The sequence below is a fragment of the Rhizobium etli CFN 42 genome (assembly GCF_000092045.1).
GTDB lineage: Bacteria > Pseudomonadota > Alphaproteobacteria > Rhizobiales > Rhizobiaceae > Rhizobium > Rhizobium etli.
Genome location: NC_007766.1, coordinates 396,076 through 623,828, shown reverse-complemented (window position 1 = coordinate 623,828; position 227,753 = coordinate 396,076). Strand labels below are relative to the sequence as shown.

The following is a 227,753-nucleotide window of genomic DNA, read 5'->3' as shown; positions in this document are numbered from 1 at the left end:
CGCAGACGCTTTTCCGTGCTATGATAGGCAAGGCTCAATCTCGACGTCGGCAATATGGCCGAAAGCTACTTTGCCCCGGCGTAGGGAGTTTGCTCCCACGGGACTCGAGCCCCAGAGCGCTGGATGTGCTGCTTTTTGCTGATCCCAGGCCAGGAGGTTGTTCATGTCCCGGAGTAGTGTCGACCGCCCGCTGCAGCCGGGCGACCGGGCACCGAATGTTGTATTCGACGCGATCTCGCGCGAAGGCAAGATCGCGCTTAATGATTTTCGAGGCCGTAGCCCGTTACTGATCGGTTTGTTTCGAGGCCTGCACTGTCCGTTCTGCCGGCGTCATGTCTCGGCGATGGCGCAACTCAACCCGGCCCTGAAGGAGAAAGGCATCGAATGTCTCGCCGTGGTCAAGACGCCGGTCGAGCGGGCGCGGCTCTACTTCCGTTACCATCCGCTACCCGACCTTCTTAGCGCATCCGACCCGGAGGGGGCTTCGCATCGCGCCTTTGGTCTACCCATCGTCGAGTTCACGGAGAATGAAACCGAATGGCCGCACAAGCTCGGTATGGACGCGGTGATGGCAATGCGGATCGATCTGCCGGGCGAGTTGCCCGTGCCGATGAACCCGGCTGCGGCGGGCGACTTTCTTGAGAAAAAGGACTGGTATGAAATTACGGCGGCCGACCGGCAGATTATGATCGCCGGTCACATGCCGCTTATCGGGGAGTTCCTGCTTGATCGGGAAGGCACTGTGCGCTGGAGTTTCACAGAAGCCGAAGAGGAAGGCCAGAATATATGCCGGGCGCCGAGTCCCGAAGAATTGATGGCAGCAGCTTCCCAAGTCGCACATCAATAAGCTGCCGAAAAACTCCGACGACCACCGTCCTCAGACGGTCGGCAGCCTTATACCAATACTCGGCGTACTCGCAGAGCTTCCTGTTGTTGACGATGATCAGCGGTCGAAATCCGCCCATAGCCCCTCGTTGGGAAAAGGGTTCATCCACCCAGCCACCCTTGGCGTAGGAGCCAAACAGGATAGTCCTCAGGATCCACCCACTTCCAACACCGCGCCTGTTGACGAAATGATGCAGGGTTCCGTCCCTGACGTCTAGTGAATCATTGAGATTCCGCTAGCGATGATATATACTGCCGATATCATATATCGGAGCTTATCTCATGAGAACGTTGGTAGATATCGGCGACCCAGAAGTCAAAGCGCTGGACCGGCTGGCACAGCGGGAAAAAATGTCGAGAGCAGCGCTGATCCGAAAGGCGATCAATGACTTCCTGGCTAGGAACAATGCCGATATCGAAGCAGAAGCGTTCGGGCTCTGGGGCGATCGAAAGATCGATGGTTTGGCCTATCAGGAAAACATGCGCCGCGAATGGTAAAGTCTCTGTTCGACACTAATGTCTTGATTGATTATCTCAACGCAGTTCCACAAGCGCGAGACGAACTGAGGAGATATCCCGAAAAGGCGATTAGCATTATCACCTGGATGGAGGTTCTCGTCGGTGCCAAGCCTGAGGTGGCAATCGGAACGCGCGCTTTCCTGGCCGGCTTTGCAGTCATCGCTGTCGATAACGCCATAGCCGAACGAGCAGTTTCTCTGCGACAACTTCATCGTATCAAGCTTCCAGATGCCATCATCTGGGCAACGGCCAATGTTCACTCGATGTTGCTGATTACCCGAAATACGAAGGATTTCCCTGGTGAAATGCCGGACATCCGAGTGCCATACGAAATTTGACGCAATGTCCGGGCTGTTGCCAGCGCGTGAGTAGGCGAGCCCATCACGTAACAGCGGTTCGATTCCATTCAAGGCGAAAGAGTGGCTCGATGCAGTGCTCTGCCTGTTGCCACACAGACTAGCGACTCTCGGCCAGCCTGCACCTGTCGAAGGACGTTCGGCGTCCTAGTTCCGATGACGCCAACTGCTTTTGAAACGGCGAAAGCGGAATTGTAGGTATCGGCAATGATCTGGTTTGACGCGGTTTTAGAGAGACCGATCGAGGATCGAAAGGCTGCAGCGTAGAATGGCAGCGATGCTCGCGATTTCTTGTGATCGTGTTGCAATCGTCCACATTATCAACGAGATTGGCTCCCTTCCGGTTACCTGTGTGGTCGAGCCCGGAAGCGTCGATCCCTACTCTCAGCTCATCACTATCTATCTGTCCGAGCCCTTGGAACATCCAGACATCCTCGAGAGCGCCTCTCGTCTCGCTGTAATATTTGACACGTCTCTGCTGCTGGCCAACCATGCGACTACCAATGCCTATTCATTCGTAAGAGTATCGAGCAACGGGCAGCAATCCGTTGTCCTGGTCGACCCCACGAACTCGACCTAAACGGCCTTTATGTGATTCAGGAAACCAAGCCGATCTCCGTCATTCGAACCTAGCCGTCCGAAGTCGCCGCCGTCAGCGCTGAGAGCTCGAATTTTGCGACGACGTACTATCCGCTTGCCATATGCGACCAGGCAAGCAGATATTGCTTAGGGTACAGCAAGCGCGGAAAAGCCCATGACCTTGTATAACCTGCTGATGAGTTTTGGAGTTATCGTTTTGACCGGTATCCTGCTGAAAGGTTTTTGGGGTGTCACTCGCATCAAGCCTCTGGAGCAGCCCGACAACGCACAAAGCGACGGTGTTCCGCCGACATAACCGGTCATGCCTATACCCGTTGCCATCGGCAGGAAGCCATCGACAGGCGGGCCAACTTAGCGCAATGCGTCGAAAGCGGGAGAGCGAAGATCCCGGCCTATATAGACGAATTCGTCATGTTTCGAGCCGGCCTATGGATGACGTCCATGGGCTTTGGTTATCTGCCGTTGTCGAAAAATCCGGCAAGCCGGCTACCGTTGGTTCGTCACTTCAAGTGGATGGGGCATTGCTGCTCGTTATCGCGGTCGCTTCGGCTGCCGCTTCATAGCTTGCCATCAGATCTGTTCGGGTAGAATTCCAGATGAACAATTTGCTCGCCTGCACGTCGTGCGGATTGGATGAAACAGAATCTGTCATACATTTCGGCTCGTACATTCTCCGATGTGCCGCTTGTGGTGAAGCAATCGTCGCGACATCATTCATAGCAATGCTGAACTCAGATCAAGAGTGTTCAGCCTTTATCGATGCAGGCCCCGGAGAACGCCCTCCGCCAGACGGCCTTATCGCGCGCGGACCACTCCGGTTGATCGCAACGGCGATTAGCGCCGCGGCGAGTGACGGAACTCTGATACGCCTGATCTTCGCTCCACGACGGATTGAAGCCACGGCGCCGAACGCTTCGAGAATCTAGCCCCTCAACGTCGGATAGTCCCAAGATGCTTGCAGGTGGTTTCAAGCTTCTTTTAGGAGGTCGCTGTAATCTGCCTTGAATGGGCAGCCAACTGCGTCTCCAGATCGGCCAACAACCCGTGTAGCACCGCGCCTTCAGCAGTGCTTTCAAAGCACGATGCTTCTGGCGTAGGCGCGCTGCCTTCTTCGCACCACCGCGAGAGCAAACCAAAGAGGACAAGGGCTTCCTCTGGAGAAAGCTGCATCTGCACACCGTCGGGCGCTGGCTGTTGTTCGTCTGTCATCAGACTATTTGGCACCGGCCGAGAAGAGCCGCAATGGTGCCGCAGGCGAAAATTGGCTGTAGGCGCATTCATCAGGTGGCTGCCGTTCAGCAACCATCATAGCCGCACGTTCAAGGCAGAAAACAGATGAAGCGATGAGCGTCATGCGGAATAGACACTGCGGCGCCCGAAAGGCAGAGTTGCCCGCCATGTTCATGACGCTGCTGCTCCAAGCGCTGCAGCTATTGTCAGCCAAGCCGCGCCCGGCGCTGCCATCTTCGTCAAGGCATCGACTGTAGATGGTGAGTCGATGTTGGTTTCGCCGCAGAACTGAGCCGATTAGGCGCAAAGGGCTCAGTTCTGCGCAGAAACCAACACTCGATGGCATTTACATTCACATGCAGCAGCGCAGCCAGCGCATTTTTGATAAGCGGGATGGTCACAGGTTGTTCAGGTGTCGCATCCAGCCAAATCGTACCGGATGACCTACAATGACCAGCAAACTTCCTATCATAAAATGCCTTAACTTTGCGCGCGAGGATTGTCAGTCCCGCCACTCAAAGGCGTCATGATCATCAATGCGATGCTCCACCTCAACGCTCTTGCGTTAGGGCTCCAGAATCATCGCGTCAAGGCGTCGCCGCAGTGCGGGTGACTTGGCGTCCATCCTTACCATGCTGAGAGCATGGCACATTGCGGCAGTGAACGGGGTCCAGTGCCCTAAAACATCGAGTAATTCATTCCCCATCATATCTTCAAGAGGACCCGCGCCCAATTGACCGAGCGCCGTTTCGTGATCAGGCAGCCGGGCTTGAGCAATGATGGCCAGGACCCGTTTCAATACAGTTTCTCTCGGATCATGAAGCAAAATCGTAGACCACCACCATCCACATGGATCCGCCAGGTAGGCCTCCACATATGCCTCCGCGGTCATCGACGGTAGTTCCAGAGCAACCATATCGGGCACCCACCAAAGATCCGAGGCGATGCCCGCTGGCGTGAACCCACTGACGGATGGCCTGTCCGAATGACGCTTCTTTGAGCTCGGTTTGGAACGGCGCAAATCATTCACCCCCATCGACGATTGGCAGGTAGGATCGGCTGTTTCTGTCGAGCCAATCCAGCTTGGATTTGCCGGCCCTCTCGAGGAAGGCTAGGGCCCCGAGGAATAGCGGATGGCGCAAATCCCGCTTTCTCAACAGACGGTTATTGGTACCCTCGTTCCACGCCATCAGGGCGGCCCGGCGAGGCTCGTCGCTATAGGCCCGCGCCAGTAGCGTCATAACGCCATCGGTGAATTTATAAATCTCGTACTCATAATGATAGTGATAGAACCCCTCCGCGTCAGGCTCGGACGCATCCACGTGGTGCGAGACCTCCACCGTCATGGGCCAGGCCGACGCACCTCGCCCAAGACTGCTCTTAGTGCGCCATACCGCCACTCTGGCCGGATAGAGTAACTTTTCAATCCTCGACATATTCACACGCGAGCAAGGTCTTTCCCGCAAGGATGTCATCTTCACGCGCCACGATCCAAACCCTGCCTGGGCCGTTGAGCCCTGCAGGAGGCTGTAGATCTTCCGGAAGCGCCCGCATATACCACTTGCTGGACGCTGCCAACAAGGCAGTGTTTCTGGCTTCAGGTCGTATTTCGCGGCCGGCTCATCTGCATCCACGCCTTCGTCCCATATGCCGAAAGAGGAGCCGGCAAAAACACCTCTTCGCCCTTAAAACCGTCTTGGACGAAAATACTGACTCCATCCCAAAATATCGATTCCGGCAACAACATGGTGGTCAGCGTCTATTATGCTACGGCCAAGACTGTGACAATGAAAATCGAACAAGAGGAAATGTCGCGGCCTCATTCCGCCGCTGGAACACGGAAAACGGCAAGGCCAATTTTCTCGTGTCGGCGGGCCTCGACGAAGATCCTCTGCTCGACAATCCCGATGCCCTTGTCCTCACCACGATCCGCAGCCATGACCAATATAATACGACCATATACGGGCTCGACGATCGCTATCGCGGGGTCTTCGGCCGGCGCGACGTAATCTTCATGAACAGGGGCGATCTGGCGCGCCGCGGCCTGAAGGATGGCGACCGCATCGACATTCGCGGACTTGCCGGACAAGACGAGACCGAGCGCGTCGTGCGGGGATTTACCGCCGTTGCCTACGACATTCCAAGCGGTTCCGTTGCCGGATATTATCCTGAAATGAATGTCGTCGTAGCGCTCGACCACTACGACCATCTTTCCGGCACGCCGTCCTACAAGGGTGTGCCGATCACGGTGGCGGCCGCCGAGATGTAACAGGGCATGCCGCATGCATTGGCGACCATGCGGCATTGCCATTGCATGAGGCAATGGTCGCAACGGCATTCGCCACGGCACTGCTTCTGACTTCCTCGGACCCGCCCTACACCTATGTATAATTCACCCGAGCTGGGCGCGGGTTTAGCATTTCCCCATCGAAAGACAGGCTGCCGGCAACAGGGCAGCGGGGGATATGATCATGTACAGGAATTCGATCAGAGGCTCTACTCAGTCGGATGACTCCTTGACGGCGCTTGCGGCCGCCTGCGCCATAGGCGCAATGGCTGCCTGCGCTTTCCTCCGCAATCCGCCAAGCTTCCCGATGATGATGGCGGCGGTTTGCTGGATGCTATTGGCCCGCACCGAACATGTCTCTGTTAGCCCCGCGACCGCGACGAGAAGCGTGTGTGCTGGAACCCGCAAAACGGTGTGAGGCGGTAATGGACACCCATCCCAACCATGTTTCGAAGCACTTTCCTTCGGCTCCCGCCAAGGCGGCTGTCCAAGCCGAGCCGCTGGCAGCTCCCGAACGTCCTGCGGTGACGGCGGCCGACCTCAGGCGTCTTGTTATTCCATTCGCCGCGGTTGCCGCCGCCAGCGCAGCCGTTGCCTGGGCGATCGTCGACTGGAACAGCTGGGTTGCGGGCGCGGACCGCCAAGCCACCGACGATGCCGTTGTCAGCGCCGACGTCTCGACGCTGAGCGCGCAGATCAGCGGGATCATCAAACGCACGCCGGTCGCCGATTATCAGAAAGTGACGAAAGGTCAGGTGCTGGCAGAGATAGACTCCCGCGAATATGACGCCGCGGTCGAAGCGGCGGGCGCCAATCTCGCCTCGGCACAGGCCTCTCTCGCCAATCTCGCCAATCAGATCGAATTGCAGAGGGCGGTCGTGCGGGCGGCAGAGGCGCAGAATGCCTCGGCGCTTGCCCAGCAGACGCAAACTGAGCAGGAATTCCAGCGGCAGAAGCAGCTCGGCGGGGCAACATCCCAGCATGAACTTCAGCAAGCCCAATCGGCCTATCTGCAGGCGGTGGCCGCGGTGAATTCCACCGCCGCGGCGATCGAACAACAGCAGGCGCAGCTTAAGGTTCTGCAGGGCCAGGAGCCCCTCTTGCAGGCGGAGGTCAGGGCGGCACAGGCAAACCTCGACACGGCGCACATCCGCCAGAGCTACACGCGCATCGAAGCGCCGTTCTATGGGATTCTCGGCCGCAGGTTCGTCCATGAGGGCGATGTCGTCGGCGCCGGCACCGGCATCGTTTCCGAAATTCCTCTGCCGAACGTCTATATCACTGCCAATTTCAAGGAGACGCAGCTAGCCCGGATGACGCCCGGCCGAAGCGCCGAGATCACCGTCGATACATTCCCCGGACAGGTACTGCACGGCAAGGTCGCCGATCTTTCGCCGGCCAGTGGTGCGATCTTCGCCCTCTTGCCGCCCGACAACGCAACCGGAAACTATACGAAAGTCGTCCAGCGCATTCCTGTCAGGATAGAGCTTGATCCGGATCAGCCCCTGATTGACCAGCTGAGACCGGGAATGTCGGCCATCGTGACGGTCGATACCCCTGCGGGAGCCAGCCGGTGAGCCAGATGTCGCTCGTTTTCGGTCCGCTGACCAGCGGCAGGACCGCAAGCCGTCCCTATCTCATCGTCGCCGCACTCCTCCTGGCATCTTTCGTGGTCGGTTTCGACACGCGGGTATTCTCTGTCGGCCTTCCGGATCTGCGCGGCGCCTATTCGCTCGGTGCCGACGAGGCATCCTGGCTGAGCACGATCGCCAACGCGCCGCAAATTCTCATCGCTTCGGCAGTCGCCTGGCTTGTCACCGTCTTCGGCATCCGCCGCGTGATGATCCCGTCCGCGCTCATCTATGCCGCCGTCTCGCTTGCCATTCCTCAGGTCACGGGCGGGACGGCGCTTTTCGTGCTCCATGCGCTGAGGGGGCTTCTGCTCGGCGTGTTCATCCCCGCGACCCTCATGGTGATATTCCGGAACCTTTCGACCAAATACTGGCTGATCGGCATCGGGCTCTATGCGCTGCGTGTCCCTCTGTCGCAGAGCCTCGGCTTCGTGCTGGTCGGCATCTACGGCGACTATCTCGGCTGGCAGTGGCTTTATTGGCAGGATGTGATCGTCGCCCCTGTCATCGCGCTCCTGCTGGTCGTTGGTGCGCCGAAGGAAGAGATCAACATCGGGTTGCTCGAAAGGGCCGACTGGGGCGGAATGCTGCTGCTCGGATCATCGATGACGATGCTCTACGTCGCGCTCGACCAGGGCAACCGGCTCGACTGGTTCCAATCGGGTGTCGTGACCTCGCTGCTGGTTGGTGGAGCGGTTCTCGCAGCCTGCTTCCTCGTCAATGAAAGCCTTGTCGAGCGGCCCTGGGCGCATGCAAGCGTCATCCTGTCGCGCAACATCGGCATCGGCTATGCCGTCATCATCTGCTTCAGTCTCAGCAGCGCCGGCGGTTCCATTTCCGTTCCCGGCTTCCTGCAGAATGTCGGCGGCCTGAGGCCGATCGCCGCCTCCGACCTCTATTTCGCAGGCGCGGTCATTCCGGTGTTTCTATTCACGGCGATGGCGATCGTCCTCCAGAGCCGGGTAGATTCGAGGTTCTGCATCATCATCGGTCTTCTGATGATGGCGGCAGGGGCGTTTTTGGGATCTCAGCTGACCAAGGCATGGTCGGCCTCGAATTTCCTGATTCCGGTGCTGTTGTACACAGCCGGCCAGTCATTCGCCTTTTTCTCGACCGTCGTTTATCTTATCGCCAATTCGGACCCCGCACGCTCGACCGCCGTATCGGCCTATATTCAGGTCATAAGGCTTGGCAGCGTCGAACTGGCCACCAGCCTGATGACCACCTGGCTGCGGCGGCGGGAGCAATTTCACTCCAATGTGCTCGGACACCGGATCACCGCCGCCTCACCTGAGCTTCATGCATGGACGTCAAAAATAGCCTCGCTTCTCGATGGGCATGCCCGCAGTGGTCTCGAGACACTGTCGATTGCCGCGACGCAACTGCGCGCACAGGCTTATGTCCTGGCCTATTCCGACTTATTCATGTTGTCCTTCTGGTCGGCAGTATCGGGTCTGCTTCTGGTTTCCCTGATGGGCGCAATGCCCTTCGGGCCGCTGCACCCCGACTTCACGCATGAGCAGAACGCGGGGCCGCGGAAAACAGCATAACCCAGCGATAAATGTGAGAGACAAGAGCGCGAAAAACGCGATACCGTCGCGTGGCCGAAGCGGGGGCAAGGTATAGCGACCGACACTAATGTGTAGGTCAGCATTTGCCCGAAACCGGTAGTGTCGAGGGAAATCGTACTGGGGGAATAATGTCGATCGCGTCAACGATGTTTCGCACTCGCGACTTGCAAGGCGGAAGGCATCATCTTTCTTTCCCCTTGCTCGCCGCAGTGCTCGCAGCGGCCGTTTTCTATGTCGATACCTATACTGATATAGAAGGTGCGATCGCAGTCATTTACGTGGTGACGATGCTGCTCGCCGCGCAGGCGGTGACCCGGATTGGCTTGCTGATGATCTCGGCCACCTGCGCGACGATGACGCTTCTTTCCTACGCTGTGACGCATGGGCAGGATGGTGATCTGCAATCGACGATTCGCCTCGTTGTCGCGCTTGCGGCGCTGGTCGTCACCACCATGCTGTTGCTGAAAACAGAGTCCGCCCGCCTGACGTTGCTGTCGATCAACAACGCCCTCAAAGAGAGCGAGGCTCGCTATCGCTCCATCTTCGACCGGACGCGCGTGGCGCTGTGGGAACGCGATTATTCCAAACTCCACGCCACGTTGATGAGCCTGAAGCAGCAAGGCGTCCTCAATATCAAGGACCATGCCCGGGCAAACCCCGGTTTTGCCGATCATTGCATGGATCTCATCAAGGTTGTCGCCTCCAATGAGGCGGCGAGGGAGCTGCTCGGGCCGCGCTTCTCCGCGAAGGGAGATCTCAAGCCGTCCATAATCGCCGCCAAGGAGAAGTTCCTGGACGTGATGCAGGCAATCATGAACGGTGAACGCACCTTCGAAGACAAGGTGGAACTGCGCACCGAAGGCAACGAGGACAAGCTCGCCTTGCTCAGCATCAGCTTCCCGAAGGAGCCAGCCGCCTTCAACAGGGTCGTCGTGAGCATGGTCGATATCACTCAACGCGAGCTCGCCTTGAAGGCACTTGCCGAGGCGCGGGCGGAACTGACCAGAGCGTCGAAAGCTGCCACCGTTGGCGCCATGTCCGCCTCGCTTGCCCATGAACTTAACCAGCCGCTCGGCGCGATCATCGTCAATGCGCAAACGCTGCTGCGCTGGCTCGACCGCGAACCGCCGGACCCTTCCGGCCGCGCGCCGCTCGGCCGAAAGGATGATCCGGGACAGCAAGCGCGCCAGCGACATCATCCAGAACACGCGAAACCTGCTTGCCAAGTCCGAAGGCACGCTTGAAACCATCAGCCTGGACGAGCTCATCGATGAAACGCTGATCCTGATGGAGCACGAACTTCAACGAAGCGGCACGACGGTCTTGGTTGAAAGGGAGGACACCCCGCCTTTGAAGGCGGTGAAAATCGAGCTGCAGCAGGTATTGATCAACCTTATCACCAATGCAATCCAGGCGATGGACGCAGCCGGCACCAGCCAGCGCGCCATCACCGTGCGGATCGAGCAGCAGGATACGGATCATATTCGCGTCGCCGTGCGCGACAGCGGGCCCGGCATAGCAGCGGATGCGAAGGAGAAGCTGTTTGCGCCGTTCTTCACGACGAAGGCGGCAGGCATGGGCATGGGCCTCTCCATTTGCCGCACCACGCTCGGGGCCCGTGGTGGAAAGCTCGAAGGCGGCAACCATCCCGAGGGTGGAGCGGTCTTTGAAATGTCGCTGCCGATCAGACCGGAGATGGAATATGCCTGATATGCGCAAAGCAGCCAAGGAACCAGCCGCGTCCGTCGTCTTCATCGTCGACGACGATATCTCGATGAGAGAGGCGTTGACCGACCTGTTCCGCTCGATGAAATTCGGCGCTGAAGCGTTCGAAAGCACCTCCGCCTTTCTTGAAAAGGCCGATCTGAGCCGACCAGGCTGCCTCCTCCTCGACGTGCAGCTTCCCGGCGTCAGCGGCCTTGATTTTCAGGTCGAGCTGGAGCGCATCGGCAACCAGATGCCGATCGTCTTCATGACGGGCTTCGGCGACATTCCGATGAGCGTGCGGGCAATGAAGGCCGGCGCCGTCGACTTTCTGACCAAGCCGTTCGAGGAGCAGGACATTCTCGATGCCGTGGCGACCGCGATGGAGCGCGATGCCGTACGGCGCCAGGAGAGCGCGCAGAGCGCGGCTGTCACCTCACTTGCCGCAAGCCTGACGCCGCGCGAACGCGAAGTCATGGATGCCGTCGTCAGGGGGCTGATGAACAAGCAGATCGCTTTCGAACTGGGCATTAGCGAAGTGACGGTAAAACTCCATCGAGGCAATGTCATGCGCAAGATGGAAGTCCGGTCTGTCGCCGATCTGGTGCGCAAAGCTGAAATCCTCGGCGACCGACACCGGCCAGCTGTATCTTAGTATGGTATCTTTCAAGGGGGCATGGGCGCATAAAGGCGGCATAGAGAACAAAAAAGGCTGCCTCATTGCCCTCCGTTCCCACCATCGCCGTCGTTGACGACGACCAGGCCATCCGCGAAGCGATGGATGACCTGATCAAGAACTTCGGTTACCAGAGCCGGCTGTTCTCCTGTGCGGAAGAGTTTCTCGATTTCGAGCCACGCGCCGAGATCGACTGCATGTTGGTGGACGTCCAGATGCCGGGCCTTACCGGCCTTGAATTGTTGGCTGAGCTCAACCGCCGTGGGGACGGCCCGCCGATGATCTTCGTGACCTCCTACGACGATGAGCGCACGCGCAACGCTGCGCTCAATGGCGGCGCCTTCGCCTTTCTCCGCAAACCGGTCGACGTCAGCACGCTGATCGGATGTCTCGAGGCTGCCTTCAGCCAACGGCCGTGAGCCCGATTCGCTGCCCGCCAGATCCCAGTCGCTCATCAGATCCTGAAAGGCATCATCGCGCCGCCGGCTCCTGCGATGGCCGAACTCAACCACGGTTGAGTCCGGCCTCCATTCAGAAACGATGGGCCGTTCTAGCTCCGAACCGTGCGGAACGACGTTCGCATTTCCTCGCAGAACAGCTGGGTCTGCTCCCAGGCGGCGAAATGGCCGCCCTTGTCGAGCCTGTTGAAGTGGATCAGGTTCGCATAGGCCTTCTCGGTCCAGCTTCGCGGCGCGGCGTAGATTTCGTCGGGGAAGACGCTGACGGCGACCGGGATCTTGACGTTCTTCGGCTGGAAGAAGGCGAGCTTGTTCTCCCAATACAGCCGCGCCGACGAAACAGCCGTGTTCGTGAGCCAGTAGAGGGTGATGTTATCGAGAATATCGTCTCGGCTGAGACCTTCCGTCCTCCCGTCAAAGATACGAGCGATCAGCTCATAGCTGCGGATGTCGTGGTCGATCATCCAGGCAGCGAGGCCGACGGGAGAATCCGTAATGCCGACGAGCGTCTGGGGCCGGTTCGCCATCTCGATCGCATAGCCGAGGCCGTGTGCGTAGAAGTCGGCCAGCTGATCGTAGGCATGGGATTCGTCCGGCGACAATCCCGCCGGCTTCTTGCCGCCAGGCTGCAGGGCCGTGGCGATGTCCTCCGGTACGGTTGCCGGCATGTTGACGTGGATGCCGAGGAGTTCGGGCGGGGCGATCAGCGCCATTTGTTCGGTCACCGCATCGCCCCAGTCGCCGCCCTGGGCCACGTATCTGGCGTAGCCAAGACGTTTCATCAGCTCGATCCACGCATGGGCGATCCGGATCGGATCCCAACCCTTTTCGGTCGGCTTGCCGGAGAAGCCGTACCCCGGAATAGAAGGGATGACGACGTCGAAGGCGTCGGATGCCGAGCCGCCATGCGCGGTCGGATCCGTCAGCGGTCCGATGATCTTCATCTGCTCGATGATCGAGCCCGGCCATCCGTGCGTCACGATGATCGGGAGGGCGCCGTCATGCTTGGCTTTGACATGGATGAAGTGGATGTCGACGCCGTCGATCTCCGTGATGAACTGCGGCAATTCGTTGAGCTTGGCTTCGATCTTTCTCCAATCGTAGTTCGTCGCCCAATATTTCGCCAGCTTTTCGATTGTTGCGGACTGGACGCCTTGCGAGCTGTCGGCGACGAGCTCAGGTTCGGGAAAGCGCGTTGCCTCGATGCGGCGGCGCAGATCGCCGAGCTGCTCTTCGCTGGCCTTGAAGCTGAAGCGGCGGATACGTTCGTCGCCTTCTTTGGCGAACGCCACTTGTTGTGGCATGATGATCAACGCGCCGGCAGCGGCGGCGCTGGCAAGAAGAGTTCGGCGGGTGACGAGATGTTCGGTGGACGACATGGCGTTCTCCTGTGATGGGTGTTTGGACGCAGGAGAGCTTCACACTTGACGAAGCGAGGATCTATTGCACCAAGGTGTCGCCGATACCTTTGGATTTGTGCCTTTCCGGTCGCAATCGCCGCGCGGACCATCGCTGCCACCAGCCGGTGATGCGCGCATGCCAAGAGGTCGGTCCCGTTGATAAAGCAAGGGCGGCCCGCGGCCGCCCCATATGCCGAGCTTGAGGTTGATCGGCGGCGTGAGCCGTCAGGTCTCCAGTGCTGCCCCGGACTGCTCGGCGAGCATGTATTCCGCATACCAGTCCGGCCAGTTTTCGTCGTGTTTGCCACCGGTCCGCTTTTCATGTTCGCCATGGGCGGCGGCCGCACGACGGAGGGCGCCGGCAAGATCGGGCGTGGAGGTGAAGGTCGCGCCTTTCTCATCGATCCGTCCGGGCAGCCGCGTTGTGACTTCCTGGAAGAGCCAGCCGTTCCCGTCCGGATCGGTGAATGAGGCGAAGGAGCCATAGCTGGCGCGGGACGGATGTGGACCAGCCAGCCTTTGTTCAGTGCCCCGATGGTGGAACACGCCGCCGGCATCGTGGAAGACGCCGCTCATCTCGGCACCCCTCGCGGCCAGCGCGGCATTCGCCGTTTCGATATCGGAGACGATGAGGTGAAGCCCTTGTGCCGAGCCAGGCAAAGCCGAGGTGACCTTCGATCCGAAGATGACCGAGCATGGCGATCCAGGCGGCGTCACCTGCACGACACGGAACCCGTCCTTGCCTGGAAAGTCTGCATCGAGCCGCCAGCCGAGGCCGGTGTAAAATGCCTTGGCGCGGTCGACGTCCGATACGGGAATGACCACGACTTCGAGCTTCATATCGATCTCGGTCAAGGCGGCTGCTTTCGAATTCATCGATTCATGAACAGTCATTTCGATCTCCCTAAGGTGAACTCTCCTGCGGCTCTTGCCGCAACGGAGAGACGATGCGCCCCGACCAGACGGCTGTCCATTATGCATAGGTGTTGGTCAGCCGGAGCATCACTGCGCCGTGGCGGGTTGGTGTGACTATGCTGCGTTGCTTGCGGAGAGAGCGGTAACGACCTCCCCTGTCTCCACGATCGCGCTGGCATAGTTCGGCAAATTGATCTCGAGCGCCGCGTGCATCATCTCCGGAGAGTAGTCTGCAACGGCGTCCTTCACTACCGTCACATCATAGCCGAGCTCGGCAGCGTAGCGAACCGTGGCCTCGATGCAGGTGTGCGCGACGAGGCCGATCACGATCACTCTCTGGATCCCGTGCCGCTTCAACTCGAGATCGAGATCCGTGTTGGCGAAGCCGCTCGAGCACCAGTGCTCCGAGGCGACGACCTCGCCGTCCAGCGGCACGAATTCTGCGCGGAATTCGCCGCCCCAGGTGCCGAACTCGAAGCTCCTGCGATGCCATGCCGCGCGCTGGATTGGCGCAACGAATTTCCAGTTTTCGTAATCGCCGGGCCTGTAGCGGTGGTGCATCGCAAAGAAGACGCGCAGCCTTGCCTGCCGCGCGGCGTTCAACACTTCGAGCATGTGCGGAACGCAATTGTTCGCCTCGGCAACCTCCTTGAGCCGGGGCCAGATCTTCCCGCCTTCCGAGATGAAGTCGTTATAGGGATCGACGACGATCAATCCCGTGTTGCTGCAATCGTAGGACAATTCTGTCATGGTAATCCTCCCGGAAATCACGCTGCCTTGATCGAAGAGGCGTTGCGCAGGGCAGCGCGTTCAATGCTTGCGGCGAAAAGCGGCGTTTCGCCCTTGTTGTGTGCGATGGACATCGGCTGCCGCTGGGTTCGGAAAACCTCGAAGGGAATGCCCTGTCGGTCCAGGAACGCCATCATCTCGTCCGTTGCGTAGGATCTGACGCGGTTTGTGAATTCGCACCGCTGCGCGTCGATTCTCTTCACGCTCAGCTCCCACGTGACGTGGATGGTAACGCGGCCAGTGGGCGTGAAGACATCGGAATCGGAATCGAGAACGAGATGGTGCTTTTCCCCCAACGTTTCGATGTAGTGCTGGACCATCAGGCTCCCGCCGATCGTTTCGACGTTGATCGACATCCGCGTGCCGTCAGGCGCCGTGGTGAAGCCCGCGGCAATGTGCGCTGGGGAGCACTGCTGATATTCTTTCTCCGGCAGGGCGAAGCACCATGCCGGGATATCAACATGTTCGATCGGCGCATTGATGATCGCAGAAAAACTTGAATCGACGATCTGGTTTTCGATGCTGTGCATGTAGTGTCTCCATAATTGTCAGTGGTAATGCGCAGGGCAATCGAACGTGCCCGGTGCCGCTGCCCGCGGTCGTAGCGCCGCGGGGCAGCGTTTCGGCCTAGTCGTTGCCCAGTGTCTGGGTGTAGTGCCCAAGCCGCGCCTCGATATCGGGGTTGGTCTGCAAACCCATCTCCATCAGGCGGCCGATGTTCTTCTGCGCCACGGGGCGCTGCACCGAGGAGATGAAGGCATCCCAGCCGGCCCCGATTTCCGGATCCGACGGCAGGCTGGCGAAATCGACCAGATATTTGGTGTCTGCGATCGCCTGGCGGTCGAAACCGGAGATCCTCGCGGCGAGGGCGTCGACGAAGGGATCGAGCTTGTCGTCGTCAAAGGAGCGGTTGACGTAGCCGTATTTCTCCGCCAGCTCGCCGTTGATATCGTCGGAGCCGAGCAAAACTTCGAGCGCTCTGCCGCGTCCTACAAGCCGCGGAAGGCGAGCCATCGGTCCGCCGCCCGGCACGAAGCCGGCGCCCACCTCCCACTGCGACAGGATCGCCTTTTCCCTGCTGGCAAAACGCATGTCGCTCGCAAGCGCAAGTTCGCTTCCCACTCCCGTCGCGCGGCCGCGGATCAGCGCAACGGAAACAACGGGCGCCTTGCTGATGCGCACCAGCATGTCGGGAAGGGGATGGAGACCCGTCCGTCCCGAGGGGAGGCTGGTCGATTCTGCAAGCGGCGGGGTGAAGTTGTAGTGGGTGAGAAAAAAGCCCGGCACGGCGCTGTCGAAGACGACGATCTTCAGATTTGGATCGGTCTCGATCTCCGCCACGACTTTCTCCATCTGCGGGATGGTTTCAGGACCGAAGATGTTGAAAGGAGGATTGTCGAAAGTGACGCGCCAATAGGCGGGCGACCGCTTGTCGATCCTGATCTGCGGCCGCTCTTTGCCCGGTTGAGATCTGATCTCTGTCGCGCCGTCGTATTTTTCCGCGATAAGCGTTTGCCCGGCAAGTGCGGGCGCCGGCAGCATCAGCAGCGCCGCAGCGGCGAGAAACTGCGATGACAAGGTGGCGAATGTGGTCGATTTCTGCATTCTCACGTTCATGACTGGCTCCAAGGAAATTGAGCGAAGAGTTCGCTAGGTTTCGATCTCGAGGACGAGCTCGACCTCGATGGGCATTCCGAGCGGCACGCTCGAAACGCCGAGTACGATGCGGGGTGGAACCCGTGTTTCGCCGAAGATCCGGGAAAGCAGCTCGGAGGCGCCATCGGCGACCTTGGGGTGGTCCCGGAAATCGCTGGTGGCTGCGATGTAGACGCCGAGCTTGGCGATCGTCCTGATCCTGTCGAGAGATCCGAGATGCGCTCTGGCGGCCGACAATCCGCCGAGGCACGCCGTTCTCGCGGCGTCGTAGCCCTCTTCAATAGAGAGGTCCTCACCAAGCCGCCCTAGATATTTCGGCACGTGTCCCACCACGGGGAGCATGCCGCTCAGGAACAGCAGCGGGCCGGCTTGAACCGCTTCGACGTAGGCGCCGAAGGGCGTCGGCGGAGGGGGCAGGTCCAGCGCGAGTTCCCGCAGCCGCGCTTCTGCGCTCGGCGTCACCATTTGCCGAGATGTGCGCCGTTGTCGACGTGCAGCACCTCCCCGGTGATATTAGACGATTCCGCGAGATAAACCACACCGTCGACGATTTCCTGGACCGCGGTGATCGTTCCCATCGGCGAGAGGGATTTCAAGAAGTCTTTCGAATCCGTCGCGTGCATCGGCGTGTCGACAATGCCCGGAGAAACGGCATTCACGCGAATATTGTCGCCGGCAAATTCCAGCGCCAGGCTCTTGGTGATCGCGTTGAGCCCGCCCTTGGTGATCATCGCCAGCGATGCATTCACGCCGGCGATCGGGTGATCGGTCAGGGACGAGGTGATGGTGATGATGCTGCCGCCGGCCTTCTGGCGGAGCATCTGGCGCACGGCCTGTTTGGTGAAATGCAGGAAGCCTTCTACATTGGTCGCCGAAAGGCGGCGAAGATCCTCGATGGTGTAGTTGAGAAACGGCTTGGTCAAAAAGATGCCGGCATTGTTGACGAGGACATCGATCGAGCCGAACTGCTCCAGTGCCGTCAGCGCGACACGCTCTGCTGTTTCAGGGTCGCTGACGTCCCCGTCGATCAGCTCAAGTCGCCCGGTCCGATCAAAGAGCGTCGTCTGGCTGATGCGCCTGGATGTCGCGACGACGTTCCAGCCCTTGTCGAGAAACGTCTTCACGAGGCCGGCACCGATGCCCTGCGAAGCGCCTGTGATGACGATTGTCTTGTGTATGCTCATTTCCGTGGCTCCGTTCTGTTTGCGCGCGAGGCCCCGTCACCAGGTGGGATGAACCGGGCGTCTCACGGGTCGGAAATCTGTCTGAGCGGGCTTGGCCGGAGGGTCCGGCCGTTGATCTTCATGCCGCTGGTGCCGACTTTCGCGCCAAAGGCACTGGGGAGCTATTGCACCAAGGTGTTGCCGATACCTTTGGATCGGTCGGGGCCGGGAACACCAAGGTGCAATGGACCGGTGAGGGCAAGACGGATATCACCCGCGAGCGCAACGCTTCGAATGGAGTCCGATATGACAGCCTGGCACGACCGTCGCATTCTTGATCTTTTCGGGATTGAACTTCCCATCATCCAGGCGCCGATGGCCGGTGCGACCACGGTCGACATGGTGATAGCGGCTTCCAGGGCCGGTGGTCTCGGCTCGCTGCCGAGCGCGCAATATTCCGTCGAGCAGCTGCGGGAGGTGCTTCGGCGCATCAACCAGGAGACGGCCGCTCCCATCAACGTAAACTTCTTCAGCCATATGACGCCGGCAGACGATCCGGCCGCCCAGATGAAATGGCGCTCGGCCCTCGCGCCATATTACCGGGAGCTCGGGATCGATCCCGCCGCTCCCGTCTCCGGTTCGGGCCGGGCGCCCTTCGACGATGCGTTCTGCGATGTCGTCGAAGAGTTTCGTCCAGCCGTCGTCAGTTTCCATTTCGGCCTTCCGGAGCCGCGGCTGGTCGAGCGCGTGAGGGCCACCGGCGCCAGGATCATATCCTCGGCGACCATTGTGGAGGAGGCGGTCTGGCTGGAAGCCAACGGTGTCGACGCGGTGATCGCCATGGGCTTCGAGGCCGGCGGCCACCGCGGCAATTTTCTTACGAAGGACATGGCCACGCAGGTCGGGACGATGGCTCTCGTCCCGCAGATCGTCGATGCGGTGCAAGTTCCCGTCATCGCCGCCGGCGGTATCGCCGACGGTCGGGGTGTGGCGGCAGCATGGATGCTCGGCGCGTCAGCAGTTCAGATCGGCACGGCCTATCTCTTCAGCGCCGAAGCGAAGATAGCGGCCGTGCACGCGGCAGCGCTTGGCCACGCAGGCGATGCCAGCACGGCGATCACCAACCTCTTCACCGGGCGGCCGGCACGCGGCGTCGTCAACCGGATCATGCGCGAACTCGGGCCGATTTCCGATGTCGCGCCGCCGTTTCCGACGGCAGGCGCTGCCCTTGCGGCCATCCGGGCCAAAGCGGAGGGCAGGGGGAGCGACGATTTCACCAACCTGTGGGCGGGACAGTCGGCCAGGCTCGCGAAACATCTGCCGGCCGGCGAGCTCACGAGGTCGCTCTTTGACGAGGCCATCGCGGCGCTTGATGCGCATTCGAAAGCCCGCAAAACGCAAATAGCGGTTCCGGTTTTTCCGCCGCCGGCGACACCATAGTGCAATGGAACCCATCGTCATTCATGCGCAAGATAGGCGCGTCGAAGGCACGCAATACCACATCTGCTAGCTTCGCCAGCGACCGGAAAGGCGCCGCACGCCTTCACAACGTCTCAATGGAGAGAACGATGAGCAAGATCCTGATGGTTCTGACTTCGCATGATCGTCTTGGCGACACCGGACGCAAGACGGGGTTTTGGCTGGAAGAGTTCGCGGCGCCCTATTACGTCTTCAAGGATGCCGGCGCGCAGATAACCGTCGCCTCGCCCAAAGGCGGCCAGCCTCCGATCGATCCGAAGAGCGACGAGCCTGGCAACCAGACGCCTGCCATGGAGCGCTTCAAAAGGGATAGGGACGCTCAATCGGTCCTTGCCGCCACCATGCGGCTCGACACCGTCGATGCCAAGGATTTCGACACGGTCTTCTATTCCGGCGGGCACGGTCCGATGTGGGACCTCGTCCAGGATCGCAAATCGATCTCGCTGATCGAGAATTTCTACAATGCCGGCAAACCTGTGGCTGCTGTCTGCCACGCTCCGGCCGTCTTCCACCACGTCACCCATAACGGCCAGCCCCTCGTGAAGGGAAAGCGGGTGACCGGCTTCGCCAACAGCGAGGAGGAGGCCGTTCAGCTGACGAAGGTTGTGCCTTTCCTGGTCGAGGAGGACCTGAAGGCGCTCGGCGGCAGGTACGAGAAGGCTGAAGACTGGGCAAGTTTTTCAATCGTCGACGGCCGCCTGATCACTGGGCAGAACCCCGCCTCGTCCACGGCTGCGGCGCAATCGCTCCTGCGCCTCCTCGAGAACGAATATGAGCTTTCCAATGCTTGAGCATCTGCCCGAAATCTCGGGCAAGGAGAAGAGGGCCGGTGACGGCGGTCCCCTCGACGCCCTCATCGAGTTTTACGATGCCTTCAATTCCGGTGACATGAAAAGGCTTGAAGCCGTCTGGTTCGACGGCGAGGCACCCAGCATGGATAATCCCATCGGCGGGATAAGGCGCGGTTGGGCGTCGATCGCCGAGGGCTATACCAAGCTCTTCGGCGGCGCAGCCAGTGTCAATGTGACTTTCCATGACTTCACCAGTAAGGGAGGGGAGGACTGGCATCTCTTCGTCGGCCGCGAGCGCGGCGTGTGCCGGACGCCGAAAACACGCTTGGACCTTGCTTTCCGCACGACGCGCTGGTTCGTCCGGAATGATGGCCGATGGCGCCAACTCCATCATCATGGATCGGTCGAGGATCCGACAATGCTCGCTGCTTATCAGCGGCTGATCTTTGGCGCGAGTTGATCGCAAGCTCCAATCGGAATGTTCCACGCGCGGCAATGCGCGTGGAACAATTGCGTTGGCTCTTGCTAGGGATTAAGCCCAGGAATCGGCGTCGATGACGGCCTTGGCAAAGGCTTCAGGCGCTTCCTGAGGGAGGTTGTGTCCGATGCCGCCGGCGATGTCGCGATGCTCGTATCTTGCTTTGAATTTCGCCGCATAGGCCTTGGGGTCCGGATGCGGTGCGCCATTGGCATCTCCTTCCAGCGTGATCGTCGGCACTGTAATCTCGGGGCCGGTGGCGAGCCTCTGCTCGTATTTGTCGAACCGCTTTTCTCCCTCGGCCAGGCCCAGACGCCAGCGATAGTTATGGACGACGATGGCGACGTGATCGGGGTTGGAAAAGGCAGTCGCGCTCCGCTCGAACGTGGCATCATCGAAATTCCAGCGCGGCGAAGCCAGCTTCCAGATGAGCTTTGCGAAATCATTGGTGTATTTCTCGTATCCCTCACGGCCGCGTTCGGTAGCAAAGTAATATTGGTACCACCACTGCAACTCCGCGGATGGCGGCAGCGGCTGTTTGCCGGCGCTCTGGCTTCCCACGAGATAGCCGCTCACCGAGACGAGGCCTCTGCACCGTTCCGGCCAGAGTGCGGCAACGATATCGGCCGTGCGAGCTCCCCAGTCGAAGCCGGCGACCGTCGCCCTGTCGATCTTCAGGGCATCCATGAGCTTGATGGCGTCCAGGGCGAGCGCCGACTGCTGGCCGTTGCGTTTCGTTTTTGCCGACAGGAACGTCGTGCCGCCATATCCGCGGAGAAAGGGAACGATGACCCGGTGTCCGCGGTCGGCCAGTATTGGAGCCACTTTCGCGAAGCTATTGATATCGTAGGGCCAGCCATGCAGGAGCAGAACCGGCGAGCCATCGGCCGGGCCGAGCGCCGCATAGGCAATGTTGAGGTCTCCAGCATCAATACGCTCGCTGGCGTTCAGCGTCGCCTCGGCGGCCGGGGCAGGGGTCGGTTGCTCCGCTTGCGCGGCGCCAGCCATCTCTCCAAGAATTCCTGCCGCCGTCAGCCCCAGAGCGACACCGCCGAATGTCCGGCGCGTCAGGTTCGCGATTTCGATGTTCCTCATTGTTCCGTCTCCAAAGATATGCGCACCAGCAAGCCTTCCGGAGGAGGGCTGCGGCACGCGCGGTTGACGGGAAGACTGTGAAGGGCGGCATAGGGGGGCGCTACTGAACGAAGGTATCGGTCATACCAAGGTATAGGCGATACCTATGTGCAGCTGCCCTTCCGGCAGGCCATCGACATACTCGTCTTCGATCTGACGCGGAGCACAGGAGTGGACGATGTACGATGATAACCAGGGACGAGGTTCCATTTTTCCAGGCTTCGCTATTCTGCTCGCAATGGCAGCGCTGATCGCCGCATTGGTGTTTGTAGGGCAGCCCGTGCAGGCGACCCGGGTCTGGGTTCCGGCAGCGCCGGCCGACCCCGAGCAAACGCAGGACAAGGCAGGGACGGCGTGCTCTTCCGTCTGCATCTCACGCATTCCGGTCTGATCCCTATGGGACACAGATCGATCGATCGGGAATTTGATTGGGGTGGCCGCCCGCTGGGACCGGAGGCGATCTTGATGATGTGGGACCTGAATACTGCACAGCCAGAAGCTGCCACCATCACGGACCTGAGGCCGAGGACGCGGCACGTCGCCTGGTTGTCTTATATCAGGATGGAATTGACGATGGCGACGAGCTTCGCCGCCTTCTGTCGGAACCCAATGAGCGGCGGTCGCCTGTCGAGACAGACGGCGACCGCCGCTCTTGTCGCTATCGAAGCGCTGCCGGCAACAGGGCCTTCGTGAAGTCCTGATAAGATACCGGCCGCAGGAACCGATATATCGCCAGAGTGCCGACGGATGTAGAACGTCCGTCCGCCGTTGCCGGATAAGGTCCGCCATGGACCATGGCAGGAGACACTTCCACCCCGGTTCCGAAACCATTGACGAGCAGCCGGCCTGCAAGCATCTCCAGCTTGGGAACCAGTCGGCGTGCTGCGGCTTCGTCCTCGTCCGCGATGTGGAGCGCAACGGTGAGCTGGCCTTCCAGCTCGTCGAGCACCGCCTCGAGCTGCTGAAGATCCCGGCAACGAACGACGAGGCCGGCGGCGCCGAAGACCTCGTCCTGAAGCTGGTGATTGGCGAGGAAGGCGTCCGCCGTCGTCTCGAACAGCGCCGCCGTGCCTTCAAATTCGCTGCCGGGCCTGCCCGATGCCACTGCCCGCACCTCGGAATGCTGCCTGAGTTTGGCAACGCCATCGCAATAGGCCTTCGCGATCGACGGCGTCAGCATTGCCTGAGGCGCGACATCCCGAAGCAGCTCGGCTGTCCGTGCAACAAAGGCGTCAAGGGCGGCGCCGTCGATGGCGAGGATCAGGCCGGGATTTGTGCAGAACTGGCCGGCGCCCAGGACGAGCGATGTCACGAAACCGGCTGCAATATCGGTTGCCCTGGCGTTCAGGGCGCCGGGAAAAAGGATGACAGGGTTTATGCTGCTCATTTCGGCATAGACGGGGATGGGTTGTTTGCGCTTTGAGGCGATTTCCATCAGTGCCGTTCCCCCGCGGCGGGAGCCGGTAAAGCCGACCGCCCGGATCCTGGAATCCGCCACGAGCCTCTGACCGACTTCAAAGCCGGTGTCGAACAGCAGCGAGAAGGTTCCTGGATGGAAACCTGTGCTTGAGACTGCCCGCTGCACCGCCCGGCCGACGAGCTCCGAAGTGCCCGGATGCGCCGAATGGGCCTTTACTACGACCGGGCAGCCCGCGGCCAGCGCGGACGCCGTGTCGCCGCCGGCGACGGAGAAGGCGAGCGGAAAATTCGAGGCGCCAAAGACTGCCACGGGGCCGAGCGCGACGTTTCTGAGCCTGAGATCCGGCTTCGCAACGGGTTTGCGGGAAGGATCGCCTGCATCGAAGCGCAGCTCCTGGAAGCGGCCTTCACGGACCTCCCTGGCGAACAGGCGGAGCTGGCCGGTCGTGCGCGCCCGCTCCCCCTCGAGACGTCCCCGGGGGAGCCCGGTTTCCGCCATCGCGCGGACAACGAGATCATCGCCGATCGCTTCAATTTCCTCGGCAATCTTTTCCAGAAATTTTGCTCTGACTTCCAGATCGGTCTCGCGGTAGGTGGCAAAGGCCTGCCATGCCTGTTCGGCTGCCTGCTCGACATCTTCGGGCGAAGCGCCACCGAAGGAAATGGGAAGGGGCTTTCCGGTGGCCGCTTCGATGCCATGAAACTCACCGTTTGGGCCACGTTTTTCCGTTCCCGCAACGAGCAGGTTTCCGTTGATTGTCATGATCGATTTCCTTTCAAACTGTCGGGGCTGATATAGGAACCGAAACCGTCTCTGTCACTATGGCCGGTACGTGATCGCGGCGGCGCGCGACTGACGGCCGCATGAAGAAAAGGCCGTCTCCGGGCGGACGGAGACGGCCTCTGGCGGACCTTGAGGATCCGCGCGCTCCGGCGGAGGGGAGGACGCGGGAGCACTGTCGCTGTTTTAGGCGTATCGCCTTATCGAGGGAGGCGACGTAGAGGAGACTATACTGATCGGCGCGCACTTATAACTACACTTAAGTATTGGCTTAACTGTCGCGAACGGTCAGTGCGCGGCGTTCAGCATGCGGCGCTGAGGCCCGGTTCGATCTTCGCGGCCATATTCACCAGCTCCGGCAGCGAGCGGGCCCGCATCTTCCTCATTACCTGTCCACGGTGGGCCTTTACCGTGATCACGCTGATATTCAATTTATATGCGACTTGCTTGTTCAGCAGGCCTTCGACGACGAACTGCATGACCTGCCGTTCGCGCGCCGAAAGGCTCTGGTAACGGCAATCCAGCTGGCTGATCGAGATGGTCGCCTCAACGGAAGAGCGGATCAGTTGGACGAGATTGTCTGTGCCGAAAGGTCTCGGCAGAAACGTCACCGGATATCGCGTGGCAGTCAACGTCACCTGAGAATCGCCCTCGGACGTCAGCACGATCACGGGGTGACGAACTGCCTGCAGGCAAATCAGGAGGGTGAGGACGTCTACGTCAAGATCGGGCACTGTATTGTCGATGATGACGCACGCGAAGCGCGCATCCCGAGCATGGGTGAGAAAATCCCGTGCAGAACTGAAGCTGGCCGGCCGCGAACCGAGCGATTGGATCTCTTCATCCAGCGATCGATGGAATACCAGATCATTGCTCACGAGGCATACGACCGGTGCATCTTCCGCCGGCGGTGCTATCTTTTTTGCGGGGAACTGAAGTAGATTGCCACTATACATGCCATCCTCCTTCTCTTTGTGATCTTAGCGGTCCAGGGTTGCAACTGCGCCCATGCGGCGCTGAACCTGCGTCAACGTTCTAAGCCGGGATGACCACGAACGCGACTTAAGTCGCTTGAGCGAATCTGAAATATCCTGAAATATATCTGCTTAGGCAGCAGGCATTGTTTTACGCGCAGGCGCGTTCTTGAGGTCAGCGGTCCCTGAATTTCGCGGCTTTGGCAAGAGAGATCGGATTAGCTTGGGACAGATAGAACGAAATCTATTCGAATTCTCGGGCTGGGAACTCGATCTTGGGAAGCGGGAACTCCGTGCTCTCGGGGCGCCGGTCCCTTTGGGCAGCCGCGCCTTCGATATCCTGGAAGTGCTGGCGGCAGCTTCGGGAGAGTCCGTCACCAAAGACGATCTCATGCGACGCGTCTGGCCTGGCCTTGTCGTAGAAGACAACACGATCCAGGTCCATATATCGGCAATCCGGAAGGCACTGGGAAAAGACCGGGATCTGCTGAAGACGATCTCGGGCCGAGGGTATCGACTGATCGGCGACTGGAAATCCGATCGTCCGTCTGCCGCGGCGCAGATTGCGACAACAGGCACGCCGTCACTGGAGATCCAGCCTGTCTCGAACATTCCGGCACTCACCTCCGAACTGGTCGGGCGCGAGAGCGCCCTGCGCAGACTTCTGACGCTGACCTCGGCATATCGTGTCGTCACGCTGACCGGTCCTGGCGGCATCGGCAAGACAGTGCTCGCGTCTGAATTGGCGCGTCATCTGCTGCCGCAACTTGGTGGCGATGCATTCTTCGTGGAGCTCGTCTCGCTGGCGGAGCCTGGGCTTGTTCCGACGACGGTCGCCCAAGTTCTCGATCTGAAGCTTCAAAGCGATCAAATATCCGCCGAGGTGGTGGCGCGCGCCGTCGGCGCGCGCAGGGTTCTGCTTCTCATCGACAACTGCGAGCACGTCATTGACGCGGCTGCCGCCATGATCGACACGATCCTGCGAATATGCCCGAATGTGACGGTTATTGCGACGAGCCGAGAATCCCTGCGCATAGAGGGAGAATTCGCCTACCGTGTGCCGCCGTTGGAGGTGCCGGGCAGCGGAGAGGCGGTCAGTGCCGCAGAACACAGCGCCATCCACCTGTTCGTTGCGCGCACGCGGGCGCTTCAATGGGATTTCGAGCCGGACCAGCAGAAGCTTTCAACGATCGCCGATATCTGCCGGCATCTCGACGGCATCCCGCTCGCCATCGAACTGGCGGCGGCCCGCGCCGCGACCCTTGGAATACAGCAGATCGCCGGGCGTCTCGACGACCGGTTCGTTCTGCTCACGGGCGGTCGCCGCACCGCCTTGCCGCGTCATCAAACGCTGCGAGCAGCTTTGGACTGGAGCTATCAGCTCCTGCCGGAGTCCGAGCGCCAGCTATTGTGCAGGCTGGCGGCGTTTCCCGGAGGCTTCACTTTGGATGCTGCCGTGGCAGTGAGCGGTGAAGGGGATGCGGAAACGGCGCTGGCCATATCCAACCTCGTCAGTAAATCCCTGATCACATTCGACGGAGCGGAAAATGCACCGCGCTGGCGTCTGCTGGAGACGGTGCGCGTCTATTCGCTCGAGAAGCTCGGCGATGGCGAAGATTTTCGCCGGACGATGTGCAAAATTGCGAAGCATTTCCTCAAGTTTTTCAAACCCTTTTCGGAACGGCGCACGCTTTCGGCGGCCATCGAGAACATCACGCACTATCGACGCGAAATCGACAATTTGCGAGCGGCCCTGCGATGGGCGCTGTCCGAGGGCGGCAAGGGTGCCCTTGGCGCCAAGCTCGCTGCGACATCGAGTGACTTCTGGACGGCGATCTCGCTGGTTTCAGAAGCTGGCGACTGGGCCGAGCGTGCTCTCGACCGTCTCGGCGAGGAGAAAGGAAGCCGCACCGAAATGGTCTTGCGCTGCGCGCTCGGCTACGCCCTCATTTATACGCAAGGGATGAATCCGCGCGGAAAGGAGGTGCTCATCGGCGCGCTGCATCTGGCGAGAACCTTAAACGATCCAGACTACCGCCAGCGCGTCACCTGTGGCTTGTGGCTCTTTTCCGCGAGATCGGCGCGGCTGGACGACGCGCTGACATTCGCGCAGGAATACGAAGCCACGCTCGACGAGGGGGACCTGCACGGACGCACCACCGCCTCATGGCTTGTCGGTATCCCGCAAACCTATCAGGCGCGCCACCGGGAGGCCGGCGACCGGTTGAGTTGGGCAGCGGCGAACTATCCGGTCGAACACCGCAAGACCGATCTGCTGAGGCTGGAAGCGGATGTCCGCACCTCCTCCTTGTCCCATAACACCGTCAACCTCATCGCGCGCGGCCTGCTGGAGCAGGCGGCGGAAACGGCAGAGCAGGCAATTCAAGAGGCCCGGGAAACCGGGCAGCCGTTTGTCCTGTGCGTCGCGCTCGCCTGGTCCGCCTCGTTCGTCGCGCTCAGCATCGACGACTTGGACCGGGCGAAAACGTGGGGCGAAGAGCTGTCGCGGCAGGCATCGCAACATGGCCTTCGGCCCTTTCATGCCGTTGGCCTGAGCGTCAGGGGAGCGATTGCGCGCAGGCTCCGCAATGCCTACGCCGGCGTCGAAGATCTGCGAGCCGGCATCGCGGAGATGCGCGACGCGTCATATCTTTTGTTCTATCCCACCTTCCTTTGCGAACTCGCTGCGGCGCTGCAAGCCTTGGGTCGGTTCAATGAGGCATTGGGCGAGCTCGGCCAGGCATTGTCATTTTCGCGTGAGCACGGCTACCACTGGATGATCCCGGAAATCTTGAGGAGAAAGGGTGAGGTTCTCAGGGATCAGGACTTGAGAACGCCTTTGGAGATAGACGACCTTTTTCAGAACGCCATGATGGAAGCCGCCCGGCAGGAGGCGCTGTACTGGCAATTGACCTCGGCCATCAGCCTCATAAATTTCCGCAAGGCGGCGGGATACCAAGGCGACGCGAAGAGTGTGCTCTCTTCCATCTATCAACAATTCACGGAAGGTCTTTCGAGCCCCTTGCTGCTCCGCGCCAGGGCGATGATCGAAGCGTCGCAAGATTGAGCGCAGGTCTCTCAACGCTCCGCCGAGTTCCTGGGCGAGCCCGTTGAGAAGCCCTTCAGGCTCACGGATGTAGCAGAGCCGATAAACGTCCCAATCGACGACTTCGCCTGCGATCTGCGCGCCGGGCCTGCGCAGCCTTTCTAGTGCCTCGTCGATGTCGTCAACGGTAAACATGACGCGAAGGTACAGGGAATGGCAGCAGGCGATGTCTGAACCGTTGAACGGAAGATGACGATACGAGCCGAGACGGATGACGGTATGGGCCGGCATAGAGCCGGGCTCCTATCCCTTCCTGCTGATTCATCTGCCAGTCGTTTGCTGGTGACGCAGGCAGCGGCGAAAGGCGAGCCGCTGCCGACGCGATACCATCGGCTGTTTTGAACAGGAAAGCGCGGATTGTTCGCGATATTGTTCGCCCAGGTCTTTCGATGCTGGAACTCATCTCCGCGCAGGCTTAAAGAAGCTAAACTTTGACGGTCGCCAGCGGTTCCTTGATGCCTGATCATCCTGATGGGGGCGTGCCCATGGCAAGCGAGCCGAGGGAGAGATCGGCCGCGAGCCGGAAGCTAGTCGAGTCTTGCGGTAAAGACATAGCCGACGCCGCGCACCGCCTTGATGAATTGCGGCTTCTTCGGGTCGGTTTCGATCTTTCGGCGCAGCCGGACGATCTGGGCATCGATCGTCCGGTCAAAGGCTTCGAGGTTTCGGCCCCTGGTCAGGTCCATCAGCACGTCGCGGGTCAGGACCCGGCCGGCATGCCGCACGAAGGTCGTCAGCATATCGAATTCGCCAGTCGTCAGTTCGATCTCCGTACCCTCGGGGTCGAGCAGTTGGCGGCGGCTGAGATTGAGCTTCCAGTCCTCGAAGCCGATGATCTCCTCGCCGGCCGCTTCGGGGTTGCGCGCGGGAGGTTGCCGGCGGCGCAGGATCGATTTCAGGCGCGCATGGACTTCCCGGAGATGGAAGGGCTTGGCGATGTAATCGTCGGCGCCGACCTCCAGACCGACAATTCGGTCGACGACGTCGTCGCGGCCGGTCAGCATCATGATCGGGACGTCGGACTGGGCGCGGATTTCGCGGGCCAGGTCAAGGCCATCCGTGCCGCCCGGGAGAACGAGATCGAGCAGGACGGCGTCGAAGTTCTGCTGGCGCAGGCGCACGCGCATCTCGGTGCCGTCGGCAGCGGAAGAGACCGTATAACCTTCATCCTCGAAATAGCGCGTCAACATTTGGCGTATGCGCGGATCGTCATCGACGACGAGAAGGTGCGCGTCATGCTGAGGTGCTGCCATCGTCTATCCGCCAAGCCGTTGCTCGTTACAGATCGTATCCAATGGCACCGTCTTTAACATGCCCGTCAAGCTGGTGTCACCAGCCACCGGTCGGTTGTCCTCATCGGAAGCCGGCAGCCGATCCGGCCGAAATCATCCGGATCTGGCGTCGTGCAGCGGTTGACGAGCCGCCTGTATTGGCATCGGGCTTTCAGAGATTTGCCAGGCGCAGAGCCATCTGCGGACATCATTGGCAGTGATGCGAAGGGTGTCGCCATTGGTGGAGGCGAGGCGATGCGCAGCGATCTGGCAGAAGGTATCGACGTACTGAAGAAGGCGGAGTTCCGTCGCCCGGGGCGGCGACGCCACCGACAGCAGGGCGCGCCGCGAAACGACAAGGGTCTTGATCTCAGGCCCGAACCGCACGTCGATGCGACCCGACTTGTCTCTCGCGTTGAGGCTCGCTGTGACGATTTCATATGGCATTTCGATCGCTCCGGGTCGTGGGCTCGTCGCCGCGGCTGCCGCCAGATCTCTTCAGGCTAAGGCTCTGGCTGAGAGATGCTTTGACTTCGATCAACTGAAGAGGCGAGGGGGTCGGCGCCGAACATCGCGCTGTGTCCACCGGCAAACAGCAGCCACAGAACCATGACCGCACTTGCCAGACCTGCGAGCAACATCGGCACATCGAGCCTCGGCTGCTCTCCTTTGAAACAGGCGCCGAACGGCCAGATCGAGGTGTGTTCGGCGAGCCTTGTCCAGCTAACACCAAGGCGTCGTTTCGCCCTCTTGTCGGTCATCGAGATCGCACCCAGCGCAAAGACGGCAAATCCGCCGAACAAGAGTAGCGAGCGCAGGTCCCCGTTGGCGGCGATATGGCCACTCGCCCAGGCGGCGAACCCCCACAGGACGGGATGTCGGGTGATCTTCGTGATGGCGCCGGGGTTCGGCGACCGATTCAATGTGATCGACAGCGGGTTGGCGCTCAAAAGTCCGGCGATGACGAGAAAGATACCGAAGGGGGCGAGCACGAAAGCGGCGGCGGCGTTGCCGGGCGTGAGCTCCCACAAGGGGATATAGTCCAATGCGAGGGCGGCGGAGAAAACCCAGATCAACGCAAGGGTGGAAGCGGCGGAATAGCCGACGAAATAGACCGGGCGACCGACGCGTCGGATAATTTCCGCACGAATGGTCGGAACCGCCGGGATGGAATGGAGCGCGACAAAGAGCGCGAAGGCGGCAAGGAACTCGGTCAAACTCATTCTCCTGGAGCTTCAATCCCGCTTGCCGTCGGCAAGATTGAGAAGTTTCTGAGGATCGGTGACCGTCAGCTTCTGGCGGCCGCCTTCGACCATGCCCTTCGCCTCCCAGGCGCTCAGAATTCTCGACACGGTGTGCAGCGTCGTTCCGGTCATTTCGGCAATATCCTGACGCGATATCGGGAAATCGATGCGAATGCCGCTTCCGACCGGCCGCCCCGCCTGTTTCGACAGCCTGAGGACGGCGTGCGCCACCCGCTTTTCCACCTCCTCGGTCGACATCTCGCGAATACGCGTATGCGCTTCCTCCAGCCGCTGGCCGATCGTCTGCATCGCTGTTACGGCCAGGCGGGGATTCTGCTCGACAAAGCGCGGCCACATATCCGTCGGCCAACCGATGACCAGGCTCTCGGCCGCCGCTACAGCCGTCCCGGGATAGTCTTCCCTGCGCAACGCCATCGCGAAGCCGAACAAATCGCCCGGGTGGACCATCCGCACGATGATCTGCTGTCCGTCCGGCGTCACCTGCGTCACCTTGAGACGGCCGTGAAGGAGCAGGAAAAACGACTTTGCGAGGGCACCCTGCTCGAAAACCGCGTCACCCTGCGCGACGCGGCGCGGTGCGGCATGCTGCAGCATCGCGTCGAGATCCGTATCCGTCATCCGTTCAAAGAGCGGCAGCGCTTTCAAAACCGTCCGGTCAACTTTCATCGTCATCCTGTTCTGCCGTGGGGCTCATCGCCGGTTCGAACATATGGGTCATTGCGCCTTCTACCCGCTCTGTCAGCCTTTCAAGCAACCCTCTGCTGCGTACGAGCCGAAAGCCGAGATTGTCGGGTGGACTGCCGACGGAGCAGCCGCCGCCCTTGGGAATTCGAACGAAACTGCTCATCGGGGCCCGGTGCTTGCCGGCTGCGATCATGATCCCGCAGCTCCTGGAGTCAGGGTCACCGCTGAGGTCCTTCTTGCTGAGTTCGACCCGCTTGTTGCAGGTCGACGTCCACTCCCAGACATTTCCGGCAAAATCCACCAGACCGGTCTGGCTGATCCCGAACGAGCCCTGCGGCTGCGGCCGGGGGTCGATGGCGGCTGCCCTGCGGGCTTCACGCTCGTAATCGGCGAGCCAGCGGTTTGCGGGATTGCGATCATTGGGATCTATGCCGAGAGCGTCGTCGGGAAAGCGGTCGGCGGCGGCATAGGCCAGCTCGAAATCGGTCGGCAATCGCCATTCGGTATCGGTATGATCCGACAGCCAGGCCGCATATTGGATCGCGTCGTCATAACTGACGCCGGTCACCGGTGTCACTTCCCGCGACGAGGTGTCGCCCAGGTTCTCGGCCGGTGCGCAAATGGCGTCTGCCACGCAGCGATCATAATCGCGAAGCGTGGTCTGGTACTTCATGATTTCGAGCGGCGAAGCCATGGTCATGTCGAGCCTGGGCGCGTCGACGGCCAGCCCATTGCGAAAATATTCGGCGGCGTCGCGATAAGCGAAACGGTGCGGCGCAATGACGATTGTCTGAGGCGGCGCGACGCTCATGTCAGGAGCGCCCGTCGCGACGAATCCCGATTGCACCGCAACCGCGGCCGAAAGCACCGCGAGCAGCACAAGAGGAATTGTGATGGAAATGCCTGAAACTGGTTCGATCGCTGCGTTCCGGGCCATGATATTTTCGCAAATAGCGCCCCCAAAATGAGAATGGTGCGCGGGTCGCCCCTGACCCCGCGCACCGCCCCCTCCGCCCGGTCAGCTTGCCGACGGTGCCCTGACCGAGGTCATGAGATCGTCGTCCCATTCGCCGGTCACCTTAAAGTGGGCCGCCGCCCCCAGCTCGAAGGCCTCGATAAGGTTGTGGTTCACGTAGGCATAGATGCCAGGCTGAGCGAAAGTATAAAGGGCCGCACCCGCCGTGCCGCCGGGAATGAACCAGGTTTCCTGATCCGTGTCCGGTGGGTTGAGGAATTTGCCGGTCGCCCAGACATATTCGCCATGCCCGCCGATCAGATGCGGCCGGGTGTCGCGGTTGGCCTGAGAATGAACGATCAGCACCGTTTCGCCGACCTTGGCCGTCATCGCATTCTCGCCGGTTAGGGCTCCGACCGCGCCGTTGAAGACGATATGGGTCGGCGTTAGCGTCTTCATGGCGGCGACCGTCTCATCGTAGGCCTCGCCAGGGCTGTCGTATTTCTTGAATTTGCCCGTTTCGTCGCGCGGAACATAAAAGTCCTGTTCGCCGACATAATAGACCTTGTCGTAGACGAGCGGCTTGCCCTTGCCGTCCTTCAGACCTTCACGCGGCAGGACCATGATGGCGCCGTTCATGCCCGATGTGACGTGCCACGGCACCATGCCGGGAGGGGCGCAGTGATAGACGAAGACGCCGGCCTTGGTCGCCTTGAAGCGAAGAACGGTGCTCTCGCCCGGATTAACGACCGTCAATGCGCCGCCGCCCAACCCGCCCGTGGCGGCGTGGAAGTCGATATTGTGCTGAAGCGTATTGCTATCGGGGTTGACCAGGGTCAGCTCGACATAGTCGTCCTGATGCACCACCATCAGAGGACCCGGCACCGATCCGTCGAAGGTCATGGCGTTGATCTCGGTGCCGTCCTTGTCCAGGATCATCTTCTTTTCCTGGATGGTTAGCGTGAATTCCTTGATCTTCGGCCCACCTTCGGCCTTCTGCTGATGAGCATGGACGAAGGGCGGCTTGACGAGCTCGACCTTTTCGCGGGGAAGCCTCGACAAGTCGACCTTCACCTGTTTGGCAGTCTTGAGAGCTGCAACCTCTTCATTGGCCTGCGCCGCGCTTGATACGATGATTGGCGTCAGCGCTCCGGCAACAGCAGCACCCGTCAGCATCGTGCGCCGGGTTATTTGCAGAGTATTTGTCATTTCTAATCTCCTGTAGTCGAAGACTGAGCGGACGCCGCCCTGTCGAAGGGGAGAGTAGAAGAAAGCCGACGGAAATCTTTGACGTGGCGCAAACTGGCTGTTTGTGCCGGCACAAAGTTCAAAGGCTCATCTTTGCGTAATCTCAACGACTGCTGTCCTGCGCCCGCGCATTTCTGTGTGATCAAAATGGAGACATCGATCATGCAGATTACCAAGGACGCGGAGACCAGAACGCCGCGAGGGATGAGCCGCTCCGGACTGGCCCTCTTCTCTTACGGCTTTCGCCCCTTCTTTCTGGCGGCGGCATTGTGGGCGATCGTCAGTATCGGCCTCTGGGCAGCATTCCTGAACTACGGGGTCCCCGTGGCAAGCGACTACGGGGCGCTCTACTGGCACGCGCACGAGATGCTCTTCGGCTTCGCCCCTGCGGTTCTCGCCGGGTTCCTTCTCACCGCAGTTCCGAACTGGACCGGCCGCCTTCCCATATCAGGGCCTCCGCTCGCCGCGCTTTTTGCGATGTGGGGCGCCGGCCGGATCGCCATGTTGGCGAGCGACGGCATCGGAATGACGGCCGCCACCGCCATCGACAGCCTGTTCCTGCCGCTCATGCTCGCCTTATGCGCGCGGGAAGTGGTGGCGGGAAGGAAATGGAAGGATCTCAAGGTCGTCGCCGGCCTCGCCGTCCTGTCGGTCGCCAATTTATGCTTTCATATCCAGGTGATCGGAGGCGGAAATCCGGAGCTTTCCATTCGTCTCGGGCTCGGCGCCTACGTCCTGCTCATCACGATCGTCGGAGGGCGCATCCTGCCGAGTTTCACCCGAAACTGGATCAATCAGCGCGGCCGCACCGATTTCCCAGTCCCCTATAACCACTTCGATACCGCAACCATCATCGCCGGCGCCATGTCTCTCGCCAGCTGGGCGATCCGGCCCGACTCCATCGCAACTGGGTTCTTGGCGGCGGCCGCAGCTGCGATGAACGCAATCCGGCTCGCCCGCTGGCGGGGCTGGGTGACCTGGGGTGAACCGATCCTTTTCGTGCTGCACGCCGCCTATGGTTTCGTTCCTTTGGGATTTGCCGCGATCGCTTTCGGACCGATCGGGCTTTCCCAGGTCGCCGTTCTTCATATCTTCGCGATCGGCGCCATGTCGATGATGATGCTGGCGGTCATGACCCGGGCAAGCCGCGGCCATACGGGGCGGCAGCTCAAATCGAGCCGCGTGACCAACGCATCCTATCTCGTGCTTGCTGCCGTTGCTGTCCTGCGGCCCCTGGCGGAATTACTGCCTGCCGCCACCACGGAGATATTGTTGCTGTCTGCAGTCGGCTGGGCGGTGGCGTTCGGCCTGTTTGCGCTCGAACATGCCCCGGCGCTGTGCCGCGACCGGAAACCTCTCGTCGCGAGAAAGTCATGAGGGCGAATGCCGCCGCGCTTAAAAACGTGGCGGCCTCCGCATCTATTCCCTCGGCAGGCGTCCCATCATCTCCGGCGACCAGGCCGGATCGTAGACCATCTCGACGACGGTTGCCGAAACGCCGTCGATCGCCTCGGTCCGCGCCTTCACCGCTTCGGCGATGAAGGCGGAAGCCGGACAGAAGCGGGTCGTCGTCGTCATTTTTATTCTGACGGCGCCGTCCTCCAAAATCCCGATGGCGTAGATCAGTCCCAGCTCGACAATATCAGTTCCGAGCTCCGGATCCTCGATGCCGCGTAAAGCCGACAGGATTGCCGATCTGGAGATCTTATGTGCGGGCATCGGAACCATTCGCGGGCGTTGCTCTGATCATGATCCTGTAGATCTTGCCGCTGGCGTCGAAATCCCCGATCCATTCATGGCCGCGCACCTTCAGCTCATTGAACAGAAACAGCGGCTCGCGGTTCAGCAGCGCAAACAGCACCTCACCGCTTTTCATCGATTCCAGCCGCGAAAGGATGCGTTCCATCGGCTCCGGCGGCGCGAGATCGGTCAGATCGAGGTTCCAGCTCGGCTCCGGCCAGATCGCCTCCGCCGCTGCGGTTGCCGTGACCGGTTCGCTGCCGGGCTTCTCACGAGGGACGAAATCGATTTCCCAGTCGTCATCGGCAAGGCGCTTGCTGAGATGCGAATAGCCGCGCTGCTCCAGCTGGCGGATCAGCGGGACGGGTTCGAATATGGCGTGAAGCCGCACGCCCTCATCGGGGTCGAGACTGGCGAAGGTATCCATGATGAGCTGAAACGGCATGCCGCCGTCGCGCAGGATGTTTCTTACGTCGAGTTCGCGGAGCTGAACCATTGGCATTACCTCTGTGGTTTGGCGGCGACGAAAAGCGCCGGCTGTTGAAAAGGTGCTCCCCTTGTGACGGGAGCGACATTCGCCAGGCGGCGTGCCAGGACGAGCTCGATGGCGAGGGCAGCGGTAGCCAATGTCTGTACCGTGACGGCAAGACGGAAACCGGCATCGGATCCGGCCGCGATCGCCGCCGCTGATGCGACGACGGCGAGGTAGAAGATAGAGAGCCAGGCGGCAGCCCGTCGCCCATTGAGGAGGTCGGCCAGCCGCGGCGTGGGGCCGCGCCCGAGGAGGGGCCCGAAGGCCTCGATCCAGGTCAGGAAAGGAACGATCTTCAGGAGCTGGGACAGACCGAGGCCCGTCAGCCAGCCGAAGACGAACAGATAGGCTATCGCGGCAAAAATCTGCGGGGCGGCGTCGCCGACAAGGGCTACCGCGAACATCGGAACGGAAAGGCCCAGCAGGACGAAAGCGGGCAGGGATCCCGACATGTTCAGTTCGAGAGCTTTTCGGCGTCTTGCCCGATATGTCAGGAACAGCTCAGCCAGATAGGCCGCGATCGGCAGCTGGAAGAACAGCGATCCAATCAGAAAGACGCGCTGACCGAGCGAGGGTTCGAAGATCGTCGAGACCGTCGCAACGCCAAGCGTGATCGCCGCGAACGCTCCCGTGCCGCGGATGAATGGTGATTTCTGCATCTCTTGGGAAAGCAGAAACATCGGCAGCAGCTTGTAGCTGACGCCGATCGCGGCAAAGGTCATCCATCCGGCGAGGCCGAAGCTCGCGTGGAAGGGCAGGGCATTCACGACAAACGCGCTGATGCCGGGGGTTGCGGTTACGCCGGAAACCGTGACCGCAAACAGCGATCCCAGCACGACCGTCACCGCAAGGCATGCGATAGCGAGCATGACGAGCGGCGAGGCGGCATGGGCCGCCCGACCGCGCCAGAGGCCTGATAACAGCACCGATGCAATCGACAGGAGCGAGGCCAGCAGGACCGCCGATGCCGCGACCATGACAGGGCCGGCCGCGGCCGATCCCACGTCGATCAGCTGGAAGCCGCAGAGGAGAAGCCCGAGCCCGGCGACCGTGCCGGCAAGACAGGGCAGATCGAGCCGGCCGGTCGGCAGGCCGAGGCCCGTCAGCACCGGCGTGAACTGCAGCAGCGCGCCAATCATCAGCAGGCCGAGCCAGCCGATCGTCATCGAATGCACGATGATGAGCGCATGGGGTTCGGCGACAGCCGAGGACGGCGCCCAGAGCCCTGCCGAAAGCAGGCTTTCCGCCAGAAGCAGGAAGAAGAGCGCCGCGCCGAAATAGGCCATCGTCCAACGCGACAGGGTTGTGCCGACAGGCATCATCGCGCCGATCCGAACTTAGTGGCTACCGCAGCAGCAGTCGCAGCCGGCATCCTGCCGGGTGATCTGCACCCGCCAGATATCAGGGCCTTGCTCCAGATAATCCCAGGAGAACTTGCCCGGAAATCCGGTTTCAAGCTGATAATGCAGAGGCCGAGGCTCGTGATCGCTGGTGATCAGCAAGCTGTCGCCAGGGGCCAGCGCATGGAGCGTGCCGAAGATCCGGGGATGCCGCTCGACCGGCGACAGCACGCGGACATCGATATGGGGAGTTTCGCCCTGAACGTTTTGCGTATCAGTCATTCTTGCTCGTTTCCTTGTGCCGCGTCTCTTCGAACATACGGGACCGCGGCTCGTCCCATGTCAGAACGAGATGCTAGGCGGTTTCGGGAGAACTGACTTTGACAGCGGACAAATATCCGGATGATTCTCGGCGAAGACCTCATCATTGATTTGGGACAAGGAAGACCGCGCGGCCGGACGTCATAAAGCATCCTGCTTTTGAAGAGGGATGTGACAATGTCCAACGATCTGATCGCCAAATATGGCGATGCGCGGCTTCCGCGTTATACGAGTTACCCGACGGCGCCGGCTTTTTCCGCTGCCGTGGGGCCGAATGAATATGCCAGCGCCCTCGCCGATATCGCCAAAGCCGGCCCGGTTTCGGTTTACCTCCACGTCCCGTTCTGCCGCTCGATGTGCTGGTACTGCGGCTGCCACACGACCATCACCCGGCAAGATGCCCCGGTCGCCGACTATCTTGACGTGATGAGCCAAGAGATCGAGCTCGTCTCCTTTGCGGCTGGAAACGACGTGCCCGTCAAGAACGTGCACTTCGGCGGCGGCACGCCGACGATCATGAGACCGCAGGAATTTTCCGCTCTGATGGCAAAGCTCAGGAGCGCCTTCGCTTTCGAGGCGGACGCCGGCGTCGCCGTCGAGATCGATCCGCGCACGTTGGCTGCCCCCATGATCGAGGCGCTCGCCGAAAACGGCGTCGACCGGGCAAGCCTCGGCGTCCAGAGTTTCGATCCGGTCGTGCAGGCAGCCATCAATCGGCTGCAGTCCTTCGAGCAGACGGAAACGGCGGTCGTCGGCCTGCGCTCTTCAGGCGTGAGCAGCATCAATTTCGACCTGATTTATGGCCTTCCGAAACAGACCGTCCAATCCTGCATCGAAACGGTCCGGCTGGCTGCGGAGCTGCGTCCCGAACGTTTCGCCGTTTTCGGTTATGCCCACATACCCGCTTTCAAGAAGCATCAGCGCCTGATCGACGAAAGCACGTTGCCGGACGCAAAACAGCGCAACGAGCAGGCGGAAGCGATCGCCGAGGAGCTGCAGAAGGTCGGATATCAGCGCATCGGGCTCGATCATTTTGCACTGCCGGACGATCAGCTGGCGATCGCCGCGCGCAAGGGCGCGATGAGAAGGAACTTCCAGGGCTATACCACGGATGATTGCGACAACCTGATCGGCCTCGGCGCATCTGCGATCGGGCGGCTGCCGACCGGTTATATGCAGAACCACGTGCCGCTCGGCCTCTATGCCGAGCGGATTGCCTCCGGCGTGCTGCCGACCGCCAAGGGATATCTTCTCACAGAAGAGGACAAACTTCGGGCGAAGATCATCGAGAGGCTGATGTGCGATTTCGAAGCCGATCTCGGCAAGCTGAGCAGCGGGTCGGGTTTCGACAGCGGGTTCCTTGTCGAGCGCAACGAGCGTCTCGGCGAACTCGTGGCGGACGGCGTCGTGACGATCAGCGGCGAGCGGATCGCGGTGTTCCAGGAGGCGCGCTTCATGGTCCGTGCCGTCGCGGCGGCGTTCGACGCCTATTTCGGCTCGCACGGGCGCACGCACAGCAAGGCAGCCTGATGCATATCGCCGGAATGTGTGCAGCGTTCCGGGATAACCACACGTATAAGAACAAAGCTAAAACGCGTTGTGAAAACAAAGAACATCAAGCCAGGTGGGAGGCGCCAGTCGAGCGGCTCCGGCCTGTTCGTGGATGCGCTCAGGCGGTGAGGTTTCGATAGATCGCCGGCAGTGCGCTCGGCAGTTTCGAAAGCTCCGAGATCACGGCAAAGCCCGCCCTTCCGAAGATTGCCGGCAGATAGTCGCCGGCGTTGCGGTCGACGGTGACGGCAAAGACGGCCTGGCCGAGGGCGCGGGCTTCGGCGACCGCTTTTCGGCTGTCCTCCAGGGCAAATCGTCCTTCGTAATGATCGACGTCATTCGGCTTGCCGTCCGTCAGGATGAGGAGCAGCTTTTTCCGCGCGCCGTGCTGGTGCAACTGCCCCGACACATGCCGGAGGGCCGCCCCCATACGCGTGTAATAGCCGGGCTTCAGATCGGCGATCCGCCTCGCGGTCGTCGGCGAGAACGTCTCCTCGAACTCCTTGATGCTGTCGATACGCACCCAGTTGCGGCGTCTCGACGTGAAAGTGTGAATGGAGAAACTGTCGCCGCAGGCATCCAGGCCGCGCGCGAAGACGTCGAGCGCCTGTTTCTCGAGATCGAGGACCCTGCGGTTATCCACCCAGGAATCCGTCGACAACGAGACGTCGACGAGGATCGACGTAGCAAGTTCGTGTGAGGCAGGACGGGCGCATTCATAAATGCGGTCATCCGGCTGGCCGGTTGCAAGCAGATCGGCGCGCGCCCGTATCAGCGCCTCGAGGTCGAGGTCGTTGCCGTCGAGCTGCGCCTTCCGGATCTCCCGCTTCGGCCGGAGCGTCTCGAATTGCCGTCTGATCTTGCGCACGATGGCCTGATCGGTCGCGACGGTCGCCTGCTGCGGGGCCGGGACGGTGCCGAGGAGGACGCGGCAGTGATCCTCCATATATTGCTTTCTGCGGTAATCCCATTCGGGATAGGTGAATGCGCCGTGGATTTGCGAGACGTCCGAGGCTTCCGGGGAGAGATCCAGGTCGAAACGGAACTTCGACTTCGGCCGCTCACGTGTTTCGCTCAAGCTGATCTCGTCAAGTTCATCGGCTGCGCCGGCATCGTCGTCGTCCCGGTCATCCGTCGGACGGTCGACGTTGACCATCTCGGCCATGGCGAGGATCTTTTCGAAGCGGTTGAGGATGAAGGGATCGCGCCGGCGGTCGTAGGCGTCCTTCTTGCGGACGGCCTGATGCGAAGAGCGGGCAGGGCCTGCCTCGCCACCCTCGGAGGGAAGGTCCTCGCGGTCGGATTTTTCAGCTTCCGCGCGTCCGGTGAAGTCTGGCCAGATCGGGACAGGCAGCATCGGCAGATAACCTGGGGGCGCCTTGGCTGCCGTCGGCCGGATAAGGTTGGCCAGCCGGTCCCCCAATGGAAATGCCAGGGCGAAGCGCAGATAATCCTCGACCTGCCTCTCGGCCTTGGGCAGCCTGCCGCGGGTTCGGCATGCGAGAATGGCCTCGCTCAGGCGAAGGTACCGAGCATGCATGCCAGGAAAGGTCGCGACCACTCGCGCGGCGTTTCTGCGCCCCGCTTCGATCCGGGCGATGTCGGAAAGCATGGCGTCGTCTGCCCTGCGATCGGGCGTGGAAGCCACCGCAATGTAGGCCGCGAGCCAGAAATAGAGATCCCGGTTCAGCCGTTCGTCATCGAAGATTTCGATCGATGCAGGCAGATGGATTGCGCTGCCGTCCCAGGTCGGATGATCGCTTCTCTCCTCGCCGAGGCCGACGACCTGCCGGAAACGCAGCCGGTGCGACGAGCTCTGCTGGCGCGATTTCTGGATCTGCAACGTCGGCTCGCCGCCGAAGGCGCGGAAGCAGACCGACAGCTGCGATCTGATGTCGGCCAGTTTGACCTCATGCTGCGGATGGCGGGGCCAGGAGCGGGTGTCGCCGACAAGGCGGTGCCACGCGCGTCCGACCGTTTCTTCGAGTTCCAGGAATTCGAGCATCGCTCACCTGCCGAGCGTCGCTGCGGCCACTTCGACAAGGGCGGCCTTCACATCGGCTTCGTCCGTCAGCGGCTCGATGATCGCGGCTCTGACCGCCTCGACAAGCGGCATCCCCGCATCGACGAGGGTCGCGCAGTAGATGATGAGGCGCGTCGACACGCCTTCCTCGAGATCCTGTCCTTTGAGCGTGCGGAGCCGGCGGGCAAGGTCCACCAGCGGCGCCACCCGGCTTTCGGCCAAGCCGCTTTCGATCGATACGGCCGCAATCTCGCGGTCCCTGGGAAGAAAATCGAACTCGATCGACACGAAGCGCTGACGCGTGCTGGGCTTCAGCGATTTCATCAGATTCTGGTAACCCGGATTATACGACACAACCACCATGAAAGACGATTGCGCCTCGATGAGCTCGCCGGTGCGCTCGAGGGGCAGCAGCCGGCGGTCGTCCGTCAGCGGATGAAGAACGACGGCGACGTCTTTGCGGGCTTCGACGATCTCGTCGAGGTAGCAGACGCCGCCCTCGCGCACGGCCTTGGTCAGCGGACCGTCGACCCAGACGGTTTCGCCGCCTTTCAAAAGATAGCGCCCGGTCAGATCGGCGGCGGTGAGATCGTCATGGCAGGAGACGGTCGAGACCGGCAGTCCCAGGCGCGCGGCCATGTGGCGGACGAACCTGGTCTTGCCGCAGCCCGTCGGCCCCTTGAGCAGAATGGGCAACTGCCGGCTCCAGGCGCTCTCGAAAAGCGCGCATTCGTTTCCATGGGCGGTGTAGTGCGGAATTCCCGCATTAGGATTGAGCGGAAGATTAAGCGCGATCGTCATTTCTCTGTTCTCCAAAGGGGGGAGCCCGCCTATTCGGCGGGCTGTGCGATTGCGTCGGGCAGGCGGGCGCGGCCCGGAACGAGGACCGACCAGATGAACATCAGCGCGCTGATGAAGACGAAGACGCCGGAGCCGAGTCTCACCCAGTAGAAGACGCCGAGCTGGTCCTGCACGTCCATATAGGCCTCGCCGAGTATTCTCTGCAGATGAACCTGGATGATGCCGGCAAAGGTGAGGGCGAAGGTCATCACCGACATCGCCGTGCACATGATCCAGAAGCTCGTGATCGAAAGCCACTGATTATAGGGCGCACGGCCGCGGATCTGAGGAATGGCATAGGCCATCGCCGCCAGATTGAGCATGACGTAGGCGCCGAAGAAGGCGAGGTGCCCGTGCGCCGCCGTCACCTGCGTGCCATGCGTATAATAGTTCACCGAGGACAGCGTATGGAGGAAGCCCCAGACGCCGGCGCCGAAGAAGGCCATGACCGAGCATCCGATCGACCACAACAGCGCCGCCTTGTTCTCATGCTTGCGGCCAGCCTTCCAGGTCATGACGAAGGTGAAAATCACCATCGTGAAGAAGGGGGCGACCTCGAGCGTCGAGAAAAGCGAGCCGATCCACTGCCAGTATCCGGGCGCACCGATCCAATAATAGTGATGGCCGGTGCCGAGAATGCCGGAGAAGAGCGCCAGGCCGATGATCACATAGAGCCATTTCTCGATGACCTCCCGGTCGATGCCGTTCAGCCTGATCATCAGGAAAGCCAGGACCGAGGCCATGATCAGCTCCCAGACGCCTTCGACCCACAGATGGACGACATACCACCAGTACATCTTGTCCAGCGACAGGTTGACGGGGTTGTAGAAGGCAAACAGGAAAAAGATCGCCACACCCCAGAGCCCGAACAGCAGGATGTTGGTGATGGTGGTCTTGCGCCCCTTCAAAGCCGTCATCGTCACGTTGAACAGGAACATCAAGGCGACGACGACGATGCCGACCTTGATGGCGAAAGGCTGCTCGAGAAACTCGCGGCCCTCGTGGATGTGGAACAGGTAACCTATGACGGCGACCGCTGCGGCTATCAGGAAGATCCAGAATTGCGCGATGGCGAGTTTCGGGCTGTAGAGTTCCGTCTCGCACTCCTCCGGAAGCAGGAAATAGGTGGTGCCCATGAAGCCCATCAACAGCCAGACGATGAGCGCGTTCGTGTGGATCATGCGGACGATGTTGAACGGAAGCTCGACCGGCAGCGTATTCGGCAGAACGTAGATCGTTCCCGCCAGGACGCCGAATAGCAGCTGCGCCATGAAGAGGCCGAGCGCTCCGTAGAAATAGAGCATGGCGACGCTTTGTGTCTTGTATTTCATTTGCTTGATCCTCTCGCCCGTCAGCCCGCCTGGTTCGGCGGCCACGCCTGCGTGTTCATCTTGCTGACCCATTCGAGGAAGTCCGCGAGATCGTTCACTTCTTCTTCGGTCAGATTGAATTGCGGCATCTGCCTGCGGCCCTCGATGCCGGAGGGTTGCGCCGCCATCCAGGCGTGGAGCGCCTCACGGGCGCTTGCCGGATCCTTGTCGCCGCCCCAGCGTATCCAGACGTTGGACAGCTCGGGTGCGAAATAGGCGCCTTCGCCGTCCAGCGTGTGGCAGTTGATGCAGGCGTTCTTTTCCCAGACGTGTTTGCCCCTGGCGACGCTCTCGGTCAGCTTCGTCTCGTCGGTCGAAACGGTCCTGATGTAATAGTGGCTATGGGCCGTCAGCCCGACGAATATAGCGAAGAAGAAGGCCGATCCGCCGTAGAACACGTTTCGGGCCGCGGTTTTTGTCAGGCGTTCAGCCATCGATGATCCCTTCATGTCGTGGCGGAGCCCGCCGTGACGTCGAAAACGGAGCCAAGGCTCGCGTCTCCTGGATGCCGGAAGGGCGGAGGCGGTTCTTTGTTAATTCGCAAAGACAGCGGAGAATGCGGTTGCCCTCGCCAAAGCGACCAGCAACACGGCCCCGGCCCACAAGAGCAACGCGCGTGCGAGCAGCGAATTGTTGTGACGCAGGCCGAGGAAGTCGAGGACGACGAGACGCACCTTCGCCAAAGCGATGGCGACGGCTGCAAGAACCAATCCGGCTCTTGCCGCAGGACCTGCCGGAATCATCGAGGTTGCAAAGAGGCAGAATGTCAGCATGAGAAGCAGGATCAGCGCCCGCGACGGAGCCTTCGCCGTGTTGCCTGTCTTCATAGGAGATAAATCACCGGGAACATGACCAGCCAGACGATGTCGATGACATGCCAGAGGGTCGTCATGAGATGGATATTCTCAGGCGATGGGAAGCGGGCCATCAGTCCGAGGACCAGGGCTCCGAACAGCACATGCGCCAGATGAAACCCCGTTATCAGGACGTAAAGCTGCGAGAAGACGTCCGCGGCAAGCAGTGAGGTGCCCTCTGCTCGATATTCGTAGAGTTTGACAGCGACGAACAAAATTCCGCCGGCGGCCGCAGCTAACAGGGCCAGGCGTTGCCGTCCTATGCTGCCGGATCGTGGAGCGAGCGCCGCAAACCAGCCGCTGACCAGCAGGATGACAGTATTGGCGAGTGCCATATCATGATGGAGCCTGGCCTTTCCGGCTGCAAATGCCTCCGGCTGGAACCAGGACGCGATGACGAAGCCCGTCAACAGTGCCGCAAAAGCCACGAGTTCGCTCCACGCCAGGATCCATGCCAGCAGATCGTCGCTCTCAGGTGCGGCTTGGCCGTGGGGCTCGGATGAAATCATCGCTCTCATGGCCGCGACGATAGGAATGATATCGCGCGCGCTCTTTGACCGATCGCAAAGAGTGCACCGATCGGAACGCCTAGGGTCTGACGAAAGGAGATCCTGATGACCGACGCGCAAATTGGACTGTCGATAGCCACCCCCGTGATCATCGCATTCGCAATCGCCCTTAATCGCATGGGTGTGCTGCAGCGGATGGGCACGACCTCAGCGGTGCTCGCGTCAATCGCGATCGCCGCCAGCCTGTTCCTGCAGAGGTAATATGATGAAGACGCCGATCCCGACCGATTTTGCAGAACTCGAACACTGCTACGACCAGTTGATGTCCTGGTGCGACGTGCTCCAGGCCATCGCTGATTTCCTGCCCTGCCACATCAACGAGGACCTCTGCGACCGTATCTCAAGCGGTCTGCTTCCGCTGCTGCTGACGACACATGAGCTTGAAAAACGCCTGATCTCGGCGAGACTCGGCCTGATCATGGACGCCGGGGAAAGAGCCGAGGCGGAAGAACGCCGGCGGGTAGGACGCCTGTTCGATCATGGCGCCGCACAGGACGTCGTCGTCACGCTGGAAAGCCTGGGTGAGGGGCGCTGCCGGCTCTCCTGGGAAGCGGTCGGATACCAGCTGCGCTCGTTGTTCTGCTCGATCCGCGGCCATATCAGGTCGGAACGCGAAATCATGCGATTGATGCAGCGGGCCATGGCGGCGGCGGCACGTCTGGATAATGCGATCGAGCAGACGGAAGCGGCCTGAGCCAGACCGGTTTCGGTTTTCAAGGTTTAAGAAAGCGCTTGCCGTTCGGCGCGCCGGAACAGGCTTTTCAATTCCGGCTCGTTCACTAGGACTCCGCCTCGAGAGGCGGCACCCAGGCGAGCCTGCGTTCCCTGCGTTCCGGAAAATTGGCCTTGGTGCGGAGAACAGTCATGATGTGCACCGTCACGGTTTCTTTGCCCGCCCCTTCACGCCAGCCTCTTCCCAGGCTTCACGCTCGACCACCTCATGCGGGGCAAGCCCCTTGATCGGCCAGCCCTTGGGGATGGTCCACCGGCCGGTTTCGCGCGTCGTGATCAGCAGAACTTCGGACCCGCCGCGTGGTTCCTCCCGCGGCCAAAGCGCGCCGAACTGCTCCAGCACCTTGCCGAGGAGGATCGTCTCGGCATGGCCGGCAAGCCCGGACAGGAGTGTCGGCGCCTTGTTCATCCCTCAACGATGGGTCGGTTGTGCATGTCAGGCAAGTAGACGCCGCGGTTATTCCGACAGGTCGCCGTCAAGATGCACGGAATGAAAATCGTCGATGAGCACTTCCAGATCGGCCAGCCAGCCTTTCGGGTCCCTCACCGGAAGGCCGCTCGCCTTCCATCCGCCCTCCGGCGCTTTGGTCAGTTCGAACTTCATCGGTTCGATTGCGGATTCCGGGTTCTTCAGGCGGAGAATGACCTGCCGGGCATCGAGCGCCCTGAAATCGGGAGCCATGACGGCGACGTGAATATCTGCGGTCCCGTTGCTCCCGGCTTCCAGCTCGAGTTGCGCCATCACCTCGTCGGCATGCAGATGCACGGATGACATTGCTGAAACCTCGGCGGCGTCCGCTTGCCCCGGCCCGGCAAATCGCCAGAGACCGGCCGCGCCGATGATCGCGACGGCCAGGATGATTTCAATAACAATGTTTCGCCGCAGCCGCCCTCTCGCAACCGCGTCTCCCGCCAAAGTCGCGCCTGTCAGCCAGAAGCGGTTATAGGCGGCGAGCACGCAAAGTGCCGCGACCAACATGATCTTGACGACGAGGATCCGGCCGTAGAGTGACGTCAGGATATGGGAAAGAGCCGGGAGCTCCGCGATCGCCAGTACAAATCCGGCAAGGACCATCATGACGAAGGCATAGGGGATATTCCGCGAGAAGCTGTCCAGCGGGCGCAGGTCCAATGGTCTCCGGCAGAGCCGCCACAGTGGCGGCAGGCTTCCTATCCAGAACAGAAGCGTCGCGCTGTGGAGAAATATCGCGGTCCTCGCCAGCCAGCGCGGGTCAACCAAGCTGCAATGCCCGCTGAAGGTAAAGCCGCTCGTGGCGATTATCAGAGCCGTGACGGCAAGTATGCGGCCGGCGAACTTGCGGCCGGCGAAGGGAAGCGCGACGACCAGAAACGACAGAAGGAACAGGCTGGCGCAAATCGCCGCATTGCCTTGCAGAGCGATCCGAAACGGCCCTGCGCCGGCGAAGACAAGGCCGCTTCCCGCTTCGTCCAATCCCTGCAGATAGAGGCCCGCCACCAAGAGAGCTGTTGCAGGCGGCAAGACGGTTGCGAGGCCTGGCGTCAGGCCGCCGCCGGTGCCCAGCCAACGGTGGAAAAGCCCACCGCCGACGACAAATGCCAGGAACAGAACCGTGGCCGTGTGCACGAGCCAGATGGCAATCGGTAAAGAAAGATCGGCCGGCTGGCCGGCCGCAACCGGCAACCCAGCCGAAGGTGCGCCGACATTGAACACAAGCGCGCCGCCGACGGGGTGGCCGTCTTCGGACTCGACGCGGTAGCTGACGATCACGGTGCCGCGGATATCCAGGTCCGATAAGCGCAATCGGACATCGGCACCTGCTGTCTCGGCATTCAATTCCCGGCTCGCGCCGCTATCCCCGTTTGCCGTTGCCCGGATAAGTCGGACAGGTTCATTAAAATGCAGATCGACTTCGGCCGGTAGCCGGTCCAGCGTCTCGTTGGCGGCTGGCGTCGAACTTTTGAGAGCGGCGTGAGCAAGCGCGGCTGTCGGCAGAAACGTGGCCATCGCGATGATGGCAGCGGCGCAAGCCGCCTGCAGGAGCCGCGCCGCGAGGTTGACCGCCGTCAAGGACCGCATGATCGACGGCTCCCGCCTGCTCACGAACGCGGCTGTTCGACCACGTCGAAGTACGGGGCAGGGGTTTCGTAGTCGTCCGACGACTTGCCTGCCGCGGGAATTTCGATCCAGCGTTCGACGGCGCCTTCGGTGCATTCCTGGACGACGGGAACGTAGATGCGGGTCTTGGGCGGGATTTCCTTCGCGACCGTCGCGCGGAAAACGAATTCATCATATTCGTCGTCGGCAAGATTGCCGCCGGACCATGCGATCTCGCTGATACCTTCCTTCACCGGCTTGCCGTACAGATCGTAGCTCTTCTCATAGGCCGCATTGACCTTGTCGATGGTCCAGCCGGGTTTGGGCATCGGCTTTGCCGATAGCAGACCCTCCGGGATATTCACGCGGATCTTGATCGTTGCCTTGCCCTCGCAACCGTGTCCGACACGAAGGATTGCCTTGTACGCCTGGCCTGGCTGCGCCTGGCCTTGCTCGAGGGTGACATGAGCATTGGCTGCGCCTGCCGCGCAGGCAACCACCACGAAAGCAATGGCCATAGCCTTGAGCATGATTATTCTCCAATGTGCGGGATGGCGCGCAAGCGCGGCCATCCGCAGCTTTCATTGATCACTGGGTGATATTGGCGAGGTCGGCATCGAGCCGCTTGCGCACCATGTTCGGTACCTTTGCGGTCTTGATCGCGTCGAGATTGGCCGGGCTGTCGCCGACCTGGATCAGGGCAACCATGCCCATGCCGGCATGAGGCGTGCATTTCAGGACATAGGCGCCCGGAACATCGAATTTCGCCTGATACTGTTCGTTCGGCTTGGATTTGAATTCGGCAACGCCGTCTGGAATGAGCCCCATGAAAGTCTCGACATTGTGGCTCTTGTCGGTGGGAATGAAGGTGACGGTGTCGCCGGGGGCGATTTTCAGGAAGCCGGGTTCGAACACCATCGCGCCGTCAGCGCCTTTGTTGAGCATCTGAACCTGGTGGTCGGCGGCCATCAACGGCGCTGCCGAGACAATCAAGGCTGCCGTTGCAGCGATCAGACCGAATTTCAAACGCATTTGCAATCTCCTGTTCTGAGAGGCTCTATCAGCCTCATGAACTTCTTTTAAGAGATGCCGGAACCGGCTTCTTTGACGCCCGTCAAACTCGGGAAAAAAGCCGGCGATCGGGGTTCGGCTGCCGGCTCGACTTCACGGCAAGCATACGCACGCGTCACCCGGCGCAGCGGCGTTGCGCCAGTCGTCCAAGCCGATTTTCGAATGGGAGTTGTAATTCCTGCCTAATCGGCGGAAGCCATCGGCAATGCGAACGGCCGGAAAGACGCTCCTTGGCGAACGTCAGCCCGACAATATGGTCCTGACGGCCGCGAGCCTGGAGCTCACTTCGTGTCGAGAAGCTCGCGGATCTTCAACGCCAGCTCCCTTGCTGTGTAGGGCTTGCGCAGCCACTGTGCGCCGGGAACGATACCCTTGCCCGCAAGGCCCGGCTCGGAATATCCCGAGGTGAACAGAACGGCGATGTCGGGCCGCAAGAGGCGCACCTCCCGCGCGAGTTCGTCGCCGGTGATCCCGCCCGGCATCACGATGTCGGTGAACAGGAGCGCGATGTCGGGATTTTCCCTGAGGAGATCGAGTGCGCGGCGGCCGTTTTCGGCTTCAAGCACCGTGTAGCCCATCGAAGCGAGTCTTGCGACGGCGACGCGGCGGACGCGGGCGTCATCCTCGACGACCAGCACCGTTTCGTCCCCGCGCGGCAGCTGGCTCTCGACGACGCCATGATCCGGCGCCGGCTCGCGGGGCTTTGCGCCGGCGACGGCCGGCAGATATATCCGAACCGTCGTGCCGCGTCCCACCTCGCTGTAGAGCTGGAGATGCCCGCCCGATTGCTTGACGAAACCATAGACCATGCTGAGCCCGAGACCCGTGCCCGAGCCGACTTCCTTCGTTGTGAAAAACGGTTCTATCGCCCGCTTCCTGACCTCCTCGGTCATGCCCATGCCGGTATCCGTCATGGTGACGAGGACGAAGTTGCCGCTGCGCACTTCCGGATACATTTTTGCATAATCGGCATCGAGATGGACACGCGAAATCGTCGTCGTCAGACTGCCGCCCTTCGGCATGGCATCCCTCGCGTTCAGGGCGATGTTCAGGATGGCGTTCTGAAGCTGCGAGCTGTCGACCAGAACGCTGAGGTCCGACCCGTCGATAATGGTCGACAGCTTGATATCTTCACCAAGTGTTCGCCGCAGCAGATCGGCAAAGCCGGTGACGAGCTGCCCGAGATCCGCATGCTTGGGATTCAACGGCTGGCGCCGGCCGAATGCCAGCAGCTGGCCCGTCAGGATAGCTCCGTCCTGCGCGGCGGCCTGCGCCTCCCTGAGGATATCGCGAAGGCTGCCGGGCGGCAGCTTGTCCTCGATCATTTCGAGGTTGCCGCTGATGACGGTAAGGAGGTTGTTGAAGTCATGCGCGAGACCGCCGGTCAGCTGTCCGATCGCCTCCATCTTCTGTGCCTGACGAAGGTCCTCCTCGATCTTGAAGCGGCTCGTCAAGTCGCGGACGAAACCTGTGAAGATCCGCTCGCCGTTCGCCGTTGCCTCGCCGACATGGAGTTCCATCGGGAATTGCGAGCCGTCCGCCCGCTGTCCTGTGACAACGCGCCCATAGCCGATGATGCGCTTCTCGCCGGTTTCGATATAATGGTCGATATAGCCGTCGTGAGCGTCGCGGTAGGGGTTCGGCATCAGGTTGCTGACGTTGCGGCCGCAAATCTGATCCGAAGGCATTCCGAACAGTTTTTCGGCAGCCTTGCTGAACGACAGCACCGTCCCTTTGTGGTCGATCACCACCATCGCATCGGGTACGGTGTCGAGGATCGAACTGAGGTGCGCCTCGCGGGCCTTGACCGCCTCCTGCGCGCCCCTCAGGGCGCTGACGTCGCTATTCGTCTGGATGACGGCAAACTCTCCATCCGGCAGTTTGACCAGCACGCAGCGGGACGCGACATGAATCTCGTGCCCGCTCTTATGGCGGTGAATGATCTCGCCCTGCCAGAAGCCGCGCGACCTCAGCTGGTCGCGGATGTTTTCAGCCGGTTCGTGAAACTTCGTCGCCAGCAGGTCATAGACCTTTTCGCCGACGGCTTCCTCTCTTGCCCAGCCATACATGTTCTCGCAGCCGATCGACCAGTGCGTGATCGTCCCGTCGAAGCGATGAACCAGGATATCTGCGCCGTCGAGCACGTGCACCATGGCATCCAGCTCCTGCGGCGATGCGGTTCTCGGTGACACGAGGCGATGGGGCATGAACGTCGATCCTGGCTTGTTGCATCAATGCAGGTTGACCCTATGACAGGAATTCTCCGAAAAATCATCAGCGTCGCCGGACAGTTGCACCAGCCGGGCGAGATTGACGATCCTGAGGTCGTGCCTGCCCTCGGGAACAACGATGTTGCGCGCGGCAAGTTTCGTGATCGTGCGGGAGACGGTCTCGATGGTCAGACCGAGATGGTCGGCAATGTCCTGGCGGTTCATGGGGACACGCAAGAGGCCCTGACGCGGCTGCGGGTTGCGGCGGGATGCAAGCTTGACGATGAAGCTGCAGAGGCGCTCCTCGGCATTCTTCTTCGACAGCAGCACCATCTGTTCATGCGCAGCGGCCGCCTCCTGGCAGAGCAGCGAGATATAGGCCGGGCCGAGCGCATTCGAACGGGCGACTTCTTCGTGGAAACTCTTGCGAGATATCCGGCGGATCTTGCATTCGGTGACGGCCTCGGCCGTGAACAGGAAATCGTTTTGCAGGGAAGCGCCGATGAGATCGCCGGCGAAATGAAATGCGGTTATCACCCGGCGACCTTCGCCGATGATGCGATGCAGGCGGACGACGCCTTCTTCCACCTGGAAGAGATGGTTGGCCTTGTCGCCCTCCCAACAAATGGCCTTGCCGGCTGCGACGACCTCGGCGGTGGAACTTACGAAAAGCGACGACAGCGATTGGCCGGCATGAAGGCCTTCTAACGTCTTCTCGGCATTGTCGAACGCGTGGTTGTTCTGCATCAGCATCGTCGTGTCCCCTTGTGGCAGTGGGTGCAGTAGAAGGCCGCTGCGTCACACCGGAATGAGCGGACGGTGCCAAAGGGTGAAAGTTTGTAACAGTGTGTAACAGCGACGGTTCGTCCGACGCTTCCAGGCCCCTTGTTGATGTAGATCAAGGAGCCATTCCCGGCTTCATGACAGTCCTGCCTCGAAATCCGAGAAAGCCGGCCGCGAGGCGGTCGTCTGTGCACTGGGGACGACATCATGAATTACACGACGGAAACGATGGTGGTCGCGGTCGCAGCGTTTCTAGCGCTGCTCGCAGCCGCATTCGCGCACGATCATCTCTTTGCGGTCCATTTGGGCATACTTTGCCTCTGCCTCGTGGCGGGAACCCTGCTGCTTGTCAGGAACGTCGAGTTTTCAACGGCGGGCCAACAGCGCAAGGCCGACGTAACAGGTTATTTCGACGAGGTGGTCCGCTACGGCCTGATCGCCACGGTTCTGGGGCGTCGTCGGCTTCCTCGTCGGCGTGATTATCGCGCTGCAACTGGCCTTTCCCGACCTCAACATTGCGCCCTATCTCAACTTCGGACGATTGCGGCCGGTTCACACCTCAGCTGTCATCTTCGCCTTCGGCGGCAACGCGCTGATCATGACCTCGTTCTACGTGGTGCAGCGCACCTGTCGCGCGCGTCTCTTCGGCGGCACGCTCGCCTGGTTCGTCTTCTGGGGCTACCAGCTCTTCATCGTCATGGCTGCGACTGGCTACGTGCTCGGCATCACCCAGGCCCGTGAATATGCCGAGCCCGAGTGGTATGTCGATCTGTGGCTGACTATCGTCTGGGTCGCCTATCTCGCCGTCTATCTCGGAACAATCCTGAAGCGCAAGGAACCGCATATCTATGTGGCGAACTGGTTCTATCTCGGCTTCATCGTCACCATTGCGATGCTGCATGTGGTCAACAATCTTGCGGTTCCGGCCTCGTTCCTGGGCTCCAAGAGCTATTCGCTCTTCTCCGGCGTTCAGGATGCGCTGACCCAATGGTGGTATGGCCATAATGCCGTCGGCTTCTTCCTCACCGCCGGCTTCCTCGGCATGATGTACTATTTCGTGCCGAAGCAGGCCAACCGGCCCGTCTATTCCTACCGGCTGTCGATCATCCACTTCTGGGCTCTGATCTTCATGTATATCTGGGCCGGTCCGCACCACCTGCATTACACGGCGCTGCCCGACTGGGCGCAGACGCTCGGCATGGTGTTCTCGGTCATGCTCTGGATGCCCTCCTGGGGCGGCATGATCAACGGCCTGATGACCCTTTCGGGCGCCTGGGACAAGATCCGCACGGACCCGATCATCCGCATGATGATCGTCGCCATCGCCTTTTACGGCATGTCGACTTTCGAAGGCCCGATGATGTCGGTCAAAACAGTCAATTCGCTCAGCCACTATACCGAATGGACGATCGGCCACGTGCATTCCGGGGCGCTCGGCTGGGTGGGTATGATCACCTTCGGGGCGATCTATTACCTGACGCCGAAGCTGTGGGGGCGCGAGCGTCTCTATAGCCTGCGGATGGTCAACTGGCACTTCTGGCTCGCGACCCTCGGAATCGTGATCTACGCCGCTGTGCTCTGGGTTGCCGGCATCCAGCAGGGGCTGATGTGGCGCGAATACAATTCCCAGGGCTTCCTCGTCTATTCCTTCGCGGAGACGGTCGCGGCGATGATCCCCTACTACGTGCTGCGCGCGGTCGGCGGAGCGCTTTACCTGGCGGGCGGTCTCGTCATGGCCTGGAACGTGTTCATGACGATCCGCGGCCACCTGCGCGACGAAGCTGCTATCCCGACCACTTTCGTGCCCCAGGCACAGCCTGCCGAATGAGGTGAGACATGGCATCGATACTTGATAAACATAAGATCCTCGAGAAGAACGCGACGCTTCTTCTGGTCGGCTCGCTGCTCGTCGTCAGCATCGGCGGCATCGTTGAAATCGCACCGCTGTTCTACCTGCAGAACACGATCGAGAAAGTGGAAGGTATGCGGCCTTACACGCCGCTGGAGCTCGCCGGACGGAACATTTACATCCGTGAGGGCTGCTATCTCTGCCACAGCCAGATGATCCGGCCGTTCCGCGATGAAGTCGAACGTTACGGCCATTACTCGCTGGCCGCGGAATCGATGTACGACCATCCGTTCCAGTGGGGCTCCAAGCGAACCGGGCCGGATCTGGCCCGCGTCGGCGGCCGCTACTCGAACGAATGGCACGTCCAGCATCTCGCAAATCCGCGCGCCGTCGTGCCGGAATCCATCATGCCGAGCTACGCCTTCCTCAAGGAGCAGGAGGTGACGGTCAAGGATGTCGGAATGGACCTCAAGGCCAACGAGGATGTGGGCGTGCCTTATAGCGATGACATGCTGGCGAATGCCGAGGCCGACATGAGGGCTCAGGCCGATCCGAACGCGGACACGACGGCGCTGCTTCAGCGCTATCCGAAGACGAAGATCGGCGATTTCGATGGCGACCCGGCCAGGCTGACCGAAATGGACGCTCTGGTGTCCTACCTGCAGATGCTCGGAACACTGGTCGATTTCTCGACCTATGACGACGCGACCGGCTACCGGTGAGGGATCCATGGAAGCCTATACTGCAATGAGACACTTCGCCGACAGCTGGGGCCTCCTGGCGATGGCGGCATTCTTCGTCGGCGCGGTCATGTTCACCCTTCGCCCAGGCAGCAAGCAGACGGCGAAAGAAGCCGCCGATATTCCCTTGAAGGACGATTGAGATGTCGGAAAACCATATCGATGAATTGAGCGGCGTCGAAACGACCGGACATGAATGGGACGGCATCCGCGAACTCAACAATCCGATGCCGCGCTGGTGGGTCTGGACGTTCTACGTGACGATCCTGTGGGCGATCGGCTATGCCATCGCCTATCCGGCCATCCCGATGATCACATCCGCCACGAAAGGCTATTTCGGCTACTCGACGCGCGCCGAGTTGCAGCAGGATCTCGATCTCGCCAAGGCATCCCAGACGAAGTTCCATGATCTGATCGCTGCCAAGACTGTGCAGGAAATCGATGCGGATCCGGCTTTGCGTGAATTCGCCATTGCCGGCGGGGCGTCGGCATTCAAGGTCAACTGCGCGCCCTGTCACGGCTCGGGCGCGAGTGGCGGCCCAGGGTTCCCGAATCTCAACGACGATGACTGGCTGTGGGGCGGGGACCTCGAGGCGATTCAGACCACGATCGCTCATGGGATCCGCTTCGACGGCGATACGGAGACCCATGCTTCCGAGATGCCGCCCTTTACCGACGTGCTGCAACCCATCCAGATGAAGCAGGTCGCCGCCTATGTCTGGGGGCTGACCAATACGCCATCCGATCCCGCGCTCGCAGAGGCGGGAAAGCAGGTCTTCCTTGACAATTGCGCCGCATGTCACGGCGAGGACGCCAAGGGCAAAGCCGAAATGGGCGCGCCGGATCTCGCCGATGCGATCTGGCTCAAAGCGCGCGGCGAAGACGCCATCCTTCGCCAGGTGGCCTCTCCCAAGCATGGCGTCATGCCGGCTTGGGCGGGACGTCTCGGCGATACGACAGTCAAGGAGCTGACCATCTTCGTCCATTCGCTGGGCGGCGGCACGTAAGGAGAAAGCCATGACAGCCCACGACCACAATCCGATCCTCGGTCTCTACGGCACGCCGCGTGCTGTTATCCGATCGCGTGTCTCGGCGCGCGCTCAACCGATGCCTGCATCTTCGGAGCAGGACGACCCGGCAAAAATCGGCAATTCGATCGTGAGTTTGGCCAGCCTTAAAGATCACAAGCAGACGAGCCGATAGTATCAGCGCCTGTCGAGGACGCCCCAGCGGTGTTTCTCCCCCGCTGTCCTCCGGCCACGCCCTTACCCCGGGCGTGGCCTTTTCGCTTCCGGAAAGGTCATTCTTGATCTGCATCAAGGAACGGATGCGCCGCGGATGGGACAAGAGCGGGTGAAAACCGGACAGGTCCCATGAATCTCTATACCGCCCCCGATCCCAATGACATTGAGCGCGTCAGCGTCGAGCCGGTCAATGCCCGGCGCAACCGCCAGCCTCTCTATGCGCCGCGCAAGAAGATTTTTCCGAAGCGCGCCGAGGGGCGATTCCGCCGGTTCAAATGGTTCGTGATGCTGATCACGCTCGGCATCTACTACCTCGCGCCGTGGATCCGTTGGGATCGCGGTCCCTATGCGCCCGACCAGGCCATCCTCGTCGACCTCTCCTCGCGGCGTTTCTTCTTTTTCTTCATCGAGATCTGGCCGCAGGAATTTTATTATGTTGCGGGCCTATTGGTCATGGCGGGGTTCGGCCTGTTTCTCGTCACCGCCGCGATCGGCCGCGCCTGGTGCGGCTACGCCTGTCCGCAGACCGTCTGGGTCGATCTTTTTCTCGTCGTCGAACGCGCCATCGAAGGCGACCGCAACGCGCGGATGAAACTCGACGCCGGTCCCTTCACCTTGGACAAGATCAGGAAGCGGGTGACCAAGCATGCGATCTGGCTGCTGATCGGCGTCGCCACCGGCGGAGCATGGATCTTCTATTTTGCCGACGCGCCGAGCCTGGCGACGTCGCTGTTTGCCGGAAGCGCTCCTGCCGCCGCCTATGCCACGATCGCCATCCTGACCGCCACGACCTATGTGCTCGGCGGCCTGATGCGCGAGCAGGTGTGCACCTATATGTGTCCATGGCCGCGCATCCAGGGCGCCATGCTCGACGAGAATTCGCTTGTCGTCACCTACAACGACTGGCGGGGCGAGCAGCGGTCGCGCCACGCGAAGAAGGCCCAGGCCCAAGGTCTGCCGGTTGGCGATTGTGTCGATTGCAATGCCTGCGTCGCGGTCTGCCCGATGGGGATAGACATTCGGGACGGCCAGCAGATGGAGTGCATCACCTGCGCGCTCTGCATCGACGCCTGTGACGGCGTCATGGACAAGCTCGGAAAACCGCGCGGCCTGATCGCCTATGCGACGCTCAGCGAATACTCGAGCAACATGTCGCTCGCGACGGACGGAGGGCAAACAGCCATCCGCCCCTCCAATGTGCGAAACGACGACGGCAGCTTCATCCCGGCGGTCCGGCATTTCGACTGGCGCATCATCTTCCGTCCGAGGATCGTCTTCTATGCCGCCGTCTGGGCATCGATCGGCATCGCCATGGTCGTGCATCTCGCCTTCCGCGAACGGCTCGAGCTCAACGTCGTCCACGACCGCAACCCCCAATATGTTCTGGAAAGCGACGGTTCCATCCGCAACGGCTACACGCTTCGCGTCCTCAACATGGTGCCGAAGCCGCGGGACGTGACCATCACCCTGGTCGGGCTGGAGGGAGGCACGATGCGCATTCCCGAGTTCGGCCGGCAGCATGGCCGCAGCTTTACCGTCGATGCCGAAGCCGACGCGGCGACGACGCTCAAGGTCTTCGTCACGCGCAAGCCCGACGGAGCCGCGATCAAAGAATTCCTCTTCGTCATCGAGGATACCGACCATGCCGACCGGGCGACCTATCGCGCCGCGTTCAATGCACCGGGAGACGTGAAATGAAGGCTTCCAGAGGTTTTACCGGCTGGCACATGCTGCTTGCCACCTCCGCATTCTTCGCCGTGGTGATCGCCGTCAACGTCACCATGGCCGTCTATGCCTCGTCCAGCTGGAGCGGCCTGGTCGTGGAAAATACCTATGTGGCCAGCCAGGAATTCAACGGCAAGGCGGCAGCGATGAAGGCGATGGCCGCCTCCGGCATCGAAGGCGCTCTCTTCCTCAAGGGCAGCGAAATCCGCTACGACATCCACGAACAGGGGGGTGCGCCTGCGATCATCGACGAGGTCACGCTGAATTTCAAACGGCCCGTCGGCGATCATGAGGATTTCAGCCTGGCGCTTCGCAAGACGGGCGAAGGGCGGTTCGAAGCCGATCACGAAGTCGCCGGCGGCGACTGGATCGTCGAAGCCATATCGAGACGAAACGGCATGGTCGTCATGCACGAGGCCAAGCGCTTCGATACCACGGAGTTCGGCCAATGACCTGCTGCTCCATGGACACGGAGAGCGTTCTCGCCCTCAGCACGGCATCCTCCAGCGCCGAAGAAGTCCGCCTTGCCAGCCATTCGCTCGGGGCCGGATTGCGACAGCTCGACCTCAGCGTACCCGACGCTCACTGCGGCGGCTGCATATCGAGCATCGAAAGCGCCCTGTCGGCGCTTGCCTTCGTCCGCAAAGCGCGTGTCAATCTGACCGCCAGACGGGTCAGTTGCATTTATCAGGAGGAGATCGACGGGCGGGCGACCGATCCGTCCGAAATTCTGGCGGCGATCGCTGCGGCCGGTTACCGGGCGCATCTCTTCACGCCGACGGCTCCCGAAACCGACCGGATCCGGAACCAGCTGCTGCTGGCGGTCGGCGTCTCCGGCTTTGCAGGCGCCAACATCATGCTGCTCTCGGTGTCGGTCTGGTCGGGCGCCGATGCGGCGACGCGCGACATGTTTCACTGGATCTCGGCGATGATCGCGGCGCCGGCGCTGGTTTATGCGGGACGCTTCTTCTTCAAATCGGCCTGGAGCGCGCTCAAGCGTGGGCGCACCAACATGGACGTTCCGATCTCGCTTGCCGTGACGCTGTCCTATGCGGTCTCCCTATGGGAAACCATGCACCATGGCGAACATGCCTGGTTCGACGCGTCGGTGTCTCTGCTGTTTTTCCTGCTGATCGGCAGAACCCTGGATCATGTGATGCGGGAGAAAGCCCGCGCGGCGATCAACGGCCTTGCCAGACTGGCGCCGCGCGGGGCGCTGCTGATGCTGAAGGACGGGTCGCGGCGCTACGTCGCGGTCGAAGAGATCGCGGTCGGAGATAACATCTCGATTGCGGCCGGCGAACGCATTCCCGTCGATGGCATGATCGTCAGCGGCGAGAGCGACGTCGACCTCTCCATCGTCACCGGTGAAAGCAGCCCGGTCGCCGTTGCCGCAGGCAGCGCGGTGAATTCGGGTTCGATGAACCTGACCGGTTCGCTCGTTCTGCGGGCGACGAAAGTGGCAAGGGATTCGCTTCTTTCGGAAATCATCGGTCTGATGGAGGCGGCCGAGGGCGGCAGGGCTCGTTATCGCCGAGTCGCCGATCGCGCCGCAGCACTTTATTCCCCCGTCGTGCACCTGTTGGCGCTGGCCTCCTTTCTCGCCTGGGGCCTGCTCGGCGGCGACTGGAAACAGGCCATGCTGGTCGCGGTCGCGGTACTGATCATTACCTGCCCCTGCGCATTGGGCCTTGCCGTTCCGGTGGTCCAAGTGGTCGCAGCCGGCGAACTCTTCCGCCGGGGCATCATGGTCAAGGACGGTTCGGCGCTCGAAAGGCTGGCCGAGGCGGACATCGTCGCCTTCGACAAGACCGGCACGCTGACTTTGGGCCGCCCCCGCCTCGTCCGGGCCGAAGCGATCGACGCGGGCATTACCACAATCGCCTCGGCATTGGCAGCGCATTCACGCCACCCCCTTTCGCAGGCGCTGGTGCGGGACATGGAGTTCGTTTCCGCCTTCGCCTTCGACAGGGTCACGGAAATGCCCGGCGGGGGATTGGAAGCCTGGAGCGGAACGGACGTCTATCGGCTGGGCAATCGGGCCTTTGCCTGCGGAACCGGCCTCACGCCGGCGGCCGATAGTCCGTTTTCGGAGGTGGTCCTGTCGAAGAACGGTGCCGATCTCGCCCGTTTCCTGTTCGACGACACGCTTCGCCCGGGCGCGGCCTCGGCCGTCCGCCAGCTCGCCGCAACCGGCCTTGAAACGCTGATGATTTCGGGGGACAGGCAGACAGTCGTCGACAACACTGCGCAAGCTCTCGGCATCGACAAGGCCATGGGCGCCTTGGCTCCGAAACAGAAGGTCGAGGAATGCCGGGAGCTCAGCGCGGAAGGCCACCGCGTACTCATGGTCGGCGACGGGATCAACGATGCGCCCGCCCTTGCCGCCGCGCATGTCTCGATGGCGCCCGCCACCGCATCCGATATCGGCAGGCAGGCCGCCGACCTTGTCTTTTTCCACGAGCGTCTCGATGCCGTGCCGGAAGCAATCGCCGTCGCGCGAAGATCCGCAAGCCTCATTCGGCAGAATTTTGCGCTCGCCATAGGCTACAACGTGCTGGCTCTTCCAATCGCGATTGCCGGATTGGCGACGCCGCTGATCGCGGCGGTGGCCATGTCGACATCGTCGATCATCGTCGTAACAAATGCGCTGCGGCTGAACGCTTTCGGCAAGCGGACCGGCCCGCGGACCGAGGCGCGCGCCGGCGGCAATCCGGAGGTCAAACCCGCATGAACATGCTGATCTATCTGATACCGATTGCGCTGCTCATGGGCGGAATAGGCCTCCTGGCATTCCTCTGGTCGTTGAAGAGCGGCCAGTATGACGACCTTGAGGGCGCCGCCTGGCGAATCCTGGCCGAGGACGAAACCGATCGGAAGAAATCCTGAACCGTACACGCCAAACGAAAGGACGATCGATGCTTGCGAAAAATCCCGCGCTTTTGCGGTCTGACCTGTTCGACGGGCTGGATGAGGCAACGGTGGAGAAGCTTGCCGCCACAGCTCAGTTCCGAACCTTCGCGGCCGATGAGCGGATCATCGCCGAGGGCGAGCCAGCGTCGTTCGTCTATAGCGTGATGAGCGGTTTCGTGCGGCTTTCGAAAGCGGAATCCGCCGGGCGCGAGGCAGATATCTGCATCTGCGAACCGGACGACACTTTCGGCGAATATCTCCTGTCGGGAGACGGCGCCTACGCCTACAGCGCGTGGTCGGCAGACGGGTCGGAAGTAGCGCTGTTCCAGCTTTCGGACTTGCGGGCGCTCGCCGACCGATACCCGGTCATGCATCGCAACGTCATGCGCATCATGACCCGGCATCTGCTCGGCGCCATGGATTGCATCGCCGGAGACCGGCTGCACACCGCCGCGCAGCGTGTTGCAAATTACCTCATCAGCCGATGCCCGGCCTCGGCCTCGCAGGCAAGCTTTCGCCTGCCGTACCGGAAGAGAATTCTCGCCGGCAAGCTGGGGCTTGCGCCCGAGGCTCTTTCACGGGCCTTCGCCGCGCTTATTCCTGCAGGGGTCGAAGTCAGAGGCAAGGTCGTCCTGGTCGACAGCGTCGATCTGCTGCGCAAAGCTTGCTGAAGGCGGTAACCGCAATGCAATTTGACCGGCGTCAATGTGACGACCGCCCGCTCGGCTATGTTCAGCGGCAAAAAGGCACCTGGACGTCATGCTTATCTGGATTGTTTTCGCGGCCGTCGCGACTGCCGTCGTCGCTTCCCTTCTTCATCCGCTTGCTTCCAGCCATGTCCGGATCGACGGTGGCGGTGACGCAGGCCGGGTCTATCGAGCCCAGCTTCTCGAACTCGAAAGGGACGTGGAAACGGACCAGCTCGGACGCACCGAGTACGATTATGCCCGTGCGGAAGTAGCACGGCGGCTTTTCAGGGCAAGCGAACAGCAGGCTGAAGTGTTGGACAGCCCGTCGCATGCCCACAGATGGCCGAAGCTCGTCATCGTCGCATTTCTTCCGCTCGCGAGCATTGGCCTTTATGAGTTGCTGGGTTCGCCCGACCTACCATCGCAGCCGCTGCAGGCGCGGCTGGAAGATCCCGGCCAGAACCTCGCAATGCTGATCGTCAAGACAGAACGCCATCTTGCAAGCCGGCCCGATGACGGGCGGGGTTGGAACGTGATCGCCCCGGTTTATCTCAGGACCGGCCGGTTGCCCGAGGCGGAAATAGCTTATCGGAACGCCCTGCGGATCCTCGGCCCCGACATGGATCGGCTGGGCGGTCTTGCCGAGGCCCTGATGGCCGAAGCGCAAGGTTCGGTGTCTGCGGATACGCTGGATGTCCTGCGGCAGATCCTCCAGCTTGAGCCGAAAAACCCGCGCGCATTGTTCTACATCGCCCTCAGCTTCGAGCAGGCGGGGCGGCGTGCCGAGGCGTTGGCAGATTTCGAGGCGCTGGCGAAATCGTCGCCGGCCGGGGCGCCCTGGCTGTCGCTCGTCAACAAACATATTGCCGCCAATGGCGGGGTGCCGCTGATCGCCGTGGCGCGGGAGCCTCGCATGACAGATCAACGAGGTTCGCAATGACGCGCAAGCAGAAGCGCCTTGTGGTGATTGCTGGCGGGATGAGTTTCATCCTTGCTGCGGTGCTTTTGGTGATGTTCGCCTTCAGCCAGTCGGTGGCCTATTTCTACATGCCGGCCGATCTTGCCAGGACGCCGGTGGCGCCGGAGACCCGCATCCGGCTCGGCGGCCTGGTCGGGGCGGGCAGCGTCGTGCGCGGCGCCGGTTCGACGGTGGAATTTTCTGTCACCGACGGCAGCGCCAATGCGGTGAAAGTCAAGTATACCGGCATCCTGCCGGATCTGTTCCGCGAGGGCCAGGGTGTGGTCACCGAGGGCATGTTTGCCGCAGGCAGCAATGTCTTTATCGCCGACACCGTGCTTGCCAAGCATGACGAGACCTATATGCCGAAGGAGGTGGCCGACCGACTAAAGTCGCAGGGGCTGTGGCAGGAAGGCAAGGGGCAGGAGGCGAAGGCGACGCCATGATCATCGAGATCGGCCATTACGCTCTGGTGCTGGCGCTGGCGACGGCGCTGATCGTCTCGATCGTGCCTGTCATCGGCGCCCGCCGTCATGATCCGGCGCTGATGGATGTGGCGACATCAGGTTCGCTGGCGATGTTTGCCCTTGTCGCCTTTGCCTTCGCCGTCTTGACCTATGCCCATGTCGTCTCCGACTTCTCCGTCGAGAACGTCTGGGAGAATTCGCATTCGCTGGTGCCGCTGATCTACAAATATTCTGGCGTCTGGGGCAATCACGAGGGATCGATGATGCTCTGGCTGTTGATCCTGGCGCTGTTCAGCGCGCTGGTCGCGATCTTCGGCGCCAATCTGCCGGAGATGCTGAAGGCCAATGTGCTTGCCGTGCAGGCCTGGATCTCGCTCGCCTTCACCCTGTTCATCCTTTTGACCTCCAATCCCTTCCTGCGGCTCGATCCGGCCCCGGCCGAGGGCCGCGATCTCAATCCGGTGCTGCAGGATGTCGGGCTCGCCATCCACCCGCCGCTGCTCTATCTCGGCTATGTCGGCTTTTCCGTCTGCTTCTCCTTCGCCGTTGCCGCCCTCATTGAAGGCCGCATCGACGCCGCCTGGGCGCGCTGGGTCCGGCCCTGGACGCTCGCCGCCTGGACCTGCCTGACATTAGGCATCGCCATGGGCTCCTACTGGGCCTATTACGAGCTCGGCTGGGGCGGCTGGTGGTTCTGGGACCCGGTGGAAAACGCCTCGTTCATGCCGTGGCTCGCCGGCACCGCGCTGCTGCATTCGGCTCTCGTCATGGAAAAGCGCGAGGCGCTGAAGATCTGGACGGTGCTGCTCGCCATCCTGACCTTCTCGCTGTCGCTGATGGGCACCTTCCTGGTGCGCTCCGGGGTGCTGACCTCGGTGCATGCCTTTGCCAGCGATCCCACCCGCGGCGTCTTCATCCTGTCGATCCTGCTGATCTTCATCGGCGGAGCGCTGTCGCTGTTTGCCCTGCGGGCGCCGAAGCTTGCGGCCGGCGGGCTGTTTGCGCCGATCTCGCGCGAGGGGGCGCTCGTCCTCAACAATCTGATCCTGACGGTCGCCTGCGGCACGGTGCTGACCGGCACGCTCTATCCGCTGCTGTTGGAAACGCTGACCGGCGACAAGATCTCCGTCGGGCCGCCCTTCTTCAACCTGACCTTCGGCCTGCTGATGGCGCCGCTGCTCGTCATCGTGGCAGGGTCGCGCTTCTTTCGCGGCCGGCTGCGGAGCGGCGCGTCGGCGTCTCCGAGCAGCGGCTGGGCGGGCTTGCGAGGCGGCTTTGTCATACCGCCAGTTGCTCAGCCAATTCTTAAAAGGCAATTGGCCCAGATTGAGTATTGACGCTTCGTAAGTGCCCGGCGGGGAAAACAGTTCGGCTGTCTTGACCTGCTGAGGGAGGGTTATATCTAAATAAGTAGTCTCCCCCATGGAATACGGAATGTGTAGTCGCGTTTATATCAAAGAATCGCTTCACGACCTCGCGCGTAGTTTCCCTTTCGCCGGGTAAGGCGAGCTTGACGACTTGGTTGACCGCATCCCTCGATACAACGGCTCACCAAACCAAGTTTATCCGATCATCATCCAAGAAGCAGCGCGGGGAAGCGGTATCATTGCCCCGGTCTTTGCAATAGCAAAGTGGGGGTTGGTGTCGGCATCTAGAACGCCCAGCGACCGGCGTCTCCCACTAGTCCACGTCCGCTGCGAAAAGATTGCCTCACACAAACTCGCCGGACCTGTCTACCGGTCTCGCCGCTGTTTGATCCCAGTCAGCGGATTCTTCGGGTGGAAATCGTTCACCCACAGCCGGCAAAAACAACCCTATGCTATCGCGATGAGGACGGACGTTCTGTTTGCTCTTGCCGGTATTTGGGAGGCCTGGCGCCACCCAGTTGGCATCGATATCCGTACCTTCGCCGTCATTACCTGCGCGCCGAATGAGATGATGAAGACGCTCGGTGAACGAATGCCAGTTATTCTCCGTCGGAACGATTATGAGCGTTGGCTATCTCCTGATCCAAACCCATCCGACCTGATGAAGCCATACGAGGCCGAGCTTATGACCATGTGGCCGATCGGCGTGGGCAACGACAACCTGAAGAATACCGGCCCCGAAATCATCAGCCCGGTTAATTTTGGTGAGCAGCGTCATGTGACTCGTCAGCTTCGCTGATGGGCGCGCAGGTCCGCAGTCCTTCTGCGCCGCCCTCAAAAAAGAAATCGAGGATTATTGACTCCATCGGGCCCGTGAACATAATAAGAACATCGGCGAGGCGGCCGCCAATCTGAAAACTTGAGTATGGAGCACGGATATGCGCGAGCAGCCGATCGGCGAAGCCATGGTTGATGATGAGATTGCGGAGGTGCTTGCTTATCACCAGGGCAATGCACAAGCAGCGATCGGAACCCTCCTGAATGACATCCGCCATCTTCGCTGGCAGCTAGTTTTGACAGAAGGCGCTATGGGCCGAGGCATCACGCGCGGCTGGCGGCCGAGCTACGAGCGAGACTGATATGCTTGATCGTCTTCAACCAAAAGCCGTTGCCTTCGAAATAGCGTTTAACGACTGGTGGCGGTCGCGACCGGGTTCTTTCCGAGACGGCATTAGCCCATCGGCTGCACGTGCGTGCTTTCGCGCAGGATATACCGCCGGCAAGCACGTTTCCGAGCGCCGTTTCGTCTTCAGGGCGGGCCGCATGCGCATCACTGTCTGGGCAACTGGTCCTACGACAGCGAAGGCGAAAGCCGAAATGGAAGCTGATTTTCGGACAGCAAAGAAGGGGTGGCCCAAACCGAAAGCTGGCTGGCAGCTCCAGGAGATCAAATGAGTATCACAAACCCCTCAAGCGCATCCGGCGCGAATGTACACTTCGAGCACTATTGCGAGGAAGTCGGCTGCGAGAAATGGGGCGGCTTCGGTCACAGCCCGTCCAAGGCGATCCCTGTCCGCTGGTGGTGCTGGGAGCATTTCCCCTACAAAAGCTATGAGCAGGAGCAGGCGCTTAGAAGACAGCTCGAGGCGGCCGAGCGAGATGGATGACGATACTGTCCTACGCCTAGACCGTTGCCGCTGTGGGCGTCAGCCGCTAGCGTCCTACGGCCCGGTCTCGGTTATATCCTGCCGAAAGTGCGGCGAGACAATCACAGTCGAGACGGCGCCATTCCTCGATAACCCCGCGACGCAACGTGAGAATGAGGCCTGGCGGGCGACGACCATATGGAACGAACTCAGGAGCCGGAGCGCATCAAGATGATTGCTGAGTCGATCCTGTGCGCCTCGCTGACGGCCGTAAAATGCGATGGGCAGAATATGCGACTGCTGGGGAGGGTGTTCCGTTAGCCAGCTTCGCGCTACCGGTGCTGTTCCGAGCCCGACAGCCCCTGCGGCGAGGCAGGTTTTTCGCTTATGCGGCTTATGCCGCACTTGGCCTTGGCAGCTTGCCCCGCGCTCTGGAAGAAACGGATTTCTGTGGCGATGGTTTCGCGGAACGGATCGGTTTGGTTGAAGTAGTCGCGGTCCAAACCGAGCTTTGCACCGTCTGCATCGCCCTTGTAATAGGTGCCGAACAAATGATCCCAGATCGGGAAATAATTGGCGAAATTCTTGTCGTGATGTTCCCGCACTCGGGAGTGATGGATGAAGTGGTCACGTGGTGACTGGATCACGTATTTGCCAAACCAGCCATGCCAGGGAATGGCACTGTGCTTGACCAGACCAATTGCACCAAAGGTGATGGTCACGACCGCGAATTCGGCCGTAGGCAGGCCGATAAGCAGCGCCGGAACGACCATAATGGCCATGTTTATGGCCTTCTCCAGCGGATGCTCCCGCGACGCAGTCAGCGCGTTGAACTCTTCGGCTGCGTGGTGAAATTCGTGCAGCCGCCATAGTACGGGCAGCCGGTGCATCAATCGATGCTGCCAGTAGCTCAAGAAGTCTGTCAGCACTAGGAATAAGAGAACATGTGCCCAGCCTGGCAGCCACCGGGCAAGGTCCAGGTGGGGGGCATCCCGAGCCGCGCGGGTGATGGCATAGGACAGACCAAATGATGCGAGCGCCGCGAATAACGTAATCAGTCCCGTGGCCTGAAGGACGAAATAGACGATGTCGGTGATTGTGGATTTGCTGCGTTCGAAGAAAACCCGACGGAATCCGGAATTGCCGAACCCCACATAGGTGAGTTCCACCGCGAAAACCGTCAGAACCAGGCCAATGGAAATGGCGAAACTGAGCGCCATTGCCCGACCATTCAGATAATAAGTGTTGTAGAAAAAGCTTCCAAGCTTGTGCAGGCAGTATTCGACCAGCTCCATTGGCACTGCTCCAAATACGAACCCGTAGAGCTTGGTCCTGATGGTGCGCTTTTGCCAGATTGCTCAAAGGACGATCGGGGGGGCCTTTCGGTGTATTGCCGGCAGTGGAAGTGCAGTCCCGGGGGACACGCAGGAGAGTCGGGGCACTAATGGCCGGCCGATAGGCTCATAAAAAGAACGTATAACGGGAACAATAATAGGGACCGCCGTCGTAGGACCTTAGTCCGTGCTGAGATTTGTACCACAGCAGCCGCTCGACGATTAGACGTGCGGCGCCCAGCGCAATCCATAACTTCGCTCGGATCATGGCGGCTTTGAAAAGCGGCCCTTGACTCGCTCTACGCCCTGAACATATTAGGAACAAGCTCGGGCGGGACACTCTCAACAATGCGGTCAGAAAGGACCTCGGAAGGGGTCGATCACGCATGCGACGATTTCAGGAGATACGGGACTGGTCGCCGGGATACCTCAGTGTAGCGCCACAGCACGTAACCATCATGGCCGAGTGCGAGGACTGCGGAGAACAGAGGGAATTCAATCGGAAGTCCAGAAGAAGCTGCTGCAGGAAGGCTTTGCTCGGACGTGGACCCCTGGCCAGCGAAACGACTGGTGCGAGTAACAGGAGTTGATCTCAAGGCCAAAATGGATTTGGCCAACTAGATTAGCAAGTTAGAGCTAATTGACCATCTTCAGAACCATGTCATCCTGTTCCACATTGTCGCGTCACCCCCGGCTGGCGGCAAGGGTAGTGAAAGATTCCCCGCGAGAATGCGGGGCTTTTCTCCTGGCATGCCCGCACTACAAACCAAGGTGCCCGACAGGCCCCGACTTTAGTCCGTCTTTTTCACGGGAAGATTCGAGCTAGATTTTCTTCATCCTTGTCGAGAGGACGCCAGGGATGTTTTAGCAATGTTGCTGTGTATCGAGTCAGAACCTCCCTGGTGAACCAAATAACACCTTCATTGCCAAGCTGAGTAAACTATGCCAACGCCGTAGTGGAACTTGGTCAGTCCCTCATTGTTGTCAAAACTTGCCCCGCTTCGGCGGGGCTTTTTTGTCCGGCATCGTACCGGAACCACATTGGGACAACGAGATTAACTCACTGGGTCGCGGGAGAAAGCCAGTTAGTTCCAATTCGCGTAATGCCTTCCTCTTCGATCCACTGCTGGATCGGGCGGAGTCAATGTTCCGGTCAGCTCCCGAGTGACGCGCCGCACGGCCCAACACTTTCAATATTTCTCAGGCGTTGTTCAAGTGACGCGATGATGGCGTCGAGCCGTCGTGTGGTTTCCTTCGACGTCTCGAGGTGCTCTTCGCAGCCGTTCGGGCCGCTGCTGGCCTGGAAGCGCGGCGATCTGCTCGGCGCGCTGCAGCGGCTCTACCTTGTCGCGGCTCTCGCCTTCACCGCCGCGGTCATCGTCTTCTATCTCGAACATGGCGGGCCGGTGCTCTCGGTGCTCGGGCTGGCGGCCGGCCTGTTCCTGATCCTCGGCGCATTGCCGATCTCTGGTATCGGGCCGGCATCGGCAAGGTCGCCGGCAGCATCGCCTGGCGCCGCCTGAGCGGTCTGCCGCGCTCGGCCTTCGGCACGGCGCTTGCCCATGCCGGCCTCGGCGTCAGCGTGCTCGGCATCGTCGCCGTCACCACCTTCCAGAGCGAACATGTTGTCGCGATGAAGCCGGGCGAGATAATCGAGGCCGGCGGCTACAGCCTTGCGTTTGACGGCATGCGCCCGGGCAGGGGACCGAACTACACCGAGGAGCGCGGCCACTTCACCATCCGACGCGTCGGTGTCACGGTCGCCGACACCTGGTCGGCCAAGCGCCTTTACACCGCCCGGCAGATGCCGACGACGGAGGCCGGCATCCTGACCTTCGGTCTCAGCCAGCTCTATGTCTCGCTCGGCGACGCCACCAAGGACGGCGGCATCGTCGTGCGCATCTGGTGGAAGCCGTTCATCCTGTGCATCTGGGGCGGCGCGCTGATCATGGCCGCCGGCGGCCTCGTCTCGCTCTCCGACCGGCGCCTGCGCGTCGGCGCACCGCGGAGAAAGGCCAAGGCGAAGCCGGCGACACCCGCGATGGAGTCGGCGGAATGATGGGCTCATCGCCACTACCTTTCCACACATCGGGGAAGGGCGATGACGGTCATGAACAGTTTGACGAAGATCAAAGCGAACTGTCCGGCTGGCCTCTAGCATGTTCCTCACGATAATCATGAGCAGTGAGGCAGCGACCATGCAAGCAAGGGATATTATGACCACGACTGTGGTTTCGATCAGCCCTGATGTAAGCGTGCGCCATGCGGTCGCAATGATGTTGCAAAACCATGTCAGCGGCCTTCCCGTCGTTGACGACCATGGACGCGTCTGCGGCATGGTGACGGAAGGCGATCTGCTTTTACGCCGAGAAGTACGCTATGCGCCCCGTCCTGCGCGTGCACCGGAACTGATTTCCGAAATCGACCTCGAACGCTATATCGGCAGCAACGGATGGTGCGTCGCTGACGTCATGTCTCAGGACGTGATCGTCGCGCGGCCGGACAGCGAAGTCTCCGATATCGCCGAAAGCCTGCAGGTGCACCGCATAAAGCGGCTGCCGATCGTCGAAGACGAACGCCTGGTCGGGATCGTCAGCAGACGGGATATTTTGCGAGTCATCGCCGAGGCTCCAACGACAATATTGCCGCGAGGCGACGAGGCGATCCGGCTGGCCGTGCGCACCCGGCTCAGATCGGATCTCGGTCTAACGCCGCAAAAGGTGCATGTATCGGTCCGCAATGGTCAGGTGACGGTCGATGGCCAAGTGGAATCCGAGCTCAAGCGCAGAGCGATCAAGGTTCTCGTCGAAGGGCTTGGCGGCATTGCCGGCTATAAGGATGGCCTGCTCGTCTCGCCTGCTCACATCCAGGACTGACAGCTCGAGTCGCATTGGCGCGCCGTCATCGCGCCAAGTGACGAGGAGGCTTGCTCGATCTGCCAAGATCGAGCAAGCCGTCTGTCAACTTCCCTGCTTGACACGGAAACTCCCGACTTGCTCTCTGACATCAATCCGCCGGCGGGTCTTCTTCTTTGATCGAAAGCAATCCCCCAAAACGGCGTCCTCCTGTCCTGCCGACTGCGCGCTCGGCTGACGATGCTCCTCTGTGGGCGGCTTTCCCATGTCTGCGGTCGGGTAGCGACGCGCGCTGTCAAATCGGTTTTTGGCGAAGACCGACGCGGCGAACCACTTGCTCCGAACTTGACGGAGATCAAATACCGTGAGGCTGCTCCCATGTATCCCTTGGCGGTGCAAAAGGAGCATATGATGGATTTCGAAGCATTTTTCAAAAACGAGCTGGACGGGCTTCATGCCGAGGGCCGCTACCGCGTTTTTGCCGATCTCGAACGTCAGCGCGGCCACTTTCCGCGCGCCACGCGCCATACGGCCGATGGTGAAAAGGACGTCACGGTCTGGTGCTCCAACGACTATCTCGGAATGGGCCAGAACCCCAAGGTGATCGAGGCGATGAAGGCCGCTATCGACCACTGTGGCGCGGGTGCGGGAGGCACCCGGAATATTTCTGGCACCAACCACTATCACGTCCTGCTCGAGCGTGAGCTTGCCGATCTGCACGGCAAGGAAGCAGCCCTGATCTTCACCTCAGGCTATGTCTCCAACTGGGCCTCACTCGGCACGCTCGGCGCAAAAATTCCCGGCCTGATCATCTTCTCCGATGCGCTCAACCATGCCTCGATGATCGAGGGCATCCGTCATGCCAAATGCGACAAGGTGATCTGGAAACATAATGACGTCGCCGATCTCGAAGCCAAGCTGAAAGCCGCCGATACGAAGGCGCCGAAGCTGATCGCCTTCGAGAGCGTCTATTCGATGGACGGCGACATCGCTCCGATCAAGGAGATCTGCGACCTCGCCGACCAATACGGCGCGATGACCTATCTCGACGAGGTGCATGCGGTCGGCATGTATGGCCCGCGCGGCGGCGGCATTGCCGAGCGCGAGGGGCTGATGGACCGGCTGACGGTCATCGAAGGCACGCTCGGCAAGGCCTTCGGAGTGATGGGCGGCTATATCGCCGCGTCGGCAGCGCTGTGCGACTTCATCCGCTCGTTTGCCTCCGGCTTCATCTTCACCACGGCGCTGCCGCCCGCATTGGCAGCCGGCGCCGTCGCCTCGATCCAGCATCTGAAGGTCAGTCAGTTCGAGCGCGCCCGCCACCAGGACCGGGTGCGCAAGCTCAGAGCCATGCTCGACCAGCGCGGCATTCCGCATATGCACAATCCCAGCCATATTGTGCCGGTGATGGTTGGTGATGCGGCCAAATGCAAGTGGATCTCCGATCTGCTGCTCGACAATTGCGGCGTCTACGTCCAGCCGATCAATTATCCCACCGTACCGAAGAAAACCGAACGGCTGCGCATCACCCCGACACCGCTGCATTCCGACGCCGATATCGCCCATCTCGTCGACGCCCTGCATTCGCTCTGGTCGCGTTGCGCGCTGGCGCGAATGGTGGCCTAACGAAACGGAAAAGATGCGGGAACTTAATCGCTATAGAAGATTTGCTCTGCGCCCTGGCGATGATGTTCGCGACCGGTCCCAGCCTGTCGGTTGTCGCTCTCGGGGCCATTCCGCCGGACATGGTCCCGCTTTTCCTGTTCGGTTGTTTGGCGCGAAAGAATTCCTGAATACAGGATACGCTTGCGGAGGCATCCGCCTATGCCAGCGAGACAATAGCGGTGATCCGGGGGTGCAGGCGTTCAACGGCGAGGACGCCGCGCGGCAAATATATGGTCGCGATGTCGAACTTTCCCTCGAGCGCACCGTCGCTGCATCGAGATGAAGCAGCGCCACCGCGAGCATCCTACGCTATTCCTCCAGGAGGAGGGCCGTCGCGAGATAACCCATGCTGATGGTGCTTGCAAAGAGGTAGATGAACAGAGCCTGCGCGAGATAATTCTCCACCGTGTCTGTCACGGCAAAACCATTCTGCCAATTCTGCCAAATGAAAAATCCCACGGCGCATCCGACTGTGAACCCCGTGGCCAGTCGCGTGAGCATGAACCTGATCATGCAAGGCATGGCACTACCTCAGACCTGACGATCGTAAATGTTCGCGAGACGGGAATGTTCCCGGGCCAAAATGATTTTTGTCAACGACCGGCGGCAGCGGTCATGCAAGAAGCGAACGGAACCGGAGACTGTAACAGTGCATCTTCTTCCCTTCGCAGCGGGCGTTTTCACGCTTCTCATCCTACCTGGGCCGACCAACGCCATATTGGCGATGGCATCTCAGGCTCTGACCACAGGGCGCGCGATCGCGCTACTCGCTACCGTCCTATCCGCCTATCTTTCGATCGTCCTTCCGGCAGCCGGTCTCGCCGGCACCTTTCTCCGCGATCACCCTTTCATTTCCCAGCTCGTCAAACTTGTCTCTGCAGCCTGGGTACTCTACTTGGCAATTCGCCTCTGGGGCACCAGATCGACTCGGGTCGAGGCCGTGAGTCTATGGCAACTAGCGGTGACGACGATGTTGAACCCAAAGGCGCTGATCCTCGGACTGACGATGGTACCTCCGGCACAGGAGATACCCGCGGCGGCTTCAATCGCTGCCCTCACATCCGCGGTCCTGGCAGCTTCCTTGATCTGGCTATCGATCGGCAGGATTGTTCTAGGAGGTGGCAAACGGATGCCTCTCCTTGCCCGGCGATGCGGATCTGCAACGCTCTTGGCATTCTCCGCCGTGCTGACATTCAGAGCCGTTAGCGGATGAAGCGTACGGCGCCTGCGGTACGTGTGGCAGAGCGAGCGCAGAAACACGCAGAACGCAAGTCTTTGGCGTGATCTACGAAAGCCAATGTACCATAATTGCCCGCTTTGCAACCGGAGCCTCAGCAATACGGTGTCCAAGGTTCAAATCCTTGAGGCGTGCGGGTTGAGTCGGAGCACGTCTTCGGCGAGCCTGCTTCCTCGAGAAGCAAACTGCTGCTGTATGCGCAAAGGAAATTTCAAGGCGCCCCCATCATCTTTCGGTCTGACCAAGACATCTGCGATGTTTCACGTCGGAACTCAGCCTTCATGTGATGAGGCAACAAGCTCGGCGCATGCGGTATGGCAAATTTCCACCAGCATCCGGTCTGAAATGGAAGGAATATTCTTATCGGGAAACACGTTCCTTAATTGCCCAAATCTAGGAACGGGAATTTTTTGCGGGCTTGACGCCAAATCAAAGTTACTTACTCTAAGCGTCAGCCGAACCCGCTGGGAGGAGGGCCGGTATTCGCGATCCTGTCGCACCATCTTTATCTCCCTCCATGATTCCGGATCGTTCGCCGCCGATTTTCAACAGGATAAGCCATGCCGCTCACCATTGCCCAACGCCTCGACAGTCTGAAGGTCCGTATCGCCGAGCTTGCGCATTGGCGGGACCGACATAGTAGCCCGATCGATGGCTGGACCTTCGAGGGGGAGCCGATCGCCCATCACCAAGACTGGCCGCATCGTGAGGGCGTAATGCATTTTGCCGCGAGCGCCGAAGCGCCGGCGAACTGGCCGCTCGAAGATATTCGCCTGCAGCTCGATCTCGGCGGCGAGAGCCTGATCACGCTCAGCTATCCCGATGGCCAGAGCGAAACATTCGGCCTCGATCCCTATCACCAGGAATTCCCGCTGAGGGGCCGCCGCTTCTCGATTGCGACGGAAAGCGTCGCCCGTTTTCCGTTCGGCGAGCCGAACCGGGCGCCGCGGCTCAACAAGGCCCGGCTGATCTGGCTCGACGGCCCCGTTCACCGCCTGCATCTTCTCCTGAAACAGATCGCCGAGGCGATCGGCGTGCTCGGGGAGCATGAGGTCGTGCCGCATCTAGTCGGTGCCGCGGAGCAGGCCTTGCGCAGCCTCGACTGGCCGTCGGATACGGCGGCTTACATCTCCCGCACGTCGGGTGCCGTCATGCAGCAGAAAATCTGGGAGCTGCCGGAGCTTGTATCCGATCCGGCTGGTCTCGCCGAAGAGCAGAGCGCTTCGGCGGCTGCCGCCCTCGAGGTCCTGACGGCGCGGCTGAAGGAACTGCAGCAGCGCTTTCCCCCAAACGGCGAGCTGGTGCTGACCGGCCATGCCCATATCGATCTCGCCTGGCTCTGGCCTTATCGCGAGACGCGGCGGAAGATGCGGCGCACCTTCAACACGGCGCTGTCGCTGATGGAGCGCTCCGCGGATTTCCGCTTCAATCAGTCGACCGCCCATTATTACGCGCAGATGGAGGAGGAGGATCCCGAACTTCTCGATCGCATCAAGCAGAAGGTCGCGGAAGGAAAATGGGAAACCGTCGGCGGCATGTGGGTCGAGCCCGACACCAACATGCCGACCGGCGAAAGCCTCGTGCGCCAGGTGCTCTATGGCCAGCGTTATTTCGAAAAAACCTTCGGCGAGCGCCACACGGTCTGCTGGCTGCCGGATTGCTTCGGCTTTTCCGGCGCGTTGCCGCAGATCCTGAGACAGGGCGGCATCGACAGCTTCTTCACCATCAAGGTCAATTGGAGCGAGACCAACCATATCCCCTCCGATTTCTTCTGGTGGAAGGGCCTCGACGGCAGCCAGGTGCTGACCCATACCTTCGACAATCCGATGCAGGGCTATAATGGTTTCGTGCAACCCGATTGTTACCTGCCGACCTGGAAGAATTTCCGCGGGAAGGCGCAGCATAACGCCTCGCTTCTCGCTGTCGGTTATGGCGACGGCGGCGGGGGGGTGACGCCCGAAATGGTGGAACGCGAAGTCCAGCTGCGCGATTTTCCCGCCATTCCGCAGGCGCGCTGGGGCACCGTCAAGGGCTACTACGAGCGGGCGCATCGCAGCGCATCGGAGACGAAACTCCCCGTCTGGGATGGCGAAATCTATCTCGAACTGCACCGCGCAACGCTGACGACGCAAAGCGGCGTCAAGCGCAAGCACCGGCAGGCCGAACGGGCGCTGATCACCGCCGAGACCCTTGCTTCGCTCGCCCATATGCTTGGCGCCGACAAGCCCCGGAGCCTCGAGGCGGATTGGCGCGTCGTGTTGAAGAACGAGTTCCACGACATCCTGCCGGGCTCGAGCATCCGCGAAGTGTATCAGGATGCGGAGCAGGAGCTCGGCGGCGTCATCGACCATGCGAAGGCCGAGCAGGCCAAGGCCTTGCAGGCGCTTTCGGCCAATCTGCCGAAGGGCGGGGTCGCTGACGCGCTCATCGTCGTCAATCCCTCGCTTGCGCCCCGGCCGATGAGCGCGACGCTTGCCGACGGCACGGCGCTTTCGGCCGCCGAGATCGTCGCTCCCTTGTCGGTTGCCGTCTTCGACAGGCAGGCGCTGAAGCCGGCGGGTGGGCTGAAGGCCGGCTCCGATCGCCTCGAAAACGATCATTTGTCGGTGGTCATCGGCAGGGACGGGGCGGTTGCCAGCCTCATCCACAAGGCAAGCGGCCGCGAATCGGTCGATGGCTCCGCCAACCAGCTCTGGGTCTATCCGGCCGACAAGCCGCGCAACTGGGACGCCTGGGATGTCGACGCCGATTATGCCGAAAAGGCCGTCCGGCTCGAAGCGCCCGAAAGCATCAGCCTCGTCGAAAGCGGCCCGCACCGCGCGGCAATCCGCGTCGTTCACCGCTACCGGCATTCGAGTGTCACCCAAACTTACGTTTTGGCGGCCAATTCGAAGCGGCTCGACATCGAAACGACCATCGACTGGCACGACCGCCGCACCCTGCTGCGCACCCTGAACCCGGTCGACGTCAAGGCCCGCAAGGCAACCTTCGAATGCGCCTTCGGCGTGGTTGAGCGGGCGACGCATACGAATACATCCTGGGAGCAGGCGATGTTCGAGGCCGCCGCCCATCGCTTCGTCGATATCAGCGAGCCGGGCTTCGGCGTGGCGCTTCTCAACAATGCCAAATACGGCCACAGCGCCCGCGGCAATGTGATCGGCATGAGCCTGGTGCGCGGTCCGATCTATCCCGATCCGCTGGCCGATGAAGGCGAACAGAGCTTCACCTATGCTCTGATGCCGCATGAGGGCGCTTGGCATGATGGCGGCGTGCTCGACGAGGCGCTCGACCTCAACCAGCCGCTGGTGACGGCCGAAGCCAAGGACCTCTCCATCGGCAGTTTCGCGCCGCTTGCAGTCACAGGCACCCCCGTCGCCTTCTCGGGCCTGAAACCGGCGGAGGAGGGCGAGGGTCTCATCCTGCGCCTCTACGAACCGGCCGGCCGGCGCGGCCGCCTCTCCCTCGGCCTGCCTTCCGGATGGAGCGCATCGCCGCCGCTCAACATTCTCGAAGAGCCGATGGAGCGCAAAGGGCCCGCTGACATCATGCCCTTCGAAATCAGGACCTGGAGGCTGCAGAAGGCCTGACGCTGCCTGCAAGATGACGCTCGCCGTTTCATGCGACGAGGCGTCCGTTGCTTGGAGAAGTGAGCGCGGCCGTCGACATCATCAATGGCGGCGCCGGCGAAATGCGGGTCGCCTCCGGCGATCTATCGCAGCGCACCGAGCAGCAGGCGGCCTCGCTGCAGGAAACCTCCTCGGCGCTGGAGGAAATTGCCGTCGCGATAAAGCGGTCGACCGGGCTTTCCGAAGTCTCGACCGCCCTCAACCAGATGGATCAGGTGACGCAGCAGAACGCGGCGATGGTGGAGCAATCCACGGCGGCGGCAAACCGGCTGGCGGAGGAGGCTGCGAATCTCGCCCGCCTGATTGCCCGCTTCAAGCTCGACGCCGCCCAGACGGCGCCGCGCGCCATCACATCCGAAAACCGCCCGGCGCCTTCGCCGGCGCGGGCCCTCGGCCGCAAGCTCGCCGGCGCCTTCGGCGCAAAAGCTGCGACGGCAGCTGCCGCAGCATCGTGGGAGGAGTGCTGAGAAGAAGCGATTGGCCAAATTCGTTGCCGTGAACCTGGCCTTCACCGGCTTACGGTCTTTGTGCGCCGGTCGTGGCAACGTAGACGGAATAGAGTGAGCGCGTTGCGGCTATGAACAGGCGGTTGCGTCCCGGGCCGCCAAAGGTGAGGTTGGCGACGGTCTGAGGGACGCGGATCTTGCCGATCAGCTTGCCTGCCCGATCGAAACAATGCACGCCGTCACCGGCACTCGACCAGAGATTCCCATTGACGTCGGTCCGGATGCCGTCCGGAATGCCGTTGTCGATGTGGCAGAAGACGCGGCCGTTTTTGAGCCTGCTGCCATCGATCACGTCGAAGGCCCGGATGTGACGTGGCAGGCTTTCGTCGTGGCTCGCTGCCGAATCCGCGACGTAGAGGATCGTCTCGTCAGGCGAGAAAGCGAGGCCGTTCGGCTGGATGAAATCCGCGACGACGGCCGCAAGTTTACCGGTCGCCGGATCGAGCCGATAGACGTTGCGCGTCGGCTGCTCGGGCTCGGCCTGATAGCCCTCATAATTCGACATGATGCCGTACGTCGGATCGGTGAACCAGACCGTGCCGTCCGATTTCACCACCACGTCGTTCGGCGAATTGAGCCGCGCGCCTTCGAAACGGTCGGCGAGCACGGTGATCGAGCCGTCGGTCTCGGTGCGCGTGACCCGGCGCCCGCCATGTTCGCAGGAGACGAGCCGGCCCTGGCGGTCGCGCGTGTGGCCGTTGGTGAAGTTGGATGGCTGCCGGTAGATGGAGACGCCGCCCTCGGGCGTCCATCGCAGCATGCGCTGATTGGGGATGTCGCTCCACAGAAGCTGGTTGGCATCGTTGAACCAGACAGGACCCTCCGCCCAGCGGCAGCCTGAATAGAGTTCGTCGAGACCGGCGCTGGTGACGATCAACTGGCGGAAGCGCGGGTCGTGGATTTCGTAGATGCTGGCCTCGGCCATGATGGTCTTCCTGATTATCGCATGCCGGTCCGGCGACCGCCGGCGAGCATGATCACGCTGATGATGATGAGGCCGGTCATGATGAGGCGGATGCCCGCGCCGAACCCATAGGTGTTGAGCATGGAGACGACCAGGAACATGAAGAGCGACGCGCCCCAGATGCCCGGCACGTTGGAATCGCCGCCGGCCACCGCCGTGCCGCCGATCACGACGACGGCGATCGAGGTCAGCAGATATTCCGAGCCCATATTGAGTGCTGCGCCGCCGGAGAAGCAGGCGAGCAGGTAGCCCGCGACGGATGCAAGCACGGCGCAGAAGAGGTAGGTGACGAAGCGCGTGCCGTCGACCGGAATGCCGGCCATGCGTGAGGCGGGCATGCTCTGGCCGATCGCCGAGATCCAGCGCCCGTAGATCGTCTTATGGAGCATGAACCAGGCGAAAAGCGAGATGAGGAGCGCGACGATCGCCACGTTCGGCACGCCGAGCGTGTTCGAGGTGGTGAATTCTGCAAGCATGCTCGGCGGCTTGATGCGCAAGCCGCGGTTCGTCCAAATCGCCGCGGACTGCACGATGAAGCTGACGGAAAGCGTGGCGATGATCGGCGGAATGCGCAGCGCCTTGATCAGGGCATAGTTGCCGAGGCCGACGACGACGCCGATGAGGATGGCGACAAGAAGCCCTGGCAGGATCAAGCCGTTTTCGACATTCATCAGCTTCAGCGCGACCGTGCCGGCAAGTGTCATGGTGGCGGGAACCGACAGATCGATATTGCCGGGACCGAGCGTGATGACGAACATCTGGCCGATGCCGACGATGACCGAGAAGGCGGCGAAGGTGAGTGCCGCCTGCGACAGGCCGAGCGTACTGGCGCCAAGGGTCACCATGATCGTCAGGAACCAGACGATGAAAGCGGCAAGCCATGACCAGATCCAGGGTTTGCCGAAAAGGCTGAGAAGGGGAGTCATCGGCGGCGTTTCTCCCGTTTCTCCAGGCGGTTCAGCATGAGGCGAAGCGCGAGCACGATGATCAGGATCGCGCCCTGGGCTCCGATCTGCCAGTCGGGCGAGATGCGCAGGAAGGACAGGAACGAGCCGGCAAGCGTCAGCGTCAGCGCGCCGATGACGGCGCCGACAGGGGAGACGCGGCCGCCGATGAACTCACCGCCGCCGAGGATCACGCCGGCAATCGACAGCAGCGTATAACGCAGCGCGATATTGGCATCGGCAGATGTCGTGAGGCCGACGAGAGCGATGCCGGCTAGCACGGCAAAGAAGCCCGCCAGACCGTAGGCGGTGGCGCGAGCGGCGACGATCGACCAGCCGGCCCGCTCGACCGAACGCTGGTTGCCGCCGATGCCGCGGATCAGTACGCCGAGCGAGGAGCGCATGACGAGAAGATGGGCGATGGCGGCGATGATGATGCTGGCGACGATCGCCATCGGCGCCAGCGGCGGCTTGACGGTCATCAGGGAGCGCACCCAATCCGGCGCCTGCCCGCCCGGCGCCGGCAACAATAGTACGGCAAGGCCGCCCCAGACGAAGCTCATGCCGAGAGTGACGACGATGGACGGCAGGTCGCGCATGTAGATGATGACACCGAGGCCTGCATAGGCTGCGATCGCTCCCGCAAGGATCAGGACGCCGATCACCGGGTCATCGCGCAGAAAGGTTGCGCTCACGCAGGCGACGAAGCTGACGAAGGTTCCCATCGACAGATCGAGATCGTTCACCGCCATGACGAGCATCTGGGCGATCGTCGCAAGCGCAATCGGCACGGCCAGATTGAACAGCAGGTTGAGGCCGACATAGCTCATGGCGCGCGGCTGCAGCCAAAAGACGGCGGCGAGCAGCAGGGTCAGCGACAAAGCGGGAATGGCAAGACGCATGGCGTCGGACGAGAGCCGGGCCGTCATGCGGCGACCCCTTCGAAGGAGGCGGCGATGATATTCGTCTCGTTCACGGCGTCACCGGCGAGTTCGGCAGTGATTCTGCCTTCGCGAAACACGTAGACGCGGTCGCAGAGGCGAACCTCGTCCATTTCAGTCGAATACCAGATAAAGGTTCGGCCGCGCGAGGCTTCGTCGCGGATGATGGCGTACACCTCCTGCTTGGTCCCGACGTCGACGCCGCGCATCGGATCGTCCATCAGGACGACGGGCGCGCGCGTGGCAAGGGCGCGCGCGAAGAGCACTTTCTGCTGGTTGCCGCCGGAAAGCGACAATATGCGATTTGCCATGTCGGGTGTGCGGATCTCGATCCGCCGCTGCCAGTCAGCGCCCTTGCTCTCCTCTTTATCAGCCAGAATGAGGCCGCGCCGCGACAGGTCACCGAGCGAGGCGACGGAAAAGTTGCGCAAGATGCTCCAGAGTTCGAAAACGCCGTTAAGGCGGCGGTCGCCGGCGACGAAGGTGACGAGCGGGTCGCGCTCGGGCAGCCAGTTGCGGGATTGGGCGGCATGCAGGGCGAGCAGCAGCTCGGTCTGCCCGTGGCCGGCGAGACCCGCTAATCCGATGATCTCACCCTTGCGCGCCGAAAAGGGACGGCCCGCCGTCTGATGGGAGAGAATGAGCGTAGCGGTGGATTGCTCGCGCGCCGGGCGCTGGCCCGTCTCCTCCTTCGCAACGGTGCCCATGGCCTCGACCAGACGATGATGATCGAAGCCGCTTGCCGGACGTTCGGCAACGACGCGGCCGTCCTTCATGACGACGATGCGGTCCGAAGTTTCGAGGATCTCGTGCAGGATGTGCGAGATGAAGATGACGGAGCCGCCGGCCGCGACGAAGCGGCGGACATGGTCGAGCATCTGGCGGGCGAGGCTCGCATCGAGCGACGAGGTCGGTTCGTCGAGGATCACCAGCCGCGGTGCAATGCCGGCGTCGGAAAAGGCCATCGCGATCTCGACCATCTGTCGCTCGGCGATCGAAAGGTCTCCCACTGCCCGGCCGCTGTCGATGTTGTGGCCGGGGAAGACCGCATCGAGGCTCTTTTCGATGATCCTTGCGGCGCGCCTGCGCCAGCCGAAGCCGCCGAGATCGCGGTGCATGATGCGCGTGTTCTCGACGATGGAGAGGTTGGGGCAGAGCGAAAGCTCCTGGAAGACGCAGCGCACGCCGCGAGCGCGTGCCGCATTGATGCCGTAACGCTCCAGCCGCTCGCCATCGCTCGCCACACTTCCTTCATGGGGCGTGAGGCCGCCATTGATGACGTTGACGATGCTGGACTTGCCGGCCCCATTGTGCCCGACCAGCCCGACGCATTCGCCCGGCATGACGCGGAGCGTGACGCCGTCGAGTGCCCTGACCGCGCCGAAGCTTACCTTGGCGCCATCGACGGCGATCACCGCCTTCAAAACCTCATCCATGCTGCCCCGCCATGCCTGCTCGCAAAGAATGCCGCGCGGCCATTTACGGTCGCGCGGCAGTCGCCGGGAGATTTACTTTGCCTGCTCGATGACCTTGATTGCATCAGCCTGCGTGTATTCCACGTTGGCGACGCCGCCGGCCTGGGTATTGGCGAGGTTCGTTTCAAGATTGTCCTGGTCGATGCGCAGGAAGGGCACCACGAGGTCCTTCTTGACCTGCTTGCCGTCAAGGATCTGCTGGGCGACCCAGAAGGCGAGCGTGGAGACGCCGGGCGCGATTGAGACGGACATAGTCTCGTAGCCCTTCGCGTCCTTCTGCTCCTTCCACCACTTCAGCTCATCTTCGCGGTTGCCCATGATGATGATCGGCATCTTGCGGTCGGTCGCGGCGATCGCCTGCGCGGCGCCATAGCCGTCGCCACCCTGCGTCACCACTCCGACGATGTCGGGCAGACTCGGCAGGATGCCCGCGACCGCCTTCTGCGCCACGTCCTGCGCCCAGTCGCCATGCACGGAGCCGACCACCTTGAACTGCGGGAACTGCTTGACGCCCTCATGGATGCCGGCCGAGATCTCGTCATCGACGAAGACACCGGCAAGGCCGCGGATCTCGAGCAGATTGCCGCCCTGCGGGAGTTTCTTCGATAGATACTCGACCTCGCTGCGGCCCATTTCCTTGAAATTGACGGCGATACGCCAGGCGCAGGGTTCGGTCACGATGCCGTCGAAGGAAACGACTGTAATGCCGGCGTCGCAGGCTTCCTTGACGGCGCCGTTCAGCGCCGTCGGCGAGGCGGCGTTCAGCACGATCGCGTCATAGCCCTGCAGGATCATGTTCTGGATCTGCGCCGCCTGTTCTGTCGCCTGGTTTTCGGCGGTGGTGAAAGGGTCGGCGGCGGCAACGACGCCAGCCTTCACGGCCTCGCTCGTCACCTTGCCCCAGCTCGTCAGCATGGCCTGGCGCCAGGAGTTTCCGGCGTAGTTGTTGGAAAGGGCGATCTTCTTGGCCGACGTGTCGGCAAAGGCGGAAACGGGCATGGCGGCGCAAGCAATAGCGGCCGATGCCAGAAGCATCTTACGGATTGTCATCTCTTCCTCCCTCATGATCGCGCCGGTCGGCGGATCGCTTCACTCCTGCCGGCTCAAGCGGGCCCCGAGTGAAAATTGTTCTTGCACTGAGCTTCCTCCTCTCAGTAAGGGCAGGATGCGGGAGATCGGCCGGGCTGTACAGGGGCAAGGCGGCAACTTGTTTGCGGGTTTTGCGCAACAAGCTGCGGGTTTACGCAAGACGGCGGCCCGTCCGCGGGCGCTTACTGGGAAGCGATCACGGCGGGTTGAGGAGCCTGTCGTGACGGGGAGGAACTGACAATGCTGCATCTCGCACCGGCAGCCCTGTTCGATCACTATCTCGGCATATCCCGGCTGCTCGCGGGCCAGCTCGACTTTCGCTCGGCCATCCGGTCGGTGGCTGCCGAGGTCGCTCACATCATTCCGCACGACCATCTCGATGTCTGCGTGCTGCTCGAAGGCGGCAACTATCACACGGCCTATGAGACGGGCATCGAGACCGCCTGGGGCGAGATTGCCGGTGCGCCCGTTATCAACAGCCCCATCCGCTCGCTCCTGCGGGGTGAGGTCGACTTTCTGCTCTCGGACGACGCCATGAAAGATCCGCGCTTCCACTTCGAGGGGGCGTTCAAGCGGCCGATCGTAGAACAATCGCTGAGGAGCCGGCTGCATGTGCCGATGAAGGTGCAAGGCACGATCATCGCAGCGCTTTCCTGTTCGTCTCACAGGGCGGGCGTCTATACGATGGAAGACGTCGAGCGCGCCCGCATCATCGCCGATCTGCTGACGCCCTATTTCTTCGCGCTGCAGGCGGCCGAGCAGGCGCAGCGCTCAGCGATCGTCGAGGCCGAAGCCCGCGCCCGCGAAGAGGGGCTGCGGCAAGGTGCGCTGAAGCTGACCGAAGCCCTGGAGCAGGAGCGTCAGCGGATCGGCATGGACCTTCATGACCAGACGCTTGCCGACCTGACGCGGCTCGCCCGGCGGATCGACCGGTTGTCGCGCAACGGCGAGGTGACGCCCGAGGCGCTCGAACCTGTTTCGCGGTCCCTGCAGCATTGCATGCAGGATCTGCGGCAGATCATCGAGCAAGCAAAACCCTCCGTGCTCCAGCTCTTCGGCCTCGCACAGGCGATCGAGCATCATCTCGACCGATCGACCCGCGACACCGGATCGGGCATCGAATGGGGCCTTGTCGACGAGACGAACGGCGCGCTGGAAAGGCTGGAACCGACCGTCAGCGTCGCCTTGTTCCGAATCGCGCAGGAGGCGATCAACAATGCCGTGCGCCATGCCGCCCCGCTGGCGATCATGGTGCGGCTCGAAGCCGACGACGAACAGCTGTCGATCGAAATCTCCGACGACGGGACCGGCCTTGCCAAGACACGGGGGCGGATCGGCGGCGGCATCGACAATATGAAGACCCGCGCACGGCTGATCTCGGCGCGCTTTACGATCGGCCCCGGCCATAATAGTCGCGGGACCGCGGTGCGCGTCATGCTGCCGCTTGGCGGCCCGGCGGGCGAGCCAGACTGAGGAGAAAGGCACGATGAAAGTTTTGATCGTCGAGGACGACCCGCTGCACCGGTCCTATCTGCACGAGGCTGTCAACGCTGCCCTGCCGGAATGCGACACGGTGATCGAGGCGGAGAACGGAACCGCCGGCGAGAAGCTCGCCCGCGACCACAAGTCGGCGCACATCGTCATGGACCTGCAGATGGCAAGTCGCAACGGCATCGAGGCGGCGCGGACGATCTGGAAGGAGCGGCCGGAGACCCGTATCCTGTTCTGGTCGAATTATTCGGATGAGGCTTATGTGCGCGGGGTCTCGCGCATCGTGCCGGATGGGGCCGCCTATGGCTATGTGCTGAAATCCGCTTCCGACGAGCGACTGAAGCTTGCGCTGCGCTCGATCTTCATCGAGAGCCAGTGCGTCATCGACCGCGAGGTGCGTGGTCTGCAGCAGAAGAGCCTCGGCCAGACCAACGGCTTCACCGATTCCGAATACGAGATCCTCGTTGACATAGCCCTCGGCCTGACCGACCGGGCCATCGCCAAACGCCGGAGCCTGTCGTTGCGCAGCGTGCAGAACCGCCTGCAGCAGCTCTACGACAAGCTCGACGTCTATCAGACGGCAGGCGACGACCACGAGGACGGCCGCTTCAATCTCCGCGCCCGCGCCGTCACGATTGCTTTCTTGCGTAAACTTCTGAATTACAGCGCTCTGGAACGCGCTGAGGCGGAGCTGCAGGAATGGCTTGATGGAAAGTAATTTGCCGACCGCTGTCGGAACCTTCAGGTGATCCTTGGCATTGAGGCGAGTTGGTGCTTTTCTATCTCGAGCGGCTCGTCATGACCGGGTGTCCAAGCTCCAGCGACCATTCTTCGGCTCCATCCAAGGCATCTTTATCTCACCGCAAGCGGCTTGTTCAGCCCGGCCTACGTGCAGCAGGCGGTCGATGCCGCAGATCGACACTCGTTCTCCGGATTGGAAGCGTGTGACCAGAGGCGGCGGCGAAGATCTCACGACAGCCGTATTCGGACGCCCGAACGAAGGATCGGCGTCATAAACTTTTCTTTTGGGGCGCAGCCGTTTCAGGGCTCCTGCTTGACGCTGGATACACTCGACATCAAAATCGCGGTTTCGAAGGTGAGCCGGCTGTACCGCTTTCACATCGTTGCTCGCCTCAAAGGATTGGTCGCGCGGATTGGCCGGGCACCGACCGGCACCGCTGGTCGCAAGCTTTCGAGGCAACGCAGTGAATAAAATGTTACCAGCAGCCGATTCTTCTCGCGACAGCCCACCCCAGCGCTGGAAGTTGCCGTTACTGAGCAACCGCCGCTCGTTACGTCGGCCAGCGCTGTTTCTACTTGCCCTGCTTGTTGCAACCAGCGCCGTTTCTTACCTTGACATCCGTCAATCCGCAGGTCCGACCGAGGACTTTGAAAATCGAGCGTTCAACAAGGCTGCCCCTTCCTCACGCCCAGCCGTTCGCTCTGATCCAGCTGCTTCTTCTCCTCGTCCGACAATATCCATATCGCGGCATCTGATGGAGCTCCCAAAGCTCGACTTGGCAAGTCAGTTTCTGCGGATGTGGCTGGTCTCAGGCGCCAATATTTGCGGCGCTCTTCGAGAGGCCGGCATAGAGGTGAGTGAATGGAAGGCCGCATCGATGCGCAATCGCGACTATGAATGTTATTTTCAGCGCATCTACGAACGGGACGAGGTGCGGCCGCTCAGCTCGACCTTCCTGAGGGTTCGTGGAGATAAGACGGGTAATGTTGTTGAGATCCGGGCCAAGATCGTAGGGCCAGAGATCGATGCTGAGGGGCTTCTCGCCCCGGATGTGCTGCGCATTTTCGAGATCGTCGTGAAACAGGCGTGCTGGCGCGATTTTGAAGATGCGCTTGCGTCGATCCGAAGCCTTCGCCACGTCGAAACCGATCGATTCGGCTCTTATCTCAGCTTCACGCGTGAAGCCGGCAGCGAAAACAGCTTTAATTTTGCTCTTGGCCTCAAGGCGGCTCCAGGTTCACAGGCAAGGACCCGTGCGTATTTTTCGGCAGACCGCTGGCTGGCCACGGCGAATCCGCGCACCCCTCAAACGTCCTCCGCATCGACCGGATCGGCGCATTCAGATCAGCCAATGGCACTCAATATCGGAGCAAGTGCCGGTTCCGATCCAAGACCAAGCCGGAACTGCGGCTGAGCATCAAAGCTCCCAGCGTTGTGAGTATGGAAAGTGTACCCACTTCGGGTATGGCGCGACAGCGGATCAGCGCGACAGGCTGGCTGCCGATCGAAAAGCGTCGGCTCGTGCGGCACAATTCCCGACGACGAAATCCACGAAAGCGCGGACTTTCGGCGAAAGCTGGCGATTGGATGGCCAGACCAGCGAGAGCGAGCCAAAGGGCACCATGAAGGAGGTGAGGACGGGGATCAGAGTTCCGGCCCGCATGGCTGGCTGCGCGACATAGACGGGCAGATGGGCGAGACCCAAACCACCCTGTGCTGCCCGCAGCCCTGCATCCGTATTGTTGAACGTCAGGCTTCTCGGCAGAAGCAGCCGCTCGTACGGCGCGCGGAGGGCCCAGGGCGCGACGCGGCCGCTGGATGGATATTTGAAGCGAATGCAGGCGTGCCTGGAGAGATCGTCAGGCGTCTCCGGTTGTCCATGGCGCTCGAAATAATCTGGACTGCCGCAGACGACGAAATGTTGATCGCCGAGATGGCGGGCGATCAGCCGCGCATCGGCCAGTTCGCCACTGCGCACCACGACATCCAGACCTTCCGCAACGAGGTCTATGACCCTGTCTTCGAAATCCACATCCAGCTCGATTTCCGGGAAGCGCTCGGCAAAGGCCGGCAGCATCGGCATCAGCAGATGGTGTCCGACGATGTGCGGAACGCTGACGCGCAGGCGGCCCCTTGGGCGTTCCCGGCTTTGCAGGACGGTTGCCTCCGCGTCCTGCATATCGTCGATGATGCGCTTGTAGCGCTCGTAAAGGACAGCCCCTTCCTCGGTCAGGCTGATGCTGCGGGTCGTGCGGTTGAAGAGCCGCACACGGAGCCGGCGTTCAAGACGCGCCACTGCCTTGCCGATCGCGGATGGCGAAACGCCGGCAATGCGCGCGGCTGCGACATAACTCTGCTGTTCGGCCGCATGAACGAAGGCGAAGAGGCTCGCGAGACTATCCATGGCAAGATCTTATTGGAGACATTTTGTCCTTTATGTATGTCCATACCCGGTGATTGATCAACATTGCATAACAAATATCCTTTGTTAGGCAGCCGGAACGGATGGGCTGCCGGGAACAAGGAGTGGATGCATGCGGGACTACACGAAAGAATTGCCGGAGCACACAGCAAGATATATTGGCAAGAGCGACCTGTTCCTGGAAATCTTTCCTGGGAACAATCGTTCGGATGAGGCAGATCGGCCGCCTCTGCTTTTCATCCATGGCGCCTTCACCGGCAGCTGGATGTGGAGCAAGTACATTCCGCATTTCATGGCGGCCGGATGGAACTCCTACTGCATCAATCTGCGAGGTCACTACAAAAGCAGATCAGTGGATTTCACGAAGGTCGAATTCGAGGACTATCTGGAAGACATTCGTGAGGCGATTTCCGCAATCGCCGGGGAATGTGCCGTCGCTCCTGTCGTGATCGGTTTCAGCATGGGTGGAATCCTCAGTCAGAAACTGGCGGAAAGCGTGGAGATCGCCGGGCTGGTGTTGATCGACTCCAGCATCTCCAGGCAGGTGCATGAGGAGGCGCCCTACCATGATCTTGTGTCTGAGATACCTGGCGTCGTTATTCCCGCGCCGGTGCGTGACGAGCAATCCAGCCCCGACGAAACGCCCGACGATATCGCCTTCCAGCGGAAGTACCTGTCCATGGAATCTGCCAGAGCCTTCGGTGCCTTTTCCTTCCATTTCGGAGCCGAGGGGATTTCCATCGACGGCGGCAAGATCAGCTGCCCCAGCCTGGTCATCTCAGCTGTCAACGACGCCGCCGCCGACCGGCGAGGGCAGGCGATGGCACGGCACATCGGCGGCGAGTATTTTTGTCTCTGGGGCACGACGCATACAGGCTTGCTGGTCGGGCAAAGATACCACGAAGCCGTCAGCCGCATCATGATCTGGCTCGCGCGCTTCGATGAAGAGAGAGTTCAGCCCTCCAAGCCGAGGCTCGCCAGCAGGCGGCCGACATAGGCTTCCAGGCCGCCGATCATGTCGAAGCGATCGGGATCGCGCAGCCACAGCATCTGCAGGCCGTCCATCACCGCGATCAGTTCGGCTGCCATCGTTTTGCTGTCGATCCTCTTGTCGATCGAGCCATCGGCGATCGCCCGCTCGAAGGTCGCGGCGATATCATTCTGCATCTCCGTGGTGCGAGCGAGAAACCACGCCTTGGCGGGATGGTCCTTCATCAGGCTCTCGGCATTCAGAATGGCGAAGGCTCGGATGACCTCGATCATTCCGGCGTTGTGGCGGAAGATTTCGACCATGCCCTTCAGCAGGCCACTGACATCGGAGCGATAGTGCCCGATAAAATTGGCGCTATCGAGATCGCGCTTGGCGAGGGTGGCGAGCAGCAGATCGACCTTGGTCGGGAAATAGTGCAGCAGGCCGGGCAGCGACAGGCCGACATCCCGGGCGACATCGCCGATTGCGGCATTCTGATAGCCGTCCTCGGCAAAGCGCCGCATCGCCGCCGCTAGGATTTCCGCGCGGCGCTCTTCTCCCTTGCGGGAACGGCGCCGTCGTTTCTCTTGCTGTTCCACCTTCTGTTCTGCCATCGTTTCTCCGGTCGGCTCTTTTAACGGCGATGCGCCGATCCGCAATGCTCTGGCCGATATCTCCTCTGCTTCTTTCTTACATCAGGTCCGTCAGCTTGACATCTTAAAAATACCGAGTAATCGGTAGGTTTAACAGGCGCGATGCTGGCAGTCTTTGAACGGGAGGTTTGCATGATCGATTCCATTCTCGACAGGATGACGCTCGAAGAACAGGTCTCCTTGCTGTCAGGTGCCGATTTCTGGACGACTGTCCCGGTCGAGCGTCTCGGCGTGCCGAAGATCAAGGTGACGGACGGTCCGAACGGCGCCCGCGGCGCGGGCTCGCTTGTCGCCGGCGTCAAGGCGACCTGCTTTCCCGTCGCCATCGCGCTCGGTGCCAGCTGGAATCCCGATCTCGTCAAGCAGATGGGGGTTGCCCTTGCGCGCCAGGCAAAGAGCAAGGGAGCGGCCGTGCTGCTCGCGCCAACAGTCAATATCCATCGATCAGGCCTCAACGGCCGCAATTTCGAATGCTATTCCGAAGATCCGATGCTGACGTCAGGACTCGCCGTCGCCTATATCGAAGGCGTGCAGGGTGAGGGGATCGCGGCGACCATAAAACACTTCGCCGGCAATGAATCCGAGATCGAGCGGCAGACCATGTCGTCCGATATCGACGAGCGGACGTTGCGCGAAATCTATCTGCCGCCCTTCGAGCAGGCGGTGCGCCGCGCCGGCGTCATGGCGGTCATGTCATCCTATAATCGCCTCAACGGCACCTATACGAGTGAGCATCACTGGCTGCTGACCAAGGTGCTGCGCGAGGAATGGGGCTTCGACGGCATCGTCATGTCCGACTGGTTCGGCTCGCATTCGACAGCAGAGACGATCAATGCCGGCCTCGATCTCGAAATGCCCGGCCCGGCGCGCGACCGCGGCGACAAGCTGGTTGCGGCAGTGCGCGAGGGCAAGGTGGACGCGGCAACGGTGCGCGCTTCGGCCCGGCGCATGCTCTTGCTGCTCGAACGCGTCGGCGCATTCAAGAGCAAGCCCGATCTCACCGAACGGGCGATCGACCTGCCAGAGGATCGAGCGCTGATCCGGCGGCTTGGCGCCGAAGGCGCGGTGCTTCTCAAGAATGATGGCATCCTGCCGCTTGCCAAGACCTCACTCGACCGGATTGCCGTCATCGGACCGAATGCTGCCACCGCCCGCGTCATGGGCGGCGGCAGCGCGCAGATCGCGGCGCATTATACGGTGAGCCCTCTCGAAGGCATTCGCGCCGCCCTTTCCAATGCCAACAGCATCAGTCACGCGGTCGGCTGCCGCCATAACCGGCTGATCGACGTGTTCAAGGGAAAGATCACCGTCGAATATTTCAAGGGGCGCGGCTGCAACGGCGATCCGCTTCATGTCGATACCGTCGACAAGGGCGAATTCTTCTGGTTCGAGCTGCCGTCGGACGAACTCGACCCCGCCGATTTCTCAGCTCGAATGGTGATGCAGTATGCACCGGAGGAGAGCGGCGAACATGTCTTCGGCATGACCAATGCCGGGCTGGCGCGGCTCTTTGTCGATGGCAGGCTCATGGTCGACGGCCATGAGGGCTGGACGCGCGGCGCGAATTATTTCGGCACCGCCAATGACGAACAGCGCGGCGCGGCGACGCTCGACGCGGGCCGTTCCTACGAGCTCACCGTCGAATATGAACCGTCCATGGCGAGCGAAGAGGGGATCAACCTCATCGCCGTCCGTTTCGGCGTCGAAAAGCCGCTCGGCGAGGCCGATATCGCGGCCGCCGTCGAAACGGCCCGCAATGCCGATGTGGCACTGCTCTTCGTCGGCCGCGATGGCGAGTGGGACACGGAAGGGCTTGATCTGCCCGATATGCGGCTGCCGGGCCTGCAGGAAGAACTGATCGAGAAGGTCGCCGCCGCCAACGCCAACACCGTGATCGTTCTGCAGACCGGCGGCCCCATTGAGATGCCTTGGCTCGGCAATGTCCGCGCCGTGCTGCAAATGTGGTATCCCGGTCAGGAACTCGGCAATGCGGTCGCCGACGTGTTGTTCGGCGATGCCGGGCCCGGCGGGCGCCTGCCGCAGACCTTTCCAAAGGCTCTGACCGACAATTCCGCCATCACGGGCGATCCTGCCGTCTATCCCGGCAAGGACGGGCATGTGCACTATGCCGAGGGGGTCTTCGTCGGCTACCGCCATCACGACATCAGCGCCGTCGAGCCGCTTTTCCCCTTCGGCTTCGGCCTCGGCTATACGAGTTTCCGCTGGGGCGAGCCGCGGCTTTCGGTGCGTGAAATGGGACCGGACGGCATAAGCGTCAGCCTCGAGGTGACCAATACAGGCGACCGCCCCGGCTCGGAACTGGTTCAGCTCTATGTGCGCTCGCCGAAGGCGAAAGTGGCACGGCCGGACAAGGAACTGCGCGCCTTTGCAAAGCTCTTGCTGCAACCCGGCGAAACCGGCACGGCCGTCATGAAGATCCTGCCGCGCGATCTGGCCTATTTTGATATCGAAGCCGGGTCCTTCCGGGCCGAGCCGGGCGGTTATCAGTTGCTTCTGGCGGCCAACGCCGCGGACATAAGATCCGTGATCGACCTGCCGTTGCCAGCCGGCTACATGCAGCCGCCGTCGACTGCATGACTCATATCGAAACGGTCACGCGCCATCGATTTAGGTGAATGAAAACAGTGATCAAGAGGCTTTTCCAGCCTGTCGGATAAAGCAGGCTGAATATTTTAAGATTCTGCTCTTGAATCGAAAATCCTGCGAAACCAGATCATTTTCGTCGGCAGCGCAAAAGCGGGCCGATGATCAGAGCGGAGGCGCAGGTTTCCGACGCGTCTCCATCCCATGTTGCTTTACGGAGGATATGGCTATGAGAAACGAACTTGACTTCGCCCCCCTTTATCGATCCAGCATCGGCTTTGACCGTGTCTTCAATCTCCTGAACAATGCGCAGCGCCTGCAGGCGATCGATGCCTGGCCGCCCTATGACATTGTCAAGACGGGCGAAGACGACTATCGCATTCAGATGGCAGTGGCCGGCTTCGCCGAAGGCGACCTCGACATCACCCAGGAGCGGAACGTCCTTCTGGTGAAGGGGCAACGGGCCGAAGGGAAGGACGGCGAATATCTGCATCGCGGCATCGCCGGGCGCGCATTTGAACGCCGCTTCGAGCTCGCCGATCACGTCAGGGTCGAGAATGCCTCGCTGAGGCATGGTATTCTCTCGATTGCGCTGAAGCGTGAAGTGCCCGAAGCCATGAAACCGCGCAAGATCGTTATCGGTGACGGCTCCTTTCAGCAGGCGCCTCTTCAGATCGAATCCGAGCGTCAGGTGGCTTAAGGAGAGCCTCTCCATGAAGTCCCGGATAAAGCCGTTTATCGTAGAGATCAGGAAACGTCGCGGAAGCAGCGCAAAAAACGCGGCAAAGTCTCTGTTTTCGAAATCGTTAGGCAAGCTCCGCAACGCGGACGCGCTTTCTGAAGCGCGATCCTGAACAGGGCTTCCATGTCAACAAGGGCCGGCGCCATGTGGCCGGCCCTTGTGCACGAACGAGGTGGACTGAGATTGTGCTCCCCTCGAACTCTCTTGCCGCAATCCCGGCTCAATAAGCGTAGCCCTCTTTCGGCGCTCCTGCAGGTCCACCTGCATCAGACCGCATCCGGCTGGGTGCGCAGATTGGTAACGACGCGCCGGTTCTGCACCTTGCAGGAGCGCTCTGTGCAGTCGCGGACTTCGCGGTCGTTGCCGTAGCCCTTGGCCCACATGCGCTTGGGGTCCACGCCCTTTGAGGTCAGATAGGCCATCGCCGCATCGGCACGTTTCTGCGAGAGCGTCTGCATTTGGGCGGCGGAGCCGGAATCGTCGGCAAATCCCTGAAGCTTGAGCAGCCAGGTCGGGTTCTTGTTGAGCCAGGCTGCTTGATTATCCAGAGTGGCCATGGCGACGGAATCGAGCGCGGCGGAGTCCTGTTTGAAGTAGATCCGTCGGCCGACACTAAGAATGAAATCCTCCTCGCTGCCCGGCGCTACACTCTCGAAGCCGGGGGCGGGGTCGTTGGTCTGCCCGGTCATCGGCACCGCCGCCGGTTCTTCCAGGGAGGCGACCTCGGTGGTGGAGCAGGCGGCGAGCGCCAAGAGCATGGCTGCGCCAGCGAGGCGCTTGGTGTATCCGATCATCGCAGACATAGGGGTGATATTCCTCATTCGACCGGAGTTGTTTCGCTAACCTGAGTGGCGCCCTCAGCCTGGTCGGCAATATGCGGCAGAACCTGTACAGCAGTTCCAATGGGGCAGCGCTGATAAAGATCGATGGCGTCTTCATTGAACATGCGGATACAGCCGCTGGAGGCGTCCTTGCCGATGCTCCATGGCTCCAGCGTGCCGTGAAACCGATAGCCGGTGTCGACGCCGTCGCGATGCAGATACATGGCGCGGGGGCCAAGCGGATTCTTCGGTGAGCCACCCGAGACGAATTCCGGCAGTTCGGGATGGCGTTTGCGCATCTCCGGCGGCGGCGTCCAGCGCGGCCAGAGCGATTTGGCGTCGATGGTGGCGCGGCCAAACCATTTGAAGCCTTCGCGGCCGACCCCGACTCCATAGCGGATGGCGGTCTTGTTCTCCATGATCAGGTAGAGAAAATGGTGCCTTGTATCGACGACAACGGTACCAATCGGTTCGCTGCTGAAATATTTGACGACCTGGCGGTGCCAGCGCCTGTCGATTTTAGCGAAATTGGTGCTGCGAAACGTCACGCCGTTGTCGACGGCTGCGCCATCGAAATAAGAAGATGCCGCGGCGGCTGCCGGTTTGCTGACGGCGCTGGTCCCCAGCAACGCCAATCCACCAAGCATAATACTTCTGCGAGTCCACACCATCGGCTAAACTCCCCCTGAAAGACAACAAGCGAAGTGCAGTAAACCAGATTTTTTATTTGTCTCAATAGGAAACTCCTCTTCCGATCAAGATCGATAGGGAATTTTGGGGTCTCCTGAACCTGTATTGCTTCGCTCGTTACCCCGGGCGGGAGAATGTTATGCCGACTGCGTACGGGTCCGGAAATCGACAGGAGGCGCGGCCGGAGCCTGCATCGCAGGTGTCCCGTGCCAGCGTTCCAGTGTCGATGCTGCGTGCAACCTCTTCGCGAACGGCCGTCACCGCCAGATCATCGAATAAAAGCTGACAAAAATAATCACCTTATGTTGACAAGCTCTATTTCGCTCCATAGGTTCCGCCCGCATCCGTGACGTAGGGACCAAGCAATGGCGCGTGTTTTTTTGAATGTTTCTAATAATGTATCGCGAATTTACAGAGAAAGTCTTTTTGCGACGACCGCGATCCTCCTGATCGGCATTGCAGCATCGCCGGCTGCTGCCCAGAGCGCCTCCGCAGGTGACACCGCGACGACGCTGGAGCCAATCGTCATTCAAGGTGCATCCTCTGATAGCAAGGCCGACCGGACGTCGGTCACCGCCAAGAACAGCGCCGGCGCGACCAAGATCAGCACGCCGCTCGTCGAGACGCCACGTTCCGTTTCGGTCACCACCGAGAAGGAGATCGAGCAGCGCGGCGCCCAGACAGTCATCGAGGCGGTGCGTTATACGGCCGGCGTGACGACCGGGCCGAACGGCTTCGATCCGCGTTTCGACCAGATCTACATTCGCGGCTTCAACATCACCACAGTCGGAGACTTTCGTGACAGCCTGCGCCAGCCCTACATCAATTACGGCATGTTCCGCACCGATCCCTATCAGCTGCAGCGCGTCGAGGTGATCAAGGGACCGGTTTCCGTTCTCTACGGCGCGGGATCGCCGGGCGGCCTGATCAACAAGATATCGAAGCTTCCGACCGAGGAGCCGATCCGCGAAGTCGGCATCAGCTACGGCACTGAGGACCGGCTGCAGGGGATGTTCGATTTCGGTGGGCCGATCGGCGAAGGCAAAGACGATTTTCTCTATCGCATCGTCGGCCTCGCCCGCCGCGGTGATACCAATTTCGACATTGCCGACGACCGCTATTTCCTGGCGCCGTCCTTCACCTGGAAGCCCGACGAGGGCACGATGTTCACGGTGTACGGCCTGGCGCAGTCGGACGAGACCGACTCCAACGTCGGCGCGATCACGACCTTGGACGGGAAGATCCACGAGCTCAGGGAGAGCGATCCCGACTACGACGACCAGAAGGTCAGGCAGCAGCAGGTCGGCTATCAGTTCGAGCATGAATTCGACAACGGCCTGACCTTCCGGCAGAACCTGCGTTACTCGCATCTCAATCTGGAGGCTCGCTATCTCGGTGTTACCGGCTGGACCGGGACCGTCGCGCATCGTGGCACAAATGCGATCCGCGACGAAATGAACGTGTTCCAGGTCGACAACCAGCTCGAATCGAAGTTCGACACGGGCCCGTTGGCCCATACGATGCTGTTCGGGCTCGACTACACCAATCTCCAGTCGAGCTTTGGCTACGGCGCCGGCGCTGCCGATCCGGCGTTCGACTTCGATATCGCCAATCCGACCTATGGTGTCTCGGGCGCCACGCCGGACTACAGCATCCTGGCTTCCGATGCCGACATGCGGCAGGTCGGCATTTACGCGCTGGACCAGATCGAGGTCGGGAACTGGCGGTTCAACCTCGGCGGCCGGCAGACCTGGGTGAACCAGACGCGCGATGCGATTTTGCCCGCGGTCAGCTCGGAGGAGGTCGATAAGAACGCCTTCTCCTGGCAAGCCGGTGCCCTCTACCTCTTCGACAACGGCATTGCTCCCTTCGTCTCCTACGCCACCTCGTTCGATCCGGTGACCAACCGTTCGACCTCAGGCAAGATCCTGGCGCCGACAGAGGGTGAACAGTACGAGGTAGGTGTGAAATACCAGCCGCCGGGCTCCGACATCCTGCTGTCGGCCATTGCCTATCACATCGTCGAAAAGAACAAGCCGGTGCTGGTCGACCCGCTGTTGTTTGCCTATGGATCGATCGGTGAGGTGACCGGAAAGGGTATCGAACTGGAAGCCCGCGCGGCGGTAGCCGATGGCTGGGATCTCATTGCGGCCTACACCTACAACCATTCAGAAGTGACGGGAGGCGGCGAAAACGAGGGCAATACGCCAGCCCTCACACCTTCACATGTCGCCAGCCTCTGGGCCAACTACACGTTCCAGGAAACCAACCCCTTCCATGGCCTTTCCGTCGGCGCGGGTGTCCGTTATGTCAGCGAGAATTGGACGGATACGGCGAATACGTCAAAGAACCCCTCGAGCTTCTACATCGACGCGTCCGCCGCTTATGACTTCGGCGCGGTCGACAAGAAATACGAAGGCCTGACTGCAGCCTTCAATATCCGCAACATCGCCGATGAACGCGATACCGTTTGCAACGAGGGCTTCTGCTACCTCGGCCAGGGTCGCAACATGACCGGCACCCTGAAGTATCGGTGGTAGCACCATGGCGGCGGAGATGAACGGGGCGGCCTCACGCCCTTCGATCGCCGATCATCCTGTCGCCCACCAGGCGGTCGACCTCGACGGCCTGGTGGGCGATGGCCCGTTCGCCTATTGCCGCGGCAAGCTGCTTGCCTCTCCGCCGCCGGCCGGGATTGTCATTCCCTGCAGGGATCTTGGCGACCGCGACGTCTTTGACGGCATCATCGCGCGCTATGCGCAAAAATTTCCGGGCAGCGACCGCCGTGCGATCGTCTCCATGTGGACGCTCTATTATTTCAGCATGCTGACGATCGCGCCGACCGTCCATATGTTCGTGAACCGCATCGCGCTGCCGCTGGAGATGGACCGGCTGTCGCTGGTCTGCAATGGTGAGACAGGCGAGCCGGACGCATTCGTGATGTCCGATCGGCCGGAGGCTGCGGCCGATCCGGCTGCCGAGCTTCACCGGCTGATGCTCGGCCATGCCGAACCGGTCATCGCGGCGATCGCGGCCAATGCCGGCGTGGCGCCGAAGCTTCTCTGGAACAATGCCGCGGCATATCTTTCCTGGATCCTGAAAGAGATCGCCCACCGCCACGAGCCCGCTCTCGTCGAAGGCGGTCTGGCGCTGCTTGACGAAGCCGCATGGCCGTGCGGCCGGCGCAATCCGATGTTCGGCATGATCCGCATCGCGCGCCAGCAATGCGGCCTCGAATTTGCTCGCCGCAAAGTCTGCTGCCTGCGCTATAACCTGCCTGATGTCGGCGGCTGCGGCGAAGCCTGTCCGCTGCCGGACGGGCGGCATTGACGCCGCTCGTCATGCGGCGGCGTTTGAAATGGTTTTTGACTGCTCGGCATATCTTGAGGGCGGCAATCCGGCAAAGCGCGTAAATGCCGTGCTGAACGCGCTTGCGGAGCCATAGCCGACGCGTTCGGCGATCTCCTGAATGCCGATATCCTCCTGGCTCAGCAGGTTTTTGGCGAGCGCCATGCGCCACGATATCAGATATTCCATCGGCGCTATGCCCACAGCGCGACGAAAGCGATTGAAAAACGCCGACCGCGACAGGGCAGCCTCGCCGGCAAGCTGCTGCACCGTCCATTCCTTGGAGGGATTTTCATGCAGCCGACGGATAGCCACAGCAAGGCGTGGATCGCCTAGGCCACGCAGAATTCCAAGCGGCGCCTTCTCCCCAGCATTCGAGCGCAGCGCCTCGACAAGCAATACTTCCAGCAGCCGCGCCAGGATCATGTTCTTTCCCGGCCGCTCGGCGCGGGCTTCGTCAGTGACGAGCTGAACGATGGCCGACAGTCTGCTGTCGCCGCGGATATGGATGATCCGCGGCAGCAGGGAAACCAGCAAAGTCGCATCGGGCGAGCCGAAAGCGAAGTGGCCGACCAGCAATCGTGCATTCGGAGCCCCTTCGGGATCGCCGTGACGCGTTTCTACAGGCAGCATGGTGACGGTGAGGGGATCGATGCCGGGGGACAATCCGTCGTCGAGGCTCGACATCGTGAAGGCATGGGCGGCCGGGATCAGGATGAAGTCGCCTTCGCGCAGCGTGAGCTGCTTGTCCTCCGCGCTCAGCCGCGCATAACCCTCCAGGACGACGCAGTAGAAAGGCTGGCCCGTCTCCTGGCGCTCAACGCGCCACGTCCCTGCGCCACTGACGAGCTTCGAATAGCGCGCCGCCGGCTGCAGCAGCGTGACCATTTCGGCCAGAGGGTCGCTCATCGATACTCCTGATAATGAAACAAGGACGATGCATGATATTCAGTAGCGGCATCGCCGTCTACATCTATCGCTGTCAGCAAGGATAGGAGACAGATATGAAGACCGTTCTCGTTACAGGATGCTCGTCGGGGTTCGGGCTGGAAATTGGCAGGTTCTTTCTCGCGCATGGCTGGAAGGTGATCGCCACCATGCGAATGCCGCGCCAAGACCTTCTGCCGATCTCGGACCATCTCAAGATCGTTGCGCTTGATGTCACGAGCCCTGAAAGCATCCGCGCTGCTGTTGAGACCGCTGGTCCTGTGGATGTGCTGGTCAACAACGCCGGCATCGGTTGGCTCAACGCCGTTGAGGGAACGCCAATGGAGATCGCTCGCGATGTTTTTGAGACGAACACTCTCGGAACGATCGCGATGACGCAAGCGGTTCTGCCGCAGATGCGGGAGCGGCAGGAGGGGGTCATCGTCAACGTCACGTCGAGCGTGACGCTCAAGTCGCTCCCGCTCCTCTCGGTCTATACGGCCAGCAAAGCTGCGGTGAACGCGTTCACCGAGTCTGTCGCGCTCGAGCTCGAGCCCTTCAATGTGCGCGTGAGGATCGTGCTCCCGGGGCGCGCGCCGGAGACTCGGTTCGGCGATACGGCGCGCTCACGGATTCAACAACAGGGCGGCTTCCCGGAGGCTTATTCGTCGGTCGTCGCAGACGTATTCGCTTCGTGGGAGCAGCAGTCGGCGACCGCTCTGACACAGCCCGTCGACGTCGTCGAGGCAGTATGGCGCGCTGCGACCGATCCTTCGTGTCCGTTGCGCATCCCTGCAGGCGTCGACGCCGAAGCATTGGCGGTATGAAGGCGGCGGCCCCTTAAGGTCGCCCGCGCAGAACGAACAGCAGCATCGGCGCCCCAACCAGGGCCGAGATCAAACCCGCAGGGACCTGGTAGGGAAAGGCGATCATGCGGCCGGCCCAGTCGGCGATGACGAGCAGGGTCGCGCCGATCAGCGCGGCGGCGAGGAGCTGGATGGAGGGACGGCGAAGTCCGAGGCCATGGGCGAGGTGGGGCGCCATCAGTCCGACGAAGCTCAAGGGGCCGACGACGAGCGTGGCGGCGGCCGTCATGATCGCCGAAAGCCCAAAGAGGACGCCGCGTGCCGGAGCGATCCTGAGGCCGAGTTCACTCGCCGTTTCCGAGCCGAGCTGCAGCAGGGCGAGCCATCGGCTGGCGAGAAAGGCCGCGATGAGGCAGGCAAGCGCAATGATGAGGGCGCTTGCGGCAACGTTGTTGTCGACGAAATAGGTCGAGCCCGACATCCAGCGGATCAGCGCCAGACCGCGCGGATCGCCGCTGGCCGCCAGCACGCCGATCCCGGCGTCGAGGATCGCGCCGAAGGCGATGCCGGCGAGCAGCACGCGGTTCGGGCCGAAGCCCGAACGGGCGCTCAAGAGGAAGATCAGCAGTAGAACCGCAAGCGCGCCGCCGCCGGCAAAGGCAAGCTGCACCGTCAGTCCTGGCGCGGCAAAGGCGAACATGGCGGCCGCGACGCCGAGCGTCGCTCCGGCCGAAACCCCGAGCACTTCGGGGCTTGCCATTTCGTTTCCGGTCAGCCGCTGCAGGATCAGCCCGGTCACGCCGAGCACGGTTCCGGCGCCGAAAGCTGCGGCGACGCGCGGCAGGCGAAGGGGAAGGATGTCATCCCACGCGGCGGCCGGCAGCCACGCCCAGGCGCCGTCCGGCGCGCGTCCGAAGAAGATCGCTGCCGCTGCCAGCGCGGCGACAGCGAGAAGCAGCAGGCCAAGCGATACCGTTCTGTTGGCGACGGCAACTCTTGGCGAAGCCATGCCTGGCGGCGTGCGGCTGGCGGTGGCAAGGCGCGGCAACAGAGCGATCAGGATCGGTCCGCCGAGCAGCGCGGTTACTGCCCCTGTCGGCACGAAGTCGCCGGGGGCAAGGAGCTTGATCGCCTCGTCGGTCAGAAGAAGAAGGCCGGCGCCGGCAATGGGCGACCAGATCAATTGGCTGACGACGCGGCGTGCGCCGGCCAGCCGAACGATCTGCGGGGCGACCAGTCCGATGAAGCCGATAACGCCGACGGCACTGGTGACCAGCGCGCTCAGCGCAATTGCGATTGCCAGGATGACGCCGCGCGACCATTTGATCGGCAGACCGAGGCTCGTCGCGCCGGCATCGCCGAGCTGGCTCAGCGCCAGCGGCCTCGCGGCGAGAAAGGCAAGGCCGGCGAGGAGGGCTACCTTAGGCAGCAGCGATATCGGGATCGCCCAGCTTTGCTGCGAGAGCGATCCAGCGCCCCAGATGAAGATCCCGGAGAGATATTGATCGTTCATCAATATCAGGATGGCCGCCGCCGCTCCGCACCACAGGCCGATGATCATGCCCGAGAGGATGAGGGAAAAGGGCGAGAAGCCGTGCCGGGCGCTGATCGAGAAGATGGCGAAGGCGGCAGCGGCACTTCCGGCAAGCGCGACCGCGTCGCGGCCCCATCCCGTCAGCGAGGGGAAGGCGAGCATGACGGAGACCAGCGCCAGATTCGCCCCGGCCGAAACGCCAAGCGTCGTCGGCGAAGCGAGCGGATTGCGCAGCACCTGCTGCAGGATCGTGCCCGACAGCGCGAGGGCGGCGCCGGTGATCAGGGCCGTCGCCATGCGCGGAAGCGTCGAATAGAGAAGGAGAAGGTGCTGGGCGTCGTATCCGCCTGATGTCTCCAGATGCGGCAACGCCGGCAGCAGGTCGAGGAGAGCCAGGCCGAGGCCGGAAAACAGCAGCAGCGCCGCGAGGGCGGGCGCGCCAAAGCCGGAAATTTGCGCTTTCATCAGGCAGCAGTCTCCAGAACGCCGACCATCAAAGTCGAAAAGCGCAGGGCTTCCTGGACCATTCCAAACATCAGCACGCCTGGAACGACCGAGATCCGCTGCCGCCGGACGAAGGGAAGGCTGGTCCAGAGCGGGCTTTCGGAAAGCCGGGTCAGGACATCGGGCGGAAGCAGTGGCGAAACGACAACAAGATGCGCCTCTTCATCGAGTTCGGCGAGCTGTTCTAGGCCGATCGTCTGAAATCCCCAGTAGCTCGCCTCGCCTTTCCAGGCGTTCTCGATGCCGATCCGGCGCATCGCGCCGCCGTAAAGTCCGGGGCCGCCATAGATGCGCGCATGCCTCTGGTCGATGAAGTTGATGACGGCGACCGGGCGCGTGGACAGGCCTTTCATTCGGTCGCGCAGCCGGCCGAAGGTGGCGTCGGCGCGGGCGAGATATGCCTCCGCTTCCCTCTGCCGCCCGATCATGGCGCCGAGACGCAGTGTTTCGGCGTAGGAGCGGTCGAGCGCTTCGCCATTCTCGGCATAGACGGTGAAGATTTCCACTGGCGCGATCCGGGATAGTTTTTCGTCCAGCGCCGCAAGGAAAGGCGTAGTGAGGATGAGCGATGGCCTGAGGCTTGTAAGGACTTCGAGATTGATCTCGGCTGTGGTGCCGATATCGACGACGCCTGAGGGCATCGCCGGCTCGACCACCCATTCCGACCAGTTCCTGAGGGAAGCGATTGCGCGCGGCACGCTGCCGAGCGCCAGCATCGTCGATGCCAGTCCGTAATCGAGTGAAACGACGTTGGCATCGCCAGCGCGTGCGATGGCGGGGCCGCCGGTCATTGCCAACGCGCCAAGAAGAAAGTCTCGTCGTCTCAAAGCGCGGTCCTGCTCAGCTGCGTCTCCATGAGCGGTTTGACCATGAACAGGCACGGATGATCCTCATGCCAGAGTTTTGCAAAGACTTCGGCCCTGATGAAGCCGGTCCGGTCATAGAAGCGCCGCGTCGCCTCGAATTGCGGCTCGTCGCGGCCGCGCGGCGCCAGCGTCTTGACCGTCAGCAGCCGGGCGCCCGATTCATGGGCGAATCGTTCGGCCGCATCGACGAGATGGCGTCCGGCGCCGCGGCCGTGATATTCGGGCCGGGTCGCAATGAGCGCGATCTCGACGGCATCAGGCAGGTGCGGCTTCAGGGCGATCATGGCGGTGACGACATCCGCCTCGATATATCCGAACACCGGCAGTTCCTCGACCGCCCGGGCGCTTGCCTCGATGACCTCGGGTTCCGAAAACCAGTCGGGCAAAGCCCCCATGATCGATCGGCAGAGCTCCGCCTTGCCGGTCAGAATCTCGACTGTTCGTCTCATTTTTTCTCGCCTTCACTCGGTCGATTTAAACTTGACTCCTGTTATCACCTTAAAATAGACACTGCAATCACATCGTGTAGCTTCCTTCGATAAAGGAATGCCAAGACCGCACCGACCAGCAACGACAGAGCCTGATTTTCCATTTGTAAAAAAGGTACAGGACAATGCGAGCATCGCATCGTGATGTGAACGGAAATGCCGTGGTCAACGCCATGATCGAAAACAAGGACAAGCTCCTCAAAACGATTGAAAGCGTTATCAAATCAAGGTCATATTCTGAGGATATATTTCAGGATGGTGTCATCAAAGCTTATGGGGTCAATGTCGAGGGCGTCCGTTGCCCGATCGGCTATGCCTTCCGGATGGTCTATAACCTCGCACTCGACGAGAGCCGCCGGCGCCGCCAGCAGATGAACAACTATAGGTCGATCGACCAGGTTCAGGAAATGACGGCGCCCATTCCCACCGTGCTCGATCAACTGGTCGCCGCCGAAACCCTGCGCGACGTGCTGGCCTCGCTCGAGGCGCTGCCGAAGCGCACCAACGACGCCTTCATCCGCCATCGCCTGAACGGCGTGCCGCAGAAGGATATCGCGGCCGAGCTCGGCGTTTCCCGAACGCTCGTCAATTTCATGATCAAGGCGGCGGAGCAGCATTGCCATCTGGCAATGACCGAGCCTGCCCGCCCCGATCACGAGCGCCCGCGGGAAATCACCGCTTCGCGGCGTGCAGCGCCTGCTGCAAATCGTTCCACAGCAATTCCGGCTCTTCCAGCCCAACAGCGAAACGGATCGTCTGCTCGCTCACGCCGAACCGGATGAAGGTGGTCATCCGGTCGGGGATCTGCAGCGCGACCTTGGCCGGAACCACCAGCGTTTCCGGCCCTCCCCAGCTGACGCCGAGGCGGATCTCGCGAAGCGCGTTGACGAAGCGCGCGACATCGATATCGGGCGTGAGGTCGAAGGCGAAGAGCCCGGCATAACCCGTAAGCGTCGCCCGCCCGGGATGGTCCTGAAAGGCCGGGTGGCGGACACGCGCGATGCCGGGATGCTGCTTCAGCCGATCGGCGAGCAGAAGCCCGCTGCGCTCGTGCTCCTTGAGGCGCACCCGCAGCGTGCGCATGCCGCGCAGCAGCAGCCAGGCCTCGAAGGGCGCGAGCTTGGCGCCGACATAAGGGTAGGATGTCGAGTTGATCTTCGCGATCGCCTCCTTCGAGCCGACGACGACGCCGGCGACCGTATCGCTATGGCCGCCGAGATATTTCGAGGCGGCGTGGACGACGATATCGACGCCATGCTGGACCGGCTTCTGGAAAAGCGGCGTCGCCCAGCTATTGTCGATGATGGTCGTCACGCCGGCCTCTTTCGCCATGGCCGACAGCGCGACGATGTCCTGAAGCTCGAAGATGAAGGAAGACGGGTTTTCGAGATAGAGCAGCTTGGCGCCCGGCAGCGCCTTGCGCACCTCGTCATGGTCGGAGGGATCGACAAAATCGACGGTGACGCCGAGCCGGCCGAGCAGCTTCACCAGAAGGCGATAGACGTCATTATAGAGATGGCGGACGGCAACGACGCGGTCGCCCGCTTCCACCAGGCTGAGAATGGTCGAGGTGATGGCGGCCGTTCCGCTGGAAAAGGCGCGCCCATCCTCCGCGCCTTCGAGGCGGGCGACCAGCAGTTCGAATTCGCGAACGGTCGGATTGTCACCGCGCGAATAGATGAAGTTGCGCGTCCGGCCGGCGAAGACATCCTCCATCGCCTCGTAGCTATCATAGGTAAAGAGCGAGGTCTGGAAGATCGGCGGCGAGACGGCGTTGAAGGCGGCCGGATGGACGGGGGTGAAGAGATCGTCGGCGGCCGCATGGGCGCCAAGGTCGCGGGGGCTGAAGGACTGGTTCATGATAATCCTCTCATGGACAAAAGCGGGGATAGGGACGGATTGATGTCAGAGGTTCGTCCGAGCGCTGCCGGAGCGCGCCGAGGGATCGGGCGAGGCAGAAGCATGACAACAGGCCAGTGAGCGCCGAAGCCAGGAACATGGCCCAGAGCAGGCCGGAGAATCCGAAGAAGGGCGGCAGCAGCGCAAGCAGCGGAAAGAGAAGATATCCGTTCTGCGCCAGGCCGACGGCAAGGGCGGCGTTCGGCCTGCCCTGCGCCTGGAAGAGGATCAGCACGGTCTGCCGGAGGCCGAACAGCAGGAAGGGAAGATGGGTTGCGACGATCGCCTGGCCGGCGATCGAAAGCACGGAAGCTTCGTCGGTGAAAAACGCGGCAAGACGCTCGGAAAAGATGATCGCTGCCAGCCCGTAGACGCCGCCGACCGCGCTCGTGACAACTGAGAGCATGCGGGCTGCCGCCAGCACCCGGGAGATATCCCCGCGCCCCCAGGCAAAGCTCAGGATGGACTGCGCCCCGAGCGAAATGCCGATGACCGGCAAAGCGCCGACCGCAAGCAGCCGCAAGGCGATGCCGACGCCGGCGATGCCGTCTTCACCGTGATAGGTGCCGGCGACCGACAGCATCGCAGCGATTGCGCCCGCCGTCGCGAGGCTCGTCAGCGTCGTCGGTGCGCCCACAGCAAGGACCGCCTTGAGATGCCTGAGGTCGCCGAATGGCCAGCCGAACGTCAGTCGGATCGTCCCAAGCCGCCTCGCATGATAGGCGCCGTAGATCGAGAGCGCCACGAGCTGGGAGAGGATGGTTGCCATCGCCGCGCCCTGCAGGCCGAGACCGAAGCCAAAGATCATGATCGGGTCGAGGATGATGTTCAGCGCGAAGCAGGCGACGAGCGTCCACATGCTGAAGCGGGCATTGCCCTCGGCTATTGCCAGAAAGTCGAGAATGATCTGCGCCATCGTCAGTGGAATCGAGACCACGATGACGAGGAGATAATGCTGTGCCAGCGGCTCGATCGCTGATGTGGCGCCGAACAGCAGAACCGAGGGAAAGGCTGCGATCGCAACCGCGCTTGCGGCGCCGAAGGCGACGCCGGCGGCAAGGCTGACCGAGGCAAGGGTGCTGGCTCTCGACCGGTTGCCGGCGCCGAGTGCGCGCCCGACCTCGGTCGCCACACCGACGCCGATGCCTTCGCCGAAAGCGGCGACGAGCATCAGGACCGGCAGCACGATCATGATCGCGGCGATCTGGTCTTCGCCGATCATGCCGACGAAGATCATGTTGATCGTGTGGTGGGCGGCGTTGATCGACAGGCCGAACATGGCGGGCAGCCCGAGCCGCAGCAGCAGCCTGAAAAGGTGCGGGCTGGCAAGATCTTCCGGCGCAAGCCGCCCTTTCCGCAGGCTGCCGCTCATCTCGCTCATGTCGTTCATGATGCCGGCACCCAGAGATGATCGCCGAAGAAACGCTCGCGGCTCAGCATCACGAGCAGCGCCCGCTTATGCGGAAAATCGAAATGCTTGACCTTGGCGAAGCCCGAGCGGTCGAGATTGCGGATCTGCTGCTCGTGGCTGGCGCGCGGCTCGCCGACGATGCGCTGCGTGCGGGGATCGTCGAGGAAGATGAAATGCATCAGCGAGGGAAGCCAGGCGCTGATCCATTTTTTTCCGCGATGATCCGGCTCACCGATCGCCACATGCCAGCCGCGATCGTAATCATCGGCATCGTAGAAGGGACCGAGCCGGTTCTCCTTGGCCCAATAGACTTCGAAATAGCCGAAGGGGATATCGGCGAAACTGCCGATCAGCGGCAGCACATGCGGATCGGCGATCCGCTCCTCCAGGATCTCGCGGTGTTTCTCGATCGAGCCCGAATCCTCCCAGATCGTGTTGACCTGTTCATCGTTCATCCAGCGGTGGAAGGCCGCAAGATCGGTCTCGGGATCGACCACGCGGAAGCTGATGTCCCGCTCCAGCCAGGGAATGAAACGCTGGTAGACGGTGCCCTTCGGCTTTGCCGGCCGGCGCGGATGATAGCGGCCGGCGGTCATCTCGCGTACCGGCGGCAGCGGATAGGTCAGCTGCGGCAGCCACAGCGACGGCCATTGCCAGAGGACCGCGGAATCGAGCTTCCCCGTGCTTGAAATATGATGGGGAAGGCCTGCCTGATGGCCTTCGAAGACGACCGACTTGATCGAGCGATCCTCCGCCGTCACCGCTTCGGCCGCCGCCATCAGAAGCTCCGCCGATTGCGGCGGCTCGCCGTGGTAGAAGGCGATCGTTGCGACGCCGGCCTCGGCCTCGAAGGCGGCTTCGTGCTGTCCATGCGCGGTCTTCAGGTGGACGATGTTGGGGGCGAGCCTGATGTAGCTCCGCGACTGCAGAGCCCGCCTCTGTCTGGCGGCATCGAAATCCATGATGTTCTCCTTGATCGGCAAGACATTTGACGCTGCGAGCATGAAGCCTGCTCCTGTGCCGATTTGGTAGAATGACGATCCACCTTCGGCCCGATTTAGGGTGAGGCGAAGAAAAAAATTCTCATCAATTTTCTAAACCGCGGCCATCAGGATCCGTCATTTGCGCATGACATCCATCTCTGCAGGAGTTTCGAATGGACAATCTTGAGCCCCGCGACGATCTCTGGATCGTCGTCATTGACACCGAGCACCACTACTCGGTCTGGCCGCAGGACAAGCGGATTCCGGTGAGCTGGAAGGCCGCGGGCTTTGCCGGTTCGCGCCAGGAATGCCTGGCCCATATCCGCGACGTGTGGACCGATCCCCGCCCGCTCTCCCTGCGCTCGGCGATGGCCGGCGATGCGCGTCTCTGAAAACCTCTGGATGGCAAGATGAACAAGCAGATCACCAATTTCGCCGATGCCCGTCCGACCGACGCAGTGGACGCCGTCTTCGAGAGCTTTCCGCTGACCATCGCGCAGAAGCGCATCTGGTCGCTGGAGCAGATCGGCAATTACACGGTCTTTCCCGCTCAGGTCATAGGGCTGCGGCTGAGCGCCGCGATCGACGTCGAGACGATTGCCGGCGCCTGCCGCGCGCTCGTGGCGCAGAATCCATCGCTTGCCTTCCGCTTCCGCCGGCTGGCGGGCGGCCGCATCGAGCAATATCGCGGCGCGTCGAGCGAAGTGCCGCTCGATATCCTCGGCAAGGACGGCGCGGCTCTTTCCGAGCCCGATGCCTTGGCCGCACGGAAAGCCTTCCGCGACAAGCGCTTCGATCTCCTGGAAGGGCCAGGCGCACGCATCCAGATCATCCGGCTTGCCGATGGGCAGTCGCTGCTGACGATCATGCTGCATCCGATCATCTGCGACGACCGCGAAAAATCCGTTCTTGCCGGGTCGCTGGCCAGCATTCTCGATGGCGAACCCGCCGGCGATATGCAGCCGGTGGAAATCGCCGCCGGGGCGCGCGAGGCCGATTGGCTGGAGACGGATGAGGCGCGGCAGGCGCTTGCCTACTGGCGCGATGCGATAGGTTTGGACTATGCGGCCTCGACCTTCCCGACCCGTTTCAACAGCGGTGGGCTGGCAGGCGTGGCGCGCGCCGAGCATCGGTTTTCGATCGCCCCCGAGCTCTGGAGCAAACTCGAACGGCATGCGAGGGGGAAGGGCGTTCACGTCGAGCGCGTGCTTCACGCCGCCTTCTGCGCGCTTCTGGCGCGCTACAACGGCAACTATGCCCTGCTGACCGGCCTGCTTGTCGCGCGGCCCCGCACCGAACATCTCGCCAGCCGCGGCCGCGCCGAGCAGGTTCTTCCCCTTGTGCTCTCGCTGACCTCGAGACACTCGCTCGACGATGTCGTCGCGGCGATCTCGTCGGTGACGCAGGAGGGGCTTGCCCGCCTCGTGCCGCTGGAGCGCATCACGCAGGAACTTGTTGTCGACGAGGCAGCCGCCCAGGAGGCCGTGGTCAAGGCCTTGTTCGAATTCCGCGAACCTTATCCCGTCCCGAGGCAGGCGACGAACCTGGAACCCTCAGGCGCACGCGCCGACAGCGAGCTCTCCCTAGTCGTCGAGGCTCGCACGGATGGCGGCGCGTACGGGCTGATCGACTATGCCGGCGATCTCTATGACGACGCCCTGATTGCCCGTGTCTCCAGGCATTATTGCCTGGTGCTGGAGCAGATCGTCGCCAAGCCCGATCTCAGGATCAGGGATATCGAACTCATGGGCAGCGACGAGCTCGACTGGCTGTCGGCGCCCTATGAGGATGACGCCGTCAATGACGACCGGCCGGTGCACGAGCTGATCTCGGCCCATTCGCGCCGCACGCCAGACAAGACCGCGATCGTCTATGGCGACGAGGAGTGGAGCCATGGCTGGCTGGAGGCGAGCACCAACCGCCTCGGTCATCGGCTGCGGCAACTCGGCGTTCGCGCCGAAGTGACGGTCGCAATCTTCATCAAGCGCTCGCCGGAGGCGATCGTCGGCATCCTCGCGACCTTGAAGGCCGGCGGCGCCTATATTCCCGTTGAGCCTGACCATCCGCCGGTGCGCAACCACCACATCCTGCGCGATGGCGGCGTCAAGATCGTGCTCACCCATAGCTGGCTGCGCCACCGCCTGCCGGAAGAACTCGACGCGACCGTCCTCGAACTCGACAAGCTCGATCTCGAGGGCGAGCCGGATACGCCGCTTTATGTTCCCACGCACAAGGACCAGCTCGCCTATGTCATGTACACCTCGGGCTCGACGGGATTGCCGAAAGGCGTCGCCGTCGAGCACGGGCCGCTGACGCACCATCTGCAGAATACCTCGCGCGTCTATGGCATGAGCTCGGAATCCCGCGAGCTGCCCTTCCTGCCCTTCAGTTCGGATGGCGGCCATGAGCGGTGGATGAACCCGCTGATGGAAGGCGGCAGCATCATTCTTCCCGACCAGCCGCTCTGGACGCCTGAGGAGACGCTGACGGCGATGCGCAAGCATGGCGCCAACAATGCGAGCATTCCCACAACCTATCTGCAGCAGCTGGCGGAATGGGCCGATAGCACTGACAGCGCGCCGCCGATGCGGCTCTATTCCTTTGGCGGCGAGGGGCTGGCGCAAACGACCTTCGATCTTCTGTCGCGGGCGCTGAAGTCGGAATGGCTGATCAACGGCTATGGTCCCACGGAAACGATCATGACGCCGATGGTCTGGAAGGTCAGGGCCGGCACGAAGTTCCAGGGCGTCTATGCGCCGCTCGGCCGCGCGGTCGGGCTGCGGCGCGTCTATGTGCTCGATCCCGATCTCAACCTGTGCCCGATCGGCGTGACCGGCGAACTCTATATTGGCGGCGAGGGCATCGCGCGCGGCTATCTCGGCAAAGCAGATGCGACCGCCGACCGTTTCATCCCCGACCCATTTTCCAAGAAGGGCGGCCGGCTCTATCGCTCCGGCGACCTGACACGTTGGCGCGAGGACGGAACGGTCGAATTCGTCGGCCGCGTCGATCATCAGGTGAAGCTGCGGGGATACCGCATCGAACTCGGCGAGGTCGAAGCCGCACTCCTCCAGCAGCCCGGCGTCGGCGAAGCCCTGGTCGTTCTGCGCGATGACGATGCCGGCGGCGAAAAGGCGCTGGTCGCCTATGTCGTGCCGAAGAAGGATGAGAGGCTTGACGTCGAGACGGTGCGCGCCGGCCTCGAGCGCAGCCTGCCATCCTATATGGTGCCGGCGGCCGTGGTCGAACTCGAGAAGATGCCGACCAATCCGAACAGCAAGCTCGACCGCTTCGCGCTGCCCGCACCCCAGCCGGTCAAACGCGCAATCATCGAGCCGGCGACCGCGCTCGAAGAGGAGGTGCTGGATGTCTGGCGCCGGGTTCTCAAGCTGGAAGCGATCAGCGTCGAGGATAATTTCTTTGCCATCGGCGGCAATTCGCTGGGCGCGATCCGCATCCTCACGCAGCTCAGGCAGCGCCGGCCGAAGATCCCGCTCACCGTCGCCGATATCTTCAACAACCCGACCATTCGCGCCTTTGCCGGCGTGATGGAGCAGGGGGAGGAGCGCGATCTCTCCGAGGTGATCGTGCTGCGCGCCTCCGGCGCCAAGCCGCGGCTCTATTGCTTCCCGGGGCTCCTCGTCAGCACCCGCGAATATGTGAAGCTCGTCGATTATCTCGGCGCCGATCAGCCGGCGACCGGCTTCATTTGCCACTCGCTGTCCGAGAAGAAGGAAGTCGGGGCGCCTGTTGAAGAGATCATCGAGAGCTATGTCGACTATATCAGGAAGCACAGCGGCGGCGCGCCCTGCACTTTCCTCGGTTGGTCCTGGGGCGGGCTCCTGGCTTACGAGGCCGCCCGCACCCTTGCTAACGAGGTCGACGTCAGGATGATGGCGATGGTCGATGTCTGCGACCTCGGATCGGAATTTGCCATCGGCGCCAAGCCGAGGTTCCGGCCCGGCGAACGCGACATGCTGCACCGGGACGTGCAGGCATGGCTGCAAAAGACGGCGATGCGGCCCGAATCGGACCGGCTGCTGTCGACGATGGACGCCGATACCTACGAGCAGTTCCTGCGCTTCGTCGGCGACGAGAAGGATCCGCTTCCCACAGACGGGCCCGACATCAGCAGCCGCGAGCATACGTTCTGGGTGCTGATCGACAACGCCCTGATCTTCCGCAAGCACCGGCTCGTTCCCCATGACGTGCCGATCTATCCCTGGGCGGCCGATGACAGCCTCAACCGCGGCCTCAACCTGATCGATTGGCGCCGCCTGTCGCCGCGGGCTCGCGCGGCCGAAATCATCACCGGCACCAACCATCTGCACATGATCGGGTCTCCCGCCTTCCATTCAAGGCTTGCCCTGCGTCTCAAGGAAACAGAGAAGGATAACGCATGACCGTCGCTTTTACCCGCAGGGATGCCCTCAACGAGCCGCTCGATCTTGCCGGCATCGGCATCGGTCCCTCCAATCTGAGCCTTGCCTGCCTGCTGGAATCCGTGCCCGAAGTGCGCAGCCGCTTCTTCGAGCGGCGAGCCTCGTTCGACTGGCATCCCGGCATGATGATGCCCGGGGTCGAGCTGCAATCATCCTTCCTGAAGGACCTCGTCACGCCGGTCCTGCCGACGAGCCGCTGGTCGTTCGTCTCCTATCTGGTGGCGCATAAGCGGCTCTACGCCTTCCTGAACGCCAATTACGAGGCCGTTCCCCGGCAGGAATTTGCGCGCTATCTCGCCTGGGTCGCCAATGGCGTTGACGGCTTGCGCTACGCAACTGAAATTCGCGACGTGGAGCACCGCGACGACCGTTTCGTCCTGCGCTTCGACAACGGCCAGGAAGAAGCGACGAATCTGGTGATCGGTACGGGGTCTTCGCCCTTCGTGCCCGACTGGGCGAAACCCTTCCTTGGGCCCGATTGCTTCCACAACAGCGATGCCAAGTCGCGTCTCAAGGATCTTCGCGCCGGCCGCATCGTCGTGGTCGGCGGCGGCCAGAGCGGCGGCGAGGTGGTCGACGCGCTGCTTGGGGATGCCAGCTCGATCAAGGAGCTGACCTGGATCAGCCGGCGCCACAATTTCGAGCCGATCAACGACACGCCGTTTTCGAACCAGGTCTTCTCGCCGGAATATGTGCAGGCCTATCTGAAGCTCAGCGGCGAGCAGAAACAGGCGGCGCTGAAGAACTCGATCCTGACCAGCGACGGCCTGTCGATCTCGACGATCCACTCGATCTACCGACGCCTCTACGCGCTGCGGTATCTCGATCAGAGCACGCTGAACGCATCTCTGTCGCCGAACCGCGACGTGATCCAGATGGAGCGGAACGGCAATGCCTATCGGCTGATCGTCCGCAACCATTTCGACGGCGGGATCGAGGTGCTGCATGCCGATGCGGTGGTGCTGGCCACCGGCTACAGGTTCCGTTTGCCGGATGCGCTCGGTTCGCTCGGCGAAAGGATCAGCCTCGACAGAAATGGATATCCCACCTTGAACGACGACTACACGATGCAGTGGACAGGCCCGAGGTCCAACCGGCTGTTTGCCCAGAATGCCGGCCGATACTCGCACGGCATCGCCGACTCGCAGCTCAGTCTCATGGCCTGGCGCAGCGCCAAGATCGTCAACACGATTCTCGGCCGGCAGCATTTCGATGCCGAACCCGACAATGCGCAGCTGGTCTGGGCGACGGAGGCAGCTTCCGCCATGCCGCATCAGCTCCGGGTCGGCTATGGGGACGGCATGCTCTCGTCCTGAAACGTCAGGACATGAATGCCGGGCGCGGCGGATGATGAGCGGGCGGCCAGTGCGACGACGTGCTGGCTGCCGCTCTCGACCAGGCGGTGATGCCATTGCCGGTCCGGTTCGCCGCTGTGAACCAGAACGGGGATGCCGTCCTGCCAGGAAAAGGCGACGCTGCGGGCATCCCCGCGCAAGCCCACCCCGAGCGCCTTGAGATGGCTCTCCTTCAGCGTCCAAAGGGCAACGGCCGCACGCGGCCGTTCGCCCGCAGGCACTTGATCGAGCCACCGCCGTTCGTCCGGACTGCAATAGCTCTCCACCGCCGCCGCTTCGACCTCGGCATCAGCGCGTTCACAGTCGATCCCGACGCGCGCGCATTCCGAAGCGACGGCGACCGCCACCAGCCCGTCGGCATTGGAAAGGCTGAACTGCAGCGTGTCGCCGCCCTCGACCGCCAGCTTGCCGTGCGCATCCGCCAGCAACACGACCTTGTCAGGCCGCGTTTCGGTATGCGCGCTCAGCACTTGCCGCAGCAGATAGCGGCCGGCGATGAACGAGGTCCGGTCGCGTTCGAAGCGATAGGTCGCGGCGCGCTCTCGCTCATTCGAGGACAGCGACCGTATCCAGCGCTCCCCATCGCTTCCGTTCTGCGGATATTGCCAGAGCACGACATCGATGGCGGCCGGCTGGTTGTCTGATTGCTGCATGCGGCCAGTATGCGTACCGCTGCCCGATTGGCAATCGGGCAGCGGGTTATGTCCGCAATCGCCGAGGGGGCCTACTCCGCGGCTTCGATGAACCGATGGCGTTCGTAGAGGAACTTCAGCACGGCTTCGCGGCATTTGAGATATGTTCGGTCGGAGGCGAGTTCGATGCGGTTGCGGGGAAGGGGCATGGGCACATCGAGCACTTCGCCGATGCGGGCCGCCGGGCCGTTGGTCATCATCACGATGCGGTCGGAGAGCAGCACCGCTTCATCGACATCATGGGTGATCATCACCATCGTATTGCCGAGCCGGGCGTGGATTTCCATCACCGCATCCTGAAGATGGGCGCGCGTCAGCGCATCGAGCGCGCCGAAAGGTTCATCGAGCAGCAGGATCTTCGGCTCCATGGCAAGCGCGCGGGCAATGCCGACGCGCTGCTTCATGCCGCCTGAGATTTCCGCGGGCCGCTTGTCCTTGGCGTGCGCCATCTGCACGAGGTCGAGATTGGCCATGACCCAGTCATGCCGCTCGGCCTTGGTCTTCGTTCGGCTGAAGACCTTGGAGACGGCGAGATTCACGTTCTCATAGACCGTCAGCCAGGGCAGCAGCGAATGGTTCTGAAAGACGACGGCACGTTCCGGACCCGGTTCGTTGACCTCGCGATTTTCCAGGAGCACAGCGCCTGAAGAAACCGGGGTCAGGCCGGCGATGAGATTGAGCAGGGTGGACTTGCCGCAGCCGGAATGCCCGATGATCGAGATGAATTCGCCCTCGGATATTGTCAGGTTGATATCCTTCAGGACTTCGGCGCGCACGCCGCCGCGATCGAAATGCTTGTCGATATGATCGAGCTTGAGATAGGCGTTCATCAGAATGGTCCTTAGTTGGCCATGGCGCCGCGGGTGACGAGTTTGCCGAGCGCGGCCACCAGCTTGTCGAGGGCAAAGCCGACGATGCCGATATAGGCGAGCGCGACGATGATGTCGGGAAGGCGCGAGGAGTTCCACGCGTCCCAGATGAAGAAGCCGATACCGACACCGCCGGTCAGCATTTCAGCCGCGACGATGGCGAGCCAGGAAAGGCCGACGCCGATCCTGAGGCCGGTGAAGATGTAAGGGGCTGCCGACGGCAGCATGATCTTCCAGAAGAATTCGAACTGGTTCAGCCGCAGCACCTCGGCGACGTTGCGATAATCCTGCGGAATATTGCGGACGCCGACGGCGGTATTGATGATGACAGGCCAGATCGAGGTGATGAATATAACGAAGATCGCCGAAGGGTTGGAATCTTGGAAGGCGGCGAGCGACAGCGGTAGCCAGGCGAGCGGCGGCACCGTGCGCAGCACCTGGAAGATCGGATCGAGGCCGCGCATCGCCCAGACCGACTGGCCGATGATCGCCCCGACGATGACGCCTGTGACGGCGGCAAGACCGAAGCCATAGGCGACGCGCTGCAGCGAAACCAGCACGCGCCAGCCGAGCCCGATATCCTGGGAGCCGTAGTTGAAGAACGGGTAGGCGATGAGATCGTAGCTGTCCTGCCAGACCTGGTGCGGCGACGGCAGGGAGGCGTCCGCCGATGAACAGAGCGCCTGCCAGAGGAGGAGGACGAGCGCCAGCACGACGGCCGGCGGAACGACATTTTGGAGTGCGGTCAGCGCCGCACGGCGAAAATCGATCCGCGATCCTTGCTTGCCGGAGAATGACAGAACCTTCGCCGCCGGCTTGGCGGAGGCGACGATCGAGGGAGTTTCTTTATTTGCCAGGGCGGACATCAGCGCGCTCCTCACGGGAATGGAAGGCCGGCGCGCCGCGCGCGCCGGAGGCGGGATCAGGAGACGGCCTTGATTGAAAGGCTGTCGAGATAGGCGGAGGGATTTTCAGGATCGAAGACCTTGCCGTCGAAGAAGGTCTCCTTGCCGCGCGATGAGGAGGCGGGAATATCGGCCGCGGCGACGCCCAGATCCTTGGCGGCCTCGCGCCAGATGTCCTCGCGGTTCACCTGGTTGACCAGCGCCTTGATGTCGGTTGTACCGGGCAGATTTCCCCAGCGGACGTTTTCGGTCATGAACCAGGTGTCGTGGCTCTTGAACGGATAGGAGGCGCCGTCCTTCCAGAATTTCATATAAAGGTCGGTGGCCTTGGCCTCGCGGCCGTTGCCGTAGTTGATGTCGCCCTTCAGGCGGCCAAGCACGTCCTTTGTCGGAACGTTGAACCATTGGCGCTTGCCGAGGATCTCGGCCATCTCGGACTTGTTATCCATGCTTTCGCACCATTGCTGCGCCTCCATGACAGCCATCAGCAGGGCCTTGGCGGCATTCGGGTTCTTTTCGATCCAGTCGGCGCGCATCCCGAGCGCCTTTTCAGGATGGCCTTTCCAGAGTTCGCCGGTGGTCGCCGCGGTGAAGCCGATGCCCTGGTTGACGAGCTGCTCGTTCCACGGTTCGCCAACACAGAAGACGTCCATATTGCCGACCTTCATGTTGGCGACCATCTGCGGCGGCGGCACCACGATTGTGGAAACATCCTTGTTCGGATCGATGCCGCCGGCGGCGAGCCAGTAGCGGATCCAGAGGTCGTGGGTGCCGCCCGGGAAGGTCATGGCGGCCTTGACCTCCTTGCCCTCCGCCTTCTTTTTCTCGAAAGCGGCTTTCAGTTTTGAGGCATCGAGCTGCACGCCGGTCTCGGCATATTCCTTGGCGACGGAAATGCCCTGGCTGTCGAGATTGAGCCGGGCCAGGATCGCCATCGGCACCGGCTTGTTGTTCTGCGTCACCTTGCCCGTCTGCATGAGGTAGGGGAGCGGCGAGAGGATGTGGGCGCCATCGATGCCGTTGGCCGCGCCGCCGAGCACCAGATTATCTCGCGTCGCGCCCCAGGAGGCCTGCTTGGCGACATCCGTTTCCGGCAGGCCGTGCTTGTCGAAAAAGCCTTTTTCCTTGGCGATGATCAGCGGTGCGGAGTCTGTCAGGGCAATAAAGCCGAGCTTGACGCCCTTCACTTCAGGACCCGTCCCGGCCGCAAATGCGCCGGAGGGAAAGGCAGTCTTGACGGCGCCGATCAGGGCGGCCGCAGCCGTCGTCTTGAGCATGCTGCGGCGGGTGATGCCGGTTGTCGAAATGCCAGTCGTCGAAATCTTTTTCATCTGCAGGTTCCCCTCTGCTTGCTGAGTTCGGACGCAAAAAAACGCCGCCGGCATCTGCGTTCGGAATGGGAGATCCCGGACAGCAAAAACCTTGCGACGTCGGTGTCGAAATCGGCGCCTATGCCGCGCCTCTCTGCCTCGGTCGCCGTTGACCGGGCGTTTGGGAACTTGCAACCCGCGTGCCAACTCAGAGAAGGGGAAGTAACAGCCAGAAGCGAAACAAGAAAATCGGAAATTTCAGAAGTGATTATTTAATATGCATGAGCAGAATGTGATTATCATTTGTGCGAATGCGAATGCAGCTCGCACGCGCGAAGCGCCAAATTTGTGCAGCGCACATAAAGTAACCACGCGAATTAAGCCTTCCGGATCCGATTGAACTGCTCCGTGCGGTCGACTGCCGAGGGTATCAAACGACCCATTATCAATGTTGGCGGTCTGACGAATCGCAACGCGGCGGCAGTCTGGCGGCGCCCGCAGCGTTGAATTTCCGCGTCCGGCAAAGTCGTAATTCTGCTTATTTTCCAGTAACTTTGAGTGGAGGCGGCTTCGAATTGATCGCGGAAGTAATTGCGCCCACCAGAGATTTTGAAAACCGGACGACTCTCCTCGTTTAGTTAATACTAAATTATCGAATCCGATGGGAGATTCGCATTAACCGGCAGCGACCGTCCCAAGAGGAGACCCGCATGAAGCGCCCGAGTATCAAGCAAGCTCTCATCCTGAACCTGTCCATCATCAGCATGTTCATACTTGGTCTGTCCTATGTCTCGCTGGACACCATTTCCTCGCTTCGCTCAAATGCGGAACAGGTCGGTACGTTCTGGGTGCATCGGCTGGTGACGGCGCGTGAAATCAAAGCGAACTTTCTTGATCTGAAACTTGCCCATGCTCGGTATTTGCTCGAAGACACGGTGGAAAACGACAAAACCGGAAAGCAGGCGATCGCGGCCGCTTCATCGGGGCTCGACACGGTTGTTGGCGATTACGAAAAGGGCGTTCGCACCGAGCGCGGGCGCCAGCTGATCAATCAGATAAAGCCGGAACTCGACAAATATCGCGCGTTGGCGGAGCAAATGATTGCGCTCGAAGACAGCGGCAAGACAGCTGAGGCAGTCCGGCTTTTCAAGGAGAAGATGGAGCCGCAGGCCGAGCTGGTGAACAGGGGGGTGGCGGATCTGGTGGCATTCATTCTCAGCCAGACCGAAAGCTTCGTAGCGGCAAGCGATGCGTCCGCGAATTCCGCTTTCATGCTGACAGCTGCGATCGCCTCGCTGGCCTTGCTCGTGGCTATCGCGGGTATCGTCTTTGCGATTTCCGGCATTGCCAATCCGATCCGCAATACAGCGTTCGCCATGAAGCGGTTGTCGGCTGGAGATCTCGACAGCGATATTCCATATGCCGGCCGCGCGGACGAAATCGGTGAAATGGCCGGCGCAGTTGAAGTGTTTCGCCAGAATGCCCTCAACGTTGTCAGGCTTGAGAAGGAAGCTGCCGAATCCCGCAGTGAGAGCGAGGCGGCGCGGGCCGCAGCCCAGCAGCGTGCCGAACGCGAAGCCGAGCAGCTGCGCTTTGCAACCACCACCTTGGGCGGGGGCCTCCGGCGCCTTGCCGCGGGCGACATATCCTTCCAGATCTCGGAGCGATTTGCCGCTGAATACGAAGCATTGCGCGACGACTTCAATACTTCGCTGCGGCAATTGGGCGCGACGATCGGCGCGGTGCTCCAGACGGTACACAGCATAGACAACGGTACCGGTGAAATAGCATCCGGTGCCCAGGACCTGTCGAAGCGCACGGAACAACAGGCCGCTTCACTCGAGGAGACCGCCGCCGCGTTGGACGAGATTACCTCGAATGTCGCGATGGCGACGAAACGCACCGAGGAGGCGCGCAATATCTCTGTGGAAGCCAATGTCAGCGCCCAGCGCTCGGCCACGATCGTGTCGGAGGCGGAGCAGGCCATGCGACGCATCGAGGACAGTTCGCAGCAGATTTCCAACATCATTGGCGTCATCGACGAAATTGCTTTCCAGACGAACCTGCTGGCGCTCAACGCCGGTGTCGAGGCAGCGCGCGCAGGTGAGGCAGGAAAGGGTTTTGCGGTGGTCGCACAAGAAGTCCGGGAACTGGCGCAACGAGCCGCGCAGGCGGCCAAGGAAATCAAAGGTCTCATCCAGAAGTCGTCGACCGAAGTCGAGCACGGGGTCAAACTTGTACTCGAAACCGGAACGTCACTGAAATCGATCGGCGAACGCGTGGCCGAAATTAATCGAGCCATGGACGCGATCGCCACCTCGGCGCGCGAGCAGGCGACCGGGCTTTCCGAGATCAACACGGCGATCAATCACATGGATCAGGCAACTCAGCAGAATGCGGCGATGGTCGAGCAGTCCACGGCCGCCGCCTCTTCACTAGCCTCAGAAGCAAGCCGCCTGCGCGAGCTGGTCAATCAGTTCCAATTGGATGGTGACAGAGGCCCAGTGAATGCCCAGTCCAATACGCACTCCGTGGAAAGCAGCATGCCGTCGCAGGTGGTCGCTCTGCGGCCCGCGATGCGAAGGTAAATTTGCCGCCGTGGTCAGTCTCGTCAGTTTGAAGGGACGACTCCCTGATGAGAAGAATGGTGCAGCTTCAGGCTGTGCTGCTGTGGACAAAGAGGTTCCGGAGGAAGCTCTTGTCCACAGGCTGCACCGGTCCGACGCCAGACATCGCCCGGCATTCCGCGAATTTGGGATCTGCAGCGGTCGGGTTGCCGCCGGCGGGTACTCTCGATTAGCACTCTTTAAGATGTTCAATGCGACATTCGGGCGAACGAAATAGCGAGATCGCCTTGAGCAACAAACGATCCAGGACAAATGTCGAGCTTGAGAACCTGCTTCGCCAGCTTGGGCTGGCCCTTGAAGCGTCCGGGATCGGGATCTGGCAGCACAACATCGCAAGAAATCAGACGCGATGGGATGAACAGCTCAAATTGATCTATGGCGTTCCGAAAGCGCCGCTCGATGTCATCTGGCTGGACAGTATCCATCCTGACGACCTGGTGGCGACAAACGAAATATTTCTGCGCGCGATCGAAACCAAATCGGATTATGCATCCGAGTTTCGCATTATTCGCCCGGATGGCGCGATCCGCTACCTGCGTTCGCGCGCTCGTTATTTCGTCGATGCCGCCGGCGACCCGTGCTTTGTAGGCGCCGAATGGGATGTGACGGAGGATGTGCTTCTCAACAAGGAGCTGGAGCGGAGCCGGGCAGAGGCGCGCTTCGCGGCCGATCACGATCACCTCACCGGCCTGTTGAACCGGCGCAGCTTCGATTTCGCCCTGTCCGAACTTGCCAGGCAGGAGAGCGTCAAGGTTGCGCTTCTTCATATAGACGTGGACCATTTCAAGGAGATCAATGACCGCTTCGGACATGCGGTCGGCGACCTCGTGCTCAGTCATGTCAGCAATATTCTATTGGAGGCGATCTCGGCGGGTGACTTCGCGGCACGGCTCGGCGGCGATGAGTTCGCTGTCGTCATCACCGAGGACGAGTGTGACAGGACGATTGCGGTGCTCGATCATATTCAGAGACGTCTGGGAAGCCCGCTTCCTGTCGGAGATCAGACGCTCATCGTGCGGTGTTCGATCGGCGTTGCGAGCGCCATGAGCGCCGATTTCGCCAGGCTGCTCTCCCAATCCGATCTGGCGCTGTACCACGCCAAACGCAACGGCCGGAATCGGGCCGAGATTTTTTCCGACGAAATGGCTTCGACACTGGCGAACGAAAGGCAGCTCGCCCAGGATCTGCGGTCCGGGCTGGCGCTCGGCCAGATCCGCCCATTCTACCAGGTGCAGGTCGACGCCAGATCTTTCCGGGTGAATGGCGTCGAAGCTCTGGCGCGGTGGCATCATCCCACCCGAGGAATTCTCGCCCCGGCGCATTTCCTGTCCATCGCCTCGTCGAATGGATTGGTCGCAGAGCTCGACGATGTCGTTCTGAAGGCTGTTCTGTCGGATATGAAATCCTCCGCTTCCCCGCTCAAAGGCATTCGGGTCTCCGTCAATCTCTCCGCCGATCGTCTCGACGATCCCGAGCTGACGGCCAAGCTCGACGGCTATGACATCCCGCCCGGTCGGTTGAGTTTTGAGCTGATAGAGACGATATTCCTGGACAGCCTGAGTGACCAGGTGCGGCAGAACATCCAGGCCATCAAGTCCTTCGGTATCGACATCGAGATCGACGACCTCGGCTCGGGTCACGCCTCCCTGTTGGGCCTGCTCGAGCTGCGGCCGGATCGCGTCAAGATCGATCGCCAGCTTGTGACGCCGATTTTGCAATCGGTGCCCAGCTGCCGGCTGGTCGGCTCATTGGTCGACATAGCGCGGGCGTTGGATATGGAAGTGATTGCCGAAGGCGTGGAGACGCTCGAGCACGCCAACGTGCTTGCCGCGCTCGGTGTCCACACCCTCCAGGGCTATGCGTTCGGACGACCGCAGTCGTTTGCCGATCTGTCGGCGCGATTAGACCAGGAGATATTCGATTGCGAGCGGGCAGAAATTGTTGGGGCCGGTCGATAACGTCGAAGCGATCGAGCGACGGCAGTTCATCGCCTGCCCTGGTGCGCGTCGCCAGAACCGCTCTAGCTTGCTTTCCAGTTCGCATTATTGGGGATTGACCGCTGAGGCACCACGACCTGGATGATGGACGGACTGTTCAGGTTTTCTTTGGCGCCGCTTATGGCATCCTCCAGTTCGCCATAGGTGTCCACTTTCCAGCCCCGGCAGCCAAAGACCTCTGCCAACTTGCTGTAATTCCATCGGTGCAGGATGCATGAGGTGTAGAACGGCCTGTTACCATGGAAAACCGATGCATCGGCAAGCCATTGCTCGACGCCATAGATGCCGTTGTCCATCACGAAGATGATCGGGTTGAGATTGAAACGGGTTTGTGTCGAGAGGCATTGAGCGGTCATCTGAAACCCGCCATCCCCGGCAAAGACCAGCAGCCTCTGGTTAGCTTGCTTCGCCAGCGAAACTCCAGTCGCGGCCGGGCCAATATAACCGATCGCCGAATAGGATGATTGGACGATGAAGCCGCGGCGAGCCCCCACTTCAAGAAGCAGGCTCCCGAAATAATTCAAACTGGCGTCGGCACCAACGATGGTGTTTCCGTCGATCTGCTGCTGAATGAAATCGTAGAAGCCCTGATAGGTGATTTCGCCTGTCGGATTCACGATCGGCGCCTGTCGGGCCGTTTTCGCCGGTAGGCTTTGGGGTTTGCATGTCAGCCTTTTGTCGATCAAGCCGTTGACGAGATCCGCCAACGAAACCTGTGCGTTGAAGATCGTGCCATATTTCACTGTATCCCATGAGGCGAATGCGGTTTTGTCGAGATCGATAGGCCAGCCCAAATCGTTGATATCAGTCAACCAGACGCCCAGCGCCAATACGAAGTCGGAGTCTTTGACCAAAGACTGGACATAGGATGACGACGATTGGCCATCGAACACCCCGGCAAACTGGACATCGTCTTCCGACAGGATGGCCTTGCTCAAAAGCTCGGTCACGTAGGGAATTTTGAGGTCCTGGATAAGCCGCTCCGCCTGGTCGTGAAGACCGAACCGGTCGATCTCGACACCGATCCAGATCAGAGGTTTGGTCGCGTTCTGCAATCTTTCGCTGATTTGCGCGATCGACTGATTGAGACTGTCCTCGTCGGATATGTCAGGCGCCGCTTTCAATGCATTCGACGGGCGCGTGCATTCCAGGTCGACCATATCCTCCAGCAACTCGACATAGACCGGACGTCTTTCCGTGATGCACTGTGTCAGCGCATAATCTATCAGCATTGGCGCAAGATGAGGGCTGTCTATGCGAACGGTAGCGGCGGTTATGTATTCGAACACCTGCCGATCCGTTTCGCGCCCGCTGATGAAGTGGTGCGAACTATAGCCGGTTTGTTCGAATCTCAGCGTTTTCTGGACACTTGGCGCACCGTTGATCAGGACGACCGGCACTTTCTCGACGTAGCATCCGGCGATCGCATTTGTCGCACAAAGCGAGCCTGCGGAATAGGTGACGCACAGCGCGCCAATTCCTTTCAGTCTCGCATAGCCGTCGGCCGCATAACCGGCATTCAGTTCATTCACCTCTTCGATGACCTGAATATCGCTTTTCTCGACATAGCTGTTTACCCATTCGATCGAATAATCGCCCGCCACCGAAAACAAATGTCCCAGACCCAGTTCGCGAAGTCTGTCGACCAGATATTGTCCAACCGTGTATGTATCGCCCATGTTCCAGCGGCTCCCCTGTTGACGAGAATTGACGAATATTAGAACTCGCTCGCGTTATCGAATAAGCGCGGTATGTATATGTCGAATATTCCGGGGCATTTTCGTTCTGGAAATCTTTCCAGCAGGAAGCGCTTGAAAGCATCATTGGTGAGTCCGTGGCCGGCGGCCTCTATGGCGACGGACAAATACTCTATATTTTTGGCAACCTCGTTTTTGTCAGCCGGAAAGCCGTGACCGGGAAGGAACAGCTCATAGTCGGACAGCAGCATGCCCTGCAAAACCCCGATCCAATGCTCCATGTATTTCGTCAGATAAAGGTGCGTTCCGCTGTAGATCAAGTCTTGGGCAATAAAAACGCCGACATCAGGAAGACCTATGGTGAGGAGAAAATCGATCTCCGTATCAACGACTTCATCAAATACGTATTTGACTCCGTCGATGATCTCGTGGCCGGCGCGGACGGTTTTTTCGGGAATCACCAAGGTCTTCGGAGCGAGGTTGCCAAGTTTCCAATGGTCATTCAGGGAATCCTGGCCATGCTGCCTCAGGAACTCCTTCGTTTCCGACAGTGCATGAATCGGAATGTCGCTGAATGCGGCTCCCAGGCCAAACCAATGGTCCGGGTGCCTGTGCGACAGGTAAATCCGGTCGATCTCCTTGCCGAGACTGTCGGCATAGGCCCTGAATTGCAGCGCGTAGGGGACGAGGAATTGCCCATCGACAAGAACAAGCTTGTTCCTGCCTTCGATGATGTGCGTCGCGTTGGCGATATTGTCATCCGTGAAAGCCGAAATGAACGTGTGAATACGAACATCGCCTGCTCGCCTGACGATTTTAATGGGCTCCGGCAATTGCGCCACCATAGGTATCTCCCTGATTGAAAGGTCTTTGCTGAGGTTTGACGTTCACCCGGGCATGGCGGAGACTTGGTTCCCCAGCATTCGCGGGCTGTTTCCAACATTTGCGCGCCGGAGCGCCATCACGAATGAGATCGACGGCCGTGGGACGCGATCTTTTCCTCCAATGTCCTCAGGGCGGCGCGCGCAACGTCGTAGGCGCTGTCGACATCAGCCTCCGGCGCGTCCTCGCCGGGCCGCCAGAAACGTCTGCGCGTCATTCGCATCGAGCTCTCGAAGGGGGGAATCGCGTTGAAGACTTCGACGAGATAAGGGCCGGAATAGACCGGTTCGATTTCGTCCAGCATGATCTCCCAGGGAATCCAGCTGTCGCTGACAGCGCCCCGGTCCGGCGCCGAGATATGAACGTAATTCAGCCGGCTCTGCTGTACTGCCCGGGCGATGTTTTTCCTGAAGATTGCCGGCCCCTGGCTTTCCATCACGACCTGGGCTGTATCGACCGTGACGCCACCGACCGGAATGTCGGCGCTTTCGAGAAAATCCAGCGCTTCCGAGACCATTGTCGGCCCGGGCGTTTCCCAATTCTTGACGGGTTCGATGGCGAGCTTCACCCTCTTCTCGGCAGAATATTGCGCCAATTCCCGGAAGATGGAGGCCGCCGCCGCATATCGTGGCTTCATCCACTCCTGAAGCGCGTCGCTCCAGATCCCATCGCCGTCATCCGTCAGCGGGAAGACACCATAGGGGTACAGGAATGGCCCCGACATGATCGTATTCTCCCCGCCCAGCACCGAGGTGATGTCGACGCGGGATTTGAGATAGGACAAAGCCTGCTTGCGCTGTTCCTCGTAGGTCGAGGTCGGATCGAAGCTTCGCGTGGTCCCCACATTGGTTGTGAACCTCACATCCCGGAAGCCGGCCCGATCGAACGCTCGTCTGAGGCTGATATAGCTTTCGACCTCAGCGTGATGATCGGCATGAACCGGGCCTGGGGCGATATGCACATCGAAGCCGGTGTAGCCGATCTCTGTAAGAGCTTTCAGATGTCTGACGAGAACCTCTGTATAGCCCGCGTCATTCGGCCTCAAATCCGCCGTAAACATAAAGAAGCTGAAATATATATCTCGCCTGCGTGCCTCTTCCATCTTCATCGCTCCAGCTGTGACTATCCAGTAATGCGTGGTTCAGGATGATGTCTCGCCGGGCATTGTATGAGGCGAGATCCTTTCCCGCCTCCTTCACATCGCCATCCGGCTGAAACAAGCGCTCGGCGCCGGGCTACCATCCAAGCAGCTTGCGCAGATATTCACGGCCCATTTTCGCGTATTGCAGCGGATTGGCCTTGGCCGGGTCCTGCTCTGCCTCGATGCAGATCCACCCGGCGAAATCCGCCTCGGCCAACGCATCGAGGATTTCCGGAAAGGTCTCGATGGAGCCGTCACCCGGCACGGTGAAGATCCCCGCCTCGATCCCTTGCTGGAAGGACAATTCTCCCTTGTGAATGTTCGTAACCACCTCGCCGCGAATGTCTTTGAGGTGAACATGCTTGATGCGGTGGGCGTATTTTCTGGCCAGCGCCAGCGGATCGACGCCGGCGGCCGCCTGGTGTGCGGTATCGAGAAGCATGTGGACTAGGCGAGGATCCGTCTCGTCCATGAGCCGGTGGATCGCTTCCGTCTTCATCACCCCGGTTCCGAGATGCGGGTGATAGCAGAGCCGGCGGTTGCGGGCCTTGGCCTTCTCGCCGGCTGCATGCAGGCCTTCGATCAGCTGTTTCCACTGGTCCTCGGAGAATTCGGGGCAATTGGGAAACAGGGCGACCGGAAGCGGATTGACCGCTCCGCCAAACTCGGAGACGACGAGATCGGCCCTGCGCGGATCGTCGCTGCCGCCTTCCATGGCTTCGAGGAAGTCGAGCTGAGCATCGACGCTTTCAAGCGTGTGACGATTCATCGCCTTGATGGTGAAGTAAGTGCTCACCCAAGGCTCGGAAATCCGCAATCCCCTGAGTTCGAGGACGGGGCGCAAGATTTTCAGATCCGTCGGATATTTATGGCCAACGCCGCACCCGACATAGCCGGCGAGCGCCATTTCACTCAGAGCCTGCTCGTAGGGGATGCCGATGTCGATGTCGATGAAATCGTCATTCCACCAGAGCGTGGGGATGACGCCGAGCCAGACCTTAGCGGGCGTCAGTCGATGCAGATAATTCGTCATGGCGTTGATCCAGTTCTTTGAGGACAAGCGGAATTGGCGTCAGGGCAGGTCTCGGAACGGGCGCGTGAGCCGGAATTTTCGGCGGAAAGGCCCAGGAGCCGAAACCCTGCCCCTTGGCGCCCGCAGGGTGGGCTCCGATCGCCTTCCAGAGCAGACCCTCGATATAAGCATCGGGAGAAACGACGAAGGTGGTATTCGCAGGCCTGGGGCCAAAGCGCTCCGTCCAGGCGGTGGACAGCTCGAACCAGGTGCCGGAATACCAGAGCTTGATCAGCGCGCGGGCCACCTCTCCCAGCAATTCATTGCCGAGAATGGTCGTGCGCATGGCGCGGATACGGGCCTCGCTTTCCGGGGGTGGCAGGGCGGTGAAAGCGGCCAGCAGTGCGTCGGTGATCTCGCTGCCGACCACCGTGTCGAGCGTGGCGAGATAGCGTTCTGCCAAGCCGGTTCCCAGAAGATCGAAGTAGGAGAAGGCCGTCAATTCGACGGAAAGACCCAGAAATGGCTCGAAACGGCTGCTCATGCGTTCACCTCCGCCTGCCGGGTGACGACTGGCTGTTTGATACCGCCGGGGATCTCATAGGTGGGGCTGCCGTTCTTACCGGGATGCTTTGGCAGCGGATTGCGGATGAGTTCGAGGATCATGTTTCGGAATTCGAACATCATCGGAACGGCTTCCAGCAGCAGGTTTGGCTGGCCGTTATAGGCACGCGTCACAAGCTGGAGAAATTCGCCATAGCGCGTGTTGAAGGCGATCGCCGCCTCACGCAGTTCCGAACCTTCGAGTATGTCCCCCACTTTCAGGTTCTCTTTTATGGGATAGGCGCCCTCCCAATCGACCTGCAGGTGCGGACCCGTGGGGTGGCCGGGCTGGTCGCCCTTCTGGTAGTAGCGGCCTTTGACCAGTTCCTCGAAACGATAGTAATGGGCCAGTTCGTGGTCGTCATCGTCGTAGATACCGCCGCCGTCGCCTTCGCCCTGTTCGATGATGAGTTCGAGCGCTTCCTGGGCACTTTTCAGATCGGTCACCGCAAACAGCTCGCCGCCGCCGGAGTAATAGTATTCCGAGGTGATCTGGCGCGACCTGTCGCCGGTAAAGATGGTTGTGCCCGCCTCATGCGCTTCGGCTTCCAGGTATTTGATGCCTTCCGCGATGGCCGAGTAGAACTCGCCGATACTGTAGAAATGGAGGTCCTCATGTCTCGGATGGCTGGCGAGCGCGGTGATACCAGCGGGAGTTTTGCGGTGTATCAGGCCCTTGCCGACGAGATGTTCAGGACGCTGGGCCGGCCGCTCGATTTTCAGGAAAGTCGCCAGCGCCTCACGGCCGAATGCCTGGATGCCGACCTTGAAATCGGTCTCGCCGTCCGGCAGGGCGGCGGGATAGCTGGCTACGAAGTCCGGCCTGACAAGATCCGGCTTGCCGCCGATGGCATTGAGAATATTGGCCGCGATCGTCAGATGCAGCATTTCTTCCACGACGATTACGCGCAGAACCTGGGTTGCGTCCTGATTGACGCCGGGCTTGATCGAGTAGAGCGCCGTCAGATACGGCGGAATCGTCGCATGCTCGAGCTGCATCGCCCGGTAGAGAAACTCTTTCAGCTCATCGAGCGTCTTGATACTATAGGAATCCATGCTCATGCTCCGTGAAAGATAAGTTGGGTGCACCGGCCGGCTTCGTGTCACTTGCATCGAACCCATAGGTTCGTTCCGCGCTGGATACCGGTCTTCGTTCAATGCAGAGACTTCAGAATGTCGCGACCGCTTCGGAAGCACATGGCGGCCAGCGTCAAGGTGACATTGGCCGTGCCGATCGTCGGCATGCTGCCGCCGCCCATGAGATAGAGATTTTCGTGGTCCCAGCTGCGCTGGTTCTTGTCCACGACGGAGTTGGTCTTCGTCGTTCCCATGATATGGGTGCCGGCCAGATGATTGCCGCCGCGGATCGCATAGCCTTGTCCCTCATAGGCCACATAGCCGTAATCGCTGGGGTCGTAATGGGTATGGTCCTGCGCGCCCAGGCGGGCAAAGACGGTGCGCGCAAACTGGCGGCCATAGGCGGCACCCTTCATGGTATATTCCGGAACCGTGAAGGACAGGATCGGCCGCATGTTGCCCAGAGCATCGGTATATTGCGGATCGACCGTGATGCGGTTGCTTTCGACGGGCATGACCTCGATCATGAACGCCAGCAGCAACTGCCTCGAAACCTGGTCGACCATGCCGCGCCGAAGATCCGCTCCGTAGAGGTTGCGATCATCCACCAGTTCCAGAAGGTCGGAGGTCGGCGCACCCGTGGCCCAGCCCCAGCCGTCGTTATGGATATCGATGGCGAAGGCGGCCTGCTTTTCCCGGAAAGGGCCGTCCCGCAGGTCGACAATACCGCCCGTCGAACTGGTTCCGCGCATCGTGCCGCAGATCTCCGGCATCAGCGCCCAGTTCAGCAGGTAGGCGTGGTCCATCAGATTGCGTCCGACAAGGCCGCTGGTGCTGCGCAGGCCGGAGGCCAGCATAAGACGCGCGGTTTCGATGGCGCCTGCCGCAAGCACGAAAACCTTGCCCTTGACGGTGATGGTCTCGTGAGCCGGTGAGGCCGGGTCCTTGTAAATCTTGACCTCGAGGGAGCGGACTTTCCCGCTGTCCGGATCGATGTTGACCTTCGAAGCGACCGCCTGCGGCAGCAGTTCTACAAGCCGCTCGCCGCCTTTGCCGTTTGCCGCGAACGCCTTGGCAAGCGTTTTGCCGGAGTGGTAGCGCGCTTGCACGGGACAGAGCGGTACGCAGTTGGTATTGCCCTGGCACCGGCCGCCCTCTTCGACCTGATGCGTATCAACGGCGCCGATTGGACGGTAGCCCTTCCCACCGTCATAGGCCGGGTTGGGTATGCCGTTGCGACCCTGCGGATAGGGCCTGACCTTCAGGGGATAGCTCTTGTCGTAAAGTTCGACACTGGTGCCTTCGATGCCCTTGTTGACCTGCTGATCCAGATAGGAAAGCGGCAGTCCTCGCATGGGAAAGACATAGTCGTCCGGGAAGGTCTGCCCGAGATATTGCTGATCTTCGACATTCGCCGATACGCCGATTTCCCGCTCGGCCAGGCGGTAATCCTCCTCGACCTCCTCAAAGCTCAACGGCCAGTCCAGCCCGTGGCCGAAAAGCGTGCGCGTCTTGAAATCCGAGCGAAGCAGGCGAGGCGTTTTCGCCTCCCAGTGCATGGTCGTTCCGCCGAAAATACGGGTATATACCGTATCGCTGACATAAGGGCCGGATTGAACGATATAGTTCGAACTATCGGTTTCCCCCGCCTGCAGCTTGCGAAGCTGCGGGCTGCGGGGTATGGCCGCGTTCGCATTCAGCGGAAAGGGCGACTGGTTGTCCTTGGAGGCTGCCGAATAGAAAGTCGTCAGCAGATTGTCATAGCCTGCCAGAGTGACATTGGAACCCGTTCCGGCTTCAAGGATAAGGACACGTTTGCCCGCTTCCGCAGCCTGCTTGGCAATGATTGCTCCGGAAATGCCGCTGCCGACGATCACGATATCATAGTCGCCAGACTCTGCGACGGTCTTGGCATCGGCTCTTATTGCCGATTCGAGGGGAAAAAGCACTTTGGTCCTCCATTAATCCCGGAAAGCCGATCAGGGCTTTGCGGATCATGCGTTCTGGACTCAATCGAGATCAGGCCCTACGGCCTTCAATCGTCATGATTTCGGGCCGCGAGAGTTTCGGGGCTTGGACTTGGTGGCCGGGGCGGCGGCGCGGGCTCTGACTGCCGAGAGGAAGGAGGCATAGCTCCAGGTCAGATTCCGGACGCTTTTCTCGTAGCCAACGGTTCCATCGAACTGTTCGCTCAGTTCATAGTAATCGCTGTGGTAGACGATGGCGCGCAGCATGGCGTCAGACGAAGCCCGCAAAGCAGCCGACGCGTCGGCGGCGCTGCTCGATGCGCCAAGTCCCATTTCCGCGAAGAAGGGTTCGGAGAACTGATCGAGGGGGATGGCGCCGCTGGCATCGATGGCATTGGCAAGCCGATATTGAAACTCGGCGAAATTGGCGGTGCACAGAGCCCAGGGATGCCCGCCGGCAACCGGAGCCGCCACATCGCCATCGTAATGGTCGCCTGGATAGCGCCCGAAGAGTGGTCCGAGCCCTTTGGCCGCGTCGGCGCCATTGACCGGGTAATAGTTCGAAGACGAAGGATCGGCCCACTGGCGCCGCAAGATGGCCGCCGTTGCCAGAAGCTTGGTATCGGTTGGCTCGATCCCGCCATAGCAGACCGAAGAGACGATATCGATGTTCGCGTCGTAACCGGCTTGCTCCAGGGCATCCAGAATGCTCACATAGAGCTGCCCGTTCCAGTGGGTTGCCAGCTGGCTTTCCAGCCAGGAGATGGCGCCGGCCACCCCGGCAGGCACCGCAATGCCGATCGTGTTTGTGGAAATTTCCCGGAAAAAGCGGAGCTGTACGGCTCTTGCGAAAAACGAATAGCCCTCATATTCCTCCCAGAGATTTGTGGTCTTGTTCTGGTAAACTTCGAGAAGATAAGCGAGGTTGGCCTGGACCAGTTGTTTGGCGATCGTCTGCGTGGCGCCATCCAGCTGATCGAACAGGGTGAGGATCGCAATCGACTGAATGGCCGGCCCGTCATTCTGCTCCGACCACGGACGAACCTCGCCGGTGATGGTGAAGCAGGCGTGGCCAAGTGTGACGGTGTCGGAATTCTTCGCATTCGCCTGGCAGAGCGCGGCGAAGTTCACGTAGTCGACCAGGCTCGGCAAAACTCCGCCCGGAATGGGTAACAAGCCGGCAAGCGCGATCTCGATGGCCGTAATGGCCCCGTCGCGGACCCAGTTGAAAACATAGTCCTGGTCGACACCCGGCGTGTTCGCTGGATAGGAGGGTGCGGCGATGACGCAGCCCGGGGCCGAAAAGACGCCGGGCGATGTGGGATCCTCGATGACATAGCCATCGCTGGTGATGTTGCGCATCATCAGAAGAGAAAAATAGCGCGACAATGCGACCAGATCCGTCTGCGCGAAGGCAGGCCTCGGTTTGACTGTAGGCGCATTGGCGCCGATATGGGCCGGGTTCGCACCCGTCATTGACTGACTCCAAAGCGCAACTGTCATTGACAGACTCCAAGATCGGTTGAGACTTGCCGGGACCAGATCGACAAAATATTCCGGACCGGATGAGCGAAATATTGCGGCCGAATGGGTGTCGAGAGTGAACACAAGGTCTCTGCGGAGGGCAGGGTGCTTGCCGTCTGCCCTCGCTGCAATTGAACCTTTAACTAGAAAGATTGCCGATGATCCGCCGTTTATCAACCTGAAGATGTTGAGCTCAGCTCAAATAATCTTAGAGAATTGCGCCTGGCGTTACGCGTGCTCCGGCGGGATGGATTCGACCAGCCCGACGAGATTGGACCGTGTTGCCGCAGACCGGTTGCGCAGCGCCAGAACCATTTGCAACTCCGCGGCGGAGATCGCGCTGTTCCTATGCCAGTCCATCGTGCCGCGCCCGAGCAGCAGCCAATCGAGGGAGACATCCAGCAGATCGGCGAGCGCGCAGGCGCTTTCCAGTGAAGTATGTCCGCCATTCTGCCACCGTGAGACGGCGGCGACGGACACGTCCAGTTCGGCTGCCAGGGCGTGAACTTTCCGGAACTTGCCGCGAGATATCGCCTCTCGAATACGTCTGCCGCGCGCCATGTCGTGGGTCATCAACAATCCTCCCCGTTGTTGCGTCAAATTGCCAAGAGCTTCCGATCGACGAACATCAGAAACTTCTTATGGAAGGGGAAGGCAAAGCCAAGCACCGGTCAACCTGGTGAAATATCCAGATTGCTCCGGCTCGGCTTCCTGTTGTGAAACGTCAGCACATCAGGAGGGACGGATATGTTGCGGATACTCACCAAAGACATGCTCGAGACCGATCGACGTGCTTTCGATGAAATGTTTCGGGCTCGCGCCGCCGTTTTTCGCGATCGGCTGGGATGGCAGGTCGATGTCCGTGATCAATGGGAGAGGGACCGATATGACGAGGCCGAAGATCCCGTCTATCTCGTCACGCAACGACCTTCCGGCACGCTGACGGGTTCGCTGCGCCTGCTGCCGACCACCGGAGCGACGATGCTCAAAAGCGAGTTCCGGCATTTCTTCGATCAGCCTATCGACGTCGATAGCCCGACGACCTGGGAATGTACCCGCTTTTGCCTTCATCCGCATGCCGGACACATGGAGCAATCGCGCGCAGTCGCCACGGAGCTGCTCTCCGGGCTTTGCGATCTTGCCCTCGACACCGGTATCGAGAGCATTGTCGGCGTCTATGACGCCGCGATGGTTGCTGTGTACCGAAGGATCGGCTGGAGGCCGATGCCGCTTGCCCGATCCCGGCCCGAGATCGGCAAGCTGTATGTTGGCCTATGGGATGTGACGGCGGACAATTGTCGGACACTGCGGGCCAACCTGTACCGGCTTCTCGAGCAAGCCTCTCCCAATCCTGCCAGAGCCCCTGTCAATGGTGGCATGGGATAGGCTCAGCGCGGTCCGCCGCCCAGCATAGGATGGATCTCGCGAGTTCTTTGACCTGTTCTTCATGTCGCGTCATGGTTGCCACAAAAAGCTGCTGTTCTCGGTAATCGGGAAATGTTACCATGGCGAGCAGTTATGAAACAACGCAACCACGAGTCCATCTCATGCTGAGCAGTTCTCGTTTTTTCTACTGTCTGGACCGGATCTCCGCGTCGCCGACATTGCAGGATCTGGAAACAGCGCTGGACGAAGTCCGCCACATCTATGCGATATCGCATATGGTTTTGCATGTGACCCGTTCATCGGGGGCAACGGTCAGCAATCCATTGCTGATGCTGACCTATCCGCCCGAGTGGGTGAAACAATATCGTGACCGGGACTACTTCAGCATCGATCCGGTCGTGCGTCTGGGCCGGCGCGGCTTCCTGCCCGTGGAATGGTCCGCATCAAAATGGGATTCAGGCCGAGCCTATGGCTTTTTCAAGGAGGCGATGGCCTTCGGTGTCGGCCGGCAAGGCGTTACCCTGCCGGTGCGGGGACCTCAGGGGGAGCGATCGCTGTTTACCGTGACCTCCAATCACCCCGACGCCTATTGGCGGCAGTTCCGTATGGACTGCATGCGCGACCTCCAGTTTCTCGCCCATCATCTCCACGACAGGGCCATGGTGCTGGCCGGCATGAGGGAGATTGCGGATGTTGCGCATTTGTCGCGCCGCGAACTGCAATGTCTGGAGATGACGGCCAGCGGCTTTCTGGCAAAGCAGATTTCCGCCCGGTTGTGCATTTCGATCAGTGCGGTGCAGCTCTATCTCGCCTCGGCGCGCCGGAAGCTGACCGTTGCCACCACGAGCGAGGCGGTCGCCAAGGCCACTGCGCTGGAGTTGATCTAGGCTAAGCGGATGGCGGTTCAGCGCCTCCCCCGCGTGCGCGTCGCCAGAACATTGCGGATCGAGAAGCTGGAATGAATCCGGAGGACGCCGGGCAAGGTCGACAATATCTCCTTGTGAATCCGTTCGAACTCGCCCGCACTGGCAACCTCCACGCGCAGCAGGTAGTCAGATCCGCCCGTCATCAGAAAACATTCGCGGATTTCCGGATGCCGACGCACCGCCGCTTCGAAGCGATCGAGATGATCCTCCGTCTGCCGTTCGAGGGTGATGTTGATAATCACGGCGATCATGTCATCCGCATTGCCGGTATCCACCAGCGCCGTATAGCCGCGGATGACGCCTGATTTTTCCATGATCTTGATGCGTCTGAGGCAGGCCGACGGCGAAAGGCCGATCTCGGCGGCGAGTTTGGCGTTGCTCATACGCGCGTCAAGACGCAACAGCCTGAGGATATTGCGGTCGAGCGTGTCGAGGGCGGGCATGACGGTTTCCTTCACATCTCGGCTAATTATGCGAATTATATGCAGTATGCGCAATAATAAGCGACAAGATCGTCGGCAATTTCGCTCATTATTTCATAAGCTCTGATATCGAGATGGGGTGGACATGGATAGCGATATTTTGGTTTCCCGCAGACGCACCGCTACGATCACGCAGGGAGCCACGGGCTATCTGACGATCGATCTTGCCGCGCTCGGCCGCAATTATTCGAAGCTTGCATCGATGCTCGCGCCGGTCCGCGCGGGCGCCGTCGTCAAGGCAGACGCTTATGGTCTCGGCGCCGAGCGGGTCGCCCAAACGCTCTACGATCAGGGCTGCAGGCATTTCTTCGTCGCCCAGTTCGTCGAGGCCGTGAGGCTGCGGCCGGCTCTTGCTAAGGCTGCGCAGATATTCGTGCTGAACGGCTTGCAGCCCGGCAGCGAGCTCGCCTGCGCCGAAAGCGGCATCGTTCCGGTTCTCAATTCGCTCGCGCAGTGGCGGCAATGGTCGGAGACGGCGCGCCGGTTGAAGCGCAGCCTGCCGGCCGTTCTGCAGTTTGACACCGGCATGTCGCGGCTCGGTTTTCCCGAGGAAGAGAGAGCCGAATTGGCGGCAGCCATCCGCGACGGCGCCAATGTCGAAATCCTGTTCATCATGAGCCACCTGGCCTGCGCCGACGACCTGGAGAGCAGCCAGAACGGCGAACAGATTGCCGAGATGGCGCGCATTGCCGATGAATTTCCCGGTTTCGACATCTCCTTCGCCAATTCCGGCGGCGTCTTTCTCGGCGATGCCTATCATGGTGTGCTCGCCCGCCCGGGCATCGCCCTTTACGGCGGCGCACCGAATGCCGGCGGCAAGAACCCGATGGAACCGGTCCTCAGGCTGGATGTCGCGGTCGTGCAGACGCGCACCGTACCTTCAGGCACCAAGATCGGCTATGGCGGCGCGTATGTGACGCGCAGCCAAACCCGCCTCGCCACCATTGCCGCCGGTTACGCCGACGGCCTGCCGCGCAGTCTCGGCGACCGCGGCGCCGTTTATCACAAGGGCACCCGTCTGCCGATCGTGGGGCGCGTGTCGATGGACAGCGCGACCGTCGACATCACTGCTTTGCCCGAAGGGGCGCTGAGCCTCGGGAGCCTCGTCGAAGTGCTTGGTCCCAACCAGACGCTCGAAGACGTGGCTGGCGATGCCGGAACGATATCTTACGAAATACTAACCGGTTTGGGCGATCGTTACGACAGGCACTATTGCTGAGAGCCGGCCGGCATTGTTCTTGAGGAAATCATGAAAGTCATTGTTCTGGGTGCCGGCATCGTCGGCGTCACATCCGCCTATCAGCTGGCCAAATCAGGTCATGAGGTCACCGTCGTCGACCGGCAATCGGGGCCGGCGCTGGAGACGAGCTTTGCCAATGCCGGCGAAGTCTCCTTCGGCTATTGCTCGCCGTGGGCGGCACCCGGCATTCCGATGAAGGCCATGAAATGGCTGTTCATGAAACATGCGCCGCTCATCCTGCGCCCGAAATTGGACATGGCCATGCTCTCCTGGATGGCGAGGATGCTGTCCAACTGCACCTCCGAGCGCTATGCAATCAACAAGAGCCGCATGCTGCGCCTTGCCGATTATAGCCGCATCGCGCTCGCCGAGCTTCGCGCCGAAACCGGCATCGCCTATGACGAACGCATGCAGGGAACCCTGCAGCTGTTCCGCACGCAGCAGCAGCTCGATGCCTCGGCGAAAGACGTCAAGGCGCTCGCCGCTGACGGCATTCCCTATGAGGTGCTGGACCGGGACGGCTGCATCCGGGTCGAACCGGCGCTGAAGCACGTGCGCGACAAGATTGTCGGCGGCCTTCTGACGCCGAAAGACGAGACCGGTGACTGTTTCAAATTCACCAATGCGCTGGCCGTCAAAGCCGATGCGCTTGGCGTCCGCTTCGCCTATGGGACGACGATCAAGGCGCTGGATGTCGAAGGAGGCCGCGTTCGCGGGATTGTCACCGACCGCGATCCCGATCGCGAGCGCGAACGCATGGACGCGGATGCCGTGGTGGTTGCCCTCGGCAGCTATTCGCCGCTGCTGCTCAAGCCCTTTGGAATCAGCCTGCCGGTCTATCCGGTCAAGGGCTACTCCCTCACCATCCCGATCACCGATGCGTCGCGCGCGCCGGAATCGACCGTCATGGACGAAACCTACAAAATTGCGATCACCCGGCTCGGCGACCGCATCCGCGTCGGCGGCATGGCAGAGATATCAGGCTATACCAATGATCTCGGGCTCGCTCGCCGCAGCACGCTCGAACATTCCGTCACCGATCTCTTCCCCGGCGGCGATGTGTCCAAGGCCTCCTTCTGGTCCGGCCTGCGGCCGATGACACCGGATGGAACGCCGGTCATCGGCCCGACGAAGATCGGCGGCCTCTTCCTCAATACCGGTCACGGCACCCTTGGCTGGACCATGAGCACGGGGTCGGCAAGGCTCATCAGCGACCTCGTCAGCGCCCGTACCCCTGAGATCGATTCGCGGGATCTTGCGGTCAGCCGCTACGCGTGAAATCCCGGCGAAGTAGCGCAAAGAAAGAAGAGTATTATCCCAGAGAATAACTATACTCGTGGGAAATTATCGTGAGGTGGTGAATGTCCGTTGGTTCCGATGCGCCCCTCCCTTATCCGGCCGGGCAAAATTCGTCATTTTGGGAAACGGCATACAGCGGAACAGACCCGGATGCCCTCTCGGAGATATTGTCGACATCGGCCTCTCCGATCAAGGCTGCCGCGCAAGCCAATTCCTCCATCGCATATCGCTGCAATTTCGTCTCGGCGGGGGATCTGACCATAGCCGACTGCGCCTATGACGGCGCAATCTCGCTCAGGCGGGAGGCGCCGAGCAGCAAAGTGATCATATTCCTGCCGGTTGAGGGAAATGCAGTCTTCGATGCCGGACAGGAACCGATCCATTCCGTTCCGGGTCGCGGCGCCATCCTGGGAGCGGGTCGCGCCACCGGCGCCCGTCTGCTCGGCTCTCGCCGCCATCTCGGCTTATTCGTCGATCAGGCGAGGATCAACGGGCAACTCACGCATATGTTCGAGCGAACGATCACCGGTGATGCCGGTTTTCTTCCCCATTTCGACCTGACGGCTGGCCCGGGGCTGTTGTTGCGGCAACTCGTTGCGAACCTGTATCGTGGACTTGGCGGGGGCGGGCTGCTGCAGGAATCGCCGCTGGCCGTCAGCGCGCTCTGCGACGCGGCGATCTTCCTGCTTCTCGAGACCTTTCCGCATCGCTATTCGAACGAGCTGGCGCTTCCTGCGCCTGCGCCGGCTCCGCGCCATGTGAAATGGGCCATCGATTTCATGCATGCGCACATCACGGAACCGATCTCGCTGAATGAGATCGCGATGGCAGCCAAGGTGAGCATTCGGACGTTGCAGCAGGGCTTCCGGCAGTTCAGGAACACCACTCCGATCGCCTATCTCCATGAAATCCGCATGGTCGCCGCCCGTCGAGACCTCGTCGAACCCGGTGCGAAACCAGCTGTCGCCGATGTCGCGCTCAGATGGGGATTTACCCATCTCGGGCGTTTTGCCGCCGAATACAAGAAGCGTTTCGGCGAGCTGCCGTCGCAGACGCTGAAGCGCTGAACTCCGCCTCGGCGTCCCAGACGGTTCCATCGGCGACGGACCGAGCGTCCGATCGCCGACGGCAAATGCTCTAGGCCGCGCGTTTCAGGGCCTCCCCAAGCGTCGAGACGAGCGTGTCGATCTGCTCCTTCTCGATGATCAGCGGTGGAGACAGAGCGATGATGTCGCCGGTCACGCGGATCAGCAGCCCCTTGTTGAAGCAGTCGACGAAGACATCGTAGGCGCGCTTTCCGGCAGCACCGTCACGCGGCGCCAGTTCGATCGCGCCGACCAGGCCGAGATTGCGGATGTCAACGACGTGCGCGAGGCCCTTCAATGAGTGCAGGGCGTCCTGCCAATATTCGGCCAGGTCGGATGCACGCGTCAGCAGCCCTTCTTCCTCGTAGATTTCGAGGGTGGCGAGCCCTGCGGCGCAAGCGACCGGATGGCCGGAATAGGTGTAGCCGTGGAAGAGTTCGATCGCAGTATCGGGTCCGACCATAAGTCCGTCATGGACCTTACGGCTGGCAAAGACCGCGCCCATGGGTACGGCGCCGTTCGTCAGGCCCTTCGCCGTGGTGACCAGATCGGGAACGACGCCGAAATAGTCGACCGCGAAAGGTGTGCCGAGACGACCGAAGCCGGTGATGACTTCGTCAAAAATCAGCAGGATGCCGTACTTGTCGGCGGTCGCGCGCAGCCTTTCCAGATATCCCTTCGGCGGCAGGACAACACCCGCCGATCCCGACATCGGCTCGACGATGACAGCGGCGATGGTTTCGGCGCCGTGCAACTGCACCAGGCGTTCGAGATCGTCGGCCAGTTCGACGCCATGCGTGGGAAGCCCCTTTGAAAAGGCATTGCGCCCGATATCCAGCGTATGGCGCATGTGATCGGCCGGGATCTGCGGGAAGACCCGCCGATTGTTGACGAGGCCACCGACGGAAATGCCGCCGAAGCCGACGCCGTGATAGCCTTTTTCACGGCCGATGATCCGAGTGCGGGTGCCCTGGCCGATGGCGCGCTGGTAGGCGATGGCGATCTTCAGAGCCGTGTCGACCGATTCCGAGCCCGAGCCGGTGAAGAAGACCCTGTCGAGCTTGGCGTTAGCGCCGCCCGGTGCGTTCGCAGCGAGCTTGGCGGCGAAGTCGAAGGCGATCGGATGCCCCATCTGGAAGGTCGGCGCATAGTCGAGCGTGGCAAGCTGCCGCTCGACCGCCTGGGCGATCTTCCTGCGGCCGTGGCCGGCGTTGCAGCACCAGAGCCCGGCCGTGCCGTCCAGCACCCGGTTTCCATCGACGTCGGTGTAATACATCCCTTCGGCAGCGGCCAGCAGGCGCGGCGCGGCCTTGAATTGCCGGTTGGCGGTGAACGGCATCCAGAAATTTTCGAGTACGGGCGCATTCGTCTTGCTGATCTGGTCCATCCTGGCCTCCTTTGAAATCGCCTGGAGAATGGCAATTTCAATCTTTCAAACAAGTCCTTTTCTTCGGTGATGCAAGTTATTGAAATTGAACAATGAAGAAGATAGGTTTTGCGATATTCTGGACAACGCAAACGGATCCATCATGTCAGTCGACATCGGCAGCCGCCTTCGCCACCTGCGCATCGCTCACAAGCTTTCCCAGCGTGAGCTCGCCAAACGCACCGGTGTACCGAATTCGACGATCTCACTGATCGAATCGAATGCCTCCAATCCTTCGGTCGGAGCTCTGAAGCGAATCCTCGATGGCATTCCGATCGGGCTGGCGGAATTCTTCGCCTTCGAACCGGAGCGTCCGAAAAAGGCCTTTTACGCCGCCCAAGAACTGGTGGAGATCGGCAAGGGTGCCATTTCCTACAAGCAGGTCGGCGAAACCCTGTTCGGGCGCAGCCTGCAGATCCTGAAGGAATGCTACCAGCCGGGTGCCGACACCGGAAAAATTCCCCTTGTTCACGAAGGGGAGGAGGGCGGAATCGTGCTCTCGGGAAGACTCGAGGTCACGGTCGACGACGAGCGGCGGATCCTTGGGCCGGGAGACGCTTATTATTTCGAAAGCCGGCGCCCGCATCGGTTCCGCTGCGTCGGACCGGTGCCCTGCGAGGTTATCAGCGCCTGCACGCCACCGACCTTTTAACGCAATTTCAGAATGCGTGCAGTGTTTTCGGAAGGATGATCCCGAGGCGGATCGGTAAGGATCCGCCTTCGGCGGTTGATCTTGACTTAGTCGTTCGCCGATACCTTGACGCCGAGCACCGTAGGAATGGTGTTCGGCGCGCCCATGGCAGCACCGACAATCATCGGCACCGGAACCGGCTTTTCCGGGGCGGCGCTGATCGTCAGGCTCTTCGGCCCGTCGAGATAGGTGTTGAGGGCCGCCGATATCTGGTTTTGCAGTTCCGGCATGTTGAGTTGCGCCATCATCATCGGAACCAGCGCCTTCAGCGATTGCGCCAGCTCGTCGCCCGTGACGCCCTGCTTCGCGCCGGCATAGTCGAGCGCCTTTTTGGTGATCGAGGCATCGTCGAAGCGGATCGAGGCGCTATTGAACGTCAGCTGCTGCATCAGGCCCATCATCGCAAGTCCGGCGGCCTGGTTGGCCTCTTCCTTGTTCGGATTGGCTTCGGCTGTCTTGACCGCCTCCTGCAGCGATTTGATGAAGCCGAGCGTATAACCCGAGAAGTCCACGGCGAAGTTCAGCCGGCCGACATTCTTGAAATCGAAAGCATATTCGTCGAGGACAACCTTGCCGCTTTCGACTTCCCAGCTTCCCTTCATCGTCATAGTGCCGTCGAGCGTCGTCAGTCCGAGCTTCTCAATGGCCTCCTTCGCAGCCGCGTCCTCGACCTGCGACAGGTCGGCCTTGAAGCCGGCGACATTGGCGTCATAGGCAAAGCCGCCGTCCTGGCGTCCCATGTTTGCCTCGATACCGTCGATCGCAAGCACGTCCTTGCCCTTGATGTTGAGGGCGATCGGCCCAACGCTGGCGTTCTCATAGAGAAGGATGTCGTCCAGCGTCTCGCCGGTCGCATTGGCGGGAATCGTCAGGCCGGTGAACAGAATCTCCTTGGCGGAAAAGCGTCCTCCTTCCTGGCTGATATCGACATCCGGGAAGGAAAGGGTCTTGGCGTAATAGGCGCCGCCTTCTTTTTCCTCGACGCCCTCGAAGGTGAGGTCGCCGATCTTCAGCGGGTCGCCGGGCAGGTTCGCAAATCCCACCTGGACGCCTGTTGCCGTCACCGTGTCGCCGTCGACTTCGGCCTTCTCGAAGGTGATGACCGTGCCGCCGGCATTGGTCGCGGCGCTGAGCTTTTTCATCATATCGGCGCCGTCGAGGGCGAGCGCCGGGCCGGCCAGCGTCAGGAACGCGGTGCTTGCCATCATCAGGCGGAAATTGCGCATAGGCTTCATGGAGATGTCCTTGTGTGGAAAGTGGATGCGGGGAAATTCATGGAATATGCCCCGCCGCGCCTGCTCGCAGAGCGGCCGGGACGTCACGGTTCGTCAGATCAGCTAATTGGGGGTGATGCGATCGGGATCGGCCGGAACCGGCTGGCCGGAGACATTCGGCCAGCCCGCCGCCGGTGGGCGGGCGAGGATATTTTCTCTAGCAAAAGTAGTTTCGTGACTCATCGTCAGAGCTAAATTGCATTTCTTCAATTATTGCAACCGCGATTTTTGATGGTGGAGCGGAAATCAGTCAGGCTTGTCGGCGACGCCGACGCATTCCAGGATCGTGGTGCGGCAAACACCCGCCTCCCGCTGTGGTCGAGGCTGGGCGCGCCAGTTCTGGTAGGCGATCCGGAATTCGATATCTTTGTAAAAATAGGTCCTGGCTTTCTGTCGCGAGCGGCTCCTGTTCAACGCATCGGCCGTGACCACGACATGGGTGGCAAGCCGTTTGAATTGCCATGGCGGCGTGCGTCGCTCCTTCTCGATCACCTCGACGTGGTAATAGGGATCGTCTTCCCCGGGATCGGGAGCCGTGTGGACGGTGGCCCAACGGACGGTCCGAGGTGAGACGGAGAGAATAATGGCGGAAATGGGCGGTCGCTCCACCGGTTCGGCGCGGGCTAAAATCGCCTGGCCCAAAATCGCGGCGACTGTGAAAAGGACGGTAAGGGATATTCGCTTAGGGTGCATGCGCTTCAGTCGCTGCGGCCCTCGATGCGGGCGAGCACACCGTCGAGTGCCGCGGTCAGCGCAGCGAGGCCGCCCTTCTTGTCAACGTCGGAGAGAACCTGCTCGTTCAATCCGCCCTTGGTGGCGAATTCGCGGCTTAGCGCGCTGAACGGCTCGGTGCCTGGGCTGTTGGCCTTCTGCGCCAGGCTTGCGAAAAGCGGCGCGATGTAGGCATTTGCTTTCGGCCTTTCCAGGCCGCTTTTTTCCAGCCAGACGGCTGTGGTTTCCATGATGCCGAAATAGGTCGACATCAGTGCGCTCGCCGCCGCGAGCAGATCATATTCCTTTCTCGACTGGCACTGGACGGCGGTTCCGAGCGTATCGAACAGCGCCGCGACGGCGGCATCCGGCGGGAGGATGGCGGTGACGCCTTGCCGCTGCGCAACGAAAGGCAGGGGGATGGCCTGGACGAGGTGCACGTCGGTGCCGATCCAATCGAGAAGAGCCTGGCGCTCGGTCGCGGCTACGAGGCTGACGACCACCTGGCCGGTTCTGAACGAAAGCGCCCGTACGACCTCCTCGGCGATCTGCGGCCGGATCGCCAGGAACACCATGTCGCTGCGATCGACGACAGTCTGGTTGTCCCCGGCAATCCTGACGGCGGCGAACTCCTGGGCCAATGTCGCGGCAATGTGTGCGCTCCGCGGCGATACGTGGATCTCGGAGGCGTAGGCCGGTGCGGCCAGAAGCCCGCGAACCATCGCTTCGGTGATCGCGCCGGTGCCGACGAATCCAATGCTGTTGATCATCACGTCGTTACTCCGCAGCTCGCAGCGGTCCCAGCGCGACATCCGTCGTGTAGTTCTCGCGCATGAAGTTGATGAAATTATCCTGGAACTGGCGCGTATGGGCGTGGGCGAGCTCGTCGGCCAGATCAACGTTCTTGTCCCTGATCGCGTCGAGCATCAGCGTGTGCTCGTCGGTCAGCAGATAGCCTTCGTGCGTCCGCTCCAGATATTCGAAATGCAGGTGCAGCATGCGCTGGCCCTGCGACAGAAGCTTCTCGTAGAATGAGGCCAGATACTGATTTTTTCCGGCATGGGCGATCGCCATGTGGAATTCCTTGTTGGCTTCCGACATGGCGAGGTGATTGCCTGTCTTGACCGCAGCCTCAAACGACTTCAGCCGTTTGGCGATGATCTTCAGGTCGGCTTCCGTTCGGAGCGCTGCGGCAAGCCGCGTATTCATCCGCTGCGCGATGTCGAGCGCCTCGACATATTTCGGAAAGGTCGCGACTTCGATCGGCGCGACGATCGTGCTGCGGTTGGAAAGCGTCACCACCAGCTCGTCGGCGCACACTTAAGTTCCTTTCTCCAGAGGCCAGGTCCATTGGGCCAGAAAAACAGCGTGTCGGCAATTTAATTTTTCCGCTTGACTTTGTCGACACGCTGTTGACATGCCTCCGGTCAGTCACATGAAATCGCTGCTCGAACATCTGCCAGGGAAGACGTCCGTTTAGCAGTCAGTCTCCGCTATCCTCGTGATGGCCTCAAACACGGCGCGGGACATCTTCAGCCCTTCCGGTGCAGGCCTCGGATATTCGATGCCGCTGAAGCCGGGTACGAAGACGCCGTGGTCCTGCAGGCGGTCGGCCTGGCGGCGCGCGCGTTCGACAAGGCCGTCGCCGGGGCGCCTCGGCATCATTGCGACAATTGTCGACCCGACAGCGGGGCTGGCGCTCCCCGATCTGAAAGACGGTGTATCCAATCACCAGGGGCGACGGGACAGGCCGGCCGACAGCATTTCCACCATCAGCGCCACATTAGCGCCCTTGCGCCCGCCGAAGTGAAGGAGAGCTCCGCCGCTCTTGCGGCATCCTGAGTTTCCTGTCCCGCTTCATCGACGGCCCATCCCTCCGGGATGCTGCGTCCCTCCGCCGCGGCTGCGGCGACGTTGACATAGGCGGTCGCGCTCGACGCCTGGTCGATGAGGAGCGGGGGCGATCCGTCGCCAAGCGGAAAGCCGAAGGCCATCGGATTCGTACTGTAGACGGCGGGGCCGCCCGCTTTGGCGACCACCATGGCATTGGCGTTGGTTGCGGCGATGCCGACGATCCCTTCGCCGGCGAGACGGCGAACGTAATAGCCGAGTTCTCCTGTGGTATAGCTGTTCGTTTGCGTGAAGACCGCGACCCCGAGCGTACGCACCGCTTCGACCAGATCCTTGAAGGCAAGTTCGAAACCGAGCTGCGCTATCCCCCGATCGGCGTCCGCGGCGAAGAAGGCGGGGTAAGGACGCTCACAGGTGGGAGCGGGGTCGCGATTGATGCGGCCCTCGCGGAAGCTGTCGAGGTAATCGACGAAATGCGGAAACCCGACGGCCGGGGGTCCATAAAGCGCGGCGGACAAGGTGGCGTCCACGAGGGAACGGGCGGTGGCTTCGCTGGCGCCTGCCGCCCGGCAGGCGCGCATCGCCAAGCTTTCGGCTTCCGCCAGATCGAATAGAACCTCATCCGACATCTTGAATCTGCTCCTGTTTCTCTCCTTGCAGACCGACCGGTCCGGGCCGTTCAGAGGTTTCTTTACCAAAGGTGGCGACGCGCTGACAGGGAAAATGTACAGGCGTGTCCATTTTCCTGCTACTCAGTTGACAAGCCTATGTTTAAGGGCGCGACGCATCGCCTGTGCGATGATCCCGCTTTCGTTTCGGATGTCATGTGTTTACAAGCGGAAGCTGTAAAGATTCGACCGAACGGAGGCATTGATCTTGCATATCGTGCGTCGCGCGCTGTTGGGGTCTCTATGGGCCCTGATCGGCTGGAAACCTTCTTTCGCTATCGACACCGGCCCGGAAACAACCACCCAGGAGGAGGCGTCGTCGGTGACACCCCGGCATGTCCTCTGCTTCCTCGGGCGGGATCGCGACCTCTGCCAATTGTCCGAAGCGGCGGCCAAAGCCGTCCGTGATTTCGCCACCGGCTTCAGCGTCGATGAGGATTATTCGCAGGCAGAGCCGGATGACCGCATGAACCGGTCATTCGATGTCTGCTGGGATCGGGTCGAACCCGATGCATGGAACGAGGCGGACGAGAAAGCCGTCGCCGATCATCAATCCGTCCTCTATGTCCTCGGGCCGAGCATGGCGCGAGCAGACACCGTCGAGGTGTCGATGACGGCCCTGCGCCTCGTCGAGCGGTTGATCGAGGCGGGAGCTGTTGCCGTCAAGGGCGAAAGCGCCGGTATCGCACATGGATTGGATCGATGGAGAGAGCTGATCGGCCAAGGCGTCGAGGCGCAGAACGCCGGCGATCCGCTCGCCCAGCAGCGCGTCGGTCGCCTGGCCTTCGCAAAGCGGCCGCTCTCGGCGCGCGGTTATCTGGAAAGCGTCGGCTTCCATCTCGTGGGGCTGCCGGATGTCTATGTTCCGGAGACGGCGGGCAGCGAAAGGCAGGTCGTTGCCATCATCGATGCAGTTGCCGACGAGATCGGCAAGCAGGGTCTCGATCGGACGCTCAAGGCGCGGGGCGCAAGCCTCTCCTTCGATTCCACCTATGACGTGGACGAGTTCAAGTTTAATCCCTACGGCATCGTCAAGGTCGCCGGGTGAGCCGGCCCCATCTCGGGTAATTGGCCTGCGACAGGGCGAAGCGCTGGATCGGCTCTGCAGCGACTCGCGCATACGCCTGTCATTCAATCGGTCTGCTGTTCCAACGTCTGGGCAAGCTCCTCATAGTGGCGCGCGGATCCCGCGTTCTTCTCGGCCGCATATTTGGCTCTGGCGAGCCGCGCAGCCTTGGCCGCGATACGAAAGGCGTCTATCCTGTCCTGCGGATCGGGATCGGCTTGCCCGCCGATGTCGCCATCGCTGAAACTGCCCGCCCTGTATCCATCGGCGAGATCGATGATCCCGATCTCGGGAATCCCGTCCTTCATCCTGCCGAAGAAGGCCGGTCCGGCCTTGTCGCCATCCCGGCGGCGCAGCATTCCTTCCCCCGACGCCTTGCCGTCGACGCAGGCGCCGATCCAGAAGGTCGGTCCGGCAGTCAGGGAAGCCGGCGCTACGAAGCTGCAATGGCTGCCCGGATCTTGCGACCATTGTCCGTCCTCGGGCGCCGCGCTGGCATGACGTGAATATAGGATGGTTGCGAGGACGAAGGGCGCGATAAGAGGCAAACGCCACACCCCGCTGAAAACTCTTCCTGCCGTCACTTTACGCCGCTCCCATTCACAATCATTCATTGCATTTGCCGTGAGAAGCCAATAGGCCAAGCCGCGAGCAATGCATCATTGTCGACGGGACGGCAAGCGGTCGGGATCTCACAATCCGCCGGCCACGAACAAATAGTCTAGTTGTAACTTATCGTGTCGCTCACGCGCGGGCGATTGAAGAAATGGTGGTCGAAGCTGTAGCCGTTCTGTCCGGTGAAGTTCGAGAAAAACGCCGACACCGGTGTCGTCAATGTGTATTGTACCCGCGTCAGCACCACCTGGACGCTCGTCTCCTGGATCTTCGTCGGTATGTCGATCGCGCTTGCCGTGCCAAAAGCGAGCGACGTGGTGTTGAACGCGGCGGACCAGTTGACCGTCGCTTTGCCGCTGTTGTCGATATCGTTGACCGTGACCGTGATCGTCAGCCCAGTGGTCTCATAGGGTTGCAGGATGAAGCTCGCGCCGGAAAGAAGCTTGGTCACGTCGGTCTTCGTCCAGGTGCTCTGCTGCGCGATCATGTCGCCTGTACTGGAAGCGATCTCGTCTATTTTGCGGCTGACGGTGAGGGCATGGCCGAGATCGACGGTGCCGAACAGCAACACGATCAGGATCGGCAGCACCAGTGCGAATTCCACGCCCGAAGCGGCCGTGCGGTCGCATGCGAGGTGACCGATGCAGGACCGGGTGAGGCTGAGAAGGGCGAGGTTCCGTTTCGTGATCATGTCAGAAGGGCTCATTGCGAAACAGCGCTGAGGACCCAAGGAGATAGCGGCCGTCCGAAAGTTTGGCGCTCGACAGGCTGAAGAAATTGACGGAGGCTGCCCAGGGCAGAAACGCCTGCACCAGAATGTAATCGCTGCCCTTGCCGATATCATAAGTCTCGGTGACGGCGAGATTGCCGCTGTCGTCGATCGGATCGGCGCGAGTGGCGGACGACAGGTCGGAAAGCACGTTGACTTTGACGACGAGACCACTCGAGCAACTGAAGGACAGAAGCATGTCGTCGCAAATTTTGCTCTTGAAAGTGGCCAGTGTGATCTTCGATGACGCCACCTCGCCGGTACGGATCATCCGGGAGATTTTATGAACGGAAGCGTCCAGCGAGGAGTTGACGAAGAACATCAGCGACACTTCGATGATGCCGAAGATCATGATGAAGAGCGGCAGGGCCAGGATCGCAAATTCGATCGCAGCCACCCCCTTGCGATCGCCGAGCAGGCGGCGAAGCAGTGCAAAGCGGTTTCGTGCGGTCATTGGGTCAGCCGGACGGAAGAGAGATATTGAGTGAAGAGCGTCGACAGGCCTGCTGTGATTTCCGTCGACGACGATGCCGATATGAACAGGCTCTTCGACGATGCGCAGTCGGCAAGCGCGTAGGGAATATAATCGCGTCTCGTAGTGCTGGTCGACACGCCGCTGTCCATGGTGCCGCCCCAGGTGCTCTTCCACTTGGCGCTCGCCATGGTCGAGCCGACGGTTGCGTTATAACCCCAGTCCGAGGTGATCGGCAGATATTCGGTATAAAGCACGGCCATCGTATTGGATTGATTTTTCAGATAGCCGCACCAATCGGGGTTGAGCGGCGCCACCTTGTTCCAATACGAGCCGGAGATCGCCTTCCCGCTCGACCATACTACTCCGTCGGTCACCCATTCGCGCTTCGACTGAACGCCGTCCGTCAGCAGGAGAACCAGCTTGAGTGGGGAGCCCGAGGACGTCCCGTCCCCTCCGGCGCCGACTTTCTGTTTAAGCGTCGCAAGCGAAACGTCGAAATAGGTGGCGGCCTTCGAGGTCGCACTGGTGAGGCCGTAGCTGGCGTCAGCGAGGCGGGTGCGCGCCGTATCCGTGCTCAGCGTGGGGGCGAGAACCTCCGAAAGTGTATCTCCCAGGCTGTATAATCCGACTTTGATGCGTTCATGATTCTCGTCGGATTCGTCGATCATGTCGAGCACTTCACGGACGGCGTCGCCAGCTACGTCGGCGCGCAGCTTTATCTTCTTTGCCGTGCTGTACGCGTAGTTGTTGGCGTATTTCGTCTTTCCGACAGTGTGCGCATCACCCGTGTGGCAGGCAAACTGGCATCCGATACCGGAATACATGGTCGACTGGCCGGACGTCGTTGCCGCCAGCAGCATCGACGGCGATGTGTCGATGACGACATAGACATTGAGATAGGACGTGGCGGGGCCTTTGACGGCGCTTGCGACGCTGACGGGAACGGTCTCGATGTTGGCGATCTTCATGAATGTCGTCGGAACGGTCCCGTTCGCCGTCGCCGTGATGTTGTGGTTCACGGTATCGATGTCGATATCGCCAAGCGTGTAGCTATTGTCCACCTGTGCGTGGAACCAGTCGGAAACTTTCTCCTTAAGAGCGTCGGTATCCTCGGTGTTGTTGATCTGCTTGACCGCGGCGATCAGGGCCGCGTCAAGGTCGCTCTGCATTCTCTGCCGGACATTGTAGCTCCGGATATAGTCGAAGCTCGCACCGACTGCGACGAGCATCGGCACGAGGCTGAGGGCAACGACGATCCCGACGTTGCCGCCTCTGTCCCTTTCAAGACTACGGAGGGCGCCCGTAATTCGAGCAAGTGAGTATGAAAGAGCCGACTTCAAAAGACACCGTGACGCAAGACAAAAAATAGCAAAAGCAAGATGTATCTCGAAAACTTGAGGGTTTGTTAAATTCCCAATTTCCGGTAGAAGATGCACTGTCGGCACGCCGTTTGCTGCGCTTATTGGACATGGTCGCGAATTATGGATATTCGCTACGCTGTCGGCGCATGCGGAGGAGCCTCTCTCAGCGCTGCACCAGCAGGTCGTGCAGGCGTCTTTGAACCTCCTGCGAAGACATGTTCCTGTTATTGAAAAAGTCTCCCACCGCGGCAATCCCAGCCTTCCGACATCTGGGTCGGTACGGCCTGCGATTGGGCGCTGACTTCACCCTTCTTGGCCTTGATCATCTGCAATCCGAGCTTGCCGCAATGATCGAGCTCCGGACGAATCGACGTCGGTGCGGACCGGCGCCGCCCCGGTAGTTTTCGCGAGGCCGGCCGGCGCAGCAAGCATTCGGTTGCCGCAGAAGCCGGTTCCGGCTTGGCACAGAGATAACCTTGGGCGGTCTCGCATCCGGCGCTAAGCAGGAAAGCGCGCTGCACCTCGTCTTCAATGCCTTCGGCGGCGGGATTTCACCGGTCCCGCCGCTTGCCTCGTGCACGGAAGCATCCCGCCGTCGGCGAGGCCGACAAGGTCGCGGCGGTCCGCGCCGCCGTCTGGAATGCTTGATGATTTCGAGACGAACATACGGTCTGCCTGCCTCGCGTTGCAGCGTCCAAGCAATCGCGTGCTGATACCGGATCTCACGATGTCTGGCGAAGGGCTGCGATGACGCGGTCGCCCATGGAGGCACAGCGGGCGCCGTCGAAGGGGAACAGCGCAGAGAAAGCGCCGGAGAGCTGTTTTTCGATCGACTGGCGCATCAGCTTGCGCGCCCGATGCAGCCGGGTCTTGGCGGTTTCAGGTTTGATGCCGAGATAGGATGCGGCCTCCTCCGTGCTCATGCCCTCGACCTCGCGCAGCACGAAGATGGCGCGAAATTCGTCCGGAAGGTCGTCGACGGCCTGTTCGAGAAGATGCCGCGCCTGGCTTCGCGACAGCTCGCTTTCGGGATCGGTTGCCGAGAGCGAGGAGGGGAACTGGAGGACTTCGCCACCCCGCGATGTCGTCTGCATGTCGATTTCCTCAAGCCCGGTGGTGTTCTTTCGTGCGCGAACGCGGCCCAGCGCCTCGTTAAGCGTTATCCGGGTCAGCCATGTCGAGAGCTCGGCCTCGCCGCGGAATGTCGCCAGATTGGTGAAGGCCTTGACATAGACGGCCTGCACGACGTCTTCCGCTTCCCAATCGCTCCGGATGATGGCGCGCGCGGTGCGGAACAGGCGCCGGTTGTGACGCTGCACAATGGCGCGGATGGCGGGCTCGTCACCCTGCTTTGCAAGGGACACGAGCTCGGCATCGGGAATTGCTGATATGTTCTGGGGGCGTCGGGCGACCGGATCGGCAATTGCTGTCATGCAAATCTCCGCATTGCTTTGGATCGGAGCCCGGCCCTACGGCCGGACGTCCAGCTTGCCCGTCATGGCGGGATGAAAACGGCAATAGAAATCGACCGCTCCCGCCCGGCGGACCGTCATCCGCGCTTCCGATTTCGGCGGCAGATCGACATCGAAGCTCTTGTCGCGAGCCGTCGCCGTATGCCGGAATATATCATCGTTTCGCCAGACGATCACATCACCGACATGCAGCTCGGCAGGCGGCGCACCGAATTTCATGCCTGCGATGGTGACCTTATATTCCGCCGCTGAGGCGACTCCGCTGCTTGCCCAGAGCAGCGCCAGCAACAGCGGCGCCAATTTCATCAGCGATCCCATCGCGGCCCTACTTGATCATCGAAGCGAGATGCTCGGCATGCGTCTGGTGTTGCTTGAACAGGGTCAGGCCCGTTTCCAACAGCGATTTCAGCTCTTTGTTCTGAGCCGAAGGGATCAGCACCTTGGCAAGGGCGTCGTTGACCGACTTGTGATAGGCGACCTCGTTTTCGACATAGGCCTTGTCGAAGGCTGCGCCGTCGAGGGCGTCAAGCGTCTTCAGTTCCTTGCTCGCCTGGGTCGAGAGCGACTGGCTGATCTTGTTGTCCTCAGGCGTCACCTTCAGCTTCTTGACGAGGGCGAGCGCCTGGTCGTTGACGGCCTTGTGGTCGCGCTCCATGGTTTTGGCGAATTCGATCACCTCAGGATTCTTGCTTTTCTTCAACGCCTGCTCCGCGGCGGTAACATCGATCTGCCCGGCCGTATAGGCGATATGGGCGATCTGAGGGTCGGTCGGCTTGGCGTCGGCGGCAATCGAGGCCGTTCCGAGCGACGCCGCGATGAAGGTTGCGCCGAGAATTCGTTTCAACATGATCTGTCTCCTTATGTCGGATGGAAGCGATCATTGGATGCAGATCGATCGAAAAGGTTCCCGGAAATCTTCGCAGCGGGAGGTGGTTGTCGGGCCGCTTCAGTTGTCGCCGATGAAGCGCTGGAGCACGATCGCATGGTTGTGGTCTGGATCTTTTGCCGCATAGAGAAGTGTGACGTCCGATTCCCCGATCCGGCGTCCGAGTTCCTCCACAGCTGACGAGTTCTTTTTGAGCTCGTCGCGATAGCGGCGCTGGAACTCGCTCCATTTGGCGGGGTCGTGGCCGAACCATCGGCGCAGCGCCGGGCTGGGCGCGATCTCTTTCAACCAGACATCGACGGCCGCCTCCTGCTTCTTCAAGCCGCGCGGCCACAACCTGTCGACCAGAACACGCGTGCCGTCCCGGTCTTCTTTTGGCTCGTAGACTCGTTTGATGTGCAAGGCCATTTGCTCATCCGCTGTAAAGGTAATTCCGAGCGAATACGCAGATGCAGGATTTGGTTCCACTCATGGCCGATGGTTGCCAATTAGTCACACTGCGCTGCCTCTGAGCTGTCACAATTGATTTTTCGCCTTCAACTGCGGTCATCCGCCGCCGTTTCCAAGTACGTTTAAGTCAGCCGCCCTATGACTCACCGACAGGCGCATCACCTCGCATCAGGCCAAGCGACTTCAGGTCCTCCCACAGCTCGTGAGGGATATGTGTGTTCCGCGCGCGTTCGTTTGACGCCACTTGATTGATCGACTGGCCACCCGGGATGACGGAAACGACAGCCGGATGGAAGAGCGGAAAGTTGAGAGCCGCGTCTGAGAGAGCGACATTGTATTTCAGGCAGACATGCTCGATGCGCCGGACTTTATCGAGGATGTGTGACGGGGCGTCAGAGTAATTATACTGCGCGCCAGCAACCGGGCCTGTGGCCAGTATACCGGAATTATAGGGCCCGCCGAGCACGATGCCGATATTGCGGGCGACGCACAGGGGGAGAAAGGATTCCAACGCCTCCTGCTCGAGCAGAGTATATCGTCCCGCAAGAAGAAACAGATCGAAGTCGCCACGCTCGGCAAGCGTCTGGCACATCTGCCACTCGTTTATCCCGCCCCCGATGGCTTTCACTACTCCCTGGTCGCGTAGTGAGGTCATCGCCTGATACCCACCGCTCATGAATTGCTCGACATAATGGTCGCAGGCCGCCGGGGTGCCGTGATTGAAGACATCCAGATCGTGCACGAACAGGATATCGAAGCTGTCGAGCCCGGTGCGCTCGAAAGAGGCTTCGAAAGATTGCATGATGCCATCGTAGCTATAGTCAAAAACCTCTCGGCGATTGGGAGTATCGAAGAATTTGCCGATGCCGGTCCGCTGTTCGGGTCGGCAGACCTTGAGGAGCCGGCCGACTTTGGTCGATACGACGAAATCTTCACGCTGCTTCGTCGCGAGGAAGCGGCCAACCCGCCTCTCTGCGAGGCCAAGTCCATAGAGCGGAGCGGTGTCGAAGTAGCGGATGCCATATTGCCAGGCTGCATCCAATACTGCTGCCGCCTCCTCATTGGTTATCGCCCGATAAAGATTGCCGAGCGGCGCGGTTCCGAACCCCAGTTCCGTAAAGGTAAGCCCGCCGTCTCCCCTGCGATCCCAATGTCGCGTCTTCATGTCAAGTACCCGCATCCCATTCGTTTACCGCTCGTGCCCGACACTGCATTCTAACTAATAACGCTTTTGGGTGGAATCGAAGCTAAAATGACAAACCTTGGTCTGCGATGGCCCGGGCAAGGTGCCAACCCAGCGAGCATGCGTAGGAGAGCGCGATATCCGATGCATTAGCCGGTGAATGGCGTATCCAGCTGCCCGATTTAACGAAGCCCAAACCACTCTGTCGTATGACAGAGTGGTTACATGGTTTGGGAAGGTGGATCCAACGCGGTGAATGGCATCTGGACGCAATTCGGTGGCAACCTTTCCTTCGTATCCCTGGCAATGTCGCTCTGGGCGCTCTTTTCGATTCAGTTTCAGCGCCGGTCCTTCATGCAGGAGAGGATCGCCTTCGGAATCATAGCCGGCGGCGCCTCCATCGGATCGATATTGCTGGCTGTTGAGTTTCATCCGGGCATCTATATCGATCTGCGATTTTCGCCGCTTGCATTGGCTGGCATGTTCGGTGGGCCGATCGCGGCGGCTTTTGCGGCATCGCTGGCGATGGCCTTTCGATTTGCCGTCGGCGGCACGGCGATGGTCGACGGGATTGTCACGATGGCTGTGGCTGCCGGCATTGGTGTGGCCGGCCATTTCTGGACCCGCAAGAGATCTCCGGTGCTCATGGACGTTGCGTTGCTGAGCCTCGCCCTTGGCGGCGCGCTGGTCGCATCGATGGCTCTGCTTCCCACTCTGGTGACCGCTCATGTGCTGGCCGGCGTCGGTTTTCCCCTGACGGCCTTGAATTGTCTGGCGACCGTGCTGGGCGGTTTTGTGCTCTTGAAGACGCAGCAATGGGAACTCGAACGCAGCATTTTGGTGACGGCTTTTTCGCAATCGCCCGACTATCTCTATGTGAAGGACCGAAACAGCCGGTTCATCACCGTCAATGAAAACATGACCCGCCTCTTCCGTTTCAGAACGACGGCGGAGATGACCGGATTGTCGGATTTCAATCTGATGTCGCAGCCGCTGGCTGAAGAATTGTATCATCTCGAGCAGCAGGTGATGGAGACGGGGACGCCGCTGATCGACTCCAACGAGCGGATCGAAGGCCGCTTCCTGCTCGCTTCCAAGGTGCCGCTCAGGGACAAGCAGGGACGGATCATCGGTCTTGCGGGCGTGACGCGCGACGTGACCGAGCGCACAGCACTGGAGCGGGAGCTGCGCGAAAGCAAGAACCTGCTGTCGCATGCGATGGCGAACATGTCCGATGGCATCGCCATGTACGACAGCAAAGGCTTTCTTGTCTTTTGCAACGAACAGTACCGCGACGCCTTTCCGCTCTCCGGAGATGCCCGCGTGGTCGGCGCGCATATCAGCGACATCCTGCGCCGCGTCGTCGAAACCGGCGAGCGCCCCGCTATTACAGAGGTTGATACGGAAGTGTGGATCAAGACCGCAGCCGCTTCCCTGCACAGCAATAAGGATGAGGAGGTTCAGCTTCACAATGGTGATTGGCGCAGCATCCGCACAAGGATTGCCGGAGACGGCACGGCGATGGCCGTCGTCTCGGACATCACGGCGACGAAACAGGCGGAGATCGCGCTCAGGCTGTCGGCGGAGCAATTGAAGAATCTTGCCGAGACCGACGGGCTCACCGGCATTGTCAATCGCCGCGCTTTCGACGAGGCCTTCGCGCGTGAGACGGCGGGCAGCGCCAGGAAAAATACGCCTTTCAGCCTGCTGATGGTCGATATCGACCGCTTCAAAGCCTATAACGATACCTATGGCCATCCCGCCGGCGACCAATGCCTGCGCGTCGTCAGCAAGTGTCTGCGCCAGTCCGTCAGTCGGCCGGCGGACATCGTTGCGCGCTACGGCGGAGAGGAATTCGCCGTGTTCCTTCCCGACACCAGCGCCAAGGGCGCGATGATCGTTGCCGAACAATTCGCGCGTCGCCTTGCACAGGAGAATATCGTTCATTCCGGCAGCGAATTCGGGCGGGTCACCGCCAGCATCGGCATATCCTGCGCCACAGGCGCGACCCTGCGGACCAGCCCGAACCGGCTTTTAGCCGAGGCCGATGCCGCGCTCTATGAGGCCAAAACGCAAGGCCGAAACCGTATTCTGGCGCATTCCCGCGAGAACGGGCATGCCCTTAAGGAAACCGGTTAGGGTCCGCGCTCGATAGGTTTCTTCTATCGAGCCATCGTTCGTACACCCTTGATGTTTAGCGCCCTTCAACAATACAGGGCGCATGGACACAAAATTTATCGGCAAGAAATCGGCGGCAGCCGGCGGCTGGGGCGCTCTGAAAAGCTGCGGCAAACAATTGCTGCAAAGCGGCATGCCGGTCTCGGGGGCGCGGACGATGCTGAAGGCGAACCAGCCGGACGGCTTCGATTGCCCGGGCTGCGCCTGGGGCGATCCGGAACACGGCTCGTCGTTCGAATTTTGTGAAAACGGCGTGAAGGCCGTCGCCTGGGAGGCGACAGAAAAGCGGGCGACACCCGCCTTCTTCGCGGCGAATACCGTCTCCGAGCTTCGCCGGTTGTCGGATTACGAACTGGAACTCAATGGCCGCCTCACGCATCCGATGCGTTACGATGCTGCGAGCGACCGTTATCTGCCGGTGGCGTGGGAGGATGCTTTTGCCGAGATCGGCAGCATTCTGAAGGGCCTCGATAATCCCAATCGGGCGGAGTTCTATACGTCCGGCCGCGCCAGCAACGAGGCTGCCTTCCTCTATCAGCTGTTCGTGCGCATCTACGGCACCAACAATTTTCCCGATTGTTCCAACATGTGTCACGAGGCAAGTGGAATCGCGCTGAACCAGGCGATCGGCGTCGGCAAGGGCACCGTGCTTCTGGAGGACTTCGAGGAGGCCGATGCGATCTTCGTGATCGGCCAGAACCCCGGAACCAATCATCCCCGAATGCTCGGCGACCTGCGCCGGGCGGCGATGCGCGGCGCGCGGATCGTCGTCTTCAATCCGATCCGCGAGCGCGGGTTGGAGCGTTTCTCCGATCCGCAGGACAAGATCGAGATGCTGCGCGGCGGCGCGACCGATATCGCCGGCCTCTATCTGCAACCGCAGCTCGGCGGCGACATGGCCGCTGTGCGTGGAATGGCAAAGGCGGTGCTGGCCGCGGAAGACGCTGCAGTTGCCGCCGGTCTGCCGCCGGTTCTCGATCATGCGTTCCTGGCCGACCATTGCGCCGGGTTTGCGCAATACCGGGCAGCGGTCGAGGCGACGGCCTGGGCTGATATCGAAGACCAATCGGGGCTAAGCCGACAGGACATCGAAGAGGCCGCCGATGTCTATATCAGGGCCGAACGGGTCATCTGCACCTGGGCAATGGGAGTGACCCAGCACCGGCATTCGGTGGCGACGATCCGGGAGATCGCCAACTTCATGTTCCTGCGCGGCAATATTGGCAAGCCTGGCGCCGGTCTTTGCCCGGTTCGCGGCCATTCCAACGTCCAGGGAGACCGGACCGTCGGCATCAATGAAAAGCCTGCGGACGGTTTCCTCGATGCGCTGGAGAAGCATTTCGGCTTCTCCGTGCCGCGTGACCATGGCCACCATGTTCTTGCCGCGATCGGGGCGATGCTTGACGGGTCGGCCGAGGCCTTCATCGGGCTTGGCGGCAATTTTGCCCGTGCGACGCCCGACAGCGCACTGGTCGAAAAAGCGCTTCGGCAGCTGAAGCTGACGGTGCACATCGCCACCAAACCCAATCATTCACATCTGATGCCCGGCGAGGCGTCCTTCATTCTGCCCTGCCTCGGGCGTACCGAGATGGATCTGAACGCTGCCGGTAATTCTCAACTCATCAGTGTCGAAGACTCGATGAGCATGGTGCATGGATCAGCCGGCATCAATCGCCCCGCCTCGCCGCATCTCCTCTCGGAAGTCGCCATCATTGCCGGCATTGCGCAGGCAACGGTCGGCTCCTCCGTGGCCGACTGGGCAGAGCTGGCCGACGACTACGACCGCATCCGCAATCATATCGAGGCGACTATTCCCGGCTTTGAAAACTATAATGCCCGCCTTCGCAAGCCGCGCGGTTTCCATCTGCGCAATCCGGCCGCCCATCGGGAGTGGCAGACGCCGGCAGGCAGGGCATCATTCTCTTGCCCGGCGCTTCCAGAGCAGACCGTGCACCAGCGTGCGCGAAGAGGCGAGGGGCGTTTCGCTCTGCAGACGTTCCGGTCGCACGACCAATACAATACGACGGTCTATGGTCTCGATGACCGATATCGCGGTGTCTACGGAGAGCGGCAGGTCATCTTCATTCATCCGGCGGATCTGAAGGCGATGAATGCCGAGGCTGGTGACCGTGTCGACGTGATCGGCGATCACGATGACGGCATCGAGCGTATCGCGCGGGATTTCCGCTTCGTGCCCTATGATATTCCGCAGGGCAGCATTGCCGGCTATTACCCGGAACTGAACGTGCTCGTGCCGCTTGGCAGTGCCGGCGAGGAAAGCGATACGCCGACCTCGAAATCGATCATGGTTTCGTTGCGCAAGCGAGACGCCGCGTGAGTAGCGAAGCTATCGGCGCAGACCGATTTCTTGCCCTTGTCGCTGCGGCGCAGGATAGGGACATCGGACTGACCTCCATACAGGCTGGTCTGCTCGTCGCCGCCGAGCTCGGGATCGCGTCCGACAGCCGCTCCTTTGCGCGCATGCTGGGGATCGCGCATGCCCTGGTGTTGCGGGATCTCGGCGCGCTGGCGGAGCGTGGTGATATGGTTGAAATCGTCAAGCGGGATGCGAGGACGATGCGAGTGCACTACAGGTTGGCGGTGCTTTAAAAGACAGAGGGCGCAAAGAGCGAAGCTGAAAGATCGCGGTGCGCTTCAGATGCAAATTACCGGCGGCCCATGCGCTTTCTCGTATCGGAGGGGTATTCGCCATATGTCGCCTTGTAGACCGCGGAAAAGCGGCCGAAATGAAAGAATCCCCATTTGAGACAGATGGCCTTCATCGTCTCCCTGCACTCGGGATCGAGCAGATCCCGGCGCGCTGCGCGCAGACGAAGCGTCAGCAGGTAAGCGGCGGGGGACGTTCCCTTGAATGCGCGGAAACCGGTTTCGAGCGCTCTGCTGGAGACGCCGGCCGCTTCCGCCACCTTCGGCATGGTGATCGGCTGATCGATATTGGCCTGCATGAACTCGATCGCCCTGCGCACATGCTTCGGAGCAATCAGAGCGGTTCCCTTTTCGAGGAAATGCGACAGCCGGTGCGGCACCATGCGCACGACGAGATCGGCGAGCGCCTGCGTCATGTGCGCCATGGCGATCGGCGACTGCAGCAGCGGGCCGTTGTCGCGCATCCCTGATATGATCGTTTCGGTGAGGTTGCCGATCGTCCGGCCGGCCGGCGTCGACAGATCCAGTTCGGGCAGAAGGTCGAGCGAGCCGCTGAACGGCATTTCGAACGTCTGGCCGATCGTCTGGAGGATGACGGGCCAGTTGATCAGCAACTCGTCGATGACATTGCCTTGCCCGTGCATGAGTACGCTGTCGGGTTCGAAATTATTGTAGAGAAGCAGTTTGCCTTGCCCGGCCTCGGCCTTGCGCGCCCCATACGTAACTCCCATGCCGCCGCGGCGCGGCACCACGAGCGACAGATACTCTGCCGTGTTGACGGTCGGCTCGACGTTGAATTGGAACTCCGCCTCGTGGTAGCCCGTCAGCAGAACGGCGGTCTCGGCCACCGAAAAATCCAATCCCCAGTGGAAGTCCTTGGCGCGGCCGACAGGCTCGGCATCAAACGCGCCGAAAGCGCCGCCGAGGGTTTCCACCATATTGTCGAAAGACGAACCGTGGAATCGGAAGGAGAATGGCTGGGCGCTGTTTTCCGTCATACTTTCCCCCTTTATTTCATCTGCCGCCGGACACGGCGGGATGCCTCGGCCGCATCGTCGGCGTGGGCGTCGCCGAGCTCATCTTTCTCCTCGCGCCTTTCAGGATCCGATGCAGGGCATCATGGACGAGGCGTGGCCGTATATTAGCGAACAAGAGGCGAAAGCGCAGTAAGGCGGCAGCGAAGCGGGCAGATTTCAAGGTGATGCGGGCGTCGGTACCGCTGGATAACGCAAGCCGGTCCGGGCCGAGCCTGAGCATGGCCGGCGTCCGAAATACAAACCTTTTAAATGCCTTATCTAAAAATCCCATCTGGCGGATCTTCCTAGCCGGTCGGCAGGAACTGACAGAAGCGGCAGCACTTGGCAAGGTCGCGGGGCTGCTGCTTTGATGGTAGTCCGGTGATGAAACGTTTAGCCATCCTGCGCAGATGGCGCGTTGGGGTGCGCCATCCGAAAGTCGCCTGCCGAAGGTTCTAAAGTGGACCGCTCGAGATAGCCTTCGGCAGGCTGACAGGCAGTTGGCATACGCACGGGATGGGGTGCGTATGGATGTAATCCCCTTCCACCATTTGGGGGTGATCGATGGAGGGGAGCTTCCGGACCGTAAGCCATCATGGCTCCGGTCGGATCTACTTTAGTGTTCCGTAGCGATGGAGCAATTGTCGGGCACCGATATTGTTGGCCAATCGGCTTTTCGTGACGCAGTCTGGACTGGTCCTGCGCAAAACGTATAGGCTTGGCGCTGTCTGCCCCTTCTTTTCAAGGCACGGGATCAAAGCTCCAAATCCGACTCACCGGCCAGAAATGAGGGACCACGCTGCAGTCACCGGGACGAAAATTCCGCGGGTCAGTATGGTGGCGGGATGAACCTGCATCGGGTCGACCACGATCATCCCGGCGCCGTCGATGGCGCGCCGGCGTGACGTGCTGGTCACGCGGCACGCCGTTCTCGGCCGTGTTTGCGGTATGCGCGCCGAAGACGATCCTGCTGCGCAAGCTGCGCCCGCGCAAACTGACGGGCGAAAACAGACGCGGAAAAAGCTTCGACATGGTGGTCCCTCAGACAGCCGGCTTGCCCGTTGCAGTGCGTGTGACGCGCCGAACGTCAATGTCGCCGGGCAACCGAGAGGCGTACGTGGAGCGTCAGAGCGCCACTGAAAGGGCACTGTCGCGCTGAGGAGCCACCTCCTGTGAATTCACCATTGCGCCTGCGAGCTGGCGGAAGGTGACGAGGCCCAAGGTTTCTCCCGACGGGGAAACCACCCTGGCATTGTCGTCCGGCGTCGAGGCCAGCATCCGGACGGCCTCTTCGACCGTCGTGCCGGCTGTGATCGTCGGCCCGTTTGCCGCCGCGGCGGAATGGAGCGGCGTCATGACGGCTTCGACATGGACGACCCGGCCGCGATTGACCTCCTTGACGAAGTTGGCGATGTAGTCGTCCGCAGGGCGCAGCACGATATCTTGGCTGGTGCCCTGCTGGATGACCTCGCCGTCGCGCAGGATCGCGATCTGATCGCCCAGCCGCAAAGCCTCGTCGAGATCGTGGGTGATGAAGACGATGGTCTTCTTGATCTCCTTCTGAATGTCGAGAAGGACCGTCTGCATGTCGGTGCGGATCAAAGGGTCGAGGGCCGAATAGGCCTCGTCCATCAGAAGCACCGGTGCGTCGTTGGAGAGCGCCCGCGCCAGACCGACGCGCTGCTGCATGCCGCCGGAAAGCTGATTGGGGTATTTCTGCTCGAAGCCCTTCAGCCCGACGCGCTCGATCCAGCGCATAGCGACGTCGACGGCTTTTGCGCGCTCCATGCCCTGCACTTCGAGACCGAACATGGTGTTGTCGAGAACGTTGCGGTGCGGCAGAAGCGCGAACTTCTGGAAGACCATAGCCGTCTGCTGCCGGCGGAACGTCCGCAATTCTGTTTCGTTCATCTTAACGACATCGACGCCGTCGACGAGCACCTCGCCGGCAGTTGGGTCGATCAGCCGGTTGATATGGCGGATCAGCGTCGACTTGCCCGATCCCGAAAGGCCCATGACGACCTGGATGCAGCCGGAGGGCATCTCGAGATTGATATCCCGGAGGCCGAGCACGTGGCCGTACTTCTGGTTGAGCTCGGTCTTCGTCAGGCCCTTCTGAACCGCATCGACATGAGCGGCGGGGTTGGGGCCAAAGATCTTGTAGAGGTTGCGGATCTTGATACCGCCGAAATGATTCTCAGCCATGGACAGTCTCCCGATGCTTCTGGAGCCTTTTGCCATATGCCTGGCTGACCCGGTCGAAGATGATGGCGATGCCGACAATGGCAAGGCCGTTGAAAATGCCCAGCGTGAAGTACTGGTTGGCGATTGCCTTGAGTACCGGCTGGCCGAGGCCCTGGACGCCGATCATGGAAGCGATGACCACCATGGCGAGCGCCATCATGATCGTCTGGTTGATGCCGGCCATGATGGTGGGAAGCGCCAGTGGCAGCTGCACCTTGAAAAGCTTCTGCGCTCTGGAGGTGCCGAAGGCATCTGCGGCCTCGAGCACGTCCTTGTCGACGAGTCGGATGCCGAGATCGGTGAGCCGGATCATCGGCGGGATCGCGTAGATGACGACGGCGATCAGACCGGGCACCTTGCCGATGCCGAGCAGCATGACGACGGGGATGAGATAGACGAAGCTCGGCATCGTCTGCATCACGTCGAGGATCGGATTGACGACGCGCTGCAGCCGGTCGGAGCGCGCCATCAGGATCCCGATCGGAATGCCGATAGCGATGGAAAGCACCGTGCAGACGAAGATCATCGAGACCGTCCGCATCGTATCGTCCCACATGTCGAAATAGCCGATCAGCATCAGAGTCACCAGACAGCCGGCGACGATCTTCAAGCTGCGGCTCGCAAACCAGGCAATGACCAGGATGATCAGGGTAATGATCGGCCACGGCGTTTGCGTCATGAATCGCTCGGCAGCTATGAGGAAGTGCTGCAGCGGGACGAAGAGGCTTTCGATGCCGTCGCCATAGCTGCGGGTAAATCCGCGAAAGCCGTCATCGATCGCTTTCTTCAGGTTGCGAAGCGCGTCGTCGTTCATGTGCGGGAATTTATAAAACCATTCCATCTCGGTTCCCCTTTCGTCAAACAGCCGTGGCAGTCTTTTGATTTTGTCGGCGCGTGAGAAGCGGTGCGCTTTTGGCGCACCGCAATTTTGGCTCAAAGAGCAGCTTCGATCTTCTTGGCTGCCTCAGGCGAGACCCACTTGGTCCAAATGTCCTTGTTTTCTTCCAGGAAGTGCTTGGCGCCGTCTTCGCCGGTCGCCTGATTGTCCGTCATCCAGGCCATCAGCTTGTTGACGGTGTCGTTGCTCCAGGAGCGCTTCTTCAGATAGTCCATGACCTCAGGCCCAACCTTTTCGGAGAAAGGCTTGGCAACGAGAGTCACGACGTGATCGACTGGCCATGCCGCCGGCTTCGGATCGGGGCAGTCGGCAACCGTGATGCAGCGCTTCCATTCGGCAGCATCTTCCGGCACGCCGGCTTCGAGCTTGACCATCTGATATTTGCCGAGCAGCGCGGTCGGAGCCCAGTAATAGCCGACCCAGCCTTCCTTGCGTTCGTAGGCCTTGGCGATCGAACCGTCGAGACCGGCGGCAGAGCCGGTGTCGACGAGGGTGAAGCCCGCCTTTTCGGCATCAAACGCCTTGTAGAGCTGCGAGGTGACGACCGTGCCGCCCCAGCCCTGCGGGCCGTTGACGATGGCGCCCTTCTTCGCGTCTTCCGGATCGGGGAAGAGTTCTGGATGCTTCAGCGCATCGCCGATGGTCTTGATGTCGGGATGGGCGTCAGCAACATATTTCGGTATCCACCAGCCCTGTACGCCGCCATCCGGCAGCGGCGAGCCGACCTGCACGATGCGGCCTTCTTCCGTGCCTTTCTTGACGACATCCGGCAGCAGATCGATCCAGGCTTCCGGAGCGATATCAGGCTGACCCTTCTCGGCCATGGAGGTGATCGTCGGGACGGTGTCGCCGACGGTGATGTCGGCGCTGCAGCCGTAACCTTCGTTCAGGATGAACTTGTCCAGGTTGGAGAGAACTTCGGCGCTCTGCCAGTTCATGCTGGCGATGGTGATGCTGCCACATTCGGCGGCGCTGGCGAAAGACGCGCCGCCGAGCAGGCCGAACGTCAAACATGTCGATGCGAGTAGTTTCTTCATTCTCGTTCCCTCTATTTAGCGGCTGATGTGGCTAGGCGGGGTGCCGCAGTACCCGCCCTCAACGGTCGTCAGGAAGCGTCTCCTATACTCACCGATTTCTTGAATGCTGCCGATAGTCCGTTTGCAACAGCAGCGTCGAACCCGGAGGCGCGCATACCTTCGATGGCTGCCGCGGTGGTGCCGCGATAGTCGAGAAAGGTTTGAACGACGTCGTCGGGACAGTCGTTGCGGCGCTCCAGCAGTCGGCCGGCGCCGGATATCACCGTATTGACGGCGCGGCGCGCTACCTCGGCCGGCAGGCCGCTGGCGACCGCATCGCGCATCATGGCGGCGGCGAGCAGCGCCGGGAATGCCGGCCCGGAGCCGGAAAGGCCTGTGAGATAATCGATGTCGCTTTCGCTTGCGACCTCGTCCTCAGATCCGCAGGTTTCGAAGATCGCGCGGACGACGGCCCGATCGTCGCTAGTGATGTCGTTCGAACCGATCCAGGGGGTATAGGATTTCCCCACTTCGGCAGCGGCATTCGGCAGGGCGCGGACAACGCGGCCTGTCCTGTGGCGCTCCGAAAGGACGCCCAGGCGAATGCCGGCCATGACCGAAATCACGAGCTTGTCGGAAGCATCGAGCGCGAACGGATACCAGTCATCGGGACGGATGGAGAGAAGAATCACATCCGAGCGGTCGGCAAGTTCCTGACTGTCGGTGGTCCAGAAGGAATCCGGGAAACGGTCGGGCTGCCGGCTACGATAGGAGAGGGAGAGATTTCGAGGGTCGACCAGGCCGGAATCGAGGATTGAGCTGGCAATGGCCCCGCCGAGCCAGCCCCCACCACCAATGATACCGATCCTCAAGGAAACGCTCATCTCGGCTTCCTCAGTCGGGCCTATAGCTATGCCGCGCGAAGAAGCGATCGAGCTCCCTCTGCTGCGGCACTTCGCCGGTGTAGATCGCAATATATTCCGGAATCCGTTTCATGCGGATGGCGAGTTCCTCCTTAGACTGCATGGAGATATAGCCGATCTGAACGAGATAAGTTGTCCGCGCTCTGACATCCGATGTCGTTTCTGGTACCCCGAACCGCATAAACATTCGTTTAAGCGCCTCCAGCCGGATCTGATCGGCCTTGTGGACCTCGGCCAGAAGCTCGTCCGACTGCAGCGCCCAGCTGCGCACGGCAAATTCGAACTTGGCGTCGAAGAGATCAGTGTTCAGCCAGCAATCGAAAACGTTGAGCATCGCCTCGGCCAGCGACTCCGCATAGGCTTCGGACTGCTTGACGATATTGCCGGTGTTTTTATCGCGCCACCGCGCCACCAGCGCGCTCAACAGTTCCTCCCGATCCTTGAAGAACCAGTAGAAGCTCGTCCGCGAGAGATTGAGCTTCTTTGCGAGCGGCAGAATTTTCACCGATTCCACGCCGGATTCCAGCAGTGACTGGTAGGCTGCTTCCAGCCAACCCTCCTGCGATCCGCGCCAGCCGGTGTCGTTCAAAGCCTGGTCCATGCATCATCTCCTATCAACTTCCGCGGCTTGGCACAAGAAAAATGTACATTAGTGTCTATAACAATGACCTTCATGTTTTCAATGTTGACACATATGTACATTGCCCTTAGCGTTTGCTTCGATGTTTTAATCCGGAACCATGGCCCATGTCGAACGATCCTCTTCTTCAGCCTTACCAGCTCAAGCATCTGACGCTGCGTAACCGTATCATCGTAACCTCGCACGAGCCGGCCTATCCCGAGGACGGCATGCCGAAGGAGAGGTATCGGGCCTATACGGTGGAGCGGGCAAAAGGCGGGGTGGCCTTGACGATGACGGCAGGCTCAGCCGCGGTTTCCAGGGATAGTCCGCCTGTTTTCAACAACCTGCTGGCCTATAAGGACGAGATCGTACCCTGGATCAGGGAAATGACCGACGCCGTCCACGAACAGGGTGCGGCGATCATGATCCAGCTCACCCATCTCGGCCGGCGCACGCGCTGGGACAAGGGTGACTGGCTGCCGGTCGTCGCCCCGTCGCATCATCGCGAGGCTTCGCATCGCGCCTTCCCGAAGAAGATGGAAGATTGGGACATCGAGCGCATCATCAAGGATTTCGCCGATGCGGCCGAACGGATGAAGGCGGGCGGTATGGATGGAATCGAGCTGGAGGCCTACGGCCACCTGATCGACCAGTTCGCATCTCCGCTCACGAACGAACTCGGTGGCCCCTACGGGGGTGCGCTCGAGAACCGCATGCGCTTCTGTTTCGATGTGTTCAGGGCGATCCGCGAGAGGGTCGGGAACGAATTCATCCTCGGCGTGCGCTATACGGCGGACGAATGTCTGCCCGGCGGTAACGGACAGGCCGAAGGCATAGAGATTTCGAAGCGGCTGCGCGACAGCGGGCTTATCGATTATCTGAACGTCATTCGCGGCCACATCGACACCGACCCGGGGCTGACCGACGTCATCCCGATCCAGGGCATGGCGAACTCACCGCATCTGGATTTTGCCGGTGAAATCCGCGCAGCGACCAACTTCCCGACCTTCCATGCGGCGAAGATTCCCGACGTCGCCACCGCGCGTCATGCGATCGCAGCCGGCAAGGTCGACATGGTCGGCATGACCCGCGCCCACATGACTGACCCGCACATCGTGCGCAAGATTATCGAGAAGAGGGAGGAGGATATCCGCCCCTGCGTCGGCGCCAACTACTGTCTCGACCGCATCTATCAGGGCGGGGCCGCCTACTGCATCCATAATGCCGCCACCGGCCGCGAACTGACGATGCCGCATATCGTGGCAAAGGCCGACGTCGGAAAGAAGGTCGTCATCGTCGGCGCCGGCCCGGCCGGTCTGGAAGCGGCGCGCGTCGCGGGAGAGCGTGGTCACGAAGTGGTCGTTTTCGAAGCTGCCAACAATCCAGGGGGGCAGATCCGTCTCACCGCCCAAAGTGAACGTCGTCGGGAAATGATCAGCATCATCGACTGGCGCATGAGGCAGTGTGAGAAATACGATGTCACCTTCCACTTCAACACCTGGGCGGAAGCCGATACGATCGAGGCCGAAAATCCTGACGTCGTCATCATCGCCACAGGCGGCTTGCCGCATACCGAGGTGCTCACCAACGGCAACGAGCTGGTGGTCTCCTCTTGGGACATCATCTCCGGCGATGTGAAGCCCGGAACCAATGTGCTCGTTTTCGACGATGCCGGCGACCATGCCGGTCTCCAGGCGGCGGAGTTCCTCGCCAACGCAGGCGCCAAGGTCGAGATCATGACGCCGGACCGGTCCTTCGCGCCGGAGGTCATGGCCATGAACCTGGTGCCCTATATGCGTTCGCTCCAAAAGTACGACGTGACCTTCACCGTTACCTATCGGCTGGAAGCCGTCGAGAAGAGCGGTAACCAGCTCGTCGCCCTTATCGGCAGCGATTACGGCGGAATTGCCCGGCAGCATAGCTACGACCAGGTCGTCATCAATCACGGGACCATCCCGCTCGACGACCTCTATTTCGAGCTGAAGCCCAAGTCGAAAAATCTCGGCGAGGTCTCGTACGACCAGCTTCTCCAGGGGCAACCGCAATCAGTCATCCACAATCCCGAGGGCAAGTTTCAGCTGTTCCGGATCGGTGACGCTGTCGCTGCCCGCAACACGCATGCCGCGGTCTATGACGGTCTGCGCATCGCAAAGGATATATGATCGCAAGAGAGGCCGCCTGTCGGCCGATCGGGAGGGAATGATATGAGTTTGCGCAACGGAAGCCTCCAGCATTTCCTGGAAGCCGCTTCGGTCGCTTTCGGCCAGTTCGCCAGGGCTCCGGAAGCCCGCCGCTCGATCGGGCAGTTCTTCGCGGCGCTGGAGCGTCCGGGGACTGCGCGCGCGGGAGAGGGAAGCCGACTACCGGTCTGCGCTCACCTCGATATGGTGCTCGCGGTCGATACGTCCTATGCTTCGCTGGCGCGATTGATCGAGGGGTTCAAAGGCATCGAGCCAATGCTTGAATGGCGTCGCCGCACAAAGTATGACCACACCACGGCCAGCGACAATTTCGTTGATGGGCATGCCAACGCCATGATCGTCGGGCCGGGTGGATTGGAGGAGCGAAGTGACCTGTGGTTCGGCGTGACATTGATGGCGCCTCACGTGCGCTATCCCGATCACGACCATGCGCCGGAGGAAGTCTATCTCGTGCTGTCCAAGGGAGAGTTCCAGCAGGGGGAGGGGAACTGGTTTTCGCCCGGTATCGGCGGATCGTTCTATAATATTCCCGGGATCAAACATGCCATGAGGTCGCTGGAGACGCCGCTCTTCGCCTTCTGGGCGTTGCTTGCTGAGCGGTCGCATTGACGGCCGGCTGTCTAAAGCATGTCGCGCAAAGCTGGGCGGCGGTTGCGACAGCGGCTTACGACAAAAACAGTTGAAGCGCGGACCAAGCGAATCTGAAAGATCGCGGCGCTTTGGATGAAGGGGTTTGCCATGAAGATTCTCGTGCCCGTCAAGCGGGTTGTCGACTACAACGTGAAGATCCGGGTTAAGCCGGATGGCACGGGTGTCGAGCTTGCCAATGTGAAGATGTCGATGAACCCGTTCGACGAGATCTCGGTGGAAGAGGCGCTGCGATTGAAGGAGGCCGGCAAGGCCGAGGAAGTGGTGGTGGTCTCGATCGGCCCTGCCAAGGCCGAGGAGACGCTGAGGACGGCACTCGCCATGGGCGCCGACCGGGCGATCCTGGTCGAGACCGACGATCAAGTCGAGCCGCTCGCCGTCGCCAAGATCCTCAAAGGTGTCGCCGATGCCGAGCAGCCGGGGCTGATCATATCAGGCAAGCAGGCGATCGACGACGACAGCAATCAGACCGGCCAGATGCTGGCGGCATTGCTGGGTTCGGCCCAGGCGACCTTCGCCTCGAAGATCGAGATCGGTGACGGCAAAGCTCAGGTGACCCGCGAGGTCGATGGCGGCCTGCAGACGATCGAGATCAAGCTGCCGGCGGTCATCACCACCGACCTGCGTCTCAACGAGCCGCGTTATGCCTCGCTGCCGAACATCATGAAGGCGAAGAAGAAGCCGCTCGACAAGAAGACGCCTGCCGATTTCGGCGTCGACACGACGCCGCGGCTGAAGGTGCTGAAGACCGAGGAGCCCAGTGGCCGCAAGGCCGGCGTCAAGGTCAAGTCGGTCGCCGAACTGGTCGACAAGCTGAAGAACGAAGCCGGCGTGCTGTAATCGGGTTGGAACAGGAGCAACTATCATGACCATTCTTCTTCTGGCCGACCATGACGGCAATCATCTCTCCGACCAGACCGCCAAGGCGCTGACGGCAGCCTCGCAGATCGGCTCCGATGTGCATGTGCTGGTTGCCGGCAAGGGCGCCAGGGCTGCGGCCGATCAGGCGGCAAAACTCTCCGGCGTCTCCAAGGTGCTGCTGGCCGAAAGCGAGGCGCTTGCCAACAATCTCGCCGAGCCGCTGGCCGACCTGATCGTCTCGCTCGCCGGCTCCTACGACACCATCGTCTCGGCCGCCACCTCGGTCGGCAAGACGGTGCTGCCGCGCGTCGCCGCCCTGCTCGATGTCGCCCAGGTCTCGGAGATCATCGAAGTCGTCAGCCCCGATACCTTCAAGCGGCCGATCTATGCCGGCAACGCCATCCAGACGGTGCAGGCCAGCGACGCCAAGAAGGTGATCACCGTGCGAACCGCCTCGTTTGCCTCTGCGGCTGAAGGCGGCTCTGCCTCTGTCGAGGCGATCCCGGCCGTCTCCGATCCGGGTCTGTCGCGGTTCGTCTCCGATGCGCTGTCGGCGTCGGAACGTCCGGAACTGACCTCGGCCAAGGTCATCATCTCCGGCGGCCGGGCGCTCGGCTCGGCCGAGAAGTTCAGGGAGGTCATCCTGCCGGTTGCCGACAAGCTCGGTGCCGCCGTCGGCGCCAGCCGTGCGGCCGTCGATGCCGGTTATGCCCCGAACGACTGGCAGGTCGGCCAGACCGGCAAAGTGGTGGCGCCCGACCTCTATATCGCCTGCGGCATCTCCGGCGCCATCCAGCATCTGGCCGGCATGAAGGATTCGAAGGTGATCGTCGCCATCAACAAGGATGAGGAGGCGCCGATCTTCCAGGTCGCCGACTATGGCCTCGTCGCCGACCTCTTCGACGCCCTGCCGGAACTGCAAAAGGCGCTCTGAGCGAGGAGACCAAACGTGGCGCGTGGGGTGGGACGTCCAATCAGACCTGGTGCCGACCTTCTCCTGAACGATGAGGAAAAGCCGGCCTATATCAGGCTGCACGACATCGGACGGGAGAGGCGTCCTCAGCCGCTGCAGGAATTCCTCAACGATATCGGCGGGCTGATGCTGTCGGCCGAGGCTCCTGCCGTGGCCAGTTTCGTCGCCGGCAAGGTGCTGCAGAGGCTGCTCAAGACAGGCAAGGTGCGGCCGGAGGGCGGCCCTCTTCCCGGTGTGCCAGAGGGGCTGGATGACGCCATCAGCCATCTGGCAAAATCCGGACGGAAGTTTGAGGCGATCGCCGGCCAGTTCAAGAGTCTCGCCGATAAGCTGCTTTGGAGACGTGGCCGAACCGGCCCCTTTGCAAGCCTGAACTTCGGCACCACGCACTCGCATGCGGTTCTGGTCGGTCCCGGCGGCCTGGAGGAGCGGGCCGATCTCCGGGTGGGCGTGATCTATATGGATCGCTACACCCGCTTTCCCGATCATGTTCAGACGCAGCCGCGCGCCTTCATTCTGCTTTCGCGGGGAGAAATCTGCCTTGGTGATTCCCAGTGGTTTTCTGCCGCGACCGGAACGGTCTTCGCCAATGATGCCGGGCAGTCTTTCGCGATAAGATGCACGGCGCAGCCGCTTCTCGCGGTGTGGTGTCAGGTCGAGCCGGGATGAACGAGATGAGGCCGAAGCAGATCGTTTCGATCTCGCGGTCGCATCCCGCATAGTTAACAACCGAATTTGAATTAACAGGAGGGATTATCAAATGGACGTTCGCGCCGCAGTCGCCGTTCAGGCCGGAAAACCGCTCGAAGTGATGACCGTGCAGCTCGACGGCCCGAAGGCCGGCGAAGTGCTGGTGGAGGTCAAGGCGACCGGCATCTGCCACACCGATGATTTCACCCTGTCGGGCGCCGATCCGGAAGGCCTGTTCCCGGCCATCCTCGGCCATGAGGGCGCCGGCATTGTCGTCGACGTCGGCCCGGGTGTGACCTCGGTCAAGAAGGGCGACCACGTCATTCCGCTTTACACGCCGGAATGCCGCGAGTGTTATTCCTGCACGTCCCGCAAGACCAATCTCTGCACCGCCATCCGCGCCACCCAGGGCCAGGGCGTGATGCCGGACGGCACCTCGCGCTTTTCGATCGGCAAGGACAAGATCCATCACTATATGGGCTGCTCGACCTTTGCCAATTACACGGTGCTGCCGGAGATCGCGCTCGCCAAGATCAATCCCGACGCGCCCTTCGACAAGGTCTGCTACATCGGCTGCGGCGTCACCACAGGCATCGGCGCCGTCATCAACACCGCCAAGGTCGAGGTCGGATCGACGGCGATCGTCTTCGGCCTCGGCGGCATCGGCCTCAACGTCTTACAGGGTCTGCGGCTGGCCGGCGCCGACATGATCATCGGCGTCGATATCAACCCGGATCGCAAGGCCTGGGGCGAGAAGTTCGGCATGACGCATTTCGTCAATCCGAAGGAGGTCGGCGACGACATCGTTCCCTATCTGGTCAACATGACCAAGCGGGGCGGCGACCTGATCGGCGGCGCCGACTACACCTTCGACTGCACCGGCAATACCAAGGTGATGCGCCAGGCGCTGGAAGCCTCCCATCGCGGCTGGGGCAAATCGGTCATCATCGGGGTTGCCGGCGCCGGCCAGGAAATCTCGACGCGGCCGTTCCAGCTGGTGACCGGCCGCAACTGGATGGGCACCGCCTTCGGCGGCGCGCGCGGCCGCACCGACGTGCCGAAGATCGTCGACTGGTACATGCAGGGCAAGATCCAGATCGATCCGATGATCACCCACACCATGCCACTCGAAGACATCAACACGGGCTTCGAGCTGATGCACAAGGGCGAAAGCATCCGCGGCGTGGTGGTGTACTGAGTCATGAAAACCATTGCGACCGACAAGTCTTACGGCGGCACTCAGGGCGTTTATGTCAATCGCTCCGAGGCCTGTGACTGCGACATGACCTTCGCCGTGTTCGTGCCGCCGCAGGCGACCGAGGGCAAGCTGCCGGTGCTGTGGTACCTGTCCGGCCTGACCTGCACGCATGCCAATGTCATGGACAAGGGCGAGTATCGGAAGCTTGCCGCCGAGCTGGGCCTGATCGTCGTTTGTCCGGATACCAGTCCCCGCGGTGATCACGTTCCTGACGAGCCCGACAATTGGCAATTCGGCAAGGGGGCCGGCTTTTACGTCGATGCCACCGAGCCGCCGTTTTCGGCCAATTATCGCATGTACAGCTACATCACCGACGAGCTGCCGCGCCTGCTTGCGGCGGAATTCCCTGTCGACATGGATCGCCAGGGGATCTTCGGCCATTCGATGGGCGGACATGGCGCGATCACCATCGCGCTCAAGAACCCCGACCGGTTCCGCAGCTGCTCGGCCTTCGCGCCGATCAGCCACCCCTCGGTGTCCGGCTGGTCGAAACCGGCCTTGCGGAAATATCTCGGCGCCGATGAAAACACCTGGCGGGCCTATGACACCTGCTCGCTGATCGAAGACGGGCATCGCTTCCCCGAGCTCTTCGTGGACCAGGGGACGGCGGACAGCTTCCTGGAGGATGGGCTGCGTCCAGACGAACTCCGGCAAGCCTGCGAGGCGTCAGGCATTCCGCTCAGGCTGCGCATGCAGGAAGGCTACGGCCACTCCTACTTTTTCATTTCGACGTTCATGGACGATCATCTGCGCTGGCACGCGCAGAGGTTGGAGAACTGATTTTAGCGAGCTCGGCCGGGCATAACGCAAACGGCCAGGGAGGAAGGGAGAAAAGCAATGAGCAGCATAGCCATTCATCCGGCAGTGGATTCAGGCTTTCGAGCGACGGACGCTGCTTTCACAGGCGGGACACTCGTGTGCAAATGCACGAGCAATCCCGTCAAGGTCAGGATCAAGGGCGATATCGCCCACAATCACGCCTGCGGCTGCACCAAGTGCTGGAAGCCCGAGGGAGCAGTCTTTTCGGTCGTGGCCGTCGCTCCGACCGAGAGCGTCGAGGTGCTGGAGAACGGCGACAAGCTCGCCGTCGTCGATCCCGCTGCCTTGATCCAGCGGCACGCCTGCAAGCAATGCGGCGTGCATATGTATGGGCCGGTCGAGCGCGAACATCCGTTCCAGGGATTGTCCTTCGTCCATCCGGAGCGCTTCCAGGAAAGCGGCTGGGCCAAGCCCGGCTTTGCTGCTTTCGTCTCATCGATCATCGAAAGCGGCTTCGATCCCGCCAAGATGGACGCGGTCAGGGCGCAGTTGAAGGCTTCGGGCCTCGAGCCTTATGATTGCCTGTCGCCCGGCCTGATGGACTATATCGCGACCTGGACTGCCAAGAAGAGCGGTGTGCTCGCCGCCTGAATTGTCAGGGGAGCGCCGACGGCGGCGCTCCCCCATCAAGCCGGGCATTGGATGATAGACGCTCCATGACGCCCCTCCGCCGCTTTGTCGGCGCTTCCGACGTCCGACAATCCGCCGCGACGCCGGCTTTTCCACACTTTCCTACCGACAATCAGCTCGGAAAAGACTGCGCGATGCGTCGAGCGCCGCGGGGCCTCGCAACCGTCGTGGCGTCGAGAAAATTGTGTTTTCTATGAATACTGATTGTGTACGCAAAGTACACAATTGTTGACTCCTGCCGAAAGGCCTGTCATCTTCCCCGTCGTGGAGCAACGAAGGGCCGGAGATCGAGATGGCGAAGACACCCAAGAGCAATCTCTACGAAGATCTGAAACGCCAGATTCTGACGATGGAACTGGACCCGGACGCCGATCTGGACGAGGCCAGTTTGAGCGAAAGGTACGGGCTTTCCCGAACGCCAGTGCGGGACATATTCCGCCGTCTTGCCGGAGAGGGTTACATCGATATCCGCGAGAACAGGGGCGCGCGGGTGATTCCGATGAATCATTCCACGCTTCGCAATTTTTTTCTCGTTGCGCCGATGATCTATGCGGCGGTCGGGCGTCTCGCCGTGCAGAACTTCAAGCCCGCACAGCTTGTCGAGCTGAAGCAGACACAGGAGCGGTTTCGCACCGCCAGTCAGAACACCGACGCTCTGGCGATGGTGCTGGAGAACAACCGCTTTCACGAAATCTTCGGCGAGATGTCGGGCAACGTCTACATGCAGCCGAGCCTCGGCCGATTGCTCATCGACCACGCGCGCATCGGTCACACGTTTTTCCGGCCGAAAAACGAGGATATGAGGCGGCGGCTTCAGCTGGCCGTCGACCATCATGACGGCTTTATCGCAGCGCTCGACGCTCACGACGAGGATGCCGTCGTCGATCTCGTTTTTGAACACTGGGAATTGTCCCGCGAGAACATGGAGATGTTCATCGCACCGCAAGGCCTTAAGGCGGACGCCTTCGTCGGCGGTCCAGCCACGCACATATTGGAGAAGTCATCGTGAAGTTTGAGGGGATCTACACGCCGGCGGTAACGCCGCTCGATCGAAATGGTCAGATCGACCGGGCCGGTTTCGCCGCTGTGCTGGAGTCGCTGATCGAGGCGGGCGTCCACGGCATTATCGTCGGCGGCTCGACGGGTGAATATTACGCCCAGAGCAGCCAGGAGCGTTTCGAACTCGCGGCCCATGCCAAAGAGGTCATCGGCACGCGGCTGCCGCTTATCATCGGCACCGGCGCCACGCGCACCGAGGATTCGGTCGAATATGCGAAGGCTGCAAAGGAAATCGGCGCGGATGCGATCCTGGTTTCGTCGCCGCCCTATGCACTGCCGACCGAACGCGAGAATGCAGTCCATACCCTGACTGTCGATCGCGCCGCCAACCTGCCGATCATGCTTTACAACTATCCGGCCCGCATGGGTGTGGTGATGGGCGAGGAGTATTTCTCCCGCGTCGGCAAGTCGAAGAACGTCGTCGCCATCAAGGAAAGCTCCGGCGACATGGGTAATCTGCATCTGCTCGCCCGGAAGTTTCCGCATATTTCGCTGTCCTGCGGCTGGGACGACCAGGCGCTCGAATTCTTCGCCTGGGGTGCGAAGAGTTGGGTTTGCGCCGGCTCCAACTTCCTGCCGCGCGAGCATGTTGCCCTCTATGAAGCCTGCGTCGTCGAGAAGAATTTCGACAAGGGCCGGGCGATCATGAGCGCCATGCTGCCGCTGATGGATTTCCTGGAATGCGGCAAGTTCGTCCAGTCGATCAAGCACGGATGCGAGATCATCGGCCTCAAGGCCGGCCCCGTGCGGGCGCCGCTGCGCGGACTGAACTCCGAAGAGAAAAGAACCCTTGAGACCGTCGTTGCCTCGCTGAAGCGCACGGTCGGCCAGATCACGTCGGGAGCCAACCATGCATGAACCTTTGACCGCAGCCGAATACAAGGCGATTGCCGCCGGTCTTCAACTTCCGACGAATGCCTTCATCGATGGCGCATTCCGTCCGGCAAATTCCGGCAAGACCTTCACCTCGACCAATCCCGCCACTGGGGAAGTCCTGGCCGAAATCGCAGCCTGCGATTCCAGCGACGTCGATTTCGCCGTCGAGAAGGCGAGGCAGGCATTCGAAGACGGGCGCTGGCGGCTCCGCTCGCCGGGCGAGCGCAAGGAAGTGCTGCTGAAGCTTGCCAAGCTCCTGGAGCGCAACCGGCATGAACTCGCCGTCATGGAGAGCCTCGACAGCGGCAAGCCGATCCGCGAATGCCAGACCGTCGACGTTCCCGATACCATTCATACGCTGCGCTGGCATGCAGAGCTGATCGACAAGCTCTACGACAACACCGCGCCTGTCGGCGCCAACGCGCTGACGATCATCGCGCGCGAGCCGATCGGCGTCGTCGGCTGCGTGCTGCCGTGGAATTTCCCGCTGCTGATGCTGGCCTGGAAGATCGGCCCGGCGCTTGCCGCCGGCTGCTCGGTCATCGTCAAGCCGGCGCAGGAAACGACCTTCACCACGCTGCGCGTTGCCGAGCTCGCCCTTGAGGCAGGCATTCCGGCCGGCGTCTTCAACGTCGTCACCGGTTCCGGCCGCGAGGTCGGCGAGCCGATCGGCCTGCACATGGATGTCGATATGGTCGCCTTCACCGGCTCGACGCCGACCGGCCGCCGCTTCCTGCGCTATGCGGCGGACTCGAACCTGAAGAAGGTCGTGCTCGAATGCGGCGGCAAGAACCCCGCCGTCGTTCTCGACGATGCCGAGGACCTCGATCTCGTCGCCGAGCAGGTCGTCAACGGCGCCTTCTGGAACATGGGCGAGAACTGCTCGGCCACGTCGCGCCTCATCGTCCATGCCAAGGTCAAGGACGAGCTGATGAAGCGCATCGGCGCCTATATGCGCGAATGGAAGACGGGCGATCCGCTCGATCCGGAAAACCGCATCGGTGCGCTCGTCAGCAAGTCGCATTTCGAGAAGGTGAAATCCTTCCTCGACGATGCCAAGACGGAGAAGCTCTCCGTCACTCAGGGCGGCGAAACCTATAATGGCATCTTCATCGAGCCGACCTTGGTCGAGGGCGTGACGCCGGCGAGCCGCCTGTTCCAGGAAGAGATCTTCGGGCCTATCCTGTCGGTCACGACGTTCAACACGCTCGCCGAGGCGACCGCTCTGGCCAACGACACCAATTACGGCCTGACGGCATCCGTCTATACCGGCAGCCTGCGCAATGCGATCCGGCTGACCCGCGACATCCGCGCCGGCCTGGTCACCGTCAACTGCTTCGGCGAAGGCGACGCCACCACGCCGTTCGGCGGCTACAAGGAGTCCGGCTTCGGCGGCCGCGACAAGTCGGTCTTCGCTCACGACAACTATTGCGAACTCAAGACCATCTGGATCGACATATCCGAACGGTCGGTCGACGAGACGATCCGATGAGCCGCCATGTGATCAAGCACCTGCCGACCGACACCGGCGTTTCGGGATGGGAGGCGACCAGCGAACGCACCTTTCCCGCATCGGCGCTTGAGCACGACATTACCGCCGACTGGCTGATCATCGGCGGCGGATTTGCCGGCCTGTCGGCAGCCCGCCGCCTCTCGCAATCGCGACCCAAGGACAAGATCGTCATCCTGGATGCGCGTGAGCTCGCCAAGGGGCCGGCCGGAAGGAATTCCGGCTTCATGATCGACGTGCCGCATAATCTGTCATCGGGCGAGTATTCGGTCGCCGACGAAGCGGCGACCAAGGACGAGATTCGCCAGAACCGTCTGGCGATCTCCTTTGCGGCCGATGCTGCAGCGGAATATGGCCTGTCGCGCGAGACCTTCGATCCGGCGGGCAAGGTGAATGCCGCGGCCTCCGAGCGGGGGATGGGGCTCAACGACAATTACCGGAAGTCGCTCGAAAAGATCGGCGAGGACCATCGCGTTCTCGATGCCGCTCAGATGCTAGACATGACCGGCTCGCGCTACTATCTCGGCGGTCTCTATACGCCGGGCGCGGTGATGATCCAGCCGGCCGACTATATTCGCGGCCTGGCGCGCGGGATCTCCTCCAAGGTGATCATCCACGAGCACTCGCCGGTCCTGGAGCTTGCCCCTGAGGGCCGGACCTGGAAGGCAAAGACGGCCCGCGGGTCGGTTTCCGCGCCCAAGGTCATTCTGGGGGTAAACGGCCATATTCAGAGTTTCGGCCACTTCCGGGGCCGGCTGATGCATATCTTCACCTATGCGTCGATGACCTCGGCCTTTTCCCAGAACGAGTTCGGCGGCGACGTCAGCGGCGTCGATCGCTGGGCGCTGCTGCCGGCCGATCCGATGGGCGCCACGGTGCGCAAGATCACCAAGGACGGGCTTTCGAGGATCGTCGTCCGGACGCGGTTCACCTACGACCCGAGCCTCAAAGTGTCGGAGAAGCGGGTCGCCGGCATCGCCGCCGAACAGCGGCGGTCGTTCGATGCCCGTTTCCCCGCGCTGGAGCGCGTTCCGATGGAATACAGCTGGGCGGGTGAACTCTGCCTCAGCCGAAACCATGTGCCGGCGTTCGGCGAGGTCGAGGAAGGACTTTTCTCCGCCTGCTGCGAAAACGGTCTGGGCACCGTCAAGAGCACGCTTGCCGGGATGATGGCGGCCGATCTTGCGACAGGAGCGGCCAGCCCGGAGCTCGACAAATTCAAGAACCAGCCGGCACCGACGCGATTGCCTCCCGAGCCCATAGCATGGCTCGGCGTCAACTCGGTGATCCGCTTTCAGGAATTGCGTGCGGGCCGCGAGGGATGAACCCTCGGCTCACGCAATAGGAAGACTGCCGCCCGCAGGCTTCAATGAGAATGGGAACGAAAACCAGGAGTAACAACAATGAAGACTTTGTGGAAGGCTCTCTGCGCCGCTGCGGTGATCGGGATGAGCATCCTGCCTGCCCGTGCGGAGGAAAAGACGATCACTCTCGGCACGATGTCGTGGGAAGACCTGACGCCGATCACCGGCATCACCAAGAAGGTTCTGGAAGACGCCGGCTATACCGTGAAGGTCACCGAATTTTCCGAATGGGGCATTGCCTATGCCGCTCTCGCGAAGGGCGATATCCAGGCTCTGACCTCGCAGACCGATTACGTCGCTCAGGACTATTGGGACAAGAACAAGAACCGCCTCGAGAAGATTTCTCCGGTTTCGCATGGTCTTTATCAGGGCGTGGCCGTTCCGAAATATGTCCCGATCGACTCGCTCGAACAGCTCAATGAAAACGCCGACAAGTTCGGCGGCAAGATCATCGGCATCGAACCGGGCGCCGGCCTGATGCGCGACACGTCGAATGCAGTCAAGGAATATGGCCTCAAGCTCCAGCTCGTCGAAGGCAGCACGGCGGCGATGACGGCGGCGCTGAAGTCTGCTTACGACCGCCAGGAATGGATTGCGGTCACGATCTGGGAGCCGTCGTGGATGGTCCAGAAGTACGAGGTCAAGTATCTCAAGGATCCGAAGGGCGTCTTCCCGCCGCCGCAGAGCTACTACTGGATCGGCCATAAGGGCTTCTCCGAAGAGTACCCGCATGCGCGCGAAGTCATGGCTAGCGTCTACGTGCCGATCGCCGACATCACCACCATCAACGGTGAAGTCAAGGACGGCAAGACGATGGACCAGGCCGTGCAGGACTGGATCGGCGCCCATGCCGACCTGATCAAGCGCTGGGAAAACATCAAGAAGAAGTAAATGTCGCGTGGCCGTCCGAACTCTCGGGCGGCCACCCTAAAATCTAAGAAAGAAGCCAGCGCCACTGGCTCAAAGGGGATCGCTATGAAAACCGCCAATATCGATGCCAATGATGTCCTGATCGACTGCCAATCCCTCTGGAAGGTCTTCGGGGGCAAGTCCGCTGCGGCGATGAAGTCGATCAAGGAGCGCGGCCTCGGCAAGACAGAGGTTCTGAAGGAATTCAACTGCGTCGTTGGCGTCTCCGATGCGAGCATCCGGGTGCGGCGCGGCGAAATCTTCTGCATCATGGGACTGTCGGGAAGCGGAAAGTCGACGCTCATCCGCCTTCTCAACAAGCTGATCACGCCGAGCTCAGGCAAGGTCATGGTCAAGGGGCGCGATCTCGCCAGCTTGTCGCCGGTCGATCTGAGACAAATGCGCGCCAAGAATATCGGCATGGTGTTTCAAAGCGTGGCTTTGTTGCCGCACCGGACGGTTCTGGAAAATGCGGCCTTCGGCCTCGAAGTTCAGGGTATAGCCAAGCCGGAGCGCAACAAGACCGCCGCTGCCGCGCTCGAGAAGGTCGGCCTCGCCGACTGGCTGAGCCGGTATCCCAGCGAGCTTTCCGGAGGCATGCAGCAACGCGTCGGACTTGCACGCGCGCTCGCTTCCGACCCCGAGATCATTCTCATGGACGAGCCGTTCAGTGCGCTCGACCCGCTGATCCGCCGCCAGCTTCAGGACGAGTTCCGCCAACTGACCAAGGCGCTTGGCAAGTCCGCCGTTTTCATCACCCACGATCTCGACGAGGCGATCCGCATCGGCGACCGCATTGCGATCATGAAGGACGGCGTCATCATTCAGACCGGTACGGCCGAGGAGATTATCCTCAACCCGGCCGATGCCTATGTCGCCGAATTCGTCGCCGGCATATCCCGTCTGCATCTGATCAAGGCGCATTCCGTCATGCTCGGAGTCGCCGAATTCCAGCGGAATGCGCCGAATTCCGAAATCGCTTCGCTGGCGCGGACGACGCCGGACGCCGATATCGACGAGCTCATCTCCTTGACGATGCAGTCGGACCGCGACGCCATCGCCGTCGTCGACAAGGATCAGGTCGTCGGCGTCGTCACGCCGCGCAGCCTGCTGATGGGCGTCAAGGGAACTTCCGCCCACGATCTAACGGCGGCGTGATCCCCAACCGGAGCTGATCGACATGGATACTTCAGTCTTAACCGATCTGTTCGACGAATGGACGGACTCCGCGCTCGAATGGGTGAGCGACAACGGCGAGTTCCTCTTCGACTATATCAGGCAGGTGCTCGAGGGCCTCTATGACGGGATCCTCTGGCTCCTTGAGCTTCCGCCGTTCTACGTGATCGCGATCATCGTGGCGCTGATCGGCTGGCGGCTGGTCAATGTCTGGTTCGCGGCGCTCAGCGGCGTCGCGCTGGCGCTCTGCTTTTCGATGGGACTCTGGCCGGAGACGATGAGCACCCTGGCGCTGGTCCTGACAGCCACGGTGATCGCCTTGGCGATCGGCATCCCGATCGGCATTGCGGCGGGCTTCTTCACCGCTCTTGACCGCTTCATGGAGCCGGGTCTCGATCTCATCCAGACGCTTCCGCCATACATCTACCTGCTGCCGGCGATCGCCCTTCTCGGCTACGGACCGGCGACGGCGTTGATCGCGACCGTGATCGTCGCCGTGCCGCCGGCGGTCCGCCTGACCTCGCTCGGTATCCGCATGACCCCCAAGGAGTTCATCGAACTTGGCGAGGCGCTCGGGATGACTCCGGGAAAGATGTTCTTCAAGATCCGCCTTCCCTTTGCCCTGCCCAGCATGATGGCGGGCATTAACCAAAGCCTGATGATGGCCTTCGGCATGGTCGTCATCGCCGGCATCGTCGGTTCGGGCGGGCTCGGAGAGACGATCTACGGCGCGATCAGGACGCTCGATATCGCGACTTCTATCAATGCGGCGATCGCCATCGTGGTATTGACCATGGTGATTGACCGAATAACGCAGAGCGCCGCTCGCTTGGGAACGGGGAGGAAGTCATGAATCTTTCGGACTTGCAGTTTTCGCCCGGCGCTTTCCTGGCCCCATCAGTCGATTGGCTCAACACCAACCTTCATCCGCTGTTTGCGGCCATCAGCTATGTGGTCGAAACGGTGCTGTCCGCCATCGAGGCCGCACTTCTCTTCGTGCCGCCTTATGCGCTGATCGCGATCGTCGTCGTGCTGGCATTCTTTGCCGTCGGCCTGCGCGCCGCCATCCTCGCCGGCCTCTGCCTCGGCTTCTGCCTGCTTGTCGGCCTGTGGACGGCGTCGATGCAGACGCTTGCTCTGGTCACCGTCGCCGTCGTGATCTCCGTTCTCATCGCCTTTCCGATCGGCGTGCTCTGCTCGCGTTACAAGGCATTGGAGGCCGCAGTTCGCCCGGTTCTCGACGTGATGCAGACCGTGCCGCCATGGGTCTATCTCATTCCGGCGGTGATGATCTTCAGCCTCGGACGCGTGCCGGCGATCATCGCCACCATCGTCTATGGCATTCCGCCGATGCTGCGTCTGACGACACTTGCCTTCAACCAGGTGCCGAAGGTGTTCATCGAGCTCGGCAGCGCCATCGGGGCCCCGCCACGCTCGATCCTGTGGAAGATCGAGATGCCGCTTGCCAAGCAGACGCTGCTGGTCGGCCTCAACCAGTGCATCCTGCTGTCGCTTGCGATGGTCGTGCTCGCCGGCCTCGTCGGTGCGGGCGGGCTCGGCGCGGAAGTGACGCGCGGCCTGACGCGCATGGAAATGGGGCTCGGCCTCAGAGCGGGTCTGGCGATCGTTGCCGTCGCCCTGCTGCTCGACCGGCTGACCCGCGGTCTGTTCGACCGCGGCCGGCTGGCGAAGGCGCGGTGAGCCGGGATATGAAAAGATGAGAAACAGCTTCTTCTGCATCGATGCCCATACCTGCGGCAACCCGGTCCGTCTCGTCGCCGGAGGCGGCCCGCTGCTTCCACATCTGCCGATGGGCGAGCGCCGGGAAATCTTTGTCCGCGACCATGACTGGGTCCGCAAGGCGCTGATGTTCGAGCCGAGGGGGCATGACATTATGTCGGGCTCGATCATCTATCCGCCCTATCGGGAAGATTGTGATTTCGCCGTTCTTTTCATCGAGGTGAGTGGCTGCCTGCCGATGTGCGGCGCAGGCACGATCGGCACCGTCACCGCCGCGATCGAAGAGGGCCTGGTCAAGCCCCGTGAAGCCGGAAGGGTCGCCATCGAAACCCCGGCCGGCAGGGTCGACGTCACCTATGAGGAGAAGGGCGGCTATGTCGATTCCGTTCGCCTCCACAATGTGGCGAGCTATCTGCACGAGGCGGATGTCGAAGTCGATGTGCCTGAGATGGGCCGGCTGCGTGTCGATATCTCCTATGGCGGCAACTATTATGCAGTCGTCGAGCCGCAGGAGAATTGGAGCGGGCTCGACGGCATGAGCGCCTCCGACATCGTCGCCTGCAGCCAGCGGCTCAGGCATGCGCTTGCCGATATCTGCAATCCTGTTCATCCCGACGATGCCAGGATATCGGGCGTGCATCACGCGATCTGGTGCGATCGTCCCGTCAACGACGTGTCTGACGGGCGCTGCGCGGTCTTCTACGGCGAGAAGGCGATAGATCGCTCGCCGGGCGGCACCGGCACATCGGCGCGCATGGCGCAGTTGCATGGAAAGGGACGGCTTACCGTCGGGTCGAGCTACCGTCATGAAAGCCTAATCGGAACCATCTTCCAGGGCCGTGTAGAGGCCGAGGCAAACATCGGGTCTTATCGCGGCATCCTCCCGAGCATTGGAGGCTGGGCGCGGGTCATCGGCCACAACGCCATTTTTGTTGACGACCGCGATCCCCTGGCGCACGGTTTTCAGATCAGATGAGCGCATTCAGGAATGGTGATGAGATGAATATGCGACCTGGGCAGCATCGGCAGGCAGACGGCGCCGCAAAACCCGCCGCCCGGCTCAAGGTTGGCTTCGTTCTGTCGCGGTCGTTCACGCTATCCGCCTTTGCGCTATTCGTGGATACGCTGCGGCTAGCCAGCGACGAGCAGGACCGTTCCGGAAGAGTGCTTGCCGACTGGCAGGTGATCGGCAGCACGCGGCACCTGATCACTTCGAGCTGCGGCGTCCAGGTCGCTCCGACGTCGGACTTCGTCGATCCCACACGTTTCGATTATATCGCCGTCGTCGGCGGCCTGCTGAGCGTGGAGAACCCCGTCGATCAGCAGACCATCACCTTCCTCAAGCAGGCGGATGCCAAGAAAGTGCCGCTGATCGGCGTGTGCACCGGTACGTTCATCCTTGCCGCCGCGGGCCTGATGAAGCGGCATGAATCCTGTGTGAGCTGGCTGCATTACAAGGAATTTCGCGAGCGCTTCCCCGATCTCAGTGTTCGCTCCGACCGGCTCTTCAATCTGGATCGCCAGCGCGGATCCTGCGCGGGCGGCAGCAGCAGCGCCGATATGGCGGCTCTGCTGGTAAGGAAATACATCAGCCGCGATGCCGAACGAAACGCGCTTGAAGTGCTGCAGATCGAGAAAGCTCGCGCTCCGGCCGACATTCAGCCCCGGCGTCCGCTCTACGACGATTATGACGACGCACGCGTCAAGGCGGCGATGATCACGATGGAGCAGTTCGTCGATGGCAGCATGCCGATCGAGAAGCTTGCCGCCATGGTCGGACTATCCAGGCGGCAGCTGGAGAGGATCTTCATCGAGAAGACGGGAATGTCTCCCGCCAAGGCCTATAACCGCGTCCGCATGGAGCGGGCAAAATCGATCCTGGCGCAGTCGAAGGCGCCTCTGATCGAGATCGCGCTCGATGTCGGCTTCGAAAACGCCTCGCAATTCACGAGGACGTTCAAGCGCACATTCGGGCAGACGCCCTCGCAGCATCGCGCGGCAGCTGCGAGAGCGCACTGAAGCGGTTTCGCGCCGACGTCTCAGACCTCTCCCAGAAAGAGCCGCTCAGCTCGACGGACTCATTTTCGTCTCGTAGCATCCGGGTGATCCCCCGGTGATTGATGCGGTGTCGCTCAGCGTTCGATGACGAGATCGCTGAGCGGCTTCGAGCAGCAAGGCAGGAAGAAGCCGGCGTCGATTTCCCGCTGGCGGATGCCGCCATTGTGGTTCATGTCGACCGTGCCTGATGTGAGCTTCGACTTGCAGGTGCCGCAGACGCCGTTGGCGCAGGAGGACGGAATCCTGACGCCCGACTTCTTCGCGCAGGAGAGCACGCTCTGATCGCCTGTTACCTCGATGCTGCGGGCCTGTTTGGAGAAGGTGACCCGAAAGACCTTGGCGGCGGCTTCCTGGATCGCGGGGATCTCCGGTTCGTCGATGACGGCGGCGTCGAAGCTTTCCTCGAGATAATGCGCGGCGGGAACGCCGAGTTTGGCGGCAATGCCGCGCGCTGCCGCCATGAAGGGGGCGGGGCCGCAGCACATCACCGTGCGGTCTGCGATATCGGGAACCGCCAGCCTGAAATAATCCGCCGAAATGCGGCCGGTAAGGCCGGACCAGGAGGGCTCGCCCGCAACCGTTTCCGGCAGGAAATGCAGCCGCAGCCCTTTCAGCCTGCGGGCGATGCAGGCGAGTTCGTCGCGGAAGATCAGATCGAGCGGGGTACGCGCCGCATGCATGAAGACGACGTCGGCCGGCGCGCAGCTGTCGGCGAGTTCACGCAGAATGGACATGACGGGCGTGATGCCGGAGCCGCCGGAGAGCAGCAGAAGCTTCGGCTTTACCGCCTCGGACCGGACGAAATGGCCGAGCGGGCCGTTCGCCTTGACCGATGCCCCCGGCACCAGCGTCTCGTGAAGCCAGTTGGAGATCTTGCCGCCGGGAACGCGCTTCACCGTCACCGAGAAGGCGTTCGTGCGGTGCGGCGAAGAGGAGATGCTGTAGCACCGGCTCTCGGGCTCGCCGTTGTGCTCGAGGTCGAACAGGAAATACTGGCCGGCCTTGAAGGCGAAACGCTTGCCGTCACGAGAGGCGAAGGTGAAGGTCTTGACGTCATGGGTCTCCTGCTGCACGTCGAGGCAGACGAGTGTATCGTCTTCCTCGGGATTCCAGACGTCGTGACGGGTTGCCTTTGCGAGCGGCGCTTGCGGGTTCCTAGTATCCATGAGCGCGCATCCGGTCGATGTACCAGGTGGCGAACTTGTCGAGGTTCGTCTCGGAGAAGCGGGAATAGGGGCCTGGCTGATAAGCCGGATCGAGAGCGCCGGCATGAGAACGGGCGACGAGGTCGGCGTCCTGGTCGGTTGTCGCGATCCAGACATCCGTTAGCTTGTCGAGATCGTAATCGACACCTTCGACGGCGTCCTTGTGGACCAGCCACTTGGTGCGGACCAGCGTCTTGCCGGCCGAGAGCGGGATAACAATCGCGACGACCGCGTGGTCGCCCATGAAATGGTTCCAGCTGTTGTGACCCCAGAGATGCGTGTCGCCGAGATCTTTGCGGGTCATTTCCCCGAGGAGCTTGGAGGATGCTGCAGTGGCGTCGTGGGTCTGGGATTCGCCGGCGCCTGCGATGATCAGCCGTTGCGTGCGGAAGTTCGTGGCGCAGTCGGTGAGCTGTTCGATCGCGGCGGATGGGAAACCGTCGGATTCCCATGCCTGGGTGCGCGCCTCGTACAGCCGGAAATGCTCCTCCGCCTGTTCGCGATCATCAGGGCTCAGCGTCTCCGGGTCGAAGCCGAAGTCAAGGTCGACGAAGGAGACGCAGAGCTCGGGATGGTTGGCGGAGCAGTGATAGCACTCGCGATTGTTCTCCATCGTCAGCTTCCAGTTGCCGTCTTCGATGACGTCGGTCTGGTGGGCGATCTTGGCGTTACGAATGTCGTAGGGCGCGAGGCGCTCGACCATAGCCTGTTCGAGGCCGGCAATGTCCTCGGGCGGATTGTCGGACAGGCAGACATAGATCAGGCCGCCGATCGATTTGAAAGTAACGGGCTTCAGGCCGTGACAGTCCTTGTCGAAATCCTTGCCCATGTGCGGCGCATAGCTGAGCTCGCCCGTCAGCTCATAGGTCCAGGTGTGATAGGGACAGACGAGCTTCGAAACGATCGTCTTGCCCGGGCTGAGAAGACGGGAGCCGCGGTGGCGGCAGACATTGTGCAGCGCGCGGATTTCGCCGTCGTCGTCGCGCAGCAGGATCAGGCTCGTTTTGCCGATGTCGACGACCGTGGCGTCGCCGGGCTCCGGAACATCGCAGTCGAGGCCGACGCAGATCCAGTGCTTGTGGAAGAAGACATCGATATCCGCTTCGAACACGTCTTCTCTAATGTAGAGGCCGGCCGGCAGCGAATGGCCTTCCGCGCGGGAGTCCAGAAGCGCCGAAATGGAAGAAGGAAGCCTGTCTAGCATGAGAACCTCTTATGTGAGAGTTTCCCCAGATTGCTCTTGCAGCGCCGGGCTTTCAACGGCATAAAAAATTAGCCTCGCATAAGTTTTTATCATGCGAATAGGAGTCTCGTGATGCAATTTCGAAGACGGCTTCCATCGCTGACGGCGCTGGTGACGCTGGAAGCGGTGCTGCGCAGGAAAAGTTTCACCACGGCGGCGAGCGAACTCGGCGTCACCCAGGCGGCCGTCAGCCGGCAGATCGCCGCTTTGGAGGAGGAGCTCGGCCAGCCGCTCTTCCTGCGTAAACACCGGGCGATCAAGCCAACGGCGGCCTGCGTCAGCCTCGGCGCGACGCTGGCGAAGAGCTTTGCCGATATCGCCGAGAGCGTGGAGGCGATCCAGTCGCGCAGCCAGGATGTGGTGACGATCGGCGCAACCGTCGCCTTCTCTTCCTTCTGGCTGCTGCCGCGGCTCGCCGAATTCCGCCGGGCCAATCCCGGCATTCTGGTGCGGGTGATATCCCAGGATAACCCGATCACTCTTGATGACGGGGAGATCGACGTGGCGATCCGATACGGCCTGCCGCCCTTCAGCGATGGAACGGTCATTGCCTCGCGCGGCGACGTCGTCTGCCCTGTCTGCTCTCCCGACCACCTCAGGCGCCGGGGAAATGGCCCTCTCAGTTCCACCGACGAATTCATCGAAACGGAGGTGATCGATCGTTCCTGGTATGGCTGGGGGCAATGGGTGTCGCTGACCGGCGGCAATATCGAGGTCAAACCGTCGCTTCGCTTCAACCATTACACCGAAAGCATCGCGGCGGCGCGCGCGGGACAGGGGATTGCCTTGGGATGGCGCATGCTGATCGGCACGTTCCTGGAGGACGGAACGCTGGTGTCGGCTTCAGGAATCGAGCTTGCCGCCGAAGGCCGCTACAACGTGATCGTGCCGATCAAGGCCAAGCGCAGCCATGCGGGCGATCTCGCCGCCGCCTGGCTGACAGCCTCGCTGCACGGCTGATCAGAGGCCGAGGCCGGGTGTCGCCGTTCGATGAACGCCCTTCGGAACGAAAGCGAATTGATCCGCCAGCCCGAGGAAATCAGCCGCCAGGTGCACGACCGACAGCCACATTTCCGTTCCCTGCAGGCTCGGTTCGCCGCCGTCAGCGAACGGGAAACCTTCGCCATCCCGCCATCGGTCCGGCGCCCGCGAGATCAGGCTGCGGGCGATCGCCTCGCCATCGGCCCGCCTGTAATCGGTCTGCCGGGCGATCAGCAGCAGCGGATGGATCGTGTCGAGCAGGTTGCAGGCATTGTATTGCCCGCCGACGAAACCGTTGTGATTGCGATAATTCAGATGAACCGCTTCGAGCGCGGCGTGCGGGTGCGGAAGCGGCATGCCGAACTGAGCATAGGTGCCGCGCGTCAGGCGGTAAAAGCCGTTCACCGGCTGGAGCCACCCCTCCAGCGCCGTCGGCTCGCCCCAGAGGCCGGAGACGCTGTCGGCATTGCGGCTCAGCCACTCGAAGAGCGCCTGCCTCGGCCCCCTGATGCCGAAATGCCTGGCATTAAAATACATAGCGGTTCCGATCGTATCGACGACGCTGCCGGCGTGCCATGCCCGGCTCGACCAGGGAAGGGCGCTCAGCCATTGCTCCAGCTCCGGGGCATCGATCTGAACCGCCTGGATCGGTTGCTGTGGCCCGGAGCCGAGCAGCTCGAGCGCATAGCCGACCGAAAGCACATTATAGAGCGCCTTCGGATCCACCCTCAGAGCCCGGCCCTCTACACGCGAATGCGCCTCCGGAAAGAGGCCGGTCTCCCGATCCTGAAGACCCTGGAGACGCTCGAGAGTCTGCGCCGGATCGAGCCCGGGCGGCGGATGACCGAAGCCGGCCGCAATCTCGATGGCATCGCAGAGGTGCCGGATCGACGGCCGCCTGACGCCGTCCGCTTCCAGCGATTCATAGCCCTCAGATGTCTTCCAGTGCGCAAGAATATCGGGCCATTGCTCTTTCGCCTTCTGCCCGAGCCTGGCCAATTGATCTTCGATGTCTCTTACGGCGGATTTCCTGGCCGGCGCGCCGCGATTGCGCAGCACCTTTGCCGGTACGCCACCGGCAATCGCCAGCGAGGGAATGTCTTGCGTGACCACCGCTCCGGCGGCGATCACGGCGCCGTTGCCGATCGTAACGCCATCAAGGATCACGCAATTGGCGCCGATCCAGACATCGTCGCCGATGATGATGCCGATGCTGACGACGCCCTGACGATGGATGGGCCGATCGGGATCGTCGAAGCCATGATTGAAGCCGACGATCGAGGCATGGGAGGCAATCCTGACCCCATTGCCGCAGGTCACCTTGCCGGAAACGCAGGCATAGGGATTGATCGAGCAATGCTCGCCGAGGATGACGTCACCTCGTACGAGCGCATGCCCTGCAATCCAGGACCATTCGCCCATCGTCAGGCTCTCGGTAAAGATCGCAGCATTTTCCGCGATATAGGACGTCTCGGCCAATTCGGCGCCGCATGACCGCCGAAGCTCCGCCTTGCGGGCAAGGTGAGCGGGATGATCGAGATCCGCCGCGACACGCTCCCAGGAGAGATATTGCAGCCGACGCGCCTCGCGCTGTTCATCTGCCGATAAGGGGACGCTATTGGCTTGGTCCATCTTGATCCTCGCACGCAGCTTCAATCGCCGAATATCGGCTTAGCAGGACTGTCGGCGGCCGTCTTCCTTCATGAAAGGCCCGATCCGAATTTGTCCCAGCCTTCCTTGATCGTCTCCATCGCCACATTCGTCGAGGTGTTGGCAACATGGGGCAGCGTCGAGATGCGCTCGCCCAGCACGCGGCGGTAGCGGCCGATGTCGCGGGTGCGGATCTTCAGGAGATAGTCGAACCGGCCGGCGATCATGTGGCACTCCTCAACTTCCCTGATCTTCTTAATGGCGTCGTTGAAGCTTTTCAGCGCCGCCTCACGGGTATCGGAGAGCTTCACTTCGACGAAGGCGATGTGGTCGAGCTGCATTTTCGCCGGATTGAGGACGGCCTTGAAGCCTTCGATATAGCCGTCGCTGATCAGCCGCTTGAAGCGGATCTGGCACGGCGTCTTCGAAAGCCCGACCCGTGCCGCCAGATCGGTGATCGACAGCCTGCCGTCCTCGGCCAGCGCCGCAAGGATCTTTCTGTCGAACTGGTCTAATTCACTAAAGACGTCGGGTTCTGTGGCCATTTGAACTATCTTTGATCATTTCATAAGTTCATACAGCTTGGAAACCGCTAAAATCAAGTGGGATCGCGATTTGTGGCTGTGGTAGATTATGCGTCGGCAATGGGAGGAGGGCGGGAGCCTGGCGCATTGCGGGGATCGGCAGCGGCGCAGCACCAAAAGTGGGATCACGGATGCACGAGAAAGCAGATGACGATCGGAAACCCGACTTGCTCGTTCACTACCGGCCGGTGGCGATAAGAGCGGTCGCGGCGGCTACCCTCAAGCGCGACAAGCCGGATGCGCGCCCGCTTCGCGACACGGAATATTCCGGGCCCCCTTTTATGGATGATGCGCTCTGGGACGACGAGCCCGGTGTTCCATCTATCCGTTAGACGCAACATTTACTGATCAGGGAATCCTATGTTGAACGCAGCGATCGACCCCACATCCTCCAATGATCCCGCCGGCGGCGCACCGTTCGCCGCATTCGCGCCACCGGTCCGACCGCAATCGGAACTTCGCCGGGCGATCACGGCCGCCTATCGCCGCCCGGAAACCGAATGCCTGCCGCCGCTCGTCGCGGCCGCGCGCGTTTCCGAGGCGAAGCGCTATGACATTCGCAGCACGGCCCGCACGCTGATCGAGGCGCTGCGCGCCAAGCACAAGGGCACCGGCGTCGAAGGGCTGGTGCAGGAATATTCGCTTTCCAGCCAAGAAGGGGTGGCGCTCATGTGCCTTGCCGAAGCGCTGCTGCGTATTCCCGATACGGATACCCGCGACGCGCTGATCCGCGACAAGATTGCCGAGGGCAACTGGACCTCACATATCGGCGGCGGCAAATCCATGTTCGTCAATGCCGCCACCTGGGGCCTCGTCGTCACCGGCAAGCTAACCTCGACGGTCAACGATCGCAGCCTTTCGGCGGCGCTTACGCGGCTGATCGCGCGCGCCGGCGAGCCGGTCATCCGCCGCGGCGTCGATATGGCGATGCGCATGATGGGCGAGCAGTTCGTCACAGGCGAAACGATCGAGGAGGCGCTGAAGCGCGCTCGTCCGCTGGAAGCCCGAGGGTTCCGCTATTCCTACGACATGCTGGGCGAGGCGGCGACGACCGCAGCAGACGCCGAGCGTTATTTCAAGGATTATGAAAAGGCGATTCATGCCATCGGCAAGGCCTCGAACGGACGCGGCATCTATGACGGTCCTGGCATTTCGATCAAGCTTTCGGCACTTCATCCCCGGTACAGCAGATCGCAGGCCGGCCGGGTGATGGGAGAATTGCTGCCCAAGGTCAAGGCGCTCGCCGTTCTCGCCAAGGGTTATGATATCGGCCTCAACATCGACGCCGAGGAGGCCGATCGGCTGGAGCTTTCGCTCGATCTGCTGGAGGAGCTCTGCTTCGCGCCGGAGCTGGCAGGGTGGAACGGGCTCGGCTTTGTCGTGCAGGCCTATGGCAAGCGCTGCCCCTTCGTGCTCGATTACATCATTGATCTCGCCCGCCGGTCGGGACGCCGGATGATGGTACGTCTCGTCAAGGGCGCCTATTGGGATGCGGAGATCAAGCGCGCCCAGCTCGATGGCCTCGACGACTATCCCGTCTATACCCGCAAGATCTACACCGACGTCGCCTACATCGCCTGTGCACGCAAGCTGCTTGCCGCCGCCGATGCGGTCTTCCCGCAATTCGCGACCCACAATGCGCAGACGCTCGCCACGATCTATCATCTGGCGGGGCCTGATTTCGGGGTCGGCAAATACGAGTTCCAGTGCCTGCACGGCATGGGCGAACCGCTCTATGACGAGGTTGTCGGCAAGGAGAAGCTCGACCGGCCCTGCCGCATCTATGCGCCCGTCGGGACGCATGAGACTCTGCTTGCCTATCTTGTCCGCCGCCTGCTCGAAAACGGCGCCAACTCCTCCTTCGTGCATCGCATTTCCGATCCGAATGTTTCGGTCGAGGCGCTGATCGCCGATCCGGCCGAGACCGTCGCGGCCATGCCCGTCGTCGGCGCCCCGCATGTGCAGATTGCCGCGCCCAAGGCGCTTTACGGCAGCGCCCGCGCCAATTCGAGCGGGCTCGATCTCTCGAGCGAAGCCACGCTTTCGGATCTGGCGCAGACGCTCGCATCCACGGCTGCGACGCCCTGGCATGCGCTGCCGATTCTCGCCGACGGCTCCACCGACGGCGTGACGCGCGAGGTCCTCAATCCCGCCGATCACCGCGACGTCGTCGGCACCGTGACCGAGCTGAAGGTCGAGGAGGCCGCCCGCGTCGTTGCGATGGCAGCCGAATATGCGCCGCAATGGGCGGCCGTGCCGCCGGCAGAGCGCGCCGCATGTCTCGATCGGGCCGCCGACATCATGCAGGCCCGCATCAAGGTGCTGATGGGCATCATCATGCGTGAGGCCGGCAAATCCGCGGCCAACGCTGTCGGCGAAGTGCGCGAAGCGGTCGACTTCCTGCGCTATTACGCCGATCAGGCGCGCAAGACCCTCGGACCGTCGCATCTGCCGCTCGGCCCGATCGTCTGCATCAGCCCGTGGAATTTCCCGCTGGCGATCTTCACCGGCCAGGTTGCAGCAGCACTCGTCGCCGGCAATCCCGTGCTGGCGAAGCCCGCCGGTGTCACGCCGATCATCGCCTCGGAGAGCGTCAAGATCCTCCACGAGGCCGGCGTGCCGGTCGGAGCCCTCCAATTCGTGCCCGGCAGCGGCCGCCTCGGCGCCGGCATGGTTGGGGCGCAACAAACGGCCGGCGTCATGTTTACCGGCTCGACCGAAGTTGCCCGCATGATCCAGGCGCAGCTCGCCGAGCGCCTGTCGGCAACCGGCAAGCCGATCCCGCTGATCGCCGAAACCGGCGGCCAGAACGGCATGATCGTCGACTCCTCGGCTTTGGCCGAACAGGTTGTGGCCGACGTCGTAACATCGGCTTTCGACAGCGCCGGCCAGCGCTGCTCGGCGCTGCGTGTTCTCTGCCTGCAGGACGACGTCGCCGACAGGACGCTCGCCATGCTGAAAGGCGCCTTCCGTGAGTTGACCATCGGCCGCACTGATCGCCTAAGCATCGACGTCGGGCCAGTCATCAACGACGGCGCGAAGGCGGAGATCGACCAGCATATCGAAGCGATGCGCGGCGCCGGCCGAAAGGTAGAACAGCTGCCGCTGCCGGAAAGCGCAGCAAAAGGCACCTTCGTTCCGCCGACAATCATCGAGATCAAGTCCCTCTCGGACCTGACGAAGGAGGTCTTCGGGCCGGTGCTGCATGTCGTCCGCTTCAAGAGAAACGGCCTCGATCGGCTGATCGACGACATCAACGCATCGGGCTACGGCCTCACGTTCGGGCTTCACACGCGGCTCGACGAGACGATCGCGCATGTGACGAGTCGCATCAAGGCCGGCAACCTCTACGTCAATCGCAACATCATCGGCGCGGTTGTCGGCGTGCAGCCTTTCGGCGGCCGCGGCCTGTCCGGAACGGGGCCGAAGGCCGGCGGTCCGCTCTACATCGGCCGCCTGGTGCAGCGCGCCCCCGTGCCGCCGCAACAGGATTCCGTTCATACCGACCTCGCCCTTCGCGATTACATCGTCTGGCTCGACAAGAAGGGTCTGACAGACGAGGGGGAAGCTGCGCGCGGATATGCAAGCCGCTCGGCGCTCGGTCTCGAGCGCGAGCTTACCGGGCCCGTCGGCGAGCGCAATCTCTATGCGCTTCATCCGCGCGGCCGAATTCTCCTCGTGCCGCAGACGGAGACGGGGCTTTATCGTCAGATCGCCGCAGCCCTGGCGACGGGCAACCATCTCGCGGTGGACGCCGGTCCCCTGTCGAAATCGGTGCTGGCTGGTTTGCCGGCGGCCGTCGCAAGCCGCCTTTCCTGGACATCGGACTGGGAGAAGGACGGGCCATTCTCCGGCGCGCTGGTCGAAGGTGATCGTGACAGGGTCCTTGCCGTCAATAAGAAGATCGCCGCGCTACCCGGTCCGCTTCTGCTTGTCCAGGCTGCGACAACCGAGGAGCTTACGAGCGATCCCGAGGCCTATTGCCTCAACTGGCTGCTGGAGGAGGTCTCAACCTCGATCAACACCGCGGCCGCCGGGGGCAACGCAAGCCTTATGGCGATCGGCTGAGTGACGGGACGAGGGCGCTGAAAATGGGCTCTCGTTGTGCGCCTTGATCTTCGGCAGGTGATAGGCCGATAGGATGAGTTTGCCCAAGTCTGAAAAAAAACGGCGGTCTTTCGTGAACAGCATAACCGCCGGTATTCTTCCTGGCAGCTCGACCGCATCGGTCTCTCATGGGGTGCAACTTCGTCTGGGTCGAAATCGGCAGGTTGCATGGTGGTCATGCCGCGGCGTGCCATCCATCGCGGATATGGCGATAGCCTTCACGGTAGACTGATTGCGGTGTCTCGAAAAAGTCGCGCCAGACCCTTGTCGCGGCGGCAAGCTCCTTGAGCGCCCGACCAAAGGATTCGATCGTCAGCCATCCGTCGTAGCCACTCGCGCGCAGTGCCCTGAAGGTTTCCGCCCATGGAATATTGCCACGGCCTGGTACGCCACGGTCGTTCTCCGAAATGTGGACATGCACGATGCGGTCACGGTTTCGCGTGAAGGCGCCGATGGGATCGGATTCTTCGATGTTGCTGTGAAATGTATCATACATGGCGCGGATATTCGGATGTCCGATCGCGTCGATATGGGCCGCAAGGTCATCCATCGTGTTGAACAGGTAACATTCGAAGCGGTTGAGCGCCTCGAGTCCGATGGTGACGCCGCGCCTTGCTGCATGATCGCCGATCGCCAGTTGCGAGGAAACTGAGCGCTTGAGTTCCGCCGCGCTCGGCCCGCTTCCCGAAAATTTTCCCAGCGTCGAGTGTAGCGGCCCGCTCAGCATTGTCGCGCCGAGCGCATCGCTGCAGTCGATTGCCCATTTCACGTAGTCGATACCGCGTCTGCGGGTTGCTGCGTCGGAGGCGATCAGATTCATCGCGGGGTCGCCAATGGCGGAAACGGCGGTCCGTTCCAGGCCGATCCGGTCGAGCAAGGACCCGAGCCGCCGGTAGTCGTCGGGTGTGCCCGAAAAGACTGGAATTTCGACGCCATCAAACCCGGTCTCCTTGATGTCGCGTAGCAGTGCCTCGTGTTTTCGGCCGACGCTTGTCGTCCAGAGGAACATGCACATGCCGATCTTCATTTTTTCCTCCCCTCGGCCTTGCGGCCAATACCCGGCAATCTCAGCGGCTTTCCCTAATCTGGTCATACCAAATGTACAATCATGGTCAAGCCAGTTGATCCGCCGTGCTGAACGTCGGATTCCCACATATCCGTGAAAATGAAGCGAAAAACGTCCCGCCGCTTGGAAAACTAAGCCATTCCGGCTCGTCTTGCAGAGGCTCTGGAATTAGGTTAGATCTTTCAGACAACAAAAAGTGGCCAAACCAGATTGCCAGGTAAACAAGCTGGTCAGGATAAGGGGATGTTTCGACGCCCAGTGGTTGTCGAGCGTGGCCGCAACAGTCTAGGAGGACCCCATGCATCTTTCGACACACAACTGGATGCGGGCCGAACCGCTCGCCGTCACGCTGAAGCGCATCAAGAAATACGGCTACGAGAGCATCGAGATTTCGGGCGAGCCGGCTCAGTACGACGTCAAGGAGACGCGTGCGCTGCTGAAGGAGCACGGCATCCGCTGCTGGGGCGCCGTTACACTGACCCTCGGCGAGCGAAATCTTGCTGCCAGGGATGAAGGCCAGCGCGCCAGGTCAGTGGACTATGTCAAGAGCGTCATCACCATGGTCAGCGAACTCGAGGGCGAGATCCTCACGCTCGTGCCGGCGACGGTCGGCAAGGTCGTGCCGGATGGGACCGAGGAGGAAGAGTGGAGATGGGTGGTGGACGCCACCAGGGAGTGTTTTGCCCACGCTCAGAAGAGGGGCGTGCGCATTGCCGTCGAGCCGCTCAACCGTTTCGAGACCTATTTCTTCAACCGTGCCGCCCAGGCGCTGGCGCTCGCCGATGCCGTTAACCCCGAATGCGGGGTCTGCCTGGATGCGTTCCACCTGAACATCGAGGAGGAAGACATGTATGAGGCGATCCGGCTTGCCGGTAAGCGCCTGTTCGATTTTCACATCGCCGATAACAATCGTTTCGCCGCTGGCCTCGGCCACCTCGACTGGCCGAAGATCATCGGCACGCTGAAGGAGGTCGGTTACGACGGTGCCGTCACCAACGAATTCGTCGCTCCGGTTGACCGAACGCCAGCCACCAAATATCCGGACATGGTCGAGCGCAACCCCGTCGACATCCCCCCGGAGCAGCTGAAATTTATCCAGGACCACGGCTCGAGCCTCCTCACTGAGAAATTCTACGACGATCAGATGCGGATTACCGCCGAGACGATCCTGCCGCTAATTAAGTAACGAACTGAAGACATGTGCCCGCGGGCAGCGGCCCGCGGGCCGTGAGGAGGGGGATCCGGGACGTGCGTATCAAGACCGTCGAGGCCTGGTGGGTCAAGATTCCCATCGAGGCGAGCCTTCAGCACCGCAGCGACTTCGGCCGCCTCACGACTTTTGATGCTGCGATTCTGCGTATCGAAACGAACGACGGCATCGTGGGTTGGGGAGAGGGTAAGAATGCCGCAGGCAGTGCCGGCACCTACGGCACGCTGGTACACATGATCAATCACGAGGTAGGGCCAAAGCTCATCGGCCGCGATCCTGGCGACATCTCCACCATATGGGAGATGCTCTATAACGGCGTACGCCACGAGACGGCGGCGAGTTCGGGCCATGCCATGCCCGAGATCGCGCGGCGCGGCCTTTCCGTTGCGGCGATCAGCGCGGTCGACATCGCACTCTGGGACATTCTCGGCAAGTCGCTCGGCGTCCCGGTCTGGAAGCTGCTGGGTGGCCGCAAGGCCGACAGGTTGCCAGCCTATGCCTCGGGCGGTTGGGAGAGTGCGGAGAAGATCGGCGAGCAACTCCGGTCGTATATCGCGGTCGGCGGTTTCAAGTCAGTCAAGATGCGGGTCGGCGCGATGGATCGTGCGCCGCATGTTTCGGCGGCGCGCGTGCGGGCGGCTCGCAAAGCTGTCGGCCCCGACGTCGACCTGATGGTCGATGCGCACGGCACCTATACTGTTGCCGAAGCGAAGCGGTTCATCCAGATGGTTGCCGATTGCGACCTCGCCTGGTTCGAGGAGCCGGTGATAGCCGATGACAAGCCTGGCTTGGCGGAGGTGCGCGCTGCCGGGAATGTGCCGATCGCTGCCGGCGAGAGCGAGGCGACGCGTTTTGCCTTCCGAGATCTTGCCATGCTTCGGGCCGCCGACATATTCCAGCCCGATCCGGCCTTCTGTGGCGGCATTACGGAGGCGATGCGCATCAGTTCGCTCGCTAGCGCCTTCAACCTCCGTTTCGCACCGCATCTTTGGGCCGGTGCGCCCTGCTTCTTCTCCGGCCTGCACTTGTGCGCGGCCTCCCCGGCAAGCTTCGTCATCGAATACTCACTCGGCGCAAATCCGATGATCCATGATCTTGTCGAGGACCCTGTGTCTGTAAAGGACGGTATGATAGAGATCCCGGACAGACCTGGCCTGGGCTTCACGATCAATCAGCGGGTCCTGGAGACTCATGCGCAAAGACACTGACAATGAAAGAAAACTCCCTCCTCTCCGATCTTGCGGCACATCTTTTCTCAAACTTGAGCGGCAACGGCCGCACGCCATCGGAGCGCGAACTTGCGGAGCACTTCAGCGTCAGCCGCGGTCAGATTCGCGAGGCGCTTGCCATTCTGGAGGCGATGCGCATCGTCGAGCGCCGAGCCAAGTCGGGCATCTACCTGACGACGACGGAAGCGAGCGTGGAGGCAATGGCGCTTTTTGCCCGCGCCGGCGTTCCGCTTGATCCCATCCTGATCTACGAGACCGTGGAGCTTCGCAAGATCCATGAGATCAAGGCGGCAGAACTCGCCTGCGATCGGGCGACGGAGGAGAATTACAAGCGCTTGCGCGATATCCTCGCAGCATCCGAGGCGAAGCTTGCCGCGGGCGAGGGGCTGGCGCGCGAGGACCGGGATTTTCATTTGGAGATCGTCCGCGCCACCAAGAATAGTGTCTTTTATCGGGTGTGCAGCGTCTACTACGTGATGGGCGAGCACCGGCTGCCGATCTATTTTGCCGATGCTGCCCGCAGCCGGCGCTCGCATGAGGAGCATATCCGCATCTACGAGGCGCTGCTTGCCCGAGACGGCAATCTCGCCCAGGCGCTGATGAGCGCGCATCTTCAAGGTGCGCAAAGCTATTGGAAGGGTCTCATCGGCGGTCCGGCGGCGGCAGCTCGATAGGGAGTAACCGGCGGGGAGGGCCGATGAGCTTCATCTTTTCCACACATCCCCTGCACCCCGCGGCCAAGGCCATGCTTCAGGGAGCGGGTGATCTGCGTATCGCGTCCGCGCCCGATCCCGAAACCTTGCTGCGAGAAGGACGGGGTGCGGGCATTGTCATCGTGCGCGCGCCGATCCCGCCGGTTTTCTTCGAGGATGCGCCGGCGCTCCGTGCGGCGATCCGCCATGGTGCCGGCCTCGACATGGTGCCGATGGAGGCGGCGACCCGCGCCGGTGTGCTTGTCGCCAACGTGCCTGGTGTCAATGCGTCGACTGTCGCCGAACATGTGTTCCTGGTGACACTGGCTCTGCTCAGGCGCTTCCGCCAGATGGACGGGGACCTGCGTCAGAACGGCTGGGCAGCAGGCCGCGCCCAGGCGGATGCTGCCGTCGACCTCGGCGGCCGCACTATGGGTATCGTCGGCATGGGCAATGTCGGGAAGGCGATCTTCAAGATTGCAAAGTTCGGCTTTGGCCTCGAGGTGGTCGCCACGAGCCGGTCGCCGGGAAGTGTGCCGGAGGGCGCGCGCTTCCTGACAATCGATGAGCTCGTCGCGCTGGCCGATATCCTTGTGCTTTGCTGCCCGCTGACGCCCGGGACAACTGGCTTGCTCCATGCCGGGCGCATCGCTCGGATGAGGCCCGATGCCATTCTGGTCAACGTTTCGCGCGGTCCCGTGGTCGATGACGCGGCGCTGATCGAGGCCTTGCGCGGCGGCCGCATCGGCGGAGCGGCGCTCGACGTCTTTGCTACGCAACCACTGCCGTTAGATCATCCCTATTTCGGCTTTGCCAACGTCATCGTCACTCCGCATCTGGCTGGTCTGACGGAAGAGAGCATGATGCGCATGGGAACAGGCGCGGCCAGCGAAGCGCTGCGCGTCATCAAAGGCGACCTGCCCGTCAATTTGCGGAATCCCGAAGTGGTAGAGCACTACCGCCGGCGCTTTCCGACATAACGCGGCTGCGAGCGGGAAGGCCGGCTGCCATGCCACGCGCAGAGACATCTTTTTGTATGGAGCAGGTCAGACCGCATGCCGCAGGCTTACCCCGCTGCCGGCGTCAAAAAGGACGACCTTTTCCGGATTCCACGAAAAGCGAACCGTGTCCTCAATCCGAAGTACCGTTTGCGTCGGCACGGTCGCGTGGATGAACTTCTCGCCGGTGCGTAGCGTCACAATCTTTTCGACGCCATGGTTCTCCACGTCGTGCACCCGCGCTTCCCCTGGCGCGCCGCTGTCGAGGAAGATGTCCTCCGGACGGATGCCGAAGGTGAGCGGGCGACCGTCCGCCGCGATCGCCCGGCCGTTGCCGAACGGCAGCCGGTAGCCCTCGCTGGCCACTGCCTCGCCGCCGGCAAGCGTACCGGTGATCAGGTTCATCGGCGGTGAACCGACGGCGCGCGCGACGAAGGTGTTGGCCGGGTTCCGGTAGATCTCCTGCGGTGTGCCTGTCTGCACCAGTTGGCCGTTGTTCAGGACGCCGATCTTGTCGCCCATGGACATGGCCTCTATCTGGTCATGGGTGACGAAGAGGAAGGTCGCGCCGAGGTTCATCTGCAGGTTCTTCAACTCAGTGCGCAACGCTTCGCGAAGCTTCGCGTCGAGCGCCGAAAGCGGTTCGTCCATCAGGAAGACCCGCGGCTTGCGCACGATGGCCCGACCGATCGAGACGCGCTGCATCTCACCTCCCGACAGCCGATCCGTCTTGCGGTCGAGCAGATGCTCGATGCGCAGGGTCTTTGCAACCCGTGCCACGCGCTCCTGGATTTCCGGAGGGTCAATGCGGCGAATGCGGGATTTCAATGGAAATTCCAGGTTCTCCCGAACCGTATAACGCGGGTAAAGCGAGTATTGCTGGAGCACCAGGGCTACGTCCCGCTCGGCGGCGCCCCAGTCGGCGACGTCGTGCCCGTCTATGAAGATCTGGCCCGCCGTCGGCTTCTCAAGACCGGCGATCAGGCGCAGCGTCGTCGTCTTGCCGGCCCCGGTCTGCCCGAGCAGCACGAAGAACTCGCCGTCGGCGATGTCGATGTTCAGGTTTTTAAGTGCCGTGTGGGTGCCGAAAGTCTTGGTGATGCCCTTGAGTTCGATATGCGCCATCAGAGTCTGATCCCAAGCGATGAACCGGTTGCCGTGTTGAAGAAATGCGCCTGGGCGGGGTCGATGCGGGCCCAGACGGCCTCGCCCGGACCGGGCACGAAACCGCTTTTGGTGCGCGCCCGGATCATCTGCTGACCGACCTTCAGGTCTACGATGTCGTGCGAACCGAGCGGCTCTATAATATGCGCCTCTACCGGCACGAAGCCCTCACGCGCCTCCCGCGAAACGACCACGCCCTCCGGCCGAACCCCGAGTGTCAGCTGCCCGCTCGCGGCCCTCGCCTCAGAGAGGCGGTTGGCCAGGACAGCGGGGAACTCGAAGCCCGTTGTCCCATCGCCGACCTGCACACTCGTGTGGCCGCCCGTTTCACTGACGGTTGCCGGCGCCATGTTCATGACGGGGCTTCCGACAAATTGCGCCACGAACATGTTGGCGGGCTGCCCGTAAACCTCTTCCGGCGTGCCGACCTGCTGAAGGATCCCCTCGTGCATGATGACGATGCGATCGGCGAGCGACATGGCCTCCACCTGGTCATGCGTCACGTAGATAGTGGTTGAACCCTGCTTGATATGCAGACGCTTGATTTCCGCCCGCATCTCCTCTCGCAGCTTCGCGTCCAGCGCACCGATCGGCTCGTCCATCAGCATCGCTTTCGGGCGTCGCACCAGCGCGCGGCCGATTGCGACACGTTGCATATCGCCACCTGACAGCGCCGATGGCTTGCGGGCCAGCAGATCGGTGATGCGCAGCACGGCGGCGATCTCGCGGACCGCCCTGTCGACATCGGCGCGGCTCATTCGGGTGGCGCGAAGCGGGAAGGCGATGTTTTCGTAGACCGTCATGTGCGGATAGAGCGAGAAGGATTGGAACACCATGGCGATGTCCCGGCCTGATGCCTTGATATGCTGCACCGGCTGGCCGTCGATCAGGATGTCGCCGTCGTCGATCGTCTCCAGACCCGCAATGGCGCGCAACGTCGTCGTCTTGCCGCAGCCCGATTGTCCGAGCAGTACGATGAACTCGTTGTCGTCGATGGCAAGATTGAGATCTTTGATGACCTGGACGGCACCGAAATACTTCTGGATAGCGCGAAGCTCGATCTGCGTCATGAGTGGCTGCCTTCGTCTGGTTGCGCATCCCGGGGGATCTTGGTCGTCACCATGAAGGCGATCAGTCCGACAAGCGTCATCGTCATGCCATAACGGTGCAGAAACAGATTCCATGGCTGGCACAGCGCGATGATGCCGAAGATCATCAGGTACTGCGAACCGGGCTCGAGATATCTCTGGTTGACGGTGCGCAACGTCATTTGCGGATCGCTCCAAAGCTCATGCCGCGCAGGAGGTGGTTCCTGAGCAGGAAGGTGAAGATGGCGACCGGTAGCAGGAACAGGAAGGTCCCGGCCGCGATGACCGTCCAATCCGGCAGGCCGGAGCCGACCTGGCTGGGAATGAAGGGTGGGGCGGTTTGCGCCCGCCGGTTCGTCATGATGAGCGCAAAGGCATACTCGTTCCAGGCGGTGATGAAGCAGAAGACGGCGGTTGCGGCTATGCCGGTCGCTGCTTCCGGAATGACGATCTTGAAAAAGGCTTCCATCCGCGTGTAGCCGTCAACGAGCGCGGCCTCCTCGTATTCCTTCGGGATCTCATCGATGAAACCCTTCATCAGCCAAACAGAGAAGGAAAGGTTGAAGGCAGTGTAGAGTATGATGAGGCCCCAATGCGTGTCGTTGAGGCCGACGGCGCGGTACATGAGGAACATCGGGATCGCTACGACGACAGGTGGCAGCATGCGAGTCGACAGGATGAAGAATAGAAGGTCTGCCTCCCCCTTCACTCTGAAGCGTGAGAAACCGTACGCCGTGAAAGTTCCCATTCCCACCGCCAGCAGCGTGGAGGTGATGGCGACGATCAGCGAATTCATGAAGCGGTTCGGATAGCCGGACGGCTGCACCTCGCCGCGGCCGGAGCGGACGATCTTCTCGCCGCCGTCGAACACCATCCGCTCCCACCAGGGGGCGGCGGCATATTCTTCGGGCGTCGGCACCCCGCGTAGCTGTGAGCGCTTGGTGAAGAGCTTCACGAAAGGCGAGAGTTCAGGCTCGAAGACCACCGTCGGCGGGATGGTGGTGGCGAGGTTGCGAGGCTTGAAGGCCGTCGAGGTAATCCAGTAGATCGGCGCCAGGAAGATCAGCGTAATGACCAGTACCGCGGCGATCGCAATCCGGTTCAGCGCGCGTTCGGAGCGTGTTTGGACGGCAGCCATCTCAGCGCTCCTTCACTTTGTTGAGGTACTTGACGTAAATGTTGGTGATCGCGAGGATCATGATGAGCACGATGTAGGCGAGTGCGCAGGAGCGCCCCGTCTGCCATTCCTGGAAGGCCATCTTATAGAGCCGAATGGAGATCACCTCCGTCGTCGGCTGGCTGGTCAGGATGTAGGCGAGGTCGAAGGTTTTGAAGGCTTCCATCGTCCGGAAGATAATTGCGATCATCAGGATCGGCGCCACCAGCGGCAGTGTGATGCGGAAGAAGGTATAGAATGGTCCCGCCCGGTCGATCGCCGCTGCCTCGTAGAGGTGCTTTGGCACGGCCGAAAGGCCGGCGAGCGACAGCAGCATCACGAACGGCGACCACATCCAGATATCAGTGATGGCGACCGCATAGAGCGCCACATCCGGATTCGACAGCCACTCGAAGGAGCCGAGGCCGAGCGTGTAGTTGATGATGCCAAAGGAGGGATCGTAGAGCAGCTTCCAGAAGAGGCCGACCACTGCCATCGACAGCATCATCGGCAGCAGCAGCAGTGTCGTCAGAAGACCCTTCATCGGAATGTCGCGGTTGAGCAGCATCGCCGTGCCGAAGCCGACGATCACCTGTCCCGTAACGGAGACGATCACATATTTCGCGGTGATGGCAAAGTTAGACCATATGAACGGATCGTTGAGCAGCTCGCGGTAGTTCTGCAGGCCGACGAAATTGACCGGCGCGTTCGACGAGGCGCGAAAGTCGGTGAAGGAATAGCCGAGCGAGTAGATCAGCGGGAAGATGTTGAAGACGATCAGAAACAGGATCGTCGGGATGATGAACAGGTTGCGAATGCGGATGTCGCTCATGCCACGCGACGCGGCACGCGATTTCGTGTCCAGCGATGTCATGACTGCGGTGGCCAATCCTCTCCTCCTCCGAGAGTTCGGCGCCGGATGCCGGAAGGCATCACAATGCGCGAAGTGAATGCCGGGCGCCGCGCCCTCTCGAACCGCGCCTTGGGCGCGAGATGCAGAATGAAATGGGAGGGGCGGCGGGGCCCCTTCCGCTGATCGCGTTTTGCTACTTGTTGCGTCCGTATTTCTTGAACGTCGCGTTCCAGTCAGCCGCCAGAGCGTCGAGCGCTTCCTTCGCTGAGCCTTGGCCAGCGGTGACGAAAGGATAAATCCGCTGGTTCATCTGGATCAGCAGTTCGGCATATTCAGGAGTTGCCCAAAAGTCCTTCACCTTGAACATGGTCTCGTAGAAAGCCTTGTTATAGGGTGTCGCGTTCTGAAATTCCGGAGATTCAAGCACCTTGGCGCTTGCCGTGTAGCCGCCGAGTTCGGCCCAGCGCTTCTGGGTCTCGTCCTTGATGAACCATTCGAGGAATTTCATCGCCTCTTCCTGGTTCTTTGAATAGGAGATGATCGATATGCCCTGGCCACCGAGCGCTGCGAACTGCTCGCCGTTCGGACCAGCCGGGTTGGCAAAGAAGCCGGTAACCTTGGCGTTCGGGTTCGATGCCTCGTTCACCAGAGCCGGGAAGAAGGCGAAATAGTTCATGCTCATCGCCGCCAGGTTCTCGGTAATCGCCTGGTTATTCTCGACGAAGAAGGACTTGGCCCAGCCCGGAGGCGTAAAGCCGTACAGCTCGCGATACAATTCGAGCGCTTTGACGTTCTTCTCAGAGTTGACGATGCCGTCAACCTTGTAGTTCTGGTAGTCGCCGAGTTCACCTCCGAACGAGAAGATTGCGTTCTCGACACCCATGACGAGACCGTCATAAGAATTGTCGGTGTAGATGGCTATTCCGTAGCGCTTCTGATCTGGGCGATGGAAGAACTCGGCGATGTCGCGCATCTGGGCCCATGTCTTCGGTGGGGCGAGGTCGTAACCGTATTTCGCCTTGAACGCCTCCATCTCCTTGGGATCTTCGAACCAGTCCTTTCGGTATGACCAGCCGACGGCGTCACCTTCTGCAGGAACTGACCAGTACTTCTTCGAGTTCGCCGGATACTCGGAGTAGTACTTCACCGTCGCCGGAGCCATCACCTGGGTCAGATTGTGCTTGGTGAAAAATTCGGTGAGATCGACGTAGTGTCCTGCTTCTGACGCAGCCCCGATCCACTGGCTGTCGCCGACGACCAGGTCATAGGCTGAGCCCTTTGCGTTGAATTCGGTGAAGGCCTTGGTCTGAAAGTCGGACCATGGTGTGGTCTCGACAGTGACCTTGACGCCGGTTTCAGCCTCGTATTCGTTGGCAAGTTCCTGAAGGTAATTTGCCGGGTCCCACTCGGCCCAGAAAATTGTCAGTTCCTGGGCCTGTGCGGACGTGCCGCAGGCCCACATCAATCCGACACCGGCAATGAGACCGGTCATAGTTTTGCGCATAACGTTTCCTCCCATTTATGCACGCTTCCCGCGTCGTCGCGGGCCTCCCGATCTGGCTTCTTGATCCTCCTGGGTGGTTTTCGTGCTGGCGTCCTCCCCGACACCTAGCGCGTTCAGATCTCAAGCCTGAATATTATTTCCCTGATCTGGTAGTACCAAACGCCATTATCGTCAAGGGCGACCCTTCGAGAGCTTCATCAACGGCACGCCTTCCAGAATTCTGGATATTCTCCCGCAATCTGTGGCTCCATTGATGCAGATCTGTGGAGCGATCTTTCTTTTCTCGTCGCCAACGGCGACCACGATACAAACGACATCACCTCATCTGGTCGAACCAGTTGGCGGGCTTCCATATCATCCTTTGCTCTCAGCCTGACGTAACGCGCTGTCAACGAGCGCCTTGGCAGCCCACTCGGCAACAGACTGGGCGCTTTCGGAGGTGAGGCCCCAGATATCCTTCAGAACGATCAGCACCTCGACGCCGAAAACAAGCGAAAGCGCCTGTGCAAGGCGTTCCCGGGACTCAGGCGGCACGGTGCCCTGCAGAGGGGCCGTAACGCACTTCAGCAGGTCGACGCGGTGGCCGCGCGTGAACAGCGGCTCGTTGCCGAGCGTTCCCGCCTGACGCTGTGCCCACTGGTCCAGCGAGAGTTTCAGCGCGGCCTTGAAAGTGGCCTCGAACTCGTCGATGCGCGGCATCGCGGTCGCCAAAAGGTCGGCGACGCGGGTGCGTGCATCCGGACTGTCGGACGACCAGCCGAGTATTGGTCCCAGAGCCTCATCGACCACGGCATGCACGAGCGCGGCCTGGCTCGGAAAGTAGCGGTAGGCCGTCGCGCGCGACACTTCGGCCGCCTCGGCCACTTCGCTTACCGAGGGAGTGATGCCCGACTGCATGAGCCGCGTTGCGGTTTCGAGCATCAGTTTTCGCGTGCGGGCACGGGGGCCTCGCTCGGTCCTCGCTGTTTCGTTCTGTTGACGTGAGACATCCATATCTTTATGATACGCGAGTCTCAAAAATTTGCAAGAGTCCATCGCTTGCCCCGTGGTGGATGTGCTGGGGAGGAACCCAACCGGTCTGGGAGGGGAAATGAAGCGGATCTACGCAGTCGGCACGGCCGACACGAAGGGCGAGGAGCTTGCCTATCTTGCCGCTTGCATCGAAGCTGCGGGCGGGTCTGTTGTACGCGTCGACGTCGGCATCCGTGAGCCCCGGACCGTCGTCGATGTGAACGCCAATGCGGTTGCCGCATGCCACCCCGACGGTGCTGTAGCCGTCCTTGCCTGTGAGGACCGCGGCCGGGCGGTCGAAGCGATGGGCATTGCCTTCGCGCGCTTCCTCGTGGAGCGCCGGGACATCGCCGGCATCATCGGTATCGGCGGAGGTGGGGGCACTTCGATCATTACTGCGGGCATGCGCCAATTGCGGCTCGGTCTGCCAAAGATCATGGTCTCGACACTCGCCTCCGGCGATGTTGCTCCCTATGTCGATGTTTCCGACATCGTGATGATGCCTTCAGTCACGGACATGGCGGGTCTGAACCGGCTCAGCCGCGTCATTCTTCACAACGCCGCCCAGGCGATCACCGCCATGTCCCGCCGGCCGGCTGAGGTGACTGCATCGAAACCGGCGCTCGGGCTTACCATGTTCGGCGTGACCACACCCGCCGTATCCGCCATGGTCGAGCGCCTGCGTGCGGACTATGATTGCCTGGTCTTCCACGCTACCGGCACGGGCGGGCGGGCAATGGAGAAGCTTGCCGACAGTGGTGTGATCTCAGGCGTACTCGATATCACGACGACCGAGGTCTGCGACCTGCTTTTCGGAGGCGTCCTGCCTGCCACCGCGGACCGTTTCGATGCGATTGCCCGCACCGGCCTGCCCTATGTCGGCTCGGCCGGCGCGCTCGATATGGTGAACTTCTGGGCGCCGGAGACTGTCCCTCAACGCTATGCTGGCCGGCTGTTTTACCGCCACAACCCGAACGTCACCTTGATGCGCACGACCTCGGCCGAATGCGCTGAGGTCGGCCGCTGGATCGGCGAAAAGCTCAATCTCTGCCACGGCCCCGTACGCTTCCTTGTTCCTGAAAAGGGCATCTCGGCCCTCGATATTGAAGGCGGTGCGTTCTTCGATCCGCAAGCCGACGCCGCGCTCTTTGCCGCCCTTGAGGCGACGGTGAAGCCAACGGTGTCGCGACGCATTGTTCGCTTGCCGCTCCATATCAACGACCCGCACTTCGCAGAAGCCGCCGTCGCGGCCTATCGTGACATCGCCAACCCCTGAGAGACAGAATTGATGCCAGCCATACCGCGCAAGACCATTCTCGAAAAATTCCACGGCATGATCGCAGCCGGCGTGCCGATCGTCGGCGCCGGCGCCGGCACCGGCATCTCTGCCAAGGCTGAGGAGGCCGGCGGCATCGATCTCATCATAATCTACAATTCTGGGCGCTACCGCATGGCGGGGCGCGGGTCGGCGGCCGGACTGCTGGCCTATGGCAACGCCAACGAAATTGTGAAGGACATGGCGCTCGAAGTGTTGCCGGTCGTGAAAAAGACGCCGGTGCTCGCCGGCGTCAATGGCACTGACCCCTTCGTGCTGATGCCGCGCTTCCTCGCCGACCTGAAGGCTATGGGCTTTTCAGGTGTACAGAACTTCCCAACCATCGGCCTCTTCGACGGCCGGATGCGGCAGAGTTTCGAGGAAACAGGCATGAGCTACAATCTGGAGGTCGAGATGATCGCCATTGCCCACGGGCTCGACCTGCTGACGACGCCCTATGTCTTCAACGAGAGCGAGGCTATCGCCATGGCCGTCGCCGGCGCCGACATCGTCGTGGCGCATATGGGGGTAACGACCGGCGGCACGATCGGCGCCACATCCGGCAAGTCGCTTGATGACTGCGTCGACGAGATCGCCGCGATCGCCAAGGCGGCGCGGTCCGTGCGCGACGACGTCATCGTCCTCTGCCACGGCGGCCCAATCTCCATGCCGGAGGATGCGCGCTACGTCCTCGAGCGTTGTGCTGGCTGCCACGGCTTTTATGGTGCAAGCTCGATGGAGCGCCTGCCGGCAGAGGCTGCAATCCGCAAGCAGACGGAAGACTTCAAGGCGCTCGCCCTTAATGCGGGCGCCTGAGAAAGGGCATGGAGGAGGCCGTTTCGTGGAAAAGAACAAGTACTTCATCTATCCCCAGGATGTGAGCGCCTTCGGTTTTGACTGGGGCAAGCTGTCGCTGACAGTGGCGCCCGAGGTCAACGGCTCCAGCCGCTTTTCTGGAGGCGTCGTCGAACTGCCATGTGGCGAGGGCCATTCCCGCCACAATCATCCGGGCGCAGAGGAAATCATCTTCGTGATTTCAGGTGAGGGCGAGCAGATGGTCGAGGACGAGAACGGTAATCCGATGACGCGGCGGGTGGCTAGCGGCTGCACAATCTATATTCCCGAAAGTCGCTTTCATTCGACCAAGAACACTGGCGGTGGGCCTATGCTCCTCTTCGTGGTCTACTCACCGGTGGGGCCGGAGCTTGCGCTTCGCGATTTGCCGGACTTCCGCCTGCTGCCGCAGGGCCTCTGAGGCGGACATCCATATCCTGGGAGGAAAGACAATGAACGACAATGCAGGGCAAGCAAGGCAGCCCACTGTGGCGCCGTTCGATACGGCCAAGCTCGACCGCCTCATGGAGGAAGCCGGTATCGACGTCATCGCCGCCACTTCAAAACACAACACGCAATATCTCATGGGCGGCTACAAGTTCATCTTCTTCGCCGCCATGGATGCGATCGGGCATAGCCGGTACCTGCCGATGGTAATTTACGAGAAAGGCGCGCCTGATCACTCCGCCTATGTGGGAAACCGCATGGAAGGCGCAGAGCACCAGAACAATCCATTCTGGACGCCCGCAGTGCATACGGCGACCTGGGGCACGCAGGACGCAGCCGGGCTCGCCGTCGAGCACCTGAAGAAAATCGGCAAGGCGAGTGGGCGGATCGGCATCGAGCCAGCCTTCCTGCCATCCGACGCCCGCGATCTTCTTGCCTCTCGGCTGGATGGCGCTCGATTTGTCGATGCCACGCATGTTTTGGAGCGGCTGAGGGCCGTCAAGACAGCGGACGAACTGGCAAAGCTCAGACGCGCCTCCGAACTGATCACCGACTCGATGCTGGCGACGATCGCGGCGGCCCGCGCCGGCTCGACGAAACTGGAGATCATCGAGCAGCTGCGCCGGGAGGAGACGAACCGCGGGCTGCACTTCGAATATTGTCTGCTGACGCTCGGCGCCAGTCACAACCGCGCGGGCTCGCCGCAGGCCTGGGCCGAGGGCGAGATCCTGTCAATCGATTCAGGCGGCAACTATCACGGATATATCGGTGACCTCTGCCGCATGGGCGTGCTCGGTGAACCGGATGCGGAGCTGGAGGACCTTCTGGCTGAAGTCGAACGTATCCAGCAAGCGGCCTTCGCCAAAGTCAGAGCAGGGGTTCTTGGCAGTGAAATGATCGTCGCGGCGGAAGCCGAGCTCAAGGCCTCGCCATCGGCGGCCTTCACCGACTTCTTCTGCCATGGTATGGGCCTCATCACCCACGAAGCGCCGTTCCTCATGACGAATCACCCCGTCGCTTATGAGGGAATCGATGCCGACAAGCCGCTGGAAGCCGGCAATGTCATTTCGGTCGAGACGACGATGCTTCACCCGAAGCGTGGTTTCATCAAGCTGGAGGATACGCTGGCGATCACCGACAAGGGATATGAAATGTTCGGCGACCGTGGACGCGGCTGGAACCGCGGCGGAGTGTGATTGCGCTCCGAGAGCCCTCAATGAAAGGCCCGGCAGATGTCACTGCCCGGCCTTTCGGTTTCTTGGTGCGGTGGTCTCAAGTGTGGCGGATCTCCGTTCCCAGCACCTTCAGGCATTCGCGCATAAAGGCGGCGAGCGCCGTCCAACCCTTGGCCGAGACCATTGTACCGTCGACATGGGCCTCGGTTGGCGACAGGTCGATATAGGTTCCGCCCGCCAGGGTGACCTCGGGCTCGCAGGCAGCAAGCGCACCCACCGTCTTGCCGCGAACGACACCATCGACCGCGATCAGAATCTGGACCCCGTGGCAGATAGTGAATATCGGCTTCCTCTGCTCATGAAAGTGGCGCACCATCGCCTGCACGCGTTTGTCAGTGCGGATATATTCCGGTCCGCGCCCGCCGGCACAGTAGACGGCATGATACTGGTCGAGTTGTTCCGCGGCCTCGGAAAACGTCTTGTTGATCGTGACGTTGTGCCCGAGTTTTTCCGTATAGGTCTGATCCCCCTCGAAATCGTGCAGCGAGGTCCTGAGGATGTCGCCGGCCTTCTTGTCCGGGCACACGACGTGCACCGTATGACCGACCGCCTCCATTGCCTGCTGGAAGACGAAGATTTCATACTCCTCGGTGAAATCGCCGGTCAGCATCAGGATTTTCTTGCCTGGCATAGGTTCTCCTCCTCGTTGTTAGATCGGGCAAGCGGGTCTTGCCTTCCCAGTTCCTCAGATTTCGTCGAACGCCGGCAACAGCCGGTCGCGCGAATGTTCGATGTGGATGCGCATTGCACTCGCAGCCGCGCCCGGGTCGCGCGCCGCAAAGGCATCGAGCAGCATTTGATGCTCGCCGAGCGCCTCCTCGGTGACACGGCGATGGAACATCAGGCGAAAGATGTGGAAATGCGTGTGTTGGAATGCCAGTGTCTCGCGGATCAACTCGTTGCCGGCAAACTCCATGATGCGGTCATGGAAAATGGCGTCGTTGCGGGCGAAGGCCGAATAGTTCACCCGCTCGTCCCTATTGTTGCTCCGCGACATCACACCTGCGGCTTCCGTCAGGATGGTCAGCTTTTCGTCGTCCATCGCCTGGGCCGCCTTCGCCGCGCCGGCGGGTTCCAGCAGCAGACGAAGTTCATAGAGCTCGTCGAAGCGGCGGCGTGTAATTTGGGGCGCAGCGCGATAGCCGACGAGATGCTGCTTGACGACGAGGCCTTCGCCTTCAAGCCGGCCGAGGGCTTCGCGGATCGGCGTGTGGGAGACGTTGAACTCCCTGACCAGATTGTCGACCGTGATGCGCTGACCTGGTGCGATCTTTAACGACATGAGCTGGTTGAAGATTGCCTCGTAGACGTCGCCGGCCAGACTGTTGGCGCGCAGTATCTGGGTCGTGCCCGTCATAGGTTCTCTGAGTCTCGTAGAAATCATCTGCTGCCTTGCCTCTTGACAGCTTCAATCGCTAGCACGATGCTGCGTCCGAGACAATCCTATATCCTATACGATTTAATATAGGGAGGAAAAATCATGCGAGTTGCCGAAGCGGAAGCCCTTGCGCTTGCCACCCACGTGCTGGAGGAGCATGGCGCACCGCCTGACCATGCGGCCCTGCAGGCTCGCGTCTTGGTAACGGCCGAGATGAAGGGGCACCCCTCCCACGGCCTGTACCGGCTTCCGCTCCTGGTCGAAAGGATCGAGCGCGGTGTTGTCGACCCGCAGTCGAAGGGAACGCAGCGCTGGCGCGCGGATGCGGTGCTGGAGGTCGAGGGTTCAGCGGGATTTGGCCCCGTCGTCGCCCAGACGGGGATCGAGCGGCTGGCGCCCCATATTCCTGATCTTGGCATCGGCCTCGTCACCGTGCGCAATGCGAACCATCTCGGCATGCTTGCGCATTATGTGGAGACCATCTCTGCAATGGGATTCGTGGGCATTGCGCTTTCTTCGAGCGAGGCGCTTGTCCATCCCTACGGCGGTACACGGGCGATGCTCGGCACCAACCCCATCGCCATCGGCGTCCCGACCGCCGCGGATCCTCTGGTGCTCGACCTCGCCACCAGCATCGTGCCGATGGGCAGGATACATCACTATGCGGCGACCGGCAGATCCATTCCGGAGGGCTGGGCGCGCGATGCGGCCGGCAACCCGACGACCGACCCGCGGCGTGCCAAGGCCGGCGCGATCGCGCCCTTCGGAGATGCGAAGGGCTATGGCCTCGGCCTTGCCATCGAGCTGCTGGTGGCGGCCCTTGCAGGTTCCGCGCTCGCACCGGACGTGCACGGCACGCTCGACAGCCAATCGCCATGCAACCAGGGTGACGTCTTCATCCTGATCGAACCCAGTCTGGCGCCGGGCCTCGCCGCGCGCCTGTCAGCCTATCTCGCTGCCGTGCGCGCCTCACCATCCGAGATTGCTGGCGAGCCGGTTCTCGTCCCCGGCGATCGTGCCCGTCAGCGGCGGGCGGCTGCCCGCCGCAACGGTTTTGAGATCGACCAATGCCTCTGGGAAGACCTCAACGCGCTTTCCTCCTCCCGCATTCTGGCCTTCGAGGGACAAGGATCATGAGCCTGTTTGCCGCCTTGAGGCTGCCGCGGGAGATCCTGTTCGGTATCGGCCAGCGCCATGCGCTCGCGAGCGTCGCCAGCAGGACCGGCCGGCGCGCGCTCGTCTGCACGGACGCGCGTTTTGCCTCAACGCCCGCCTTCGCTGAAATGATCTCCGCCATCGAAGCCGCCGGCATCTCCGTACTGGTCCATGATCAGACGCTGCCGGACGTGCCGCGCGACACGGTCGCCGCTTGCGTTGAGGCCGCGCGTGGCTTTAAGCCCGATATGGTGATCGGCATCGGCGGTGGCAGCTGCCTCGACATGGCGAAATGCGCGTCGCTGTTGCTCTCTCATGGCGGCGCGCTTTCCGATTACTATGGTGAGTTCAAGGTGCCGGCACCGGTCCTGCCGATCATTGCTGTGCCGACCACGGCAGGCACAGGCTCCGAGGTGACGCCGGTGGCGGTTGTATCCGATCCAGACCGCACCCTGAAGGTTGGCATTTCGAGCCCCTATCTCATCGCCGCCGCGGCGATATGTGATCCGGATCTCACCGTATCCTGCCCGCCTGGGCTCACGGCGGTTGCCGGTGCGGATGCCCTGACGCATGCCATCGAAGCCTTCACGGCGATGCGTCGCCCCGGCGACCCGGAACTTGCGCAGCAGCATGTGTTTGTCGGCAAGAGCGACCTGTCCGACCAGTTCGCACTATATGCTATCCGGCTCCTCAGCCGGAGCCTTGAAAAGGCCTTCACCGACGGTTCGGACATCGAAGCGCGCTGCGATGTGATGATGGGTGCGCTCGCGGCGGGCTGTGCCTTCGGAACCGCAGGCACCGCTGCCGCCCATGCGGTGCAATACCCTGTCGGTGCTCTGACCCATACGCCGCACGGGCTCGGGGTGGCTACGATGCTGCCCTATGTAATGACATTCAACCGCCGCGTCGCTGCAGCGGAGATTGCCGCTGTCGGTAGGGCGCTCGGCCTCGACCCCAATGGCGTTGAGAACGACACGGCGGTTGCCGATTCCGCAATAACCGAGGTGAGCCGCCTCTTTGCCACGATCGGGATTGCGCCGACGCTCGCCAGACTCGGCCTACCTGAAGACCGGATCGACTGGGCGGCCGAGCAGGCACTCGGCATCGGCCGGCTGATCAAAAATAATCCACGGCAGCTCGATTCAGCCGCCATGCGGGGCCTGTTGCGGGCAGCCTATGACGGCGACCTTGCCGCTTCCGCCCTCTGAACCGGGAAATCATCATGAACATCAACAAGACTTCTCCAAATCTAGACTACGATCCCTTCGCGCTCAACTCGTTTTCCCGCGGCCTCTATATTGGCGGGGTCTGGCGGCCTGCAGGCGGCGAGGGTTGGATCCAGGTGATCGATCCCGCGACGGAGGTCGTCATTGCCGCCGTGCCGGATGCGGGCCTTGCGGATGCGGCAGCCGCGGTGGATGCCGCGGCGAGCGCCGCGGAGAGCTGGCGCGAGACTGCGCCGAGGAAGCGGTCCGAGATACTACGCCGCTGCTTCGAACTTATGGTGGAGCGCTCCGAAACGCTTGCCAGGCTCATTTGTCTCGAAAACGGAAAAGCGTTGCGCGACGCGCGCGGCGAGGTGGCCTATGCGGCGGAGTTCTTTCGGTGGAACGCTGAGGAGGCGGTGCGCATCTCGGGTGAGTTCGGCATTGCGCCGGCCGGTGGAAACCGGATCGTCGTCGATTACCAGCCTATCGGCGTCTGCGTTCTCATCACACCCTGGAATTTCCCGGCCGCCATGGCGACCCGCAAGATTGCGCCCGCCCTTGCCGCCGGCTGCACCGTCATCCTGAAGCCGGCGAGCGAGACTCCGTTGACGGCCTATGCGCTTGCGGCTCTCTACGAGGAGGCCGGGGTGCCGCGGGGCGTCGTGAACGTGATGACGACATCGACGCCTGGCCCTGTCATCGCCGCCATGCTGGCCGACCCGCGGGTGCGAAAACTCTCCTTCACAGGCTCGACGGGCGTCGGTCGCACGCTTCTGGCGGAAGCGGCGAAAAATGTGATCTCCTGCTCGATGGAACTCGGCGGCAACGCGCCTTTCATCGTATTCGACGACGCCGACATTGACGCGGCGATCGAGGGGCTGATGGTGGCGAAAATGCGCAATGCCGGTGAGGCCTGCACGGCTGCGAACCGCATTTATGTCCAATCCGGTATCCACGATGACTTCGCGGAAAAATTTGCACGACGCATGGCCGCCCTCAGGGTCGGCCCCGGCGTAAATGCGGATACCGCATGCGGTCCGATGATCACACGCAAGGCGGTGGAGAAGATCGAGCGCCTGGTTGCGGACGCCATTTCCCGCGGCGCGCGCGCGCTCTGCGGCGGACGAACATTGGCGGGACGGGGCTTTTTCTATCCGCCGACGGTGCTTGTCGATGTTTCCCCGGCCGCGGACTTGGGCTGTGAGGAGATTTTCGGTCCTGTTGCGCCGCTCTATCGTTTCGAGACCGAGGCAGAGGTCATTGCTGCCGCGAACAATACGGAGTATGGCCTCGCCGCCTACATCTATACCCGCGACATCGGCCGGGGCTTGCGCGTCGCCTCAAAGGTCGAGGCGGGCATGATCGCGCTCAATCGAGGACTGGTCTCCGATCCCGCTGCCCCCTTTGGCGGCGTGAAGCAGAGCGGCCTCGGACGTGAAGGAGGGCAGCATCACGGAATCGCAGAGTTCATGGAAGCCAAGTACATTGCCACAAGCTTCTGAGGGGGAGCCCGTGGCCGTCGATCCTTTCCGCACTCGTGACCATGTCACGGATTTCGACGAGATTGTCGACGATATCCGTGCCCGCAGCCTTGCGACCCGGCGCACTGTAACAATGGAATCCAACATTGCCTACGGAACCGGCCCGGACGAGACGCTCGACATTTTCCTTCCAAGCAACGCCGGGTCGGACATGCCGATCCACATGTTCATCCACGGTGGCTATTGGCGGATGTTTTCCAAGGAGGATTATTCCTGCGTCGCTGAAACCATTACCGGAGTTGGAGCGGTCGCGGCCATCGTCGATTATTCCTTGATGCCCGCCGTGAGAATGGACGTCCTGGTTGGTCAGGTCCTGAAAGCTAAGGCTTTCCTGCTGGCGCATGCAAATCGTTTTGGCGCCACACGGAAGCAGTTCTCCGTCAGCGGTCACTCCGCCGGTGCACATCTTGCAACCTTTCTCTTCCACCGCTCTCCGGCGCCTTCGGGCGTGGTCGCCGCTTTCCTCCTTGGCGGCCTATACGATCTCGAGCCCCTGCAGACCTCCTTCCTCCGTGAGGAGATCGCGCTGAGCGATGAGGAGGTGCTACGGTTTACGCCAATGCGTCACGAACACGACCCTGCAACGCGTGTCGCTATCATGACCGGCGAACTGGAAACTGATCCATTCAGAAGACAGGCGAACGCGTTCAAAAAATTTCTCGCCGCCCAAGGGCTTGAAGTGCGGGAATCGCTTGTCGCAGACGGCAATCACATGAGCACGGTACGCGATCTCGCCGTCGCCGGCACACCTGTGGCGGCGGCATTGCGCGCCGCAATTGTTGATGCCGGTGCGAGATCCGAGCGATCAGCTTACCCCTGACCGCCGCTTTTCATGATCATCGCAGTCGAAGAGTGACGCATCGTTATAACAGGCGATCAACATGTACCGACGAGCGTCGGCAAAATGGAGGCCGCCTATGCGGCTGCTCCTTTTTTGGTCACGCCAATCGCCCTCTCACCTTGCAGCAGCGGGGCTCGTCGGGAATGACTGTAGGCGCCGTGACCTCCCTTCGCCCTAGGTGCGCCGAAACTCGACACCATTGACTATTTTTTTAAGAGTTCTGCCTATCGTGGTGGCCTCGGATGCGGCCGCCGCCAATTGCAGACAATGGTCAATTTGCACGCGGGCGTGCTGTTGGCTGGCGAACGCCGGAGTTGAGAGCCGAAATTCCTGGGCGGGGGCCACCATTTCATGCCGTTTATTGATCGTCTGTTGCAGCGTATGCGGATCGTGACGAAGGTTCTCTTCTTCGTTGTTCCGCTCGTCATTCTTATCGCCGGCATCGGCCTGTTCGGCTATTTCACTGCCGGTACTCTGAATGGCCAGATGACGCTGACACGACAGACGATCGAGACACTTTCCAGTTTCCAGCAGCTGCGATCCTCGCTGACCGCCTTTACCGATCTTCCGACACCGTCCACGCGGGATCGGCTGGTCGCCAGCATCGCCGATCAACAGAAAGGCGCGGCGACGCTTGACGCCATGTTGAACAATCCCGGCCAGAAACAGCAGATATCCGCCGTGCGCGAACTCGCCGGCAAGATGCAGGGCGGCGCTGACGCGCTGTGGGCAGTGGCGCAGGAGCGTGCCAATACCGAACTGGCGATCGACGGGGCGGTGGCGCAACTTTTCAAGGAAAGCCAGACCGCTCGCAAGCAGCTCGACGTTCTTCAGGACCAGGCCAATGGTAAGGAGACCTTCGTCCGGGCGCTTCTTCTTGATGCAGCGGCCTATAAAAATTTGGCGGAACGCATCGCCAAATTGCGTAAGGCCACCGCAGGCGCGGCCGATCCTCAGAAACTTGCCCAGCTTGTCGGCAGCCTTTTGCCGCCGCTCGTCAAGGAGGTCCGCGAGAGCGAGGCGCTTGGCTCCGATAAGGCGAAAAGCCAGATCGCTCCGCTGAAGCCGGTTCTGGACAAGCTCGCCGCAATGGCGAAGGACAGCGCCAATCTGTCGCTCGAGGGTTATGCTCCGGTCGACCAGGATCTGCAGCGGTTCGAGGAGCAGTTTGCAAAACTTGCTTCCGGCAATGCGGATACGGCGATCGAGCGTTTCGCCGGCATGGATGCGAGCATAGCAACCCTTCGCTCGATGGTGACGATCGTCAATGCCGCTTTCAAATCGATCGACGATCTGAGACTGCACCTAAGCGAACTGAACAGGCGGGTCGATGCCGCCTCGCGAGATGCGGTTCTGGTGGATCTGAAGGCCCTGCGCGAAAGCGCTGCAAAGCTCGAGCCTGTAAGCGGCAAGAACGCCGCCTTGAAGGATCTTGCCAAGAAAATCGAGCCTTCCCTTGCGCTGATCGGGAAGAGCACCTCGGCATTGATATCGATCGCGGACCGGTGGCAGAGAAACAAGCAGGCAGCGACCGAGCTGGTCGCTGCCGCAAGTCACACGCTCGAACAGTTCGTCAGTACGGCGCAAGAGAGCGGCAAGGAAATAAGCCAGCGCTCGGCCACCATGTCGCTCGCGGCCATGATTGCCGGCACGGTGCTTGCCATCATCGGCGGGCTGATGCTGATTGAAACGCTGCGCGGACCGATGAAGCGGATCACGCAGACGATGACGAGACTTGCCGCCGGCGATCTCAATGTTCCGATCGGCGATGGCAAGCGAGGCGATGAAATCGGCGATATGATCCGCTCCGTAACCGTCTTCCGGGACCAGGCGCTGGAAAAGACGCGGCTCGAAGAGGTCGCTGAAATAAACAGGGCGCGTGACGAGCAGGAGCAGGCTCGCCGCACAGCCGAGCAGGCGCGTATCGAAGCCGAACAGAGCGAGGCCCTGGACGCCCTGTCTGAGATGCTCGGCAAACTCGCCGACGGCAACCTCGCGGCCGAGATGACCGAAGAACTGGCCGCCGATTATGTCGCCATGGCCAGGACCTACAACCAGGCAATCGACGCCCTGCGCCGTACACTTGCCGAGGTTCGCAACACCACCTATGAAATCGCCGAGGGCAGCACCAATCTTTCGGGTGCCGCCGACGATTTGGCGCGGCGCACGGAACAGCAGGCGGCCGCTCTCGAAGACAGCTCACGCGTCCTTAGTGAGCTAACCGCCAGCGTCCGCACGACGGCGGAGAACGCGCACCAGACATCGATTTCCGTCGCGGAGGCGCATCGGCAGGCGGAGCATTCCGCTGCCGTCGTCGCCAAGGCCGTCGAGGCCATGGACGCCATCAACCGGTCGTCGGACAAAGTCTCGAGCATCATCGGCGTGATCGACGAGATTGCTTTCCAGACCAATCTTCTCGCACTCAATGCCGGGGTGGAGGCGGCGCGTGCGGGAGAGGCGGGCAGGGGTTTTGCCGTTGTCGCGCAGGAAGTGCGCGAGCTTGCACAGCGCTGCGCCAAGGCCGCCCGCGAGATCAAGGATCTCATCTCCAACAGCGCATCGCAGGTCGGCACCGGCGTTCGGCTCGTCGAGGAGACCGGTGAGGCGCTTTCCGCGATCATGGAACACTTCACCTCGATCAACGGTCTGGTTCAGGTCATTTCGACGGCGACCAGCACGCAGTACAAGGGGATCGACGAAGTCAACAACGCCGTTCGCGACATCGAGCATATCACCCAGCACAATGCCGCTATGGTCGAGGAGAATACCGCGGAAATTCACAGGCTCCGTCAGCAGGTGGAACTGCTGAACGACCGAATCTCCCGCTTTCGGACCGCAGACGGCCGCAGGGCGTCACAATTCGCCAATCGGCGGATGCCCTTGGCCTCCTGAGGCGCGTCGTGTCTTTCCCCCGGGACGCGCCTCTTTAGAAATCGGCGACTTTGCCCCAGGCGGAGGCCGCGAAGCGATTGGGATGATAGGGCCGGGGATCGACGATCGGCTCATCGCCCGTGACGATATCGGCAATCAGATGACCGGCGCCGGGTCCGATACCGAAACCGTGGCCGCTGAATCCCGCAGCCAGGATGAATCCCGGGAGGGAGGCAATCTCGCCGATCCCCGGCACACCGTCTGGCGTGCTGTCGATGTAGCCCGCCCAGGCCGCGTTGATTTCGGCTTTTTTCAAGGCGGGCAGCAGCTTGATCGCCCGCGCATGTGTGAGGGCAATGGTCGCCTCATCGACGGCCGGGTCGAGAATGCGCATGCGCTCCATCGGCGTCGGCCTGTCGAGCCGCCACCGTGCCAAAGATTCGTGGCCCGAGCGAATTCCCTCCAATCCGCCAGGTGCCAGACTTCGCCAGCGCCGGGCAAACATCGGCAGGAACTGCGGTGCGAAACGAAACTGCTGCGCGGTGGGATCGACGCGGCCGCGGCCGCTGATGGCCAGCGTGTAACCACCGTCGGCGCGACGTGTCACGGAAACCCTAGATGTATGTAGCGCATCCGGCAGCCCGCTCGCGCCTGGCGACACAGAGAGGATCGACGAGCGGATCGAGGCTTGCGGAAATCGAATGCCGAGCTGGCGGCAGAAGGCTGATGCCCATGCGCCGCCGGCCAGGATCGCGACCTTCGTTCGAATCATGCCATGCTCCGTGACGACGCCTGAAACTCTGCCGCCTTCGATGTCGATGCCGCGGGCCGCACAGGACTGATGCACCGTCCCGCCGAGTTTCAGGATCGCACGCGCGACGGCAGGCGCCGCCCTTGCAGGATCGGCGGTGCCGTCGGTCGGCGAAAAGACCCCGCCTTTCCACGCGGTCCCGGTGGCCCCCCCGCGTTCGGTTGCTTCCGCGCTGCTCAGCATATGCGTCGTGACGCCGACCGATCGGGCGAAATCGCGCCAGCGAGCCCAGCCGGAGAGTTCTTCCGCGCTATTGCTGAGATAGAGGAGGCCACAGCGGCGAAAGCCGGTGTCCTCGCCGGTCTCAGTGGCGAAGCGCTCCCAAAGATCGAGGCTCTTCGTCGACATCGGCAATTCACGGGCATCGCGGTTCTGCTGCCGGCACCAGCCCCAATTGCGGCTCGACTGTTCGGCCCCGATGAGGCCCTTTTCGACGAGGGCGACTTTCAATCCGCGGCGCGACAGATAATAGGCCGCGAAAACGCCGACGATGCCGCCGCCGATCACGACCGCATCCGCCGCAGCGGGTAGCTGCGGTGTAGTGTCGACGCGCGTCAATGGTGCGGGCATGGCATGGTCTCCGTTTCAGCCAGTTTAGCGGATTCACCGCCGCGCCTTTGCCGGAGTTCATCCAGCGACAGCAGAAGATTCCGTCTTGGCGGGAGGCTGGCAGCCATTTGTGCTTCTACATGTCCTTCAACCCGGTCGACACCTCCTTGCCATGTGTTAAGCTCGACGTTGGAAAAGCCGCAGCAGATTATGCTTCGTCACTGGCGATCTCGAGCAAATGAAGGCATGTGATGAAACTCGACCGGATCGACATAAAAATTCTCTACGAACTGCAGAAGAATGGCCGCGTCACCAATGTGGAGCTCGCCGAGTTGGTCAATCTGTCGCCGAGCCCCTGCCTGATGCGGGTGAAGAAGCTGCAGTCGGAAGGTTATATCGAAGGCTATTCTGCTCAGATCAACGTCAGCAAACTCGGGCAGACGCTGACCGTATTTACCGAGATTACCTTGAAAAACCATCGGCAGATCGATTTCGCCCGTTTCCTCGCAGCGATCGAGAAGGTCGACCAGGTGATCGAATGCCATCTGGTTTCGGGCGGCTATGATTATTTGCTGAAATTCGTCACCGCCGGAATAGACGAATACCAGACGATCATGGAACGACTCACCGACATGGACGTCGGCATTGATAAATATTTCAGCTTCGTCGTTCTGAAATCACCGATCATTAAAGCGCACATGCCGCTGACCACTTTGTTCCCGCATTAGAGAGCGCATCGCACCGGCTTGTGATCGGCATGGACGCCTCGGTGATAGCTGTCGCACCAGCCGGCAGGTTTGGCTGGGTCGTGGAGAGATTTCCAAATACCGACTAAAACAACCCCTTATTCGGCGACGCTTACTTCGGCATCGCCTTAATCTCGGCTGACACCACGATCGACCCCAGAAGCAGGCCGGGATGATCGAGGCAATCGGTAGTCCGTCATGCTTAATCTGGCTGCTGCCTATCGCCCTCGAAAGCAGTCTAACTCCCGCCTCGCAGATCAGAACCGCCTCTCAAAGAAGGAAGATGACATGTCACTGTTGGTCACCATCGACACTGATCCGAATTTCACGCCAATGGACGCGGTCCCCGGGTCGGAGCGTCTCATTTCGGGCAATCCCTTTTTCAAGACCTGGGCTCGCCCGGCATCCGAAACGGACATACCTAAGTTTGAACCTTCACGCGTCCAAGAAGCCGACGATGCCCTTGATCTCGGTAAACTCGTGCAGTCCGAATTTCCCATACTCCCGACCGTTGCCTGATTGCTTGTAGCCGCCGAAAGGGGCGGCTGCGTCCCAGGCGGAACCGTTGAGGCGAACGGTTCCGGCGCGCAGCCTGCCTGCGATCGCGCGCGCCTCCTTCGGATCGCCCTGAATGTAGGCTGCCAGGCCATAGGGCGTGTCGTTGGCGATCGCGACCGCTTCCTCTTCGCTGTCATAGCCGATGATCGAGAGTACCGGGCCGAAGATCTCCTCGCGGGCGATCGTCATCTGATTGGTGACGCGGGCAAACACGGTCGGGCGCACGTAATAACCAGCATTGAGATGCGACGGGCGGCCAGGGCCACCCGCGACCAGCGCCGCTCCTTCCGCGATGCCGCGTTCGATCAACGCCTGGATCTTGTTGAACTGCGCGGTGCTTGCGACTGGTCCGAGGTTGGTGCGCGGATCCGCGGGCGGACCGACAACGAGCGCAGCCGCTTCCCTAGCAGCGATTGCGCTTGCTTCGTCCATTCGCTCCGCCGGCACCAGCATCCGCGTTGGCGCGGTACAGGTCTGGCCGGAGTTGCCGAAGCACCGGCGCACGCCGGTGGCGACCGCGGTTGAAAAGTCGGCACTGCGCAAGACGATGTTCGGCGACTTGCCGCCGAGCTCCTGATGCACCCGCTTGACGGTCGGTGCCGCCGCCTGCGCCACGGCAATGCCGGCGCGGGTCGACCCGGTGAAGGACACCATGTCCACATCCGGGTGGCCGGCCAGTACCGCACCTACGCTAGGCCCGTCGCCCTGGACGAGGTTGAAGACTCCCTTCGGGACGCCGGCCTCATCCATGATCTCGGCGAAAATGACGGCGTTAAACGGAGCGATCTCCGAAGGCTTCAGGACCATGGTGCATCCCGTGGCGAGCGCCGGAGCGACCTTGCAGGCGATCTGATTGATCGGCCAATTCCATGGCGTGATCATCGCAACCACGCCGACTGGCTCGCGCAGGATGCGCGTGGTCCCCTGCATGTAGTCGAAGGCAAAAGTCTCCATGGCCTTGATCGCCTGCTCGAAATGGACAGCGCCGATGCCGGCCTGATCAGCCCGGGCCATGGTGAGCGGCGCGCCCATTTCCCGTGAGATGACATCGCCGAGCTCATCATTGCGGCGTTTCAGCAGCTTTACAATGCGCTTCAGCAGTTCGATGCGCTCTCCATCGGACGTCTGCGAGAAGGAGGCAAAGGCCCGCCGCGCAGCCGCGACCGCCTTTTCCGCGTCGGCGGCACTTCCGACTGCGATCGTTCCGATCGGCTGCTCCGTCGAGGGATCGATGACCTCAAGTGTTTTCGATACGGACGGCTCGACCCACTCCCCGTCGATATAAAAGCTGTGGGCATGTTTCATTGGCGACTCCCATTTATGATGTCTTGCGCTCCTCGGCGGCGCGTTCCACGCATCCGGCGACAGCGACGATGGCGGCCTCCGTGTGCGGCAAGGCGGCGAGTTCGCCCAGCGTCACCGGTTTGATGGGCGGGCGTAGCCGAAAGTAACCGAGCTCGCCGGGCGCTACGCCACGGCATTGCGCCAGCAGCTCAACCGCGGTCAGGCCGCATAACCGGCCCTGGCATGGTCCCATTCCGCATCGGGTGAACGCCTTCATCTGGTTAGGGCCTGGTACGCCGAGCGCCGCAACTTCACGCAGCTTGCCAGCCGTAATCTCCTCGCAGCGGCAGACGATGACCTCGTCCTCCGGCACACGAAAGGTTTTGCCGGGCCGGAACCGGTGCTCGATGAAACTCCTGCCTCTGAGGGCTCGCGCGAGCTTTCGCGCCAGTTCGTTGCGGCGCTTTTCGTAGACACCCTGGCCAATTCGATTGAGATCGAGCGCCGCAGTCAGGCCCGCCAGCTCTCCTTGGTGAGCCGAGGCAACCGCCCCGACAATTCCCGCCGCATCGCCGGCGATCGAAACTCCCGGCACCGAACTTGCGCCGCACATGTCGACGGCCGGGCGGAAGGCTGCCAGGCGCTCGTCCCAGACGTAGCTGCAACCGGCTGCCAGTGTGAGATTGAGGTTGGGCACGATCCCCTGGTGCAGAAGGAGCAGGTCGCCTTCGATGTGCAGGGACTTGTCGCCACGATGAAGCCGCAAGGTGCTGAATTGTCCGGAACCAACCGCCTCGAGAGCGGTCGCCCCGCGGATGACACGGGTTCGACGGTGAACCTCGAAGAGGAGCTTCAAGCCCTTGAGGGCATAGGACGATGCGGCAAAGCCAAGCACGTGAGGCAGGGCCAAGCGCCGGTTCTCGACCGGCGTGGTGTCGACGACCGCTGTCACGGACACGCCTGCCCGGAGAAGTTGGCTTGCCAGCAAGTACAGCAGCGGCCCCGTCCCGGCGAGGATGGTTCGTCCAGAGGGCACGAGGCCCGACGACTTCATCAGGATCTGCGCCGCCCCCGCCGTCATGACCCCGGGCAGGGTCCACCCCGGGAATGGGAACGGACGCTCGAGCGCGCCGGTCGCGAGAATCACACGATGAGCTGCGATCGGTCGAGCGATGCCTCCGAGCGAGATCCCGACCTCGAGCCCATGGGCGCCGTCGCCGGTTTCCTCGTCGGCGGGCCCGACGCCCCACACCGTCGCCCCGCTTGCATAGTTCAAGTCTGCGCCCTGGAACCGCTCTATGAGCATCCGACCGGCAGCGTAGTCCGGCCCCAGACGAGCGAGATCGCCGTCCGAAGCCTGGTCAACGGACCGATAGATCTGTCCGCCGGGCGCTTTGTTTTCGTCGACCACCAATACGGTGATGCCGTGGCTCGACGCTTCAACGGCTGCCGCAAGGCCGGCAGGCCCGGCGCCAACAACCACGAGGTCGTAGGCGGGCGCGAGATCAGCGGCAGAGTGGATGTTCCGGATCATTCTTCCTGTCCCACCACGGCCGCGCCATCCTGCGTTTCCACTCGCATGCCCTCTTCCACGGTAATAACGCACGCCTGTCGGTTCGCTCGGCCGTCGATCTTGACCAGGCACTCGAAACACACGCCCATCATGCAATAAGGAGCGCGAGCAGCGCCGGAAACCGGAGAGCGGCGCGTGATGCAATGTCCGGCAGCCAGCAGTGCGGCAGCGACGCTGTCGCCGCTGCAGGCCGTGGTCGGCGCGGCGTTGAATGTGAAGGAGACCGTACTCTCATTTCTATCAGACAGCCGCCGGAACATGGAACCTCCGGGAATGAAATACGCAAAGATCGTCAGAAAGCGCCCCGGCCGAAATCTGCCGCGGCAGGACCAGCGCATGGTTCGCCGCCAGCGTCACGCCGGAATGGCAGGCGAATGCAAAAGCACCTGGAAACCTCTCCGATTGCTCGTAAATGGGGTAGCCGTCCGGCGTCACCACACGAAATGCGGCCCAGATCCGCACCGCCTTGGCGTCCCTGAGCAGTGGGAAGGTGCGCAATGCGCGTTCCGCCAGAACGGCGGTGATTGGTCCTCGCGGGCGCTGATGATCGATCGCCGCCTCCTTGCTTTCGCCGATCAGCACAGAGCCCTCGTCTGTCTGCCGCAGATAGCCAGTGGCATGGCTGAGGAAGGGCTTCAGCCGCTCGGTGACGATGATCTGGCCGCGGCTCGGCGAGAGCGGAACGCTCAGCCCAACGATCCCGGCCAGCGCGGTATTGCCGATGCCGGCTGCAAGCACGACCTTGCCGGCACCGAGCCTCCATCCTTCTCCCGCCACTTGGAAAGCGCCGGCGCTATGGCGGATAGCATTCGTCTTGCGATGCGGGAAATAATGGACGCCGCGCTGCCGCAGCGCCTTATGAAAGACCGCGAACAGCCGCAGCGGGTTTGCGTGTCCGTCGAGAGGGCTGAAAATAGCGCCTGCCACTGTGTCGCCGACCAGGGGCAAACGGCGGCGCGTCTCCGCTTGGTCGAGTATCTCATATTCGAGCGGCGGCGTTCCTTCCGCGTCCATTCCTGGTTGGGCGGCGAGCTTCGCCATCGATGCGATCCCGCGTTCCAGCTCCGTTGAGGTGAGCCGAATTGAGAAGCCGCCCGACTGCACAAAACCGGTGTCGATGCCCGTTTCGGCCTTGAGCTCGGCTGCCAGCCGATGCCAGTTCGCCGTCGAGGTTCGCGACCACCGCGAATAGGCGGCGTTGCCGAGGCCCTTGCTTGAGCTCCAGACCAGACCGAAATTCGCCCGGGCGGCCCTGTTTGCCACGTCGCCTTCATCGACGATTGCGACCCTTTGTCCGCATCTCGACAAGCCCCAGGCTATCGATACGCCTACCAGCCCGCCGCCGATGACGATTACGTCGTAATCCATTGCGCTAGCTTTCCCAGGTCGCCCACGGACTTCTCCGGATCTGGCCTCACGATCAGATTGCGCCGACCTTGACCTTCGACCCGTCAAGGAGGCGCGACAGGCGGAAGGGGGTAGGGTCGACACAGGGTGTATCATTGGCAACGAGGTCGGCCGCCAGAAGGCCGATGGCCGGGCCAAGGCCGAAGCCATGGCCGGAGCAGCCCGCGGCCAGATAGAGCCCGCTCACACCGTCAGCCGGCGAGATGACCGGCACCGCGTCCGGCGTGAAATCCACGTAGGCTCCCCAGCTGTCGGCGAGTTCGACTCCGGCCAATGCAGGAAACTGCTCGGTGACCCGCTTCAAAATAGCCGCTATCGTGCGGCGGCTCGGCGGCGGGTCAAGAACGCGCAATCGCTCGAAGGCGGATGATTTACCCCTGTTAAGGCTTCCGAAGGCTTCCGGACCCTGGAGGAAGGATTTGCCGATGCCGAACTGCACCGCTTTCAGGCGCTTCATGAACATCGGCATGAACCATCGGGCATAGCGAATGCCTTGGGGGGTGATGTCGAGCATTGCCCTGCCGCTGATCGCAAGCGTGTAGCTGCCATCCAACCGGCGGGTCAGCGCGAAGTCCGGCGTATAGATCGCCTCGCCGACATTCGCTGTGGGCCGGGTACGAACCGCCGTTTGGCGCACGCTCGCCTGCGGAAACAGAACTCCGTGCTGGCGACAGAACATCGACGTCCAGGCACCGCCGGCGCAGAGAACGGCTTGAGTCCGGATCGTCCCCTTTTCTGTGATCACTCCGGCTACTGCTCCATTCGCCAGATCAAGACCTCGCGCAGCGCACTCTTGATGGACCGACGCTCCAAATTTGCGAGCGCCCTCAGCGATCGTCGGCGCGGCGATGGCAGGCTCGCCCTTGCCATCGTCGATTGAATGGACCCCGCCGAGCCATCGACGACCATTTGCGGGGATTGCGGCAGCCGCTTCTGCGGCACTCAGCATCTTCGTATTGACGTTGAACTGGCGGGCCGTATGGCGCCATGCTTCCCATTCCGCCAATTGGTGCGGATTGTCGGTAGCGTAGAGCAATCCGCATCGACGGAAACCGACGTCCGCACCGATCTTGGATTCAAACTCACCCCAGAGCCGCAGCGCGACACCCGAGAGAGGCAACTCCCGCTCATCCCGGTTCTGCTGGCGGCACCAACCCCAGTTGCGGCTCGACTGTTCGCAGCCGACATGGCCTTTTTCGACCAGAGCGACCGAGAGTCCCCGCTCCGCCAGAAAGAGAGCCGCGGTTGCACCGATGATGCCGCCGCCGATGACGACGACATCCGCCCTGCCGGGGAGTCGTTCGTCGCTGTGTATTCGTTTGAGGAGTGGAGACATGAAGGCTGACCTGAATGGATTGGAATCGAGCTATGCGGCACTGTCTGCTGCCCCTCCGGCAGAAGCATCTGGGCCAATGACGGCTATCGTCGCGAGTTGAAACGTCGGTGCGAGCCGGCCGCAAATAGGAGGGGCGGGGGCAGAGTGGGATTAAAGACTGGTGTCATGGCGCGTCCTCGAAGTGAGCTCAGGTGAAGCTACCGGAGGATGGTGAGCAGCATGCATCGAATGAAAATGCACGGACGGCGGAAAGTTCCGTGTTTAGCGGCATGACAGTCTGATCTTCGGCCGTTGAGCAGCTAAGTTGTAAAGTGCCTGCTCGATCTCCGGTCGTAGCACGATAGATGCCGGGATCAGGGCCAGAACCCGATTGCTGCCCACAAAAAAAATCGAGAACTAAGCCATGCCGACGGATTTCAATGACTCCCCTGCGCTTGCCATGATCCATACGGTTCCTGGGATCATCCCCGCGTTCAACGAACTCGTCGGTCTCCATCTGCCCGGTTGGCGCTCGTTCAACATGTTAGATGAGAGCCTCCTGGGAAACACCATTCGAGAGGGTGTGCTGTCTTCTCAAACCATGCGGCGGCTTACCGGTCACATTTGGTCGGCGGTGGATGCAGGAGCTTCGGCGGTCCTCGTCACCTGTTCCTCACTCGGCCCTGCAGTGGATGCGGCAATGCCGCTCTGCCCCGTACCGCTCTTCCGGATAGATGATGGCATGGCGATTGAGGCGATCCGACGCGGAAATCGAATTGGCGTCCTTGCAACTCTGGCTACGACGATGAATCCTACAACCCGGCTAATTGAACTCCATGCTCAAAGAATAGGGCATAGGGTTTCTGTGACTGGTCGTGTTTGTGATGGCGCCTTTGAAAAATTGCGAAGCGGGGACAGGGCGACGCATGATGCAATAATACGTGAAGGTCTCGCTTCACTCGTGGACAGCGTCGACGTGGTTGTTCTTGCTCAAGCGTCAATGGCGAACGCTCTCAATGAAATAAGCCAGGCATCAGTTCCGGTGCTTACGAGCCCTGAGCTTGGTGTCCTGCACATGTCCTCCGCACTGAAGGCGCTCCCACGTTGAAGAAAGTGCTCACAGTTATGCCAGCGGTTCACCGGTTTTCCGCAGATCGCAGGCCGGCTTGACGCTGCGCGATCCTGATCGCAAAGCGACCAAAGAAGGCTTCGCGCATCAAGCGAAGCGGTAACGTCTAGATAAGGCAGTCTACCGCGAGCTGCGTCATCGGGCCTCAGCTCAGTGCCGGCAATAAGCCCGCACGAGTTCTGGATCCTGCTGCAGCCCGTCGAGCCAGGCCGGATCGAGCGTCGGCACGGACGAGAAGAGCAGTTGCGAATAGGGATGCTGCGCCGTTTTCACTTTCGAGGGGGTGATTTCCTCGACTTTCCGGCCGCCATACATGACGACGATTTCGTCGCAGATCGCTTCCACCACCGAGAGGTCGTGGCTGATGAAGATGTAGGAGAGGCCGAGTTCGCGCTGCAATTCCTTGAGCAGGTCGATGACGGCGGCAGCGACAACGGTGTCGAGTGCCGAGGTGATCTCGTCGCAGAGGATGAGCTTCGGATCGGCGGCGAGCGCCCGGGCGAAGTTGACGCGCTGCTTCTGCCCGCCTGACAGTTCCCCCGGCCGGCGGTGGCGCAGATTGCGGGGAAGGCGCACCATGTCGAGCAGTTGGTCGATCCGAGCGTTTCGCGCCTGTCGATCCATGCGGTGGTAAAAAACCAGCGGCCTGGCGAGGATGTCCTCGACGGATTTTGCCGGATTGAGCGCGGTGTCGGCATATTGGAAAACGATCTGCATCTCGCGCAGCTGATCGCGGGAACGCTCGCGCGCATTGCCGCGCAGTTCCGTGCCGTCGAAGACGATCTTGCCGACTGCGGCCGGCAAAATGCCGGCAATGGTGCGTGCGAGAGTCGACTTGCCGCAACCGGATTCGCCGATGATGCCGAGGTTGCGTCCCTTTTCCAGTGTCAGGCTCACATGCTCGACCGCGCGTACGAGAGGAAGGCCGTCGGCCTGGCGTTGCCCATAACCCGCAACGACATCCTCGATCTTCAGGAGCGGCGCTGTTGCACTCTCGGCAAGGCCTGCCGCGTCGCGCGGTTTCGGCTCGAAGGCTGCAAGCAGTTGGCGGGTATAGGGATGCTTGGCATTGCTGAGGATTTCTTCGGTGGTGCCGATTTCCTGGGTCTCCCCGCCTTTCAACACCACGATGCGGTCGGCGATCTGTGCAACGACGGCAAGGTCGTGGGAGACGTAGACGCCTGAAATGCCGCCCTTCTTCATGACCGATTTGAAAGCACGCAGCACTTCGATCTGGGTCGTTACATCGAGCGCCGTCGTCGGCTCGTCGAAGATGACAAGTGTCGGGTTGCCTATAAGCGCCATGGCGGCAGCCAGACGCTGCAGCTGACCGCCGGAAACCTGGTGCGGATAGCGGCTGCCGATCGTTTCCGGTTCGGGCAGGGACAGCGCCCGGAAAAGTTCGATCGCCCTGGCACGCGCATCTTCCGGTGACATCAGCTGATGAATACGCGTGACTTCGATTACCTGATCCATGATCGATGTGGCCGGGTTGAAAGCGGCAGCGGCCGATTGCGGCACGTAAGCAACCTGGGTGCCGCGTAGTTTGGCCCGCTGCTTTTCGCTCAGCGCCACCAAATCCTTGCCGGCGACCGATACCGTGCCGCCGGAGATGCGACAGCCCGGGCGGGTATGACCCATGAGGGTCAGCGCGATCGTGGTCTTCCCGGAGCCACTCTCGCCAATCAGCGCGACGATCTCACCCTCGGCAATGTCGAGGCTGACACCCTTGATGATCTCGACGCGTCGGCCGGAATCGGTGGTGGCTTCGACCCGGAGGTCACGAATCTCGACAAGATTGGTCATCACTCGCTCCGATCTCGGATTTTGTGCGGCAGATTGTCGATCAGCAGGTTCACGCTGATCGTGAGGCTGGCGATGGCAAGCGATGGGAACATGACGGCGGGAGCCCCGAATGGCAGACCGCCGATGTTTTCACGCACGAGCGCGCCCCAGTCCGCATAGGGTGGCTGCACGCCCAGTCCAAGGAAGGAAAGGCCGGAGAGCAGGAGAACGATGAAGACGAAGCGGAGCCCGAGATCGGCAAGTACGGGACCCACGATATTGGGCAGAATTTCCGAGCGGATCAGATAAAGGGTGCTTTCACCGCGGATGCGGGCGACAGTGATAAAGTCCATGGAATTGACGTTGACGGCGAGCGCCCGAGCGAAACGATAGGAGCCCGGGATATAGATCACCGAAAGCGTCAGGATCAGCACCGGGATCGACGATCCGACGGCTGCGACCACGACCAGGCCGAAGAGCTTGGACGGAATGGAATTCATGGCATCGAGGAAACGGGAGAGCAACGTGTCGAGCCAACCACCGGCGACGGCCGCTATCATGCCGAGTACGACGCCGCTGAAGCAGGCGATCGTCACTGCCGCAAGAGAGATGCCGACCGTGTAGCGCGCGCCCATCAGGATGCGCGAGAAGACATCGCGGCCCAGATAATCCGATCCCATCCAAAACTGCTGGGACATCGGCCCG

Annotated in this window: 206 protein-coding genes and 12 pseudogenes (1 of these 218 running past the window's edge); 106 read left to right on the top strand and 112 right to left on the bottom strand. The window is 61.3% G+C overall.

Features of this window, described 5'->3' with window-relative positions:
* Positions 1-163: 163 nt before the first annotated feature.
* A complete protein-coding gene (locus RHE_RS29340) occupies positions 164-847 on the top strand; it encodes a redoxin domain-containing protein (RefSeq protein WP_011428859.1) in 684 nt (227 codons plus the stop codon).
* Positions 848-878: 31 nt separating this feature from the next.
* Here RHE_RS29340 and RHE_RS34650 read toward each other — a convergent pair.
* Positions 879-1,046: pseudogene (locus RHE_RS34650) on the bottom strand (nucleotidyltransferase); the annotation flags it as partial.
* 121 nt (positions 1,047-1,167) lie between these two features.
* Here RHE_RS34650 and RHE_RS29335 point away from each other — a divergent pair.
* The 5 genes from RHE_RS29335 (at position 1,168) to RHE_RS34645 (ending at position 3,286) form a co-directional block, all read left to right on the top strand.
* On the top strand, positions 1,168-1,383 hold the full coding sequence (locus tag RHE_RS29335) for a ribbon-helix-helix domain-containing protein (protein ID WP_011428858.1): 216 nt from the start codon (positions 1,168-1,170) through the stop codon (positions 1,381-1,383).
* Positions 1,377-1,742, top strand: coding sequence for a type II toxin-antitoxin system VapC family toxin (locus RHE_RS29330; protein ID WP_011428857.1), 366 nt, complete (start codon positions 1,377-1,379; stop codon positions 1,740-1,742). The genes RHE_RS29335 and RHE_RS29330 overlap by 7 nt, the downstream gene beginning before the upstream one ends.
* Before the next feature lie 286 nt (positions 1,743-2,028).
* Positions 2,029-2,340: a hypothetical protein gene (locus RHE_RS29325; protein WP_011428856.1), complete on the top strand. Its 312-nt coding sequence runs from the start codon at positions 2,029-2,031 to the stop codon at positions 2,338-2,340.
* A 174-nt stretch (positions 2,341-2,514) separates the two neighbouring features.
* Positions 2,515-2,655: a hypothetical protein gene (locus tag RHE_RS33930; RefSeq protein ID WP_166486961.1), complete on the top strand. Its 141-nt coding sequence runs from the start codon at positions 2,515-2,517 to the stop codon at positions 2,653-2,655.
* Between the two features lie 301 nt (positions 2,656-2,956).
* A complete protein-coding gene (locus tag RHE_RS34645; RefSeq protein WP_073990434.1) occupies positions 2,957-3,286 on the top strand; it encodes a eukaryotic translation initiation factor eIF-2-beta/eIF-5 family protein in 330 nt (109 codons plus the stop codon).
* Between the two features lie 52 nt (positions 3,287-3,338).
* Here RHE_RS34645 and RHE_RS29320 read toward each other — a convergent pair whose 3' ends face one another.
* From RHE_RS29320 to RHE_RS29310, 3 genes are all read right to left on the bottom strand, one after another.
* Entirely contained in the window at positions 3,339-3,662 is a 324-nt protein-coding gene (locus tag RHE_RS29320) for a hypothetical protein (protein ID WP_244425826.1), read from the bottom strand.
* A gap of 493 nt (positions 3,663-4,155) precedes the next feature.
* Positions 4,156-4,482: a hypothetical protein gene (locus RHE_RS29315; RefSeq protein WP_338060913.1), complete on the bottom strand. Its 327-nt coding sequence runs from the start codon at positions 4,480-4,482 to the stop codon at positions 4,156-4,158.
* Between the two features lie 130 nt (positions 4,483-4,612).
* Complete coding sequence (locus tag RHE_RS29310; RefSeq protein WP_042120070.1) at positions 4,613-4,936, bottom strand: hypothetical protein; 324 nt, start codon at positions 4,934-4,936, stop codon at positions 4,613-4,615.
* Positions 4,937-5,391: 455 nt separating this feature from the next.
* On the opposite strand from RHE_RS29310, the pseudogene RHE_RS34640 reads away from it, so the two are divergent.
* From RHE_RS34640 to RHE_RS29275, 6 genes and pseudogenes are all read left to right on the top strand, one after another.
* Positions 5,392-5,859: pseudogene (locus tag RHE_RS34640) on the top strand (molybdopterin dinucleotide binding domain-containing protein); the annotation flags it as partial.
* A gap of 443 nt (positions 5,860-6,302) precedes the next feature.
* Positions 6,303-7,454 (top strand): HlyD family secretion protein, encoded by a 1,152-nt coding sequence (locus tag RHE_RS29295; RefSeq protein ID WP_011428853.1) that lies wholly within the window; start codon positions 6,303-6,305, stop codon positions 7,452-7,454.
* Between the two features lie 5 nt (positions 7,455-7,459).
* On the top strand, positions 7,460-9,058 hold the full coding sequence (locus RHE_RS29290; RefSeq protein ID WP_011428852.1) for an MFS transporter: 1,599 nt from the start codon (positions 7,460-7,462) through the stop codon (positions 9,056-9,058).
* A gap of 149 nt (positions 9,059-9,207) precedes the next feature.
* Positions 9,208-10,789, top strand: a pseudogene (locus RHE_RS29285) (sensor histidine kinase).
* Entirely contained in the window at positions 10,782-11,438 is a 657-nt protein-coding gene (locus RHE_RS29280) for a response regulator transcription factor (RefSeq protein WP_011428851.1), read from the top strand. Before RHE_RS29285 ends, RHE_RS29280 begins: the two are co-directional and overlap by 8 nt.
* 65 nt (positions 11,439-11,503) lie before the next feature.
* The gene (locus RHE_RS29275; RefSeq protein WP_011428850.1) at positions 11,504-11,878 is read left to right on the top strand and encodes a response regulator transcription factor; all 375 of its coding nucleotides are present in this window, start codon (positions 11,504-11,506) and stop codon (positions 11,876-11,878) included.
* 131 nt (positions 11,879-12,009) lie between these two features.
* On the opposite strand, the gene RHE_RS29270 is transcribed toward RHE_RS29275, so the two are convergent.
* The 7 genes from RHE_RS29270 to RHE_RS29240 form a co-directional block, all read right to left on the bottom strand.
* The gene (locus RHE_RS29270; RefSeq protein ID WP_011428849.1) at positions 12,010-13,296 is read right to left on the bottom strand and encodes an epoxide hydrolase family protein; all 1,287 of its coding nucleotides are present in this window, start codon (positions 13,294-13,296) and stop codon (positions 12,010-12,012) included.
* A 246-nt stretch (positions 13,297-13,542) separates the two neighbouring features.
* A complete protein-coding gene (locus RHE_RS29265; protein ID WP_011428848.1) occupies positions 13,543-14,211 on the bottom strand; it encodes a VOC family protein in 669 nt (222 codons plus the stop codon).
* A gap of 135 nt (positions 14,212-14,346) precedes the next feature.
* Positions 14,347-14,982, bottom strand: coding sequence for an isochorismatase family cysteine hydrolase (locus tag RHE_RS29260; RefSeq protein WP_011428847.1), 636 nt, complete (start codon positions 14,980-14,982; stop codon positions 14,347-14,349).
* Positions 14,983-14,999: 17 nt separating this feature from the next.
* On the bottom strand, positions 15,000-15,551 hold the full coding sequence (locus tag RHE_RS29255; RefSeq protein ID WP_011428846.1) for a hypothetical protein: 552 nt from the start codon (positions 15,549-15,551) through the stop codon (positions 15,000-15,002).
* Between the two features lie 97 nt (positions 15,552-15,648).
* Entirely contained in the window at positions 15,649-16,638 is a 990-nt protein-coding gene (locus RHE_RS29250; protein WP_011428845.1) for an enoyl-CoA hydratase/isomerase family protein, read from the bottom strand.
* 33 nt (positions 16,639-16,671) lie between these two features.
* Complete coding sequence (locus tag RHE_RS29245; protein ID WP_011428844.1) at positions 16,672-17,142, bottom strand: RidA family protein; 471 nt, start codon at positions 17,140-17,142, stop codon at positions 16,672-16,674.
* A complete protein-coding gene (locus RHE_RS29240; protein ID WP_011428843.1) occupies positions 17,136-17,861 on the bottom strand; it encodes an SDR family NAD(P)-dependent oxidoreductase in 726 nt (241 codons plus the stop codon). The genes RHE_RS29245 and RHE_RS29240 overlap by 7 nt, the downstream gene beginning before the upstream one ends.
* Before the next feature lie 285 nt (positions 17,862-18,146).
* Here RHE_RS29240 and RHE_RS29235 point away from each other — a divergent pair, with 285 nt between their 5' ends.
* The 3 genes from RHE_RS29235 to RHE_RS29225 all read left to right on the top strand — a co-directional run bounded on the left by RHE_RS29235 (position 18,147) and on the right by RHE_RS29225 (position 20,570).
* A complete protein-coding gene (locus tag RHE_RS29235; protein ID WP_042120067.1) occupies positions 18,147-19,280 on the top strand; it encodes an NAD(P)H-dependent flavin oxidoreductase in 1,134 nt (377 codons plus the stop codon).
* 128 nt (positions 19,281-19,408) lie between these two features.
* A complete protein-coding gene (locus tag RHE_RS29230; protein WP_011428841.1) occupies positions 19,409-20,110 on the top strand; it encodes a type 1 glutamine amidotransferase domain-containing protein in 702 nt (233 codons plus the stop codon).
* Complete coding sequence (locus RHE_RS29225) at positions 20,103-20,570, top strand: YybH family protein (protein ID WP_011428840.1); 468 nt, start codon at positions 20,103-20,105, stop codon at positions 20,568-20,570. Before RHE_RS29230 ends, RHE_RS29225 begins: the two co-directional genes overlap by 8 nt.
* A 72-nt stretch (positions 20,571-20,642) precedes the next feature.
* Here RHE_RS29225 and RHE_RS29220 read toward each other — a convergent pair whose 3' ends face one another.
* Positions 20,643-21,683 carry an alpha/beta fold hydrolase gene (locus tag RHE_RS29220; RefSeq protein WP_011428839.1) on the bottom strand — a complete coding sequence of 347 codons (1,041 nt, stop codon included), beginning with the start codon at positions 21,681-21,683 and terminating at the stop codon, positions 20,643-20,645.
* Positions 21,684-21,900: 217 nt separating this feature from the next.
* Here RHE_RS29220 and RHE_RS33925 point away from each other — a divergent pair, with 217 nt between their 5' ends.
* Entirely contained in the window at positions 21,901-22,113 is a 213-nt protein-coding gene (locus tag RHE_RS33925; protein ID WP_042120031.1) for a hypothetical protein, read from the top strand.
* Between the two features lie 267 nt (positions 22,114-22,380).
* Here RHE_RS33925 and RHE_RS29210 read toward each other — a convergent pair whose 3' ends face one another.
* Both RHE_RS29210 and RHE_RS29205 read right to left on the bottom strand, forming a co-directional pair.
* A complete protein-coding gene (locus RHE_RS29210; RefSeq protein WP_011428837.1) occupies positions 22,381-23,904 on the bottom strand; it encodes an aldehyde dehydrogenase (NADP(+)) in 1,524 nt (507 codons plus the stop codon).
* A 320-nt stretch (positions 23,905-24,224) separates the two neighbouring features.
* Positions 24,225-24,878 (bottom strand): response regulator transcription factor, encoded by a 654-nt coding sequence (locus tag RHE_RS29205; protein WP_011428836.1) that lies wholly within the window; start codon positions 24,876-24,878, stop codon positions 24,225-24,227.
* Positions 24,879-25,119: 241 nt separating this feature from the next.
* Here RHE_RS29205 and RHE_RS29200 point away from each other — a divergent pair, with 241 nt between their 5' ends.
* The gene (locus RHE_RS29200; RefSeq protein ID WP_042120030.1) at positions 25,120-27,963 is read left to right on the top strand and encodes an ATP-binding protein; all 2,844 of its coding nucleotides are present in this window, start codon (positions 25,120-25,122) and stop codon (positions 27,961-27,963) included.
* A gap of 566 nt (positions 27,964-28,529) precedes the next feature.
* On the opposite strand, the gene RHE_RS29195 is transcribed toward RHE_RS29200, so the two are convergent.
* The 6 genes from RHE_RS29195 to nirK form a co-directional block, all read right to left on the bottom strand.
* Positions 28,530-29,255 (bottom strand): response regulator, encoded by a 726-nt coding sequence (locus RHE_RS29195; RefSeq protein WP_011428833.1) that lies wholly within the window; start codon positions 29,253-29,255, stop codon positions 28,530-28,532.
* 132 nt (positions 29,256-29,387) lie between these two features.
* On the bottom strand, positions 29,388-29,720 hold the full coding sequence (locus RHE_RS29190; protein WP_011428832.1) for a hypothetical protein: 333 nt from the start codon (positions 29,718-29,720) through the stop codon (positions 29,388-29,390).
* Positions 29,721-29,776: 56 nt separating this feature from the next.
* Positions 29,777-30,490, bottom strand: a complete 714-nt coding sequence (locus RHE_RS29185) for an NnrU family protein (RefSeq protein ID WP_042120029.1) — start codon at positions 30,488-30,490, stop codon at positions 29,777-29,779.
* Positions 30,491-30,508: 18 nt separating this feature from the next.
* A complete protein-coding gene (locus tag RHE_RS29180) occupies positions 30,509-31,204 on the bottom strand; it encodes a Crp/Fnr family transcriptional regulator (RefSeq protein WP_042120066.1) in 696 nt (231 codons plus the stop codon).
* Entirely contained in the window at positions 31,194-32,159 is a 966-nt protein-coding gene (locus RHE_RS29175) for an SUMF1/EgtB/PvdO family nonheme iron enzyme (protein ID WP_011428829.1), read from the bottom strand. Before RHE_RS29175 ends, RHE_RS29180 begins: the two co-directional genes overlap by 11 nt.
* A gap of 81 nt (positions 32,160-32,240) precedes the next feature.
* Positions 32,241-33,386, bottom strand: coding sequence for a copper-containing nitrite reductase (gene nirK, locus RHE_RS29170; protein WP_011428828.1), 1,146 nt, complete (start codon positions 33,384-33,386; stop codon positions 32,241-32,243).
* Positions 33,387-33,587: 201 nt separating this feature from the next.
* On the opposite strand from nirK, the gene RHE_RS29165 reads away from it, so the two are divergent.
* A complete protein-coding gene (locus RHE_RS29165; RefSeq protein WP_011428827.1) occupies positions 33,588-34,802 on the top strand; it encodes an NnrS family protein in 1,215 nt (404 codons plus the stop codon).
* Positions 34,803-34,844: 42 nt separating this feature from the next.
* Here the strand turns inward: RHE_RS29165 and RHE_RS29160 are convergent, their stop codons facing one another.
* The 4 genes from RHE_RS29160 to RHE_RS29145 are packed head-to-tail and all read right to left on the bottom strand — an operon-like array spanning position 34,845 to position 37,319.
* Entirely contained in the window at positions 34,845-35,144 is a 300-nt protein-coding gene (locus tag RHE_RS29160) for a metal-sulfur cluster assembly factor (protein ID WP_011428826.1), read from the bottom strand.
* Complete coding sequence (locus RHE_RS29155) at positions 35,131-35,661, bottom strand: DUF2249 domain-containing protein (RefSeq protein WP_011428825.1); 531 nt, start codon at positions 35,659-35,661, stop codon at positions 35,131-35,133. The genes RHE_RS29160 and RHE_RS29155 overlap by 14 nt, the downstream gene beginning before the upstream one ends.
* A 5-nt stretch (positions 35,662-35,666) precedes the next feature.
* Complete coding sequence (locus RHE_RS29150; RefSeq protein ID WP_042120027.1) at positions 35,667-37,019, bottom strand: hypothetical protein; 1,353 nt, start codon at positions 37,017-37,019, stop codon at positions 35,667-35,669.
* A 15-nt stretch (positions 37,020-37,034) separates the two neighbouring features.
* Positions 37,035-37,319 carry a DUF2249 domain-containing protein gene (locus RHE_RS29145; RefSeq protein ID WP_011428823.1) on the bottom strand — a complete coding sequence of 95 codons (285 nt, stop codon included), beginning with the start codon at positions 37,317-37,319 and terminating at the stop codon, positions 37,035-37,037.
* Positions 37,320-37,535: 216 nt separating this feature from the next.
* On the opposite strand from RHE_RS29145, the gene hemN reads away from it, so the two are divergent.
* Positions 37,536-38,888: an oxygen-independent coproporphyrinogen III oxidase gene (gene hemN, locus RHE_RS29140; RefSeq protein ID WP_011428822.1), complete on the top strand. Its 1,353-nt coding sequence runs from the start codon at positions 37,536-37,538 to the stop codon at positions 38,886-38,888.
* A gap of 139 nt (positions 38,889-39,027) precedes the next feature.
* Here the strand turns inward: hemN and RHE_RS29135 are convergent, their stop codons facing one another.
* The 6 genes from RHE_RS29135 to RHE_RS29110 form a co-directional block, all read right to left on the bottom strand.
* Positions 39,028-40,914, bottom strand: a complete 1,887-nt coding sequence (locus tag RHE_RS29135) for a nitric oxide reductase activation protein NorD (protein ID WP_011428821.1) — start codon at positions 40,912-40,914, stop codon at positions 39,028-39,030.
* Between the two features lie 3 nt (positions 40,915-40,917).
* Positions 40,918-41,733 (bottom strand): CbbQ/NirQ/NorQ/GpvN family protein, encoded by an 816-nt coding sequence (locus RHE_RS29130; RefSeq protein WP_011428820.1) that lies wholly within the window; start codon positions 41,731-41,733, stop codon positions 40,918-40,920.
* 29 nt (positions 41,734-41,762) lie between these two features.
* Positions 41,763-43,103 carry a cbb3-type cytochrome c oxidase subunit I gene (locus RHE_RS29125; protein WP_011428819.1) on the bottom strand — a complete coding sequence of 447 codons (1,341 nt, stop codon included), beginning with the start codon at positions 43,101-43,103 and terminating at the stop codon, positions 41,763-41,765.
* Between the two features lie 20 nt (positions 43,104-43,123).
* Positions 43,124-43,576, bottom strand: a complete 453-nt coding sequence (locus tag RHE_RS29120) for a c-type cytochrome (protein WP_011428818.1) — start codon at positions 43,574-43,576, stop codon at positions 43,124-43,126.
* A 99-nt stretch (positions 43,577-43,675) separates the two neighbouring features.
* Positions 43,676-43,969 carry a cytochrome C oxidase subunit IV family protein gene (locus RHE_RS29115; RefSeq protein ID WP_042120026.1) on the bottom strand — a complete coding sequence of 98 codons (294 nt, stop codon included), beginning with the start codon at positions 43,967-43,969 and terminating at the stop codon, positions 43,676-43,678.
* The gene (locus tag RHE_RS29110) at positions 43,966-44,505 is read right to left on the bottom strand and encodes a cytochrome c oxidase subunit 3 (RefSeq protein WP_011428817.1); all 540 of its coding nucleotides are present in this window, start codon (positions 44,503-44,505) and stop codon (positions 43,966-43,968) included. Before RHE_RS29110 ends, RHE_RS29115 begins: the two co-directional genes overlap by 4 nt.
* 105 nt (positions 44,506-44,610) lie before the next feature.
* Here RHE_RS29110 and RHE_RS33340 point away from each other — a divergent pair, with 105 nt between their 5' ends.
* The gene (locus tag RHE_RS33340; RefSeq protein ID WP_086005053.1) at positions 44,611-44,766 is read left to right on the top strand and encodes a hypothetical protein; all 156 of its coding nucleotides are present in this window, start codon (positions 44,611-44,613) and stop codon (positions 44,764-44,766) included.
* Between the two features lie 4 nt (positions 44,767-44,770).
* A complete protein-coding gene (locus RHE_RS29105; RefSeq protein ID WP_042120065.1) occupies positions 44,771-45,259 on the top strand; it encodes a hypothetical protein in 489 nt (162 codons plus the stop codon).
* Positions 45,260-45,442: 183 nt separating this feature from the next.
* Here RHE_RS29105 and RHE_RS34635 read toward each other — a convergent pair whose 3' ends face one another.
* From RHE_RS34635 to RHE_RS29075, 6 genes are all read right to left on the bottom strand, one after another.
* Positions 45,443-45,706 carry an NUDIX domain-containing protein gene (locus RHE_RS34635; RefSeq protein ID WP_244425824.1) on the bottom strand — a complete coding sequence of 88 codons (264 nt, stop codon included), beginning with the start codon at positions 45,704-45,706 and terminating at the stop codon, positions 45,443-45,445.
* Positions 45,707-45,754: 48 nt separating this feature from the next.
* The gene (locus RHE_RS29095) at positions 45,755-47,356 is read right to left on the bottom strand and encodes a copper resistance CopC/CopD family protein (protein WP_011428815.1); all 1,602 of its coding nucleotides are present in this window, start codon (positions 47,354-47,356) and stop codon (positions 45,755-45,757) included.
* Between the two features lie 20 nt (positions 47,357-47,376).
* Complete coding sequence (locus RHE_RS29090) at positions 47,377-47,904, bottom strand: YcnI family copper-binding membrane protein (protein ID WP_011428814.1); 528 nt, start codon at positions 47,902-47,904, stop codon at positions 47,377-47,379.
* A 58-nt stretch (positions 47,905-47,962) separates the two neighbouring features.
* Positions 47,963-48,406 (bottom strand): pseudoazurin, encoded by a 444-nt coding sequence (locus RHE_RS29085; protein WP_011428813.1) that lies wholly within the window; start codon positions 48,404-48,406, stop codon positions 47,963-47,965.
* Positions 48,407-48,726: 320 nt separating this feature from the next.
* A complete protein-coding gene (locus RHE_RS29080) occupies positions 48,727-50,652 on the bottom strand; it encodes a hybrid sensor histidine kinase/response regulator (RefSeq protein WP_042120025.1) in 1,926 nt (641 codons plus the stop codon).
* A gap of 24 nt (positions 50,653-50,676) precedes the next feature.
* Positions 50,677-51,408 (bottom strand): Crp/Fnr family transcriptional regulator, encoded by a 732-nt coding sequence (locus RHE_RS29075; RefSeq protein WP_011428811.1) that lies wholly within the window; start codon positions 51,406-51,408, stop codon positions 50,677-50,679.
* Positions 51,409-51,645: 237 nt separating this feature from the next.
* Between RHE_RS29075 and ccoN the strand changes: the two are divergent.
* The 17 genes and pseudogenes from ccoN to RHE_RS28990 all read left to right on the top strand — a co-directional run bounded on the left by ccoN (position 51,646) and on the right by RHE_RS28990 (position 65,057).
* Positions 51,646-53,266, top strand: a pseudogene (gene ccoN, locus RHE_RS29070) (cytochrome-c oxidase, cbb3-type subunit I).
* An 8-nt stretch (positions 53,267-53,274) separates the two neighbouring features.
* Complete coding sequence (ccoO, locus tag RHE_RS29065) at positions 53,275-54,009, top strand: cytochrome-c oxidase, cbb3-type subunit II (RefSeq protein WP_011428809.1); 735 nt, start codon at positions 53,275-53,277, stop codon at positions 54,007-54,009.
* A gap of 7 nt (positions 54,010-54,016) precedes the next feature.
* Positions 54,017-54,169: a CcoQ/FixQ family Cbb3-type cytochrome c oxidase assembly chaperone gene (locus RHE_RS29060; protein ID WP_011428808.1), complete on the top strand. Its 153-nt coding sequence runs from the start codon at positions 54,017-54,019 to the stop codon at positions 54,167-54,169.
* 1 nt (position 54,170) lies between these two features.
* Complete coding sequence (gene ccoP, locus RHE_RS29055; RefSeq protein WP_011428807.1) at positions 54,171-55,034, top strand: cytochrome-c oxidase, cbb3-type subunit III; 864 nt, start codon at positions 54,171-54,173, stop codon at positions 55,032-55,034.
* 10 nt (positions 55,035-55,044) lie between these two features.
* Complete coding sequence (locus RHE_RS29050) at positions 55,045-55,230, top strand: hypothetical protein (RefSeq protein WP_042120024.1); 186 nt, start codon at positions 55,045-55,047, stop codon at positions 55,228-55,230.
* A gap of 170 nt (positions 55,231-55,400) precedes the next feature.
* Entirely contained in the window at positions 55,401-56,969 is a 1,569-nt protein-coding gene (gene ccoG, locus RHE_RS29045; protein WP_011428806.1) for a cytochrome c oxidase accessory protein CcoG, read from the top strand.
* Complete coding sequence (locus RHE_RS29040) at positions 56,966-57,448, top strand: FixH family protein (RefSeq protein ID WP_011428805.1); 483 nt, start codon at positions 56,966-56,968, stop codon at positions 57,446-57,448. Before ccoG ends, RHE_RS29040 begins: the two co-directional genes overlap by 4 nt.
* Positions 57,445-59,730 (top strand): cation-translocating P-type ATPase, encoded by a 2,286-nt coding sequence (locus RHE_RS29035; protein ID WP_011428804.1) that lies wholly within the window; start codon positions 57,445-57,447, stop codon positions 59,728-59,730. The genes RHE_RS29040 and RHE_RS29035 overlap by 4 nt, the downstream gene beginning before the upstream one ends.
* Positions 59,727-59,885 carry a cbb3-type cytochrome oxidase assembly protein CcoS gene (gene ccoS / locus RHE_RS29030; RefSeq protein WP_011428803.1) on the top strand — a complete coding sequence of 53 codons (159 nt, stop codon included), beginning with the start codon at positions 59,727-59,729 and terminating at the stop codon, positions 59,883-59,885. Before RHE_RS29035 ends, ccoS begins: the two co-directional genes overlap by 4 nt.
* A gap of 29 nt (positions 59,886-59,914) precedes the next feature.
* Entirely contained in the window at positions 59,915-60,580 is a 666-nt protein-coding gene (locus RHE_RS29025; RefSeq protein WP_011428802.1) for a Crp/Fnr family transcriptional regulator, read from the top strand.
* Positions 60,581-60,668: 88 nt separating this feature from the next.
* Positions 60,669-61,538, top strand: coding sequence for a c-type cytochrome biogenesis protein CcmI (gene ccmI, locus RHE_RS29020; RefSeq protein WP_011428801.1), 870 nt, complete (start codon positions 60,669-60,671; stop codon positions 61,536-61,538).
* Positions 61,535-62,002 (top strand): cytochrome c maturation protein CcmE, encoded by a 468-nt coding sequence (gene ccmE / locus RHE_RS29015; RefSeq protein WP_011424629.1) that lies wholly within the window; start codon positions 61,535-61,537, stop codon positions 62,000-62,002. The genes ccmI and ccmE overlap by 4 nt, the downstream gene beginning before the upstream one ends.
* Positions 61,999-63,213, top strand: a pseudogene (locus RHE_RS29010) (heme lyase CcmF/NrfE family subunit); the annotation flags it as partial. The gene ccmE and the pseudogene RHE_RS29010, both read left to right, overlap by 4 nt.
* Positions 63,214-63,457: 244 nt before the next feature.
* A pseudogene (locus RHE_RS29005) lies at positions 63,458-64,189 on the top strand (SOS response-associated peptidase).
* A gap of 139 nt (positions 64,190-64,328) precedes the next feature.
* Positions 64,329-64,529: a hypothetical protein gene (locus RHE_RS29000; RefSeq protein ID WP_042120023.1), complete on the top strand. Its 201-nt coding sequence runs from the start codon at positions 64,329-64,331 to the stop codon at positions 64,527-64,529.
* Between the two features lies 1 nt (position 64,530).
* Positions 64,531-64,845: a hypothetical protein gene (locus RHE_RS28995; protein ID WP_011428798.1), complete on the top strand. Its 315-nt coding sequence runs from the start codon at positions 64,531-64,533 to the stop codon at positions 64,843-64,845.
* Positions 64,842-65,057 (top strand): hypothetical protein, encoded by a 216-nt coding sequence (locus RHE_RS28990; RefSeq protein WP_011428797.1) that lies wholly within the window; start codon positions 64,842-64,844, stop codon positions 65,055-65,057. The genes RHE_RS28995 and RHE_RS28990 overlap by 4 nt, the downstream gene beginning before the upstream one ends.
* Before the next feature lie 311 nt (positions 65,058-65,368).
* Here RHE_RS28990 and RHE_RS28985 read toward each other — a convergent pair whose 3' ends face one another.
* Positions 65,369-66,331, bottom strand: a complete 963-nt coding sequence (locus tag RHE_RS28985) for a sterol desaturase family protein (protein ID WP_011428796.1) — start codon at positions 66,329-66,331, stop codon at positions 65,369-65,371.
* A gap of 1,319 nt (positions 66,332-67,650) precedes the next feature.
* On the opposite strand from RHE_RS28985, the pseudogene RHE_RS28980 reads away from it, so the two are divergent.
* The 3 genes and pseudogenes from RHE_RS28980 to hemA all read left to right on the top strand — a co-directional run.
* A pseudogene (locus RHE_RS28980) lies at positions 67,651-68,429 on the top strand (cytochrome c-type biogenesis CcmF C-terminal domain-containing protein); the annotation flags it as partial.
* A gap of 139 nt (positions 68,430-68,568) precedes the next feature.
* A complete protein-coding gene (locus RHE_RS28975; RefSeq protein ID WP_011428795.1) occupies positions 68,569-69,246 on the top strand; it encodes a CBS domain-containing protein in 678 nt (225 codons plus the stop codon).
* Positions 69,247-69,636: 390 nt separating this feature from the next.
* The gene (hemA, locus tag RHE_RS28965) at positions 69,637-70,851 is read left to right on the top strand and encodes a 5-aminolevulinate synthase (RefSeq protein ID WP_011428794.1); all 1,215 of its coding nucleotides are present in this window, start codon (positions 69,637-69,639) and stop codon (positions 70,849-70,851) included.
* Positions 70,852-71,199: 348 nt separating this feature from the next.
* Here hemA and RHE_RS28960 read toward each other — a convergent pair whose 3' ends face one another.
* Positions 71,200-71,412: a hypothetical protein gene (locus RHE_RS28960; RefSeq protein ID WP_042120021.1), complete on the bottom strand. Its 213-nt coding sequence runs from the start codon at positions 71,410-71,412 to the stop codon at positions 71,200-71,202.
* 127 nt (positions 71,413-71,539) lie between these two features.
* Here RHE_RS28960 and RHE_RS34630 point away from each other — a divergent pair, with 127 nt between their 5' ends.
* From RHE_RS34630 to RHE_RS28945, 3 genes and pseudogenes are all read left to right on the top strand, one after another.
* Positions 71,540-72,103 carry a threonine transporter RhtB gene (locus RHE_RS34630; RefSeq protein ID WP_042120062.1) on the top strand — a complete coding sequence of 188 codons (564 nt, stop codon included), beginning with the start codon at positions 71,540-71,542 and terminating at the stop codon, positions 72,101-72,103.
* Positions 72,104-72,687: 584 nt separating this feature from the next.
* Positions 72,688-75,714, top strand: coding sequence for an alpha-mannosidase (locus tag RHE_RS28950; RefSeq protein ID WP_042120020.1), 3,027 nt, complete (start codon positions 72,688-72,690; stop codon positions 75,712-75,714).
* A gap of 194 nt (positions 75,715-75,908) precedes the next feature.
* A pseudogene (locus tag RHE_RS28945) lies at positions 75,909-76,220 on the top strand (methyl-accepting chemotaxis protein); the annotation flags it as partial.
* Between the two features lie 49 nt (positions 76,221-76,269).
* On the opposite strand, the gene RHE_RS28940 reads toward RHE_RS28945, so the two are convergent.
* From RHE_RS28940 to RHE_RS28920, 5 genes are all read right to left on the bottom strand, one after another.
* Positions 76,270-77,184 carry an SMP-30/gluconolactonase/LRE family protein gene (locus RHE_RS28940; protein WP_011428790.1) on the bottom strand — a complete coding sequence of 305 codons (915 nt, stop codon included), beginning with the start codon at positions 77,182-77,184 and terminating at the stop codon, positions 76,270-76,272.
* Between the two features lie 14 nt (positions 77,185-77,198).
* Positions 77,199-78,149 carry an ABC transporter permease gene (locus tag RHE_RS28935; protein WP_011428789.1) on the bottom strand — a complete coding sequence of 317 codons (951 nt, stop codon included), beginning with the start codon at positions 78,147-78,149 and terminating at the stop codon, positions 77,199-77,201.
* Positions 78,146-79,096, bottom strand: coding sequence for an ABC transporter permease (locus tag RHE_RS28930; RefSeq protein ID WP_011428788.1), 951 nt, complete (start codon positions 79,094-79,096; stop codon positions 78,146-78,148). The genes RHE_RS28935 and RHE_RS28930 overlap by 4 nt, the downstream gene beginning before the upstream one ends.
* Positions 79,093-80,544 carry a sugar ABC transporter ATP-binding protein gene (locus RHE_RS28925; RefSeq protein WP_011428787.1) on the bottom strand — a complete coding sequence of 484 codons (1,452 nt, stop codon included), beginning with the start codon at positions 80,542-80,544 and terminating at the stop codon, positions 79,093-79,095. The genes RHE_RS28930 and RHE_RS28925 overlap by 4 nt, the downstream gene beginning before the upstream one ends.
* Positions 80,545-80,616: 72 nt before the next feature.
* The gene (locus RHE_RS28920; RefSeq protein WP_011428786.1) at positions 80,617-81,633 is read right to left on the bottom strand and encodes an ABC transporter substrate-binding protein; all 1,017 of its coding nucleotides are present in this window, start codon (positions 81,631-81,633) and stop codon (positions 80,617-80,619) included.
* Between the two features lie 279 nt (positions 81,634-81,912).
* On the opposite strand from RHE_RS28920, the gene RHE_RS28915 reads away from it, so the two are divergent.
* The 3 genes from RHE_RS28915 (at position 81,913) to RHE_RS28905 (ending at position 85,319) form a co-directional block, all read left to right on the top strand.
* Complete coding sequence (locus tag RHE_RS28915; RefSeq protein WP_011428785.1) at positions 81,913-83,145, top strand: GAF domain-containing sensor histidine kinase; 1,233 nt, start codon at positions 81,913-81,915, stop codon at positions 83,143-83,145.
* 13 nt (positions 83,146-83,158) lie between these two features.
* Positions 83,159-83,881, top strand: coding sequence for a response regulator transcription factor (locus RHE_RS28910; RefSeq protein ID WP_011428784.1), 723 nt, complete (start codon positions 83,159-83,161; stop codon positions 83,879-83,881).
* Between the two features lie 496 nt (positions 83,882-84,377).
* Positions 84,378-85,319 (top strand): DUF6030 family protein, encoded by a 942-nt coding sequence (locus tag RHE_RS28905; RefSeq protein ID WP_011428782.1) that lies wholly within the window; start codon positions 84,378-84,380, stop codon positions 85,317-85,319.
* Positions 85,320-85,385: 66 nt separating this feature from the next.
* Here RHE_RS28905 and RHE_RS28900 read toward each other — a convergent pair whose 3' ends face one another.
* Positions 85,386-86,309: a LysR family transcriptional regulator gene (locus RHE_RS28900; protein ID WP_011428781.1), complete on the bottom strand. Its 924-nt coding sequence runs from the start codon at positions 86,307-86,309 to the stop codon at positions 85,386-85,388.
* Positions 86,310-86,439: 130 nt separating this feature from the next.
* Here RHE_RS28900 and RHE_RS28895 point away from each other — a divergent pair, with 130 nt between their 5' ends.
* Positions 86,440-87,324: an alpha/beta hydrolase gene (locus RHE_RS28895; protein WP_011428780.1), complete on the top strand. Its 885-nt coding sequence runs from the start codon at positions 86,440-86,442 to the stop codon at positions 87,322-87,324.
* Here the strand turns inward: RHE_RS28895 and RHE_RS28890 are convergent.
* Positions 87,282-87,911 (bottom strand): TetR/AcrR family transcriptional regulator, encoded by a 630-nt coding sequence (locus RHE_RS28890; protein ID WP_042120018.1) that lies wholly within the window; start codon positions 87,909-87,911, stop codon positions 87,282-87,284. The genes RHE_RS28895 and RHE_RS28890 overlap by 43 nt on opposite strands.
* A 171-nt stretch (positions 87,912-88,082) precedes the next feature.
* On the opposite strand from RHE_RS28890, the gene RHE_RS28885 reads away from it, so the two are divergent.
* The gene (locus tag RHE_RS28885; protein WP_011428778.1) at positions 88,083-90,548 is read left to right on the top strand and encodes a glycoside hydrolase family 3 C-terminal domain-containing protein; all 2,466 of its coding nucleotides are present in this window, start codon (positions 88,083-88,085) and stop codon (positions 90,546-90,548) included.
* Between the two features lie 235 nt (positions 90,549-90,783).
* The gene (locus tag RHE_RS28880; RefSeq protein ID WP_042120017.1) at positions 90,784-91,254 is read left to right on the top strand and encodes an Hsp20 family protein; all 471 of its coding nucleotides are present in this window, start codon (positions 90,784-90,786) and stop codon (positions 91,252-91,254) included.
* Between the two features lie 308 nt (positions 91,255-91,562).
* Here the strand turns inward: RHE_RS28880 and RHE_RS28875 are convergent, their stop codons facing one another.
* Both RHE_RS28875 and RHE_RS28870 read right to left on the bottom strand, forming a co-directional pair.
* Positions 91,563-92,099: an OmpA family protein gene (locus RHE_RS28875; protein WP_011428776.1), complete on the bottom strand. Its 537-nt coding sequence runs from the start codon at positions 92,097-92,099 to the stop codon at positions 91,563-91,565.
* A 14-nt stretch (positions 92,100-92,113) separates the two neighbouring features.
* A complete protein-coding gene (locus RHE_RS28870; RefSeq protein ID WP_011428775.1) occupies positions 92,114-92,788 on the bottom strand; it encodes a L,D-transpeptidase in 675 nt (224 codons plus the stop codon).
* 384 nt (positions 92,789-93,172) lie between these two features.
* On the opposite strand from RHE_RS28870, the gene RHE_RS28865 reads away from it, so the two are divergent.
* Complete coding sequence (locus RHE_RS28865) at positions 93,173-95,347, top strand: TonB-dependent siderophore receptor (protein ID WP_011428774.1); 2,175 nt, start codon at positions 93,173-93,175, stop codon at positions 95,345-95,347.
* 4 nt (positions 95,348-95,351) lie between these two features.
* A complete protein-coding gene (gene fhuF / locus RHE_RS28860; RefSeq protein ID WP_042120016.1) occupies positions 95,352-96,137 on the top strand; it encodes a siderophore-iron reductase FhuF in 786 nt (261 codons plus the stop codon).
* A gap of 9 nt (positions 96,138-96,146) precedes the next feature.
* Here the strand turns inward: fhuF and RHE_RS28855 are convergent, their stop codons facing one another.
* Positions 96,147-97,064 (bottom strand): AraC family transcriptional regulator, encoded by a 918-nt coding sequence (locus tag RHE_RS28855; protein WP_011428772.1) that lies wholly within the window; start codon positions 97,062-97,064, stop codon positions 96,147-96,149.
* A 95-nt stretch (positions 97,065-97,159) separates the two neighbouring features.
* Here RHE_RS28855 and RHE_RS28850 point away from each other — a divergent pair, with 95 nt between their 5' ends.
* A complete protein-coding gene (locus tag RHE_RS28850; RefSeq protein ID WP_011428771.1) occupies positions 97,160-97,909 on the top strand; it encodes an SDR family oxidoreductase in 750 nt (249 codons plus the stop codon).
* Positions 97,910-97,922: 13 nt separating this feature from the next.
* On the opposite strand, the gene fhuB is transcribed toward RHE_RS28850, so the two are convergent.
* From fhuB to RHE_RS28835, 3 genes are read right to left on the bottom strand one after another with little or no spacing between them, the layout of a single operon-like run.
* Complete coding sequence (gene fhuB / locus RHE_RS28845; protein ID WP_011428770.1) at positions 97,923-99,887, bottom strand: Fe(3+)-hydroxamate ABC transporter permease FhuB; 1,965 nt, start codon at positions 99,885-99,887, stop codon at positions 97,923-97,925.
* The gene (locus tag RHE_RS28840; RefSeq protein ID WP_011428769.1) at positions 99,887-100,717 is read right to left on the bottom strand and encodes an iron-siderophore ABC transporter substrate-binding protein; all 831 of its coding nucleotides are present in this window, start codon (positions 100,715-100,717) and stop codon (positions 99,887-99,889) included. The genes fhuB and RHE_RS28840 overlap by 1 nt, the downstream gene beginning before the upstream one ends.
* A gap of 32 nt (positions 100,718-100,749) precedes the next feature.
* Positions 100,750-101,241 carry a GNAT family N-acetyltransferase gene (locus tag RHE_RS28835; RefSeq protein WP_011428768.1) on the bottom strand — a complete coding sequence of 164 codons (492 nt, stop codon included), beginning with the start codon at positions 101,239-101,241 and terminating at the stop codon, positions 100,750-100,752.
* A gap of 164 nt (positions 101,242-101,405) precedes the next feature.
* Between RHE_RS28835 and RHE_RS32370 the strand changes: the two genes are divergently transcribed.
* Positions 101,406-102,062 carry a sigma-70 family RNA polymerase sigma factor gene (locus RHE_RS32370; protein WP_011428767.1) on the top strand — a complete coding sequence of 219 codons (657 nt, stop codon included), beginning with the start codon at positions 101,406-101,408 and terminating at the stop codon, positions 102,060-102,062.
* On the opposite strand, the gene RHE_RS28825 is transcribed toward RHE_RS32370, so the two are convergent.
* The 3 genes from RHE_RS28825 to RHE_RS28815 are packed head-to-tail and all read right to left on the bottom strand — an operon-like array spanning position 101,953 to position 105,552.
* Positions 101,953-103,140, bottom strand: coding sequence for a PLP-dependent transferase (locus RHE_RS28825; protein ID WP_011428766.1), 1,188 nt, complete (start codon positions 103,138-103,140; stop codon positions 101,953-101,955). The two genes, RHE_RS32370 and RHE_RS28825, sit on opposite strands and share 110 nt — an antisense overlap.
* Positions 103,141-103,150: 10 nt before the next feature.
* On the bottom strand, positions 103,151-104,569 hold the full coding sequence (locus RHE_RS28820) for an MATE family efflux transporter (RefSeq protein WP_011428765.1): 1,419 nt from the start codon (positions 104,567-104,569) through the stop codon (positions 103,151-103,153).
* A complete protein-coding gene (locus RHE_RS28815) occupies positions 104,566-105,552 on the bottom strand; it encodes a GNAT family N-acetyltransferase (protein WP_011428764.1) in 987 nt (328 codons plus the stop codon). The genes RHE_RS28820 and RHE_RS28815 overlap by 4 nt, the downstream gene beginning before the upstream one ends.
* A gap of 194 nt (positions 105,553-105,746) precedes the next feature.
* Here RHE_RS28815 and RHE_RS28810 point away from each other — a divergent pair, with 194 nt between their 5' ends.
* From RHE_RS28810 to RHE_RS28800, 3 genes are read left to right on the top strand one after another with little or no spacing between them, the layout of a single operon-like run.
* The gene (locus RHE_RS28810; RefSeq protein ID WP_011428763.1) at positions 105,747-105,965 is read left to right on the top strand and encodes an MbtH family protein; all 219 of its coding nucleotides are present in this window, start codon (positions 105,747-105,749) and stop codon (positions 105,963-105,965) included.
* An 18-nt stretch (positions 105,966-105,983) separates the two neighbouring features.
* Entirely contained in the window at positions 105,984-109,976 is a 3,993-nt protein-coding gene (locus RHE_RS28805; RefSeq protein WP_011428762.1) for a non-ribosomal peptide synthetase, read from the top strand.
* Positions 109,973-111,331, top strand: coding sequence for a lysine N(6)-hydroxylase/L-ornithine N(5)-oxygenase family protein (locus RHE_RS28800; RefSeq protein ID WP_011428761.1), 1,359 nt, complete (start codon positions 109,973-109,975; stop codon positions 111,329-111,331). The genes RHE_RS28805 and RHE_RS28800 overlap by 4 nt, the downstream gene beginning before the upstream one ends.
* Here the strand turns inward: RHE_RS28800 and RHE_RS28795 are convergent.
* The 4 genes from RHE_RS28795 to RHE_RS28780 all read right to left on the bottom strand — a co-directional run bounded on the left by RHE_RS28795 (position 111,304) and on the right by RHE_RS28780 (position 115,167).
* Complete coding sequence (locus RHE_RS28795; RefSeq protein WP_011428760.1) at positions 111,304-112,023, bottom strand: 4'-phosphopantetheinyl transferase family protein; 720 nt, start codon at positions 112,021-112,023, stop codon at positions 111,304-111,306. The two genes, RHE_RS28800 and RHE_RS28795, sit on opposite strands and share 28 nt — an antisense overlap.
* A 71-nt stretch (positions 112,024-112,094) precedes the next feature.
* Positions 112,095-112,892, bottom strand: a complete 798-nt coding sequence (locus RHE_RS28790; protein ID WP_011428759.1) for an ABC transporter ATP-binding protein — start codon at positions 112,890-112,892, stop codon at positions 112,095-112,097.
* Between the two features lie 11 nt (positions 112,893-112,903).
* Complete coding sequence (gene ntrB, locus RHE_RS28785) at positions 112,904-113,797, bottom strand: nitrate ABC transporter permease (protein WP_011428758.1); 894 nt, start codon at positions 113,795-113,797, stop codon at positions 112,904-112,906.
* A 56-nt stretch (positions 113,798-113,853) separates the two neighbouring features.
* Positions 113,854-115,167 (bottom strand): CmpA/NrtA family ABC transporter substrate-binding protein, encoded by a 1,314-nt coding sequence (locus RHE_RS28780; RefSeq protein ID WP_011428757.1) that lies wholly within the window; start codon positions 115,165-115,167, stop codon positions 113,854-113,856.
* A gap of 689 nt (positions 115,168-115,856) precedes the next feature.
* Here RHE_RS28780 and RHE_RS28775 point away from each other — a divergent pair.
* Together RHE_RS28775 and RHE_RS28770 are read left to right on the top strand one after the other, a co-directional pair.
* The gene (locus RHE_RS28775) at positions 115,857-117,734 is read left to right on the top strand and encodes a HAMP domain-containing methyl-accepting chemotaxis protein (protein WP_011428756.1); all 1,878 of its coding nucleotides are present in this window, start codon (positions 115,857-115,859) and stop codon (positions 117,732-117,734) included.
* Between the two features lie 230 nt (positions 117,735-117,964).
* Positions 117,965-119,731, top strand: coding sequence for a putative bifunctional diguanylate cyclase/phosphodiesterase (locus RHE_RS28770; protein WP_011428755.1), 1,767 nt, complete (start codon positions 117,965-117,967; stop codon positions 119,729-119,731).
* Positions 119,732-119,793: 62 nt separating this feature from the next.
* On the opposite strand, the gene RHE_RS28765 is transcribed toward RHE_RS28770, so the two are convergent.
* The 9 genes from RHE_RS28765 to RHE_RS28725 form a co-directional block, all read right to left on the bottom strand.
* Entirely contained in the window at positions 119,794-121,449 is a 1,656-nt protein-coding gene (locus tag RHE_RS28765) for an alpha-keto acid decarboxylase family protein (protein ID WP_011428754.1), read from the bottom strand.
* Between the two features lie 38 nt (positions 121,450-121,487).
* The gene (locus RHE_RS28760) at positions 121,488-122,312 is read right to left on the bottom strand and encodes an MBL fold metallo-hydrolase (protein WP_011428753.1); all 825 of its coding nucleotides are present in this window, start codon (positions 122,310-122,312) and stop codon (positions 121,488-121,490) included.
* Between the two features lie 116 nt (positions 122,313-122,428).
* The gene (locus RHE_RS28755; protein ID WP_166486958.1) at positions 122,429-123,457 is read right to left on the bottom strand and encodes a sugar phosphate isomerase/epimerase family protein; all 1,029 of its coding nucleotides are present in this window, start codon (positions 123,455-123,457) and stop codon (positions 122,429-122,431) included.
* 127 nt (positions 123,458-123,584) lie between these two features.
* Entirely contained in the window at positions 123,585-124,523 is a 939-nt protein-coding gene (gene iolE / locus RHE_RS28750) for a myo-inosose-2 dehydratase (protein ID WP_042120014.1), read from the bottom strand.
* Complete coding sequence (locus RHE_RS28745; RefSeq protein ID WP_011428750.1) at positions 124,489-125,046, bottom strand: hypothetical protein; 558 nt, start codon at positions 125,044-125,046, stop codon at positions 124,489-124,491. The genes iolE and RHE_RS28745 overlap by 35 nt, the downstream gene beginning before the upstream one ends.
* Positions 125,043-126,161, bottom strand: a complete 1,119-nt coding sequence (locus RHE_RS28740) for a ferritin-like domain-containing protein (protein ID WP_011428749.1) — start codon at positions 126,159-126,161, stop codon at positions 125,043-125,045. The genes RHE_RS28745 and RHE_RS28740 overlap by 4 nt, the downstream gene beginning before the upstream one ends.
* A 98-nt stretch (positions 126,162-126,259) precedes the next feature.
* Complete coding sequence (locus tag RHE_RS28735) at positions 126,260-128,131, bottom strand: GMC oxidoreductase (protein WP_011428748.1); 1,872 nt, start codon at positions 128,129-128,131, stop codon at positions 126,260-126,262.
* A gap of 93 nt (positions 128,132-128,224) precedes the next feature.
* Positions 128,225-129,652 (bottom strand): glycoside hydrolase family 15 protein, encoded by a 1,428-nt coding sequence (locus RHE_RS28730; RefSeq protein ID WP_011428747.1) that lies wholly within the window; start codon positions 129,650-129,652, stop codon positions 128,225-128,227.
* Between the two features lie 249 nt (positions 129,653-129,901).
* Positions 129,902-130,246 (bottom strand): helix-turn-helix domain-containing protein, encoded by a 345-nt coding sequence (locus RHE_RS28725; protein WP_011428746.1) that lies wholly within the window; start codon positions 130,244-130,246, stop codon positions 129,902-129,904.
* A 174-nt stretch (positions 130,247-130,420) separates the two neighbouring features.
* On the opposite strand from RHE_RS28725, the gene RHE_RS28720 reads away from it, so the two are divergent.
* Both RHE_RS28720 and RHE_RS28715 read left to right on the top strand, forming a co-directional pair.
* A complete protein-coding gene (locus RHE_RS28720) occupies positions 130,421-131,059 on the top strand; it encodes an acyl-homoserine-lactone synthase (RefSeq protein ID WP_011428745.1) in 639 nt (212 codons plus the stop codon).
* A gap of 161 nt (positions 131,060-131,220) precedes the next feature.
* Entirely contained in the window at positions 131,221-131,946 is a 726-nt protein-coding gene (locus RHE_RS28715; protein ID WP_011428744.1) for a helix-turn-helix transcriptional regulator, read from the top strand.
* 17 nt (positions 131,947-131,963) lie between these two features.
* Here the strand turns inward: RHE_RS28715 and RHE_RS28710 are convergent, their stop codons facing one another.
* Positions 131,964-132,428, bottom strand: a complete 465-nt coding sequence (locus RHE_RS28710) for an Lrp/AsnC family transcriptional regulator (RefSeq protein ID WP_011428743.1) — start codon at positions 132,426-132,428, stop codon at positions 131,964-131,966.
* Between the two features lie 124 nt (positions 132,429-132,552).
* Between RHE_RS28710 and alr the strand changes: the two genes are divergently transcribed.
* From alr to RHE_RS28695, 3 genes are all read left to right on the top strand, one after another.
* On the top strand, positions 132,553-133,686 hold the full coding sequence (gene alr / locus RHE_RS28705) for an alanine racemase (protein ID WP_011428742.1): 1,134 nt from the start codon (positions 132,553-132,555) through the stop codon (positions 133,684-133,686).
* Between the two features lie 30 nt (positions 133,687-133,716).
* Positions 133,717-134,985, top strand: coding sequence for a D-amino acid dehydrogenase (locus RHE_RS28700; RefSeq protein WP_011428741.1), 1,269 nt, complete (start codon positions 133,717-133,719; stop codon positions 134,983-134,985).
* Positions 134,986-135,068: 83 nt separating this feature from the next.
* The gene (locus RHE_RS28695) at positions 135,069-136,073 is read left to right on the top strand and encodes an AraC family transcriptional regulator (protein WP_011428740.1); all 1,005 of its coding nucleotides are present in this window, start codon (positions 135,069-135,071) and stop codon (positions 136,071-136,073) included.
* 70 nt (positions 136,074-136,143) lie between these two features.
* Here RHE_RS28695 and RHE_RS28690 read toward each other — a convergent pair whose 3' ends face one another.
* Positions 136,144-137,478, bottom strand: coding sequence for an aspartate aminotransferase family protein (locus RHE_RS28690; RefSeq protein WP_011428739.1), 1,335 nt, complete (start codon positions 137,476-137,478; stop codon positions 136,144-136,146).
* Between the two features lie 142 nt (positions 137,479-137,620).
* On the opposite strand from RHE_RS28690, the gene RHE_RS28685 reads away from it, so the two are divergent.
* Positions 137,621-138,169 (top strand): cupin domain-containing protein, encoded by a 549-nt coding sequence (locus RHE_RS28685; RefSeq protein WP_042120060.1) that lies wholly within the window; start codon positions 137,621-137,623, stop codon positions 138,167-138,169.
* 86 nt (positions 138,170-138,255) lie between these two features.
* Here RHE_RS28685 and RHE_RS28680 read toward each other — a convergent pair whose 3' ends face one another.
* The 5 genes and pseudogenes from RHE_RS28680 to RHE_RS28660 all read right to left on the bottom strand — a co-directional run bounded on the left by RHE_RS28680 (position 138,256) and on the right by RHE_RS28660 (position 142,673).
* Positions 138,256-139,443, bottom strand: coding sequence for a hypothetical protein (locus RHE_RS28680; protein WP_011428737.1), 1,188 nt, complete (start codon positions 139,441-139,443; stop codon positions 138,256-138,258).
* 285 nt (positions 139,444-139,728) lie between these two features.
* Positions 139,729-140,091 carry a DUF5086 family protein gene (locus RHE_RS28675; RefSeq protein WP_244425818.1) on the bottom strand — a complete coding sequence of 121 codons (363 nt, stop codon included), beginning with the start codon at positions 140,089-140,091 and terminating at the stop codon, positions 139,729-139,731.
* A gap of 89 nt (positions 140,092-140,180) precedes the next feature.
* Positions 140,181-140,966: a pyrroline-5-carboxylate reductase gene (locus RHE_RS28670; RefSeq protein WP_086005060.1), complete on the bottom strand. Its 786-nt coding sequence runs from the start codon at positions 140,964-140,966 to the stop codon at positions 140,181-140,183.
* A 4-nt stretch (positions 140,967-140,970) separates the two neighbouring features.
* Positions 140,971-141,507: pseudogene (locus RHE_RS28665) on the bottom strand (GntR family transcriptional regulator); the annotation flags it as partial.
* 162 nt (positions 141,508-141,669) lie between these two features.
* A pseudogene (locus RHE_RS28660) lies at positions 141,670-142,673 on the bottom strand (Ldh family oxidoreductase).
* A gap of 247 nt (positions 142,674-142,920) precedes the next feature.
* Here RHE_RS28660 and RHE_RS28655 point away from each other — a divergent pair.
* Positions 142,921-143,760: a hypothetical protein gene (locus RHE_RS28655; protein WP_042120059.1), complete on the top strand. Its 840-nt coding sequence runs from the start codon at positions 142,921-142,923 to the stop codon at positions 143,758-143,760.
* Between the two features lie 83 nt (positions 143,761-143,843).
* Here the strand turns inward: RHE_RS28655 and RHE_RS28650 are convergent, their stop codons facing one another.
* From RHE_RS28650 to RHE_RS28605, 9 genes are all read right to left on the bottom strand, one after another.
* Complete coding sequence (locus RHE_RS28650; protein WP_011428731.1) at positions 143,844-144,392, bottom strand: MORN repeat-containing protein; 549 nt, start codon at positions 144,390-144,392, stop codon at positions 143,844-143,846.
* A gap of 107 nt (positions 144,393-144,499) precedes the next feature.
* Positions 144,500-145,084, bottom strand: a complete 585-nt coding sequence (locus RHE_RS28645) for a TadE/TadG family type IV pilus assembly protein (RefSeq protein WP_011428730.1) — start codon at positions 145,082-145,084, stop codon at positions 144,500-144,502.
* Between the two features lies 1 nt (position 145,085).
* Positions 145,086-145,616, bottom strand: coding sequence for a TadE/TadG family type IV pilus assembly protein (locus RHE_RS28640; RefSeq protein WP_020919489.1), 531 nt, complete (start codon positions 145,614-145,616; stop codon positions 145,086-145,088).
* Entirely contained in the window at positions 145,613-146,977 is a 1,365-nt protein-coding gene (locus RHE_RS28635; protein ID WP_042120012.1) for a TadE/TadG family type IV pilus assembly protein, read from the bottom strand. The genes RHE_RS28640 and RHE_RS28635 overlap by 4 nt, the downstream gene beginning before the upstream one ends.
* Positions 146,978-147,720: 743 nt before the next feature.
* On the bottom strand, positions 147,721-148,431 hold the full coding sequence (locus RHE_RS28625) for an RNA polymerase sigma factor (RefSeq protein WP_011428727.1): 711 nt from the start codon (positions 148,429-148,431) through the stop codon (positions 147,721-147,723).
* Between the two features lie 36 nt (positions 148,432-148,467).
* Positions 148,468-148,788 carry a cupredoxin domain-containing protein gene (locus tag RHE_RS28620; protein WP_011428726.1) on the bottom strand — a complete coding sequence of 107 codons (321 nt, stop codon included), beginning with the start codon at positions 148,786-148,788 and terminating at the stop codon, positions 148,468-148,470.
* 7 nt (positions 148,789-148,795) lie between these two features.
* A complete protein-coding gene (locus RHE_RS28615; RefSeq protein WP_011428725.1) occupies positions 148,796-149,317 on the bottom strand; it encodes a DUF4142 domain-containing protein in 522 nt (173 codons plus the stop codon).
* Positions 149,318-149,416: 99 nt separating this feature from the next.
* Positions 149,417-149,764: a DUF488 domain-containing protein gene (locus RHE_RS28610; RefSeq protein WP_011428724.1), complete on the bottom strand. Its 348-nt coding sequence runs from the start codon at positions 149,762-149,764 to the stop codon at positions 149,417-149,419.
* A gap of 178 nt (positions 149,765-149,942) precedes the next feature.
* Positions 149,943-150,971, bottom strand: coding sequence for an aldo/keto reductase (locus RHE_RS28605; protein WP_011428723.1), 1,029 nt, complete (start codon positions 150,969-150,971; stop codon positions 149,943-149,945).
* Between the two features lie 243 nt (positions 150,972-151,214).
* Here RHE_RS28605 and RHE_RS28600 point away from each other — a divergent pair, with 243 nt between their 5' ends.
* From RHE_RS28600 to RHE_RS28590, 3 genes are all read left to right on the top strand, one after another.
* The gene (locus RHE_RS28600) at positions 151,215-153,128 is read left to right on the top strand and encodes a diguanylate cyclase (RefSeq protein WP_011428722.1); all 1,914 of its coding nucleotides are present in this window, start codon (positions 151,215-151,217) and stop codon (positions 153,126-153,128) included.
* Positions 153,129-153,210: 82 nt separating this feature from the next.
* Positions 153,211-155,505 carry an FdhF/YdeP family oxidoreductase gene (locus RHE_RS28595; RefSeq protein WP_011428721.1) on the top strand — a complete coding sequence of 765 codons (2,295 nt, stop codon included), beginning with the start codon at positions 153,211-153,213 and terminating at the stop codon, positions 155,503-155,505.
* A complete protein-coding gene (locus RHE_RS28590; RefSeq protein WP_011428720.1) occupies positions 155,502-155,777 on the top strand; it encodes a hypothetical protein in 276 nt (91 codons plus the stop codon). The genes RHE_RS28595 and RHE_RS28590 overlap by 4 nt, the downstream gene beginning before the upstream one ends.
* A 56-nt stretch (positions 155,778-155,833) precedes the next feature.
* On the opposite strand, the gene RHE_RS28585 is transcribed toward RHE_RS28590, so the two are convergent.
* The 7 genes and pseudogenes from RHE_RS28585 to RHE_RS28555 all read right to left on the bottom strand — a co-directional run bounded on the left by RHE_RS28585 (position 155,834) and on the right by RHE_RS28555 (position 162,532).
* A complete protein-coding gene (locus tag RHE_RS28585; protein WP_011428719.1) occupies positions 155,834-156,832 on the bottom strand; it encodes an AraC family transcriptional regulator in 999 nt (332 codons plus the stop codon).
* A gap of 801 nt (positions 156,833-157,633) precedes the next feature.
* Positions 157,634-157,882, bottom strand: a pseudogene (locus RHE_RS35175) (FAD-dependent oxidoreductase); the annotation flags it as partial.
* Positions 157,883-157,975: 93 nt separating this feature from the next.
* Positions 157,976-159,055 carry a quaternary amine ABC transporter ATP-binding protein gene (locus tag RHE_RS28575; RefSeq protein ID WP_011428717.1) on the bottom strand — a complete coding sequence of 360 codons (1,080 nt, stop codon included), beginning with the start codon at positions 159,053-159,055 and terminating at the stop codon, positions 157,976-157,978.
* Positions 159,048-159,935, bottom strand: a complete 888-nt coding sequence (locus tag RHE_RS28570; RefSeq protein ID WP_011428716.1) for an ABC transporter permease — start codon at positions 159,933-159,935, stop codon at positions 159,048-159,050. Before RHE_RS28570 ends, RHE_RS28575 begins: the two co-directional genes overlap by 8 nt.
* Before the next feature lie 92 nt (positions 159,936-160,027).
* On the bottom strand, positions 160,028-161,029 hold the full coding sequence (locus RHE_RS28565) for an ABC transporter substrate-binding protein (protein WP_011428715.1): 1,002 nt from the start codon (positions 161,027-161,029) through the stop codon (positions 160,028-160,030).
* 68 nt (positions 161,030-161,097) lie between these two features.
* The gene (locus RHE_RS28560) at positions 161,098-161,892 is read right to left on the bottom strand and encodes a pyrroline-5-carboxylate reductase family protein (RefSeq protein ID WP_011428714.1); all 795 of its coding nucleotides are present in this window, start codon (positions 161,890-161,892) and stop codon (positions 161,098-161,100) included.
* Positions 161,893-161,902: 10 nt separating this feature from the next.
* Entirely contained in the window at positions 161,903-162,532 is a 630-nt protein-coding gene (locus RHE_RS28555) for a TetR/AcrR family transcriptional regulator (protein WP_011428713.1), read from the bottom strand.
* Between the two features lie 146 nt (positions 162,533-162,678).
* Between RHE_RS28555 and RHE_RS28550 the strand changes: the two genes are divergently transcribed.
* The 18 genes from RHE_RS28550 (at position 162,679) to RHE_RS28465 (ending at position 181,286) form a co-directional block, all read left to right on the top strand.
* Positions 162,679-164,715: an NADH:flavin oxidoreductase gene (locus tag RHE_RS28550; protein ID WP_011428712.1), complete on the top strand. Its 2,037-nt coding sequence runs from the start codon at positions 162,679-162,681 to the stop codon at positions 164,713-164,715.
* Positions 164,716-164,757: 42 nt separating this feature from the next.
* Complete coding sequence (locus tag RHE_RS28545) at positions 164,758-165,363, top strand: dimethylsulfoniopropionate lyase (RefSeq protein WP_011428711.1); 606 nt, start codon at positions 164,758-164,760, stop codon at positions 165,361-165,363.
* A gap of 129 nt (positions 165,364-165,492) precedes the next feature.
* Positions 165,493-166,242, top strand: a complete 750-nt coding sequence (locus tag RHE_RS28540) for an electron transfer flavoprotein subunit beta/FixA family protein (protein ID WP_011428710.1) — start codon at positions 165,493-165,495, stop codon at positions 166,240-166,242.
* Between the two features lie 25 nt (positions 166,243-166,267).
* Entirely contained in the window at positions 166,268-167,197 is a 930-nt protein-coding gene (locus RHE_RS28535; RefSeq protein ID WP_011426993.1) for an electron transfer flavoprotein subunit alpha/FixB family protein, read from the top strand.
* A gap of 15 nt (positions 167,198-167,212) precedes the next feature.
* Positions 167,213-167,905, top strand: a complete 693-nt coding sequence (locus RHE_RS28530; protein ID WP_011428709.1) for a dimethylsulfonioproprionate lyase family protein — start codon at positions 167,213-167,215, stop codon at positions 167,903-167,905.
* Positions 167,906-167,996: 91 nt separating this feature from the next.
* Positions 167,997-169,124, top strand: coding sequence for an S-(hydroxymethyl)glutathione dehydrogenase/class III alcohol dehydrogenase (locus RHE_RS28525; protein ID WP_011428708.1), 1,128 nt, complete (start codon positions 167,997-167,999; stop codon positions 169,122-169,124).
* Between the two features lie 3 nt (positions 169,125-169,127).
* Complete coding sequence (fghA, locus tag RHE_RS28520; RefSeq protein WP_011428707.1) at positions 169,128-169,964, top strand: S-formylglutathione hydrolase; 837 nt, start codon at positions 169,128-169,130, stop codon at positions 169,962-169,964.
* A 57-nt stretch (positions 169,965-170,021) separates the two neighbouring features.
* Entirely contained in the window at positions 170,022-170,594 is a 573-nt protein-coding gene (gfa, locus tag RHE_RS28515; RefSeq protein WP_011428706.1) for an S-(hydroxymethyl)glutathione synthase, read from the top strand.
* Between the two features lie 331 nt (positions 170,595-170,925).
* Positions 170,926-171,642: a GntR family transcriptional regulator gene (locus RHE_RS28510; protein WP_011428705.1), complete on the top strand. Its 717-nt coding sequence runs from the start codon at positions 170,926-170,928 to the stop codon at positions 171,640-171,642.
* A complete protein-coding gene (locus tag RHE_RS28505; protein WP_011428704.1) occupies positions 171,639-172,550 on the top strand; it encodes a dihydrodipicolinate synthase family protein in 912 nt (303 codons plus the stop codon). The genes RHE_RS28510 and RHE_RS28505 overlap by 4 nt, the downstream gene beginning before the upstream one ends.
* A complete protein-coding gene (locus RHE_RS28500; RefSeq protein WP_011428703.1) occupies positions 172,543-174,060 on the top strand; it encodes an aldehyde dehydrogenase in 1,518 nt (505 codons plus the stop codon). Before RHE_RS28505 ends, RHE_RS28500 begins: the two co-directional genes overlap by 8 nt.
* On the top strand, positions 174,057-175,403 hold the full coding sequence (locus tag RHE_RS28495; protein WP_011428702.1) for an NAD(P)/FAD-dependent oxidoreductase: 1,347 nt from the start codon (positions 174,057-174,059) through the stop codon (positions 175,401-175,403). Before RHE_RS28500 ends, RHE_RS28495 begins: the two co-directional genes overlap by 4 nt.
* A gap of 78 nt (positions 175,404-175,481) precedes the next feature.
* A complete protein-coding gene (locus RHE_RS28490; RefSeq protein ID WP_011428701.1) occupies positions 175,482-176,333 on the top strand; it encodes a glycine betaine ABC transporter substrate-binding protein in 852 nt (283 codons plus the stop codon).
* Between the two features lie 84 nt (positions 176,334-176,417).
* Positions 176,418-177,509, top strand: a complete 1,092-nt coding sequence (locus RHE_RS28485; RefSeq protein ID WP_011428700.1) for a quaternary amine ABC transporter ATP-binding protein — start codon at positions 176,418-176,420, stop codon at positions 177,507-177,509.
* Positions 177,510-177,531: 22 nt separating this feature from the next.
* The gene (locus tag RHE_RS28480; protein WP_011428699.1) at positions 177,532-178,380 is read left to right on the top strand and encodes an ABC transporter permease; all 849 of its coding nucleotides are present in this window, start codon (positions 177,532-177,534) and stop codon (positions 178,378-178,380) included.
* Positions 178,377-179,228, top strand: coding sequence for an ABC transporter permease (locus RHE_RS28475; protein WP_011428698.1), 852 nt, complete (start codon positions 178,377-178,379; stop codon positions 179,226-179,228). The genes RHE_RS28480 and RHE_RS28475 overlap by 4 nt, the downstream gene beginning before the upstream one ends.
* 16 nt (positions 179,229-179,244) lie before the next feature.
* The gene (locus tag RHE_RS28470) at positions 179,245-180,243 is read left to right on the top strand and encodes a 4-hydroxyproline epimerase (protein WP_011428697.1); all 999 of its coding nucleotides are present in this window, start codon (positions 179,245-179,247) and stop codon (positions 180,241-180,243) included.
* Positions 180,244-180,272: 29 nt separating this feature from the next.
* Entirely contained in the window at positions 180,273-181,286 is a 1,014-nt protein-coding gene (locus RHE_RS28465) for a GlxA family transcriptional regulator (protein ID WP_011428696.1), read from the top strand.
* A gap of 113 nt (positions 181,287-181,399) precedes the next feature.
* On the opposite strand, the gene RHE_RS28460 is transcribed toward RHE_RS28465, so the two are convergent.
* Both RHE_RS28460 and RHE_RS28455 read right to left on the bottom strand, forming a co-directional pair.
* Positions 181,400-182,491 (bottom strand): hybrid-cluster NAD(P)-dependent oxidoreductase, encoded by a 1,092-nt coding sequence (locus RHE_RS28460; RefSeq protein ID WP_011428695.1) that lies wholly within the window; start codon positions 182,489-182,491, stop codon positions 181,400-181,402.
* On the bottom strand, positions 182,481-183,734 hold the full coding sequence (locus RHE_RS28455) for an aromatic ring-hydroxylating oxygenase subunit alpha (protein ID WP_011428694.1): 1,254 nt from the start codon (positions 183,732-183,734) through the stop codon (positions 182,481-182,483). The genes RHE_RS28460 and RHE_RS28455 overlap by 11 nt, the downstream gene beginning before the upstream one ends.
* Positions 183,735-183,845: 111 nt before the next feature.
* Between RHE_RS28455 and RHE_RS28450 the strand changes: the two genes are divergently transcribed.
* The gene (locus tag RHE_RS28450; protein ID WP_011428693.1) at positions 183,846-184,733 is read left to right on the top strand and encodes a LysR substrate-binding domain-containing protein; all 888 of its coding nucleotides are present in this window, start codon (positions 183,846-183,848) and stop codon (positions 184,731-184,733) included.
* Here RHE_RS28450 and RHE_RS28445 read toward each other — a convergent pair whose 3' ends face one another.
* Entirely contained in the window at positions 184,734-186,386 is a 1,653-nt protein-coding gene (locus tag RHE_RS28445) for an acyltransferase (RefSeq protein WP_011428692.1), read from the bottom strand.
* 68 nt (positions 186,387-186,454) lie between these two features.
* Entirely contained in the window at positions 186,455-186,949 is a 495-nt protein-coding gene (locus tag RHE_RS28440; RefSeq protein WP_011428691.1) for an Lrp/AsnC family transcriptional regulator, read from the bottom strand.
* 170 nt (positions 186,950-187,119) lie between these two features.
* Here RHE_RS28440 and RHE_RS28435 point away from each other — a divergent pair, with 170 nt between their 5' ends.
* Together RHE_RS28435 and putA are read left to right on the top strand one after the other, a co-directional pair.
* Positions 187,120-187,320: a hypothetical protein gene (locus tag RHE_RS28435; RefSeq protein ID WP_042120009.1), complete on the top strand. Its 201-nt coding sequence runs from the start codon at positions 187,120-187,122 to the stop codon at positions 187,318-187,320.
* A gap of 28 nt (positions 187,321-187,348) precedes the next feature.
* Positions 187,349-191,056, top strand: coding sequence for a trifunctional transcriptional regulator/proline dehydrogenase/L-glutamate gamma-semialdehyde dehydrogenase (gene putA, locus RHE_RS28430; RefSeq protein ID WP_011428690.1), 3,708 nt, complete (start codon positions 187,349-187,351; stop codon positions 191,054-191,056).
* Positions 191,057-191,270: 214 nt separating this feature from the next.
* Here the strand turns inward: putA and RHE_RS28425 are convergent, their stop codons facing one another.
* Positions 191,271-192,122 carry a sugar phosphate isomerase/epimerase family protein gene (locus tag RHE_RS28425; RefSeq protein ID WP_011428689.1) on the bottom strand — a complete coding sequence of 284 codons (852 nt, stop codon included), beginning with the start codon at positions 192,120-192,122 and terminating at the stop codon, positions 191,271-191,273.
* A 337-nt stretch (positions 192,123-192,459) separates the two neighbouring features.
* Here RHE_RS28425 and RHE_RS28420 point away from each other — a divergent pair, with 337 nt between their 5' ends.
* The 4 genes from RHE_RS28420 (at position 192,460) to RHE_RS28405 (ending at position 196,272) form a co-directional block, all read left to right on the top strand.
* Complete coding sequence (locus RHE_RS28420) at positions 192,460-193,347, top strand: sugar phosphate isomerase/epimerase family protein (protein ID WP_011428688.1); 888 nt, start codon at positions 192,460-192,462, stop codon at positions 193,345-193,347.
* Between the two features lie 62 nt (positions 193,348-193,409).
* On the top strand, positions 193,410-194,579 hold the full coding sequence (locus RHE_RS28415) for a mandelate racemase/muconate lactonizing enzyme family protein (protein ID WP_011428687.1): 1,170 nt from the start codon (positions 193,410-193,412) through the stop codon (positions 194,577-194,579).
* 2 nt (positions 194,580-194,581) lie between these two features.
* Positions 194,582-195,274 (top strand): FadR/GntR family transcriptional regulator, encoded by a 693-nt coding sequence (locus RHE_RS28410; RefSeq protein ID WP_011428686.1) that lies wholly within the window; start codon positions 194,582-194,584, stop codon positions 195,272-195,274.
* 23 nt (positions 195,275-195,297) lie between these two features.
* Positions 195,298-196,272, top strand: coding sequence for an NAD(P)-dependent oxidoreductase (locus RHE_RS28405; protein ID WP_011428685.1), 975 nt, complete (start codon positions 195,298-195,300; stop codon positions 196,270-196,272).
* Positions 196,273-196,338: 66 nt separating this feature from the next.
* On the opposite strand, the gene RHE_RS28400 is transcribed toward RHE_RS28405, so the two are convergent.
* The 7 genes from RHE_RS28400 to RHE_RS28370 all read right to left on the bottom strand — a co-directional run bounded on the left by RHE_RS28400 (position 196,339) and on the right by RHE_RS28370 (position 203,048).
* Positions 196,339-197,415: an ABC transporter ATP-binding protein gene (locus RHE_RS28400; protein ID WP_011428684.1), complete on the bottom strand. Its 1,077-nt coding sequence runs from the start codon at positions 197,413-197,415 to the stop codon at positions 196,339-196,341.
* Complete coding sequence (locus tag RHE_RS28395; RefSeq protein WP_020919558.1) at positions 197,415-198,524, bottom strand: ABC transporter ATP-binding protein; 1,110 nt, start codon at positions 198,522-198,524, stop codon at positions 197,415-197,417. Before RHE_RS28395 ends, RHE_RS28400 begins: the two co-directional genes overlap by 1 nt.
* The gene (locus RHE_RS28390; protein WP_020919559.1) at positions 198,521-198,724 is read right to left on the bottom strand and encodes a hypothetical protein; all 204 of its coding nucleotides are present in this window, start codon (positions 198,722-198,724) and stop codon (positions 198,521-198,523) included. Before RHE_RS28390 ends, RHE_RS28395 begins: the two co-directional genes overlap by 4 nt.
* Complete coding sequence (locus RHE_RS28385) at positions 198,721-199,680, bottom strand: carbohydrate ABC transporter permease (RefSeq protein WP_011428682.1); 960 nt, start codon at positions 199,678-199,680, stop codon at positions 198,721-198,723. The genes RHE_RS28390 and RHE_RS28385 overlap by 4 nt, the downstream gene beginning before the upstream one ends.
* Before the next feature lies 1 nt (position 199,681).
* Positions 199,682-200,587, bottom strand: coding sequence for a carbohydrate ABC transporter permease (locus tag RHE_RS28380; protein ID WP_041679317.1), 906 nt, complete (start codon positions 200,585-200,587; stop codon positions 199,682-199,684).
* A 157-nt stretch (positions 200,588-200,744) separates the two neighbouring features.
* A complete protein-coding gene (locus tag RHE_RS28375) occupies positions 200,745-202,055 on the bottom strand; it encodes an ABC transporter substrate-binding protein (RefSeq protein WP_011428680.1) in 1,311 nt (436 codons plus the stop codon).
* 354 nt (positions 202,056-202,409) lie between these two features.
* Complete coding sequence (locus RHE_RS28370) at positions 202,410-203,048, bottom strand: TetR/AcrR family transcriptional regulator (RefSeq protein ID WP_020919560.1); 639 nt, start codon at positions 203,046-203,048, stop codon at positions 202,410-202,412.
* 97 nt (positions 203,049-203,145) lie between these two features.
* On the opposite strand from RHE_RS28370, the gene RHE_RS28365 reads away from it, so the two are divergent.
* The 4 genes from RHE_RS28365 to RHE_RS28350 are packed head-to-tail and all read left to right on the top strand — an operon-like array spanning position 203,146 to position 206,858.
* A complete protein-coding gene (locus RHE_RS28365; protein WP_011428678.1) occupies positions 203,146-204,342 on the top strand; it encodes a Tm-1-like ATP-binding domain-containing protein in 1,197 nt (398 codons plus the stop codon).
* 12 nt (positions 204,343-204,354) lie between these two features.
* Positions 204,355-205,197 carry a phosphoenolpyruvate hydrolase family protein gene (locus tag RHE_RS28360; protein WP_042120008.1) on the top strand — a complete coding sequence of 281 codons (843 nt, stop codon included), beginning with the start codon at positions 204,355-204,357 and terminating at the stop codon, positions 205,195-205,197.
* A 25-nt stretch (positions 205,198-205,222) separates the two neighbouring features.
* Entirely contained in the window at positions 205,223-205,636 is a 414-nt protein-coding gene (locus RHE_RS28355) for a cupin domain-containing protein (protein WP_042120057.1), read from the top strand.
* 31 nt (positions 205,637-205,667) lie between these two features.
* Entirely contained in the window at positions 205,668-206,858 is a 1,191-nt protein-coding gene (locus tag RHE_RS28350; RefSeq protein WP_011428675.1) for a M24 family metallopeptidase, read from the top strand.
* A gap of 76 nt (positions 206,859-206,934) precedes the next feature.
* Here the strand turns inward: RHE_RS28350 and RHE_RS28345 are convergent, their stop codons facing one another.
* On the bottom strand, positions 206,935-207,528 hold the full coding sequence (locus tag RHE_RS28345; RefSeq protein ID WP_011428674.1) for a DJ-1/PfpI family protein: 594 nt from the start codon (positions 207,526-207,528) through the stop codon (positions 206,935-206,937).
* A 54-nt stretch (positions 207,529-207,582) separates the two neighbouring features.
* Positions 207,583-208,281, bottom strand: a complete 699-nt coding sequence (locus RHE_RS28340) for a GntR family transcriptional regulator (RefSeq protein ID WP_011428673.1) — start codon at positions 208,279-208,281, stop codon at positions 207,583-207,585.
* Between the two features lie 96 nt (positions 208,282-208,377).
* Between RHE_RS28340 and RHE_RS28335 the strand changes: the two genes are divergently transcribed.
* The 5 genes from RHE_RS28335 to RHE_RS28315 all read left to right on the top strand — a co-directional run bounded on the left by RHE_RS28335 (position 208,378) and on the right by RHE_RS28315 (position 215,912).
* A complete protein-coding gene (locus RHE_RS28335) occupies positions 208,378-209,412 on the top strand; it encodes an Ldh family oxidoreductase (RefSeq protein WP_011428672.1) in 1,035 nt (344 codons plus the stop codon).
* The gene (locus RHE_RS28330) at positions 209,409-210,638 is read left to right on the top strand and encodes an iron-containing alcohol dehydrogenase (RefSeq protein WP_011428671.1); all 1,230 of its coding nucleotides are present in this window, start codon (positions 209,409-209,411) and stop codon (positions 210,636-210,638) included. The genes RHE_RS28335 and RHE_RS28330 overlap by 4 nt, the downstream gene beginning before the upstream one ends.
* A gap of 14 nt (positions 210,639-210,652) precedes the next feature.
* A complete protein-coding gene (locus tag RHE_RS28325) occupies positions 210,653-212,140 on the top strand; it encodes an NAD-dependent succinate-semialdehyde dehydrogenase (RefSeq protein ID WP_011428670.1) in 1,488 nt (495 codons plus the stop codon).
* Between the two features lie 10 nt (positions 212,141-212,150).
* Positions 212,151-212,999 carry an alpha/beta hydrolase gene (locus tag RHE_RS28320; protein ID WP_011428669.1) on the top strand — a complete coding sequence of 283 codons (849 nt, stop codon included), beginning with the start codon at positions 212,151-212,153 and terminating at the stop codon, positions 212,997-212,999.
* Between the two features lie 372 nt (positions 213,000-213,371).
* On the top strand, positions 213,372-215,912 hold the full coding sequence (locus RHE_RS28315) for a methyl-accepting chemotaxis protein (protein ID WP_011428668.1): 2,541 nt from the start codon (positions 213,372-213,374) through the stop codon (positions 215,910-215,912).
* Positions 215,913-215,946: 34 nt separating this feature from the next.
* On the opposite strand, the gene RHE_RS28310 is transcribed toward RHE_RS28315, so the two are convergent.
* Positions 215,947-217,272, bottom strand: a complete 1,326-nt coding sequence (locus RHE_RS28310) for an NAD(P)/FAD-dependent oxidoreductase (RefSeq protein ID WP_011428667.1) — start codon at positions 217,270-217,272, stop codon at positions 215,947-215,949.
* Between the two features lie 230 nt (positions 217,273-217,502).
* On the opposite strand from RHE_RS28310, the gene RHE_RS28305 reads away from it, so the two are divergent.
* A complete protein-coding gene (locus RHE_RS28305; protein ID WP_004679019.1) occupies positions 217,503-217,979 on the top strand; it encodes an Lrp/AsnC family transcriptional regulator in 477 nt (158 codons plus the stop codon).
* Between the two features lie 306 nt (positions 217,980-218,285).
* A pseudogene (locus RHE_RS34625) lies at positions 218,286-218,408 on the top strand (cupin domain-containing protein); the annotation flags it as partial.
* A 24-nt stretch (positions 218,409-218,432) separates the two neighbouring features.
* Here the strand turns inward: RHE_RS34625 and RHE_RS28300 are convergent.
* The 5 genes from RHE_RS28300 to RHE_RS28280 are packed head-to-tail and all read right to left on the bottom strand — an operon-like array spanning position 218,433 to position 224,155.
* Positions 218,433-219,860 carry an aldehyde dehydrogenase family protein gene (locus RHE_RS28300; protein ID WP_011428666.1) on the bottom strand — a complete coding sequence of 476 codons (1,428 nt, stop codon included), beginning with the start codon at positions 219,858-219,860 and terminating at the stop codon, positions 218,433-218,435.
* Positions 219,861-219,873: 13 nt separating this feature from the next.
* Positions 219,874-221,373 carry an FAD/NAD(P)-dependent oxidoreductase gene (locus RHE_RS28295; protein WP_042120007.1) on the bottom strand — a complete coding sequence of 500 codons (1,500 nt, stop codon included), beginning with the start codon at positions 221,371-221,373 and terminating at the stop codon, positions 219,874-219,876.
* The gene (locus RHE_RS28290; RefSeq protein WP_042120006.1) at positions 221,370-221,672 is read right to left on the bottom strand and encodes a (2Fe-2S)-binding protein; all 303 of its coding nucleotides are present in this window, start codon (positions 221,670-221,672) and stop codon (positions 221,370-221,372) included. The genes RHE_RS28295 and RHE_RS28290 overlap by 4 nt, the downstream gene beginning before the upstream one ends.
* Entirely contained in the window at positions 221,653-222,780 is a 1,128-nt protein-coding gene (locus RHE_RS28285; protein WP_042120005.1) for an NAD(P)/FAD-dependent oxidoreductase, read from the bottom strand. The genes RHE_RS28290 and RHE_RS28285 overlap by 20 nt, the downstream gene beginning before the upstream one ends.
* Positions 222,781-222,832: 52 nt before the next feature.
* The gene (locus RHE_RS28280; protein WP_011428663.1) at positions 222,833-224,155 is read right to left on the bottom strand and encodes an NAD(P)/FAD-dependent oxidoreductase; all 1,323 of its coding nucleotides are present in this window, start codon (positions 224,153-224,155) and stop codon (positions 222,833-222,835) included.
* A gap of 403 nt (positions 224,156-224,558) precedes the next feature.
* Between RHE_RS28280 and RHE_RS28275 the strand changes: the two genes are divergently transcribed.
* A complete protein-coding gene (locus tag RHE_RS28275; RefSeq protein WP_011428662.1) occupies positions 224,559-225,242 on the top strand; it encodes an aspartate/glutamate racemase family protein in 684 nt (227 codons plus the stop codon).
* A gap of 171 nt (positions 225,243-225,413) precedes the next feature.
* Here RHE_RS28275 and RHE_RS28270 read toward each other — a convergent pair whose 3' ends face one another.
* Positions 225,414-227,069, bottom strand: coding sequence for an ABC transporter ATP-binding protein (locus RHE_RS28270; RefSeq protein ID WP_011428661.1), 1,656 nt, complete (start codon positions 227,067-227,069; stop codon positions 225,414-225,416).
* A protein-coding gene (locus RHE_RS28265; protein WP_011428660.1) for an ABC transporter permease crosses the window boundary here: on the bottom strand, positions 227,069-227,753 show its 3' portion. It continues 170 nt past the right edge of the window; the window shows 685 of its 855 coding nt (coding positions 171-855); the start codon falls outside the window, past its right edge; the stop codon is at positions 227,069-227,071. The genes RHE_RS28270 and RHE_RS28265 overlap by 1 nt, the downstream gene beginning before the upstream one ends.

What these genes read in the sequence shown, in the direction of transcription:
- RHE_RS28275 (WP_011428662.1), top strand. Translation starts at nt 224,559, where the DNA reads ATGCCGACGGATTTCAATGACTCCCCTGCGCTTGCCATGATCCATACG.
- RHE_RS33930 (WP_166486961.1), top strand. Translation starts at nt 2,515, where the DNA reads ATGACCTTGTATAACCTGCTGATGAGTTTTGGAGTTATCGTTTTGACC.
- RHE_RS33925 (WP_042120031.1), top strand. Translation starts at nt 21,901, where the DNA reads ATGTACGATGATAACCAGGGACGAGGTTCCATTTTTCCAGGCTTCGCT.
- RHE_RS29240 (WP_011428843.1), bottom strand. Translation starts at nt 17,861, where the DNA reads ATGAGCATACACAAGACAATCGTCATCACAGGCGCTTCGCAGGGCATC.
- hemA (WP_011428794.1), top strand. Translation starts at nt 69,637, where the DNA reads ATGGATTTCGAAGCATTTTTCAAAAACGAGCTGGACGGGCTTCATGCC.
- ccoO (WP_011428809.1), top strand. Translation starts at nt 53,275, where the DNA reads ATGGCATCGATACTTGATAAACATAAGATCCTCGAGAAGAACGCGACG.
- RHE_RS29245 (WP_011428844.1), bottom strand. Translation starts at nt 17,142, where the DNA reads ATGGTGACGCCGAGCGCAGAAGCGCGGCTGCGGGAACTCGCGCTGGAC.
- RHE_RS28350 (WP_011428675.1), top strand. Translation starts at nt 205,668, where the DNA reads ATGAACGACAATGCAGGGCAAGCAAGGCAGCCCACTGTGGCGCCGTTC.
- RHE_RS29115 (WP_042120026.1), bottom strand. Translation starts at nt 43,969, where the DNA reads ATGAAGACAGGCAACACGGCGAAGGCTCCGTCGCGGGCGCTGATCCTG.
- ccoG (WP_011428806.1), top strand. Translation starts at nt 55,401, where the DNA reads ATGAATCTCTATACCGCCCCCGATCCCAATGACATTGAGCGCGTCAGC.
- RHE_RS28345 (WP_011428674.1), bottom strand. Translation starts at nt 207,528, where the DNA reads ATGCCAGGCAAGAAAATCCTGATGCTGACCGGCGATTTCACCGAGGAG.
- RHE_RS28935 (WP_011428789.1), bottom strand. Translation starts at nt 78,149, where the DNA reads ATGACTCCCCTTCTCAGCCTTTTCGGCAAACCCTGGATCTGGTCATGG.
- RHE_RS28805 (WP_011428762.1), top strand. Translation starts at nt 105,984, where the DNA reads ATGAACAAGCAGATCACCAATTTCGCCGATGCCCGTCCGACCGACGCA.
- RHE_RS28765 (WP_011428754.1), bottom strand. Translation starts at nt 121,449, where the DNA reads ATGGGCGATACATACACGGTTGGACAATATCTGGTCGACAGACTTCGC.
- RHE_RS28795 (WP_011428760.1), bottom strand. Translation starts at nt 112,023, where the DNA reads ATGCAGCAATCAGACAACCAGCCGGCCGCCATCGATGTCGTGCTCTGG.
- RHE_RS29225 (WP_011428840.1), top strand. Translation starts at nt 20,103, where the DNA reads ATGCTTGAGCATCTGCCCGAAATCTCGGGCAAGGAGAAGAGGGCCGGT.
- RHE_RS28360 (WP_042120008.1), top strand. Translation starts at nt 204,355, where the DNA reads ATGCCAGCCATACCGCGCAAGACCATTCTCGAAAAATTCCACGGCATG.
- RHE_RS28680 (WP_011428737.1), bottom strand. Translation starts at nt 139,443, where the DNA reads ATGAAGCCTATGCGCAATTTCCGCCTGATGATGGCAAGCACCGCGTTC.
- RHE_RS29080 (WP_042120025.1), bottom strand. Translation starts at nt 50,652, where the DNA reads ATGCCCCATCGCCTCGTGTCACCGAGAACCGCATCGCCGCAGGAGCTG.
- RHE_RS28550 (WP_011428712.1), top strand. Translation starts at nt 162,679, where the DNA reads ATGTCGAACGATCCTCTTCTTCAGCCTTACCAGCTCAAGCATCTGACG.
- gfa (WP_011428706.1), top strand. Translation starts at nt 170,022, where the DNA reads ATGAGCAGCATAGCCATTCATCCGGCAGTGGATTCAGGCTTTCGAGCG.
- RHE_RS28685 (WP_042120060.1), top strand. Translation starts at nt 137,621, where the DNA reads ATGTCAGTCGACATCGGCAGCCGCCTTCGCCACCTGCGCATCGCTCAC.
- RHE_RS34645 (WP_073990434.1), top strand. Translation starts at nt 2,957, where the DNA reads ATGAACAATTTGCTCGCCTGCACGTCGTGCGGATTGGATGAAACAGAA.
- ntrB (WP_011428758.1), bottom strand. Translation starts at nt 113,797, where the DNA reads ATGTCCGCCCTGGCAAATAAAGAAACTCCCTCGATCGTCGCCTCCGCC.
- RHE_RS28400 (WP_011428684.1), bottom strand. Translation starts at nt 197,415, where the DNA reads ATGGCGCATATCGAACTCAAGGGCATCACCAAGACTTTCGGCACCCAC.
- RHE_RS29050 (WP_042120024.1), top strand. Translation starts at nt 55,045, where the DNA reads ATGACAGCCCACGACCACAATCCGATCCTCGGTCTCTACGGCACGCCG.
- RHE_RS28385 (WP_011428682.1), bottom strand. Translation starts at nt 199,680, where the DNA reads ATGGCTGCCGTCCAAACACGCTCCGAACGCGCGCTGAACCGGATTGCG.
- RHE_RS28865 (WP_011428774.1), top strand. Translation starts at nt 93,173, where the DNA reads ATGGCGCGTGTTTTTTTGAATGTTTCTAATAATGTATCGCGAATTTAC.
- RHE_RS28450 (WP_011428693.1), top strand. Translation starts at nt 183,846, where the DNA reads ATGCAATTTCGAAGACGGCTTCCATCGCTGACGGCGCTGGTGACGCTG.
- RHE_RS28565 (WP_011428715.1), bottom strand. Translation starts at nt 161,029, where the DNA reads ATGAAGAAACTACTCGCATCGACATGTTTGACGTTCGGCCTGCTCGGC.
- RHE_RS29075 (WP_011428811.1), bottom strand. Translation starts at nt 51,408, where the DNA reads ATGCTGATGCAGAACAACCACGCGTTCGACAATGCCGAGAAGACGTTA.
- RHE_RS28800 (WP_011428761.1), top strand. Translation starts at nt 109,973, where the DNA reads ATGACCGTCGCTTTTACCCGCAGGGATGCCCTCAACGAGCCGCTCGAT.
- ccoP (WP_011428807.1), top strand. Translation starts at nt 54,171, where the DNA reads ATGTCGGAAAACCATATCGATGAATTGAGCGGCGTCGAAACGACCGGA.
- RHE_RS28335 (WP_011428672.1), top strand. Translation starts at nt 208,378, where the DNA reads ATGCGAGTTGCCGAAGCGGAAGCCCTTGCGCTTGCCACCCACGTGCTG.
- RHE_RS28555 (WP_011428713.1), bottom strand. Translation starts at nt 162,532, where the DNA reads ATGGACCAGGCTTTGAACGACACCGGCTGGCGCGGATCGCAGGAGGGT.
- RHE_RS28595 (WP_011428721.1), top strand. Translation starts at nt 153,211, where the DNA reads ATGGACACAAAATTTATCGGCAAGAAATCGGCGGCAGCCGGCGGCTGG.
- RHE_RS28610 (WP_011428724.1), bottom strand. Translation starts at nt 149,764, where the DNA reads ATGGCCTTGCACATCAAACGAGTCTACGAGCCAAAAGAAGACCGGGAC.
- RHE_RS28585 (WP_011428719.1), bottom strand. Translation starts at nt 156,832, where the DNA reads ATGACGGAAAACAGCGCCCAGCCATTCTCCTTCCGATTCCACGGTTCG.
- RHE_RS28370 (WP_020919560.1), bottom strand. Translation starts at nt 203,048, where the DNA reads ATGGATGTCTCACGTCAACAGAACGAAACAGCGAGGACCGAGCGAGGC.
- RHE_RS29325 (WP_011428856.1), top strand. Translation starts at nt 2,029, where the DNA reads ATGGCAGCGATGCTCGCGATTTCTTGTGATCGTGTTGCAATCGTCCAC.
- RHE_RS29135 (WP_011428821.1), bottom strand. Translation starts at nt 40,914, where the DNA reads ATGCTCGAATTCCTGGAACTCGAAGAAACGGTCGGACGCGCGTGGCAC.
- RHE_RS32370 (WP_011428767.1), top strand. Translation starts at nt 101,406, where the DNA reads ATGCGAGCATCGCATCGTGATGTGAACGGAAATGCCGTGGTCAACGCC.
- RHE_RS28285 (WP_042120005.1), bottom strand. Translation starts at nt 222,780, where the DNA reads ATGGATTACGACGTAATCGTCATCGGCGGCGGGCTGGTAGGCGTATCG.
- RHE_RS29130 (WP_011428820.1), bottom strand. Translation starts at nt 41,733, where the DNA reads ATGACGATCGCGCTTAATCTTCCGCTCAATCCTAATGCGGGAATTCCG.
- RHE_RS29175 (WP_011428829.1), bottom strand. Translation starts at nt 32,159, where the DNA reads ATGGCCCGGAACGCAGCGATCGAACCAGTTTCAGGCATTTCCATCACA.
- RHE_RS28900 (WP_011428781.1), bottom strand. Translation starts at nt 86,309, where the DNA reads ATGGATAGTCTCGCGAGCCTCTTCGCCTTCGTTCATGCGGCCGAACAG.
- RHE_RS28485 (WP_011428700.1), top strand. Translation starts at nt 176,418, where the DNA reads ATGAAAACCGCCAATATCGATGCCAATGATGTCCTGATCGACTGCCAA.
- RHE_RS28825 (WP_011428766.1), bottom strand. Translation starts at nt 103,140, where the DNA reads ATGAACCAGTCCTTCAGCCCCCGCGACCTTGGCGCCCATGCGGCCGCC.
- RHE_RS28295 (WP_042120007.1), bottom strand. Translation starts at nt 221,373, where the DNA reads ATGATCCGGAACATCCACTCTGCCGCTGATCTCGCGCCCGCCTACGAC.
- RHE_RS28870 (WP_011428775.1), bottom strand. Translation starts at nt 92,788, where the DNA reads ATGGTGTGGACTCGCAGAAGTATTATGCTTGGTGGATTGGCGTTGCTG.
- RHE_RS28695 (WP_011428740.1), top strand. Translation starts at nt 135,069, where the DNA reads ATGTCCGTTGGTTCCGATGCGCCCCTCCCTTATCCGGCCGGGCAAAAT.
- RHE_RS28365 (WP_011428678.1), top strand. Translation starts at nt 203,146, where the DNA reads ATGAAGCGGATCTACGCAGTCGGCACGGCCGACACGAAGGGCGAGGAG.
- RHE_RS28290 (WP_042120006.1), bottom strand. Translation starts at nt 221,672, where the DNA reads ATGTTCCGGCGGCTGTCTGATAGAAATGAGAGTACGGTCTCCTTCACA.
- RHE_RS29165 (WP_011428827.1), top strand. Translation starts at nt 33,588, where the DNA reads ATGCAGATTACCAAGGACGCGGAGACCAGAACGCCGCGAGGGATGAGC.
- RHE_RS28775 (WP_011428756.1), top strand. Translation starts at nt 115,857, where the DNA reads ATGAAGCGCCCGAGTATCAAGCAAGCTCTCATCCTGAACCTGTCCATC.
- RHE_RS29195 (WP_011428833.1), bottom strand. Translation starts at nt 29,255, where the DNA reads ATGGCAGCACCTCAGCATGACGCGCACCTTCTCGTCGTCGATGACGAT.
- ccmI (WP_011428801.1), top strand. Translation starts at nt 60,669, where the DNA reads ATGCTTATCTGGATTGTTTTCGCGGCCGTCGCGACTGCCGTCGTCGCT.
- RHE_RS28460 (WP_011428695.1), bottom strand. Translation starts at nt 182,491, where the DNA reads ATGGATACTAGGAACCCGCAAGCGCCGCTCGCAAAGGCAACCCGTCAC.
- RHE_RS28990 (WP_011428797.1), top strand. Translation starts at nt 64,842, where the DNA reads ATGAGTATCACAAACCCCTCAAGCGCATCCGGCGCGAATGTACACTTC.
- RHE_RS28730 (WP_011428747.1), bottom strand. Translation starts at nt 129,652, where the DNA reads ATGACAGTTGCGCTTTGGAGTCAGTCAATGACGGGTGCGAACCCGGCC.
- RHE_RS28525 (WP_011428708.1), top strand. Translation starts at nt 167,997, where the DNA reads ATGGACGTTCGCGCCGCAGTCGCCGTTCAGGCCGGAAAACCGCTCGAA.
- RHE_RS28995 (WP_011428798.1), top strand. Translation starts at nt 64,531, where the DNA reads ATGCTTGATCGTCTTCAACCAAAAGCCGTTGCCTTCGAAATAGCGTTT.
- RHE_RS29155 (WP_011428825.1), bottom strand. Translation starts at nt 35,661, where the DNA reads ATGGTTCAGCTCCGCGAACTCGACGTAAGAAACATCCTGCGCGACGGC.
- RHE_RS29180 (WP_042120066.1), bottom strand. Translation starts at nt 31,204, where the DNA reads ATGAAAGTTGACCGGACGGTTTTGAAAGCGCTGCCGCTCTTTGAACGG.
- RHE_RS28715 (WP_011428744.1), top strand. Translation starts at nt 131,221, where the DNA reads ATGCTGAGCAGTTCTCGTTTTTTCTACTGTCTGGACCGGATCTCCGCG.
- RHE_RS28495 (WP_011428702.1), top strand. Translation starts at nt 174,057, where the DNA reads ATGAGCCGCCATGTGATCAAGCACCTGCCGACCGACACCGGCGTTTCG.
- RHE_RS29340 (WP_011428859.1), top strand. Translation starts at nt 164, where the DNA reads ATGTCCCGGAGTAGTGTCGACCGCCCGCTGCAGCCGGGCGACCGGGCA.
- RHE_RS28420 (WP_011428688.1), top strand. Translation starts at nt 192,460, where the DNA reads ATGCATCTTTCGACACACAACTGGATGCGGGCCGAACCGCTCGCCGTC.
- RHE_RS28510 (WP_011428705.1), top strand. Translation starts at nt 170,926, where the DNA reads ATGGCGAAGACACCCAAGAGCAATCTCTACGAAGATCTGAAACGCCAG.
- RHE_RS28440 (WP_011428691.1), bottom strand. Translation starts at nt 186,949, where the DNA reads ATGGCCACAGAACCCGACGTCTTTAGTGAATTAGACCAGTTCGACAGA.
- RHE_RS29125 (WP_011428819.1), bottom strand. Translation starts at nt 43,103, where the DNA reads ATGAAATACAAGACACAAAGCGTCGCCATGCTCTATTTCTACGGAGCG.
- RHE_RS28570 (WP_011428716.1), bottom strand. Translation starts at nt 159,935, where the DNA reads ATGGAATGGTTTTATAAATTCCCGCACATGAACGACGACGCGCTTCGC.
- RHE_RS29110 (WP_011428817.1), bottom strand. Translation starts at nt 44,505, where the DNA reads ATGATTTCATCCGAGCCCCACGGCCAAGCCGCACCTGAGAGCGACGAT.
- RHE_RS29095 (WP_011428815.1), bottom strand. Translation starts at nt 47,356, where the DNA reads ATGCGGTCCTTGACGGCGGTCAACCTCGCGGCGCGGCTCCTGCAGGCG.
- fhuF (WP_042120016.1), top strand. Translation starts at nt 95,352, where the DNA reads ATGGCGGCGGAGATGAACGGGGCGGCCTCACGCCCTTCGATCGCCGAT.
- RHE_RS28330 (WP_011428671.1), top strand. Translation starts at nt 209,409, where the DNA reads ATGAGCCTGTTTGCCGCCTTGAGGCTGCCGCGGGAGATCCTGTTCGGT.
- RHE_RS29190 (WP_011428832.1), bottom strand. Translation starts at nt 29,720, where the DNA reads ATGCCATATGAAATCGTCACAGCGAGCCTCAACGCGAGAGACAAGTCG.
- RHE_RS29145 (WP_011428823.1), bottom strand. Translation starts at nt 37,319, where the DNA reads ATGACTGATACGCAAAACGTTCAGGGCGAAACTCCCCATATCGATGTC.
- RHE_RS29040 (WP_011428805.1), top strand. Translation starts at nt 56,966, where the DNA reads ATGAAGGCTTCCAGAGGTTTTACCGGCTGGCACATGCTGCTTGCCACC.
- RHE_RS28690 (WP_011428739.1), bottom strand. Translation starts at nt 137,478, where the DNA reads ATGGACCAGATCAGCAAGACGAATGCGCCCGTACTCGAAAATTTCTGG.
- RHE_RS28445 (WP_011428692.1), bottom strand. Translation starts at nt 186,386, where the DNA reads ATGGACCAAGCCAATAGCGTCCCCTTATCGGCAGATGAACAGCGCGAG.
- RHE_RS28620 (WP_011428726.1), bottom strand. Translation starts at nt 148,788, where the DNA reads ATGGGATCGCTGATGAAATTGGCGCCGCTGTTGCTGGCGCTGCTCTGG.
- RHE_RS29160 (WP_011428826.1), bottom strand. Translation starts at nt 35,144, where the DNA reads ATGCCCGCACATAAGATCTCCAGATCGGCAATCCTGTCGGCTTTACGC.
- RHE_RS33340 (WP_086005053.1), top strand. Translation starts at nt 44,611, where the DNA reads ATGACCGACGCGCAAATTGGACTGTCGATAGCCACCCCCGTGATCATC.
- RHE_RS29230 (WP_011428841.1), top strand. Translation starts at nt 19,409, where the DNA reads ATGAGCAAGATCCTGATGGTTCTGACTTCGCATGATCGTCTTGGCGAC.
- RHE_RS29290 (WP_011428852.1), top strand. Translation starts at nt 7,460, where the DNA reads ATGTCGCTCGTTTTCGGTCCGCTGACCAGCGGCAGGACCGCAAGCCGT.
- iolE (WP_042120014.1), bottom strand. Translation starts at nt 124,523, where the DNA reads ATGACGAATTATCTGCATCGACTGACGCCCGCTAAGGTCTGGCTCGGC.
- RHE_RS29265 (WP_011428848.1), bottom strand. Translation starts at nt 14,211, where the DNA reads ATGACTGTTCATGAATCGATGAATTCGAAAGCAGCCGCCTTGACCGAG.
- RHE_RS29220 (WP_011428839.1), bottom strand. Translation starts at nt 21,683, where the DNA reads ATGAGGAACATCGAAATCGCGAACCTGACGCGCCGGACATTCGGCGGT.
- RHE_RS28475 (WP_011428698.1), top strand. Translation starts at nt 178,377, where the DNA reads ATGAATCTTTCGGACTTGCAGTTTTCGCCCGGCGCTTTCCTGGCCCCA.
- RHE_RS28300 (WP_011428666.1), bottom strand. Translation starts at nt 219,860, where the DNA reads ATGAAACATGCCCACAGCTTTTATATCGACGGGGAGTGGGTCGAGCCG.
- RHE_RS29205 (WP_011428836.1), bottom strand. Translation starts at nt 24,878, where the DNA reads ATGTATAGTGGCAATCTACTTCAGTTCCCCGCAAAAAAGATAGCACCG.
- RHE_RS28545 (WP_011428711.1), top strand. Translation starts at nt 164,758, where the DNA reads ATGAGTTTGCGCAACGGAAGCCTCCAGCATTTCCTGGAAGCCGCTTCG.
- RHE_RS28465 (WP_011428696.1), top strand. Translation starts at nt 180,273, where the DNA reads ATGCGACCTGGGCAGCATCGGCAGGCAGACGGCGCCGCAAAACCCGCC.
- RHE_RS29085 (WP_011428813.1), bottom strand. Translation starts at nt 48,406, where the DNA reads ATGCGTTTGAAATTCGGTCTGATCGCTGCAACGGCAGCCTTGATTGTC.
- RHE_RS28790 (WP_011428759.1), bottom strand. Translation starts at nt 112,892, where the DNA reads ATGAACGCCTATCTCAAGCTCGATCATATCGACAAGCATTTCGATCGC.
- RHE_RS29310 (WP_042120070.1), bottom strand. Translation starts at nt 4,936, where the DNA reads ATGACGGTGGAGGTCTCGCACCACGTGGATGCGTCCGAGCCTGACGCG.
- RHE_RS28960 (WP_042120021.1), bottom strand. Translation starts at nt 71,412, where the DNA reads ATGCCTTGCATGATCAGGTTCATGCTCACGCGACTGGCCACGGGGTTC.
- RHE_RS28770 (WP_011428755.1), top strand. Translation starts at nt 117,965, where the DNA reads ATGCGACATTCGGGCGAACGAAATAGCGAGATCGCCTTGAGCAACAAA.
- RHE_RS29335 (WP_011428858.1), top strand. Translation starts at nt 1,168, where the DNA reads ATGAGAACGTTGGTAGATATCGGCGACCCAGAAGTCAAAGCGCTGGAC.
- RHE_RS29255 (WP_011428846.1), bottom strand. Translation starts at nt 15,551, where the DNA reads ATGCACAGCATCGAAAACCAGATCGTCGATTCAAGTTTTTCTGCGATC.
- RHE_RS28700 (WP_011428741.1), top strand. Translation starts at nt 133,717, where the DNA reads ATGAAAGTCATTGTTCTGGGTGCCGGCATCGTCGGCGTCACATCCGCC.
- RHE_RS28410 (WP_011428686.1), top strand. Translation starts at nt 194,582, where the DNA reads ATGAAAGAAAACTCCCTCCTCTCCGATCTTGCGGCACATCTTTTCTCA.
- RHE_RS28755 (WP_166486958.1), bottom strand. Translation starts at nt 123,457, where the DNA reads ATGAAGATGGAAGAGGCACGCAGGCGAGATATATATTTCAGCTTCTTT.
- RHE_RS28535 (WP_011426993.1), top strand. Translation starts at nt 166,268, where the DNA reads ATGACCATTCTTCTTCTGGCCGACCATGACGGCAATCATCTCTCCGAC.
- RHE_RS34635 (WP_244425824.1), bottom strand. Translation starts at nt 45,706, where the DNA reads ATGAACAAGGCGCCGACACTCCTGTCCGGGCTTGCCGGCCATGCCGAG.
- RHE_RS28985 (WP_011428796.1), bottom strand. Translation starts at nt 66,331, where the DNA reads ATGGAGCTGGTCGAATACTGCCTGCACAAGCTTGGAAGCTTTTTCTAC.
- ccmE (WP_011424629.1), top strand. Translation starts at nt 61,535, where the DNA reads ATGACGCGCAAGCAGAAGCGCCTTGTGGTGATTGCTGGCGGGATGAGT.
- ccoS (WP_011428803.1), top strand. Translation starts at nt 59,727, where the DNA reads ATGAACATGCTGATCTATCTGATACCGATTGCGCTGCTCATGGGCGGA.
- RHE_RS28575 (WP_011428717.1), bottom strand. Translation starts at nt 159,055, where the DNA reads ATGGCTGAGAATCATTTCGGCGGTATCAAGATCCGCAACCTCTACAAG.
- RHE_RS29105 (WP_042120065.1), top strand. Translation starts at nt 44,771, where the DNA reads ATGAAGACGCCGATCCCGACCGATTTTGCAGAACTCGAACACTGCTAC.
- RHE_RS28560 (WP_011428714.1), bottom strand. Translation starts at nt 161,892, where the DNA reads ATGAGCGTTTCCTTGAGGATCGGTATCATTGGTGGTGGGGGCTGGCTC.
- RHE_RS28455 (WP_011428694.1), bottom strand. Translation starts at nt 183,734, where the DNA reads ATGCTAGACAGGCTTCCTTCTTCCATTTCGGCGCTTCTGGACTCCCGC.
- RHE_RS28950 (WP_042120020.1), top strand. Translation starts at nt 72,688, where the DNA reads ATGCCGCTCACCATTGCCCAACGCCTCGACAGTCTGAAGGTCCGTATC.
- RHE_RS28425 (WP_011428689.1), bottom strand. Translation starts at nt 192,122, where the DNA reads ATGAAGATCGGCATGTGCATGTTCCTCTGGACGACAAGCGTCGGCCGA.
- RHE_RS28405 (WP_011428685.1), top strand. Translation starts at nt 195,298, where the DNA reads ATGAGCTTCATCTTTTCCACACATCCCCTGCACCCCGCGGCCAAGGCC.
- RHE_RS28940 (WP_011428790.1), bottom strand. Translation starts at nt 77,184, where the DNA reads ATGGCCGAGGCCAGCATCTACGAAATCCACGACCCGCGCTTCCGCCAG.
- RHE_RS28625 (WP_011428727.1), bottom strand. Translation starts at nt 148,431, where the DNA reads ATGACAGCAATTGCCGATCCGGTCGCCCGACGCCCCCAGAACATATCA.
- RHE_RS28910 (WP_011428784.1), top strand. Translation starts at nt 83,159, where the DNA reads ATGAAAGTTTTGATCGTCGAGGACGACCCGCTGCACCGGTCCTATCTG.
- RHE_RS28915 (WP_011428785.1), top strand. Translation starts at nt 81,913, where the DNA reads ATGCTGCATCTCGCACCGGCAGCCCTGTTCGATCACTATCTCGGCATA.
- RHE_RS29250 (WP_011428845.1), bottom strand. Translation starts at nt 16,638, where the DNA reads ATGAACGTGAGAATGCAGAAATCGACCACATTCGCCACCTTGTCATCG.
- RHE_RS28815 (WP_011428764.1), bottom strand. Translation starts at nt 105,552, where the DNA reads ATGGATTTCGATGCCGCCAGACAGAGGCGGGCTCTGCAGTCGCGGAGC.
- RHE_RS28710 (WP_011428743.1), bottom strand. Translation starts at nt 132,428, where the DNA reads ATGCCCGCCCTCGACACGCTCGACCGCAATATCCTCAGGCTGTTGCGT.
- RHE_RS28855 (WP_011428772.1), bottom strand. Translation starts at nt 97,064, where the DNA reads ATGAGCGACCCTCTGGCCGAAATGGTCACGCTGCTGCAGCCGGCGGCG.
- RHE_RS28325 (WP_011428670.1), top strand. Translation starts at nt 210,653, where the DNA reads ATGAACATCAACAAGACTTCTCCAAATCTAGACTACGATCCCTTCGCG.
- RHE_RS28720 (WP_011428745.1), top strand. Translation starts at nt 130,421, where the DNA reads ATGTTGCGGATACTCACCAAAGACATGCTCGAGACCGATCGACGTGCT.
- RHE_RS29025 (WP_011428802.1), top strand. Translation starts at nt 59,915, where the DNA reads ATGCTTGCGAAAAATCCCGCGCTTTTGCGGTCTGACCTGTTCGACGGG.
- RHE_RS28810 (WP_011428763.1), top strand. Translation starts at nt 105,747, where the DNA reads ATGGACAATCTTGAGCCCCGCGACGATCTCTGGATCGTCGTCATTGAC.
- RHE_RS28280 (WP_011428663.1), bottom strand. Translation starts at nt 224,155, where the DNA reads ATGTCTCCACTCCTCAAACGAATACACAGCGACGAACGACTCCCCGGC.
- RHE_RS29210 (WP_011428837.1), bottom strand. Translation starts at nt 23,904, where the DNA reads ATGACAATCAACGGAAACCTGCTCGTTGCGGGAACGGAAAAACGTGGC.
- RHE_RS29120 (WP_011428818.1), bottom strand. Translation starts at nt 43,576, where the DNA reads ATGGCTGAACGCCTGACAAAAACCGCGGCCCGAAACGTGTTCTACGGC.
- RHE_RS28930 (WP_011428788.1), bottom strand. Translation starts at nt 79,096, where the DNA reads ATGACGGCCCGGCTCTCGTCCGACGCCATGCGTCTTGCCATTCCCGCT.
- RHE_RS28820 (WP_011428765.1), bottom strand. Translation starts at nt 104,569, where the DNA reads ATGAACGACATGAGCGAGATGAGCGGCAGCCTGCGGAAAGGGCGGCTT.
- RHE_RS28605 (WP_011428723.1), bottom strand. Translation starts at nt 150,971, where the DNA reads ATGAAGACGCGACATTGGGATCGCAGGGGAGACGGCGGGCTTACCTTT.
- RHE_RS28340 (WP_011428673.1), bottom strand. Translation starts at nt 208,281, where the DNA reads ATGATTTCTACGAGACTCAGAGAACCTATGACGGGCACGACCCAGATA.
- RHE_RS28270 (WP_011428661.1), bottom strand. Translation starts at nt 227,069, where the DNA reads ATGACCAATCTTGTCGAGATTCGTGACCTCCGGGTCGAAGCCACCACC.
- RHE_RS28470 (WP_011428697.1), top strand. Translation starts at nt 179,245, where the DNA reads ATGAGAAACAGCTTCTTCTGCATCGATGCCCATACCTGCGGCAACCCG.
- hemN (WP_011428822.1), top strand. Translation starts at nt 37,536, where the DNA reads ATGTCCAACGATCTGATCGCCAAATATGGCGATGCGCGGCTTCCGCGT.
- alr (WP_011428742.1), top strand. Translation starts at nt 132,553, where the DNA reads ATGGATAGCGATATTTTGGTTTCCCGCAGACGCACCGCTACGATCACG.
- RHE_RS28435 (WP_042120009.1), top strand. Translation starts at nt 187,120, where the DNA reads ATGCACGAGAAAGCAGATGACGATCGGAAACCCGACTTGCTCGTTCAC.
- RHE_RS29330 (WP_011428857.1), top strand. Translation starts at nt 1,377, where the DNA reads ATGGTAAAGTCTCTGTTCGACACTAATGTCTTGATTGATTATCTCAAC.
- RHE_RS28875 (WP_011428776.1), bottom strand. Translation starts at nt 92,099, where the DNA reads ATGTCTGCGATGATCGGATACACCAAGCGCCTCGCTGGCGCAGCCATG.
- RHE_RS28895 (WP_011428780.1), top strand. Translation starts at nt 86,440, where the DNA reads ATGCGGGACTACACGAAAGAATTGCCGGAGCACACAGCAAGATATATT.
- RHE_RS28850 (WP_011428771.1), top strand. Translation starts at nt 97,160, where the DNA reads ATGAAGACCGTTCTCGTTACAGGATGCTCGTCGGGGTTCGGGCTGGAA.
- RHE_RS28395 (WP_020919558.1), bottom strand. Translation starts at nt 198,524, where the DNA reads ATGACGCAGATCGAGCTTCGCGCTATCCAGAAGTATTTCGGTGCCGTC.
- RHE_RS28540 (WP_011428710.1), top strand. Translation starts at nt 165,493, where the DNA reads ATGAAGATTCTCGTGCCCGTCAAGCGGGTTGTCGACTACAACGTGAAG.
- RHE_RS28885 (WP_011428778.1), top strand. Translation starts at nt 88,083, where the DNA reads ATGATCGATTCCATTCTCGACAGGATGACGCTCGAAGAACAGGTCTCC.
- RHE_RS28305 (WP_004679019.1), top strand. Translation starts at nt 217,503, where the DNA reads ATGAAACTCGACCGGATCGACATAAAAATTCTCTACGAACTGCAGAAG.
- RHE_RS28640 (WP_020919489.1), bottom strand. Translation starts at nt 145,616, where the DNA reads ATGACCGCACGAAACCGCTTTGCACTGCTTCGCCGCCTGCTCGGCGAT.
- RHE_RS29060 (WP_011428808.1), top strand. Translation starts at nt 54,017, where the DNA reads ATGGAAGCCTATACTGCAATGAGACACTTCGCCGACAGCTGGGGCCTC.
- RHE_RS28760 (WP_011428753.1), bottom strand. Translation starts at nt 122,312, where the DNA reads ATGGTGGCGCAATTGCCGGAGCCCATTAAAATCGTCAGGCGAGCAGGC.
- nirK (WP_011428828.1), bottom strand. Translation starts at nt 33,386, where the DNA reads ATGACAAATACTCTGCAAATAACCCGGCGCACGATGCTGACGGGTGCT.
- putA (WP_011428690.1), top strand. Translation starts at nt 187,349, where the DNA reads ATGTTGAACGCAGCGATCGACCCCACATCCTCCAATGATCCCGCCGGC.
- RHE_RS28310 (WP_011428667.1), bottom strand. Translation starts at nt 217,272, where the DNA reads ATGCCCGCACCATTGACGCGCGTCGACACTACACCGCAGCTACCCGCT.
- fhuB (WP_011428770.1), bottom strand. Translation starts at nt 99,887, where the DNA reads ATGAAAGCGCAAATTTCCGGCTTTGGCGCGCCCGCCCTCGCGGCGCTG.
- RHE_RS28480 (WP_011428699.1), top strand. Translation starts at nt 177,532, where the DNA reads ATGGATACTTCAGTCTTAACCGATCTGTTCGACGAATGGACGGACTCC.
- RHE_RS28880 (WP_042120017.1), top strand. Translation starts at nt 90,784, where the DNA reads ATGAGAAACGAACTTGACTTCGCCCCCCTTTATCGATCCAGCATCGGC.
- RHE_RS29235 (WP_042120067.1), top strand. Translation starts at nt 18,147, where the DNA reads ATGACAGCCTGGCACGACCGTCGCATTCTTGATCTTTTCGGGATTGAA.
- fghA (WP_011428707.1), top strand. Translation starts at nt 169,128, where the DNA reads ATGAAAACCATTGCGACCGACAAGTCTTACGGCGGCACTCAGGGCGTT.
- RHE_RS29035 (WP_011428804.1), top strand. Translation starts at nt 57,445, where the DNA reads ATGACCTGCTGCTCCATGGACACGGAGAGCGTTCTCGCCCTCAGCACG.
- RHE_RS28315 (WP_011428668.1), top strand. Translation starts at nt 213,372, where the DNA reads ATGCCGTTTATTGATCGTCTGTTGCAGCGTATGCGGATCGTGACGAAG.
- RHE_RS29270 (WP_011428849.1), bottom strand. Translation starts at nt 13,296, where the DNA reads ATGTCGTCCACCGAACATCTCGTCACCCGCCGAACTCTTCTTGCCAGC.
- RHE_RS28780 (WP_011428757.1), bottom strand. Translation starts at nt 115,167, where the DNA reads ATGAAAAAGATTTCGACGACTGGCATTTCGACAACCGGCATCACCCGC.
- RHE_RS28375 (WP_011428680.1), bottom strand. Translation starts at nt 202,055, where the DNA reads ATGCGCAAAACTATGACCGGTCTCATTGCCGGTGTCGGATTGATGTGG.
- RHE_RS28840 (WP_011428769.1), bottom strand. Translation starts at nt 100,717, where the DNA reads ATGACCGGCGGCCCCGCCATCGCACGCGCTGGCGATGCCAACGTCGTT.
- RHE_RS28925 (WP_011428787.1), bottom strand. Translation starts at nt 80,544, where the DNA reads ATGGATGAGGTTTTGAAGGCGGTGATCGCCGTCGATGGCGCCAAGGTA.
- RHE_RS28600 (WP_011428722.1), top strand. Translation starts at nt 151,215, where the DNA reads ATGGTTTGGGAAGGTGGATCCAACGCGGTGAATGGCATCTGGACGCAA.
- RHE_RS28920 (WP_011428786.1), bottom strand. Translation starts at nt 81,633, where the DNA reads ATGACAATCCGTAAGATGCTTCTGGCATCGGCCGCTATTGCTTGCGCC.
- RHE_RS29315 (WP_338060913.1), bottom strand. Translation starts at nt 4,482, where the DNA reads ATGACCGCGGAGGCATATGTGGAGGCCTACCTGGCGGATCCATGTGGA.
- RHE_RS28615 (WP_011428725.1), bottom strand. Translation starts at nt 149,317, where the DNA reads ATGTTGAAACGAATTCTCGGCGCAACCTTCATCGCGGCGTCGCTCGGA.
- RHE_RS29260 (WP_011428847.1), bottom strand. Translation starts at nt 14,982, where the DNA reads ATGACAGAATTGTCCTACGATTGCAGCAACACGGGATTGATCGTCGTC.
- RHE_RS28500 (WP_011428703.1), top strand. Translation starts at nt 172,543, where the DNA reads ATGCATGAACCTTTGACCGCAGCCGAATACAAGGCGATTGCCGCCGGT.
- RHE_RS29295 (WP_011428853.1), top strand. Translation starts at nt 6,303, where the DNA reads ATGGACACCCATCCCAACCATGTTTCGAAGCACTTTCCTTCGGCTCCC.
- RHE_RS29150 (WP_042120027.1), bottom strand. Translation starts at nt 37,019, where the DNA reads ATGATGCCTGTCGGCACAACCCTGTCGCGTTGGACGATGGCCTATTTC.
- RHE_RS29000 (WP_042120023.1), top strand. Translation starts at nt 64,329, where the DNA reads ATGCGCGAGCAGCCGATCGGCGAAGCCATGGTTGATGATGAGATTGCG.
- RHE_RS29280 (WP_011428851.1), top strand. Translation starts at nt 10,782, where the DNA reads ATGCCTGATATGCGCAAAGCAGCCAAGGAACCAGCCGCGTCCGTCGTC.
- RHE_RS28975 (WP_011428795.1), top strand. Translation starts at nt 68,569, where the DNA reads ATGCAAGCAAGGGATATTATGACCACGACTGTGGTTTCGATCAGCCCT.
- RHE_RS28745 (WP_011428750.1), bottom strand. Translation starts at nt 125,046, where the DNA reads ATGAGCAGCCGTTTCGAGCCATTTCTGGGTCTTTCCGTCGAATTGACG.
- RHE_RS28390 (WP_020919559.1), bottom strand. Translation starts at nt 198,724, where the DNA reads ATGACGTTGCGCACCGTCAACCAGAGATATCTCGAGCCCGGTTCGCAG.
- RHE_RS28835 (WP_011428768.1), bottom strand. Translation starts at nt 101,241, where the DNA reads ATGAGACGAACAGTCGAGATTCTGACCGGCAAGGCGGAGCTCTGCCGA.
- RHE_RS28905 (WP_011428782.1), top strand. Translation starts at nt 84,378, where the DNA reads ATGTTACCAGCAGCCGATTCTTCTCGCGACAGCCCACCCCAGCGCTGG.
- RHE_RS28490 (WP_011428701.1), top strand. Translation starts at nt 175,482, where the DNA reads ATGAAGACTTTGTGGAAGGCTCTCTGCGCCGCTGCGGTGATCGGGATG.
- RHE_RS28650 (WP_011428731.1), bottom strand. Translation starts at nt 144,392, where the DNA reads ATGAATGATTGTGAATGGGAGCGGCGTAAAGTGACGGCAGGAAGAGTT.
- RHE_RS28740 (WP_011428749.1), bottom strand. Translation starts at nt 126,161, where the DNA reads ATGGATTCCTATAGTATCAAGACGCTCGATGAGCTGAAAGAGTTTCTC.
- RHE_RS28725 (WP_011428746.1), bottom strand. Translation starts at nt 130,246, where the DNA reads ATGACCCACGACATGGCGCGCGGCAGACGTATTCGAGAGGCGATATCT.
- RHE_RS28890 (WP_042120018.1), bottom strand. Translation starts at nt 87,911, where the DNA reads ATGGCAGAACAGAAGGTGGAACAGCAAGAGAAACGACGGCGCCGTTCC.
- RHE_RS29090 (WP_011428814.1), bottom strand. Translation starts at nt 47,904, where the DNA reads ATGCTCAAGGCTATGGCCATTGCTTTCGTGGTGGTTGCCTGCGCGGCA.
- RHE_RS28645 (WP_011428730.1), bottom strand. Translation starts at nt 145,084, where the DNA reads ATGATCACGAAACGGAACCTCGCCCTTCTCAGCCTCACCCGGTCCTGC.